Below are 224,908 nucleotides of genomic sequence, written 5' to 3' on the forward strand. Positions count from 1 at the left end.
CGCACCAGACCGGCGCGCTGCCGCAGAAAAACTCGAGGCGGTGTTTCTGGCAGAAATGCTGAAATCAAGTGGCCTTGGCAAGGCGACCCAGGGGTTCGGCGACCAGGGCGACGAGGACCATTTCGCCAGTTTTCAGCGCGACATCCTCGCGCGGGAAATGGTGCGCAAAGGCGGCATCGGGCTCGCCGAAATCTTCTTTCGGGCCATGGCGGGACGGGCCGATGAGTAGCGCGCCGACGACCGATCTGATCGATGAGCTGACCGATCTTCTCGAAGCCGAGCAACGCGCGCTTCTCGATGGGGATTTGACCGGCGTGACTGCGCTTGCCGAACGCAAAGCGGCGCTGATAGCAGCCCTCGACAAGGCCCCAACCCAACCCGGCGATTTACACGGTTTGCGCGCCGCTCTCGACCGCAATCAGACCCTGCTGCGCGGCGCGAGTGACGGGATCAAAGCGGTCGCCGAACGGCTGCGCGCGCTCAAACGAACCCGCGACACGCTCGAGACCTATGGGCGCGATGGCAAACGCGAAACGATCACCGCACATAAAACGAAAACCGTGGAAAAACGGGCCTGAAACCGCGGTCATTCAAATCCGAGATAAACGGTGGGCAGAGTTTAGGGTTTCGTTAGCAGTTTCGGCCCCAAGGTGCCCCGGCATCCCTCGCGGATGGCGCAGCCCGCCCCCCGGCGCTGCATATGTCAGAAGGCAGCAAACCGCCTGGATCGCCCAGGCACGAAACAGGTGCAAAGCACTGTCGACGAAAGGAATAATCCATGGCCACCTTCCAGGCGCCGCCGTGATGGCCTTCGCCACCCATGACCTTCTTTTTCTTGATGATAATGGGCGCCACATTACCCTGCGCGCTCATATCCACCACCTTCATTCACCCAAAGGTAGGGATAGCAGCAGGCCGTTACCGCCGGTTTAACAGCTAAAATTGTCGCCGTTTCACCGCCCGGCTCAGTCGTAGCTGCGCTGATCCTCGATCACCATCCCATCATTGGGAAGACTGCCCGGCGCGACGATCTCGATCCGCCCCTTCATCTTGAGCGCCTCGACCACCGAGCCCTCATAACGCTCCGCCGCGCCGCCCTCGGCCTCGATCTGCACGGTCATCACATCGCGCTCGCCCTCGCGGCTGGCGATGACACGGGCGCGGCGCACCTCCTCATGGCGCGCGACCAGCGCCGCCACCTGTTCGGGACGCACGAACATGCCCTTGATCTTGGTGGTCTGATCGGCCCGCCCCATCCAGCCCTTGATGCGCATATTGGTCCGGCCACAGGGGCTCTGCCCCTCCATCACCGCGCTCATATCGCCAGTGGCAAACCGGATCAGCGGATAGTCGGGGTTGAGCGTCGTCACCACGACCTCGCCGACCTCGCCCGGCCGCACCGGATCGCCAGTGCCCGGGGTCACAATCTCGACGATGACCCGCTCATCGACAATCATCCCCTCCTGCGCCGCGCTCTCATAGGCGATATTGCCGAGATCGGCCGTGGCATAGCATTGCAGACACAGGATGCCGCGATCCGCATATTCCTGCCGCAGCGACGGAAAGAGCGCCCCGCCGCCCACCGCCGCGCGGGTGATCGACAGCCGCTCGCCCATCTCCTCGGCCTTGTCGAGAATGACCTTGAGGTAATCGGGCGTGCCCGCATAGACGGTACATCCGATATCCGCCGCCGCCCGCACCTGAAGCTCGGTCTGCCCGGTCCCGGCGGGCAGCACCGCCGCCCCCACCGCCCGCGCGCCGCTCTCGAAAATCATCCCCGCCGGGGTCAGGTGATAGCCAAAGCAATTCTGCACGATATCGCCCTCGCCCACGCCACAGGCATGGAGAAACCGCCCCATCCGCCACCAGTCGCGATCCATGCCGCCCGGCTCATAGATCGGCCCGGGGCTCTGGAACACATGGGCAAAGCCCGACACCGGCCGAGTCGTCAGCCCGCCAAAAGGCGCCGCGCCCTTCTGCGCCGCCCCGAGGTCGGATTTCCGCAACACCGGCAGCCGCGCCAGATCGTCGAGACTGCCAAGCCCCTCGGGTTCCACCTCGTCAAGCGCCCCGGCATAGCCCGCCAGCCCCTGCGCCCGGCCAAGCTGCGCCCGCAGCTCATGCATCTGCGCGTCAAGCCGTTCCTCGGTGCTGCGGGTCTCTAGATCATCGTAATAGCGGGTCATAGCCTGTCCTTGCCAGGGCGCAATTGCGCTGGATTAGGGTCTGTTTTGATGCCCCGCACCCGGGGCGGACGTGTCACTTGCGGGGGCAATCCCCGGCTCAGCTGAGCCAGCGTTTGCGGCGCCGATAGCTGCGCACATCGCGAAAGCTCTTGCGCCCCTCATCGGACATGCCGAGGTAGAATTCCTTCACATCCGGGTTCTCGCGAAGCTCCTTCGCGGGCCCGTCCATCACCACCCGGCCATTCTCGAGGATATAGCCGTAATGGGCGAAGCGCAGCGCCACATTGGTGTTCTGCTCCGCCAGCAAAAACGTCGCCCCCTCGTTTTCGTTGAGGCTTTTGACGATGTTGAAAATCTCTTCCACCAGCTGCGGCGCAAGCCCCATGCTCGGCTCGTCGAGCAGGATCATCTCGGGCCGGCTCATCAGCGCGCGACCGATCGCCACCATCTGCTGCTCGCCTCCCGAGGTATAGCCCGCCTGGCTCTTGCGGCGCTCCTTGAGACGCGGAAAATAATCATAGACCATGTTCAGATCGGCATCGATCTCGCCACGGCTCGCCCGCCGCGTATAGGCCCCGGTGAGAAGGTTCTCCTCGACGGTCAGATGCTCAAAGCAATGCCGCCCTTCCATCACCTGAATGACCCCCTTTTTCACAAGCTCCGAGGGCACCAGATCCTGCACCCGCTCGCCGCGATACTTGATCGACCCCTTGGTCACCTCGCCCCGCTCCGAGCGGAGCAGGTTCGACACGGCCTTGAGCGTGGTGGTCTTGCCCGCCCCATTGCCGCCCAAGAGCGCGGTGATCCCGCCCTTCGGCACCTTGAGGCTCACCCCTTTGAGCACGAGGATCACATGGTTGTAGATCACCTCGATATTATTGACCTCGAGCAGGCTGTCTTCTGTCTCTGCACTGTCCAGCATGGGCCCTGTCCTGCGTTAGAATTGCGGGAATGGGCCCCGGCACATGGCCGGGGCCGCATCACTTAGTTGCAGCGTTCCGAGATGTTGTTCTCGGCGGCAAAGGCGGCACTGTCCTCGGCCACCAGCGTCGCGATCACCTCACGGTCGCTGTCGATGTAATCGGTCAGCGGCTTCCACATCTTCTCATTGGCGTCCCACTGCTGAACGATCGCCTGACCGGACCCACCGTGATCGGCACAGCTCACGCTGAACTCCGGCCCGATGCCTTCCATGCCAAGCGCGGCCATCTTCGCATTGGTCATCTCCAGCGCCTCCATCCCGTCACGCATCTGCGCGGCGTTGATGTCTGCGGTGCCGTGGATCTCCTGCGCGGTCTTGGCTGCCTCAACGGCGAGCATCGCGGCATACATGCCCCGCGTATAGAGAACCGACCCCACGTTCGATCCGTCGCCCGCGGCATTGCCCGCCTCATGGACATGTTTCTTGATGTCCTCAAAGACCGGCAGATCGGCGATCCGGTTCATGTTGAGCGACTTGTAGCCATGAGCCGCCTCGCCCGCGGGCGTCACGTCATGCTCGGCCCCGGCCCACCAGTTGCCGATGAAGTTTTCCATCGGGAAACGGATGTTGGCGGCCTCTTGAATGGCGACCTGGTTCATCACGCCCCAGCCCCACATGATCACGTAATCCGGACGCTCCCGGCGGATCTGGAGCCATTGGCTCTTCTGTTCCTGACCGGGGTGATCCACCGCGATCTGGCCAAGCTCGAATCCGTGTTTCTTCGACAGCTCTTCGAGCGTGCGAATGGGCTCCTTGCCATAGGCCGAGTTGTGATAGAGCAGCGTGATCTTCTTGCCATCGAGCGACCCGCCGTTCTCTTCGAGCAGGTGGTTGATCGCCGCCGAGGCCGCGTCCCAATAGTTCGCCGGATAGTTGAACACATTGCTGAACACCTTGCCATTCGCGGCAGAGGTCCGGCCATAGCCCATGGTGTGAAGCGGGATACCATCCGCCGTCACCTTCGGGATGAGCTGATAGGTGATGCCCGTCGACAGCGGCTGATAGACAAGCGCGCCTTCGCCCTTGGTCGCCTCATAGCATTCGACGCCCTTCTCGGTGTTATAGGCCGTCTCGCATTCGATCACCCGCGCCTTCTCGCCGCCGATGCCGCCATCGCGCGCGTTGACCAGCGCGAAATAATCCTGATAGCCATCCGAGAACGGCACGCCGCCCGCCGCATAGGGACCGGTGCGATAGCTCAGATCCGGAAAGACCAGATCCGCCGCCGCCGGGCCTGCGGCCAATGCCGCCCCCAAGGCCAATGTCGTGAACATCTTCTTCATCGGTTTATCCTCCCATGGTTTGTCCGATGTGCCGGGGTTCGCCCGGTCGTCTCTCGCAGCCCGCCCCGTTAATGCGGGAAGGGCCACAATCTCAGTTTTTCCTTCGCCACCCGCCACAGCTGGGCCAGCCCATGCGGCTCGACGATGAGGAAGAGCACGATAAGCGCCCCCACGATGATCAGCTGCAGATGCGCCACAAGATCGGTCGGCCATCCCAAGAGATCGACCCCCACCAGCTTGAGCACCACGGGCAAAAGCACCAGGAACGCCGCCCCCGCGAAAGAGCCGAAAATCGACCCCAACCCGCCGATAATCACCATGAACAGCACGAGGAAAGACTTGGTGATGCCAAAGGCCTCGCCGACTTCCACCGCACCCAGATAGACCGCGAAGAACAACGCCCCCGCCACGCCGACGAAAAACGACGACACCGCAAAAGCGCTGAGCTTGGCCATCAGCGGATTGACCCCTATGATCTCGGCCGCAATGTCCATATCGCGAATGGCCATCCATTTGCGCCCCATCATGCCCCGCGTCAGGTTGCGCGCGATCAGCGCACAGAACACCGTCAGCACCAGACAAAAGAGATAGGCCGCCCAGGCCGCCGTCTCCGGCCCGGTGACCGGCACGCCGAACATGGTCCGCTCCGGCGCGTTGATCTGCCCCGAGGCGGAATAATTGTAGAACCACGGCACCCGGTTGAAGAGCCAGACGAGAAAGAACTGCGCCGCCAGCGTCGCCACCGCGAGGTAGAACCCCTTGATGCGCAGGCTCGGCAAACCAAAGAGCACGCCAACCCCGGCGGTGATCCCCCCGGCCAACAGCACATGGATGAGAATGCTCACCTCCGGGAAGGCGGTCATCAGCTTGTAACAGGCATAGGCCCCCACCGCCATGAACCCGCCGGTTCCAAGGCTCACCTGCCCGCAATAGCCGGTCAGGATATTGAGCCCGATCGCCGCGATCGAATAGATCAGGAAGGGCAGGAAGATCGCATTCACCCAATAGTCGTTGATGACAAAGGGGATGAAGGCAAAGCCGATGATCAACACCGCATAATAGCGGTAGCGGTCGAACTTGATCGGAAAGGTCTGGCTATCGGCGACATAGCTCGTCTTGAAATCGCCTGCTTCACGGTAGAGCATCGCTTACCCCTCTCCCTGTTCCACGCCACGCCCGGCGCCATTCATCTTCAGACCATGCGTCTTCAGTTCTTGCTTCTTTTGGCCCCGAAATATCCCGGGGTCCGGGGCAGCGCCCCGGCACTCCCGCCGCGCCTCACACCCGTTCAATGATCTTCTCCCCAAACAGGCCCTGCGGGCGGAACACGAGGAACAACAGCGCCAGCACATAGGCGAACCAGTTCTCGGTCGCCCCGCCGACCATCGGCCCCACGGCAAATTCGAAAAGCTTCTCGCCCACCCCGATGATGAGCCCGCCGACAATCGCCCCGGGGATCGAGGTGAACCCGCCGAGCATCAGCACCGGCAGCGCCTTGAGCGCGATGAGCGACAGCGAAAACTGCACCCCCGATTTCGTGCCCCACATGATCCCGGCGACCAGCGCCACGAACCCTGCCAGCGACCAGACCATCACCCAGATGAAGTTGAGCGAAATCCCCACCGACAGCGCCGCCTGATGGTCATCCGCCACCGCGCGCATCGCCCGGCCCTGCTTGGAATATTGCGCGAAAATCACCAGCGCGATCACCAGCAGCGCCGCCACCAGCGTCGCCACCAGATCGAGATTGTCGATGAAGAACCCGTAGTTGAAGATGTTATAGGTGAGCTCGTCAATCGGCCCGTTGATCCCCTGCGGCAACCCGACATCGAGCTTCTTGATGTCCGACCCCCACATGATGTCGCCCACCCCTTCGAGGAAATAGGCAAGCCCGATCGTCGCCATGAAGAGGATGATCGGCTCCTGGTTGACGAGATGGCGGAAAATGAACTGGTTCACCGCCCAGGCCAGCGCGATCATCACCACCATGGTCAACAGGATCGCCAGAAGCCCCGGCACATGCCAGCCAAAGTGATGGATTTCCGTGCCAAAGATCGCGTTGATCAGATGCGCGAAGGGCACCTGCCCCTCCATGATCCCGACCAGCGTCAGCGCCGCAAAGAGCGCCATCACCCCCTGCGCATAGTTGAAAATCCCGCTCGCCTTGAAGATGAGGACAAACCCCAGCGCCACCAGCGCATAGAGAACCCCCGCCATGAGGCCGTTGAAAAAGACCTCCATACCCCAGATCAATTGTTCAGGCATTCTCTTGCTCTCCTTTGCGGGGGGCGTGTCGTGTCTCGCTCGCGGCGGTGCTCGCGGCGGGGCTCTTGGCAGGGCTCAGGCGGCACAGACGCGATACCGACGTGCTGCCGACGTCTTGCCGATGGGCGCGGGGATCAGTCATGGGCCACCCCCAGATAGGCGTCGATCACATCTTGATTGTTGCGCACCTCCTCGGGCGTGCCGTCGCCGATCTTCTTGCCGTAATCCATCACGACCACCCGGTCGCTGAGATCCATCACCACGCCCATGTCATGTTCGATAAGCGCAATCGTCGTGCCGAACTCGTCATTCACATCGAGGATAAAGCGGCTCATGTCCTCTTTCTCCTCGACGTTCATCCCGGCCATCGGCTCGTCCAGAAGCAGGATCGACGGCTCCGCCGCCAGCGCCCGCGCCAGCTCGACCCGCTTCTTGAGCCCATAGGGCAGACGCCCCACCGGGGTCTTGCGGATATGCTGGATTTCGAGGAAATCGATAATCCGTTCAACGGCTTCGCGGTTGGCGATCTCTTCGCGCTCGGCCGGGCCTTTCCACAGCGCCTGCGACCAGAACCCCGAGGTCATCTGCCGGAACCGCCCGGTCATCACATTGTCCAGAACGCTCATCCCCTCGAAAAGGGCGATGTTCTGAAAGGTCCGCGCGATGCCCTGCCGGGCCACCTGATAGGGCTTCATCGCCGGGCGTTTCGCCCCCTTGTACCAGACCTCGCCCTCCTGCGGATGGTAAAACCCGGAAATCACGTTGAGCATCGACGATTTGCCCGCGCCATTCGGCCCGATGATCGCCCGGATCTCGCCCTCGCGGATATCGAAACTGATATCCTTGATCGCCACCACCCCGCCGAACCGCAGCGTGATATTCTTCATTTCCATCACCACCGGACCGATCTTGCGGCCATCCTCGGTGACAAATCCTTCTGTCTGATCAAGCATTTGACACCTCTCTCATTCGGCCGCGACACGGGCCGGTTCGACCGGGACAATCTCGGCATCGACGAGTTTGAGCGTCGCGCTGATCGACCCTTTGCGGCCGCCCTCATAGGTCACTTCGGTGGTGGTAAAGATCTCGTCCGACCCGTCGTAGAGCGCCCCCAGAAGATCGGCGAATTTCTCGGCGATGATATTGCGGCGCACCTTGCGGGTCCGGGTCATCTCGCCATCATCGGCGTCGAGCTCCTTGTGCAGCACGAGGAACCTGTGCACCTGGCAATGGGCCAGCATCGGGTCCTCGGCGAGGCTCCGGTTGACCTCTTCCACATGGCCCCGGATCGTGTCGAGAACCTGCGGATGCCCGGCCAGCTCCTGATAGGAGGCATAGCCGATATTGTTGCGCTCGGCCCAATTGCCCACCGCCGTCAGGTCGATGTTGATAAAGGCGGTGCACATCTCGCGCCCATTGCCGAACACCACCGCCTCGAGAATATTGGGAAAAAACTTGAGCTTGTTTTCCACGTATTTCGGCGCAAACAGCGCGCCATCGGCCATCTTGCCCACATCCTTGGCGCGGTCGATGATCTTGAGATGCCCGGTGTCCGGCTCAAAGAACCCCGCATCCCCCGTCGCGACCCAGCCCTCGGCATCCTTGGTGCTCGCCGTGCTCTCGGGGTTCTTGTAGTAATATTCGAACGTGCCGGGGCTGCGATAGAACACCTCGCCGCTCTCCGCGATCTTGATCTCGACCCCTGGCGCCGCGACACCCACCGTGTCATTGCGCACCTCGCCATCGGGCTGCAAGGTGATGAACACGCTCGCTTCGGTCTGCCCATAGAGCTGTTTGAGATTGATCCCGAGGCTCCGATAGAACTCGAAAATCTCCGGCCCGATCGCCTCGCCCGCGGTATAGCCCACCCGCACCCGGCTCAGCCCCAGCGTATCCTTGAGCGGCCCGTAGACACAGAGATTGCCCAGCCCATAGCGCAGCCGGTCGATCATCCCCACCGGCTTGCCATCGAGGATATCCGGCCCCACCCGACGCGCCAGATCCATGAAGTGATGGAACATCTTCTGCTTGAACCGCCCGGCATCCTCCATGCGGATCATCACATTGGTGAGCTGCGTCTCGAACACCCGCGGCGGCGCAAAGTAATAGGTCGGCCCGATCTCGCGCAGATCGGTCTGCATCGTGTCGGCGCTCTCGGGGCAATTGACGCAGAACGCGTTCCAATAGGCCTGCCCGATGGAGAAAATGAAATCCCCCACCCAGGCCATCGGCAGATAGGCCAGAACCTCTTCGCCCTTGGTCAGATGGTCAAACTCGGACGAGGATTTCGACGCCTCGATGATATTGCGGTTCGACAGCACCACGCCCTTCGGCTTGCCCGTCGTCCCCGAGGTATAGAGCATCACGCAAACACTGTCATAGCTGAGCTTGGACCGCCGCGCCGCCAGCTCAACGCCGAGCCGGTCATAGGCCGCACGCCCCTTCTCCTGCACCTCCGAGAATTGATGCAGCACGCTATGATCGTATTTCCGCAAGCCGCGCGGATCGACATAGATGATCTGCTCAAACTCACTAAGCCGATCCTGCACCTCGATGAGCTTGTCGACCTGCTCCTGATCCTCGACCACCGCGAACCGCGCGCCGCAGTGATCCATCACATAGGCCATCTCTTCGGCGGCACTGTCCTGATAGACCGGCACCGGCACCGCGCCCACGCATTGCGCCGCGACCATGGCCCAGTAGAAATAGGGCCGATTGCGCCCGGCTATGGCAATGAAATCGCCCTCGGCAACCCCCAGCTCCAGAAACCCGAGCGCCAGCGCCTCGATTTCCTGCGCGGCCTCGGCCCAGCTCCAGCTCTGCCAGATGCCGAATTCCTTTTCCCGATAGGCCGGGCGTTGGGCGTGCTCGCGTGCATTACGGGCCAGCAAGGCCGGAATGGACGCAAGTCCTCCGGCCGCCTCAGACGACTGTGCCAAATTGTATCCTCCCTTTGCCCGACTCCCCTCGGGCTGTGCCTTTGCGACACGATTCTTCTACACCCAAGGGTGCAGCTTCCTGTCTGGCGGTCAACTTTTTCCATAAGTTTGCCGAAACCTTTCGAATTGTAACAAGCCCCCTTTCGGGCATTTGCACCGGCGCGCCACGGTGCTAGCCATGAGGGGGGAGAGACGATGACCACCGAGAAAACCTATCGCCAGACACAGGACGGCCCCCGTGCCGACGCCATGACCATGGCCGGGCTCAACCTGATCCAGCAGGCGCTCACCATCTATGATGCCGAGCTCCGGCTCGCCGTGTGCAACGTCCGCTTTCAACAGATGTTCGACCTGCCCGACTGGCTGGTGACCCCGGGGGCGAGCTTTGACGACACGATCCGCTTTCTCGCCAAACGCGGCGATTACGGCGATGTCGGCGAGATAGAGCCGTTTGTGCGCGGCCGCGTCGATGTCGCCCGCGCGTTCAAGCCGCATTACATGGAACGCACCCGCGCCAATGGCCGGACGATCTCGGTCGAAGGCTCGCCCCTGCCCGAAGGCGGCTGGGTCACCGTCTATACCGACATCACCCGGACCAAGCGGCAAGAGGCGCTGCTGCGCGCCCGCTCGGACGAGCTCTCGGATCAGCTTTCGGGCTATTCGGAGGAACTCACCGCCTCCAACCGACAGCTCGAGGCGACCATCACCGCCCTCGAACATGCCCAGCGCCAGCTCACCGCCTCCGAGGCCCGCGCCCGGCTCACCACCGAAATGATGCCGGCCCATATCGCCCATGTCGGGCCTGACGGGCTCTATACCTATTCCAACCGGCGGCTCACCTCGGTGATGCCGGGCAGCAAATCCGACATTCTCGGCCTCACCGTGGCCGAGGCGCTCGGCCCCGCCGCCTATGCCGCGATCAAGCCCCGGCTCGATCAGGCCTTTGCCGGCACCGCCTCGATCTTCGAGTTCACCCATCAACCGAGCTCGCGGCGCATCCGCGCCGCCTTCACCCCCGATGGCCAGACCGGCGGCGTCTATATCCTGTCGATGGACATCACTGAGGAAACCCAGACCCGCGCCGCCCTGCAACAGACCCGCCGCCGCGAAGTCGCGGCCCAGCTCACGTCGGGCATGGCACATGATTTCTCCAACCTGCTGACCATCATCCTCGGGCTGCAATCGCGGCTCGCCCGGCTCGGCCTGCCCGACCCCGCGCCCGAGCTGATCGAGGCCACCCATGCCGCCGCCCGGCGCGGGGGCGATCTGCTCAACCGCATCGCCGACATGACCGGCGAACGCGAACACACGCCAGAGCCGGTGCACCTGCCCGGCTTCTTCCGCGATCTCGAACCGCTGGCCCGCTCGACCCTGCCCGAGGCGGTGGGTTTCGCGGCCGAGAACACGCTCGGCGACGCCACCTTGATGCTCGACCCGGCGATGTTGCAGGATTCGCTCCTGAACCTCGTGCTCAACGCCCGCGATGCCTGTGGCGGGGCCGGGCGCATCACCCTGACCGCCCGGCAGGTGCAGGACACCTGGGTCGATTTCTCGGTGACAGACACCGGCCCCGGCTTTTCCGACACCGCCCGCGAACGCGCGTTCGAGCCGTTTTTCACCACCAAGGGCGACGACGGCTCGGGGCTCGGGCTGGTGATGGTCTATGACATGACGAAACTCGCGGGCGGCCGCGTCACCCTCGCCAACACCGGCAGCGGCGCCCAGGTGACGCTCCGCCTGCCGCTCCGCGTCGCCCCCGATCCGGTCGAGGCCGGGCTCATCCTGCTGCTCGAAGACACCGCCGAAATCCGCGACGCGCTGCGCGACATGCTGCGCGCCGATGGCCATGCGGTGATCGAGGCAAGCTCGGTGCCCGAGGCCCGCGAATTGCTCGCCGGTCTGCCCGAGATTTCGGCGCTCCTGTCGGACATCGTGCTCGAAGGCGAGGAAACCGGGCTCGACCTGATCCGCAACCTGCCGCGCGACGGGCTGCCGGTCTTCCTGATGACCTCGCTGCCCCCCGACGACCCCCGCCATGCCGAGGCCCGCGATCTCGCCCCGGTGCTGCGCAAGCCGGTGACACCGGCCCGGCTGCGCGCCCTCCTGAGCCAGAAGGACTGCCCCCGATGACCGCCCCCCTTGTCGCCATTCTCGATGACGAACCCGAGATCCGCACCATGCTGGCCGACGCGCTAGACGAGGCCGGGTTTCGCACCGTCTCCTTTGGCCGCGCCACCGAGTTTGAGGCCTCGCTCAACACCACCGTGCCCGATGTCTGCCTCGTCGACCTGTCGCTGCCCGACCGCGACGGGCTGTCGCTGGTGCATCGGCTGGCGCTGGAAAAAGGCGCGATCGTCATCATCATCTCGGGCCGCGCGCAGGTCCGCGACCGGGTGACCGGGCTAGAACTCGGCGCTGATGACTATATCATCAAACCTTTCGACCCGACCGAGGTGGTGGCCCGCATCCGCGCCCGCCTGCGCCGCGATGTGGCCACGCCCAGCGGTCAGGATCAGGCCCATTTCGCTGGTTGGGTGGCGCGGTTCGACCGCTTCGTTCTGGAACGCGAGGATGGCAGCGAAACCGCCTTCTCCCATGCCGAGGGCGAGGTGCTGCGCCTCTTTCTCGAACGGCCCAAGCGGCTCATCACCCGGCAGTCAATGCTCGAAACCTTGGGCGGCAGCGCCGGGGACAGCTTTGATCGGGCGATGGATGTGCGCATCTCGCGGCTGCGCACCAAGCTCTGTGAAGACCCGAAGAACCCGAAACTGATCAAGACGATCTATGGCGCGGGCTATATCTTTTTGGCGGATGTGACATGGTCCTGACGGGCCGAAAAACGCACCGTCGCTTTACTGTCGTTTTACCGACGCACTACCGACCCGGCATTTAGCCCCGTTCGAGCTGCGCCCGCATCACTTCGGCTTCCTGCCGCGCCTCGCGCAGACCTTCCATCGTGGCCGCCAATTCCGCCTCGGTCTGGTTGAGCTGATTGGTCAGTTCCGCCTCGCGCTGCTGCAGATAGGTGATCGCCTGATCGCGCGTCTCCTCCGCCTCGTGCAGCTCCTGCGCCATCCGGTCAAGCTCGCCCATCTCGGACTGATTGACCCGAATGAACCGATGCACCAGCCAATTGGCAAACCACCCGAGACAGAAGGCAACGAACAGGATGATCGCGGTGGCGATGATAAATTCAGTTCTGTTCATCGGTCGGCTCGCCCTGCTCGGTCTCGTTGTCTGCTTGTTCTTCTTCGCCTTGTTCTTCAAGGCTTTCAAGACCCGTTTGCCGCTCTTTGACCGGTTCCGGCTTGATCAGGTGGAATTCGATACGCCGATTGGCCTCGCGCCCCTCGTCACTGTCATTGTCCGCGATAGGGTCGTTTTCGCCATAGCCCACGGCCTCATAGGTCGAGGTGATGACCCGCCGCATCCGCAGCCCGTCAAGCACCGCCCGCGCCCGGTTCTCGCTGAGCTGCTGGTTCATGCTCTCGCGGCCCTGGCTGTCGGTATAACCCGCGATCTCGAGCTTGATTTCCCCACATTTCTTGAGGATTTCGGCAATATCATCGAGGATCGCCGCGCCGTTGGAATCGAGCTTGTCCGACCCCGGCTCAAAGTTGATCTTGCGCTCCGCCACGATGAGCTGAATCTTCGACACGCATTCCTCTGGCGTCGGCAGGGCCGCAATCGGATCGAGCACCTCCTGATAGGTCACATCGATCTCGAACTGCCCGCGCTCGCCCAGCGTTTCGGCCAGAAATCCAGAGATCTGCGCGCTCGCGTCCTTGTTACCGGTGTTGCCCGTCACATCGATCGAGTCCGGCGTCACCGTCACCGCGCCATTCTCGAGATAGGACAGCGATTCCAGCCCCGCCAGCACCCGCACCGGCCAATCCGCCGGCAGCCCTTCGACCACCCGCGCCTTGGTATGCACCCCGGCCGAGCTGAACCGCGCCCGGGCAAAACTGTCCACCGTCTCGCGCAGCTTGTCACTGCCCAGACGCCCGCGCAGCTGCACCAGCCCCTCGGGCGACAGGGTGGCCACAAACTCGGGGATCACCACCTCGGCATCGGTCGGAGGCGGCGGCAGCACCGCATGCAGCGCGAACACATCCGGCAGCGCGGTCTCAAGCCCGCCCACCACATCGTCGAAACTCTTTTCCTCGATCCCCTGCAGCGCGATCAGCGAAATATCGGCATCCGAAAACGTCACCGCCCCGCCGCCCAGATCCTTCACCGCCTTGATCGCAAGCTCGGCCGCCCGGCCCCATTGCGGGCTCGGTACGCCGAGACCGATGGTGCAATCGATACTGCCCTCAAGCCCGACCTCGCGCGCCGTGGCGATGATCCGCCGCCGCGCCTCTTCGGTATCGGCGGAACAGGCGTCAAACCGGGCCTCGCCCTCTTCGATCAGAAACCGCAGCGTGAACGGCGTGATCACCGGGCGCGGCGCCGAAATGTCTGTGATCAGCCGCACATTCTTGGGCACCCGCCGCGCCAGCTCCGCCTCGAGCTTGCGCTTGGCCTCCGGGCTGTCGGTCATCGCGGTCACCGACACCCGCCCCGCCTCGACCGAAATCTTGGCGCGCGGCAGCTCGTCGAGCTTGGCCACCGCATAGTTGAGCGCCGCGGTCCAGCCATCGGGCACCGGGTAATCCGCCCGATCGATGAAATCGGTGATATTGGTATCGCCCGCCACTTCGCCGACCTTGGACATCAGCGCCTCGACATCCGACGCCGCCGGCATCAACCCGATGAGCGAAATCCCCGCATCATTGCGCAGGATCTCGACGGAAAACCGCGGCGGCGCGATCTCGGCCGCATCCTCGACGAGCATCTGGTCGATCACCCGCGTCGCATCCACAACGCCGCCCGCCACCGAAATCGCCTTGAACCGCGTGGCCTCTGTCGGCGCAGTCCCGGCCAGGAACACCTGAAGCCCGTCCGCATCCACCTCGGCCCAGCTCATATCCGCCAGATCAAGCGCCCGCCGCACGTCACGACGCGAATTGTCCTCGATCACCCCCGCCGAAAACCCGGCGGCGACCACCGCAATGATGGCGGCCGCGAAAAACGTCCCGGCAATGGCGAAGATGGAAGAAAGGCGCATCGCTTGCATACCTATAGGAAACGGGCGGCACTGCGCCCCACACATACTCGTCCAGCAGGCAAGCCTGAGCTGGCCCGCCTCACTGTTTAGGGGGATCGCCCCGTGAATTCAATCAGATGAGCAGAGCGATGGCGAAAATCGGCAAAGGCAGCAAACCCGCGTCCCTATTGGACCGAAAGAGCCGGATCAGCACAGCGCCATCTTCGGCGTCGAACTGTCGCAGCTGCCAGAACATATGCATCCCGAACGCCCAGGGCGCGATCAGCGCCACCAGACGCGCCATCGGATCGCCGCCCTGCGTCGCCACGATCACCGCCGCCATCATCAAGATCACCGCCGCCACGAGGAACCGCGCGAGCCACGCGGGCGTCCGCTCGGCAAAGAGCCGCGCCGTCGATTTCACCCCGATGATCGCATCATCCTCGGCGTCCTGATGGGCATAGATCGTGTCGTAAAACAGCGTCCACGCAATCCCCGACAGATAGAGCAGCACCGGCGCAAGGCCGAGCGACCCGACATGCGCCACCCAAAGCATGAGCGCCCCCCAGTTAAAGGCAATGCCCAAAAACACCTGCGGCCACCATGTGAATCGCTTGGCAAAGGGATAGATCGCCACCGGGCCGAGCGACAGAACCCCCATGAGGATCGCCGCACTGTTGAAACTGAGCAGGATCATGAGCCCGAGCAAGAGCTGCAGCCCGAGCCAGACAAAGGCCCCGCGCAGCGACACCTGCCCCGACGGGATCGGCCGCGACGCGGTCCGCGCCACCGACCCGTCGATATGCCGGTCGGTGATGTCATTCCAGGTACAGCCCGCCCCGCGCATCACAAAGGCCCCGATCGCGCTGGCCACAAAGAGCCACAGATCGCCCCAGCCCGCCTGCCCCGTGTGCAGCATCGCCAACAGCAACCCCCACCAGCAGGGCAGCAGCAACAGCCATGTGCCAATCGGCCGATCCGCCCGGCTGAGCCGGAGATAGCCGCGCGACCACGCCGGCGCATAGAGATCGACCCAATTGCCTTTCGGCGCGTCGGAAACTTGGCCCGCCGCCTCTGGCGTATCCTGCGGTCCGGTCATATGTTCCCCCTCATGAGCGCGACAAAGATCAGATTGTATGTAGATCACCCGCTGGGGGCGGGGCAATCGGTTCCTGTGGACCGGGATCAGGCGAATTACCTGTTCAACGTCATGCGGCTTGATCAGGGCGCCTCCGTCACCCTCTTCAACGGGCGCGACGGCGCGTGGCGCGCCGAGGTGGCCGAACGCGGCAAACGCGGCGGCGCGCTGCAAGTCGCGGAACAGACCGCGCCGCAGCGCAACCCGCCCGATCTGTGGCTGCTCTTCGCGCCGATCAAAAAGGCGCGCACCGATTTCATCGTCGAAAAGGCCGCCGAAATGGGGGCCTCGCGCATCTTGCCGGTGCAGACCGAGTTCACCAATTCCGAACGCATCCGGCAGGACCGGCTGCAGGCCCATGCCATCGAGGCCGCCGAGCAATGCGGCGGCACATTTGTCCCCGAAGTGGCCGATCTGGCGCGGCTCGACCGGCTCTTGTCGGACTGGCCCGAGGATCGCCAGCTGATGTTCTGCGACGAGGCGCTTTTTGACCGGCCCAGCCCGCTCACCACTGGCGATGCGACCAGCAGCGGCACCGGCGCGCCTTGGGCCATTCTCATCGGCCCCGAAGGCGGCTTTTCCGACGCCGAGCGCAGCCGCCTCCACGCCCTGCCCTTCGCCCACCCGGTAAGCCTCGGCCCGCGCATCCTGCGTGCCGACACCGCCGCCGTCGCCGCCATGACCCTCTGGCAGGACCGTCTCGGCGACTGGACCGCCCCCAATTCGGATCCGGTCCGGTGATCCGCCCCGCGGCCCGGGCGGCGCTCTGGCGCTGGCGCGATGTGCTCGCGGGGCTGGCGGTTCTGGCGCTGGCGCTCTGGGCGGTGCTCGGCGCCTTCGGCATCCTCCACTGGCTTGGCTGGCTCGGCCTCGTGCTGGGCGCGGCGCTGGTTTGGACCGGCTGGCAGCGGCTGCGCTTTCACCGCGATGCCGACGGGCCGGGCGTGGTTTCCGTCACCGAAGGCCAGATCAGCTATTACGGCCCGCTCTCCGGCGGCGCGGTCGCCCGCTCCAACCTGCTGCGCCTGACCTATGACCCGACCGGCAAACCCGCCCATTGGGTGCTTGGCCATGATGGCGGGCCGGACCTTCACATTCCCGTGACCGCCGCCGGGGCCGAGACGCTCTTTGATTTCTTCAGCAGCCTCCCCGGCCTGCGCATGGAACAGCTTTTGCGCGTCACCACGGGCCCCGGCACCACGCCCACCCGCCTGTGGCAGCGCAACACCACCTCCCACGTGACCGAACTCATCAGCAGATCACATTAACATCATCACGGTCCTGCGCCTTGACACCCCCCGGTCTTGGCGGCACCACAGCCCAGACCCTTAACGCGGAGACAGCCATGTCCATTCCCCAGTCCGGCGGCGGCCCGATCGAACACCACAGCCAACTGGCTGGTTATCTGGAAAGCGGCTGCAAACCGCGCGACGCATGGCGCATCGGCACCGAGCACGAGAAATTCGGCTATTGCCGCGACAGCCTCCTGCCGATCCCCTATGAGGGCGAGCGCAGCGTTCTGGCCGTGCTCGAAGGTCTGCGCGACGTCCATGGCTGGGCCCCGGTCGAGGAAAAGGGCAAGCTCATTGGCCTTGAAAAAGACGGCGCCAATGTGAGCCTAGAACCCGGCGGGCAGCTCGAACTCTCGGGCGCGCCGCTCGAAACCATCCACGAGACCTGTGACGAGGTGAACGCCCATCTGCGCGACGTGAAAGACATCGCCGACAAGGTGGGCGTCGGCTTTATCGGCCTCGGTGCCGCCCCGCAATGGAGCCATGAGCAGATGCCGCTCATGCCCAAGGGCCGTTACAAGCTGATGGATGCCTATATGCAAAAGGTCGGCACCATGGGGCGCTCGATGATGCGCCGCACCTGCACCGTGCAGGTCAATCTCGACTTCGCCTCCGAGGCAGACATGGTGCAGAAACTGCGCGTCGCGCTGGCGCTACAGCCGGTGGCCACCGCGCTCTTTGCCAATTCGCCCTTCTTCGATGGCAAGCCCAATGGCCACAAGAGCTGGCGCAGCCGCGTCTGGCGCGATCTCGACGCCGACCGCACCGGCATGATGCCCTTCGTCTTTGAGGAGGGCTTCGGGTTCGAGGCCTATGCCGAACATGCGCTCGATGTGCCGATGTATTTCGTCTACCGCGATGGCGAATATATCGACGCGCTGGGCCAGTCCTTCCGCGACTTCCTGCGCGGCGAACTGCCCGCACTGCCCGGCGAGAAACCGACGCTGAGCGATTGGGCCGACCATCTCACCACCCTCTTCCCCGAGGCGCGGATCAAGAAATTCATGGAGATGCGCGGTGCCGACGGCGGCCCGTGGCGGCGGCTCTGTGCCCTGCCCGCCTTCTGGGTCGGTCTGATGTATGATCAATCGAGCCTCGACGCCGCCTGGGATCTGGTCAAAGGCTGGGATGCCGAGACCCGCGACGCCCTGCGCGTGGCCGCCTCCGAACAGGCGCTGCAGGCCAAGGTCGGCGGCATCGACATGCACGATCTCGCCCGCGAAGTGCTCGACATTTCCGAGGCCGGTCTCAAGGCCCGCGCCCGCCCCGGTGCCGGTGGCCTCGTCGCCGACGAGACCCATTTCCTCAACGCCCTGCGCGAAAGCGTCGAAAGCGGCCAGGTCCCCGCCGACGAGCTGCTCGAGAAATACAATGGCGAATGGGACGGCGATCTCGACCGGATCTACCCGGACTATTCCTACTGATCAGCAGGGCGGTGGCGCCTCAAACGACCACCGCCTGCTCTTCCTGCTCGCCGACGCCAAACACCCGCTTGTACCGTGCAATCTCTTCCGCCGGCCCCATCGCCTTGCGCGGGTTGTCCGAGAGCTTGACCGTGGGCCGCCCATTCGCCGCCACCGCCTTGCAAACGAGCGAAAACGGCGCCAGCGCATCCTCCGGCGTCAGCCCCCGGAAATCATTGGTCAGCAACGTCCCCCAACCGAACGACACCCGCACCCGCCCGGCAAACTGGGCATGCAGCGCGATGATCTTCTCCTCATCGAGACCATCCGAGAAAATGATCAGCTTCTGACGCGGATCTTCGCCGCGTTCCTGCCACCAGCGGATCGCCGTCTCGGCCCCGGTCGCCGGATCGCCGCTGTCGATGCGAATGCCCGTCCACCCCGCGAGCCAATCCGGCGCATTCTCCAAAAACCCCGCCGTGCCATAGGTGTCGGGCAGGATCATCCGCAGATTGCCATCATGCTCCTCATGCCAATCGCTGAGCACCTCATAAGGCGCCCGCGCCAGCGCCGCGTCATCCTCGGCCAACGCCGCATAGACCATCGGCAATTCATGCGCATTCGTGCCAATCGCCTCGAGATCACGGTTCTTCGCAATCAGACAATTCGACGTGCCCACGAATTTTTCGCCAAGCCCCTCGCCCATCGCCTGCACGCACCAATCCTGCCAGAGGAAACTGTGCCGCCGCCGCGTCCCGAAATCCGCAATGCGGAGCCCCTCGACCCCGCGCAGCCGCTCGACCTTCTCCCAGAGCTTGGTCATCGCCCGCGCATAGAGCACCTGCAGCTCGAACTTGCCCATCTGGTTGAGGACCGCCCGCGACCGCAGCTCCATCAGAACCGCCAACGCCGGGATCTCCCAGAGCATCACCTCCGGCCAGCTCCCCTCAAAGGTGAGCTCATACTGCCCGTCCCGCTTCTCGAGATGATAGGGCGGCAGCCGCAGCGCCTCGAACCAATCCATAAACTCGGGCGTGAACATCTGCCGCTTGCCATAGAATGTATTGCCCCGCATCCAGGTGCTCTCGCCCCGCGACAGCGACAGCGACCGGATATGATCGAGCTGCTCGCGCAGCTCGCCCTCATCCACCAGATCGGCCAGCCGCACGGATTTCGTCCGGTTGATCAGCGAAAAGGTCACCTGCGTGTCGGGCTTGTTGCGAAACACCGACTGACACATCAAGAGCTTGTAGAAATCCGTGTCGATCAGCGACCGCACGATCGGGTCGATCTTCCAGCGATGATTGTGAACGCGAGTGGCAATATCGACCATGGACAGGCCTCCGGAACTATGACCGGGCTGTTAAATCAAAGCCCCGGCAGAGTGGCAAGACCGCTCTGCCCCCGCTATGCCCCCGCTAGACCTCAGGCTTTTCCGCCGCCGCCAGCGCCTGCAACCCGGCGCGATAATCGGGATAGCGCAGCGTCACGCCAAGCGCCTCCTTGATCCGGTCATTCCGCACCCGCTTGGATTCCGCGTAGAAACTGCGCGCCATCGGTGTCATCTCGGCCGCCTCGAAATCCACCGCCTCCGGCACCGGCAGCCCCAAGAGCTCGGCGGCATAGGCGATGACCTCTTCGGGCGGGGCCGGATCGTCGTCACAGAGGTTATAGACCGCGCCGGGATCGGGCCGCGCGATCGAGGCCGCCAGAACCTGCGCGATATCCTCCACATGGATGCGGCTGAACACCTGCCCCGGCTTGATGATCCGCCGCGCCGTGCCGCGCCGCACCTTGGCAAAGGGGCCGCGCCCCGGCCCGTAAATCCCCGCCAGCCGAAAGATATGCAGCGGCAGCCCCGGCACCGCGCGCCATTGCGCCTCGGCCGCCTGCCGCATCTCGCCGCGCCGGGTCGAGGGCGCCAGCGGCGTCTCCTCATCGACCCAGCCGCCGCCGTGATCGCCATAGACCCCGGTGGTCGACAGATAGCCAGCCCAGTCGAGCTGCGCGGCGTATTCCCGGATGAGATCACCATAGGTGTTGAGCACCGGATCGCCCGCTTCATCCGGCCCGGCACTGATCAGGATATGGGTCGATTTGGCCAAGATAGGCTCTATATCGCCCTGCCCCCAGATGATCGGCTGCACGCCCTCCACGGCCAGCGCCTCGGCCTTCTCGGCATCGCGCGTCGTGCCATAGATGGTCCAGCCATGCTCCAGCAGCTCCGCCGCCAGCGCCCGCGCTGAATAGCCATGTCCAAAGGACAGCAATCTTTTCGTCATTCCGACCCCCGGGCTTGCAACGGGCGCGACGGCACCCAGACATAGCCCGTATCGCTCAGGATAAAGGCCTCGCGCAACCCATGCGGCTTGTCCGTCGCCGCCTGCAACACCATCGCCCCCCGCGCCTCGGCCCGCGCCACGGCCGCGTCGGGGTCACTGTCATAAAGGCGGATCTCGATCCCCGCCCCGCGCGCCCCTGCCTCGGGCAAGAGCGACAAAAGCGGATGCGCCCCATAGGTGTGATCGCCATGGATCTGAAACACCTGCGCCCCATAGGGCACGATGGCGAAATCGCGGCTCACCCGATGCGCCTTGAGGTCGAACACATCCGCCAGAAAGGCCAGCTCCTCCGCCACGTCGCGCACCAGAATATTCATCCCGATCCCGCGCAGGGACCGGCCGAAATCCTCCGGGCTGACCGTTTCGAAATCCATTCGCCTCTCCCTCTTTGGCGCAGCTTGATCCTGCCCCCCCAGTCTGTCAACCTGACCGCCACATCATTGCAGGACATGACATGACCGACGGCCAAGATATTCTGACACCGGACAGCGCCTCTGTGCGCGCCTTCGACGATGCCGCCGCCGCCGTGGACCATCTGACCGCGCTCTATGATGAGGCGATTGCCTTCTTGCAGGACGGGTTCGCCGAGGCGCTGTCAGGCCAGATCCCGAGCACCCGCATCCGCGCCTATTACCCCGAAATCCGCATCTCGACCCAGAGCCATGCTCAGGTCGACAGCCGGCTGAGCTTTGGCCATCTCGCCGCCCCCGGCACCTATGCCGCGACGATCACCCGGCCCGATCTCTTTCGCAATTACCTGCGCCAGCAGATCGGCCTGTTGCTGCGCAACCATAATGTGCCGGTGCAGATCGGCCCCTCGGACACGCCGATCCCGGTGCATTTCGCCGTCACCGGCGAAGAGGGTCTCTCGGTGCCGCATCAGGGCGCCGCGCCCTTCACCTTGCGCGACTATTTCGACGTGCCCGATCTCGCCACCACCAATGACGACATCGTCAACGGCACCTATCAGACGCCGCCCGGCGCGCCCCTGCCGCTGGCCCCTTTCACCGCGCAGCGCGTCGATTACTCGCTGGCCCGGCTCGCCCATTACACCGCGACCGACCCGGCCTATTTCCAAAACCACGTGCTCTTCACCAACTACCAATTCTACGTCGAAGAGTTCGAAGCCTTCGCCCGCACCGCGCTCGCCGATCCCGACAGCGGCTATGAGAGCTTTGTGACCACCGGCAACACCCGCATCACCGAGGCCGACGCGCCGCTGCCCATGCCCGCGAAACTGCCGCAGATGCCCGCCTATCACCTGACCCGCGCCGATGGCTCGGGCATCACGCTGGTCAATATCGGCGTCGGCCCGTCCAACGCCAAAACCGCCACCGATCATATCGCGGTGCTGCGCCCCCATGCATGGCTCATGGTCGGCCATTGCGCCGGGCTGCGCAATTCCCAGAGCCTTGGGGATTTCGTCCTCGCCCATGCCTATCTGCGCGAGGACCGGGTGCTCGATGCCGACCTGCCCGCCTGGGTGCCGATCCCGGCGCTGGCCGAGATCCAGATCGCGCTCGAACGCGCCGTCGAACACGAGACCCGGCTCGAAGGCTATGACCTCAAGCGCATCATGCGCACCGGCACCGTGGCGAGCTTTGACAACCGCAACTGGGAACTGCGCGACCAATCCGGCCCGGTGCAACGGCTGAGCCAATCCCGCGCCATCGCCCTCGACATGGAAAGCGCCACCATCGCCGCCAATGGCTTTCGCTTCCGCGTCCCCTACGGCACGCTGCTCTGTGTCTCCGACAAGCCGCTGCATGGCGAATTAAAGCTTCCCGGCATGGCCTCGGACTTCTACAAGACCCAGGTCGCGCGGCATTTGATGATCGGAATCCGCGCCATGGAAAGCCTGCGCGGCATGCCTCTGGAGCGCCTTCACAGCAGGAAATTGCGCTCTTTTGACGAAACCGCTTTTCTTTAGGCCTGTTTTAGGGGCAAAAAGCCTAGAAAACCGCATATACGCGGCCACTATTCGTTGTGTTTGTATACAAGATAGCGTTAGATTACGCGACAGAGGCCCAAATCACCGGGCAGTTGAAGGAGACCATGAAATGGCAAAACCCCTGACCAAATCCCAGCTTTCCGCCGTTCTGGCCGAAGAAATGGGCAGTGACAAGAAATCCGCCGCGGCTGCGCTCGACGCCGTCTGCGCCGTGATCACCCGCGAAGTGTCGAACGGCGGCGCCGTGACCCTGCCGGGCGTTGGCAAAATCTACTGCCGCGAGCGCCCCGAGCGTATGGTCCGCAACCCCGCGACCGGCCAGCAGATCAAGAAAGAGGCGGACAAGGTCGTGAAAATGACCATCGCCAAGGCGCTCAAAGACAGCGTCAACGGCTGATCTCCGCATCATCGGACAGATCCAAAGGGTCGCCCTCGGGCGGCCCTTTCACGTTTCGCCCAACCGCCCTTTCCAATCCCGCCGCCCTGTGCCACTCCTTGCGCCATTGCAGGGGGGTATTGCACCATGGACATTCGCGCGATCATTATGGGCGTCGGCTTTGCCGTCATGTGGTCCTCGGCCTTTACCTCCGCCCGGATCATCGTGGCCCACGCCCCCCCGGTCAGCGCCCTCGCCCTGCGCTTCTTCATCTCCGGCATGCTCGGCGTGCTCATCGCCCGCGCCTTGGGCCAGAGCTGGCGCCTCACCCCGCCGCAATGGCGCGCCACGATCATCTTCGGCATCTGCCAGAACGCCCTCTACCTCGGGCTGAACTTCGTCGCCATGCAGACGGTCGAGGCCTCGCTCGCCGCGATCATCGCCTCCACCATGCCGCTCCTCGTGGCCCTCGCGCTCTGGCTCTTCTGGGGCGAACGCCCCGCACCTCTGGCGGTGCTCGGCCTCATCGCGGGCGTCATCGGCGTCGCGATCATCATGGGCTCGCGGCTCTCGGGCGGGGTTGATCCCTATGGGCTGATGCTCTGCATCGGCGGCGTCATCGCGCTCACCTTCGCCACGCTGATGGTGCGCGGCGCCACCTCGGGGGGCAATTTCCTGATGGTGGTCGGGCTGCAGATGCTGGTCGGCAGCGCCGTGCTCGCCGTTGTCGCCCTGCCCACCGAGACCCTCGACATCACCTGGAGCTGGAGCCTCATCGCCGCCTTCGCCTACACCACGCTGATCCCCGGCCTCGCCGCGACGCTGGTCTGGTTCCTGCTGGTCGAACGGATCGGCGCCACACGGGCCGCCACCTTCCACTTCCTCAACCCGTTCCTCGGCGTCGCCGTGGCGGCGATTTTCCTCTCGGAACGGATGGGCCTGATGGACCTGATCGGCGTCGGCGTGATCATGGCGGGCATCCTCGCGGTACAGCTGTCGCGGCAACGCAAACCCGCCGCCGCCCCCGCCGCCTAAACGCCGCCGCCTAAACGCCGACGTAACGATCGACGATGGAATGATCGGCCCGAAGCGCCTCGGCCGACAGGATCTCGCCATTGCGGCCGTTCTCGATAAAGGCCACCCGATCCGCCACCGACAACACCGCATCGACCCGCTGTTCCACCAGCAGGATAGCCACCCCATCCGCCCGCAGCTTGACGATCACCTGCCGGATCGCTTCGATCATCGAGGGCTGCAACCCCTCCGTCGGCTCATCGAGCAACAGTGCCTTGGGCCGCAGGCACAGCGCCCGCGCCGTCGCCAGCATCTGCTGCTCGCCCCCCGACAGGGTTTGCGCCTTCTGCCCCATCCGCTCGCGCAGCCGCGGGAATAGCTCGAGAACCTCCTCCAGCACCTCCCGCCCGCTGCCCCGCGTCATGAGCCCGACCTCAAGGTTCTGCGCGACCGTCAGCCCGGCAAAGAGCCGCCGCCCCTGCGGGATATAGCCGATGCCCCGGCGCGGCACCTCATGGGCGGGCAGGCTGCCGATATCCTCGCCATCGAGGCTGATCCGCCCGGACATCAGCGGCAACAACCCCATGATTGTCTGCATCGTGGTGGTCTTGCCCGCGCCATTGCGCCCGAGCAGACAGAGGATCTCGCCCGCCTGCACCTCAAGCGACAGATCGCGCAACACCTGCGCCCGTCCATAGCCCGAATTGACCGCCTCAAGCCGCAGCATCGCCACCCCCCAGATAGGCCGCCTGCACCTCGGCATTGGCGCGGATCTCCTCCGGCGTCCCCTGCGCCAGCATCTCGCCGAAATTGAGAACGCTGACCCGGTCCGCCACCTCCATCACCACCTGCATGTTATGCTCGATGAGAAGGATCGTCGTCGCCCCCGCCAGATCGCGGATCAAGGCCTTGAACTCTGCCACCTCGCCCTCCGCCAGCCCCTGCGTCGGCTCGTCGAGGATCAACAGCCGCGGCCGCTGCACGAGGCCCATGGCAATCTCCAAAAGCCGCTGATGCCCATAGCTGAGATCGCCCGCCTCCTGATCGATCCGCGCGCCAAGCCCGACCCGCGCCAGCGCCGCCTCGACGGCCTGCGTCACCTCGCCCTGCGGCACCCGCCGCCGCGCCGCAAGCGCCACGTTCTCGCGCACCGGCAGCCCCGGAAAAACCGAAGTGATCTGAAACGTATAGGACATGCCCGCCATGATCCGCTTATGCGCGGGCCAGCTGGTGATCTCGACCCCGTCAAATTCGATCGTGCCCCGGCTTGGCGGGATGCGCCCCGAAATCATCCCCACAAGGGTCGATTTCCCCGCCCCGTTCGGCCCGATGAGCGCCCGCACCTCGCCTTCCTCAAGGTCGAAATCGACCCCCTCAACGGCGATCAGCCCGCCAAAATGACGGCTGAGCCCCCGGGTCCGCAACAGGCTCATGGCAGCCACCCGAACGCCCGGCGGCGCAGCTCGCCCATGATCCCCTGCGGCGCAAACAGCGTCAGCAGCACAAGCGCCACCCCGGCGATGAGCATATGCGCCGTCGTCACCCCGGAACTCAGGTCAATCAGGTAGAACATGAAGAGCGCGCCCATGAACGGCCCGAGGATCGTCCCCGCCCCACCCAACAGCACATAGAGAAGCGGCAGGATCGAATGCGGCACCGCGCCGAAGCTGGCCCCGGCATAGCCAAAGAGAAGCCCGTAAAACGCCCCCGCTGCCGCTGAAATAGTGCCTGATATGACCATCGCCCCGAGCTTATGCGCCTGCGTGTCATAACCGAGCATCCGGACCCGCTCTTCATTCTCCCGAATGGCGATGAGCGTCCGACCAAAAGGCCGCCGGATGAGCCAGAGCGACAACAGCAAACAGGCCGCAAACAGCACCAGCGCCGCGAAATAGCGATTGCTCGGCTCGCTGAGATCAATCCCCCAGAGCACCCGCTGCGCCGACTGGATCACAAACCCTTCGTCGCCCCGCGTATATTCGCCGAAATAGAGAATGGTGAGGTATCCCGCCTGCGCGAACATCAAGGTCACGATCATGAAGGCGACGCCGCTCGTCCTGAGCGCCAGAAGCCCCAGCGCCAGCGACACCACCGCCCCCGCGCCGATCCCCAGCACAAGCGCCGGCGCAGGCGACAGCCCGCCATGCTGAATGCCAAGCCCCATGCCATACATGCCCGCCGCAAAGAACAGCGCATGACCAAGGCTCAGCAGCCCGGTATAGCCAAAGAGGATGTTATACCCCACCGCATAGGAGGCGAGCACCATGATCCGCGCGAGATTGCCGTGGTGATAGGCGGGCAGCAGGAATTGCAACGCAAAGAGCACCGCGATCAGCCCGAGATGCAGCCCCCAGATCCGCCCCGCGCCGCTCATACGCCGCGTGTCCCAAAGAGGCCCTGCGGCCGAAAGACGAGCACGAGGCCGACCAGAAGCGTCGCGAGGATCTTCGCCAGCGTCGGCGAGAAAAAGACCGAGATGATGCCATCGCTGAGGCCGATGAGAATCGCCGCCACCACCGTACCGGGCAGGCTGCCCAGCCCGCCGATGATCACCACGATAAAGCTCAGAAGCAGCGGATCGGCCCCCATCAGGTAATGCGCCTGCTGGATCGGCACGATCAGCACCGCCGCCATCGCCGCCAGCCCCGCGCCAATGCCAAAGACCATGGCGTAAACCTTCTCGACCGGGATGCCAAAGGCCTGCGCCATGTCCCGATCCGCCTGCGTCGCCCGCATCACAAGGCCAATCCGCGTCCGCGCCATCATCGCCCAGATGCCACAGAGCAGCACCACCGCCGCGCCGATCACGGCGAGCTTGTAACTCGTCGTGCTGAGACCCCAGGGCCAATACATCGCCAGCCCGTTCTCGCCCCACTCGAACCACGGCAGCGCCAGCCGCGTGTTGAACGGCGCCTCCACCGGCCGCGCATCGGGGCCATAGCTCATCAAGGTGAGCTGTTGAATAATGTACAAAAGCCCGATGGTCGCCACGATGGTCCGCTCCGGATCATAGTCGAGCCGCTTGAGGATGGTCATATCCGCCACCACCGCCAGCACACCGACCAGCACCGGCGCCACCACCAGCGCCACCGCGAAACCAACCGCCGGATGCCCGGAAATCGCCCGCGTCAGCACATAGGCAATCACCGCGCCCAGCATGAAGAACTCGCCATGGGCGATATTCACCACCCGCATCACCCCGAACACCAGGCTCAGCCCAACCGCCGTCAGCGCCAGCACCGCCGCCGTGACCGAGCCCTCCAACGTGGCCAGCATGAGATAAGGTCCAAGCTCCATAACCCCCGACGATGACCCGGCGACCCCGTATTTGGCAAGGAAAATTATCTGTCCCCTCAAAGGGATGCGCAAAAATGCACAGCCCGGCGCCAGTCCGTGACCGCGCCGGGCTAAATTGTTAGCGTACTATCAATATATTAGCGTCAGAACGCTTGCGTCGTGTAATCCACCTCATCGGGATACATGCCATCCTCGATCGAAGTTTTGTGCACAACCTTGAGCGCCCCATCCTCCACTTTCGAGATATATTGATGCCCGAACACCTGGTGCGTCTTCCCGTTGAAAAGCTTCGCTCCCTGCGGATGCGCCTGGCTCTCCGGCATCTCCCCCATCGCCTCGACCGCTTCAATCAACGCCGCCCGATCGCCGATGCCCTGATAATTCGCAGCCTCCATACCGGCCTTGATCACATGCATCGTCTCCCAGCAGCCGAACATATGCGCATAGGTCGACACGTCGCTCGGATCATTGACCGACGCGCCCCGCGCATCGACCCCCACCGCCTCGCGATAGAACTTGTCATGCGCGCTCTGGTCCTCCTGCGCATTGCGCGGATTGCCCTCCCAGAAATAGGTCCCCTCGAGATATTCGAGCCCCGGGCTCGCGATATCCACCGCCTCGAGACTGTCGATAAAGCCGAAAATCTCCGGCCGCGACGGGCCAAAGAACTCGCCCAGCTCCTTCACAAAGGTCAGAACCGCCGGCCCCACCATCACATGATAGAGCACCTCGGTCTCGCGCGGGATCTTGGGGAAATACTTGGTGAACGACGTCTCCGCCGGCGGGATCGCGATATGTTCGAGAACCTCACCCCCCTGCGCCTCGATCGCCGCGGTAAAGAAATCCCGGTGATCATGGCCAAAGGCGAAATCCGGAAAGATCATCGTGACCTTCTTGCCGAGGTTCTCCGCCACAAAGGGCGCCATCGCCTGCACCTGGCTCTTCACATCGGTGATCCCGGGCTGAAGCGTATAGCGGTTGAGCATGCCGCTCGCCACGTGATGCCCCTCCGACACCACGAAATACGGCAGCTTGAGCTCGCCGGCCCGCGGGCTCGACCCGATGACCACATGGCTGAACAGCGTGCCAAACCCCACGTCACAGCCGTGCTGGTTGGCGAATTTCTCGACCACTTCTGCGCCGCGCTTGGGGTCGGTGCCGTCATCCTCGGCCACGATCTCGACCATCCGGCCATTGATCCCGCCACCCTCATTGATGAGCTTGACCGCCGCCTCGGTGGTCCGCCCGTACCAGCGCCCATAGGCCGCGCCGATCCCCGTGCGGTGCACCTGAAACCCGATCTTGATCGGCTCCGACGTGCTCGCCTGGGCATAGCGCGCCCACATCGGCAGGCTCGCCGCCCCCGCGCCCAGCGCCAGCGTCTTGAGCGCGCCGCGCCGCGTGGTGGAACTGACCTGAGACTTCATCTTGGAATTGGACTTGTCGGACATGGTGCGACCTCCGCATTGCATCGTTGGTGGACGAATTTTGTTATTTTGTGCCGATCCTGCGGCGCAATCGGCCCTCTTGTCCAGTGATTTACGCAAGGTCATCCCCCGAGGTCACGCGCGCCCCTAGCCCGCCCGCCTAGCCTGCCCGCGGACTCGCCAAGAGCCAGAGCCCGAACACCGTATAGCCCAGCATGAAGAGCGCCAGAGGCAGCTGGCTGATCACCGCCCGCCGATGCCCGCCCATGAGCCGAAGCGCCATCACATGCGCCATCAGGATCGCCACCACATGACCCAGAACCACCACCCCCGCCTGGCAGAGCCAGATCACCCGCACCGGCCCAGGCGTGTTGAGAAACCCGGCCGTCACATGCACATGCGGCCCGCCCAGCGCGTCGCTGATCCGCGCCAGCACATATTGCCCATCCACCAGAAAACTCGGGAGGTAATGCGCGATATGATAGGCGAGCGCGATGGGCAGGATCGAGGGCGCGAACACCCCCAGCGCCCGGGCGATCCCCACGCCCCCCCCGGCCAGCCGCAGCCCCAGCGCCAGCGCCGCGACAAAGGCCGTGACAAGCATCAGATTGGCCCCGATCAACCCGGCCAAATTCGACCCTATCACGGCCGAACGGCCTGAAAATTCTAGCGGGTTCAACCCCAGCACCCCGAACCACCAAAAGGTCTCGTTGAGCCCGTCAAAGCTCCCGGTGCCGAGCAGCAGGAGCGCAAAGATCGCGGCGCTCCCCCCGACACCGCCGCGCCGCATCCATTGCCAGCCCGGCAGGCCAAACCCCTGCCGCCCGCGCGCTCGGCCGAGCAGCGCCATCCGCCCGTATTGCCGCATCAAAACAGTGACAAACTCACCGTAATAGAGCCATTTTACCCCAAAGAGCAGCAGCAGGATCAGCGTCCCCAGCCAATAGAGCCCGACAATCAGGGCGAGCCGCGCCGGATCGGCCGGTGCCGGGTCCGCCAGCAAGAACGCCCCAAAGCCCAAGAGCCCCGCCACCGCCGGCCAATGGCCGAGGCTGCGCGGATAGCGCAGCGGCACCCGCCGCCGCCCGAGCTGCGCCAAAAGCCACCCCGCCCCGATCCACGGGTTGATGCGCCGCCACAGCCCACCAAACACCCCCTCCCAGGTCACCATCCCCATCCACCAGACGACCCAGATCGTCAGCGGCAGCGGATTGCCCAGCGGATCGCGGCTCCCGCCCCAGCCCGCCGCGAGGAGCGCCAGCAGCACCGCCATGGACATCAGGCTCGAACCATGCCGAATGTTGAGATTTTTCACGGGCCAGAGCCGCAGCGGGCGAAACAGCCCCCGCGCCATCCGCGTGGGCAACACCGCCAGCAGAATTATGGTCAGCGCGACACTCGCGCCCCCGGCAGAGATATAGACATCGGTGGGCAGCAAGAGGACAAACCCCTGCTCGCTGGCATGGGCCCGCGCCATGCCGGGCGTCATCCCGGCCATGGCCATACTCGCCGCCCCGGCCCGTCCCCCTCCGATCCTGTGCCGCATCCCGGCCCTCGTCTCTGCCCTCATCCGCCCACTATGCGGCGGGGGGACAAAAACGCAATCGCCTCAGCCACCTCGGATCAGATCATCCTCATCCTCGGTAAGCCGCACGCCAAGCGCATCGGCCCCGTTTTCGAGGTGATCCGACAGATGCGGCGTCCCCATCAGGTAATCGATGAGCGGCGCATCCCGGCCCAGCGCCTCTGCCACCGCTTCGGGGATTTCGTCGGTCTGGAAACTGCCGCGCCCGATCCACATGACCACCACGAGGCTCAGAACCTCCTCCTCGGTCATCCGTTCGAACAGGCCGCGAAGCTCGGGGGCCGCGCGGCGTCCCTCGCGCACCATCAACACGACCTGTGCAATCTTGGCGTTGCTGATCTCCAACATCCGCGCCTCCCGGCTCTGGGCCAAAGCTGCACGATCATAGCAGGATTCGCTTGTGAAAGCGCGGCTGATCTGCCTCTCGCCGCGCGCAAGGGTTAACGCGCCCGCCCTGCCAAACCGCCACTGTCGCGTTACCGACGTCATACCGACGTTCTGCCGACCCGGGATTTCGGCGGCTCTCGGGGCAAATCCTAACGCAGCGTCCGGCGTGACATTAACCCTCTGAATGGCCAAGGTATCCCGGCAACCTCAGGAGGCCGCCATGACTGACTACCCGCATCTTCTGTCCCCGCTCGATCTGGGCCATGTTACCCTGCCCAACCGCGTGCTGATGGGCTCGATGCACACCGGTCTCGAGGAAACCAAGGACTGGAATCGGGTCGCCGAGTTCTACGCCACCCGCGCCCGTGGCGGCGTCGGTCTCATGGTCACCGGCGGCATGGCCCCGAACCGCGAAGGCGGGGTTTTCCCCGGCGCCGCAGGGCTCTTCTCGGACGAAGACATCGCCAATCACCGCATCGTCACCGACCGCGTTCACGAGGCTGGCGGCCGCATCGCCATGCAGGTCCTGCACGCCGGGCGCTACGCCTATGGCCCCGAATGCGTGGCCCCCTCGCCGATCAAATCGCCGATCTCTCCCTTCCCGCCGAAAGAGCTCGATGAGGCCGGCATAGAGAAGCAGATCAGCGACATCGTCACCGCCGCCACCCGCGCCCGCGAGGCTGGCTATGACGGGGTCGAGATCATGGGCTCCGAGGGCTATTTTATCAATCAATTCCTCGTCACCCACACCAACAAACGCAGCGATCGCTGGGGCGGCTCCTATGAAAACCGGATGCGCCTGCCGCTCGAAATCGTCCGCCGCACCCGCGCCGCGCTGGGCGAGGATTTCATCATCATCTACCGGCTCTCGATGATCGATCTGGTGCCCAATGGCTCGACCTTCGACGAGGTGATCGAACTGGCCCAGCGCATCGAGGCGGCGGGCGCGTCGATCCTCAACACCGGCATCGGCTGGCACGAGGCCCGCATCCCGACCATCGCCACCTCCGTGCCCCGCGCCGCCTTCACCTGGGTCACCGCCAAGCTGATGGGCAAGGTCTCGATCCCGGTGATCACCTCGAACCGGATCAACACGCCGGCCGTCGCCGAACAGGTGCTCGCCTCCGGCTCTGCCGACATGGTCTCCATGGCCCGCCCCTTCCTCGCCGACCCCGATTTCGTGGCCAAGGCGGCGCGCGGCGAAGCGGATCAGATCGCCCCCTGCATCGCCTGCAATCAGGCCTGCCTCGACCACACGTTTTCCGGCAAGATCAGCACCTGCCTGGTCAACCCCCGCGCCTGCTTTGAGACGGAATTGGTTATCACACCGACCGATGCCCCAAAACGCATCGCCGTCGTCGGCGCCGGCCCCGCCGGCCTCTCCGCCGCCCTCACCGCCGCCCAGCGGGGGCATAAGGTGGCGCTGTTTGACCGCGCCGAAACCATCGGCGGCCAGCTCAACATGGCCCGCCGCATTCCCGGCAAGGAGGAGTTCCACGGGCTGGTCGATTGGTTCGCCACAATGGTAGATCAGGCTGGAATAGAGACGCATTTGGGCCAGGAACCCGCGCCCGAAACCCTCGCCGCCTATGACGAGGTGATCATCGCCACCGGTGTCCTGCCCCGCGATCCCGGCATCCCCGGCCAGGACGGCCCCAATGTGCTGAGCTATATCGACGTGCTGCGCCACAAGGCCCCGGTCGGCAACCGCGTGGCCATCATCGGCGCGGGCGGCATCGGCTTTGATGTGGCCGAATATCTCACCACCGACGACAGCCCCACCGAAGACCTCACCGCCTGGAAAGAGGAATGGGGCATCACCGATCCCGAAACCCATCGCGGCGGGCTCGCCCCCGAAGGCCCGCAACCCGAAGAACCGGTGCGACATGTGACCCTGTTACAGCGCAAAGCCGAACGGCCCGGCAAACGTCTGGGCAAGACGACGGGCTGGATTCACCGCGCCACGCTGCGCATGAAGGACGTGAAAATGATCGGCGGCGTCAATTACGAACGGATCGACGCCGACGGGCTGCACATCAGCCATGGCGAGGCTCGCGAAAACCCGACCCTGATCGAGGCCGACACCATCGTGCTCTGCGCCGGTCAACTGCCTGAACGCAGCCTGGCCGACGCGCTCACCGCCCAAGGGATCACCCCGCATATCATCGGCGGCGCCGATGTCGCGGCCGAACTTGACGCCAAACGCGCCATTGATCAGGGCACGCGGCTCGCCGCGGCGCTCTGAACTCCTCTTTCTGGTCTTAAATACCCCTCTGCGCCCGATCCGGGGCGCAGGCCTCACGCTTCAGGCGCCGACATCCGGGCCGAGGCAATGCAGCGGCTCGGCGCTTTGCTCCACCTCATAAAGCTCGAGCCGCGAGGGATCGCTTTCAAACCGCGCAACGAGACCACGCGCGCCGCGCTCAAAGCTCCAGCATTGCGGCTCATCGAGATGCTCATAGGTAAAGCAGATGTTGCCACCCTCCTCGTACCAGCGCCCGTCCTGACATTGCCCGTCGAGGAACGACCAGCGCACCCGCCGATTGTCGAGATACTCCTCGCCCCCATAGGCCGATCCGTCACGCCCATAGTAAAAGGTCTTGCCGCGCGTATAGGCGTCGAACTCGGCGGCGCTCATGCTCTGCCCGGCAAGCGCCACGGCAGGCAGTCCAGCGATCGCCCCGATCAGGGCCAGATATGTTGCAACGGCACGCATCCTGCCCAGAGCCTGCCAAAGCCCGGCGCCCTTGGCCAATCTTTTCCGGCCGACGCACCGATTGGGCAAAGCGATGCTCATGTTTCGCCCGCCCAGCGCCGCGCCCGCCCGTCCATCACCCGACGCCAGAGCGGCGGCCAGAGCGCCAGCGCCCCCATCACCGGCACCGGATAGGGCAGCATCGGCATCTCCTCCTCCAGCCGCAGCGCCGGAAAGGGCCGCGACGGGGTCACGTGATGATCACTATGGCGCGGCGCGTTCACCATGAGCGCCGAGCTATACCAATGCGGGCTGTTCCACGCGTGCCGCGGCCCCACGGGTTCGAGCCGGCCTTGCCCATCGCGCCCCCGGCGCAACCCGTAATGCTGCACATAGTCCGACATATATATCTGCATCTGTGCATGCAGACACAGCGCCAGATAGATCAGCAGCCCGGCCCGCCCCAATACCCCCCAAACCACAAGGAGCAGGGCAATCGCCACCGCCCCATAGAGCAGATAGGGATGCCGCCAGAACGGATGTCCGGCCCGGCGCAGCATGGCGCTCTCGGCGGCAAACCCCGCGCGAAAACTGCCCAGCGACGCAATCAGCGCATAGCGATAGAACCCCCGCCCGAGACGCGGCGTATTGGGATCGGCCTCGCTGCCCACATGGATATGATGCACCCGGAGATGGGCGCTCGCATGATGCCCGATCAATAGGCTCGAATAGATCAGCCGACCGAGCAGACGCGCCCCCCGCCCCGGCTGATGAATGAGCTCATGCGCCACCGGATGCGAAATCTGCCCAAAGATGAGCCCCGTCGCCAGCCCGAGCGCCAGCTTGCCAAGACCCGGCGCCTCCCCCGTGACCAGCCCACAGAGCACCACAGCCAGCACCACGAAATGCCCGATCCCGAGAACCCAGAGCAACGCCCGCGCCGCCGGAAACTCGGCCCCCGGTGCGGCATTGCCCATATCGCGCGCCACGAGGCGATCCATCCCCGCCACCAGCGCCGTCATATAGACGAGCCCCGCATAGGCCCAGCCGCCGCCCAAAACGGCCCCCGCCAGAACCAGCAGCATCGGCGTCATCGTGGCTATGGCAAACATGATCATCGCGCGCGCGGCCTCTCTCAAACGATGGCGCGATCCCCTGCGCCTATCGGAAACATTCGGTCATTTATCGGCACGTTATCGGGGATTCACCGGCTTGCCCAACGAATCTGAGGGCATTTACGTCGCATTTGACATCGCACGCCCCCAATCGCTGCGGCTATTGCTGGCGCAACCAAGATCGAAGGAACCGGATAATGGCACTGGATGAACGCAAGGGTGTATGGAAATCGGGCAAAGGCAAGGGCCGCACCACGCCCAAGGGCCGTCAGCTCGACGATCAGGCGTGGGACGAGGTGCGCGCGCTGCTCGGCGACCGTCCGCGCCGCCGCGATCTGCTGATCGAGTTTCTGCACCTGATCCAGGATGCCTATGGCCATCTCTCCGCCGCCCATCTGCGCGCCCTGGCCGAAGAGCTGCGCGTCGCCCAGGCCGAGATCTACGAGGTCGCGACCTTCTACGCCCATTTCGACGTGGTCAAAGAGGGCGAGACACCGCCGCCCGCCCTGACCATCCGGGTCTGCGATTCGCTGGCCTGTGAGCTCGCCGGCGCGGAACAGCTCAAATCGGCGCTCGAAAGCGGCCTTAACCCGGCCGAGGTCCGCGTGCTGCGCGCGCCCTGCATGGGCCGTTGCGACACTGCGCCGGTGCTCGAACTGGGCCACAACCATATCGACCACGCCACGCCGGAAAAACTCGAGGCGGCCATCGCGGCGGGCGACACCCATGCACATCTGCCCGACTATCAGACGCTCGACGCCTACCGCGCCGAGGGCGGCTATGCCCGGCTTGCCGAGATCCGCGACGGCGGTGATTTCGAAACCATCCAGCAGACGCTGCTCGATGCCGGTCTGCGCGGTCTTGGCGGCGCGGGCTTCCCCTCGGGCCGCAAATGGGGCTTTGTCCGCGCCGCCCAAGGCCCGCGTTACCTCGCCGTCAATGGCGACGAGGGCGAGCCGGGCACGTTCAAGGACCGCTACTACCTCGAACGCACGCCGCATCTCTTCCTCGAAGGCATGCTGATCGCCGCCTGGGCGGTCGAGGCCGAAACCTGCTTTATCTACATGCGCGACGAATATCCCGCCGTGCTCGAAATCCTCGCCCGCGAGATCGCAGCCCTCGAAGAGGCGGGTCTCGTGGCCCCCGGCTATATCGACCTGCGCCGCGGCGCCGGCGCCTATATCTGCGGCGAAGAAAGCGCGATGATCGAATCCATCGAGGGCAAGCGTGGCCTGCCCCGGCACCGGCCGCCCTTCGTGGCCCAGGTCGGCATCTTTGGCCGCCCGACCCTCGTCAACAACGTCGAAACCCTGCTCTGGGTTGCCCGCGTGCTGCGCGAAGGCCCGGAAATCCTCTCGGGCGTGGAAAAGAACGGCCGTAAGGGCCTGCGCTCTTTCTCGGTCTCGGGCCGCGTGAAGAACCCGGGCGTGCATCTGCTGCCCGCCGGCTCAACCATGCAGGACATCATCGAGGCCTGCGGCGGCATGCTCGACGGTCACAGCTTCAAGGCCTATCAGCCCGGCGGTCCCTCGGCCGGCCTGCTGCCCGCCTCGATGTCCGACATCCCGATGGATTTCGACATGCTGCAGGAACATGGCACCTTCATCGGCTCGGCCGCCATCGTGGTGCTCTCGGACCGCGACAGCGCCCGCGACGCGGCGCTCAACATGCTGCGCTTCTTCGAAGACGAAAGCTGTGGCCAATGCACCCCCTGCCGGGTCGGCTGTGAAAAGGCGGTCAAGCTGATGCAGGCCGACACCTGGGATCAGCCGCTTCTGGAAGAGCTCTGCACCGCCATGGCCGATGCCTCGATCTGCGGTCTCGGTCAGGCCGCGCCGAACCCGATCCGCCTCACGATGAAGCATTTCCCCGACGAGATCTGATCTCGAACAGCTCTGGACAGGAAGGGCCCGCCTTTCCTGTCCCCCTCAGGCCTCGGCCCTTTACGCCACCGACCGGGCCGACCCCGCGGGCGGCTCGATCACTGCCAGATTCTCACGATGCGCCTCGAACTCGGCCCGCGACAGGATCGGCAGCGCCGCAGGATAGGGGTTGCCGGTGACAAACCGCCCCTTCTCCCAGGCCTGCCCGACCCGGGGAAAGGCGCGGAACAGATCCGTCCGCATTTGCCCCTCCATATGGCGCAGCGATTGCGCACCGGGTTTGAACGTCTCCGCCCACATGCCACAGACATTCACCACTTCATGCACCCGCGTCAGCAGGTGAAAAATCTCGACCCGCCGCCCATCCGCGATGAACCGACAGCCACGCAGCCCCTGTTCGGCCAGAAACTTCACCTTCACCAGCCGCTCCTGCCCGGCCACACAGAGCGCGAGCCGATGCTGCACCGTGACCAGAACTGCCTCGCGATTGCCAAAGGCGTCGCGCGGAATGCAGACGAGCCGATTGTCCGGCCCCGCGCCCCCCGCGCCACTCTCGGCCCGGATCACACTCTGCCCGACCCAGCGCAGCCGCGCCACCCCGCCGCGCAGCACCTGCACCGCATCGCCCCGGCGCAGCGCCTCCACCGCCACCTGCCCCCGGTCCGTGGCAATCCGCGTGCCCCGCGCATAGCAGATGGTTTGCAGATAGACGTCATCATCGCTGCGCCCGCCAAACTGCGTGTCATCGACTAAAAACGGTGAATTCTGCGCCTGAAAACTCCCCTGCGACAGCAACAGCGCCACGTTCTGGCCGGTCTGATCCTTGCCCGTCGCGGTCAGCGTGCCCTTTTGCTGCGGCGTGCCACTGCTCTCCGACCCGTTGCGCGTCTGCCCGAGCGTTGTTCACCTGATAGGTGGTGCCGCCGATGGTGATGGTAAAGGAAATCACATCCCCCTCTTCGAGCAGCCCGGGATTGCCATCCTCCGCCGCCCAGATCGTCGCCGCACCCCGTCATGATCGGGAAGATGCACCCGGAGGCTGCTATTCTGCGGGTGGGTCGTGTTGTAATTGCTGCCGGTCGCCACCGACGCGTACATCTGGCTCGTGTTCAGCAGAACCGGCATGACCTGACAACTCTACTCCACCTGACCGCACAGCAGACATCCCTCCAACGCCACGCGAAGGATGCCCCCGACAGTCTGACGGAGAAAGCTTTCCAGAGCCTTTACGAGATCACAGTTTGTCGCGCGCCATAGGACGAAGGGCTGCCGCACTCATCGCCGCAGGGGGCGCGCTACTCCGCCGCGATGGCGAGCGGCGCCACCACGGGCGCAAGCAAGCCGAGAGCGCCCGCCTCGCGTCTGAACCGCGCCCGCGACGCCATCGGCAGCGCCGAAGGATAGGGATCGCCGGTCTCGAACCGCCCCCGGTCCCAGGCGCGCCCCAACCTCGGGAAATGCTCGAAAATCTCCTGCCGCATCGCCGCCGGCATCTGGCTCAGCGAATAGAGCCCCGGCTGAAACGTCTCGGACCACATGCCGCAAATGTCGATCACCTCATGCCGCGTGGTCAGCAGATGATAGATCTCGACCGGCCGCCCATCGTCCACAAAGCGACAGCCGCCAATCCCCTCTTCCGCCAGAAACTTGGCCTTGATCAGCGCCGCCTCACCGCCAAGCGCCAGCGCCAGCCGATGCTGCACCGTGACGAACACCGCCTCGCGATTGCCAAAGGCACCGCGCGGGATGCGCACCAGCCGGGTGTCCGCCCCTCCCTGATCGCGCCTGTTTTCCGCCCGGATCACCTGACGCCCGACCCAGCGCAGCCGCGCAGAGCCGCCGCCCAGCACCCGCACCCGGTCGCCCCGCCGCAACTCTTCGACCCGGGCGGGGCCGTCATCGGTTTCGACCCGGGTGCCGCGCGCATAGCAGATGGCCTTGAGGAACACATCATCGCCGCCATGGCCGCCAAACTGCGTGTCATTCACAAAGAAGGGAGAGTGCCGCTCTTGAAACGGACCCTGCGACAGCAAGAGCGCGACATTCTTGCCATTCTGATCCGTGCCGGTCGCGGTCAGATGGCCCTTCTGCGCCGGCTCGCCCGACGCTTCCGCCCCGTCCCGCGACTGGCCCACGACCGCGCGATCCACGACATAGGTATCGCCGCCAATGGTGATGGTGAAAGAGATGATATCCCCGGCCTCGAGCAGCCCGGGATTGCCATCATCCACGGCACGGATGGTGGCCGCCCCCTGCTCCGCATCATGATCCGGCAGGTGCACCGGGATCGAGTTATTCTCGGGATGTCGGGTGTTATAATTGCTGCCAGTCGCCACTGAGGCATACATTTGGCTTGCGTCGAGCAAAACGGACATACGAGCACGGACTCCAACCGATAAACCTCGCGTCCTCTCAACGACTGCCCGCCGCGCAACTCTTCAACTCAGATCACGGAGGCCTTCGCACACGGCCCCTCTCATTCCTGTTCGTAGGCTATCGTCCGGTTTGTGACACAACAATGACACCATTCGGCCTGATTTCACGCCGGAAGATTAAGAAATTGGATTCAAAACGAATTAAATTTCGCTCCAGACTCCCACTGTTTCGCAATCGCCAACAATCCCTCGCCTTGAGCAGGATCGTTCCCAAAACCATCATCCGCCAACCCCCGCCCTATGCGCCCCCTGTGCGCCCCCTGTGCACCCCAGACCAACGCCCTAGCTTGCTCTCTAAGGGGGGCCGGACCGCTCCGGCCCTTTCAAATCCCGCGCAACCGGATTAGGTGATAAGGAACAGCGAAAGGGGCCGGAAATGGCGTTCTTCAAAAAACTCAAGAGCAAGCTTTTCAAATCCTCCTCGAAACTCGAGGAAGGGCTCGACGCGATTGTCGGCGATGGCGGTAGCGAAGAGGCGATCGTCACCGACACCGCCCAAACCTCTGCCGCGCCCGACCCCACAGCCCCGCCGCCCCCCGACACTGTGCCGACACCCGAGCCAAGCCCGGCCCGCCCGTCCGAGCCCGATGTGACCCCCACGCCCGAGCCCGAGCAGATCCCCGATCCCGCGCCGGACGTCACCCCCACACCCGAGCCGACCCCGGTCCCCGATCCCGCGCCCGACACCACGCCCACGCCGGACCCGGAGCCCACGCCCGAGCCGGACACCATCCCGCTGCCCGATCCGACCCCGGCCCGCCCGCCAGAGCCCGGCCCCGACATCACCCCGCCGCGCGATCCGGCCCCCGAGGCCCCGCCCATCGAGGCGCCGCCCCCGCCGCCCTCGCCCGCGATGCCGGAAACCCCGATCAAACCCGCCCTGCCGGGCGACAGCGCCTTGGTGGAGCCGCCGACAGATACGCCCGCCGCCGCCCCTGCCGCCAAACCCGGCCTGCTGGGCCGGCTTCTCGGCCGCGGCGACAAAGCCACCGTCATGCGCCGGGCGCTTGATGACGACATGCTCGAACAGCTCGAAGAGCTGCTGATCACCGCCGATATGGGGGTCGACACCGCCCTGCGCGTCACCGCCAACATGGCCGAGGGCCGCATGGGCAAAAGGCTCTCGACCCAGGAGATCAAGGAGCTCCTCGCCGCCGAGATCGCCCGCATCATGGAACCCGTCGCCCGCCCCATGCCGCTCTATACCAAGAGCCCGCAAGTGGTGCTTGTGGTGGGTGTCAACGGCTCGGGCAAGACCACCACCATCGGCAAGCTTGCCAGCCAGTTCAAGGCGGCCGGCAAATCCGTGGTCATCGCTGCGGGCGACACGTTCCGCGCCGCCGCCGTGGAACAGCTTCAGGTCTGGGGCGACCGCGCCGGCGTGCCGGTGCTGACCGCGCCCGAAGGCTCTGATCCCGCCAGCCTCGCCTTTGACGCCATGGACCGCGCCCAGCGCGACGGTGCCGATCTTCTGATGATCGACACCGCCGGGCGGCTGCAGAACCGCGCCGACCTGATGGAAGAGCTGGCCAAGATCGTCCGCGTCATCCGCAAAAAGGACGAAACCGCGCCGCATAACACGCTGCTCGTGCTCGACGCGACCACCGGCCAGAATGCGCTCTCACAGGTCAAGACCTTCCAAGAGCTCGCCGATGTCTCGGGCCTCGTGATGACCAAGCTCGACGGCACCGCCAAGGGCGGCGTTCTGGTGGCGCTGGCGGATAAGTTCGGCCTGCCGATCCACGCCATCGGCGTCGGCGAACAGATCGACGATCTCGCGCCCTTTGATCCCGAAGATTTCGCCGCCGCGCTCACCGGGCTGGAGGCGTGACCGGATGACCGCGCCTAGCGCGTGCCCATCCACCGTTCCACCACATGCAGACTGAGCAACACCAGCACCACGATCCCCGTGGCCATCGCCGCGAGCGGCATCTGCCCCGCGCCGCAGGCGAGGCCAATCGCCCCCGCAAGCCAGAGCGACGCGCCGGTGGTGATATTGCGCACCTGCCCCTTCGAGGTGAAAATGATCCCCGCCGCGAGAAAGGCGACCCCCGCCGTCACCGCCTCGACCAGACGCAGCGGATCGACGCGCAGCGCATCGCTGTCGCCAAAGGGCAGATTGGCAAGCTGCTGACTGACGATGATAAAGAGCGCCGCCGCCATCGAGACGAGCATATGGGTCCGCAGACCCGCCGGTTTCTCGCGCCGCTCGCGCTCATATCCGATGATCCCGCCCAAAACCACCGCCGCCACGAGCCGCGTCCCCGCCACCAAGGGCGGCACGCTCGAAAACGTCCCGTTCAGCTCTTCAATGATCACATCCAACATGGCGCAGGCCTTTTCCGCAGGGCGTAGGAGATAAACTAGTGAGCGACTGGCTGATATCAATGGAGGGCACCGAGACGGGCCATCAGGCGGCGCTCATCCTCGCCCTCTCGGCGGCCTTCCTGCACGCGGTCTTTGGCGCGCTCCAGAAGGGCCGCTACGATCCATGGCTCGCGCGCGGCGCCATCGACATCTGGATGGTGGTGATCGCGGCGCCTTTCGCGCTCTTCGTCGTGCCCTGGCCCGAACCGCATATGTGGCCGCTCTTTGCCGGGGGCGTGGTGATCCATGTCATCTACAAATTCCTGCAGGCCATGGCCTATAGCCGGGGCGCCTATACGGTGGTCTACCCGGTGGTGCGCGGTGCCGGGCCGCTCTTTACGGTGATCGGCGCCTATCTGATCTTTGGCGAGAGCTTTACCCTGATCCAATGGCTCGGCGTGGCGGTGCTCTTGGCGGGGATCTTCGGCCTTGCGGTCTATAACCTGATCTTTCTCACCGTGGACCGCGAACGCCTGCCGATGGCCCTGATGCTGGCGGCGATGACCGGGCTCTTTGTCGCCATCTACACCACCTATGACGCCTATGCGATCCGCGCCACCGCCGACCCGTTCACCTTTCTCGCGTGGTTCTTCATGTTCGAAGGCATGACCATGCCGCCCATCGCCTATCGGCACTGGCGGCGCATGGAGACACGCCCGCCGCTGCGGCCTTTGTTCACACGGGGCTTGATTGGGGCCTTCGTCGCCTTCATGTCCTTCGGGTCGATCATGCTTGCCACACGGCTCGACAAGGTGGGCGAGGCGGCGGTGCTGCGCGAAACCTCCGTGGTCTTCGCGGCGCTGATCGGCTGGCTCGTCCTGCGCGAAACCGTGGGGCCGCGCCGCATCGCGCTCATGGTGCTGATTGCGCTTGGCGCTGTAATCGTGGAAATGGGGGGCTGATGCCCCGTAGAGGAGACCGCCCAATGGCCGAGAAGAAAATCAACGGAGCCCTGAAGACCGCGCTCGAACTGGGCCCGATCGCGGCGTTCTTCGTCGCCTATCTCTGGCTCAAGGACGAGGTCTTTACCATCGGCGGCACCGAATACGACGGCTTTGTCGTGGTCACCGCAGGCTTTATCCCGGTCTTCCTCGCCTCCATCGCGGCGCTCTGGTGGCTCACCGGTCACCTGTCGCGGATGCAGGTGGTCACGGCGGTGCTCATCGTCGTCTTTGGCGGGCTCAGTGTCTGGTTCAACGACCCCCGCTTCTTCAAGATGAAGCCGACGATCATCTACCTGCTCTTCGGCGGCGTGCTCGGCGCGGGCCTCCTGCGCGGCCAATCCTACCTGCAATCGCTGATGGACGGGCTGATGCCGCTCACCCATGAGGGCTGGATGATCCTGACCCGCCGGCTGATGATCTTTTTCTTCGGCCTCGCCATCCTCAACGAAGTGATCTGGCGCACCATGACCGAAGAAACCTGGGTCTATTTCAAGACCTTCGGCCTGACGGCGGCGATCTTTCTCTTCTTCATCACCCAGGGCAAGGTCTTCTCAGCCCATTCCACCGAAGAGAAAAAAGAGGGCGAGTAACCCCCGCCCTCACGCCCCACGCCATGTCTCGCCCAGAGGGCTGGCCGTCCCCCGCCCCCGCCAGAGCCGCGACCAACGCGGGTCCTGCTGATCGGCCACCGCATCGATGAGCGTGGCCAGCGTCGGCCCGCCCCCCTCGCGCAACAGCCGCGCATAAAACCCAAGCAGCCCGGGCCGCGTATAGGTCGACCAGTGACAGGCCATCGCCGCCTCATGCGACATCGGCACCCCGGCCCGGCCCAGCGCCCGGCGCACATCCGCATGATCGATCTGCAGGCTGCGCAGATTGCCCGCCTCCGGGATGCCCTCGCTCATCGCCCGCTCGCCGCGCCACGGCGCACCCATCACCAGCTCGAACAAGAGATCGAAAATATCGTTCTCGCGGCTGGTGACATTGAACACCTCGGCCCGCCGCCCGGCCGGTGTCGCCAGCGCCCGCGCCGCAGGTCCGCGCAGCTCTGCCGCCGACAACAGGATCGCCCGGTCAAACCCGGCCTCGGCCCGCGACGCCGCCGCCAGCGCCGAGAGCACCACCCGCGCCCCCAGCGAATGCGACACCGCATGCACCGGCCGTCCCGGCGCCCGCGCCCGGATCATCTCCACCAGCTGCGCCAGCATCCGCCCCGCCTCGCCGGCCCGCCGATAGGCCTGCCAGAGACTGCCGCGCGCCAACCAGCCAAAGGAGATCGCCACCCCCTCGCCCTCGGCCCCTTGCCCAAAGCCGAGACCGCGCGGCCAGCTGTGCTGCCCGACCCAGCCGGGACAATCGGGATCGAGCGCCCCCAAGGTGCGATGCGGACAATGGCGCTCACGCCCCGGCTGATATTTGTAGCCATGGACGAGAACGATCACCGGCCCCGCCCGCCCCGCCGGATCGGCCAGCGCCGTATCGAGGGCCAGTCCGAGCGCCGCACCGGGCGCCGCACTGGGCACCGCACTGGGCGCGACATCCGCCCCGTGCAACTGGGGCCCTTGCGGCGTGGCATCTATGGACAAGACCGGCATCTGCGGGCACTCCCACTACATCTTGTGGAGAACCCCTAGCCGCGCCACACGACACCCGTGTAAAACCTCTGTATCGGCCCTGTGACACTGTTGACCTGCAACAGGCGATTTTATATCTCCATCCACATCGTGGCGATTTGTTACCGGATTGCGGGCCACGTTAATCCCTCCGCTAAAAGGTCAGGACCAAGGCCCCCTTGCGCTTGACCGCAACGGGGCTTTTTCATTGGGCGATGTGCCCGGAGGTCGAGAGATGAGCAAAGACTGGAACAAACGCACGAAACTGGTTCATGGCGGCACCCGCCGCAGCCAGTATAACGAGGTGAGCGAGGCGATCTTCCTCACCCAGGGTTTTGTCTATGACAGCGCCGAACAGGCCGAAGCCCGCTTTCTCGAAACCGGGCCGGATGAATTCATCTATGCCCGCTATGGCAACCCCACCGTCGCCATGTTCGAAGACCGCATCGCGGCGCTCGAAGGCGCCGAGGCGGCCTTTGCCACCGCCAGCGGTATGGCCGCCGTCTCGGCCGCGCTGACCGCCTCGCTCAAGGCGGGCGATCACGTGGTCGCGGCGCGGGCGCTCTTTGGCTCGTCGCTCTATGTGCTCGAGGAGCTGCTCGGCCGTTTTGGCGTCGAGGTGACATTCGTCGATGGGCTCGATCTCGACCAGTGGCGCGATGCCATCCGCCCCGACACGGCGCTCGTCTTCTTTGAAACCATCGCCAACCCGACGCTCGAAGTGATCGACCTGCCCGCCGTGGCCGAGCTCGCCCATGCGGTCGGCGCCCGGGTCATGGTCGACAATGTCTTTGTCACCCCGGTCCACAGCCGCGCGCTCTCGCAAGGGGCCGATGTGGTGATCTATTCCGCCACCAAACATATCGACGGCCAAGGCCGGGCGCTCGGCGGCGTGATCCTCGGCTCCGAAGAGTACATCCGCAAGGTGATCGAACCCTACATGAAACATACCGGCGGGGCGATGTCGCCCTTCTCGGCCTGGGTCATGCTCAAGGGGCTGGAGACCATCGCCCTGCGCGTCCGCGCCCAGATCGAAGGCGCCACCCGCCTCGCCGAGGCGCTGCAGGGTCATCCGAAACTGGCCCGCGCCATCTATCCCGGCCACCCGGACCATCCGCAACACGCGCTGGTGATGCGCGACATGGGCATGGGCGGCACGGTGATCTCGCTCGATCTCAAGGGCGGGCAAGAGGCGGCCTTCCGCTTTCTCAACGCGCTGAACATCGCGGTGATCTCGAACAATCTCGGCGATGCGAAATCCATCGCCACCCACCCCGCGACCACCACCCATCAGCGGCTCAGCGACGAGCAGAAGGTGACGCTCGGCATCACCCCCGGGCTCGTGCGCTTTTCGGTCGGCATCGAAGACCCCGAGGATCTGCTGGCTGATGTGCTGGCCGCGCTCGACGCCGCCTGAGGCCAGCCGCGCGCAGGGGTATTTGTCACCAGAAAGAGACCGGGGGCCCGCCACCTATGGCCCCCGGCGCGACCACACGATAGGGTCGCGCCATGACTGAGACCGCGCTCACATATTCCGACGATCAGGCCGAGGCCCATGACCGCATCGCCGAGGCGCTGCGCGCGGTCGGCGTCGATCTCGAAGAGGGGCTTTTGACGCCGCCCGGCGAGGCCAAGGAACAGGTCATGGCGGTGATCGGCAAGGCCGGCTCGGGCAAGACCCTGCTTCTCGCACAGCTTTACCGCGCCCTCGAAGATGCGGGTGTCGATGTGGTCTCGGGCGATTGGGAGGGCAAGCGCCGCCGCGAACGCCGCACCCTCGCCATTCTCGCCCCCACCAACAAGGCCGCCAGCGTGCTGCGCATGCGCGGCGTGCCCGCCACCACCATTCACCGCATCCTCTATACCCCGGTCTATGACCCGGAATATGAACGGATCGCCGAATGGCTCGCGGGCAATGGCGACCGGCCCGAGATCGAAGGGCTCACCGATCAGGCGCTCGACCGGGCGCTGGCCTTTTACCAGAACAACAAATCGATCCCCGGCGCGCTCGCCGCCGCCGGGCTGCGCGGCTCGGATTTCATCACCGGCTGGAAACGCCGCGACGATCCGCTCGACATCGGCTTTGTCGACGAGGCCTCGATGCTCGACAAGAAGCAGTTCGACGATCTGCGCGAGATCTTCCCGACGCTGCTGCTCTTTGGCGACCCGGCCCAGCTCGCCCCGGTCAACCAATCCGGCGCCATGGTCTTCGAGAGCCTGCCCGACCCGGCCAAGCTCACCCTCAACCGCATCCACCGCCAGGAGGCCGACAACCCGATCCTCGATCTCGCCCATGCGCTGGCCGACCCAGTGCTGCAATTTCACGATTTCGAACAGATGATCGAGGACAAGGCCCGCGCCGATGACCGGGTCCGCTATGCCCAGCGGGTCGAGGTCGATCTCATGGCGCGCTCGCCGGTGCTGGTCTGGCGCAACGCCACGCGCATCCGGCTGATCAACGCCTTTCGCGCCGTCCATGGCGCCCCCGAGACCGAGCTTCTGGCCGGCGAGCCGCTGATTTGCGACGGGCTCGAGCTGCCGCTCAAACACCGCAAGAAACGGCTCGATCTCGAGGCGCGCGGCCTCATCAAAGGGGCGCAGGTGATCTATCTCGGGCCGGGCCGCAAACCGGGGTTTTCCCGCCTCCATGTGATCGGCGCCGAGGACCCGCAGCTGAGCGCCGCCTCGATCGTCAAGATCGAGAAACCCGACGAGGAAGAGCCCTTCATCCCCTTTGCCGCCCGCATGGGGGCGACCTTTCTGCATGGCGCGGCGGTCACCATCCACAAGGCGCAAGGGAGCCAATGGCCCGAGGTGCAGGTCTTTGCCCCCGATCTCTATGCCGCCGCCCGCATGGGCCGCAGCGAGGCCGGGCAGCCGCTGTGGAAACGGCTTGCCTATGTCGCCATCACCCGGGCCGAGGAACGGCTCTACTGGGTGGTGCGCAACCGGTTGGCAAAGCCGAGCTATGAGCTGCGCACCGACGATCTGCGCGCCGCCCCGGTGGCGCTCGAACTGGAACCGCAAGAGGAGCCCACCGCATGACCCAAGAGACCCGCAGCCTGCTGATCACCGGCGCAAGCTCTGGCATCGGCCGCGCCACCGCCGAGATGTTTCTCGACGCGGGCTGGCAGGTCGGGCTCATCGCCCGCCGCGCCGACCGTCTCGAAGAGATGGCCGCCAGCCACGCCAAGGCCATCGCCCTGCCCGCCGATGTGACCGACGCCGAGGCCATGCGCGCCGCCTTCGACCGGTTCATCGACCAGACCGGGCGGCTCGATGTGCTCTTCAACAATGCCGGGATCTTCGGCCCCATGGGCCCGATTGACGAGGTGCCGCTCGACGGGCTCGACCAGGTGCTCAACGTCAACATCCGCGGCATGTTCATCGCGGCCCAGCTCGCCTTTGGCCAGATGCGCCGCCAGGACCCCAAGGGCGGCCGGATCATCAACAACGGCTCGATCTCGGCCCATAGCCCGCGCCCCGGCTCGACCTGCTACACGCTCTCGAAACACGCGATCACCGGGCTCACGCGGAGCCTCTATCTCGACGGGCGCGCCCATGGCATCGCCTGCGGTCAGATCGACATCGGCAATGCCGAGAGCGAGATCGTCAGCGATCTCAAATCGCAGCAGCCCGACATGGCGACCATGGATGTCGCCCATGCCGCGCGCTCGGTGCTGCATATGGCGGATATGCCGCTCTCGGCCCATGTGCCCTTCATGACGGTGATGGCGACGCAGATGCCCTATATCGGCCGCGGCTGAAGGCTGCGGGCTGCCGCTCAGGCCGCCCGCTCGACCAGCGGCTTGTGGTTCTTCTGATGCCGCGCCGCGAGCCGCTTCATCGCGCGGCCGGTCTCTGGCACGAACCGCGCCATGCGGATCGTCACCCCAGGCAACGCCAGTTCGGGGAAGAGCTGATAGAGCTCGCCCACCGCCGCCGGTCCCAGACTGGCGAGCGCCTGCGGCCCCGGATAGAGGCTCTCGGTCTCGGCATCATTGGAAAAGAGGATCTCGAACTGCGCCGGCCCGCCATCCGCGGCTTCGAATTTGATGTTGTCGTCAGCAGACGGGTCGATGATGACCTGATCGCCATCTTCAACATAGATCGTGTCGCCAGCATTGATCTCGTTCGGGCCAAGGCTCGATTGATCCTTGGCCACGACAACATAGGTCGCCATCCGAAGTCCTGCCCATCCCTCTTGCCGCTCATTTGTCCATGCGGAGAGGTATTCTCTTTATTCCCCGCTATTTACCCTCAAATTTAGGCAAATCAAGGGCAACCCTTGGGTGCAGCCATGACCTCTCTGCAACCCCGACATCGCCCCGCCGGGACGGGCCGACACCGCCCTCGCGCCCCCAAGGCAAAAGATGCGTCAAACGCAAAAAGGGCGGGGAGATCCCCCGCCCTTCGCGCTATCATGATGGCTGCGCTCACTCCGCCGGGATGGCCTCCGGCAGCTCGATCGGATGGGCGAGCTTGTTGAGCATCTCTTTCGGCACCACCTGCACGAATTTGGATTTCTCCACATCCCAATGCTGCAGGATCTGCTTGGCCTTGGCGCTGCCGGTCTCTTCGACATGGCGCTCGATCAACTCCTCGAGCTGCTGCATGTAATGCCCCTCCTGCACCGGGCAGGTGATCACCGTCTCGCGGTTGAGCATGAGCTCGGTCGCGCCCTCGGGATCATAGAGATAGGCCATGCCGCCGGTCATGCCCGCGCCAAAGTTGGCGCCGATCCGGCCAAGGATCACCGCGACACCGCCGGTCATATATTCACACCCGTTGGTGCCACAGCCCTCGATCACCACTTTCGCGCCCGAGTTGCGCACACCGAACCGTTCGCCCGCGCGCCCCGCCGCAAAGAGATAGCCATCGGTCGCGCCATAGAGCACCGTGTTGCCGATGATCGTGTTCTCGCTCGCCTCCAGCGGGCTCATCATCGCCGGGCGCACCACGATGGTGCCCCCCGACAGGCCCTTGCCGACATAGTCATTGGCATCGCCCGACACTTCGAGCTTGAGCCCCGGCGCCGCAAAGGCCCCCAAGGACTGCCCCGCCGACCCGGTGAGCTTGACCGTCAGGTGGTTCGGCTGCAGCGCATTGCGCATGCCGAAATTGCGCACGATATGGCTGCTGACGCGGGTGCCCACGGTGCGATGCGTGTTCTGCACGGCATAGTGAAGCTGCATCTTCTCGCCATCGTTGAGGAAGCGCTGCGCATCGCGCACGATCTCCGCATCGAGCGTATCGGGCACCTCGTTGCGGCCCCGGTTGCGGTCGAGGCTGAGCCCGGCGCTGCCATCCACCGTGATCAGCATCGGGTTCAGGTCGAGATCGTCGAGATGCGCGCTGCCCCGGCTGACCTGGGTCAGCAGATCGGCCCGCCCGATGACCTCGTCGAGGCTCCGCGCGCCGATCGAGGCCAGCACTTCACGCACTTCCTGCGCATAGAAGGTGATGAGGTTGACCACCTTGTCGGCATTGCCGGTGAACTTGTCGCGCAGCGCCTCGTCCTGGGTACAGACGCCGACGGGGCAGGTGTTCGACTGGCACTGACGCACCATGATACAGCCCATCGCGATGAGCGCGGCGGTGCCGATACCGTATTCCTCGGCCCCCATCATCGCCGCCATGACGATGTCGCGCCCGGTGCGCAGCCCGCCATCGGTGCGCAGCGTCACCCGGTCGCGCAGGTTGTTCATCGCCAGAACCTGATGCGCCTCGGTGAGGCCCATCTCCCACGGCAGACCGGCATATTTGATCGAGGTCGCCGGGCTCGCCCCGGTGCCACCATTGTGGCCCGAAATGAGGATCACATCCGCCTTGGCCTTGGCCACACCGGCGGCAATCGTGCCGACACCGGATTGCGCCACCAGCTTGACGGTGACCTTGGCACGCGGGTTGATCTGCTTGAGATCATAGATCAACTGCGCAAGGTCCTCGATGGAATAGATGTCGTGATGCGGCGGCGGGCTGATCAGCGTGACGCCCTTGGTCGAATGCCGCAGCCGCGCGATGAGATCGGTGACCTTCATCCCCGGAAGCTGGCCGCCCTCGCCGGGCTTGGCGCCCTGCGCCACCTTGATCTCGAGCTCTTCACAATGGTTGAGATACTCGGCCGTGACCCCAAACCGCCCCGAGGCGACCTGCTTGATCTTGGCGCTCGGGTTGTCGCCATTGGGCTCCGGCGTGAAATGCGCCGGATCTTCGCCGCCCTCGCCGCTGTCCGACTTGGCGCCAATCCGGTTCATCGCCACGTTGAGCGTCTTATGCGCCTCCGGTGACAGCGCCCCAAGGCTCATCCCCGGCGTGACAAAGCGTTTGCGGATCGCCGTGACGCTCTCCACCTCTTCCAAAGGCACCGCCTCGCCCATCGGCTTGATCGCCATCAGGTCGCGGATATGGATCGGCGGGTTGGCCTGCATCGCCGCCGAATAGCGCTTCCAGAGCTCATAGCTCGCCGCGTTGCACGCCGCCTGCATGAGATGCATGTTCTGCGCGCCCCAGGCATGGGTCTCGCCCGTCTTGCGCGCCTTGTAGAACCCGCCAATCGGAAGCACATCGCCACCGCGATAGGCCTGCGCATGCACCGCTTCGAGCTTGGCCTGAATGCCGCTGACCCCGATGCCGCTGATCCGGCTCATGAGACCGGGGAAGAACTCGGCGCACATCGCCCGGCTCAGGCCCACCGCCTCAAAGTTGAGACCGCCGCGATAGGAGGAAATCACCGAAATCCCCATCTTCGACATGATCTTGAGCAGACCCTGGTCAATCGCATTGCGATAGCGCGCCACCGCCTCGGTGAGGCTGCCATCAATGAGACCGCGATTGATTCGGTCGGCGATGCTGTCCTCGGCGAGATAGGCGTTAACCACCGTCGCACCGGCCCCGATCAGCACCGCGAAATAATGCGGGTCGATACATTCCGCCGACCGCACGTTGAGCGAACAGAAGGTCCGAAGCCCCTTGCGCGTCAGGTGACTATGCACCGCGCTGGTGGCGAGGATCATCGGCATCCCGACGCGGCCCTCGCTCACATTCTGATCGGTGAGCACCAGATGCCCGGAACCCGAGCGCACCGCATCCTCGGCCTCGGCCCGGATCCGCTCAAGCCCACGGCGAAGCGCCCCCGGACCCGGCTCAAAGCTACAGTCGATCTGACCGACCTCGGCGTTGAAATGCTTCTGCAGCTCATCCCATTGCGCATTTCCGACGAACGGGCTGTCGAGCACCAGGATCTCGGTCTGGCTGCTGTCCTCGTCGAGCACGTTCTTGAGGTTGCCGAACCGCGTCTTGAGGCTCATCACCCGATATTCGCGCAGGCTGTCGATCGGCGGGTTGGTCACCTGGCTGAAGTTCTGCCGGAAGAAATGGCTGAGCGGGCGATAGCCCTTGGACAGGACCGCGCTCGGCGTGTCGTCGCCCATGCTGGCAATCGCTTCTTTGCCATCCTCGGCCATCGGCGCGAGGATCTGCTCGAGCTCTTCGATCGTATAGCCCGCCGCGATCTGACGACGGCGCAGCTCATCGCCGGAGAAGAGCGGCGTCTCGGTGATCCCGGCGAGCTTTTCGTCAAGCTCGTTGATCCGGCTCACCCATTCCGAGAAGGGCAGCGCCTGGCTGAGCTTGTCCTTGATCTCGCGGTCGCGGAACATGAGACCTTTCTTCATGTCCACGGCCAGCATCTGACCCGGGCCAAGCGCGCCTTTTTCGCGCACATTGCGCTCGTCGAGCGGCACCATGCCCGCCTCGGACCCGGCAATCAGCAGCCCGTCCGACGTCACCACATAGCGCATCGGCCGCAACCCGTTGCGGTCGAGCCCGGCACAGACCCAGCGGCCATCGGTCATCGCCAGCGCGGCGGGGCCGTCCCACGGCTCCATGACCGAGTTGCAATAGGAATACATGTCGCGCCACGCCTGCGGCAGCTCTTCGGCCTGTTTCGACCAGCTTTCCGGCACCAGCATCGTCTTGGCCATCGGCGCCGAGCGCCCGGCCCGCACCAGAACCTCGAACACCGCATCGAGCGCGGCACTGTCCGACGACCCGCCGGGGATGATCGGCTTGATATCCTCGGCCATGTCGCCAAAGGCGCCGCTCGCCATGCGGATCTCATGGCTCTTCATCCAGTTGACGTTGCCCTTGAGCGTGTTGATCTCGCCATTATGCGCCAACATGCGGAAGGGCTGGGCCAGCCACCATTGCGGGAATGTGTTGGTGGAATAGCGCTGGTGATAGATCGCAAAGGCGCTCTTGAACCGCTCATCCTGCAGATCGGGGTAGAACACCGCCACCTGCTCGGCGAGCATCATGCCCTTGTAGATGATCGACCGGCAGGACAGCGACGCGATATAGAAATCACGCACGCCCGCGGCGGTGACCGCCTTCTCGATGCGGCGGCGAATGACATAGAGCTCGCGTTCGAAATCCTCTTCCTCGATGCCCTTGGCATTGGAAATCAGGATCTGTTCGATCTCGGGCCGCGTCGCATTGGCCTTTTCGCCGAGGCATTTCACATCCACCGGCACATGCCGCCAGCCATAGATCGTATGCCCCATGCGCAGCACTTCGGTCTCGACGATGGTCCGGCAGACCTCTTGCGCGCCGAAATCCGTGCGCGGCAGGAAGACCTGACCGACGGCGATGAGCTGATCCTCATGCGGCTCATGGCCGGTGCGGCGGATCTGGTCATAGAAGAAGGGCACCGGGATCTGCACATGGATGCCCGCGCCATCGCCGGTCTTGCCATCGGCATCGACCGCGCCGCGGTGCCAGATCGCCTTGAGCGCATCAATCCCCGCCTGCACCACCCGGCGCGACGGCTTGCCATTGATCGACACTACGAGGCCGACGCCGCAGGAAGAATGCTCTTCCTCTTCCGAATACATGCCATTCTCGGCCATCCAGGCGCGCTTGGCTTCCTCGGCGGCTTTCCAGTTCTGATCAAACTTTGTCATTCTCTTAACCCTTCCTCATCCGGTGGGTCAGGACTATTGCCCTGCTTATATCTCTTGGTCCGTTCGGGGCGAAATCCACGCTGTCGCTTTACCGACGCAATACCGACGTGCTGCCGACATGGCGTTTTCGGTCCCCCGGTCCCCTTATTCCGCCGCCACGGCCCGCGCCGCGCTCAGATCCTCAAGGATCGCCTGCGCCGCGTCACGCCCGTCACGAATGGCCCACACCACAAGGCTCGCGCCCCGCACGATGTCACCCACCGCATAGACCCCCTCGAGCGAGGTCCGCCCGGTCTGATACTCGGCCCGGATGGTGCCCCAGCGTGTCACGTCGAGCCCCGGCTCGCCCCACAGCGTCGGCAGCTCCTCCGGCTCAAAGCCCAGCGCCTTGATGACCAGCTCGGCCTCCATATCCTCGATCGCGCCCTCGATTTCCTCGGGCACCTGACGGCCCGTGGCATCCGGCGCGCCGAGGCGCATCTTCTGCACTTTGACCGCGCTCACGCTGTCGCCGGCAAAGCCCTTGGGCGCGCTAAGCCATTCAAACACCGCGCCTTCTTCCTCGGCATTCTGCACTTCGCGCTGGCTGCCCGGCATGTTGGCCCGGTCCCGACGATAGAGGCATTTGACGCTCTCCGCGCCCTGCCGGATCGCCGTGCGCACGCAATCCATCGCCGTATCGCCGCCGCCGATGACCACGACCCGCTTGCCCTGCGCGTTGAGCTCGCCGCTCTCGATCTCCGGCACCGTGTCGCCAAAGGACGCCCGGTTGCTCGCCGTGAGATAATCGAGCGCCTTGACGATGCCCTTGGCCCCGGCGCCCGGCCCGCCGAGATCGCGCGATTTATAGACGCCCGTGGCAATCAGCACCGCATCATGCTTGCCGCGGATCTCGGCAAAGCTCATGTCCTCGCCGACAGTGCAGTTGAGCACGAAGGTGACGCCGCCCTTTTCGAGCTGCTCGATGCGCCGCATGACCACCGGTTTTTCAAGCTTGAAGCCCGGAATTCCATAGGTGAGCAGCCCCCCGGCCCGGTCATAGCGGTCATAGACCGTGACCTGCACCCCGGCCTGACGCAGCATATCCGCCGCCGCCAACCCGCCGGGGCCCGCGCCTATGATGCCGACGCTCTCCGCGCGTTCTTCGCGGGGCGTCGGCACCCCGACCCAGCCCTCCTCCCAGGCTCGGTCGGTGATGTATTTCTCGACACTGCCGATGGTGACCGTGCCGTGGCCGGATTGCTCGATCACGCAATTGCCTTCGCAGAGGCGATCCTGCGGACAGATGCGGCCACAGATCTCGGGGAAGGTATTGGTCGCCTGGCTGATCTCATAGGCCTCGCGCAGCCGCCCTTCGGCGGTCAGGCGCAGCCAGTCCGGGATATTGTTGTGAAGCGGGCAATGGCTCTGGCAATAGGGCACGCCGCATTGGCTGCAGCGCCCGGCCTGCTCGGCCGCTTTCTCCGCCGCGTATTCGGCATAGATCTCATCGAAATCCCGATTGCGGGTTTCAGCGTCGCGCTTCTCGGGCATATCCCGCGGAACAGAGACGAATTTCAACATAGGTTGCTTGGCCACGCGGTTTCCCCTGACTTGACTTCCGGCCTGCCACGTTTAAATCGCGCCAAACAAAAAGAAAAGTCAGCAGCGTTGACCTATATACCATTTATGAGAGAAATTTCTCGTCCCTCACCCCTCGTGCGTCAAATTTTAGGTAACTTCTACTTACCTATCCCTCATCCGACCGCCCACAACAGGCCCAAAGTCAGCAGCCCCACCGCGATTCGCCACCAGCCGAACAGCGCATAGCCATGCTTGCTAACGAAATTGAGTAACCATTTTACCACCACAACGGCCGCCACAAAGGCCACGGCAAATCCCACCGCAATATCGCCCATCGCGCTCAGGTCGAGAACATCGTGGTTCTTGTAGAGATCATAGCCAAAGGCCCCGGCCATCGTCGGCATCGACAGGAAGAAGGAAAACTCCGCCGCCGCCCGCTTGCCGACCCCCATGAGCAGTCCGCCCACGATGGTCGCCCCCGACCGGCTCGTCCCCGGCACCATGGCCAGACATTGGAATAGCCCGATCCCAAGCGCCACCGGCATCGGGATGCGCGTCGGGTCCTCATAGCGCGGCGCCGGCGCAAACCGGTCCACAAAGAGCAGCACGACACCGCCCACGATGAGCATCGCCGCAATCAGATGCGGCGTCTCGAAAAGCACCGATTTGATGAACCCATGCGCCATCACCCCGACCAAGGCCGCCGGCAAGAACGCCAAGAGCACCGAGGCCAGAAACCGCCGCGCCTCCGGATCCCGCGGCGCCGCGCGCAGCACCCCCCAGAGCTTGGCGGAATAGACCGTCAGAATGGCCAGCACCGCGCCGAGCTGAATGACAACTTCAAACGTATGCGCCGGGCTCTCAAAGCCGAGGAAATGCCCGGCCAATAGCAGGTGACCGGTCGAGGACACGGGAATAAATTCGGTCAGGCCTTCGAGCAGCCCGAGAAAGGCTGCAACAAGGATACTCTCAGACATAAAACAGGCCTTTGATTAAAACACTCAGGTGCGCAGGTTCTTGGCGCTCTCCTTGATCGCGGAATACTGCCCCGAGGGACGGAACCGCCACAGGTAATCCGGCAGCACCGCCTCGAGAGACACCGGCGTGATCCCCAGATCGGCAAAGCCCCGCGCGCCCTCGGACACGACATTGTCCTCGCGCAGGCTGGTGACCTGATCGCGGGTGATCATCCGCGGCACGATCCCAAGGCTGAGCATATGCGCCCACTCGATGAGCATCGCCATCGGCCCGGCCAGCACCAAGGGAATGTTAATAACAAGACGCCGCCGCCGAATGACCCCCAGCATCTGCTGCATGAGCTCGCGGAAACTGTTCACATCCGGCCCGCCCAGCTCGTAGATGCCCGGCGCGGCGCGCCCCTCGACACCCTCGACGGCGGCCTTGGCCACGTCATCCACATAGACCGGCTGAAACTTGGTCTCGGCCCCCACCACCGGCAGCACCGGCCCAAGCCGCGTCATCCCGGCAAAGCGGTTGAAGAACCCGTCTTCCGGCCCAAAGATCACCGACGGCCGCAGGATCACGGCACTGGGGAAATGACCAAGAACGGCCTCTTCGCCAAGCCCCTTGCTGCGCGCATAGTCGCTCGCCGCCTGGGTATCCGCGCCAATCGCCGAGATCTGCACCAGCCGGGCCACGCCCTCTTCGGCGGCGATCCGCGCCACGCGCTCGGCGCCCTCATGCTGGACCGCATCGAAATTGTTCTTGCCGCGCGCATCAAAGGTGCCGACACAGTTCACCACCGCGTCCACCCCCTGCATCGCCGCGCGCACGCTCGCGTCGTCGCGGATGTTGCACAGGATCGGCTCGACCTGGCCCACCACCCCATAGGGTTTGACATGCATCGCCTCATTGGGACGCCGCACCGCCACCCGGATGCGCCAGCCCTGCTTGGCCAGCCGCCGCGCGATATAGCGGCCCACGAAGCCCGACCCGCCATAAATAGTGACAATCTTCGACATTCCCGGCCCTCCGGTGCGCTAAAACTACCTGACAAACTCCTACCCGCAAGCCGGCCGTTGGACAAGGCGATAAGCAATCGCATCGAATCCACAGAATCGCCGTTGACACTGATCCCCCCGGCGGCTAAACGCCTGCCTCACGACACCTGCCCAGGTGGCGGAATGGTAGACGCGCTAGCTTCAGGTGCTAGTGTCCGCAAGGACGTGGAGGTTCGAGTCCTCTCCTGGGCACCAATTCCCCCGACACTCTCGCTGACAATTTAGCCGCCCATTGCGACCGCCCTCTCGCGGTCCGATTCTGCTGTTTGCCCCGCAAAACCTGACGCCCGGGCACGCGCGCCATCGGCAAAATCAGGCCCAGATCAGGCCACCCCCGCCCCCCCACCGGAACCCCTCCCTGCCCTCTGCGGTTTCCCCCGAAACCTCACAGCACAGGAGACCGGCCATGCCCGACGACAGCTTCACCCCGCTCCAAAGCCCCCAGCGCCAGCCGGGGCTCGAACATGAAATGGACCCCGCGCCCGAATATATGCCGCGCCATCCCGGCTCGGACCGGCTCAAGGGCAAGGTGGCGCTCATCACCGGCGGTGATTCCGGCATTGGCCGCGCCACCGCCGTCCTCTTCGCCCGCGAAGGGGCGCGCATCGCTATCATCTATCGCGACGAAGAGCGAGACGCCGAAAAGACCCGCGACCTGATCGAGGCCGAGGGCTCCGAGGCGCTGCTCATCCGCGGCGATGTCGGCGACAAGGATTTCTGCCGCGCCGCCACCGACCGCACGGTCGAAACCTTTGGCGGGCTGCATATCCTCGTCAATGACGCGGGTGAACAGCACGCCCAGGACGACCCGACCAAGATCGAAGAGGCGCAGATCGAACGCACCTTCCGCACCAATATCTTTGGCACGATCTTCATGACACAGGCGGCGCTGCCGCATCTCGAACGCGGCGCGCGGATCATCTGCGTGACCTCGATCACCGCCTACAAGGGACAGGATCTCTTGATCGATTACGCCTCCACCAAGGGCGCGATCCTCTCCTTCATCCGCGCCATGTCGAGCAAGCTCGCCAGCGAAGGCATCTTGGTCAATGGCGTGGCCCCCGGCCCGATCTGGACGCCGCTGATTCCCGCCTCCTTCCCCAAGGACGCGGTCGAGGAGTTCGGCAAGGACGCGCCGCTCGGCCGTCCCGGCCAGCCCAACGAAGTCGCCCCCGCGCTGCTGTTCCTCGCCTGCGAGGACAGCTCCTATATGACGGGGCAGGTGCTCCATCCCAATGGCGGCACGCTGATCGGCGGCTGATGCCGCCCTGCCGGGATCAGCTCTCGATGTTGATCCCGTGCACATCCTGCAACGCCCGCCGCCCCCCGTCCCCCTCGGGCCGGGGCAGCACGCTGAGCGAGGCGTTGGTCTCGAGGATCACGCAGTGCACCTCGTCGAGGTCACGCATCCCATTGGCCCGGATCGCCGAGAGCACCTCTTGCTTGCAGACCCGCTCGCGGCGCATCGCTTCCCAGAGAAACTCGCCCTCATGGAACAACAGCCGCGGATCGGCCCGCACCAGATCCTCCAGCGGCTGCCAACGCAGCATGGCCCAGGTGAGCAGGAACTGCAGACCGAGCAGCGTGGCAATCGCAATCATGCTCTCAAGCAGGCTCACATCCTTGAGCAAGATCCCCGACGCCATGAGCGAGCCGATCGCCACCGTCACCACCCAGTCGAAATTGTTCATCTGCGAGGTCGAGCGTTTGCCGCTCACCCGCACCGACAGGATGACGAACCCATAGAGCAGCGCCGCCGACACCACCGCCCGGACGATCTGGTGCCAATCGTCGATCAGAAAGCTTTCCCACATGCCGATCCCCTTCTGTTTTTCACCGCAGATAGAGTCTCCCAACGCATGGGCAGGCCAAAAGGTTCAGAGCAAAGTTAGAGGAACAGAAAAGCCCGCCGCCCGTTGTCCTGACACCACAGTTTCAAAAGCACGGGGAGAGACCAATGCACGGAATTTTCTATCTCATCGGGGTGATCGTCGTCGTGCTCGCCCTGCTCAACTTCATTGCCTGATCCAGGAAAGGACCTAACCCATGTCACATCAACGCAGCGGGTCCCATGATGGCGAGGACCTCAAGACCAAGGCACGCGATACCGCCTCTGCCGTGAAAGAAGACGTCACCAAAGCCGCGCAGAGCGCGGCCCGTACCGTTCAGGACGAGGCGGCCCACTATGCCGACCGGTCCAAGGAAACCGCCGCCCGCGAAGTGCGCGGCGTGGCCTCGGCCCTGCGCACCGCCGCCGACGAGCTGCGCGACGGCTCGCCGCAGGAACGCACCTTTAGCCAGTTGGCCGATGGGCTCGCCGATGTCTCCGACACGATCCGCGACAAGGATCTCGGCGAGGTCGTGAGCGGCCTCAACAGCTTTGCCCGCCGCAATCCGCTGCTCTTCCTGGGCGGCGCGGCGCTCGCAGGCTTTGCCGCCACCCGCTTTGCCCGCGCCACGGCCCGCGATCCGCAGCACGGCACGCAGCACGGCACACAGAACAGCTCTGGCACGCCCGACCGCGCCACCAGCTTTGGCGCCGATCTCGGCCAAGGCACCGCCACCGCAGGCGGCACCGGCTCGATCAGCGAAACGGGCAACCAAACCGGAGGCGCGCGCTCATGACCCATGATCCCGACATCAAACCCACCGGCCCCAGCGCCGGCAACCTGCTGAGCGAAGCCCTCGCCCATGTCAGCGCGCTGGTCCGCAACGAGGTCGACCTGGCCCGCGCCGAGATCGACGAGAACCTCAAGACCGCGGGCGTGGCGATCGGCCTGATCGTCGGTGCCGTGGCCGTGGCCCTCGCCGCGCTCCACGTGCTCGCCGCCGCCCTCGTCGCCGCCTTGACCGAGCTCGGCATCCCCGCCGGCTGGTCGGCGCTCATCGTCGGTGTCGGGCTCGCCCTCATCGCCTGGGCCATGGTCCAGAAAGGCGTGAACGAGCTCAAGCTGCGCAGCCTCGCGCCGACCCGCACCGCCAAGAATGTTCAACGTGACGCACAGACCGTTATGGAGGTCTACAATGACAAATGACACACGAAGCCCCGAAGAGATCGAACGCGACATCGAACGCGAACGTCAGGGCCTGAGCCGCACGCTCGACGAGCTGCAACACCGCTTTTCCCTCGACGGTCTCACCCATCAGCTGAGCCAAGGCCTGCGCGACCACGCCGGCGACATCGGCCAGTCCGTCTCGCAGGCGGTCAAGCGCAACCCCACCGCGCTCGCCGTCACCGGCATCGGCCTCGCCTGGCTGATCCTCGGTGACCGCTCGTCGCGCAGACACGACAGCGACGTGCGCCACTATTCGACCCTGCGCCACCATGGCGACGCCCGCCACGACGCCTACGGCGCACGCGACCGCCAGGGTGCCGCCCAAGGCGCCTCCGGCGGCTATGACGCCGACACCGCCCCAAGCTGGGCGCGCACCGAGACCCTGCCGCTGCACGGCTCACCGCGCCACGGCTTTGCCGGCACCGGTGGCATTCGCGACCGCAGCAGCCACAGCGCCGACGCGTCCGAGGGCCAATCCGACGGTCTCACCACCGCCGCCAGCGACGCCGCCCATGCCGCAGCCGACCGCGCCCGCGATCTCGGCGACGGGATCAGCTCTGCCGCAGGCTCGGCCCGCGACGGGCTGCGCGACACGGCCCGCTCTGCCGCCGACCGCGCCAAGGCGCTGCGCGAACGCCTCGCCGAAGGCACCGAGCAGCTGAGCGAAGAGGCCCGCAACCGGGTCATCGCCGCCCGCGAACGCGCGGTCGAGGCCCGCGACGCCGCCATGGCCCGCGCCCGCCAGACCCGCGAACGCGCCTCGGATCTCTACGAGGAACACCCGCTCGTCGCCGGGGCGCTCGCCGTCGCCGTGGGGGCCGCCATCGGCGCCGCCCTCCCGCGGAGCCGCACCGAAGACGCCTATCTCGGCCAACACAGCGATGCGCTGATGGACGAGGCGGAACGCATCTTCGCCGAGGAAAAGGCCAAGCTCGGCGAAGTCGCCCGCGCCGCAGGCGAAGAGGCCAAGAAAGTCGCCCGCGAAACCAAGGCTGACCTGGACGAGAACGCCCCCGGCGACAAGAACTTCGCGGACGCGCTCAAGGACAAGGCCCGCCAAAGCGGCGAACGCGTCGCCGAAGCCGCCAAATCCGAAGCCGACAAACAAGATCTCGGCACGGTCAAACACTAGGCCGACCCGCTCAAACGCAAGGCCCCGCCACTGGCGGGGCCTTTTGTGTTTAGGGAGGAGTGCGTAAACGCGTCTACGAGAGCGGTCTTGATTGAAACGCTGCACAAAAGCTCGACTGACGTGTATCGAGTTTGCTCGTAACGGAATATACACGAATTGCCTTGATATTGCCCCTTAGCACCCTCATATTGAGGGTATGACTGAGCCGGACAAACCCGTACCTTTTATGAGCGCGCAGACGTATGAAGCGCATGTGAAGGACTATGTAAGTGTTCACCATATGGTCGGCTTCACCGACCACGCACAACAGCGAATGAAAGACCGGGACGTAACCCGGCGCATGGTTTTACGCGTTTTGGAGAAAGGGTCCTTAGCCAAGGGCCCCACATGGAACGCCGACTACGGAACCTGGGAAGGCAAAATGCAAGGTGTTGCGGCTGGTTCGATGGTTTCGGTTGTGTGTGCCATCGTCGACGGACAGATGACGGTGACAATCGTCACTGTTCACCGTGGCGGGCGCTAACGGGAGAAAGAAACATGACAGAACTTTATCACTATACAGATTGTGGTCTGCCCAATGTGTGGCTGGACGGCGGCGTTGTGGTCAAGGAAACCCCGTATGGCACAACGACGTCGATTGCGGCGTTGGACAATCTGCACCATGAAATCGCGATGGATATTATCACACGGGCGAGCGGCATGACCGGCGCGGAAATGCGCTTTCTTCGTATTGAACTCGACATCTCGCAGCGAGCGCTGGCGAGAATGTTGAAGACGTCTGAGAAGAACATTCAACGGTGGGAAAAGCACCGAGACGAAGAAGTACCCAATGGGCCGGCCTGTGTCGCCCTTGGCGCGCTTTATGTTGGCATGCGGTCCGACGCAGAATTCCGGGAGTTGGTTCAAAACGTGGCCGACCTTGACCGCGAGATTTCGGAGCTTGAGCACAATATGAGTTTCCGTCTGGACGGCGAACACTGGGAAGCCGCCTGAACACGGAACCATTCGAAGGGAAAGCCCGGGATGAAGGCCCGGGCCTTTGAGGTTCTTGCTCTCAGTCCCAGATGCCCCCCTCACACCAACTCCACCACCAGCCAGATCACCAACAGCCCCAGCCCCACCACCAGCGCCAATTTGGCGAGGGGGCGGCTGCCCGGGCCGGGCTCGGCGCTGGGGCTGATCGGGCGCAGGTCGGGCCGCGCTTGATCGGCATTCGGTCTCTCCGTGATCTCGGCCTCGGCCATGCGCCGCTCTGCCTCTGTGGGCGGCGCACCCCCTGCCTCGGCATCGGTGCCCAGAGGCGCTGCCGCCGGATCGGGAAAGCCCTGCTTGTCCCCCGCCTTGCCCGCGTCGATCTCCTGCCGCAGCCGGTCCGTGGTCTTGGCCGCGCCCTCACTCACCTCTCCCGTGGCTCTCGAATTCTCTGACATTTTTTCGCTCCTTGGCACTCTGCGGTTAACAATCGAGTCGCAGCGCGTCGCGCCCACGGCCCAGTCCCGCCCGCCGTGCAGTCGCGATACCGTCGTCATACCGACGTGATACCGCATGTCGGCCAGATGCTGCCGACCGCGCTTTGGTTCGGGTCTGTGAACGGAACGCACGGCAGGCTCATTTGTTGCCCCAACACCAAGGAAAAGGAGGATCAAATGACCACCACAACACGCGCAACACTCGTATCGTCCTCGGATGTGAACGGCACCGAGGTCTATAGCCCCGATGGCACCAATGTCGGCACCATCGACCACCTGATGATCGACAAGCAAAGCGGCAAGGTCGCCTATGCGGTCATGGCGTTCGGGGGCTTTCTCGGCATCGGCGAAGACCACCGCCCGGTGCCTTGGGGCAAGCTGAACTACGACACGAACAAGGGCGGTTTTGTCTCCGACATCACCCCCGAAGAGGTCCAGAGCGCGCCGGATCGCACCAACGACTGGTACGCCGACCGCGCCTGGGATCAGCGCACCCATGACCATTATCAGGTGCCTTACTACTGGATCTGATAGGGCGCCGGTTCGCCCCCGCCCTGCCTCGGGTCCCCCCCCGCCCCGCCGCGTGCTGGGCGGGGATTTCGCCATGTACCTAAGGCGTTACCGCCGCGTCCCTCGCCGCCCTCTCGAGGATCATCCCATAGAGATCCTCCACCTCGGGCCGGTTCTTGTGCAGCGATCTGTGCAGGTAATAGGACACATGCGGCAGCGACGGCAGGCCGAGTTTCGTGTCGAGAATTTCGATATCCGAGCGAAACGCGCTCTTGGTCCGCGCCGTGATCCCGATCCCCGCCTCGATGCCGAACCGGATGCCCGCCGGGGTCCGCGAGGTGAACTTCTCGAAATAGGTCCAGCCATCGAGATCGAGCGCCGACAAAGCGATCCGCCGGAACATGCTCGGCGCGTCCGGGACCACCAGAGGCAGCGGTTCATTCGGCCGATGCTGCCAGCCTTTCGCCGCGATCCAATGCACGCTCAGCATCCGCACCCGCGTCCCCTCGGTGCTCCCCGACCGCCATGTCGAAAGGGTTAAATCGAGCGCGCCTTCTTCCAGCATTTTCATCAAGATCCCGCTGCGCTCCACCGCCAGCACCACCCGCACCCCGGGCCAACGCTCGACAAAGCTCTGAATGAGCTCCGGCAACAGGTCATTGGCAATCTCCAACGGCGCGCCGAGCTTGATCACCCCGGTGTTCTGGCTGAGCCCCGAGGCCGACATCGCCTGTTTACAAAGGGATACGATCTCATGGCTGTGCCGCAGCAAGGTCTGCCCCGCCTCCGTCAACTCCCGCCGCCGCCCCTTCGTCACGAACAACGGCGTGCCGACGATCTTCTCCAGACTCTGCATCTGCTGCGTCACCGCCGACTGCGTCCTCCCCAACCTCTGCGCCGCCGCACTAAAGCTCCCCTCCTGCTCAATCGCGATCAAGGTTCGTAAATGCGAAAGCTGAAAATCAGGTGTCATCGGCGGTCTCAACTGTTCATTTTGGCTGATATATTCAGTAATAATATTAATTTTACAAATGAATTCAGCTTCCCTATCGATCCTCAATCGAATTCGCCCCTCGGGGGCCGCCACAGACATCAAAGGGAGCACATGATGAAACGACTGGCCTTCACAGCGGCACCGGGGCTCCCAACCCCGCCCATGACGGGCAAATGATCCGGTTTCACGCCGGGCTCGAACATATCGACGATCTCATCGCGGATCTCGCGGCCTCCTTCGCGGCCGCCGCCTGATCCCGCCAAACGACACCTAACCACCGGAGAACCACTTATGGGTACAAGCGTTTTCGATTCCGTCCTTCTCAAGAATTCCTGGTCCACCGAAGAGATGCGCGGCATCTTCAACGACCAAGCCCGCATTCAGCGCTGGCTCGACGTCGAAGCGGCGCTCGCCCTCGAACAGGCCAAGCTCGGGATGATCCCCACCGCCGCCGCCGAGGAAATCGCCGCCAAGTCGAAATTCGACGCCATCGATATGGATCTCGTGCTGCATCTCCTCGCGGTGACCAAACACCCGCTGGTCCCCGTGGTGCGCGCCCTCGAACATGCCTGCGAAAACGGCGCCGGTGAATATGTCCATTTCGGCGTCACCACCCAGGACATCATCGACACCGGCCTCGTGCTGCAGATGAAGGACGCCTATGACGTCATCCGCCGCGACCTGCTCGAAATGGCCAACCACCTGCTGCGGCTGAGCGAAGAGCACCGCAACACGCCGATGATGGGTCGCACCCTGTCGCTGCAGGCGATCCCAATCACCTTCGGCTTCAAGGCGGCGATCTGGCTGTCGGAAATCGACCGTCACTTGGCCCGGCTCGACGAGATTGCGCCGCGTGTCTTTGTCGGCTCGATCGTCGGCGCGGTCGGCACCAAGGCCTCCTTTGGCCCCAAGGCGCATGACATGGAAAAGGCGGTCAACACCCATCTCGGCCTCGGCACGCCCAACATCTCGTGGCAGCCCGCCCGCGACCGTTTCTACGAATTCGGCGCCGTCATGGGCGGCATCAACGCCACGCTCAACAAGATCGGCAATCAGCTCCTGCTGCTCGCCCATAATGAATTTGACGAGATCGCCGAACCCTTCGGCGAAGGTCAGGTCGGCTCTTCCACCATGCCGCACAAACGCAACCCGGCGGTGACCGAGAACTCTGTCACCGTGAGCAACACGCTCAAGTCCAACATCAACATGCTCTCGGACATCACCAAGCATGAACATGAACGCGACGGTGCCGTGTGGAAGATGGAATGGAAGATCATTCCCGAAATCTGCCTGATGCTCTCGGTGGTGCTCGCCAATCAGAAATTCGTGCTCGGCGGTCTCGAAGTGAAAAAAGCGAGCATGCTGAACAATCTCAAGCTGCTCAAAGGCTATGCGTTGGCCGAACGCATCATGTTCGCCGCCGCTGACAAGCTCGGCAAACAGACCGCCCATGAAGAGGTCTATGAGGCCGCGATGAAGGGTATCGAGGCCGGCGTCACCTTCAAAGAGGCGCTGCTCGACAACGCCGCCATCGCCGGCGCGCTGACCGAGGCAGAGCTCGACGCGCTGTTCGATCCGACGACCTATGTCGGCGACTCGCCCGAGATTGTCGACACCGCCATCGCCGCCATCCGCAAAGAGGGCCGCATCGGCTAGGCCCGCCCGCGACTTGCAAAGGGAAAAGGCCGGTGCATCCCCGCACCGGCCTTTTCAATTCGCCTAACAATAGACCCTGTTACAGCCCAAATGCCCTAACAAACCCGACGCCCGCGCACCCAGGTTTCGCGCACCACCGGCGTGCCTTCGATCCGTGCCATCCGCAACAGATCCGCCCGCGCGCCCAGACGAACCTCGCCCCGATCGTCGAGCCCGCTAAACCGCGCCGGATTGGCCGTCACCGTCTTGATCCCCCGCGCCACATCGTCCCAAAGATCGCCAAGCATCACACCAGCCGCCAAGAGCGAGCCGGGAATATAATCCGACGACACGATGTCGAGCAGGTCTTTTTCCGCCAGAACCGAGGCCGCGACATTGCCCGAATGCGATCCGCCGCGCACCAGGTTCGGCCCGCCCATGATCGTGGCCAGCCCCTGCGCCCGGCTCTCGCGCGCCGCCTCTTCCGTGGTCGGAAACTCCGCCAGCCGCACGCCAAGCCGGGCCGACACCCGCGCCTGCTCGGCTGTGGTGTCGTCATGGCTCGCCATCACCGCCCCGAGCCGCGCCGCCGCCGCCACCGCGCCGGCCTCATGCTTGGCCCCCAACCGCGCACTCAGGCTACGGCGGTCGTCCACATGCTGTTCAAACTCGGCATCCGACAGCCCGTGCTTGCCACAGACATATTCCTTGAGCTTGGAAATATCGCGAAACTGCCGCTGCCCCGGCGTGTGATCCATCAGGCTCAGGATACGCACCCGATCCTCCGGCCCGAACTCGTCGAGCTCATCGAGCAGCGTCTCGGAACAGATTTCCGCCCGCAGATGCAGGAAATGGCTGATCCGCAGCACATCCTTTTCGCGCATCTCCAACAGCTCGGTCGCGAGCTGCCGGGCGTATTTGCCATAATCCGCCCCCTGCCCCGACAGGATCGAGCCCACCCGCATCGCATCGAACACGGTGGTGATCCCCGCCGCGGCGAGCTCGGCATCATGGGCGATGAGCGCCGACATATGCGGCCAGGCCACCTTGGGACGCGGCTGAATATGCCGTTCGAGATTGTCAGTATGCAGCTCGACCATGCCGGGCATCAGGTAATCACCGTCCAGATCATGCGCCCCCGTGACCTGCGTGCCGCCGCTCGAAATATCGGTGATCTCGCCCGCCTCGACCGTCACCGATCCGTGGATCACCTCATCGGGCAGCACAATCGCGGCATTCGTAAAAATCGTCTTGCTCATCGCTTTCGTCCTTTAGTGCCGGTTGCCGCTAGCGGGTCCGTGTCACAGCCATATGTCAGGGCGGAAAAATCGCGCGCGCGTCTCATGCCGCCGTCTCCACCTGCCCCAGCGCCGCAAGAAGCTGCGCCACACTGTCCTTCACCCGGCCGCTGTTGTCGATCTCCATGAAAGGGATGCCCTCAGGCACCGCAATTCGCCCACGTTCGAGCCGCTTTTCGATCTCTGCCGCTGTCTCGCGCCCGCGCTCTTCGAGGCGGCGCGACAGGGTCTCGCGATCCGTGGTGATCACCACGACCCGCAGCGCCGGATAGCTCTCCATGATCTCCGGCAGCGCCTCGCGCGAACCATTAAAGAGCACGGTCTTGCCCTCTTTCAGCGCCGCAACCACGCTCACCGGCACCGCATAGCGCAGCCCATGCGCCTGCCAGTGAAAGAGAAACGCCCCCGCCGCGAGACCGGCTTCAAACGCCTCGTCGCTGACGCCGATATGATCTTCGCCGCCCTTGTCCTCGTCGCGGGTGATCACCCGCTTGGCCCGGACAAGCCAGGGCGCCGCCCGGCAGGCGGCATCGAGAACGGTATCCTTGCCCGCCCCCGAGGGGCCGACCACCGCGACGAGCTGCCCGGCCTTATCCAAGTCCGCCCCGCTCATGCCAGCCCCGGCACAAAGCGGGTGACATCCACCACCCGATCACAGAGCCGATCCCGCGCCGCCTCGTCGTGGAAAATGCCAATGATCGCCGCGCCGCGCGCCTTGGCCGCCTCGATCATGCTCATCACCACCTCGCGATTGGCCGCGTCCAGGCTCGCCGTCGGCTCATCGAGCAACAGCGCCGGGTAATCATGGGCAAAGCCCCGCGCGATATTGACCCGCTGCTGTTCACCACCGGAAAAGGTCGTGGGCGACAGCGACCAGAGCCGCTCGGGGATATTGAGCCGCGCCAGCAGCTCCGCCGCCCGTTCGCGCGCCCGGGTCTCATCCTCGCCCACGATCAGCAATGGCTCGGCCACCACATCGAGCGTCGGCACCCGCGGCACCACCCGCAGGAACTGGCTGACATAGCCCAGCACCTCGCGGCGCAGCGCCAATATCTCGCGCGGCTCGGCCCGGGCGATGTCGACACCGCCGACGATGATGCTGCCCGATTGACACAGGTAATTGCCGTAAATCATCCGCATTAGGGTCGATTTTCCGGCCCCCGACGCCCCGGTGAGCGCCACGCATTCCCCCGCGGCCACACGCAGGCTGGCGCCCGCCATCACCGGGATTTCGGCGCCGCCCTGATTGTGCAGGGTGAAGGATTTGGAAAGGTTGTCGATCTCGATCATGGGTCAGGCCTGCAAAACGGAAGAAACAAGAAGCTGGGTATAGGCGTGCTGCGGATCGTCGAGCACCTGATCGGTCAGCCCGGTCTCGACCACATGGCCCGATTTCATCACCATGAGCCGATCCGCCAGCAGCCGCACCACCGCGAGATCATGGGTCACCAGGATCACCGACAGCCCCATCTCCCGCACCAGCCCGCGCAACAGATCGAGAAGCCGCGCCTGCACGCTCACATCGAGGCCGCCGGTCGGCTCGTCCATAAAGACCAGCCGCGGCCCGGTCACTAGGTTGCGCGCGATCTGCAACCGCTGCTGCATCCCGCCCGAGAAGCTCGACGGGCGATCGTCGATCCGGTCATCGGCAATTTCGACCCGGCCAAGCCAGTCCGTCGCCACCGACCGAATACCGCCGTAATGCCGATGTCCTACAGCCATGAGCCTTTCGCCCACATTGCCCCCGGCGCTGACCCCCATCCGAAGCCCGTCGCGCGGGTTCTGATGCACAAAGGCCCAGTCCGTCCGGCTCAGCATCCGCCGCTCCGGCTCGGACATGGTGACCGTATCGCGTCCCACGCCCTGCCGGTCATGATAGATGACCTCGCCCTGATCCGGCGTGAGGTGACCGGCCAAGCAATTGAGAAGGGTCGATTTTCCCGACCCGGATTCCCCCACGATGCCCATCACCTCGCCGGGGTAGAGATCAAATCTCACCCCGGTACAGCCAATCCGCGCACCATAGCGTTTCTCGATATCTCGCACTGAGAGAAGAGGGGTCGTCATGCGGCATCCTCCGCCTTTGCACCGGCTGCGGCCTCGACCCGCCCCCGGCAATAATCCGTATCCGAACACACAAACATCCGCCCCCCCGCATCATCGGTGATCACCTCATCGAGATAGCTGTCCTCGGCCCCGCAAATCGCGCAGGGATGATCGGCTTTCGACGGGTCGAACGGGTGGTCCTCGAAATCGAGACTGACCACTTTCGTGTGCGGCGGCAGCGCATAGATCCGCTGTTCGCGCCCCGCCCCAAAGAGCTGAATGGCGTCCATCTCGAGCTTGGGATTGTCGAATTTCGGGATCGGCGACGGGTCCATCACATAGCGCCCCTCGACCTTGACCGGATAGGCATAGGCGGTGGCGATATTGCCGTGCTGGGCGATATCCTCATAGAGCTTCACATGCATGAGCCCATATTCTTCAAGACTGTGCATCTTGCGCGTCTCCGTCTCTCGCGGCTCGAGAAAGCGCAGCGGTTCGGGGATCGGCACCTGATAGACGATGATCTGATCCTCGCGCAGCGCCTCTTCGGGGATGCGGTGCCGGGTCTGGATCACGCTCGCCTCTGCGGTGCGCTCGGTCACCGCCACCCCGGCGGTCTTCTCGAAAAAGCGCCGGATCGACACCGCGTTGGTGGTGTCATCGGCGCCCTGATCGATCACCTTGAAACAATCCTCGGGCGTCAGCACCGCCGCCGACACCTGCACGCCTCCCGTGCCCCAACCATAGGGCATCGGCATTTCGCGGCTGGCAAAGGGCACCTGATAGCCCGGGATCGCCATACCCTTGAGGATGGCACGGCGGATCATCCGCTTGGTCTGCTCATCCAGATAGGCGAAGTTATACTCGGTCATTCTGCGGCCTCCGGGGTTTTATTCTGCGCCGCCTGATAGGCTTCGGCCTCGGCGCGGATCTTGCGGATAAGCTCAAGCTCGGATTGGAAATCCACGTAATGCGGCAGCTTGATATGTTCGAGGAACCCGGTCGCCTGGATGTTGTCGGCATGGCTCAGGACGAACTCTTCATCCTGTGCCGGCGCGCCTTGGTTCTCTTCGCCGAGCTCACGCCAGCGCAGCGCCCGATCGACAAGCGCCATGGAAATCGCCTTGCGCTCGGTCTGCCCAAAAACAAGCCCATAGCCCCGGGTGAATTGCGGCGGCTCTGTCTTGGAGCCCTTGAACTGGTTCACCGTCTCGCATTCGGTCACGGTGATCTCGCCAATCTCCACCGCAAAGCCGAGTTCGGGAATATCCATCTCGATGGCCACCGCACCGATGCGCAGCTCGCCCACAAAGGCATGGTTGCGCGCATAGCCGCGCTGCGTCGAATAGGCGAGCCCGAGCAGAAATCCCTCATCCCCCCGTGTCAGCGATTGCAGACGCAAGGCGCGATTGGCCGGCAGCTCAAGCGGCGCACGGGTGAGATCCGGCGGCACCGCCTCGTCCCGCGCTTCGCTCTCGATAAGCCCGTCTCGGTTGAGAAACTCGGTCACATGCGGCACCGGCCCGGCACTGCCCTCGGCCTCTTCGGCGGGCTGCGGGGCCTCCCCCTCTGCCGCCAGTTTGAAGTCGAGCAAACGGTGCGTGTAGTCAAACGTCGGCCCGAGGATTTGCCCACCGGGCAGATCTTTGAACGTCGCCGACACCCGCCGTTCACAGCGCATCTCGCCCGTCTCGATGGGCCGCGTCGCGCCAAAACGCGGCAACGTCGTGCGATAGGCCCGGATCAGGAAAATCGCCTCGATCAGATCGCCGCGCGATTGCTTGATCGCCAGCGCCGCGAGATCGGGATCATAGAGCGAGCCTTCGGACATCACCCGGTTGACCGCGAGCGCCATCTGCTCGCGGATTTGCGCAAGGCTGAGCTCGGGCACCTGCGGGTCGCCCCGGCGCTCTTCGGCAAGCCACGCATGGGCATTGTCGATGGCCTTTTCGCCCCCTTTGACAGCGACATACATCAGACGCCCTCCACTTTCGTGCTGCGCGGCAGGGCGGCGATGCGCGCTCCAGCCGTGAAAAAGAAATCGAGCCCCTGAGGATAGAGCAGGTGATTGTCCTGAAACGCCTCGGTATCCGGCAGCGGCAGACGCGCCACATCGCGAATACCCGGCCCGCTGATCCGCGCGCCCATGTCGGGCTCGAGCCGGTCCAGCGCCACCACCAGCGTGGTCGACCGGTCGGGATATTCGGCACTGCCAATCGGGAACTCCGCGAGCGGCAGCAGCTCTTCCCAGGTGCCAAAGGCAAAGCTCGCCTCGGCCCGCGTCCCGGTGATCGGCGCGCCTGCGTGAAAGCTGATCCATTGGCGGATCTCGGGGCTGTCCATCCGCCCCGCGAGATAGACGGGCGTATCGGGATCACAGAGCGTGAGCAGGATCACCCCCGTCCCGATCGACAGCGGCGCTGGCGGCACCGCGCCGCTCACCTCGGCAATCGTGCCCGGCCTCGCCATCACGTCAAGGCAGGCGCGAAACGCCCTCGCCGCCTCGCGCGGCGCATCGGCGAACCCGCCTTGCAATGTATCGGCGCTCATGCGTCCTCTCCCCGTACCATCGTGAAAAAATCGACCTTGGTCGCGGCGGCCTTGGCGGCGCGGCTGGCGCGGCGCGCCTCTTCCTCGCGCTGCAACGGGTCGAGCAACCCGGTCTCGATTGTCGCCGCCGCATCGGTCTGCAACAGCGCATCAGCCAGCGCCGCGATCTCGGCATGACGGCGGCTGCGGCCTTGCACATAGGCATGTCCCGTGGTGCCACAGGTCTCGAGCCGCAGCGCACAGCGCGTCACCGTGACCTCGCCCATGTTGAACGCGTCGCCGGTGCCGCCCATCCGGCCCCGGACCATGACACCACCGGTTTCCGGCATCCGCGCCCAGCTAAATGCCGGCGCTTTTCCGATCCCGTCCCAGAGCGCGATAACCCGCTCTGACGGGGCCCGCGCCAAAAGGCCCATCCATGTCTGACGTTTTTTCGTCATGCGTAGACACCTTTTCAACTTGTCTATGTTATTATACAACTAGACAAATATAGCCACGACTCACCCACGAGTCGCAAGCGATGATTTGTGAAATTCTAATGACGAGAGTGCCCATGGCCCGAAATCCGATCTGGAAGACAATCACCGCCACCCTCACAAGCGAGATCGCCGACGGCCATTATCGGCCCGGGGACAAGCTGCCCACAGAGGCCGAATTATCGGCCCGTTTCGGCGTCAACCGCCACACCGTGCGCCGCGCCATCGCCGCGCTCGCCGAGGCCGGGTTGACCCATTCGCAACGCGGCTCGGGGGTCTTTGTCACCGCCAAACCGACCGATTATCCGCTCGGCCGCCGCGTCCGTTTCCACCAGAGCCTGCAGGCCGCGGGCCAGATCCCCGACAAGCGCACGCTGCGCATCGAAGTCCGGCTCGCCGACCCGCGCGAGGCCGAGGCGCTCCAGCTGCCCGAAGGCGCCTCTGTCTCCGTCTATGAAAGCCTGTCTTTCGCCGATGGCGCACCGATGGCGCTGGCCCGGTCGCTCTTTCCGACCGCCCGCTTCCCCGACATTCTCACCCATCTGCAGGAAACCAATTCCGTCACCGAGGCGCTGCGCCGCTCGGGTCTCGACGACTACACCCGGATCTCCACCCGGCTTACCGCCAAGGCCGCCACCGCCACTCAGGCGACCCATCTGCGCATCCCCGAAGGCGCGCCGATCCTGCGCAGCGTCGGCATCAATGTCGATGCAGGGAACCGGCCCGTCGAATACGGTCAGACTTGGTTTGCCGGGGATCGCGTCACCCTGACGATCTCGCCGGACGACTGACGGGATCAGCCCTCGTATTTCTCGAGAAATTCCGCCACCGGCAGGGCCCGGAAATCCGCCAGCGCCTTGCCCACCGCCTCATGCGACCAGTCCCACCAGCCCAAGCCGATCAGCCGCTCGGCCAGCTGAGGCGCAAGCCGCGCCCGCACCGGCCGCGCCGGCACGCCTGCGACGACCTGATAGGGGTCCACAGGCTTGGTCACCACCGCCCCCGCCGCAACCACCGCGCCATGGCCAATGCGCACCTCGGGCATCACCATCGCGCCATGACCGATCCAGGTGTCATGCCCGACCACCACCCGCCGCGACGCCCGATGCGCAAAGAACGCCGCATCATCCGCCGCATCCTCCCAATACTCCGCCGAGCGATACATGAAGTGATGCAACGACGCCCGGTCGAGCGGATGATCGGTCGGCCCGATCCGCGCAAAGCTCGCGATATTGGAGAACTTGCCGATCTCGCTATTGGCAATATCGGCATAGCGGTCGGTATAGCTGTAATCGCCCATGCTGGAATTGAGCAGCCGCGTCCCCTGACCGAGCGCCACAAACCGCCCCATCTGGGAATTCACCACCTCCGACCCCGCACCGATGCGGGGCCGGCTCGGATCAACCCCGCTCATACCGGCAGCGGCCCGGCCTTTGGTGCCGGTGTTTTGGCCTTCTTCGCGGGCGCATCGTCGCCCTTGATCAGCCGCCGGCGCAGCATCCCCGACAGCCAATCCATCGCCATCACCATCATGATGATGAGCACGATGTAATAGCTCACCTCTTCCCAATCCTTCTGGGTGATCATCGCCTGGGTGAGCAGCAAGCCGATGCCACCGCCAGTGATCGCCCCGATGATCGTCGCCGACCGCGTGTTCGATTCGAGGTAATAGAGAACCTGGCTGAGCAGAACCGGCGTGATCTGCGGGATCACCCCAAAGCGATAGCGCTGCAACGGCTTGGCCCCGGTCGACTGCACGCCTTCGATCTGCTTGCTATCGACATTCTCCAACGCCTCCGAGAACATCTTGCCGAAGCTGCCGGTATCCGTCAGCAGGATCGCCAGCGCCCCGGTGAGCGGCCCCGGCCCAAAGGCCCGCGCCAGAACGATGGTCCAGATCAGCGCATCCACCCCGCGCAGGAAATCGAACACCCGCCGCATGGCAAAGCGCACGCTCTTCAGCGGGGTGAAATTCCGCGCCGCCATAAAGCCCAGGGGAAGCGCCACGATCGCCGCCCCGAACGTGCCGAGAAACGCCATCAGGATCGTCTCGAAGATCGCCCAATAGACCTCGCCATGCCGCCACATCGCATTGTTGATGAACCCGTCCCACATGGCCGAGATATTCGACTGACCCGGCACCACCTGATCGCCGGAAAACGCCAGCCCCACCAGCTCGGCAAACCCCTTGCCATGGAATGGGCTGTCGAGCGTGAAGAAAAACAGCTCCCAGCCGGTGAAATAGCGCAGCACCTCGGTCCGGTTGCGGGTGATGGTCAACCGCCCCGCCTCGGTGGTGATCGTCACCCGGTTTTTCGACGCGTTGATCCACTCGGGCAGATCGCCCGGCGGAAACTCGGCCTGCGCGCCTTGCCGTCCCGGCCGCGCGGTGATCGCGCCATAGCCCGGAATGTCATAGCTGACGATTTCCTGACCAAAGGTCACTACATGCCCCGCGCCAAGGTCGATCACACTGGTCTCGCCCAGCGTCACCCAGTCCGGCGACATGCCCTCGGGATAGGTCCCCTTGCGCTCGCCCTCGATGGCGATCTCGACCGCGCCATTGCGATTGTCACGGCTGACATGGGTCTTGTAGCTATAGCTGTCCGCCACCAGCGTGCGCGCATTCTCAGAGCTGGAGCGCGCGAGAACACCCGCCATGTCAAAGCTGAAAAAGATATAGGCGAGATAGACCACAATCACCGCCGGAAGGGCAAAGCCCCAGCGCCGTTTCTTCTGAAACCGGCGGTCGGCTTCGGTCTTCATGTTGCCAAGCGTCGCCACACTCATGCCGCGCGTCCTTCTGTAAGCTTGTGACGCACCACCGATGACAGCTGATCGACCAGCACGATGGACAGGAACAGCAGGATGAAGATCGCCGCCGCCTCGTCATATTTACCCTGGCCCCAGCTCATCGCGTTCTTGAGCTCATAGCCAATGCCCCCCGCCCCGACAAAGCCGAGGATCGCCGAGGCGCGAATGTTGATCTCGAACCGCAAGAGCGCATAGCTCACATAGTTCGGGCTCACCTGCGGGATCACGCCAAGCCACATGCGCTGGCTCCAGGTCGCCCCGACCGACGCGAGCCCATCCACCGGCTTGATATCGGCATTCTCGTTAACCTCGGAAAACAACTTGCCGAGCGCGCCAGCCGTGTGAAAGGCGATGGCGATCATCGCCGGCACCGGGCCACCGCCCAGCACAAAGATCAGCACCAGCGCGATAACGATCTCGGGCACCGCCCGCATGATGTCCATGACCCGGCGAAACACCGGAATGAGGCGCGGCCATTTCGCCAGACCCCGCGTCGCCAGCAGCGACAGAAGAATGGCAAAGAGCGCGCCGGTAAGCGTCGCGGCGGCGGCAATATTGATCGTCTCGATCAGCGCCGGCAGATAGGTCACCAGATGCGCGGGCAAAAGCGCGATCTTCTCCGCCGCCTCGCCCAGAACCTCGCCGGGGAAATCGAAAATCCGGTGCAACCCGCTCCAGAATCCGCCCGCGTTGCGACTGTCGGCAAGGTCAAACCCGCCGACCATCAGCGCCACGAAAAGCGCCAGAAGAATGCCGCCGTAAATGCGTTTGCGGCGCATCGCGCCAAGATAGTCGGATCGGATATCCGCGACGGGCCGTGGACCGTCACCCAGCAATGTCTGCACCTTGCGTCCCTCGCAATAAATTACGGACCCCGCCGGGGCAGGGTCCGCAGATGGTGGTCTGAAATCAGTTGGACTTCAGTTTGCGTGCTTCGATGATCGCGTTGTAGGCGTCATGGGTGATCGGCATGAAACCCTTGGCCTCACCCTGCAGCACGCCATAGGCGCAGTCTTCGTCGAGCGATTTGAGCGACGCCATCAGCGCGGTCATCTTGACTTTGACGTCCGACGGCAGCTCGCTGCGCAGAACAACCGGACCCTCGGGGATCGGCTTCGACTTCCAGATTTCCACGAGGTCGTTCATGTCGACGAGACCGGCATCAACCGCCTTGCGCAGCGCGCCCGAGTTATAGCCATCTTCCCATTCGCCCAGACCGTCGGCCCAGGTCACGCCCGCGTCGACATCGCCATTGTTGACTGCAACGATGGTCTGCTCATGGCCGCCGGTGAATTTCACTTCGCCGAAATAATCGCCCGAGGTCATGGTCGACCCGGTCGCCTCAGGGATCTCGATCGACGGGATCAGGAAGCCCGAGGTCGAGTTGGGATCACCGAAGCCGAACACTTTGCCCTTCATGTCGTCGAGCGAGGCAATCCCGGCATCCTTGCGGGCGAAACCCACCGAGTAATAGCCATAGCCACCGTCATTGTTGACCTTGACGAGGATCGGCTCGACCGCTTCGGGATCGCTCAGATAGACCTTGGCATAGGCCGATGCGCCGAGCCACGCCATGTCGATGGTGCCGCCCAGCAGGCCTTGGATCACACCGTTGTAATCGGCCGGGGCAAAGAGCTTGGCTTCGACGCCGAGAAGATCTTGGGTCTTTTCGCGCAGGCATTCATTGCTGTTCATGCGGTCCTGGGCGTTTTCGCCGCCGAGGATGCCGATGCGGAATTCCTTGATCTCTTCCGCCGCAGCAGGGACGACGAGGGCGGTGCTGGCCAGAATGGCGGCAACAAGCGTTTTCATTTGAACTATCTCCGGTTGGTTCGCGCCTCCCGACCCCCGGGAGACGCCAGGTAAGGGTTAGGCAGGAACGGCGATGGGCTGATCGATCGCGGTCGATGTGGCCCCTTCGTTGAAACTCGCATCGGCACCGTAAATGTCGCGCGCGACCCCGGCGGTCAGCTGCTCGGGCGTGCCGTCAAACACGATCCGCCCGGCCCGCATCCCGATGATCCGGTCGCAATAGCGCCGGGCGGTGTCGAGCGTGTGAAGGTTCGCGACGACCATACGCCCGTCCTCTTCGTGAATGCGGCGCAGCGCATCCATCACGACCTGCGCGTTCATCGGGTCGAGGCTGGCAATCGGTTCGTCGGCGAGAATGATCTTCGGATCCTGCATCAACGCCCGCGCGATGGCGACCCGCTGCTGCTGCCCGCCCGACAGCGCCTCGGCGCGTTTGGCGGCGTTCTCGGCAATGCCGAGACGGTCGAGAATATCGATGGCCTTATGCACATCCTCGGTCGGATAGAGGTTGAACATCGTGGCCAGCGTGCTGCGCTTGCTGAGCGTGCCATGCAGAACATTCGACACCACGTCCATCCGCGGCACGAGGTTGAACTGCTGAAAGATCATCGCGCAATCGGACTGCCAGCCGCGCTTCTCGGCGCCGGTCAGGCTCAGCACATCGCGCCCTTCGAACAGGATGCGACCCTCGGTGGTATCGGTCATCCGGTTCATGATCCGCAGCAGCGTGGACTTGCCCGCACCCGACCGTCCGATGATCCCGATCAGCGCCGGTTTCTCGACGGTGAAATTCGCGGCATCCACAGCAGTGCTCTGCCCGAATCTCTTGGTCAGATTTTCAACGATCAGCATAACAGCCCCCAATTGCGTCGAGGGCTTCCTGAGCCTTTTCTGTTACGCCCGCATGTCACTTGGATGATGGTTTTGTAACGGCAAACGCAAACCCCCCGGCCTATCGGACCGGGGGGTTACAGACCTGTTACAGCCGCAATACCGCTTAGCTTTTGACCGTCTCCGCACCAGGCCGCGTCTTGCGCCAACCCTTGGTAAGCCGATGAATGATCACAAAGAACACCGGCACAAAGATCACCCCGAGCATCGTCGACGACAAGGTCCCGCCGAGCACACCGCTCCCAATCGCCGTCCGCCCCCCAGAGCCCGCCCCGCTCGACAGAACAAGCGGCAGCACCCCCAGCGAGAACGCCATCGAGGTCATCAGGATCGGCCGGAACCGCTGTTTCGCGGCCTCCGTCACCCCAGAGTAAAGCGGCGCCCCGGCATCCATGCGCTCTCGGGCAAACTCGACGATGAGAATTGCGTTCTTGCCGGTCAGACCGATCACCGTCAGCAGCGCCACCTGCAGATAGACACCGTTCTCGAAACTCCCGAGCCACGCCGCAATCAGCGCCCCGGTGATCCCGATCGGCATCGCCAGCATCACCGCCACCGGGATCGACCAGCTCTCATAAAGCGCCGCGAGACAGAGGAACACCGCCGCCAGCGACAGCGCATAGAGAAGCCCCGCCTGACTGCCCGACTCGCGCTCTTCGAGCGACAGCCCGGTCCAGGCCACCTCGTAGCCCGGCGGCAATTGCGCCGCCAGCGCCTCGATCTCGGCCATCGCCTCGCCGGTGGTCACCCCCGGCGCCGGGCTGCCCTGCAGCTGCACCGCCGGAATGCCGTTATAGCGATAGAGCCCCTGCGCCCCGTATTCCCAACTGCCTTCGGCAAAGTTGGAAAACGGCACCAGCCCACCGGTGGCATTGCGCACCCGCCAGCGCTCGATATCCTCGGGCACCATGCGATAGGGCGCATCACCCTGCACATAGACCCGCTTGATCCGGCCCCGGTCGAGGAAATCGTTCACATAGCGCCCGGCCCAGGCCACCGACAACAGATTGCCAACCTCGGACGCCGACAGGCCCATCGCCCCCGCCGCCTGCCAATCCACGTCGAGCTTGAACTGCGCCGCATCTTCAAGCCCGTTGGGCCGGACAGAGGCGATCTTGCCGCCCTGCATCGCCATCCCGATGAGCTGATTGCGCGCCTCGATCACCTGCTCATGGCTCTGCCCGTTCCGCGCCTGCAGATAGAAATCGAACCCGCTGACATTGCCGAGCTCGATCACCGCCGGCGGCACGATGGGAAAGACAAACCCTTCCTGGATCTGCGAGAACGCGCCAAAGGCCCGCCCCGCCAGCGCCCCGACGCTCTGTTGCGGCTCGGTCCGCTCGTCCCAATCCTTGAGGCTGACAAAGGCGATGCCCATGTTCTGCCCCTGCCCGGCAAAGCTGAACCCGTTCACGGTGAACACCGAATTGACCAGCTCGCCCTCCTGCTCGAGGTAATAATTGCGCACCTTGCTGAGCACCTCTTCGGTCTGCTCCGCCGAGGATCCGGTCGGCCCCTGCACGATGGTAAAGAGAATGCCCTGATCCTCTTCGGGCAGGAACCCGGTCGGCGTGCGCACAAAGAGAAACGCCATCAGCCCGCCGATCATCAGATAGAGGATTCCGACCCGCAGCGGCCGCTTGATCACATAGCCGACCGTACCCGCATAGCCATTGGTAAGCTTGTCAAACCCGCGGTTGAACAGGCCAAAGATGCCGCGCTCTTTCGCGCCATGCTCGGGCTTGCGCAGCATCGTCGCACAGAGCGCCGGGGTCAGCGTCACCGCCACCAGCACCGAGAGCATCATCGCCGACACCACGGTGATCGCGAACTGCTGATAGATCACCCCGGTCGAGCCGCCGAAAAAGGCCATCGGAATGAACACCGCCGACAGGACGAGGGCGATCCCCACCAGCGCGCCGGTGATCTGATCCATCGACTTCTTGGTCGCCTCATAGGGGCCGAGCCCCTCTTCCTCCATGATCCTCTCGACGTTCTCGACCACCACAATGGCGTCATCAACCAACAGACCAATGGCCAGAACCATCGCCAGCATGGTCAGCGTGTTGATGGTGAACCCAAAGAGCGCCATGATCCCGAACGTCCCCAACAGAACCACCGGCACCGCCAGCGTCGGGATGAGCGTCGCCCGCAGGTTCTGCAGGAACAGAAGCATCACCAGGAACACGAGACCGATCGCCTCAAACAGCGTGTGCACCACCGATTCAATCGAGATTTCGACAAAGGGCGTGGTGTCATAGGGAATGCGGTATTCGACCCCATCGGGGAAGAAGGCCGACACATCCTCGAGCTTTTCCTTGACCCGCTCCGACGTGTCGAGAGCATTGGCCCCGGTGGCGAGCTGAATCGCCATACCCGCCGTCGGCGCGCCATTGTAATGCGCCGAGGTGGCATAGCTTTCCGCGCCGATCTCGACCCGCGCCACATCGCGGACGAGCACCAGACCGCCATCGGTCTCGGCCCGGATCACGATCTGTTCGAAATCCTCCGGCGTGCTGAGCAGCGATTGCGCGGTGATCGTCGCGTTGAGCATCTGCCCATCCACCGCCGGCAGCGACCCGAACGAGCCCGCCGACACCTGCGCGTTCTCTTCCGAGACCGCCTGCACCACATCCGCCGGGGTCAGCTCGAACGCGTTGAGCTTTTCCGGGTCGAGCCAGATCCGCATCGCATATTGCGCGCCGAACACCTGCACATTGCCGACCCCTTCGAGACGGCTGAACTCATCGACCATGCTCGCCACGAGGTAATCCGACAGGTCGAGCGCCTCGAGACGGCCATCGGTCGACACCAGCGCAATCACCATCAGGAACCCGCCCGAGGATTTCTCCACCGACACGCCCTGACGCTGCACCTGCTCGGGCAACAGCGTCGAGGCCTGGCTCAGCTTGTTTTGCACCTGCACCTGCGCGATATCGGCATCGGTGCCGGTCTCAAAGGTGAGCGTGACATTCGCGGCCCCGGTCGAGGTCGAGGACGAGCTGATATAGCGCAGCCCATCCAGCCCGGTCATCTGCTCTTCGATCACCTGCGTGACCGTGTTGTTGACCGTCTCTGCCGAGGCCCCGGGATAGACTGCGTTGACCTGCACCGTGGGCGGCGCGATCTCTGGATATTGGGCCACCGGCAGGATCAGGATCGACAAGACCCCGACCCCCATCAGCAGGATCGAAATGACCCAGGCGAAAATCGGTCGGTCGATGAAAAAGCGTGCCATATACTCATGCAATCCTTTTTGGCGCCCGCAGGCGCGCTAATCACTCTGCGGCGGGGGCGGCCCCGTCGGTGCCCTCGGCGGTGCCTTCTGTCGCACCCTCGGCGCTTGCGGCCTCGGGTTTGGCGCGCTCTTGAGGGGCCACCGGGCTGCCTTCTGCGATCTTCTGCAGCCCACCCACGATGACCTTGTCGCCCGGCGCAAGACCGTCATTGACGATCCATGTGTTGCCCTGCGTCCCAAGCGTCGTCAGCACCCGCGCTTCGACGACATTCTCCGCATTGGCGACAAGCGCCGTCGGCTGTCCCCGGCGGTCGCGCGACACGCCCTCTTGCGGCACCAGAACCACACCCATCGCCTTATCCACCGGCATATGCGCCTTCACATACATCCCCGGCAGCAAGAGCTGATCGGGATTGGGAAACTCGAGCCGCAGCACCGACACGCCGGTCTGCGCATCGACATGCGCCTCGGCGGCCAGCAAGGTACCGGTATGCTCATAGGTCGACCCATCGGCCAGCGTCAGCGTCACGGTCGGGTCGATGTCGGCCAGGTCACGGCCCTCTTTCATCGCGTCACGACGGCGGCGCACCACCTCGGCCGCCGAGGCGGTCACATCGACATAGACCCGGTCGATCTGCCGGATCACCGCCAGCGGATCGGCCTGCTGCGCCGTGACCAGCGCCCCTTGCGTGGTCAACGCCCGGCCCACCTGCCCCGACAGAGGCGCGGTGATCGTGGTATGTTCGAGGTTGATCTCATCTGCCCGAAGCTGCGCCTCCGCCACCAGCAAAGCCGCCTGCGCCGCATCCCGCGCCGCCACCGCATCATCCAGCGCCTGCTCCGAGGCCACATTGCGCCGCACCAGCTCGGTCATCCGCGCCGCTTCCTTATCCGTCGCCGTCACCGCCGCCTTGGCCTGGGCCACGCTGGCCTCGGCCCGCTGCACCTGCGCCGCGTAGATCGCCGGATCGATCCGATACATCGGATCGCCCTCCTTGACCTCCGCGCCCTCCTGGAACAACCGCTCGACAAGGATCCCCGACACCTGCGGCCGCACCTCTGCCACCCCCAGCGCCACGACCCGCCCGGGCAATTCCGAGGTCAGCGTCACGTCCTTGGCCTCAAGCGTCACAACCGTCACCGGGGTCGGTGGCGGCGCATCCTGCGCAGCCGCATCCGCCGGAGGAAACACCAGCCGGATCGCCAGCAACGAGGCCAGAGCCACAATCTTGAATTTCGAAGTTAACATGCGCGTCTCCTGCACTCGCGGACGGTCGAACGAATTATGTTACGTCAATTAACACTTTGGCGCCTGCTACCACCAACCCGTTGTGTTTAACAGAGAAGTCACGCCACAGGGTATTGCGCTTTTTTGCACATAAAATGACAGACCTGCCGCTTCCCTGTTCTGCCGCCGTTTCACGCCCTCTCACGGGCATTCTCTTCGCTATCTATAAAATCTATTCCGGTTTCGCCCGTTTATTCGCATTCCCTCCTGTCTTACCTCGTCAGCAGCCAATCACGCGGGGCGCCTCCGCCCCGTCCGACCCGAGGACATAAGACATGACATCGACCATCACCGACTACAGCCGCGCCCGTTACACGGTCAAAGCCTTCAACCCCGACCGCCGGATCAGCGACGCCGACATGGCCAAGGTCCGCGACCTCCTCCGCCTCAGCCCGTCGAGCACGAACCTCCAGCCGTGGTATTTCGTCATCGCCAGCACCGAAGAGGGCAAGGCCCGCGTCGCCAAATCGGCCGAGACCAAATTCCCCTTCAACGCGCCCTCGATCAAGAAGGCGAGCCATGTCATCGTCTTCGCCAGCCGTCTCGAGCTGACCGAAGACTACCTGCAAAAGGTTCTCGCCCAAGAAGAGGCCGACGGTCGCTTCGCCGCCAACCCCGAAGAGTTCAAGGCCCAGATGCACGGCGGCCGCTCGCTCTTCTCGAACATCCACAAACACGACATGAAGGACGCCCAGCATTGGATGGACAAGCAGGTCTATCTCAACCTTGGCAATTTCCTTCTCGGCGTCGCCGCGCTCGGCATTGACGCGACCCCGATGGAAGGCGTCGACACCCAGGCGCTCGATGCGGAATTCGGCCTGCGTGACAAAGGCTATGGCAGCCTCTTCGTCGTGCCCATCGGCTATGCCGACACCGAAGCCGACTACAACCGCGCCTTGCCCAAATCGCGCCTGCGCGAAGAGGACATCATGCTCGAAGTCTGAGGCCATTGCGACCCGATGCGCCGCCCCTCCCCAACCCGGGTCGGGCGGCCCTCACGGGTCTGGCGCGGGCCTAGCCCTGCGCCGCTTCTGCCGCCGACCGAATGGCGCGGATGTTCTCGCCATAGACCTCGGGCTTGGCGACGCTGCCGCCCTTGAACACGCCCGACCCGGCCACGAGAACATCAGCCCCCGCCGCCACGACAAGCGGCGCGGTCTCGGGCGTGACACCGCCATCGATCTCGATATGCACGGGCCGGTCACCGATCATCGCGCGCAGCTCGGCAATCTTGACGGTCATGTCGATGAACTTCTGCCCGCCAAAGCCGGGGTTCACGGTCATCACACAGATCACATCGGTCAGGTCCAGAAGATGCGCCACCGCATCCGCCGAGGTCCCGGGGTTGAGCGCCACGCCCGCCTTCATCCCGGCACCGCGAATGGCCTGCAGGGTGCGGTGAATATGCGGCCCCGCCTCGACATGCGCGGTCAGCACATCGGCCCCCGCATCGGCATAGGCGTCAATATAGGGATCGACCGGCGCAATCATCAGATGCACATCCATCACCGTTTTCACATGCGGGCGGAACGCCTTGACCGCCTGCGGACCAAAGGTGAGGTTCGGCACGAAATGCCCGTCCATCACATCGACATGCACCCAATCGGCGCCCTGCGCTTCGATGGCCTGAATCTCCTGTCCGAAATTGGCGAAATCGGCGGAAAGAATGGACGGGGCGATCTTGATGGCACGGTCAAAGCTCATGGCATTCCTCTTGGGCTGCATAGGGTCTGCTATATAGGGTCTGCGATGCCACGCGCTATGGGCCGCCTGACGCGCTAGGTCAAGGGCCGGGCACCACCGGCAATTGCACCGCCCCCCGCTTTGTGCCACCCATGGCCCAATCCGCACGCCCACCCGCACGCCCAAGGGACACGTCATGAGCCAGTCACCAGATCTCGAAAAACGCTCTGCCTTTCAAACCCATATCGGGTTCGAAGTCACCGGCTGGGAGGTCGATGTCGCGCGGGTCGAGGCCCCCATCGCCCCCTTCATGAGCAATCGGCAGGGCATCCCTCATGGCGGCGTGCACGCCACCCTGCTCGACAGCGCCATGGGCTTTGCCGGCTGCTACACCGGCGATCCCGACCGCCAGCAAAACGCGCTCACCCTGTCGCTCACCGTGAATTACGTGGGTCAGGCACAGGGCAGCCGCCTCATCGCCGAAGGTCGCCGCATCGGGGGCGGCCGAAAGACCTATTTCGCCGAAGGCCGGCTTACCGACGATCTCGGCAATCTTGTCGCCACCGCCAGCGGCACCTTCCGCTACCGCTCCTGAGGCCTCGGGTCGCGCCGCTCAGGGCAGGCTGAGCTGCGCGGTCCGCCCGCCATCAATCGTATAGATCTGCCCGGTCACGAAACTCGCCTCCTCACTGGCGAGCCAGCAGACGAGCTGCGCCACCTCATCAGGCCGCCCCGTGCGCCGGACCGGATGAATCGACCCTATTTGCGCGCGAAACGCCTTTGGGTCGGGCATCGAGTCGATGAAATCCTCGTTCAGGGGCGTGTCGATCCAGCCCGGCGCCACCGCGTTACAGCGCACCCCCTCCGGCCCATGATCCACCGCCACCGCGCGGGTGAGCCCATGCAGCCCCGCCTTGGAGGCGCAATAGGCCGGATGGCGCGGGTTGGACCCGAGCCCCTCGATCGAGCCCACATTCACAATCGCACCGCCACCGTCGCGCAGCATCGGCAGCGCCGCCCGGATGAGCTCAAACGGCGCGGTCAGGTTGACCTGAAGATGCGCCGCCCAATCCGCATCGCTCGTCTCTTCCACCGTGCCTTCGCGCATCAGCCCGGCATTGTTGATCAGGATATCGAGCCGCCCAACCCGCTCGGCGACGGTCGCAATCACCCGATCGGCTGCGCCGGGATCAGCGAAATCCGCCTTGATAGGGTCGAAATCGGCCGAACCCCGCTGCGCCGTGAGCACCTGCGCCCCGCCCTCGGCCAGACGCCGCGCGATGGCGGCCCCCATGCCGCTCGACGCGCCGGTGACCAGCGCCACCTTGCCCGCGAACCGGCTCATCCGACCGGCTTCGCGCCATTGACCTCGACCAGCGCACCGCAAACATAGCGCGCCGCGTCCGAGGCGAGAAAGGCGATCACATCGGCGATCTCTTCCGGCTCCGCGATATGGCCGATGGGCACCGACCGGTTGAGCTCTTCGATGCCCTTGTCCGGGTCGAGCCCGCGAATGGCAAACCCGGTGCGCAACATCGACGTGTTGACCTCATTGGGACAGACCGCATTGACCCGGATGCCCTGGCCCGCGTGATCGCGGCCCAGACATTGGGTCAGCGAAGCGAGCGCCGCTTTCGACATGATGTAGAGCGGATGGTTCGGCCCCGGATGCACCCCCCAGCAGGAGGCGGTGTTGACGATGGCCCCGCCGCCCGCCTCGGCCATGAGCGGGATCGCCGCCCGGCACAGGCGAAACGGCGCTTCGACATTGACCGCCATGGTCAGCGCGTAATCCTCGTCGCTGGTCTGGGTGATGTCGCCACGGGTGATCACCCCGGCGTTGTTGATGAGGATATCGAGCCCGCCCAGCGCCTCCTGCACCTGCCCCGGCAGCCCGTCGCAATAGGCCGCATCGCGCAGATCGCCCTCCAAAATCAGGTCCGACGCAATACCGTCGCAATACCGATCAGATACCGCAACCCGCGCTCCCTCGGATTTGAGCAGGCTGACAACCGCCTTGCCAATGCCCCCCGCAGCCCCCGTGACCAGTGCCACCTTGCCCTCGAACCGCCCCATGTTCAGTACTCCTGATTGAGCGCATCGGCCGCCGGGATCTCCCGCTCGCGCCGCGCGATATAGTCCCGCAGGGCCTCGTCCACACCCGCATCGAGCTTGGGTTCGACATAGTCGGCCAAGAGCGATTTCACATGGGCCAGCGCCCGCTCATTCGTCTCTATTCCGCCCTCAGCCTGCCATTGCTCGATCGAGTTGTTGTCAAAGAGACCCGGCATGAAAAACGCCCGCTGGAAGTTCTCCAACGTATGCGCATGACCCAGGTAATGCCCGCCGGGCCCGACATCCGACACCGCCGCCACGGCCTCGTCAAAATCGTCCCAGCGGATGCCTTCGGCCATCCGGTAGGCCATCGCACATTGCTCGGCATCGACCACGAATTTCGCCATCGAGCAATGCATCCCCGCCTCGTTCCACCCCGCCGCGTGCCACATGTAATTCGTGCCCGCCATCTGCAGTGCCATCAACGTGGTCGCACTCTCGTAACCCGCTTGGGAATCAAAGGTTTTTGACCCACCCAGCGCCGTCGACGACCGCCACGGCACGCCATAGAACCGGGCCATCTGACCGATCATCAGGTTCATCAGGCTGATCTCCGGCGTCCCCGCCATCGGCGCCCCCGACTTCATGCTGACCGTGCTCAGATAATGGCCATAGATCGCCGGGCAGCCCTTGCGCACCACCTGCGTATAGGCCAGCGCCGACAGCGCCTCGGCGTTGAGCTGCGCCACCGTCGGCGCGACGCTCGCAGGCGTGTTCGCCCCGCCGAGAACGAAGGGCGAGCAGAGCACCGGCTGATTGCGCCGGTTGAACGCCCGCATCGCACCGAGCATGGTTTCGTCCCAAACCAGCGGGCTGTTGCCGTTGCAATTCCCGGTCACCACCGGATGCGTCTCGAGAAACTCTTCGCCAAAGAGGATCGCACACATATCGAGCACATCCTCGGCGTTCTTGGGGCTGGTCGTCATCCCCATGAACATCTTGTCGGAGTGTTTCATCGAACTGTAGGTGATCCGCAGATGCCGCTGGCTGATCGGATGATCATAGGGCTCGACGATATGATGCGCCGAGCTGTGCATCGCCGGCAGCATATGGCTAAGCTTGTGGAAATTCGCGAGATCGTCGAGCGTCGGATTGCGCCGCACATCGTCGAGATCGCGCAGAAACGGTGCGCCGGTCATCGGCACGAACACCGCATGATCGCGCCCGAACGGCAGGTTATTGGCCGGGTTGCGCGCGTGATAGGTAAATGTCTCGGGGATCGTCTTGATCAGCTCGCGCACCAGCGCCCGGTCGAGATACACGGTCTCGCCGACCACCTTGGCCCCCGCCTTGCGCCAATCCTCAAGCGCGATATCGTCGCGAAAAACCACGCCAACGGTTTCGAGAATGTCCATCGAGGCCGCGTCGATCCGCTCGATCTGCTCCTGATCCATCGGCTCGGTGAGGGGCAGGCCCCGCTTCAACGCCGGAAGCATCGCAAAATCCCGTGTCTGCCTGATAGCCTTGCGCGCGCCACGGCCCCGACGGGCTGGTTTTTCGGCCACTACACTCATCTCTGGTCTCTCCTTAGGGGGCGGCTCAGGCGCCCATCTCGACAAGTTCCGACCCCAAAGGCAGCGGGTCGGGCATCACATAGCGTTCAAGCTGATCGCGGGTCAGGTTCCAGTGATCCATGGTCAGGGTGACCATGCTGTCGCCATCGCGTCGCGCCATCGCCTCGAGCATCGCATCATGCTGCGCGACAGAGCTTTCGACCCGCCGCGTCCCGTCCTCGGAGGAGGGGCGATAGAAGGTCTGGCTCAGCCGCGTGTGATCAATCAGCATCCGGTTGAGCGCGACGAGCAGATAGGGATTGCGCGCCATGAGACCCATCTGCTGATGAAACCCATGGTTGAGGAAAGACGCGGCCTCTGCATCGCCCTCGGCATGGGCCGCGCGAAATTCTTCCTGAATCTTATGCAACTGATCGAGCTGCGCCGGGAGGTGATTTTCCGCCGCCTGACGCGCCACATTGCAATAGATGAGCGGCGCCGTCTGAAAGAAAACGCGCATCGTCGCCAGATCCATCGACGACACTTTGGCCCCGCGGTTCTGTTCGATCCGCGCATAGCCCTCGCCCGCGAGCCGTTGAAAAATCTCGCGCAACGGCGTCCGTGACAGCCCGTATTCCTCGCAGAGCGTCGCCTCGTCGAGATCGCTGCCCGGGGCAATCCTCTGGGTGAGGATACGGCGGCGCAAATCTTCCAGACAGGCGGTTTTCTTATCTCGACTCATGGGCCCTCTCAATCTGGATACGATTCGTATACATTTTGTATTCACCTGTCCAGATTTTCTCGCGCAGCCCGCGCATCGCTTGACACTCTGGCACCCACAGGCCAACGCTTCGCCATGCACGACCTGCGCCCTATTGGATACGTGATCGGCCTCACCGTTCTGGCCCTTGGATTGACGATGCTGCTGCCCATGCTGGTGGACATCGCCGATGGCCGAGGCCATTGGCCTGTGTTCGCGGAAAGCGCGCTGTTTACCATCCTGATCGGAAGCCTGGTGGCGATCAGCTGCCGCAATGGCGTGCGCGAGGGGCTGACGGTGCAGCAGACCTTTCTTCTCGCCACCGGCGTCTGGGTGGCGCTGCCGGCCTTTGGTGCGCTTCCCTTCATGCTTGGCGCAACCGAGTTTGGGATCACCAACGCCATCTTCGAGGCCATGTCGGGCCTCACCACCACCGGCTCCACCGTCATCGTCGGGCTCGACACGCTGCCCAAGGGGCTGCTTCTTTGGCGCGGCATTCTGCAATGGCTCGGCGGGGTCGGGATCATCGTCTTTGCCATGGTGTTCCTGCCGGTGCTGCGCATCGGGGGGATGCAGATCTTCCGCTCCGAAGCCTTCGACACGATGGGCAAGATCCTCCCCAAGGCGAGCGCCATCGCCTCACAGATCTCGGTGATCTATCTTGCGCTGACGCTGGCCTGCACCATGAGCTATCTGCTGGTGGGGATGAACGCCTTTGACGCCACGGTCCATGCGCTGACGACGATCTCGACCGGCGGGTTTTCCAATTACGATGCCTCTTTCGGCACGTTCTCTGGCCCGGCGGAATATATCGCCAGCCTCTTCATGATCCTCGCCGCCCTGCCCTTTGTCCGCTACGTGCAGCTCATCAATGGCCGCACCCTGCCGCTGTTTCGCGACCCGCAAATCCAGGCCTTTCTCTTGGTGGTTTTCGGCACTGCGGCGGTGATGGCGATGTTTCTGGTCAACATCTTCCCGACCCACCCGGAACAGGCCTTTCGCGAGGCGCTCTTTAACATCACCTCGATCATCTCGGGCACCGGCTATGCCAGTGTCGACTATATGCAATGGGGTCCGTTTCCGATTTCGATCTTCTTCTTTATCGGACTGGTGGGCGGCTGCGCGGGATCAACCGCCTGTTCGGCCAAGATTTTCCGCTATCAGATCCTCTTCGCCTCGATCCGCACCCAGCTTCAGCGCATCCGCTCGCCGCATGGCATCTTTGTGCCGCGCTATGACGGCCGCCCCATCGAGGACGATGTGCTGAGCTCGGTCATGTCGTTCTTCATGTTCTTCATCCTGACCCTGGGCGTGCTCGCCGTGCTGCTGAGCATGACCGGCCTCGATTTCCTGACCTCGATTTCCGGCGCGGCGACGGCGATTGCCAATATCGGTCCGGGCCTCGGTGACATCATCGGCCCGGCCGGGAATTTCGCCACGTTGAACACCACGGCCAAGTGGCTTTTGACGCTGGCCATGCTGATCGGACGGCTCGAGCTTCTCGTCGTCTACGCATTATTCACCGTCAGTTTTTGGAGGGCCTGATGACCGCTGATAAGAACCACACCCGTCCCTTGGGTGCACAGATCTCGCATATGCTCAAATCGCGTGGGGTAGACACGATTTTCGGCATTCCGGGCGTGCATAACCAAGAGATGTATCGCGGCATCGAAGAGGCCGGCATCACCCATGTTCTGGCCCGTCACGAACAGGGCGCGGGCTTTATGGCCGATGGCTATGCCCGTGCGTCGGGGCGGCCGGGGGTGGCCTATGTCATCACCGGGCCGGGCCTGTGCAATATCATGACGCCAATGGGCCAGGCCTATTCCGACAGCGTGTCGGTTTTGGTCCTGTCGTCCTGTCTGGATGAGACCGCCGCCTATCGCGGACAGCTGCACCAGATGCTCGATCAGCGGGCGGCGGGGGATACGGTCTGCGACTGGTCCTATGAGGCGCGGGATGCGCAGGCGGCCTATGGGCTGATCGACCGGGCGATGGCGGAATTTGCCACGCAGCGGCCGCGCAGCAAGCATATTCAGGTGCCGATCGCCGCGCTCGAGGCCGAGGCACCTGCAGCGCCCGAAGTGCCGACGCCGCCGGCGCGGAGCCATGGCGATCTACCGGGCGGTTTGGCACAGCGCATCATGGGCGCGAAAAAGCCGATGTTCGTGCTCGGTGGTGGCGCGCGTGGGGATGTGGAGGCCCTGCGCAACGCCTTGAAAACATTGGGCGCTGCGAGCTTTGTCACCACGGCGGGCAAGGGCATTGTGGGGTCGGACGATCCGCTCCATTTCGGCGCCTACCTGCCGCGGCCGGATAGCGCGGCTGTCATCAAGGGGGCGGACCTTGTGGTGGCGGTCGGGACCGAGCTGGCGGAGGTCGATCTGTGGCGGCGCGAGCTGGGCAATTCGGGGCCGCTGATCCGGGTGGATATCTGCCCCGAAGTGCTGTCGCAGCCGATCAACAGCGAAGCGGTGATGATGGAGAGCGGGGCGTTTTTCCGCGCGCTAAATCAATCACTTGAGGGGCATCAGGCCAAGACGGGCTGGACCGCGCAGGAGGTCAAGGCGACGCGGGCGCGGTTCCGGGCGGAAGTGGATGCCGAACGGCCGGGGATCGCGAGGGTGGCGGATGCGCTGCGCGAGGTGATGCCGGAGGACGCGATGATCTATACGGATATGACGCAATTTGCCTATGTTTCCGTGGAGTTATGGGACATCGAACAGCCCGGCCATTGGCACCATCCGGCAGGCTTCGGGACGCTGGGCTATGCCATGCCGGCGGCGATTGGCGGGGCCATGGCGCGGCCGGGGAAACCGACGGTGGCGATCGCCGGGGATTACGGATTTCAGTATACAGTTCAAGAGCTTGGCGCGGCGGTGGAGATGAAATTGCCGCTGCCGATCCTGCTCTGGGACAACCAGAAGCTCAAAGAGATCGAGGACAGCATGGTCGGGGCGCAGATCGCGCCCAACTCGGTCATCGCTCATAACCCGGATTTCGTAGCTCTGGCAAAGGCTTATGGCGCGCGCGCCGAGGCTCCGAAGACGCTGGGGGAGCTGCAGAGCGCGCTCACGGCGGCCTTTGAGGCGGACGGGCCGACGGTGATTTACATGACCGGTGACATGGCGGATTGAGCCCCGTTAACCCGTTAAAACCGCCGAAAAACGCCATGTCGGTATCACGTCGGTAAAACGACAGTAGTGCGACTGTGGTCCCTTTGGCGGTTTCGGCCAGAACAGGCCGGGCCTTAACCTTTTGCGGATCAAGGCCCGGTCCACACGCCCCACCAAGCGGCAAGACATGATCAGAGCGCGCCGAGCGCGAGCTGCTGTGCCTCGGCCCATTGCCGGGGGGATTGGCCGTAATGGCGTTTGAACTCGCGGCTGAACTGCGAGGGGCTGACATAGCCCACCTCCTGCGCCGCCGCGTTGACCGTCGCGCCGCTGGCGATCTTCATCGCCGCCTTGTTGAGCCGCATCGATTTGACGAATTGCACCGGGGCCATCCGCGTCGCCTGTTTGAAGCGGCGATGGAAGGCGGCGCGGCTCATCCCTGCGCGCGCCGCGAGATCGTCGATGGAGACGGGCGCGTCGAGATGATCCGAGAGATGGGCGATGACCCGCGCCATGGCGTTGCCGGCGCTGAAGGCGCGCCGGGCGAAGGCCCCGGCCTCGCCCTTGAGAAGGGCATAATAGAGTTCGCGCAGCCGCGCCTGACCCAAGATTGCCGTGTCGGTCGGGCTATTGCCGAGCTCTAGCAGGCGCAGCAGCGCGTCGGTGAAATCGGGCTCCCACTGGGCCAGTTGGATGCCCGGGCTGCGACCGCCGCTCTCTGCCGCTGGCAGGGCGTGACCGGCGCGGTCCAACTCGAGCCCGAGCTCGCTCATCAGCCGCGCGTTCAGCGACAGGAACACCCCATAGAGCGGGGCCTCGGGCGAGGCGGCGGGCGTGCCCGCCTTGACCGGCATCGACATCGGGCAGCAGAGGTAGCGCGCGCTGTCATAGACAAAGCGTTCGCCATCGAGAATGGCCTCTTTGGCGCCGCTGACGATGGCCACGACGCAGGGGTCATAGACCGCCGGGACGCAGGGAATCGATTGGGTGGCCCGGAACAGACGCAGCCCCTCGATGCCGGTCTCGGTCAGACCGTCCCGGTCGGTGCGGCGGGCGATGATATTGAGAATCTGATCTTTGCTCATGATCCCAAAGTAGGGGTCAAACAGAGGCGCTTACAACCGAGTTGAGACAATCAGGCAAGTAATCGGGACGATTGTGCCTATGTGCGTCGCGCTGTGAGACCTATTTGCAGATGAGACAGCGAAACATCAATCGGCGACGGGATGCAAGAGGCCCGCAGGAGATAGGACAATGGCAGATACGCAATTTGGCCCCCATGGCTGGACACCCGAGCGGCTCGGCTCTCTCGTGGGGCGGTGCTATGTCATCACCGGGGCCAATGCCGGCACCGGCTATGAGGCGGCGCGGCTCTTTTTGTCGAAAGGGGCGTCGGTGGTGATGCTCAACCGCAGCGCCGAGAAATCCGCCGCCGCCATCGCGACGCTCAAGGCGGAACATGGCGCAGCGGCCGATGTGCGCTTCATTGAGATGGACCTTGCCGATCTGGCCAGTGTGCGGCGGGCGGCAGAGGAGATCCGTGAAACCGTGCCGCGCATCGACGCGCTCATCTGTAATGCGGCCATCGCGCAGGTGCCCAAGCAACGGCTGACGGTGGATGGGTTCGAAAGCCAGCTCGGCACCAACCATTATGGGCATTTCGCGCTTTGCGGTCTCTTGTTCGAGCGGATCGAAGAGAGCGAGGGCCGCATCGTCGTGGTGGCGAGCCTCGGCTATAATATGGGGATCAAGACGATCCAGTTCGACGATCTGAACTGGGACAACAACTTCAGCGCCAATGCGGTCTATAGCCAATCCAAGCTGGCGCAGATGATGTTTGCCTATGAATTGCAGGATCGGATCCGTGCGGCGGGCAAGAGCGTCGAGGTTCTTGTATGTCACCCCGGATCGTCCAAGACCTCGCTCATCAAGACCAGCGGCAGCCCGGTGATGCGGGCGATCTGGTGGCTCATGACCAAGTCGCCGATGGTGCAGACGGCGCAGCAGGGGGCCTATCCCGAGGTGATGTGCGCCACCGAGGAGGGGCTGGAAGAGCGGGCGCTCTATGGTCCGACGGGGCGGATGGAATTTGTCGGCCCGGTGGGCCGGGGCACATTGCACCCGCATGCCTATGACAAGCCGGTGATGACCCGGCTCTGGGAGGTGTCGGAGGCGGCGACCGGGGTGGTCTGGCCGCTCTGATCAGGGGCGGGGGTGGCGCGGGGGATCAGCCGATCTTGCCGCGCGGGCCGTCGCCCACCTGACCGCGATGCAGCATCAGGTGATCGAGGATCACGCAGGCCATCATCGCCTCGCCCACCGGCACCGCGCGGATGCCGACGCAAGGATCGTGGCGGCCCTTGGTCACCACTTCGATCGGGGTGCCGTCGCGGCGGATCGAGCGGCGGGGGGTGAGGATCGACGAGGTCGGTTTGACCGCGAAACGCACGACGAGATCCTGACCCGTGGAGATGCCGCCGAGGATGCCACCGGCGTGGTTCGAGCTATATTCCGGGCCGTTCTCGCCCATGAAAATCTCGTCCGCATTGTCGGTGCCCATAAGTTCGGCCGCGGCCATGCCTTCGCCGATCTCGACACCTTTGACGGCGTTGATCGACATCATCGCGGCGGCAAGATCGGTGTCGAGCTTGCCATAGATCGGGGCGCCGAGCCCGGCAGGCACGCCGCGCGCCACCACTTCGACCACCGCGCCGACAGAGTTCTGCGCCTTGCGGATCTTTTGCAGATAGGTCTCCCACGCGGGGGCGGCGCTGGCATCGGGCAGCCAGAAGTCGTTCTGGTCGATGGCATCCCAGTCAAACCGCGTGCGGTCGAGGGTCATCTCGCCCATGCGGGTCATATAGCCCTTGATCTCGATCCCCGGCACCAGCGCGTCGAGCGCGGCGCGGGCGATGCCGCCCGCCGCGACGCGGGCCGCCGTTTCGCGGGCCGAGCTGCGACCGCCGCCGCGATAGTCGCGAAGCCCGTATTTCTGGTGATAGGTGATGTCGGCATGGCCGGGGCGGAAGGTCTCGGCGATGTCGCCATAATCGCGCGACCGCTGATCGGTGTTTTCGATCATCAGCTGGATCGAGGTGCCAGTGGTTTCGCCTTCGAACACGCCCGACAGGATGCGCACCGCGTCGGGCTCGTTGCGCTGGGTGGTGTTCTTGTTCTGGCCGGGGCGGCGTTTGTCGAGCCAGTGCTGCAGCATGGCCTCGTCCACCTTGATGCCCGGCGGGCAGCCATCCACCGTCGCGCCGAGCGCGGGCCCGTGGCTCTCGCCCCAGGTGGTGAAGCGGAAGAGATGTCCGAATGTGTTGAGGCTCATGTCGCGGGCTCCTTTGGAAATTGGGTCTAATGGCCGGGTTGCCGCGCCTCAAGCCCTTTTGATGGCTGGCGGGGTTTGCGGGGGTGGGCAGAGCGGCTATGACCGGGGTCAGGCAAAGAGATGCAGGAGCATGAGATGGCAAAACTGATCCACGGGATGATCCGGGTTCTCGACGAGGAACGGTCGGTGAATTTCTATCGCGAGGCCTTTGGGCTTCGGGTGGAAAAGCGGCTCGATTTCACCTCATTCACGCTTGTTTACCTGCGCAATGAGGAAGCGGATTTCGAGATTGAGCTGACCATCAACAAGGATCGCGAGGCGGCCTATGACCTTGGCGATGGCTATGGGCATATGGCGGTTGTGGTGGAGGATCTCGAGGCCGAGCACGCGCGGTTTGTCGAGGCCGGGCTCAACCCGCGCAAGCTTGTCGAGTTTGCGCCGGATGGCGAGCTGATCGCCAAGTTCTTTTTCGTGGCCGACCCGGATGGCTATGAGATCGAAGTGCTGCAGCGCCATGGGCGGTATCGGTAAGAGGCCGAGGGGGACGCGCCCGCCCGGATAAAATCCGGGCATCGCCCGACCTCCCCCAGGAGGGCGATTTTGAGGTGGTGGCAGTTTCACGGTGGTCGCTGTTTGGAGAACGGTCGTGTCATGTCGCCGGAGTGAACGCCCTCCAGGTCGGGCGAGGCCCTTGCGTTATTCTGACACGAGAAAGGCGGACCTTTGGGCCCGCCTTTTTATCGTTTTAGCCTGTGTTAGGCTCTGTTTTGATCAGGCTTTGACCAGCATCTGCGGCGAGATCACGTCGATGCCGAGCGCCTTGCCCACGGCGTAGTAGGTGAGTTGACCGGCGTGGACGTTGAGCCCTTCGAGCAGGTGCGGATCGTCGGCGCAGGCCTTTTTCCAGCCCTTGTTGGCGAGGGCCAGCATGAAGGGCATGGTGGCGTTGCCAAGGGCGATGGTCGAGGTCCGGGCCACGGCGCCGGGCATGTTGGCCACGCAGTAATGCATGATCCCGTCCACCTCGTAGATCGGATCGGCATGGGTGGTGGCGCGCGAGGTTTCGAAACAGCCGCCCTGGTCGATGGCGACGTCGACGAGCACCGCGCCGGGTTTCATCGTGGCGAATTGCTCGCGGCGCACCAGCTTGGGCGCTTCGGCACCGGGGATGAGCACCGCGCCGATGACCATATCGGCCTCGGTCAGATGTTCGGCCAAGAGACCGGCGGAGGAATAGCCGGTGTTGAACGTGCCGCCGAACACATCGTCGAGATAGCGCAGACGCGGCAGCGAGCGGTCGAGCACGGTCACATCCGCGCCCATGCCCGCGGCGATGCGGGCGGCATGGGTGCCGACGACACCGCCGCCGATGACCACAACCTTGGCCGGCCCGACGCCGGGCACGCCACCCATCAGCACGCCACGGCCGCCATTGGCCTTTTGCAGCGTATAGGCACCGACCTGCGGCGCGAGACGGCCGGCGACCTCGGACATCGGCGCGAGCAGCGGCAGCCCGCCGTTGCGGTCGGTCACTGTCTCATAGGCGATGGCGGTACAGCCGGAGGCCAGCAGATCCTTGGTCTGTTCGGGATCGGGGGCGAGGTGCAGATAGGTAAAGAGCAGCTGGCCTTCGCGCAGCATCTTGCGCTCGACCGCCTGCGGTTCCTTGACCTTTACGATCATGTCGGCGCTGGCAAAGATTTCCTCGGCCGTGTCGATGATCGCGGCCCCGGCAGCGATATAGTCGTCATCAGAAAAGCCGGCACCGATGCCAGCACCGGCCTGAACGATCACCTCATGTCCGTTCTCAACGGCCTCACGCGCGGCATTGGGCGTGAGGCCAACACGGAATTCTTGGGGTTTGATTTCCGTTGGGCATCCGATTTTCATGGTCTCTCCTCCTTGGACTGTCGGTCAGGATAGGGGAGAATCGGCGCAAAAGGATGCGAAATACCTCTCGCCATTCGGGCATGTTTTCGAATATTCTGCGATGGTACCCGCGTAGCCACAGGAGTTTCTTGCGCATATGTCACTCGACACAACCGATCGTCGCATTCTTGCCGTACTTCAGCGACAGGGGCGGATCTCGAATGCCGACCTGGCGGAGAAGGTCAATCTCTCGGCCAGCGCCTGCCACCGGCGGGTGCAGCGCCTCGAGACCGAGGGCTATATCGCGGGCTATGTCGCGTTGCTGGATGCGCGCAAGATGGGGGTGCCGTCAACCGTTTTCGTCGAGATCACCCTGTCGACGCAGGCCGATGAGGTGCTCGAGGCCTTTGAGAAGGCGGTGGCGCGAATCCCCGATGTTCTCGAATGTCATCTGACGGCGGGGGCGGCGGATTACATCCTCAAGGTGGTGGCCGAGGATACCGAGGATTTCGCCCGCATTCACCGCCGGTCGCTGGCGCGGCTGCCGGGGGTGGCGAAGATGCAGTCGAGCTTTGCCCTGCGCACGGTGAGCAAGACCACGGCGCTGCCGGTTTAGAGCTGCACGCGTAAAGCTGCCGGTTTAGAGACGAAAAAGCCCCGGCATCGCTGCCGGGGCTTTCCTGACTTAGCCGCCCGAAATCGGATCAGGCGTCGTCTTTTTCTTTCTTCTCCGGCGCGATTTCTTCGCCGGTTTCCTGATCGACGACTTTCATCGACAGGCGGACCTTACCGCGATCGTCAAAGCCGAGCAGCTTGACCTTCACGTCCTGACCTTCTTTGAGAACGTCGGACGGGTGGTTCAGGCGGCGGTTTTCGATCTGGCTCACGTGGACGAGACCGTCACGCTTGCCAAAGAAGTTCACGAAGGCGCCGAAATCGACGATCTTCACGACCTTGCCATCATAGACCTGACCTTCTTCGGGCTCTGCCACGATCGAGTGGATCATGTCATAGGCCTTCTGGATGGCTTCGCCATTGGGCGAGGCGATCTTGATCACGCCGTCATCGTTGATGTCGACCTTGGCACCCGAGGTTTCCACGATCTCGCGGATGACCTTGCCGCCCGAGCCGATCACTTCACGGATCTTGTCGGTGGGAATGTTCATGGTCTCGATGCGGGGAGCGTGAACGGAGAATTCGCTCGCCTCGGTGAGGGCCTTGGACATTTCGCCGAGGATGTGAAGACGACCGTCTTTGGCCTGCGCCAGAGCCTGTTTCATGATCTCGGGCGTGATGCCTGCGACCTTGATGTCCATCTGCAGCGAGGTGATGCCTTTTTCGGTCCCGGCCACTTTGAAATCCATGTCGCCGAGGTGATCCTCGTCGCCAAGAATATCGGTCAGGATGGCGAAATCGCCGTCATCTTCGAGGATCAGGCCCATGGCCACACCGGCAACCGGCGCCTTAAGCGGAACACCTGCGTCCATCATCGACAGCGAGCCGCCACAGACAGAAGCCATCGAGGACGAGCCGTTCGATTCGGTGATCTCGGACACGACGCGGATCGTGTAGGGGAAATCGGTCGGGGCGGGCAGCACGGCCTGAAGCGCGCGCCATGCCAGTTTGCCATGGCCGATTTCACGACGGCCCGGAGGGCCCACGCGGCCAGCTTCGCCCACCGAATAGGGGGGGAAGTTGTAATGCAGCAGGAAGTTCGATTTGAACGTACCATGCAGCGCGTCGATGAATTGCTCATCGTCGCCGGTGCCGAGCGTCGTCACCACGAGACCCTGGGTCTCGCCACGGGTGAAGAGGGCCGAACCATGGGTCCGCGGCAGCAGGCCGGTTTCCGAAACGATCGGGCGCACGGTGGTCGTGTCACGACCGTCGATCCGCTTGCCACCCTTGACCACGTCGCCGCGCAGAATGCTGGCTTCGAGTTTCTTGAGGGCCGACCCGAGGTTCGCATCTTCGAGCTGCTCTTCGGTCAGAGCGGCCTTGATCGCGGTCCGAGCGGCGGCAACAGCGGCGGTGCGCTCTTGCTTGTCGGTGATCGCGAAAGCGGCGCGCATCTCTTTTTCACCGGCGGCTTTGACCGCGGCATAGAGATCCGAGTAATCCGGCGCCTGGAAGTCGAAGGGCTCTTTGGCGGCGACTTCGGCCAGGTCGATGATCAGATCGACGACCGGCTTGAGCTGCTCATGGGCGAAGGTCACGGCGCCGAGCATTTCCTCTTCGGTCAGCTCATAGGCCTCGGATTCGACCATCATCACCGCGTCACGGGTGCCCGCGACAACCAGATCAAGACGCTGATCGGGGTTGCTGCGCAGCTCGTGCATGTCGTCCACGGTCGGGTTCAGGATGTATTCGCCATCCTCGTAACCGACGCGGCACCCGGCGATCGGGCCCATGAAGGGCGCGCCCGAGATGGTCAGCGCGGCAGAGGCGGCGATCATCGCAACGATGTCGGGATCGTTGACGAGATCGTGGCTCAGCACGGTGCACATCACCAGAACTTCGTTTTTGAACCCATCCACAAAGAGCGGACGAATCGGGCGGTCGATCAGACGCGCGGTCAGCGTTTCCTTTTCGGTGGGACGCGCTTCGCGTTTGAAGAAGCCACCGGGCACCTTGCCCGCGGCATAGTATTTCTCTTGGTAGTGAACCGTCAGCGGGAAGAAGTCCTGACCCGGCTTCGGCTCTTTGGCGAAGGTCACGTTTGCCATGACGCTGGTTTCGCCCAGCGTGGCAATGACCGAACCGTCAGCCTGACGGGCAACCTTGCCCGTTTCCAGTGTCAGCGTTTCTTCGCCCCACTGGATGGATTTTTTCACTTCGTTGAACATCTATCGTATCCTGTCTGGAGGCGCTCCGGGCCCCTGCCCGGTCCTCCGTTTCAATGGCGGCCCCATTGCCGCCGACCTCAATCATTCCCATGCGCCCGAGGTCAGAGGCGTCACGTCTCAGATGGCCGTGGCCTTACAGGAAATTTGCCCTGTTGGAAAGCAATGATGTGGATAAGCCCAATCTGCGCGGCGCTTGGCGCATTCGGGCGATTGGGGGGCGTGGGCGGTCAGGCGGTGGCGCGCAGCCGCACCGCGAAGAGCGAGCCCAGCCCCGAGGCGAGGATGATCGCGAGCCCGGTGAAGGAGAGCGTATCGGGCCAATCGCCAAAGACCAGCACGCCGAGGGCGGTGGCGGTGATGAGCTGTGAGTAGATCAGCGGCGCGACGATGGTGGCGCTCACCTTGCGGCTCACCAGAACGAGGATGTAATTGCCGAGCGCCGAGCCGACCGCGCTCATCAGGATGAGGCCCGAGAGCGCCGGGGTGAAGCTGGGCCATGGCACGGTGGCCACCACGGGCGAGAGCAGAAGCGCGCCGAGCACCAGCTGCGAGAGCAGCAGAAAGCGCGGCCGGTAGTCGCCCGCGATGGCGCGGGTCATCGTCAGGTAGGAGCCGTAGCAACAGCCCGCCAGCAGCGCAAAGCCGAGACCCGGCGTCGCGCCAAAGCCCGGCTTGACCACCAGCATCACGCCAAAAAAGCCGAAGAAGAGCAGGATCGTGCGCATCCGCGAGATGGTTTCGCCCAGAAACAGCACCGCCAGCCCGTAGGAAATGATCGGCCCGATAAAGAAGGCGCCAAAGACATTGGCGATGGGTTCGGTCCGCAGCGCCGTCAGGATCGAACAGATGCCGCCGACGATGAAGATCGACCGCAAGACGACGCGCCAGTGGAGGAGAAACCGCAGCTCATGCCGTTGCAGCCCACTGAACGGCAGGATCAGCGCCGCCCCCAGCGCAAAGCGCGACCAGGCGACAAAGAACGGGTTTTCACCGCCCTGGGTCAGCAATTTGCCCGCCGTGTCCCCGGTGACGACAAAGCTCGTGGCGACAAAGACGAGGGCAGCGACCGAGAAAAGCGCGGCGAGGGGCATGGCAATGGTCCGTAAATACTATGGCCCGGGCTTAGACCCTGCCCCGGGGCTTGGCAATGCGGATCGCCGAAATGCAAAACGCCCGCTGCAAGAGCGGGCGTTTCTCAGGTCCGGTGGGACCGAAATTCTTAGCGGCGGATGCCGAGGCGTTGGATCAGGTCGCGGTAGCGGCCTTCGTCCTTGCCCTTGAGATAGTCCAGCAGCTTACGACGTTGGGCGACCATTTTCAGAAGACCGCGACGACCGTGGTTGTCTTTTTTGTGGGTCTTGAAATGCTCGGTCAGGGTGGTGATCCGCGAGGTCAGGATGGCAACCTGGACTTCGGGCGAACCGGTGTCGCCGTCCTTGGTTGCGAATTCTTTCATCACGCGGGCTTTTTCTTCAACAGTGATCGACATCGGGGTCTCCTTTCAGAGTTGGATGTGAAGGGCACAAGCCGGGATGTCGTCCAGCAGGGTCCTATGGGAGACTCACCGGCGGACCGGAGAGATGGGCGCGTATAGGCCGATTGGCGTAGAAAGAAAAGGGATTTCTTCGGGCCGCCGCGCCGGTTGCGCCCCCCCTGTCGCGCCGCCGCCCTGCCCCCGCCCTGCTCGCCCGGTCAGGCGGCGGGCGGCGTCATCAGCGCGGTGAGCGTGCTCTGCCCGACGAGGCGCAGATGCGACGGGTCGAGCAGCGGCGCGTTATGGACGAGGGCGATCCGTTCGCCATTGAGGGTGATATGCTGGGCGGAGGCGTCTTTTTCGTCCGGCTCGATGGTCAGATCAGGCTCTGTTCCGGCCTGATCGTCGTAAACCACCATGAGCGTGTCCTCGTCTGCGGAGAAGTCGAGGATCTCGGCCTGATGCGCGGCGCTGAGCCAGTCGCCGAGCACGATCCGGTCGGCCCCGGTGCCGGCAGTGACGGTATCGCCCTGCCCGGTCAGGATGAGATCATCGCCGCCGCCGCCATTGAGATAGTCGCCATCGGGGGTCTGGCCCTCTTCGGGCTCCAGCCCGGAAATCGTGTCATTGCCCCAACCGCCAAACAGGCTGTCCTGCCCGGCACCGCCCGACAAGATGTCATCGCCCAACCCGCCGGAGAGCGCATCATCGCCCGTCCCGCCCGAGAGCGTATCACCGCCCGCGCCGCCATGGAGGCTGTCATCGCCTTCGCCACCGTCGAGATGATCGTCATCACCATGGCCCATAAGCAAATCATGGCCCGCCCCGCCCGCGAGGCTGTCAGCCCCGCGCCCGCCGTCGAGCCGATCGTCCCCGTCGTCGCCGGCGAGCGTGTCCGCGCCATTGGCGCCGATGAGCGTGTCGGCCTCTGCCGCGCCGGTGAGATGGTCATTGCCGTCGCCACCATGGCTCGCGTCGCGCAGATCGCTGCCGGGCAGGCTATCATCGCCCGCGCCGCCCGCCGTGATGCGTTCGCCGGGGGGCGGGGCGTCGGTGATGTCCGAAACAGTCTCTAATTCAGGGGCATTCGCATTTATTTCCTGGGGCGCGGTCGCGCTTTCATTGGTACGATCGGCCTCATCCTCGGCGGCATTCGCGGCCTCTTCGCTATCGAGATCCTCGTCGGGTCTCTCCTCCTCATAGACGAGATCCTCGTCCTCTTGTTCGGTGATGGTCAAAACGGCGGTGGCCCCAATGGCCATCGCGCCCAGCAAACCCGCCAACATCAACATTGCGCACTATCCCCAAAAACCCACTGGCCCAAAGAGCCATTACCCCGTGGGGATTGGGCCACACTGCGCGCTGTCGCACAATTGCCGAGTGAACTCTTGGTTAACCTGCGAGGGTGGCGAGCTGCGCCATCTCGTCCGGGCCCCAGATCCGGGGCTGTTCGGCATAGCCGATGTAGAGCGGGTGTTTCGGGTGGCCCGCCTTGGTGAGGCCCAGATGATGCACCGCGCCGCCCGCCTCGGACAAAAGCCGCGCCACGGCCGCGCCGCGCGTCAGATGGTCGCCATGGCTGCCCCAGGCGGCGATGACCTGATCCGCCCAAGGCAGGCTGTCGCGGATCGCGGCATCGTTTTCGGCCCCCACCGGATCCATGGCGGCGCGCATGGCGCGGGGGTCAGTGTCGCGCCAGGCAAAGATATTTGTGACCCTAAAGCTGCCAAATCCAAGCGTGCGCGCCCGCCGCTCGCAACGTTCCACGGTGGGATCGTTCTGCACCTCGGTCGCGGTCGAGGGGTTGAGCATGATGAAGAGCGCCCGCCGCCCTGTCGCATCCCATTCGCGGGTCAGCATGTAGCGGTAGCGTTCGCAATCGGAATAGATGGCGGTCGAGGGCGCGTCGCCCTTTTGATGGCTGCGGGTGATCATGCGCCATTTCTGCCGAAGCGGAGGGTCAGGCGCAAGGGATCAGCCGACAAAGACGCGGCTTGGGTGCAGCTCGCCCGCCTTGTAGACGCCCACGGCGACGGCGCGGCCCTCATGCGAGGCCCAGCATTCATCGCCATATTCCACGTCATTCGCGGCCATCACCATGCCCGGATTGCCATTGCGCAGACGCGCGGCGCCTTCGGCGGTGGCGCGCAGTTCCGGCAGATCGTCGAGGCCGATCTCGAGCGGCAGAAGATGCGCGTCGAGCGCCGGGTCCTTGGCGAGGCGGTCGACCTCGTCAAGGCTGATGCCCTGCGCGACGTCGAAGGGGCCGGACCAGGTGCGCCGCAGCCAGGACACATGGCCATAGCAGCCCAGCGCCGCGCCGAGATCGCGGGCGATGGAGCGCACATAGCCGCCTTTGCCACAGACCATCTCAAGCTCGACATGATCGGCATCGGGACGGTCCACGAGGGTGAGCTCTTCGACCCAGAGGGGGCGCGCGGCGATTTCCACGTCCTCGCCATCGCGGGCGAGCTTGTAGGCGCGCTGGCCGTCGATCTTGACCGCCGAGAATTTGGGCGGCACCTGCATGATGTCGCCAACAAAGGGCATGAGCGCCTCTTTGATCGCCGCATCATCGGGGCGGACGTCGCTTTCGGCGATGATCTCGCCCTCGGCATCGTCGGTGTTGGTGGCCTGCCCGAGACGCACGACAAAGCGGTAGGCCTTGAGCGCGTCGGTGATATAGGGAACGGTCTTGGTCGCCTCGCCCAGCGCCACGGCGAGCACGCCGGTCGCCTCGGGGTCGAGCGTGCCGGCATGGCCCGCCTTGGAGGCCGCGAGCGCCCAGCGCACCTTGTTGACCACGGCGGTCGAGGTGATGCCGGCGGGTTTGTCCACCACCAGCCAGCCGGAGATGTCGCGCCCCTTGCGTTTGCGTCCCATATGCGTGCCTCTATCGCTGTGATCAGGCTGCGGGGGCTAGCCCAGCCAGCGCGGCCTGTCAATCAATGGGCTTGGGCCGGTTGGGCCTACCCCGGTTCTGCCCAAGCTTAGTCTGTCGCGTCTTCGACCACGCCGACGATCGGCCCCATGGGGAAGCCGCGATCGTGGCGACCGGAGCCCGGCGCATAGAGCCGCGACACCTTGCCATCGAAATAGAGCGCGTTGGGCAGTTTGAGCGTGTCGCGAAACAGCGTGCCGAACGTGTGGAAATTGACCCGCTCGTCCGAGATGGCGAGCACCACGCGCTGCCCGTCGGCGGAGGTGCCGACGCCGTTGCGGATGTGCACGCTGTCGCTGTCGGGCAGAAAGCGCGGATGCAGTGCCCCGTCGATCACCAGCATCGGCCCCGATTGCGTGGCATAGCGACAGTCCGGCGCGGCGGCCTCGAAGGCGAGGCTTTCGATCACATCGGCGCGGCCGTCGCGGATGCAGAACACGCCATTCGGCAGGAGGCCGAAATTGCCGGGGCCCTTGGAGGTGATCAGCCGCATCGCCTGCTGGCCCTCTTCGACATAGAGGCCGACGGGACCGAGATCATTGTGATACATGCCCGCGTTCATCGCCACGCCGAGCCGCTCGCCCCGGTCGCGCAGCATCTGATCGACGCGCGGGAAACTGCCCAGAACCTCGCCCTCGGGGGTGCTGTGGAAGAGGCGAATCACCTCTGTGCCAGCGTCGATCTCGCAGATGGTGAACTCTGCCCCCTCATGGGTCAGGGCGCGGCAGCCGGCCGCCTGAGCAGAGGCGGGCCAGAGCACCGCCACGAGGGCGGCCGTGACGAGGGCTCTAGTCCTCGACATCTCGGCGCACGTCGTCCTGATCGAAGAGGCGGCGGGTTTCATCCATCTGATCGAAGGTCTGATCGAGGCGAAAGCGCAGCTCGGGCGCGTATTTCAGCCCCAGCTTGCGGCCAATGATCCGGCGCAATTCGCTTTGATTGCGGGCCAGAAGGCCGACGATCACGTCCTGACCCTTGCCGCCGAGGGGCAGCACATAGGCGGTGGCGATCTTGAGATCGGGCGAGGTGCGCACCTCGCCGACTGTCACCGACATGCGGTTCAGTTCGGGATCGTGGATGTCGCCACGCATCAGCACCTCGGACAATGTCCGGCGGATCAATTCGCCGACGCGCAGCTGACGCTGCGACGGGCCGGGACCATCATGAAACTTGTTCTTAGCCATAGGCCTCATCTAAGCCGTTCGCGCCCCTTTGCCAAGGCGGCACGGCGGCGCTATGCAGGGGCCATCGCTTTGAAGGAGGGCGCAGGATGACGGATTTGCCAGGGATCGTGGTGACAGGCGTGTCGGGCCGCATGGGCCAGATGCTCGTCAAGACCATCCGGGAGAGCGGGCGCGCCCGGCTCTGCGGGGCGCTGGAACGGCCGGGCCATGACTGGGTGGGCCAGGATCTTGGCCGCGCCATGGGCGGGGCCGAGAGCGGCGTCATCGTGAGCGACGATGCGCTCGAAGTGCTGGCCACCTGTGACGCGGTGATCGATTTCACCGCCCCCGCCGCCACGGTCGAGTTTGCCGCGCTGGCCGCGCAGGCGCGGATCGCGCATGTGATCGGCACCACCGGCATGACCGAAGAGGACATCGCCAAGGTGGATGCCGCCGCCCATCACGCCACTATCGTGCGCGCCGGCAACATGAGCCTCGGGGTCAACCTGCTGGTGCAGCTCACCCGCAAGGTGGCCGCCGCGCTCGACGAGGATTTCGACATCGAGGTGATCGAAGCCCATCACAACCAGAAGGTCGATGCGCCCTCGGGCACGGCCCTGATGCTCGGCCAGGCCGCCGCCGAAGGCCGGGGCGTGTCGCTCGAGGACGTGTCGGACCGGGGCCGCGATGGCATCACCGGGGCGCGCAAGCGGGGCGATATCGGGTTCACCGCCATTCGCGGCGGCGACATCGTGGGCGAGCATGACGTGCTCTTTGCCGCGGCTGGCGAGCGGATCGTGTTGCGTCATATGGCGACGGATCGCGCGATCTTTGCCCGTGGCGCGGTCAAGGCCGCGCTCTGGGGTGTCGGGCGCGGGCCGGGGCATTTCGACATGATGGATGTGCTTGGGCTGAAATAGGGTCTGATTTTGATCCCTTAACAGCGGCCGTCGCGGTCAGAAATCGACCGCGATGCCCTTTTTCTCCCAATCGCCATAGCGCACCGGTTCCGGGCCCTTGCGACCGCCGAGCTCTTTGGGCAGCGGCGCCTCGGCCTCAGCCAGACGGCGGCGTTCCTCGGCCTCGGCCAGCGCGCGCTGGGCGGCGGGGGGCAAATCCTTGCGGTCCGTGGGCTGGCTGTCGTCGCTCATCTTATGCTTCCTTTGGCCTTGTGTGCTTGATATAGGCCAGACTTCCGCAAGAGCCAAGGAGCGCCCATGTCCAGACCTGCCCCCTCTCCCCGGCACAGTGCCGTGTGGATGCTCGACAAGATCACCGGCGAAGGCCGGATGTTGCAGGATCTTCTGGCGGCGGGTGCGGTGGATCGGCTCGACCCGGCGGATCGGGCGCGGGCGCAGCGGCTCACCACCCAGACCCTGCGGGCGATGGAACGGGCGGATCGGCTCATTTCCCGGCATGTGAAGAAGAAACCGCCGCTGACCATCCGCAATATCCTGCGGCTGGCGACGGTCGAGCTCGCCTATGGCGGCGACGCGCATGGTGTGGTGGGCGAAGCGGTGACGCTCGCCGGTGAAGGCCAGCGGTCGCAGAATTACAAGGGTCTCGTCAACGCGGTGCTGCGCAAGATCGCCGAAGAGGCGCCGCGCTCGTGGAACGATCTGCGGGTGCCGCGCCTGCCCGGTTGGCTGCGTGGGCCGCTGCTCGAGGCCTATGGGCCGGGGGCGGTCAACGGGATGGAGGCGGCGCATTTCGCGGGCGCGCCGCTCGACCTCACGGCCAAGACGGACGCGGCGGCGCTGGCCGAGGCCACGGGCGGCACGCTTTTGCCCAGCGGCTCGGTCCGGCTGACCGATCCGGGGCAGGTCTCGGCCCTGCCCGGCTATGCCGAGGGCGCGTTCTGGGTGCAGGATGCCGCCGCCGCGATGCCGGTGCGCATATTAGACCCTAAACCGGGCGAAAACGTGCTCGACCTCTGTGCCGCGCCGGGCGGCAAGACGCTCCAGATCGCCGCCAGCGGCGCCAGCGCCACCGCGCTCGACCTGTCGGCGCAGCGGATGCAGCGGGTGCAGGAGAACCTCGAGCGCACCGGGCTCGCGGCGAGTTGCGAGACCGGCGATGCGCTGCGTCACACGGGCGGGCCTTATGATGCGATCCTGCTGGATGCGCCGTGCTCGGCCACCGGCACGCTGCGCCGTCACCCCGACCTGCCCTTTGCCAAGGATGGCTCGGACATCGGGCGGCTCATCACGCTGCAGGGCGAGATGCTCGACCATGCGCTGAGCCTGCTCAAACCCGGTGGGCGGCTGATGTTCTGCACCTGCTCGCTCTTGCCGGATGAGGGCGAATGCCATGTCGAAGAGGCGCTTTTGCGCCATGAGGGCCTGGTGGTGGACCGCGAGGCGCTCGCCCAGCCCGGCATCGACCCGGCCTGGATCACCGAAGAGGGCGGGCTGCGGCTGCGGCCCGATTATTGGGCAGATCAGGGCGGCATGGACGGGTTTTACATGGCGCTGTTGCGCAAACCCGGCTGATCCGGGCGGGGGCCATTGTAATCACCGGCGATCCGCGCAACGGTGCGGGCGATAGCTCTCTGGTCGATTTTCAGATGCCACTTTCACACCGCCTTTCCCCCGCCACCGGCCTCGCTTTGCTGCTGGTCTGTGCCGCTGTGCTGATTCGCGAATGGCTGGGCGAGGGGGTGCTGGGGCTGCTGCCTGTCGTTTTGACCGCGCTGTTGCTGGCGCTGCTCACCCTGCAGGTGCGCAAGGGGCGGCAGGTTTTCGTGGCAATTGGCCTGTGTTTGACCCTGATTTTGGCGCTGAGCGATGACAATTGGCGCGCCACGGTCCTCAAGGGGCTTGGCACGGCCGGGTTTATCGCGGCGTTTTTCACGGCGCTGGCGTCCTTGCGCAGCGCGGCGGGCAGCTCGGCCTCGATGTCGCGCGCGGGGCGGTTTCTGGCGCAGCAGCCTCCGGGGCGGCGCTATCTCGCGCTGACCCTTGGCGGGCAGCTTTTCGCGCTGGTGCTCAACTATGGCTCTATCGCGCTGCTGGGCGGGCTGGCGAGCGATGCCGCCGAGGCAGAGCCCGATGCCGAGATCCGCGGTCACAGGCGGCGGCGCATGCTCCTGGCCATTCAGCGGGCGTTCGTGTCGATGCTCACCTGGTCGCCGCTGTCCTTCAGCATCGCGGTGTCCATCGCGCTTATCCCCGGGGCGACATGGCCAGATGTGGTGCTGCCGGGCATCGTCTCGTCTCTGCTGATGGCAGGGACGGGCTGGGCGCTCGACACGATCTTTCGCCCTCGGCTCAACCAGCCGCGCCCGGCCTTTCGCCCGCCCGAGGGCGATTGGAGACTGCTGGCGCCGCTCTTTATCCTGCTCGGCCTGCTGGTGATCGCGGTGGTATTGCTGACATGGCTCACGGGCATTCGCGTGGTGGGGATCGTGCTCTTGGTCGTGCCGTTGCTGGCGGTGGCCTGGGTCCTGTTGCAGCGGCGCGAAGACCCGACGGCGGCGAGCCTCGGCCAGCGCAGCCGCAGGTTCTTTTGGACCGAGATGGCGGGTTATCATGGCGAGCTCACGCTGTTGATGATGGCGGGCTATATCGGCACGGTGGGCGCACCGATCCTCACGCCGCTGCTGCTGGCCTCGGGGCTCGATCCGCTTGGGCTTCCGGTCTGGGCGATCCTGCTCTGCATCATCTGGATCATCCCGGCGCTCGGGCAGCTTGGCATGAACCCGATCCTCGCGGTGACACTTCTGGCGCCGATGGTGCCGAGCGCGGCGGCGATGGGGCTCAGCCCGGCGGCGATCATCGTGGCGATCACCGCGGGCTGGGCGCTCAGCGGGGCGAGCTCGCCCTTCACCGCGACGACACTGCTCATCGGGTCTTTCGCCAATATCAGCGCGGCGCGGGTCGGCCTCGTCTGGAACGGGGCGTTTACCCTCACGGCAGGGGCGGTGATGAGCCTTTGGGTGCTGATCCACGCGCTCTGGCTCGGCTAGGGCGGACGGGGAAAATCCGAGACACTCGGCCCGGCCTAAAGCGGTGACTTGGCAGAAAGCCTCATGTATGGTCGGGGCGGAACACGCGCCAGCAAGAGCGCCACGAGGCAAGGTAGATGTGGACTTCTCATATGATTTCCGCGCGTTGGGCGCTCTTGATGGACCGGATCGCGGCGCGGCGGGCCACGATGTCGCGCCCGGCCACCGCCTTTCTGTCCCAGCCTGAACCGCGCACCATCGGCAGCTTTGCCCGGGGGCGGCAGCTCTGTGCCGGGAATTTCCTCTTTGCCGGGCAGCTTGTGCAGGCCGAGGGCAAGAGCATCTGGCAGATCACCCCGCCGGACCGCGCCTTTGCCGCCGAGTTGCACGGCTTTGCCTGGCTCGACGATCTGGCGGCGGTGGGCGATGGCCCGGCGCGCAAGACGGCGCAGGCGTGGATTGCGGAATGGATCGCGCGCTATGGCGCGGGGCGCGGGCCGGGCTGGACCGCCGATCTGGCGGGGCGGCGGCTCATCCGCTGGATCAGCCATGCCTTTCTCATCATGCGCGGGCAGGAGGCCGAGGCCACCGATGCCTTTATGCTGTCGCTGGCGCAGCAATCGCATTTCCTCGGGCGGCGCTGGCAGGCGGCGCGGCCCGGGCTGCCCCGGATCGAGGCGCTGACCGGGCTGATCTATGCCGGGCTGTCGCTGGAGGGGATGCGCGATTACGTCGGGCCGGCCAATGCGGCGCTGGCGCGGGAATGCGATGCGACGATCTCGCCCGATGGCCTCTTGGCGTCGCGCAATCCCGAGGATCTTCTCGATATTTTCACCCTGCTCACCTGGGCCGAAATGGCGCTGAGCGAAGCCGAGGTGCCGCCGAGCCCGGCGCTGCAGGGCGCGATTGAACGGATCGCGCCGATCCTGCGCAGCCTGCGCCATGCCGATGGCGGGCTGGCGCGGTTTCATGGCGGCGGGCGCGGCCTTGAAGGGCGGCTCGATGCGGCGCTGGCGGCGAGCGGCATCAAGGCAGCCGCGCCGGGCGGCATGGCGATGGGCTATACAAGGCTCAATGCCGGGCGGACCACGATCATCACCGACACCGCGCCACCGCCTCTGGGGGCTGTGGCGGGCGATGCCCATGCTTCGACCCTCGCCTTCGAGATCACCTCGGGGCGGCGACCTCTCATCGTGAATTGTGGCTCGGGCAAGAGCTTTGGCCCGGAATGGCGGCGGGCGGGACGGGCGACACCATCGCATTCGACGCTGGTGCTGGCAGGGGATTCGAGCGCCCGGCTCGGGCCGTCCGGTCCCACCGAAGACTGGCTCGTCTCCGGGCCGCGCGATGTGCCGGTGCAGACCCGCCGGGCCAGCGACGGTCTGCGGCTCGAGGCGGCGCATGATGGCTATGTCAGCCGCTTTGGCCTGACCCATGCCCGCAGCATCGACATGACCTTTGATGGCCGTGGCGTGGCGGGCGAGGATATGCTGCTGGCGCTCGACGACAGCGATCAGCGGCGGTTCGATGCGGCGCTCGATGCCACGACGCTCGACGGGATACGGTTCGACATCCGCTTTCACCTGCACCCGGATGTCGATGCGACGCTCGATATGGGGGGCAATGCCGTGTCGCTGGCGCTGCGCAGTGGCGAAATCTGGGTGTTTCGCAGCGAAGGACGCGGCGAAATGCGGCTTGATCCCAGCGTTTACCTAGAAAAAACGCGTTTACGGCCCCGTGCGACCAAACAGATTGTTCTATCCGGGCGCGCAATAGAGTATGCGACCCGCATCAGGTGGTCTTTGGCCAAGGCGCAGGAAACCCCCGTCGGCATTCGCGATCTCGAACCCGACGATGCGTTCGCGCCCGAGGCTGAGCCCACGGAACACACAGACTAGGATTTGCTGCCCATGCCCTCTGCCACGCTTGCGCCCGTCAAACGCGCCCTTCTTTCGGTTTCCGACAAGACCGGTCTCATTGAACTGGGCCAGGCCCTCGCGGGGCTTGGGGTCGAACTTCTGAGCACCGGGGGCAGTGCCAAGGCGCTGCGCGAGGCGGGGCTCGAGGTGCGCGACGTGGCCGATGTCACGGGCTTTCCCGAGATGATGGATGGCCGGGTCAAGACGCTGCACCCGATGGTGCATGGCGGTCTGCTGGCGCTGCGCGACAATGCCGATCACCTCAAGGCGATGGACGAGCATGGCATCGGCGGGATCGATCTTCTGGTGGTCAACCTTTACCCGTTCGAGGAAACCGTCGCCAAGGGCGCCGATTACGAGACCTGCATCGAGAATATTGACATTGGCGGCCCGGCGATGATCCGTGCGGCGGCCAAGAACCATGGCTTTGTCACCACCATCGTCGATGTCGAGGATTACGACGCGCTGCTGGCCGAACTGCGCGGCAATGATGGCGCGACGACGCTCGCCTTCCGGCAGAAGATGGCGATGACCGCCTATGCGCGCACCGGGGCCTATGACGCCGCCGTCTCGGGCTGGATGGCCGATCAGCAGGGCGACACCGCGCCGCGCCGCCGCGCCGTGGCCGGCACGCTCGCGCAGGAGCTGCGCTATGGCGAGAACCCGCATCAGCAGGCGGCCTTCTATGTCGATGGCTCGAACCGTCCCGGCGTTGCCACCGCCCAGCAGCATCAGGGCAAAGAGCTCAGCTACAACAATATCAACGACACCGACGCGGCCTTTGAGCTGGTGAGCGAGTTTGACCCGGCGCAAGGCCCGGCCTGCGCGATCATCAAACATGCCAACCCCTGTGGCGTGGCGCGGGGCGCGACGCTCAAAGAGGCCTATGGCCGCGCCTTTGATTGTGACCGCACCAGCGCCTTTGGCGGCATCATCGCCCTGAACCAGCCGCTCGACGGGGCCACCGCCGAAGAGATCGTGCAGATCTTTACCGAGGTGGTGATTGCGCCGGGTGCCGATGACGACGCCCGCCGGGTCTTTGCCGCCAAGAAGAACCTGCGCCTGCTGACCACCGAGGCGCTCGCCGATCCGGCGGCGGCGGCCCGCACCATCCGTCAGGTCTCGGGCGGGTACCTCGTGCAGGACAAGGACAATGGCGTGATCACCCGTGACGATCTCAAGGTGGTGACCAAACGCGCACCCTCCGAGCAGGAGCTCGAGGATATGCTCTTTGCCTGGAAAGTGGCGAAACACGTCAAGTCGAACGCCATCGTCTATGTCAAGGACGGCGCCACCGTCGGCGTCGGCGCGGGCCAGATGAGCCGCGTCGACAGCTGCCGCATCGCCGCCCGCAAGGCTGAGGACATGGCCGAGGCGCTCGGGCTCGACGCGCCGCTGACCCGCGGCTCGGTCGTGGCGTCGGATGCGTTCTTTCCCTTTGCCGACGGTCTGCTGACCGCAGCCGAGGCCGGGGCCACCGCCGTCATCCATCCCGGCGGCTCGATGCGCGACGACGAGGTGATCGCCGCCGCCGATGAGGCCGGGCTTGCCGTGGTGCTCACCGGTATGCGCCATTTCCGTCACTGACACCCAAGCGAGGACGCCATGCGGATAGTATTCTGGGCCGGGCTGGCCACGTTTTTGATCGACCAGATCAGCAAATATATCGTCGTGCACGCGATGAACCTGCGCGAAATCGGGTCGATCGACATCTGGCCCCCACTGCTCAATTTCCGCATGGCGTGGAATTACGGCATCAACTTTGGCTTTCTGTCGGGGGACTCGGCCCTCACGCGCTGGGTGCTGATTGCCGTGGCGCTGATCATTTCCGCCTCGGTTCTGTGGTGGGTGCGCAGCGATCCGGCGGGCAAGTGGCAGAAAATCGCCGCCGGTCTGCTCATTGGCGGGGCGCTCGGCAATGTGATCGACCGGCTGCGCTATGGGGCAGTTGCGGACTTTCTCAACATGTCCTGCTGCGGCTTTGACAACCCTTATGCGTTCAATGTCGCAGATATCGGGGTCTTTGCGGGGGCCATCGGGGTGGTGATCTTTTCCAATAGCGAAAAGCCTGCGTGACGCGCCGCCCTCGATGCGCTAGAACATGGGCCAAACTGGCTGGAGGCACCTAATGCGCAAGTCGCATGTCATCATTCTTCTGACCGCCCTGACGGTGGCGCTTGGCGGCTGCGCCAAACGCGGCGAAGCGCCCAAGCTTGCGCATTTCAAGAAGACCGGCAACGGCCCGGATGAGTTTACCGTGCTGCCCACCCATCCGCTGCAGACGCCGACCAGCTATAACGCCCTGCCCGCCCCGACGCCGGGCGGTGTGAACCTTGTTGACCAGAACCCCGAGGCCGATGGCATCGCGGCGCTGGGCGGCAATGCCGCCGCGCTCAACAGCACCTCGGCCGCCGAGGCCAACCTGATCAACCACGCCCGCCGCGAAGGTGCGACCCCGGACATTCGCCAGACCCTGCGGACCGAGGACAATGACCGCCGCCGCCGCTATGGCCGGGTCAATATCTTCCGTCTCGGGCCGATCGACGATTACACCGCCGCCTACAAGCGTCAGTGGCTCGATGCCGATGCCGAGAAACAGCGGCTCGAGCGTCGCGGCATCGCGACCCCCTCTGCCCCGCCGGCAGAGTAATACGCCGCCACCCAGAGTGTTGCCAGCCACACCCCCTGAGCTCATCACGGCTTTGTCAGGGCGGTTGAAGCCTGCGCGAAAGACCGTATCTATCGGGGAGCACGCGAGCAGCACCCCCAGGGAGAGCCTATGCACAACCGTATCACCGCCATTCTGGCCCTTGTCGCCGGGCTTGGCCTGACCAGCCCGGCCTGGGCCCAGTCAGACACCGCCATCGACGCCGCGGGCGAGGCCGATCAGGTCAGCCATTTCACCCTTGATAACGGCATGGACGTGGTCGTCGTCGAAGATCACCGCGCCCCGGTCGTCGTACAGATGGTCTGGTATCGCGCCGGATCGGCGGATGAGAAACCCGGCGCTTCGGGCGTCGCGCATTTCCTCGAACATCTGCTGTTCAAAGGCACCGAGACCCTCGCGCCGGGCGAATTTTCCGCCACCGTGGCGCGCAATGGCGGCTCGGACAATGCCTTTACCAGCTATGATTACACCGCCTATTTTCAACGCATCGCCGCCGACCGGCTCGAGCTCATGATGCGGATGGAAGCGGACCGGATGGTCAATCTGCAGCTCAGCGAGGCGGATATCGCCACCGAGCGCGACGTGATCATCGAAGAGCGCAACCAGCGGGTCGAGAACGATCCCGGCGCGCTCTTCCGCGAACAGCGCAACGCGGCGCAATATCTCAACCATCGCTATGGCGTGCCGATCATCGGCTGGCGTCATGAGATGGAGGCATTGGGCCTCGCCGAGGCGCTCGATTATTACGAGACCCATTATGCGCCCAACAACGCCATTCTCGTGGTGGCGGGCGATGTCGAACCGGACGAGGTGCGCCAGCTGGCCGAGACCTATTATGGCGTGATCCCCGCCAATCCCGACCTGCCCGACCGCGCCCGCCCGCAAGAGCCGCCGCAGACCTCGGCCCGGCGTCTGGTGATGTCCGACCCACGCGTCGCGCAACCCTATGTCACCCGCTCCTATCTCGCGCCCGAACGCGATCCCGGCGCGCAGGAAGAGGCCGCCGCGCTGACGCTTCTGGCCGAGCTTCTCGGCGGTGGCATCACCTCGGTGATGTCGCAAAAGCTGCAGTTCGACGAGAAGATCGCGGTGCAGAGCGGTGCCTGGTACAGCGGCACGAGCCGCGATGATGCAACGCTCAACCTGTCGGTGGTGCCGGTGGATGGGGTGAGCCTCGAAGAGGCCGAGGCCGCCATGGACCGGGTCATCGCCGAGTTTCTCGAGACCGGCGTCGACGAGGCCCAGCTCGCCCGGCTCAAGACCCAGCTGCGCGCCGCGCGCATCTATGCCCGCGACGATGTCGGCGCGATTGCCAACCGCTATGGCCGGGCGCTCGCCGTCGGGCTGAGCATCGAAGATGTGCAGGCCTGGCCCGCGCTGCTCGATGCGGTGACGCCGGATCAGATCATGGAGGCCGCGCGCAAGGTCTTTGACGACAGGACATCGGTCACCGGCTGGCTGACCCAAACGGAGGTTTCCCAATGATCCGCGCCGCGCTTGTTGCCATCGGCCTCTTGGCCGCCCTGCCCGCCCGGGCCGAGGTTGAGATTCAGGAAATCACCACCCCCGGGGGCATCACCGCCTGGCTGGTCGAAGAGCATTCGAACCCCTTCGTGGCGCTCGAGCTGCGGTTTCGCGGCGGCACCTCTCTGGATACGCCCGAGACCCTCGGCGCGGTGTCTTTGATGACCCACACGCTCGAAGAGGGGGCGGGCGACATGGATGCCAATGCCTTTGCCACCCGCAGCGAAGAGCTCGCCGCCTCGTTCAGCTATAATGTCTATGACGATGTGCTGAGCGTTTCGGCCAAGTTCCTCACCGAGAACCGCGATGAGGCGGTCACCCATCTGCGCGAAAGCCTGGTGAACCCGCGCTTTGACCAAGACGCGGTGGACCGGGTGCGCGGGCAGATGCTGTCGATCATCCAAAGCGACGCCAAGGACCCCAATGCGCAGGCCGGGCGGGCGCTCGATCAGCTGGTCTTTGGCGATCACCCCTATGCCAATAGCGGCGATGGCACGCTTGAGACCGTGACGGCGCTGACCCGCGAGGATGTGCTGGCCGCGCATAAGGCCGCGATTGCCCGTGACAGGCTCTATGTCAGCGCGGTGGGCGATATCACCGCTGACGAGCTGTCGGCGCTGCTCGACCGGCTGCTCGGCGATCTGCCGGAGACCGGTGCGCCGCTGCCCGGCCGGGCCGAGCTCAACCTGCCCGGCGGCACCCATGTGACACCCTTTGCCACGCCGCAATCGGTGGCCGTCTTTGCCCAGCCGGGCATCGACCGCGATCACGAGGATTTCTTTGCGGCCTATCTGCTCAACCATATTCTCGGCGGCGGCGGGTTTGAAAGCCGGCTGATGACCGAGGTGCGCGAGAAACGCGGGCTGACCTATGGCGTCTATGCCTATCTCGCCAACAAGGACAATGCCGATCTCTGGGCCGGCTCTGTCGCCTCGGCCAATGACCGGATCGCAGAGGCGATCGAGGTGATCCGGGACCAATGGGCGCGGGTGCAGACCGAAGGCGTCACCCAGGCCGAGCTCGACGATGCCAAGACCTATCTCACCGGGGCCTATCCGCTGCGCTTTGACGGCAATGGGCCGATTGCCAATATCGCGGTCGGGATGCAGATGGACGACCTGCCCACCGATTATATCGCGACCCGCAATGACAAGGTGATGGCGGTGACGCTCGAGGATGTGAACCGCGTGGCGCGCGACTATCTCGATCCTGACAAGCTCACCTTTGTGGTGGTCGGCCAGCCCGATGGGCTAATGCCCGACACGGCCGCGAACTAACCGGCCTCGGCCAGACCCAGACGCTGTGCCAGCGCCGCGAGGCCCTGGCGCAGCGCCGCCTCTGGCGCGTCCCGCTCGACCGGGACGCCCTGCGCCCGCAGCGCCTCGGCATAGGCATCGCCCTCGGCCCCGCCCAAGACGATCACCGCCTGACCGAGCCAATAGGGCCGCAACGCCGCCAGTTCCGCCCCGATCAACGCACCCGTGACATCCGCCGCAGCGCCCGCCATCTCGGCCCGGCGCAGATGCAGCGCGATCTTTTCCGGCCGGGCCAGCGCATCCTCGACCGCCGCAGGCGCGGCCTCTGCCGCCCCGCCCAGCGCCGCGATGAGCCGCGCGGTGACACTGCCTTGAAAACTGACGATCTCTTCGGCGCTGATCTGCAGCCAATGGGTCACATCGCGCCCGGCGTGACAGATCACCCCGTCCCAATGGTTGCGCGTCGACACCACGCCCGCCGCCGCGAGCCGCGCCCAGCCCGAAAGCCGGTCGAGCGGCGCCTCTTGGACCATATCGCCCAGCGCCGCGCCACTGTCGGGCAAGAGCGCGGCAGGGGGCTTGTCCTGCCCCGCGCCGATGCGGATCAACCGGCTGTCACCCTCGGCCTTGAGCGCGCGCAGAACCCCCGGCTCATCGGCCTCGGTGGCCTCGGCCAGGATCTCGGATCCGCACAGCCGATAGCCGCGCCATCCCGCCGCGTCAAAGGGTCCAAGAGCCAGCCAGTCGGCGCTCATGCGCCCTGCATGCTCTGCAATTGAGAGATGATGCCGCGCATGTCATAGCCCGCCTGTTCGGTGCGCTCGACGATCTCCACCGGGTCGAGCCGGTCGAAATTGGCGATGGTCCAGAGCATCGTGCAGCGCGTGCCGCTGCGGCAATAGGCGAGGATCGGCCCCGGCAGCTGATCGAGGGCCTGACGGAACCGGTCCGCCGCCTCTTCGGTCACCACGCCCGAGACGATCGGCAGCATGAGAAACTCCATCCCGGCCTTGCGGGCCTCGGCCTCGACATCGCAATGGTCGCATTGACCGTATTCTTCATTGTCGGGACGGTTGCAGATGATGCTGCGATAGCCGGATTTGGCAATCTCGGCCACGTCCTCGGGCAGAATTTGCGGGGCAACGGCGAAATCATCGGTGATCTTGCGCAGATCCATCTTTGGCTCCTTGGCTGATTGCCACGTGTATGCGCCGATTTTTGCACAACTTTCAATCACCAAGCCATATCCCGGCAAAACAACGCCGGATGTGACTGATCTCATGGGATTTTCCGGGGCGCAGCATCGCCCTTAACCACGCGTTAACCGTGGCCGCGGAAACTCATCCGCATGACCCGCGCAAATGGATTCGCCGATGCCTGCCTGCCGCTTTTCGCGGCGGGCGAGCCTGTGCCGGGCGACGGCCGCCTGCCCTCCTATATCCGCGACCACCGGCAGCGGCTGCGCGAACGGTTCATGCAGGGCGGGGCGGCGGCGCTGCCGGATTACGAATTGCTCGAACTGCTGCTCTTTCGGGCCATCCCCCGCCGCGATGTGAAACCGCTGGCGCGCGCGCTGCTCGACATGTTCGGCGATTTCAACGGGGTGATTTCCGCCCCGCCCGAGCGGCTCGGCGCCCTGCCCGGCGTCGGCCCTGCCGTGATCTGCGAGCTCAAGCTTGTCGAAGCGGCGGCGCATCGGCTGGCCCGGGCGCGGGTGCTACATCGGCCTGTGATGTCGGGCTGGGACGCGCTGCTCGACTATTGCCGGACCAGCATGGCGCATCGCGACACCGAACAGTTTCGCATCTTTTTCCTCGACACGAAAAACACGCTCATCGCCGATGAGGATCAGGCGCGCGGCACGGTCGATCACGTGCCGGTCTATCCGCGCGAGGTGGTGAAACGGGCGCTGGCCCTCAACGCGACGGCGCTCATCCTGGTGCACAACCACCCCTCCGGCGATCCCACCCCAAGCCAGAGCGACATCGCCATGACCGCGCAGATTGCCCAGGCCGCCGGCAGCCTTGGCATCACGCTTCATGATCACATCATCATCGGCAAATCGCGCGAGCTGAGCTTTCGCGCCGAAGGTCTGCTCTAGCCGCCGCTAGCGCACCCAGACCTCGACCCGGCGGTTGGCGCGACGGCCCCATTCGCTATCGTCGCAGGCCATCGGCATCGCCTCGCCAAAAGCCTGTGTCTCAATGCGCAGCCGCGACAGGTTGGCGGTCTCTGCCGCCGCAACAACCGCCTCGCGCACCGCCGCCGCCCGTTTGCGGGCGATCTGCCGATTGGGCCCCGCCGGGCCATCGCCATCGGAAAAGCCCACAAAGACCAGCCGCCGCGTGTCATAGAGCCCGCGCTCGAGCGCCTGCGCCAGCTGGGTCACGTTGGACCGCGACTGCGCATCGAGCCGCGCCGAGCCCGGTTCGAACCGAAAGGTGGTGGTGAGCCGCTTGAGCGGTGTCAGTACCCGCACCATCTGTTGCAGATCCTCAAGGCTCACATCCTCGCCCGCGCGCAGCACCGCATTGGCGAACCGATCCCCTTGCGCATCAATGGCGATCTCTTCCGGGAGCTGATCGACATAGCCCGCCCGCCGGATCACCAGCTGCGCCGCTGGGCTGCGGGTATAGGCGAGGAATTCGCGCACCAGACGCGGAAAGCGCCGCGCCGGGCTATAGAGAAACACCGGCGCGGTGAGCGGGTAATCCTCGGTCTTGACCGCGCGCCGCGTGGCCGTCGTCTCGAACCCGCATTCGCCGGTGAGCGCCAGCTCGCGCAAGGTGGCCTTGTCGGTGCGGCTGCCAATGCCGAGGGCAAAGGGGTCGCGGGTGACGCTATGGACGAGCGTGGTGAGGGATGGGTGACGCCGCGCCTCAGCGGCAAATGCGCGGGTCTCGCCCAGAAGCATCCGGTCCTCGGTCGCCTGTCCCAGCCCGGTCTCGGCCGCCAGCAGATGCACCGCGATGGGCGCGTCCGGCCCGCCGAGATCCTGCCAATTGTCGATCTCGCCCGCCAGAACGCTGGCGAGTTGGGTCGTGGTGATGCTGCGCACCGGGTTGTCCGGCGTCACCAGCGGCACCAGCGCATCAAGCGCCAGCACCCGGCTGCGCCGCCGGTCGGTGAGATCGCCGATCCCCGCATCCTCGGCCAGCCGCGCCTCATCGGGGCGCAGCTCGCGCAGGCTCATCACGATATCGGCTTCATTGGCCAGAAGATCGGCAAAGCCTTCGTCGGAATTGGTCAGGTGGAAATGGAACCGCCCGCGCAGCGCGCCGGTCTGGCGGTCCTCAAAGCGATAGATCGCCCGATGCCCATCCGCCCCATCGACGCGGGTGACGTCATAGCCCTCTTTCTGGCCAAAGGCCGCCATCAGCGCGGGCAGCAACAGCCGGCCCACCGCGGGCGCGCCGGAAAACCGCACCTCGGCCACGAAATTCGTCAGGTCCGGACAGCCCGGCCCCTCGCAGAGCACCCCAGAGCCATCGACCGTCAATTCGCCATAGATCGTATCGACGCGATAGAACTCGCCATCGAAGCCAAGAAGATTGCCGGAAATTTCAACCGCGCCATCGCGCGAGGTCAATGTCACATCCTGTGCCGCGCCCGGTTGGGCCGTGACACATACAAAAAGTGCGGCGAGGATCGCCGCACAGAACCTTGTCATGGGTATGCCCCCGGGTAACTGCGGAATTATCTCGCAGCGACTTTCAAGTCATTGAGCAGGTTTTTCAACACCAGAAAGTCACCCGCCGCATCGCAATCCGGAATTGACAGGATGAGATCCTGCGACCGCGTCTTGCCATTCACCGGAAACTCGAGCGTCTGGGCCTCGACATCCTTCATGCAATTCGCCTGTGTCACCTGCGCCTCGACGCTGAGCGTGACCTGCGCCTCGGGGTTCGTGCCGGTGGGGTAGCTGTAGACATCGGCCATCAGCGGCTCTGCGGCGCGGGCATCGCCCAGACGCACGAGAAAGCCGCCAGCGCCGGTGGTCATGTCGCGCGGCGCCTCGGCCCAGACATGGCCGTCGCTGCCATAGTCGGCCCCGTCTTCACGGGCGTGAAGCTGCAGACCGCTCTGGCCTTTCCACTGCACCACGACCCGGTCGTATTGGGTGAATTCCGGCACTTTGGCCGTGGCCACCGCGCCTTCGCCATTCATGAAGGCCACGATAAACACCGGCTCGGCCGACAGGGCGGGCACGATCAATTCGCTGCGGCCGTCATCATCTGTGATCGCGGTGACCATGAGACCGTTGTGATGCAGGGTGAACCGTTCATTGGCGAGGCAATGCGCCGACAGCTCGAGCCGCACCATCGCCGCCGCGAGCGGCGTCACATTCAGCTCTTGCTCGCAGGTCAGCGCGGGCGCGTTTTCCTCGCGCGGCAAGGCCGGCAATTTCGTTTGTTTTTCAGGCGCCGGGCCGCTGGCCACGGCGGGCAGCGGCGACACCGGTTTCTGCGCCACGCGCGGCGCGCTCGGCAGGGCCGAGGTCAGGGTCACATCGCTGACGGCGAGACGGCCGAGCGTTTCGGCCTTGCCCAGCGGCGTGGTGGTCACGGGGGCGGGTTTTGCGTGGTTGACCGCAGAGGATCCACCAGCGTGGCTCTGCATGTATTGCGCGGCGGCCAGTGCAATGGCGAGCGTGGCGACGCCCATGGCGGCAATCCGAATCTTTTGCATAACGACTCTCCCGAACCTGAAACGGTACTGGGAAAGACTCGCCGATAAGTTGGGCGCACGTGTGGCAACCCTAAGATGCTTGTAAGGCCAGTTTGCCCGGATTTAGCTCAAATTCGGGCAAACTGAAAAACGCGTCAGAGCTTGCCGTGGCAATGCTTGAACTTCTTGCCGGAGCCGCAGGGGCAAGGCTCGTTGCGGCCCGGTTCGCCCCATGTGCTAGGGTCGTTCTCGTCAAAGCCGGGGCGCGCATCGCCGGGTGCCTCTGCGGCGGCTTCAGGGCTGTCGCCCTCTGCCGCAGCCGCCATCGCCGCCCGCTGTTGCAACATCTGCTGCATCATCGCCTGCTGCTCTTCCTCGGACATCGGCCGCACTTTGGAGAGCTGCTGGGTCACGTCCTGACGCAGGCTGTTGAGCATCGATTCAAACAGCGCAAAGGCCTCGGTCTTGTACTCGTTAAGCGGATCGCGCTGCGCATAGCCGCGAAAGCCCACGACGCTGCGCAGATGTTCGAGCGTCAGAAGATGCTCGCGCCATTTGCCGTCGATCGTGTTGAGCAGAACCTGCTTTTCCACCATGCGCATGTTCTCGGGGCCGAACTGCACCGCCTTCTGCGCCATCATGTCATCGGCGGCGGCCTCGATCCGGTCGGCGATATCCTCGTCGTCGACGCCCTCTTCATCGCCCCAGGCCTGCACCGGCAGATCCATGTTGAGCTGTTCCTTGAGCGCGCCATGCAGCCCATCCATGTCCCATTGATCGGCATAGGTCTTGGGCGGCATATACTGATCGACCAGATCGTCGATCACCTCGTTGCGCATGTCCGACACGATAGCCGACAGATCCGCCGCCTGCATGATGTCGAGCCGCTGCTTAAAGATCACCTTGCGCTGCTCGTTCATCACATCGTCGAACTTGAGAAGCTGCTTGCGGATGTCAAAGTTGCGCCCTTCGACCTTGGCCTGCGCGCGCTCGAGGCTCTTGTTGACCCACGGGTGCACAATCGCCTCGCCCTCTTTCATGCCCAGCGTGTTGAGCACCTTCTCAAGCCGCTCCGAGCCGAAGATGCGCATCAGGTCATCGTCAAGGCTGAGGAAGAAGGCGGATTTGCCCGGGTCCCCCTGACGGCCCGACCGGCCGCGCAGCTGGTTGTCGATGCGGCGGCTCTCATGGCGCTCGGTGGCCAGAACGAAAAGACCGCCGGCCTCTTTGACCTTCTGCTCGTCGCCCTCATGCTCGGCTTCGATCTTCTGGCGGATCTCTTCGGGATCGGCCTCAGGATCGGCGGCGATGGCCTCCATGATCTTGAAGTCGACATTGCCGCCAAGTTTGATGTCGGTGCCGCGACCGGCCATGTTGGTGGCGATGGTCACCGCCCCGAACTTGCCCGCGTCGGCGACGATCTGCGCCTCTTGCTCGTGCTGGCGCGCGTTGAGAACGTTATGTTTGATCCCCGCCTGCGTCAGCAACTGGCTGAGCATTTCCGACTTCTCGATCGAGGTGGTGCCCACGAGCGTCGGCTGGCCCTTGGCATGGGCCTCGCCAATCGCTTCGATGATCGCGTCGTATTTTTCCTTGGCGCTGCGATAGACCGCATCGTCGAGGTCTTCGCGGGCGATGGGGCGGTTGGTTGGCACTTCGACCACGCCAAGCCCGTAGATCTCGGCAAATTCCTCGGCCTCGGTGGCCGCGGTGCCGGTCATCCCGCCAAGCTTGTCATAGAGACGGAAATAGTTCTGGAAAGTGACCTGCGCCATGGTCACGTTTTCCGGTTGGATCTCGACGCCTTCCTTGGCCTCGATGGCCTGATGCAGACCGTCCGACAGACGCCGCCCGGCCATCATCCGACCGGTGAATTCGTCGATGAGCATGACCTCGCCATTGCGCACGATGTAATCCTTGTCGCGGGCAAAGATCTTATGCGCGCGCAGGCCCTGGTTCACATGGTGGACGATGGTGGTGCTTTCGGGATCATAGAGCGACTGCTCTTCCGGCAGCAGGCCGCGCTCGCGCAGCAGGTTTTCGAGGAACTCGTTGCCCTCGTCGGTAAAGGTCACGTTGCGCGACTTTTCATCGACCGAATAGTGATCGTCGTGCAGCTCGGGGATCAGCGTATCAATCGCCTGATAGAGATTGGTGCGATCCTCGGCCGGGCCCGAGATGATCAGCGGCGTCCGCGCCTCGTCGATCAGGATACTGTCGACCTCGTCCACGATGGCAAAGTGGTGGCCGCGCTGCGACATCTCGTCGAGCGAGGATTTCATGTTGTCGCGCAGATAATCGAAGCCGAGCTCATTGTTCGTCGCATAGGTGATATCGGCGGCATAGGCGGATTTCTTCTCACCCTGCGGCTGCTGCGGATAGACGACGCCGGTGCTCAGCCCGAGCGCGGCATAGACCTTGCTCATCCATTCCGCGTCCCGCTTGGCGAGATAGTCGTTCACCGTGACGATATGCACGCCCTTGCCGGTCAACGCATTGAGATAGGCCGGGAATGTCGCCACGAGGGTTTTCCCCTCGCCGGTCTTCATCTCGGAAATATTGCCCTGATGGAGGAAAATACCGCCCATGAGCTGTGTATCAAAGGCCCGCAGGCCGAGCGCCCGCTTGGCCGCCTCGCGGCAATTGGCAAAGGCCTCGGGCAGCAAAGAGTCGAGGCTCTCGCCCTTCATGGCGCGTGTCGCCAGCTCTTCCGTCTTGGTCTTGATGCCCTCGTCGGTGAGGGTTTCAAACTCGGGTTCAAGCGCGTTGATCTTGTCGATCAGCGGTCGTGTCGCCTTGATCTTTCGGTCATTCGGGGTGCCGAAAATCTTTTTGGCAACCGTTCCAAGTCCCAGCATATCTGCTCCGCTTTTCGTCAATCGGCGGCTTGTCGCGGGCAATGGCTTGCCCCGTCTATCGCACCACCCTAAAACAGGCCCCAAGGCACAGGTTCCGCCTTGATCCTAAGGCGATGTAAGGGGCTGGTACTTGAGTGTCAACGTCACGCAACCGCGCAGGCTTCTGCGCTTTCCGTCAAAGGATGTTATAATGCTGCACCGTCTTCGCCCGCTCCCTCTCGCCCTGGCCCTTGGTCTGGGTCTTGGCGCGGCCCCGGCCCTGGCCGAAGAAGAAGCCCCCAATGCCGATACCGTCGTCGCCACGGTGGACGGCAATGAAATCACTCTGGGCCATATGATCGTGCTGCGCGCGGGCCTGCCTGCACAGCTGTCGCAGCTGCCGCCGGCCGTGCTCTACAAGGGGATTCTCGATCAGCTGATCCAACAGGCGATCATGGAAAACAACTTTGAGGGCGAGCTGTCCAAAGCCGCCAAGCTCAGCCTCGAGAACGAGCGCCGGGCCCTCATCGCCGGTGAAACGATCAACCGCGTCGCCAATGTCGCGCTGACCGACGAGGCCCTGCAGAAGGTCTATGAAGACACCTACATGACCGCCGAGGCGCAGACCGAATTCAACGCCGCGCATATTCTCGTCGAAACCGAAGAAGAGGCCAAAGCCCTCATCGAAGAGCTCAATGGCGGCGCGGATTTCTCGGCGCTGGCCAAGGAAAAATCGACCGGCCCCTCCGGCCCCAATGGCGGCGAGCTCGACTGGTTCGCCGGCGACATGATGGTCGAACCCTTTGCCGAGGCCGTGGCCAAGATGGAAAAAGGCGCGATCTCCGAGCCGGTCCAGACCCAGTTCGGCTGGCATGTGATCAAGCTCAACGACACCCGCACCAAGGAACGCCCCGAACTCGAAGAGGTCCGGGCCGAGCTTGAGGAAGTCGTACGCCAGCAGGCCATCGACGCCTATATGACCGATCTCTCCGAAGGCGCCAAAGTCGACCGCGAAGCGGGCGATGCGCTCGACCCCGAGATCCTGCTTCAGACCGACCTTCTCGAGGAATAATCATGGCCAAGGCTCTTCCGGTCTCTCCGCTCGCTCCGGCGCGGTTTCCCGAGCTTCCGGTGATCGACGGTGTGCGTTTCGCCACCGTCGAGGCCGGCGTCCGCTATGCCGGGCGCACCGATGTGATGCTCGCCCATCTCGCCCCGGGCAGCACCGTGGCCGGGGTCTTTACCCGGTCCTCGACGCGCTCGGCGCCGGTGCTCGATTGTCAGGCCAAGATCGGCCAGCATGACGATGCGGGCGCCGCGATCCTCGTCAACTCGGGCAATGCCAACGCCTTTACCGGCAAGCGCGGCGTCGAGGCGGTGACCGCTGTCACCACCGAGGTCGCCCGCGTCCTCGGCCTGCCCGAAAGCCGCGTCTTCACCTCCTCCACCGGGGTGATCGGCGAGGTGCTGCCGCATGACCGGATCACCGCCAAGATCGGTGAGCTGAGCCAGAAACTCGACGCGGGCGGGATCGAAGCCGCCGCCCGCGCCATCATGACCACCGACACCTTCCCCAAAGGCGCGCAGACCGAGGTCGAGATCGACGGCAAGACCGTGCGCATCGCGGGCATCGCCAAGGGCTCGGGCATGATCGCGCCGGATATGGCGACGATGCTGGTCTATATCTTCACCGATGCCGCCGCCGACCGTGAGGTTCTGCAATCCATGGTCTCGGCGCTCAATGACCAGACCTTCAACTGCATCACCGTCGACAGCGACACCTCGACCTCCGACAGCCTGCTGATGGCGGCGACCGGCACTTCGGGCGTGCGCATCGACGAAACCTCCGTGGGCTTCATGGAGGCGCTGCGCCGGGTCATGCTCGACCTCGCGCATCAAGTGGTGCGCGACGGCGAAGGGGCGACCAAATTCGTCGAGATCGCCGTCACCGGCGCCTCGTCGGACGCGGATGCCCGCACCCATGCCATGGCCATCGCCAACTCACCGCTGGTCAAGACGGCCATCGCGGGCGAGGACGCCAACTGGGGCCGCATCGTCATGGCGGTGGGCAAATCCGGCGCACCGGCCGACCGCGACACGCTGTCGATCTGGTTCGGCGACATTCTCGTCGCCAACAAGGGCTGGGTGAACCCCGACTACCGCGAAGAGGACGCCGCCGCCTATATGAAGGGTCAGGAACTCTGCATCGCGGTCGATCTCGGCCTCGGTGGCGGCAAGGCCCATGTCTGGACCTGCGATCTCACCCACGGCTATATCGACATCAACGCAGACTATCGCTCGTGAAAACGGTTCTCGTCTCTGCGGTCGCGCTCATCGACATCGATGGGCGCGTCCTGCTCGCCCAGCGCCCCGAGGGCAAATCGCTGGCCGGCATGTGGGAATTTCCCGGCGGCAAGGTCGAACCGGGCGAGACGCCCGAAGTGGCGCTCATCCGCGAATTGCACGAAGAGCTCGGCATCGAAACCTGGCAAAGCTGCCTCGCGCCACTCACCTTCGCCAGCCACAGCTACGAAGGGTTCCACCTGCTGATGCCGCTCTTTGCCTGCCGCAAATGGGAGGGCGTGCCGCAGGGCCGCGAGGGTCAGGCGCTCAAATGGGTGCGGCCGCTCGATATGCACGACTACCCGATGCCGCCCGCCGACCTGCCATTGATCCCGATTCTGCGCGATTGGCTCTGAATCAGGCGAAAATACGCTCGAAATCCCCTGTTTCGTTAACGAATGGTAAGGAATTTCGTGCAATTTTGAGTTGACTTTGCTCGGCCCTGTTCAATAATTCAGGGCAAGCGGGGCAATTGTTTCCGCTTCGTGCACAGGTGTCGCGCAACCCGCAATCTGTCACGACATATGAGGCGTCATTCGGGGGATATGGCATGCTGCGCACCATTCGGCTTGGAAGCTGTGTATCAGTTCAAGGTATTTTCGAAGGGCAATTGCCCGATGGCCGCGTGCAGGTGCGCGTCGGCGATCAGATCTTCGTCGGCCAGCCGATCAGCACCGTTCAGGCCGCCGCCTGATCCCATCTGACCACAGAATTTGACCACAGCATCTGACCTATCGCCCGCCCGGTCCGTCCGGGCGGTTTGCGTTTGCGCGCCTTGAAACGCGCCACCAACCAAGCCCCAGCCCCAGAAACACCAAGGCCCGCGACATCCGCCGCGGGCCTTGATCAATTTTCGAGGGTCGCCCCGGATCAGTCGAGCGAACGCTCGACCTCTTCGCGCTCGAAGATCTCGATCACGTCATCGGGACGGATATCGTCATAGTTCTCAAAGGCCATGCCGCATTCCTGACCGGACTGCACCTCGGGCACCTCGTCCTTGAAGCGCTTGAGCGTCTTGAGCGTGCCTTCGTGGATCACCACATCGTCGCGCAGCAGACGCACACCGGCAGAGCGGCGGGCAACGCCCTCGGTCACGAGACAGCCGGCAACCTTGCCAACGCCAGTGACCTTGAAGACCTCTTTGATCTTCGCATAGCCGATGAAGTTCTCGCGGATTTCCGCCCCGAGAAGACCCGACGCCGCCGCTTTCACATCATCCACCAGATCGTAGATCACCGAGTAATAGCGGATCTCGACGCCCTTCTGGTTGGCGCTGTTCCGTGCCGGGGCATTGGCCCGGACGTTAAAGCCCAGAACCGGTGCGCCAGAGGCTTCGGCCAGGCCGATATCGCTCTCGGTGATGGCGCCAACGCCCGAATGCAGCACACGCACGCGCACCTCTTCGTTGCCGATCTTCTCCATCGCCTGAACGATGGCCTCGGCAGAACCCTGCACATCGGCCTTCACCAGGATCGGAAGCTCGGCCACGTTCTGATCTTCCTTGGCCTTCGCCAGAAGCTGATCGAGCGTGGTCGCAGCACCGGCGGCGGCACGTTTGTCCTTGGCCGCCTTCTCGCGGTATTCGGCAATCTCGCGGGCCTGCGCTTCGGTCTCGACCACGTTGAGAACGTCGCCAGCCTCGGGCGTGCCATTGAGGCCGAGAACCTCGACCGGCACCGACGGGCCCGCCTCTTGGACGCGCTCGCCCGTGTCGCTGATCAGCGCGCGGACCTTACCGTATTGCTCACCCACGACGAAGATATCGCCTTGTTTGAGCGTGCCTTTTTGCACCAGAACGGTCGCAACCGGGCCTCGGCCCACATCGAGCTGCGCTTCGATCACGGCACCTTCGGCGGCGCGGTTCGGGTTCGCCTTGAGCTCGAGGATCTCGGACTGAAGCGCGATGGCTTCGAGAAGCTCATCGAGGCCCTGACCGGTCACGGCAGAGACTTCGACATCCTGCACTTCGCCCGACATCGCTTCGACGATCACTTCATGCTGAAGCAGATCGGTCCGCACCTTGTCCGGGTTGGCCGACGGCTTGTCGACCTTGTTGATCGCCACGATCATCGGCACGCCTGCGGCCTTCGAGTGGTTGATCGCCTCGATGGTCTGCGGCATCACCGCGTCATCCGCGGCAACCACCAGAACCACGATATCGGTGACCTGCGCCCCACGGGCCCGCATGCTGGTAAAGGCGGCGTGGCCCGGCGTGTCGAGGAAGGACAGAACCGTCCCGCTCTCGGTGGTCACCTGATAGGCGCCGATATGCTGGGTGATGCCCCCGGCTTCGCCCGCGACAACCTTGGCGTCGCGGATCGCATCCAGAAGCGAGGTCTTGCCGTGGTCGACATGGCCCATGATGGTGATGACCGGCGGCCGCGGCTGCAGGTCCTCGGGCTTGTCCTCGACCGCGTCGATCACATCCTCGACGTCGGCATCCGACACGCGCGTCACCTTGTGGCCGAATTCCTCAATGATGAGCTCGGCGGTGTCGGCATCGATCGACTGGTTCTGGGTGACCATCATGCCGTTTTGCATGAGGGCCTTGACCACGTCGCTGACCCGCTCGGCCATACGGTTGGCCAGCTCGGAGACGACGATCGCCTCGGGCAGCTTGACCTCACGGACAACCTTTTCGCGCGCCTCATTGCCGCCCATCGCCTTCTGACGTGCACGTTCCTGCTTGCGCTTCATCGCGGCGAGCGATTTCTGACGGCCACCTTCGCCACCAGACAGCGCCTGGTTCAGCGTCAGCTTGCCCGAGCGGCGGCCATCGTCGCGGCCTTTGCCACGCGCCGGGCGCTCGTTGCGGTCGGTCTTGTTGTCCTGCTTGCGCGCGGGCTGGGCCTGTTTGGCAGGCGCGCCACGGGCTGCGGGCTCATCCGGCACGGCAGCAGAGGCCGCAGCGGCGGCCTTCTTGGCGGATTCTTCGCTCTCGAGGCGCTTGCGCTCGTCCTCTTCGGCCTTCTGGCGGGCCCGCTCGGCGCGTTCGCGCTCTTCGCGTTCCTTGGCCTCGGCCTCTTCGCGGCGGCGCTGGCGCTCTTCTTCGCGGGCCTTTTCCTCGGCTTCGCGCTGGGCGGCTTCTTCGCCCTCACGGGCCTTGGCGGCTTGCAACGCCTTCAGGCGGCGCTCCATCTCGGCATCGGTGATACCTGCGGGGCGCTTGCTGGGGTCACCCCCGGCCAGGGATTTCGACGCAGCTCCACCCGCCGCGCCGCCGGGTTTCGGCATGACGACGCGTTTGCGCTTGGTTTCCACCACGACGTTTTTGGTGCGGCCATGGCTGAAGCTCTGCTTCACATTCCCCGGACGGGAACCTCCACCACGTACACCCAAAGTCTTTTTACCGTCGTTGTCGCTCATCTGGTTTTACTTCCTTTCCGGCGGCTGTCACCGCCGTCCGAGACACGCAGGCCCTTCAACCTTTGCGCCTCCTCTACAACACGATGCGCCAAACCGCCAGCACGCAATGCCGCGTGTATGGAGGTTTGCCGCCCGAATGCCTGGCCCAGTTCGTCTGCGCTCAGCCACCCGATGAATTTTCCGCCCTGCGGCGTGCTCAGCTTTGATTTGCCGCGCTCCGAACCGTCATGGGCCTGGATCAGCGCAATCGCGTCGTCGCGCCACAGCCAATCCTTGACCTTTTCATAGCCCGACACCGCATAGCCGCCCTTGCGGGCGAGGCTGATCAGATCAACCACCCGCCGCGCCAGAATGCCTTCGACCAGATCGGTCAGACCGTCCGGCACAGTGACCGGTTGTTTCGCGGCGCGGGCAAACAGCCCCTTCGTCGCCGCCTTGTCGAGCGCCGCCCGCTCGGACAGCACCCAGATCCCCCGCCCGGGCAGTTTGCCCGCCAGATCAGGGACGACCTGGCCATCTGGTCCAACCACGAAACGCAAAAGCTGCGCCACGGGATATACCTCCCCCGTGGCGATGCATTTACGCTCGGGACCGTCCGACCGGTCTTTGGGGTGCCCACCGCGACCCATGCTCGACGCCCGAGGCCTGAAGAATCAGGCCTCGGCCTCCTCGGCTGAATCGCCGGCTTCGGCATCCGCGTCGATCTCGTCCTCTTCCTCGGCTTCGAGATCGGCAGGATCGACCCAGCCCAGCATCACGCGGGCGGTCATCACCATGGCCTGAGCTTCTTCGAGCGAGACGTCGAAGGGCTCGAGGATGCCATCATCCTTGACCCGCTGACCGTCCTGCATGGTCCAGCCACCGGCCAGTTCCCAATCCGCGCAAGTGGCGAAATCTTCGAGCGTCTTCACGCCATCCTCGGCCAGGGCCTGAATCATCTGGGGTGTGAGCCCCTCAAATTCAACCAGGCTGTCCTCAACCCCGAGCTCGCGCGCCCGTTCGAGCGCCGCCTTGGCCCGCGCCTCGAGAACATCGCGCGCCCGTGCCTGAAGCTCGCCCGCCGTGTCCTCGTCCACCCCGTCGATGACCAGAAGCTCGTCCTGCTCGACATAGGCCACCTCTTCGAGGTTGGTAAAGCCTTCGGAGACCAGCAGCTGGGCAAAGAACTCGTCGAGATCGAGCGTGTCCATGAACAGCTTGGTGCGCTCTTCGAACTCGCGCTGACGGCGTTCGCTGTCTTCGGCCTCGGTCATGATGTCGATGTCGAGCCCGGTGAGCTGCGACGCCAGACGCACGTTCTGACCGCGACGGCCAATGGCCAGCGACAGCTGCTCTTCCGGCACCACCACTTCGATCCGCTCGGCCTCTTCGTCGAGAACCACTTTCGACACTTCGGCCGGCTGCAGCGCGTTGACGAGGAAGGTCGGCTGATCTTCGTTCCACGGGATGATGTCGATCTTCTCGCCCTGAAGCTCGTTGACGACGGCCTGCACCCGGCTGCCGCGCATACCGACACAGGCGCCCACCGGGTCGATCGACCCGTCATAGGAAATCACGGCGATCTTGGCGCGCGACCCGGGATCCCGGGCCACGGCCTTGATCTCGATGATGCCGTCATAGATCTCGGGCACTTCCATCTTGAACAGCTCGGCCATGAATTCCGGCGCGGTGCGGCTCAGGAAAATCTGCGGCCCACGGGCTTCGCGGCGCACATCCTTGATATAGCAGCGGATGCGCTCATTCGGGCGATAGCTCTCGCGGCCAATCTTCTCGTTGCGGCGCAGGATGGCTTCGCCCCGGCCCACGTCAACGATGACATTGCCGTATTCTTCGCGCTTGACCATGCCGTTGATGATCGTGCCGGCGCGGTCCTTGAACTCTTCGTATTGGCGATCACGCTCGGCTTCTCGAACCTTCTGCAGGATGACCTGCTTGGCCGATTGCGCCGCGATCCGGCCCATGTCCACCGGCGGCACTTCTTCGATATACTGATCGCCGACCTTGGGATCGTCGAGATATTGCTTGGCCTGCTCAACGGTGAGCTCGGCCTGATAATTCTCGAGCTCTTCTTCCTCGACCACGGTGCGCACCCGGGTAAAGGTGGCGCGGCCGGTCTTGCGGTCGATGCTGACGCGAATGTCCATCTCGGCGCCATAGCGGCTCTTGGCCGCCCGCGCGAGGCTCTCTTCCATCGCTTCGACCACGAGACCGGGATCGATCATCTTTTCGCGGGCCACGGCCTCGGCCGTTTGCAAAAGCTCAAGCTGGTTTGCAGAGGTAATCGCCATCTTTACTCCTCCTCTGACGCGTCATCCTCGATCGCGTCAAATTGCTCTTCATCCAACACGCCCGCATCCTTGCGCTGGCGCAGCATTTCCTTGATCAGCTCGTCGGTCAGGACCAGCTTGGCATCGGCCAGCCAGTCGAACTGCAGACCGATCGTGCCTTCTTCCACATTGATCAGAACCTCTTCGCCCTCGACCCCGGCCAGCACGCCCTTAAAGCGTTTGCGCCCGTCGATAAGCTCCGAGGTCTCGATCTTGGCTTCATAGCCCTCAAACGTCTCGAAATCCTTGAGCCGCGTCAGCGGCCGGTCGATGCCCGGGCTCGACACTTCGAGCGTATAGGCCTCGATGATCGGGTCCTCGACATCGAGAACCGCGCTCACTTCGGTGCTGATCCGCGCACATTCATCGACCTCGATCCCGCCTTCGGGGCGCTCGGCCATGATCTGCAACGTGTCGGTCTTGCCCCCCATCAGGCGCAGCCGGACCAGCTCAAACCCGAGATCTTCGATCACGGGGGTCACGATCTCGGCCAAACGCCGGTCGATCGCTGCCTTGGCTATCAGGTCATTGCTCATCAGTCGTCCAAATACAAAAAAACGGGCCCGCGGCCCGTTGATCTTTCCCGGTGGAGCATCTGGGAGAGACCCGTCTGCGCCGCTGTTGAGGGGGATATACGCCTCTTGGCCCGAGTCTGCAAGGGGCTAGGGTCAGACAGGCCAGATTGCCGCCTCACTGGCCCCCGCGCCTAGCCCCGCGCCAGCATATCCATGGTCTTGACCAGCTCGGCGCTGATCCCCGGCTCGGACAGGGCATGGCCCGCCAGCGGGATCATGCGCAGCTCGGCCCGGCCCCAGCGCTCGGCCAGCCGCCAGGCGCTCGCCGGGGGGCAGATCATGTCATAGCGGCCCTGCACAATCGTCCCCGGCACATGGGCAATCCGCGCGATGTTCTTCTCGATCCAGCCATCGGCCTCGAGAAATCCGGCATGGGTGAAATAGTGATTCTCCAGCCGCGCAAAGGCCCGCGCATATTCTGCTGGCGCGTCGCCCATCATCCCGGTGCTGCGCACAGTGGCCAGCGCGTTTTCCCAGGCCGACCAGGCCTTGGCATAGGTGATCTCGGTCGCCCGGTCGCCGGAAAACAGCCGCCGGTGATAGGCCGCGATCATATCGCCGCGCTCGACCTCGGGGATGAGCCGCTGAAACCGCGCCCAGGTCTCGGGAAAGAACTGCCCCGCGCCGCCGCCATAGAACCATTTGAGCTCGGCCTGCGTCATCAGGAACACGCCGCGCAGCACCAGATGCGCCGCCCGGTCCGGATGGCTCAGCGCATAGATGAGCGACAGCGTCGCGCCCCAGCTCCCGCCAAACACGATCCAGCGCTCGATCTCCAGCGCCTTGCGGATCGCCTCGATATCCTCGACCAGATGCCATGTCGTGTTGTTCTCGACCTCTGCATGCGGCCGCGACCGGCCACAGCCGCGCTGATCGAACAGGATGATGCGATATTGTTCCGGATCGAAATAGCGCCGCATCGCCGGGCTACAGCCGCCCCCCGGCCCGCCATGCAGCACCACCACCGGACGGCCCTCGGGATTGCCGGACTGTTCCACATAGATGTGATGCCCCTCGCCCACATCCATCATCCGCCGGTCAAACGGCTCGATGGGCGGATAGAGATATTGCACCGCGGTTTTTTGTTCGGGAAACTTGTCCATCACCGTCCTATATAGCAAAGCGGTGACAGATGAGCATATGGAGAGCGAAATGCAAGCCGCGCAAAGCACGATCGATCCCGCAGAAGTCGCCAAATTCGAGGCGATGGCCGCCGAATGGTGGGATCCGAACGGCAAGTTCAAGCCGCTGCACATGCTCAATCCCTGCCGTCTCGACTATATCACCACGCAGATCGCCGCCGAATTTGACCGCGACCTGCGCGAGGACCGCCCCTTTGCCGGGCTGCGCCTTCTCGACATCGGCTGTGGCGGCGGGCTGCTGAGCGAACCCATGGCGCGGCGCGGCGCCACGGTGATCGGGGCCGATGCCGCCGAGGGCAACCTGCCTGTCGCCCGGCTCCATGCCGAACAGGGCGGGCTCGACATCGACTACCGCCACACCACCGCCGAGGCGCTGGCCGACGCGGGCGAGAGATTCGACGTGGTGCTCAATATGGAAGTGGTCGAACATGTGGCCGACCCGCTCGATTTCCTCACCGCCTGCCGCCGTCTGCTCAAACCCGGCGGCCTGCATCTGTGCTCGACCATCAACCGCAACCCCAAGAGCTTTGCCATGGCCATTCTCGGCGCCGAATATGTCATGCGCTGGCTGCCCAAGGGCACCCATGACTGGTCGAAATTCATCACCCCGGACGAGCTCTATGATCTGTTGAAACAGGCGGGCCTGTCGCCGGTCGACCGCAAGGGCTTTGTCTTCAACCCGATTGCCTGGTCCTGGTCGATCTCGGACCGCGATCTGAGCGTGAACTACGTCACCGCCAGCCTCGCCCCCTGATCACTCCGCCTCTTCGAGCTTGGCGCGCAGGCCCCGCAGCACCGGCAACGCCCCGCGCACCCGGTCTTCGCCCAGCTCGGTCACCATCTCGGAAATGATCGGCGTGATCGCCGCCACCGCCGCATCGCGCGCCGCGCGCCCCGCCGGGCTGATCGACACCATCTTGCGCCGCGCATCGTCCCAATCGGGCCGGATATGCACATAGCCCGCCCATTCGAGCTTGCTCAGCGTGTTGGTCATCGCCCCGCGCGTCACATGAAAACTCTTGGCAAGCTGCGCCGGGCTGCGCTCTTCGCCGCTCCGCGCCAGATGGTTGAGCAGGGTGAAATGCGAAATCTCCATCCCCTTCGGCAACACCCGGTTCAGCCGGCTGCGGATCATCTGGTCCGAGATCAGGATCTCGCCAAAGAGCGCCACCGCCAGCGAACTTGTTGCCGATTCATGCATCCTGTCTTGGGCCCTCGAAGCTGCGATCATGTGTGAGCGAAGGAATACGCTGTCGCGCTTGTGCCACTTCCGCGAGGTCCAGATCAACGATAATCGCCCCGGTTGCGTCTCCGCCATCGGCGAGAACCTCGCCCCAGGGCGCCACCGCGAGGCTATGCCCCCAGGTCTCGCGCGGCTTGCCACGGCCTGCCGGATGCTGGCCGCATTGCGCCGGGGCGAGCACGAAACACCCGGTTTCGATCGCCCGCGCCCGCAGCAACACTTCCCAATGCGCCGCGCCCGAGACCGGCGAAAACGCCGCGGGCACCGTCAGGATCTGCGCCCCCGCCTGCGCCAGGGCGCGGTAGAGCTTTGCAAACCGCACATCGTAACAAACGCTGAGCCCGAGGCAGGCCTCGCCCGCCTGCGCCACAACCGCCCGTTCGCCGGGACGATAGCCCGCGCTTTCGCGATAGCTTTCGCTCTCGGAAATCTCGACATCGAACATATGCATCTTGTCATAGCGCGCGGTGATCGCCCCCTCGGGCGAGACGAGGAAACTGCGATTGGCAAACCGCCCGTCCGCATCCTCGGTCTTCACCGCCAGCGACCCGATCAACAGCCAGATCCCAAGCTCCGCCGCCAGCGCTCGCAGCGCGGCGAGCGTTTCATCCTCACCCTCATGGCGCAGCACCTCGCGCTGATGCGAACGGCTCGACGAGACGCAATTCGTCACCTCCGGCGTGAGGACAAGCGTCGCGCCCTTGCCCGCCGCCTCGCGGATCAGCGCCTCGGTCGCGGGCAGGTTGGCCGCCGGGTCATCCCCGGCGGTCATCTGGATCAATCCCGCCCGCAGCACGCTCATGCGGCGAGCAGAGCGTCCAGCTTCCCGGCCCGCTCCAGCGCATAGAGGTCGTCACAGCCGCCAACATGGGTGTCGCCCACGAAAATCTGCGGCACGGTCCGCCCGCCATTGGCGCGCTGGATCATCTCCGGCTTGCGGTTCGGGTTCTCGAGCACGTCAATCTCGGTGAAATTGACGTTCTTTTCCTTCAGAAGCCGCTTGGCGGCGTGGCAAAAGCCGCAGAGCGGCGATGTGTAAATCTCGACTTGTTTCATTTGGGCACCTGCATCATTGCGTTGCCCAATACCTAAGTCGCACGGCCCGCTCTTGCCAGTACCAAGATGCTCACCTCTGCGGCACCATGTGTTACAAGCGCCTCCGCCGCCGCCGACAGGCTCGCCCCCGAGGTCATCACGTCATCGACGATGAGAACCGACCGCCCGGCAATCCGCCGCCGCTGCCCCTCGCGCAGGGTGATCGCCCCGGCCATGGTCTGAAACCGGTGATCATGGCCCATGCCCCCAAGGCTCGGAGTGGCGCGCGCCCGGATCAACACATCGGGCCTGTGGTTTAGCCCGGTTTCCCGCGCCAGCGCCTCGGCCAGATGCGCCGATTGGTTGAACCGCCGTTTGACCAGCCGCGTCCAATGCAGAGGCACCGGCACGATGAGCATATTGCGCGCGAATATCTCCCGCCCCGCCCGCGCGAGCCACCGCCCCGCCGGGCGCAGCACATCATGCCGGTCCCCATGTTTGAGCCCAAGAACAAGCCGCCGCCCCATGCTCTCATAGAGCATCGCCGCCCGCCCCCGCGCCCAGGGCCGCACCCGCACCAGACAGGCATCGCATTGCGCAGGCTCCGCCCCCGGCCCGCCCGGCTCACCCTGTTCACCGGGCAACGGAATGCCACAGGCGTCACAGACCAGCCCCGAAATGAACGGCGTCTCGCGCCAGCACGGCCCGCACAGACCAAAGTCGCTCTCGACCCGCGCCCCACAGCCAAGACACCGCGGCGGATAGAGGGTTTGCAGAACGGATTGGACTACGCCCCCGTTCATGTATATTTCCGCGCCATGACCACGCCTCCCCAGCTGACCGACCGCCAGGCCCTTTGCCGCAACCGCGCCCGCGCCGCCCGCGCCCCGGCGCTGTTCCTGCATGAAACCGCCCGCGACGAGATCCATGATCGGCTGGCGATCGTTAATAAAGAATTTACCAAACCCGCCATTGTCACCGGGATGCCGGATTTCTGGGCCGATGTGCTGCCCGGCGCCACGCTGGTCGAGGATGCCGAGACGCTCGCGCTCGATCCCGGCGCGCATGATCTGGTGATCCATGCCATGGCGCTCCATTGGGCCAATGACCCGGTGGGTCAGCTCATCCAATGCCGCCGGGCGCTGGCCCCCGATGGACTGTTTCTCGGCGTGCTCTTCGGCGGCGAGACCCTGCATGAATTGCGCGCCGCGCTGGCCCAGGCCGAAAGCGATATGCGCGGCGGGCTCTCGGCCCGCGTCGCGCCCATGGCCGAGATCCGCGACCTCGGCGCGCTGATGCAGCGGGCGGGCTATGCGCTCCCGGTCGCCGACAGCGTGCCGCTCACCGCCGCCTATCGCTCGGCCCGCCACCTGATGCAGGATCTGCGCGCCATGGGTGAGACAAATGCGCTCACATCACGCCCCCGGCGCTTTGCCCGACGTGACGTCATGGCCCGCGCCGAGACGCTTTATGCCAATAACTTCCCCCATGGCGAGGACCGACTCCAAGCCACGTTTGACCTTATTTTCCTCACCGGCTGGGCTCCCGACCCGTCACAGCCACAGCCCCTGCGCCCCGGCTCCGCCACCGCCAGCCTCGCCGCGGCGCTCGGCACCGAGGAAACCAAGCTCAAAGATTGACGCCCCGGCCCCACCCCCTATCTGGGGCCTGATGACCGCGAGAAAGATGTGACATGACGCTCGACGCCCAACGCCCCGACCACGCCCCCAACGACCACCCGGCCCTGCGCCATGGCCGCACCGGCATCCTGCTGGCCAATCTCGGCACCCCCGATGGCACCGATTACTGGTCCATGCGCCGCTACCTGAGCGAATTTCTCTCGGACAAGCGCGTCATCGACTATCCGAAATGGAAATGGCAGCCGATCCTGCAGGGCATCATCCTGACAAAGCGACCCTTTGCCAGCGGAAAAGCCTATAAATCCATCTGGAACGAAGAGCGGGATGAAAGCCCGCTGATGACCATCACCCGCGATCAGACCGACGCCATCCGCGCCGCGCTCACCGCCGATTACGGCGATCAGGTCATGGTTGATTTCTGCATGCGCTACGGCAACCCCTCGACCGCCTCCAAGGTGCGCGAGATGGTGGCGGCGGGCTGCACCCGCATCCTCTTCTTCCCGCTCTACCCGCATTATGCCGGGGCCACCTCGGCCACCGCCAATGATCAGTTCTTCCGCGCCCTGATGGAAGAGACCTGGCAGCCCACCGCCCGCGTGGTCGAACCCTATTTCGAGAATCCCGCCTATATCGACGCGCTCGCGCAATCCGTCGAAAAAGCCTATTCAGAGACTGATACGCCGCCCGAAATGCTCGTCGTCTCCTACCACGGCATGCCCCAGCGCTACCTGACCCAGGGCGACCCCTACCATTGCCAATGTCAGAAAACGACGCGACTCCTGCGCGAACGTCTGGGCTGGGACACGGACCGGATCACCACCACGTTCCAATCGGTCTTCGGCCCCGAGGACTGGCTGCGCCCCTACACCGTTGAAGAGGTCGCCCGCCTCGCGCGCGACGAGGGCAAGACACGCATCGCCGTCATCGCCCCGGCCTTTTCCGCCGATTGCATCGAAACCCTCGAAGAGATCAACGAAGAGATCCGCGAAAGCTTTGAAGAGGCCGGCGGCGAGAGCTTCACCTATATCCCCTGCCTCAACGACACGCCCGATCACGTCGCAGCCCTCACCGCGATCATCCGCGAAAACCTCGGCGGCTGGGTCTCCTGACCCCCTAAGGCCTTGGGCTGAAACGAAAAAAGGCGGTGGAAACTCCACCGCCTTTTTCCTGTCCTGTGAGGGACGTATTAGTCTGCAGCGATAACCGCGGCCACAACGGCCAGCAGCAGCAGCGGAACCCAAACGCCAGCAGCCGACGAGCTTGCAGCGGTTTCTTCAACGATGACGGGGGCTTCCATCACGGGCTCGGACAGGTTGCCGGCCGAAGCGGTGGTGGCAGCAGCAGCGAAAGCAACGGCGAGTGCGAGTTTTTTCATGGTCTTCTCCAGTATTGGCCGGGCGCCATTTTCCTGAGACGTCCGGCAAAATGACTTATCTCGTGACCGCCGAATAATCAGCTAACCCGTTCGCTTGCAAACACGATTTTCATCTCCGCCACACAATCCACACGGGATTGTCAAATTAGCAACACTTGCGTACCAACTTTGGTCATCCCGTAGAGCTGGGCGATATGCTGGTTGTAAAGCCCGATACAGCCGTTCGACGACCGCCGCCCGATCTTGCGCGTGTCATGGGTGCCGTGGATCCGGTAATAGGTCCAGCTGAGATAGAGCGCATGGGTGCCAAGCGGGTTGTCCGGCCCCGGCCCGACATAGGTCGGCCAATCCGGATTCCGTTCGAGCATCGAAGGCGTCGGACGCCATTCCGGCCCCTCCACCTTGCGCACAACACTGGTCCGGCCCCGCCGGGTGAGCTCTTCGCTCATCGGCACACTCGACGGAAAGAGGAAATACTCGCCCGACTCGGTCCAGAAATGCAGCGCCCGCGAATCGATATCGACCAGCACCGCGCCATTGTTCAGATTCGAGAAATAGGGCTGCCAGTCCAGCGACCGAAAGGCAGAGACATTGCGCCGCACCTTGCTCGAAATGTCTTGTTCCATCTCGATTGTCGAGGCGCTGTTGAGATCCTGGGCCATGGCCGGCGCGCCAACACAGGCGGCGGCACCCATCAGGAAATGACGTCTGTTCAGGGGGCTTTTCACAGTCATGGACATACCTTGTCTCCAGTTATCCTCGTCAAAGCTACAGCTGACTATATATGGCGCGAATGCCGCAGTGACAAATCAAACCAATGTGCACTGACGTTCCTCCGCCGATGCGGGTTTGATATGCCACAGGATATTCACTAGAGAGGGTCGGTGTTCAAAATTTGATCTGGTAGGGCAACATGACACGACTTCTGGCTATCTTGGCAACCGCATTGCTGACGCTCAGCGCATGTGCTCCCGCACCTGTGTCGACAATCGGCCCCGATGGCAAACCTCTCCCGCAGGTCTATCGCATCCGCAATGCCGATACCTCGCGCATTCAGTACCGGATGCTCGACTCGGTCAACGCTCTGCGCGAGGCCAAAGGTGCCGCCCCGGTGGCGCTCAACGCTCAGCTCACCGCCGCCGCCGCCACCCATGCCCGCGACATGAGCGTGCAAAACCGCCCCTGGCATTTCGGCTCCGACGGCTCCTCGCCGATCGACCGGGTGCGCCGCGTCGGCTACACCGGCGAGCTGGTGGGCGAAGCGATCTCGGAAACCTACGAGACAGAGCTCGAAACCCTCGCCGCCTGGATGGAAGAAGAAGGCTCGCGCCGCGTGATCCTCGATCCCGCCGCCCGCGAGCTGGGCTTTTCCTGGCTGCAGGAAGACAATGGCAAGATCTGGTGGACCCTCGTCATGGGCCGCTAAGGCCCAGAATGACCTGATCTCACGCCAGTCTGATCTCACGGATGGGCCACGACGGCCCATCCCACCCTCTCAAAACCCAACGGCTTAGGGCGTGATGGTGATCGGCGTGCCGTTCTTCACCATCGCATAGATATCCTCGATCTCGCGGTCCTTGACCGAGATACAGCCCGCCGTCCAATCCGGGCCATTGCCCTTTTTCTTGGTGTTCGGTCTGCCGTGGATAAAGATATCGCCACCCGGCGTCTTGCCCTGCGCCAGCGCATAGGCCCGGTCCCGCATGTTCGGATAATCGAGCCCGATCGACAGGTGGAAATCGCTGTTCGGATTGCGCCGGTCGATCACATAGCGGCCTTCCGGCGTCTTGCCATCGCCCTGAAACTGCTTGTGCCCCTCGGGCGCAAAGCCAAGATCGATATCATAGGCCTTGAGCACCTGGTTGTGATGCAGCAGATACATCCGCCGCGCCCCCTTGTTCACGAGAACATGGGTCACCTCCGGACCGTTATAGGTTTTGAATTTGGAACTACACCCCGAAAGCGCAACCGCGCCGATCAGGGCCACCATCAACATCAGGTATCTCATTTACACTGCCCCACTGGTCTTATGCCTGCTGCCGCAAATTAACGCATCTCGGCGCCTCGCAACAGGGGGGACATGCGCGGAACCGTTAAAAATCTGGCGAATGCGCCCTTACGACGCCTCCGGCCGCGCAAAGCTGGTGACAAGCTCGACATGCGATGACCAGCGGAACTGATCCACCACCCGGACCGGCCCCATCTCATAGCCCGCCGCCAAGAGATGCCGCGCATCGCGGGCAAAGCTCGCCGGGCTACAGGACACATAGGCGATCCGCGCCACATCGCTCTGGGCGAGCTCGCGCACCTGCGCCTCTGCCCCCGCCCTTGGCGGATCGAGACAGACGCCCTCATACTCCCGCAGCTCTTCGGCCCGAAGCGGATCACGAAACAGGTCGCGCACCTCCGCCGTCATCGTCCGGAGCCCCTGCACATTGCGCCACCCCGCCTGCAGCGCGTCGATCATGTCCCGCGCCCCTTCGACCGCATGAACCTGCGCTGCCTCGGCCAGCGGAAAGCTGAACGTGCCACAACCGGCGAACAGATCGACCACCTTCCCGGCCCCGGCCAGCGCCGCGCGCACATCCGCGACAAGCGCCGCCTCGCCCTCGCGCGTCGCCTGCAGAAACGCCCCCGGCGGCGGCACCACCTGCGCCCGGCCAAAGCTCTGCGCCGGCGGCAGCTCTTGGCAGACCACATCGCCCTCATGGCTGAGCCGCGCCAGCTTTTGCCGCCGCGCCACATCGCCTAGCGCCGCCCGCAGTGGCCCATCCAATGGCTTGGCGCCGCGCAGATCCACATCGAGCCCCGCCGCCGTCACCGTGCAGGCAATCGAAATCTCGCCCTTGCGACTGCCCGCCACCTCGGCCAGCTCCGCCGCCAGCGCGGTGCCGCGCAACAGATCGGGATGCAGCAGCTTGCAGTCAGGAATGTCGATGATCGCGTCCGAGGCGCGGGCGTGAAACCCGGCCATCGCGCCCTTTTTCGTGCGCCGCGCCGAAATCGTCGCGCGGCGACGGCTCTGCGCCGGGCTCACATGCATCGGCAGATAGCGGGCCTCGATCCCCTGCGCCCTGAGCGCCGCCTCGACGATCCCCTGTTTCCACTCGGCCACGAAATCATCGCTGGCATGTTGCACCGCACAGCCGCCGCAGGATTTGAAATGACGGCAGGGCGGCCTCACCCGGGTTTCGCTCGGCGTCTCGATCCGCACATCGCAAAGCCGCTGCCCCTCGAGCCGCCCGGTCACCACCTCGCCCGGCAGGGTCATCGGCGCAAAGACCGGCCCTTCGGCCACGCCATCCCCATGATGGCCCAACCGTTCTATGACCCAGCTTTCAGCGCTCACAGCAAATCCTCTTTCGTCTTGGTGAAACCGGAGGCGATCCAACGGGCCTCGATCTCTTTCAACTTCGCACCCAGCGCCGCGCCCTCGTAGGCGGGCATCAGATCCCGCGCCGTCACCGGACAGCGCGCCCCGGCGCCGCGCCGGATCTGCGCGGGCCAATCCTCCGGCTGCGGCAGCCCCAGCGCCATCCGCAACAGCACGATATCGCGCGCCGCCTCGGCCCCGTGCCGATAGCCGAGAGTGGCCGGATCGTCCACCGCCGCGATGCCGTCGCGATACCGACGCAATACCGACGTCTCGTTTTTGCTCAATCGCAGCCGGTCTTCCACCTCTTCGCCGCCGATCAACGCCAGCCGCCGCATCGCCTCCGGCGGCGCACCGGCCTGGGTCTCGAGCGCCACCAGAACCGGCACCGCGCTCACATCCGCCCCCGGCAAGACCCGCATCAACACCCCGCACTGCGCCATCGCCGCAAGGCTCATCGACGGCTCCGGCGCGGCCAGAAGCTTGCGCATCTCGGCCCCCACCCGCTCTCGTGCGAGCCGCTCCAACCCGTCGAGATGTTCGGCAATCGCCGCCAGCGCCTCGGGGTCCAGACCGTCCCGACCGTAGATTGCGTTGAACCTGAAAAACCTGAGGATTCGCAGGTAATCCTCCTCGATCCGCCGCCCCGCATCCTCGATGAATCGCACCCGCCCGGCCCGCGCATCCGCGACCCCATCCACCGGGTCGATCACCGTCCCGTCGCCTTGGGCATAGAGCGCATTCATGGTGAAATCGCGCCGCCGCGCATCCTCTGCGAGATCGTCGGTAAAGGCCACTTTCGCGTGCCGCCCATCCGCTTCTTCATCGCGCCGAAAGGTGGTGATCTCAAACGGCTCCTCGCCGCTCACCACCGTCACCGTCCCATGGTCGAGCCCCGTCGGCACCGCCCGTAGCCCCGCCGCCTCCGCCAGCGCCATCACCCTCTCGGGCCGCGCATCCGTGGCAATATCCATATCCGTGACCGGCAGCCCCATCACCGCATTGCGCACCGCCCCACCCACGATGAGCCCGCGATGCCCGGCCTCTTCCAGCATCGCCAACACCGCCCTGAGCGGCGCCGCATCGAGCCAATCGCCCTCAATCCTCATCGGCCACCGCCTCGGCCAATTGCCGCAGGAACCGCGCCGTCGCTCCCCAGATATAATAGGGCCCAAACGGCGCCACGTAATAGCGCCGCCGCATCCCCCGCCAGCGCCGCGCCTCGATGCGATAGCGCCCCAGATCGAGCACATGATCGAGGGGCACTTCGAACACTTCCGCCACCTCACCGGCCTCCGGCACCGGGGTAAACGCAGCCCGCACCCGCGCCACCACAGGCGTCACCGTGAAGGATGTCACCGTCTCATGCGCAGGCAATTGCCCCAGCACCTCGGCATTGCGCGGGTCGAGCCCGATCTCCTCATGCGCCTCGCGCAGCGCGGCGGCCACGACATCGGCATCGCCCTCATCCTGCTTGCCACCGGGACAGGCAATCTGACCCGGGTGATGGCGCATCGCCGACGAGCGTTTGGTGAGAATGACGCGCGCCCCCTCGGGCCGCAGGAGGATCGGCACAAGCACCCCCGCCGGACGCAGCCGCCGCCCCTCGGGCAGCACCACATCCGGGTTCAGATCGAAATCCGACGACGGCCGCATCGGCCGCCCAAGGGCGCGGATCACCCGATCCAGCGCTCCCTCCTGCAGATCAATCGTCATTGCCACCCGCTTCGAACCCGAGCGTCGCCGGATCGAGATCGTAATGCCGCCCGCAGAACTGGCAATCCGCGGTCACACGCCCCTCTTCCGTGGTCATATGCGCGATATCGCGGGCCGAATAGATCGACAGGCTCTGGCGCACACGGTCCTCGGAACAGGTGCAGCCAAACCGCACCGGCTGCGTGTCGAAAATCCGCGGCTGCTCTTCGTGGAACAGCCGATAGAGCAGCTCGCTCGGCGCCACCGACGGCCCAATAAGCTCGAGCTCTTCGGCGGTGTCGAGCAACACATTCGCCCGACCCCAATTCTCGCCATCCTCGCCCTCGACCAGATCGGCGGCCTGCAACAGCCCGCCCTCGCCGCTGCCGCCGCCTTTGGCATGGGGCGACGCCTTGGGCATATGCTGGAGCATGATGCCGCCCGCGCGCCAATGCTCGGCCGCCCCCGCCTCGGTCGACTGACCAAAGCTGAGCTTGAACCGCGTCGGCAATTGCTCGGACTGCGCGAAATAGGCCTCGGCACAGCTGGTGAGACTATCACCCGCGATCGGCGTGATCCCCTGATAGGGGGTCGTGCCCTCGCCCTGATCGATCATGATGGCAAAATACCCCTCGCCAAGCTGCGCAAACGGCACCTCATCGGTGAGCCGATCGCCATCGAAGGAGGCATAGGCGCGGATGCGCGCCGGCTCGCCCTCTTCGGTCGGCGCATAGTAATCGGTGGCGATCATCCGCACCGCGCCCTTGGTCTGCACCTGAAGCTGCAGCTTCCAACGCAGGCTGATCGTCTGGCCGATCAACGCGGTCAAGAGCGCCATCTCGGCAATGAGCGCCTCGACCTGGGCCGGGTAATTGTGCTGTTGCAGAATGCCTTCCAACACGCCGTCAAGGCGCGCGACGCGTCCGCGAACATCGCAATTGTCCAATTGAAAGGGCAGGACCGTGTCGTCCCAGGCGATTTTCTGTGCAAGTGTCATGGGGTTTCCTATTGGGCCTGGAATTGGCATATCGCGTCTAGATAGGAAGGGGCAAGCAATGCTCCAAGGGAAAGGTGGCAATTCATGCGGCGGGTCGGCGAAGCGGTACATCCTGACATCACCTATAAACTGCGCCCCGGCGCCTATGCGATCCTGCCCCATGGCAGTGGCGTGCTGCTGACCCATCAGGACCGGCCCGAGCCGGAATTGCAGCTCCCCGGCGGCGGCATCGACCCCGGCGAATCGCCCCTGCAGGCGCTGCACCGCGAGGTCTTCGAGGAAACCGGCTGGCGCATCGCCGCGCCGCGCCGCCTCGGCGCCTATCGCCGTTTTGTCTATATGCCGGAATATGATCTCTGGGCCGAAAAGATCTGCACCATCTACGAGGCCCGCCCCGTGCGCCGCCTCGCCGATCCGGGCGAGCCGGGACATACGCCCATCTTCACCGACTGGCAGACCGCGATGACCGAGGTCGCCAGCATAGGCGACCGCATGTTTGTGCAGGATTATTGCCGCTGATCCCGATCTCGGAGTATATCCGCTGGGGTTTATGCAGGTCCCGTAGGCGGTCCCTCATCCCTTCCGATTTCGGCAAACCGTCGGCTTTTTTGTCGCGGCAAACCCTCCGCTTTTGTCTCGGCACCCCGCCCATTCCGATCCCGGCACACCCTGCGCCCTCGTCGACGCACGGCCACATGCTGAAATCTCTCTACCCCTCCGCAATCGTGGCGGGCCCTAACCCTCCACCTCACCGCCAAGGTCAGGCCGCCCGATGGTGCCCCAGCGCCTCGCGCCTTTGCCCGACCCGCGATCAGGCCGATCGCGGGTCTTGATCGAGACCTACCGGGAAAACACTAGCTGCGCCACATCACAAAGAGCCGCGCCTTATCCCTGAAAATACCCTCCTCTGAATTCGAGCAGCACCGCCGAGACATCATCCTCGAACCGGTCCCCCCCGGCGTGATCCGCCAGTTTCCAGATCACCGATTCGAGACAGGCCTGCCCCCGCGTCTGGTTGAGATCACCCAGAATACGCTGCAACCCCGCATCGCCGAGCTGCCGCCCCGCGGGATCGGCGCATTCCACCACCCCATCGGAATGGATCATAAGCCGGTCACCGGGCCCAAGCCGCGCCTCGATCCCGTCATAGCACGCGCCGGGGATGAGCCCCACGGGCAGCCCGCCCTGCCCGAGCAGTTCACAGGCCCCCGACCGGCGCTGGATCACCGGATGCGGATGCCCCGCCTGCGCCAGCCGCAACCGCCCGCTGCCAAGATCAACCTCGGCCAGACAGATCGTGAAATAATGCTCGGTCTCCATATCCTCGAGGCACATGCTGTTGAGCGCCGCCAAAGTGTCCTGCGGCGGCCGCATCGCGAAATGGCCATCCTCGCGGCGGTAGAGGGCGACATTCTGCTCCGGCACGCTCGCCGACAGATAGCCCGCCAGCCGCGCCGTCATCAGCGCCGAACTGATCCCATGGCCCGACACATCGAGCGCATAGATGCCGATCACCTCGTCGCTCACCTGAAACATGCCGACGAGATCGCCGCCCACATGCCCCGCCGATTGCAGCAAAAGAGACACCTGCGCCGCGCCGAAATCGCGATAACGCTCGGCGATCAGCGATTGTTGCAGCTTGCGCGCCTCGATCAGGTCGCGGTCAATCGCATCATAGAGCTGCTGCAACTGATCGAGCGTCTCGGTCACCAGCCGGTTTTTCTCGACCATCTCGCGCTGCATCCGCAGGATGCGTTCGCCTGCCGAAATCCGTGCCCGCAGCTCGCCGCCATTGACCGGTTTGGTCAGGAAATCATCCGCCCCGGCATCGAGCCCCGCCGCCACCTCTTCCTTGTCGCTCTTGGCGGTGAGCAGGATGAAATAGCCATAGCGCGCGCCCGCAAGCCTGCGAAACGCCGAGCAAAACTCCGGCCCGCTCATCCCCGGCATCATCCAGTCGCTGAGCACCAGATCCGGCAGCGCCTCGTCACAAAGCGCCAGCGCCTCCGCCCCCGACCCCGCCTCGCGCACGCGATAGCCCCAGCGCCGCAGCAACCCGCCCGCGATGCGCCGTTGCAACCGGCTGTCGTCGACGATCAGCACCTCCCGAATGGCCGAGCCTTCGGGCAAAACCTCCTCTGTCACGTCCCGCTCTGGTCGCATCACGCCGCCCGTTTGGTTCTACGGCACCGGTATGACAGGCGGCGCTTAACAGGGGGTGAAAGCGGGGCGGAAAAATTGCCGGGCCAGGCTTAGGGATTTGTTAGGATTTCTGCGCGATTGTCGCCGCAACAGAAGCGAGCGACGCCATGATCGATTGGGACCGGGTCACCGAACTGCGCGAGGAATTCGGCGACGGGGATTTTCAGGATATCGTCACCCTGTTCCTCGATGAGGTCGAGGCAGAGCTCGGTTCGCTGCGCGGCACCACCCCGCGCGAGGGGCTCGAGGGCAGATTGCACTCCCTCAAAGGCAGCGCGCTCAACCTCGGCTTTACCGAGTTCGCGGCGCGTTGCCAGGCGGGCGAATCCCTCGCCGCCTCCGGCGCGGCGCAACAGGTCGATCTGGCCGCGATCTGCACCGCCTATGACCGGTGCAAATCGCAATTCCTTTCGGGCCACCCGGGCTCTTAAATCAGGAACTCGGCCAGAACCTCATCCTTGGTGATGTCGCGATAGGCAAAGCCCTGCGCCTTGAGCGCCGCCTCGATCCGCGCGAAATTCTCGGCATGTCCCGTCTCGATCCCGATCAGCACCGAACCAAAGTTCCGCGCCGATTTCTTGAGATATTCGAACCGCGCAATATCGTCCTCCGGCCCAAGGATACTGAGAAAATCCTTGAGCGCCCCGGGCCGCTGCGGCATCCGCAGGATGAAATATTTCTTCACGCCCGAATGCCGCTGCGCCCGTTCCTTGACCTCCGGCAGCCGCTCGAAATCGAAATTCCCGCCCGAGGTGACGCAGACCACCGTCTTGCCCGCGATCTCGTCGCGCATATCCTTGAGCACATCCACCGACAGCGCCCCCGCCGGTTCAAGCACGATCCCCTCGATATTGAGCATCTCGATCATCGTGGTGCAGAGCCGATCTTCGCAGACGAGCCGCGACCGCGCCGGATCAAGATCACGCAGCCGCGCGAATGTCTTTTCACCGATCTGCGCCACCGCCGCGCCATCGGCAAAATTATTGACCTGCGCCAGCCGCACCGGCTCTCCCGCCGCCAGCGCCGCGTTGAGACAGGCACCGCCCTCGGGCTCGACAAGGGTGATCCCCACCCGATCGCCGAAATAGCTCCGCACCCCGGACGACAGCCCACCACCGCCCACCGGCATCACGATCTCATCCGGCAGCCCGCCGAGCTGCGCCTCGATCTCCGCCGCGACCGAGGCCTGCCCCTCGATCACATCCTCGTCGTCGAAAGGCGGCAGGAAATGCCCGCCGATCTGCGCACAATGCGCCTGCGCCGCCGCCAGCGTGTCGTCGAAATAATCGCCGATGAGCTTAATCTCGACACTCTCCCCGCCGAACTTGGCCGTTTTGCCGATCTTCTGCTGCGGCGTCGTCACCGGCATGAAAATCACGCCACGCACCCCGAAATGCTGGCACATGAAGGCGACGCCCTGCGCATGATTGCCGGCGCTCGCACAGACAAACACCGGCGCCTCGCCGCGTGCCATCACCTTGCGCATCGCATTGAACGCACCGCGCAGCTTGTAGCTCCGCACCGGCGTCAGATCCTCCCGCTTGAGCAGGATATTCGCGCCGTAACGCTCGGACAGATGTTCATTGCGCAGCAGCGGCGTCTCCGGGAACACCTCGCGCATCGCGCGCTCGGCGGCGCGGGCCTTATCGATGAAATCACTCATGCCGCTCTGACTGCGCCATTCCCGCCGCCAAGGCAAGGCTTCCGGCCAAAGAATACAGGCGCATACCGGCCCTGACTTGCCGACACCGGCGAAACAGGCTAAGCGCCCATGGATCACGATACGAAAGGGATTCCTGCCCATGTCCGCGCCCAAAAAAGTCGTTCTGGCCTATTCCGGTGGCCTCGATACCTCGATCATCCTGAAATGGCTGCAAACCGAATACGGTTGCGAGGTGGTGACCTTCACCGCCGATCTCGGCCAGGGTGAAGAGCTTGATCCCGCCCGCAAGAAGGCAGAGCTGCTCGGCATCAATCCCGACAATATCTATATCGAGGACATCCGCGAGGAATTCGTCCGCGATTTCGTCTTCCCGATGTTCCGCGCCAATGCGCTCTACGAGGGCCAGTATCTGCTCGGCACCTCCATCGCCCGCCCGCTGATCTCCAAACGTCTGGTCGAGATCGCCGCCGAAACCGGCGCCGATGCCGTGGCCCATGGCGCCACTGGCAAGGGCAATGATCAGGTCCGGTTCGAACTCGCGGCCTATGCGCTCAACCCCGACATCAAGGTGATCGCCCCCTGGCGCGAATGGGATCTCACCTCGCGGACCAAGCTGCTGGAATTTGCCGAGGCAAACCAGATCCCGATCGCCAAGGACAAGCGCGGCGAAGCGCCCTTCTCGGTCGATGCCAACCTCCTGCACACCTCCTCCGAGGGCAAAGTGCTCGAGAACCCGGGCGAAGAGGCCCCCGATTACGTCTATCAGCGCACCGTTTCCCCCGAGGACGCGCCCGACACCGCCGAGATCATCGAGATCGGCTTTGAACGCGGCGACGCGGTGAGCATCAATGGCGAAGCGATGAGCCCCGCCACCCTGCTCACCCGCCTCAACGAGCTGGGCGGCAAGCATGGCATCGGCCGTCTCGATTTCGTCGAGAACCGCTTCGTCGGCATGAAATCACGCGGCATCTATGAGACCCCGGGCGGCACCGTGCTGCTCGAGGCGCATCGCGGCATCGAACAGATCACCCTCGACAGCGGCGCAGGCCATCTCAAGGACAGCCTGATGCCCCGCTATGCCGAGCTGATCTACAACGGTTTCTGGTACTCGCCCGAACGCGAAATGCTGCAGGCCGCCATCGACAAGAGCCAGGAACATGTGACCGGCACCGTCCGGATCAAGCTCTACAAAGGCGCGGCCACCTGCATCGCCCGCTGGTCCGATCACTCGCTCTATTCCGAGGCCCATGTGACCTTCGAAGAAGACGCCGGTGCCTATGATCAGACCGACGCGCAGGGCTTCATTCAGCTCAATGCGCTGCGGCTCAAGCTTCTCGCCGCCCGCAAGCGTCGCCTCGGCAGCTAAGCCCGGCCGCTACGCGCTAATCCACATCAAGGCCCCGCCAGAAACCGCTCTGGCGGGGCCTCTTTTTTGGGCACATGGCTCGCCTTATGGTAGTGCACCCGGATGAGGCCCTTTAGGTCGGTCCGGCAAGGCTCTGACTGAGTCCCGGACTGGCCCCCGGACGGGATCTCACCCCCGCGCCACCCTTGCAAATTTCCGCCAGATGCCCGAAAAAGGCCGCAGCTTGTGTACCATCGCACACAGTAGAAATACGTTAAATCACAGTTATTTATCTGATTTATCACAAATAATTGAACAAGCGTTCACCGAATATCTTGCACTTTGTATACAAAAAGTCCAAGCTCCGCGCGGAGCAGAGGGAGGGGTAAGACATGGTCATCAAAGCCATCGACGGCCTGAATGAAATCACCGGGCGGATCGTGTCGATCTTCGCCGTGTTTTTCGCAGCCATCATCATCTACGACGTGTTCATGCGCTACGCGCTGAACGAACCCACACGCTGGGCCTTCGATGTGAGCAAACAGCTCTTCGGGTTCTACTTCATCATGCTGGGCGGCTATGCGCTGCGCCACAACGCCCATGTCCGCGTCGACATCCTGACCGAGAAATTCGGGGCCGGGCTGCGCCGCATCGTGGCGGTGCTGGGCTACCTGATTTTCTTCTTTCCCTTCACCTGGGTCTTCACCACCCGCAGCTATGAGTTTGCGCTGCGCTCGTGGAACCAGGGCGAAGTGACCTATGGCGCGGTGCAGCTTCCGGTCTACCCGCTGAAAATGGCCATGTGCCTCGCCGCCGCGCTGCTCTTCCTGCAAGGCATCTCGCAGGTGCTCAAGCTCATTCTCAACCACGAGGAGGCCGTCACATGAACCCGGAACTGATCGCCCTTATCATGTTCGGCCTTCTGGTGCTTGGCCTGTTCATGGGTCACCCGCTGGCCTTTGTCCTTGGCGGCACCGCCGTTCTGACCACCTTCATCGTCGGCAAGCCGATGGTGCTCGGCATCGTGATCAACCGGATCTATGGCGATGTGCTCGACAATTACACGCTGATCGCCATTCCGCTCTTTGTCTTGATGGCCAGATTCCTATCGGATTCAGGCGTCACCGACCGCATGTTCGAAACCCTGCGCCTGCTGATGAGCCGGGTCCGTGGCGGTCTCGCCCTCGCCGTCGTCTTCATCTCGATCCTGCTCGCCGCCACCACCGGCATCATCGGGGCCTCGATCACCGTGATGGGCGTGATGGCGATGCGGCCGATGCTCAAATACGGCTATGCCCCGACGCTGACCTCCGGCGTGATCGCCGCCTCCGGCTGCCTCGGCATCCTGATCCCGCCGTCGATCATGCTCATCCTCATGGCCTCCTATTCGCCGCTCTCGGTGGGCGAGCTCTTCGCCGGCGCGATGCTGCCCGGCGTGCTCCTCGGGCTGAGCTATGCGGTCTATGTCTATGTCATCTCGGTGCTGCGCCCCGATCTCGCCCCCATGGTCGAGGCCGAAGAGAAGATCTCGCGCGGCGAGTTGATGCGCATGCTGGTGATCGAAGCCATGCCGCCGCTGGTGCTGATCTTCGGCATCCTCGGCACGCTGCTCCTGGGCATCGCCACCGCGACCGAAGCCTCGGCCATCGGCGCGGCGCTGGCCCTGCTGATCGTGCTGATGCGCCGCAAGTTCGAATGGAAGACCTTCTACAGCGCCATGCTCGAAACCGGCCGCACCTCGGCGATGATCCTCTTCATCGTCGTCGGCGCCACCGCCTTTACCGGGGTGTTCAACATCACCGGCGGCCTGCGCGCGACACAGGAGATCATCCGCACGCTCGATATGGAGCCCTGGATGCTGATGACCATGATGCTCTTCATCGTCTTCATCCTCGGCGCCTTCCTCGACTGGACCGGCATCGTGCTGCTCTCCTTCCCGATCTTCCTGCCGATCATTCAGGAAATGGACGGGGTCAGCCTGCTGTGGTTCGTCGTTCTGATGGCCGTGGTTCTGCAAACCTCGTTCCTGACGCCACCCTTTGGATATGCGCTGTTTTACCTAAGGGCCATCGCGCCAAGCGATGTGCGCACCGGACAAATCATCAAGGGGGTTCTGCCCTTCATCGGGCTGATCGTCGTCATGTGCATGGTGGTGGCACTATTCCCGCCGCTCGTCACATGGCTGCCCGAAACGCTTTACACCAAATAAGTTAACCAAGAGAGGAGAAAGACCAATGGCATCACGTATGATCGCCCTCGCCGCCGCAACCGCTGCGCTTCTGGCGGGCCCGGCCAAGGCCGAGGAAAGCTGGACCATGACCACCACATGGCCCTCGTCGCTCGAACTGATCGAAATGGACAAGCATTTCGTCGAGCTGGCCAACAAGCTCACCAAAGGTGAACTGACCATCGAATTCTTCGAAGGCGGCTCGCTCGTGCCCTCCGGCGAAGTCTTCGGCGCTGTCGAAAGCGGCACCATCCAGGCCGGCGGCGACTGGCCCGGTTACTGGGCTGGCCGTGACGCGGCCTTCTCGGCCCTGGCCACCACGCCGAGCCTCTTCAACGCCGTCGATTACGTCAACTGGATCCAGCAATGGGGCGGTGCCGAGCTCTATAACGAGATCTACGGCCAGTTCGGCATGGTCTACCTGCCCTATGCCGTCACCAACAACGAATCGGGCTTCCGCACCAACGAACCGATCCGCAACCTCGACGACCTGCAAGGCAAACGCCTGCGTCTCTCGGGTCTCGAACAGGGCCGCCTGCTCGAACGTCTCGGCGGCAACCAGGTCTCGATGGCCGGTGGCGAAATCTACCAATCGCTCGAACGCGGCGTCATCGACGGGGCCGAATTCTCGACCCCCAACGTCGACTGGTCCGGCGGCTTCCAGCAGGTCACCAAATACTGGGCAACCCCCGGCTGGCACCAATCGGCTTCGGTCTTTGGCGTCATGATCAACAAAGCCTCCTGGGACGCCCTGACCCCTGAGACCCAGGAAAAACTGAAGATCGCCGCCGATGCCTCGCTGCTCTGGTCGCTGGCCTTCACCGAAAAACGCGCGACCGAGGCCTATGCCCAGTTCGACGACGCGGTGGAAATCAACCGCTATGACGACGAGACCCTGACCAAGATTCAGGAAATGGCCAACGAAGTGATCGTGGAAACCGCCTGCGAGAACCCGAACTCGGCCAAGGTCTACCTGTCGATGGTCGAATATCTCGGCGATTACGCCCAGTGGCGCGATGCCTCGGCCCCGTTCAACCTCGGCCGCACGCCCAACGGTCCCGACGTGGCCGCCCTGCGTGACTGCGTCAAGTAAGCGACGAAAACAGTCTCTGTAAAAGCGAAATGCCCGCCAAACCGGCGGGCATTTTTATGTCAGACGACGATCCTGTTGCGATAGAGCCGCCGATAATAAGGCATCGCCTCCTCCACCAGCGCCCCCAGATCGCCCTCAAGCTCCGGCAGGGGCGCGATCTCGCTGTTGAACCCGGTGCTGCGATGCGCCGTGCCATACCAATGCTTGGCCCAGACCCCATCCGCCGCATGCCCGCCCTTGGGCCAGCTGAGCATCTGCGGCAAAAACTCGATCCCGAGCTCCTCGCAAAGCGCCCGCAGCATCGCCTCCGGCGCCGCGCGAATGTCCTCGCTGTCCACGACGATCGGATCATCCCCCATCGCCCGCGCATAATCATAGAGCTCGACCTGCTGGCGCAGACCAATATCGTCGAGATCGGGGTTTTCCCGCTTCGCCGCATAGCTCGCCACCACCCGCGCCGGATGCCGAATGAGAAACACGTTCTTCACATCGCCGAGCCAATAGCGCGTGATCCCCTCCACCATATGATGCGACATATGCTTTTGATACTGCAGCGGCAGCCGCCCGGGGATCGGCCCAAGCAGCGTCTCGATCACCTCACCGGGGTTCTGCGGCTGGCTGGCAATGATCTCCGGACGCATCGGATGGTTGATGCCGGTCTGTAACAAATAGACCGCATAGAACGGTTCGTCGACAATGTCGCAATCCCCACGGGCACCAAAGGCATACATCATGGCCGTCGAAAGATTCCGAGGGCCAGACCACATTGCAATCCGCATAACTTATTGTTTTCCTTTGGGTTTACTTGGGTGCGAGCGTTAACGTCCCGTTAACCTATCCAATCCGGCTTTGAATGCCAAACTGTAAACTCCCCTCACTAGCCCGTGACCTCACGTAGCTGTGGCTTTTGATTACAGCCCATCCCGGGCAGGCTTGTCACACATCGAAAGGAACACAGGATGACACATATCCACCCTCTCAAGAACGCGACGCTCGCCCTCTCGATCCTGCTGGGCTGCTGGGCCAGCGCCAACCCGGCCGAGGCCGCCGAGACCCGAACGCTCACTGTTGCAGGCGGCTGTTTCTGGTGCGTCGAATCCGATTTCGAATCCGTCCCCGGCGTCTCCGAGGTCGTCTCGGGCTACACCGGCGGCAAGGTGAAAAACCCCGATTACAAACAGGTCACGCGCGGCGGCACCGGCCATTACGAGGCGGTGCAGATCCACTATGACCCCGCCCGCGTCTCGCGCGACACGCTCCTGTCGATGTTCTTCCGCTCGATCGACCCGACCGATGCCGGCGGCCAGTTCTGCGACCGTGGCGCCAGCTATCGCAGCGCGATTTTCGTCTCTAACCCGGCGGAAAAGGCCGCAGCCGAGGCCGCCAAGGCCAAGGCCGCCAAACAGCTCGGCCAGAAGATCGTGACGCCGATCCTCCCCGCCGCCACCTTTTACGAGGCCGAGGCCTATCATCAGGATTACTACAAGGGCACCAAGCTCGTGGTCACCCGCGCCGGCCCCAAGAAACAATCCTCCGCCTATAAATTCTACCGCGAGGCCTGCGGTCGCGATCAGCGCGTGAAACAGCTCTGGGGCAAATCCGCGCCTTTCACGGGCTGAGAAACCTCTCAACCTCCGCCCGATCCGGCACCGCCCCCGCGGCCCCGGGTCGGGTCACTGACAGCGCCGCCGCTGCCGCCGCGAGTGTCATGGCCTCTTCCGGCCCGCGCCCGGCCTCGAGCCCCGCCACGACATAGCCCGCAAAGCAATCCCCGGCCCCGGTGCTGTCCACCGCCTTAACCGCAAATCCGCGCTGCTGCAGACGGGCCTCGCCCTGTCGCCACTCGGCCCCCGCCGCTCCTTGAGTGACCAGCGTCGCGCAGTCCGCAGGGATCGCGATCCCCGCCGCCCCCAGCGCGGCAAATTCGCCTTCATTTAGTAATAACAGAGACACATATGGCAACACCCGGCACAGCGCTTCGGCCTCAAAGGGTGCCGCCGAATAGGCCACCTGCACGCCACGCGCTTGGGCAAGCTGCGCCGCCTCTTGCTGATGCGAGGTCTCGTTTTGCAGCAAGAGCCAATCCCCCGGCCCGGCCTGACCCAGCGCCGCTTCGATCCGCGCCAGATCCTGCCGCGCATTCGCCCCGGCAAAGACCGTGATCACATTCTCGCCCTTGGCATCGACATGGATGATCGCATGGCCGCTTGGCCCCGCATCCTGCGCCACATGGCGGCACTCCACCCCGTAAGAGGCGAGCTCTGCCAGGCACCAATCGCCCTCCGCGCCGACCATGCCAATATGGACCACCCGCGCCCCGGCCCGCGCCGCCGCGACCGATTGGTTCGCGCCCTTGCCGCCGAGACCCCGGCGCATCTCCTGCGCCACAATGGTTTCGCCGGGCCGGGCCAGCCGCGCCACCCGATAGGTGACATCGGCATTGATCGAGCCGAGACAATAGACCGTCACCGCCGCCCTCTTTCCGATATCGGGCGGCGGCGCATGGCTTAGCCCACCTTGCAGGCGGCCAAAACCGCCATGTTGAGGATGTCATTGGCCGTCGAGGTCGAGGAACAGATCTGGATCGACTTGTCGACCCCGGCCAGGATCGGCCCGATCACCGTCGCCCCCGCCATCTCCTGCATGAGCTTGACCGAGATCGACGCCGAATGCCGCGCCGGCACCACGAGGATATTCGCAGGCCCAGTGAGCCGCTGGAACGGATAGCTCTTCTGCGCCTGCAGATTGAGCGCCACATCAACGGTCATCTCGCCTTCGAACTCGAAATCGACCCCGCGCGCCTCGAGCACATTGGGCGCCAGATGCATCTTCTCCGACCGCTCCGACCGGGGATAGCCAAAGGTCGAAAAGCTGACGAACGCCACCCGAGGCTCGAGCCCGAGATGCCGCGCCACCCCGGCCGACCGCTCGGCGATATTGGCGAGATCGGTCTCATCCGGCCATTCATGCACCAGCGTATCGGCAATCAGCACGACCCGCCCCTTATGCATCACCGCCGTGACGCCGACCGCGCCATGTTCCGCATCCGCGTCAAACACATGGTTGATCAGGTCGAGCACATGCGAGCTCTTGCGCGTCGCCCCGGTGACGAGCCCGTCGCCATGCCCATGCGCCAGCATGAGCGAGGCAAACACATGCCGATCCCGCGCCGCCAGCCGATGCACATCATGCCGATCATGGCCCTTGCGCTGCAGCCGCTTGTAGAGAAACGCCTTATATTCCGCCAAATGCTCGGTATTGGCGGCGTTGACGATCTGCAATTCGCTCACCGCATCGCCAAGCCCGCTCGCCTCGAGCTTGGCCTTCACATCCGCCTCGCGCCCGACGACCAGCGCCTCGCCGAACCCGGCCCGCTGATATTGCACCGCCGCGCGCAGCACCTTGGGATCGTCGCCCTCGGCAAAGATCATCCGCGCCTGCGCCGCCCGCGCCCGCGCATTGATCGACCGCAGCATGCTCGCCGTCGGATCCATCCGCGATTTGAGCGTCAGCTCATAGGCCTCCATATCGACAATCGGCCGCCGCGCCGCACCCGTGTCCATACAGGCCCGCGCCACCGCCGGCGGAATCGTATGAATAAGCCGCGGATCAAACGGCGCCGGAATGATGTAATCGCGCCCGAAACTCATCTTGCGCCCATAGGCCATGTCGACCTCATCGGGCACATCTTCCCGCGCCAGCCGCGCCAACGCCTCGGCACAGGCGATCTTCATCTCGTCATTGATCGCCCGCGCATGCACGTCGAGCGCCCCGCGAAACAGATAGGGAAAGCCCAGAACGTTGTTCACCTGGTTCGGATAATCGCTCCGCCCGGTGGCCACGATGGCATCGCTGCGCACCTCATGGGCCTCTTCCGGCGTGATCTCGGGATCGGGGTTCGCCATGGCAAAGATCACCGGATCCTTGGCCATGCTCTTGACCATCTCCTGCGTCACCGCCCCCTTGGCACTCACCCCAAGGAACACATCCGCCCCCACCATCGCCTCTTCGAGACTGCGCAGCTCGGTCTTCACCGCATGGGCCGATTTCCACTGGTTCATGCCATCGGTGCGACCCTGATAGATCACCCCGCGCGTGTCACAGACGATGCAGTTCTCATGCCGCGCGCCCATGCTCTTGAGCAGCTCGATACAGGCAATCCCCGCGGCCCCCGCCCCGTTGAGCACGATCTTCACATCCTCGATCTTCTTGCCCGACAGATGCAGCGCATTGATCAGACCCGCGGCACAGATCACCGCCGTCCCATGCTGATCGTCATGGAACACCGGAATATCCATCACCTCCTTGAGCCGCTGCTCGATGATGAAACATTCCGGCGCCTTGATATCTTCGAGGTTGATCCCCCCAAAGGTCGGCCCCATGAGCCGCACCGCCTCGATAAATTTCTCCGGGTCTTCGGTGTCGAGCTCGATATCGATGCTGTTCACATCCGCGAAGCGCTTGAACAGAACCGCCTTGCCCTCCATCACCGGCTTGGACCCGAGCGCCCCGAGATTGCCAAGACCCAGAACCGCCGTGCCATTGGAAATCACCGCAACGAGATTGCCCTTGTTGGTATAATCATAGGCCGTCTCGGGCGCCGCCGCGATCGCCTCGCAGGGCACCGCCACACCGGGCGAATAGGCCAGGCTGAGATCGCGCTGCGTGGTCATCGGGACCGTGGCGGTGATCTCGAACTTGCCGGGCGTCGGCTCAAGGTGAAAGGCCAGCGCCTCTTCGCGGGTAAACTTGGGTTTCGACATGTCGTTCGCTTGTTCCAGAAGGTCGGTTTCCCAATCCTTATCCGCGCCCCGCCCCCACGACAACCATAACCCCCCTTTCGCCCCCCTGCCCGCATCGGTAAATTGCCCCGAAACCGGGGGGCAGACGTGACGGCACAAACCGCAACCGTAACGCCGATGATGGCGCAATTTCTGGAACTCAAGGCAGGCTATCCCGAGGCGCTGCTGTTCTATCGCATGGGCGATTTCTACGAATTGTTCTTCGATGATGCCGTCGCCGCTTCCGCCGCGCTCGACATCTCGCTGACCAAACGCGGCAAGCATCTGGGCGAAGACATCCCGATGTGCGGCGTGCCGGTCCATGCCGCCGAAGGCTATCTGCTGACGCTCATCCGCAAAGGGTTTCGCGTCGCCGTCTGCGAACAGATGGAAGACCCCGCCGAGGCCAAGAAACGCGGCTCGAAATCCGTGGTCAAGCGCGACGTCGTGCGGCTCGTCACCCCCGGCACCCTGACCGAAGACAGTTTGCTCGAGGCGCGCCGTCACAATTTTCTGGCCGCTTTCGCCAATGTTAGAGACACATCTGCCCTCGCCTGGGTCGACATCTCCACCGGCGCGTTTCACGTCATGCCGCTCGCCCCCGCGCGGCTCGGCCCGGAACTGGCGCGGCTCGCCCCGGCCGAGGTCATCGTCGCCGACGGGCTGACCCGCGACATGGCCGAGATCATCGAGGAAAGCGGCGCATCGCTCTCGCCGCTGGGCGCCGCGTCCTTTGACAGCACCGGCGGCGAAAAACGCCTCTGCACCCTTTTTGGCACCGCCTCGCTCGACGCCTATGGGCAGTTCACCCGCCCCGAGCTGGCCGCCATGGGGGCACTGGTCGATTATCTCGACATCACGCAAAAGGGCAAACTGCCCCTGCTCCAGGCCCCAAAACAGCTGAACCAGGGCGGCGCGATGCAGATCGACGCCGCCACCCGGCGCAATCTCGAACTGACCCATGCGCTCTCGGGCGGGCGCGCTGGCTCGCTCTTGTCGGTGATCGACCGCACCGTCACCGCCGGCGGCGGCCGCCTGCTGGAACAGCGGCTCTCAAGCCCCTCGCGCGATCTGCAAACCGTGACATCGCGGCTCGATTCCGTGTCATTTGCGCTGGAACAGTCTCGATTCTCGGATCAGCTCCGCGACATGCTGCGCCGCATTCCCGATATGGATCGGGCGCTGTCACGGCTCGGGCTCGACCGCGGCGGCCCGCGCGATCTCACCGCCATTCGCAACGGGCTCGACCATGCGGCCCAGATTGCCGCCCTGCCCCGTCCCGACGATATGCCGCGCGACATTTCCGCGGCCCTCGCCCGGCTCACCGGCCATGACGACTTGCTCGACCTGCTCGATCAATCGCTGGTGGCCGAGCCGCCGCTTCTCGCCCGCGACGGCGGCTTCATCGCCCCCGGCTTTGACGAAGAGCTCGACGAGTGCCGCAAGCTCCGCGACGAAGGCCGCAGCGTCATTGCCGCCATGCAATCGGAATATGCCGAGCTGACCGGGATTGCCTCGCTCAAGGTCAAGCACAACAACGTGCTGGGCTATTTCGTCGAGGTCACCGCCACCCATGCCGACAAGATGCTGTCGGAGCCGCTCAATCAGACCTTCAAACATCGCCAGACCACCGCCAATCAGGTGCGCTTTACCACCGTGCCCCTGTCCGAGATGGAAACCCGCATCCTGAACGCGGGCGGACGCGCGATCGAGATCGAAAAGCGGCTCTATGACACGCTGAAACGCGCCATTCTCGACCGCTATGCGCAGGTCTCCGACAGCGCCGCCGCGCTGGCAGAGCTCGATTTGCACAGCGCGCTCGCCACGCTGGCCCGCGAATTGGACTGGTGCCGCCCCAAGGTCGATGACAGCCGCGCGCTCCACATCACCGCAGGCCGTCACCCGGTCGTGGAACAGGCGCTGCGCGCAGGCTCCGGCGCGCCGTTTATCGCCAATGATTGCGATCTTGGCGGCGAGGCCGACATCTGGCTTCTCACCGGCCCCAACATGGCGGGTAAATCGACCTTTCTGCGGCAGAATGCGCTCATCGCCATTCTCGCCCAGATGGGCAGTTTCGTCCCCGCCGCCTCGGCCCATATCGGCCTTGTCAGTCAGGTTTTCAGCCGCGTCGGTGCCTCTGACGACCTCGCCCGGGGCCGCTCGACCTTCATGGTCGAAATGGTCGAAACCGCCGCCATTCTCAATCAGGCCGATGATCACGCGCTGGTCATCCTCGACGAAATTGGCCGCGGCACCGCCACCTATGACGGGCTCTCCATCGCCTGGGCCACGCTCGAACATCTCCATGAGGTAAACGGCGCGCGCGCCCTCTTTGCCACCCATTACCACGAGATGACGCGCCTCTCGGACCGGCTCGCCCGGGTCGATAACGCCACCATCGCGGTCAAGGAACATGATGGCGACGTGATCTTTCTGCACGAGGTCCGGCGCGGCGCGGCGGATCGCTCTTACGGGGTACAGGTGGCCAAGCTCGCGGGTCTCCCGGCCACGGTGGTCGAACGCGCCCGCGTCGTGCTCGAAGCGCTGGAGAAGGGCGAACGCGAAGGCGGCACCACCCGCGATACGCTGATCGACGATCTGCCGCTCTTCTCCGCCGCCCCGCCACCGCCCGCCGCCGCGCCCAAATCCTCGGGCCCCTCGGCTTTGGAGACCCGACTGTCGGAGGTGCTGCCCGACGCGATGAGTCCGCGCGAGGCGCTCGATCTGATCTACGAGCTCAAATCCCTGCTCGATCCGAGTTAGACCGCACGGCGCTGTAAGAGTCTCCGGCGGGATTTTGCCCGAAATCCATACTGTCGCGTTACCGACGCAATACCGACGTGTCACCGAAACGAAAAAAGCGGCCTCTGGGGCCGCTTTAATCTTTTGATTCGCTGGGACGTTACTGGGTGTTCGACGACACGCCCACCTGCGCCGGACGCAGGATCCGCTCGTGCAGCATGAACCCCTCGGCCGAGACCTGAATGATCTCCCCCGCCTTGGTCCCCGGCACCGGTGCCTCGAACATTGCCTCATGCAATTGCGGGTCGAACTTGTCGCCAACCTGCGGAGAAACAAGGGTAATCCCGTGTTTCTGGAACACGCTGAGCAGCTCGCGCATGGTGAGCTCGATCCCCTCGATCAGCGCCTTGGCGATCTCTTTTTGCTCATCCGTCGCCGCTTCCAGCGCCCGTTTCATGTTGTCATAGACCGGCAGGACATCCCGCGCCAGCCGCGTGCCGCCATATTGCTCGGCATCCCGCCGCGCCTTGTCACCCCGTTTCCGGGCATTCTCCGCATCCGCCAACGCCCGCATGAACTTGTCCTGCAGCGCGTCCCGCTCGGCCCGCAGAGAGTCGATTTCTGCTTGTTCGTCAGTGACTTCTTCCAGCTCGGATTCCATCTCTTCGGCCAATGCCTGGTCAATATCATCCAGGAATTCGTCGTTCTTGGGCTCTGCCATCTCTTACCTCTTCACCCGCGGTCGGAAATCAGTTTCCCGACCAGCTGTGCCGTATAATCCACGATCGGTACGATGCGCCCATAGTTCAGGCGTGTAGGCCCGATGACCCCGACCGCACCGACGATCTTTCGATCAGCGTTCATATATGGAGACACCACCAAAGAGGAACCCGAAAGTGAGAAAAGTTTGTTCTCCGAGCCAATAAAAATGCGCACACCCTCGCCCTCATCGGCCAGTTCGAGGAAATCGGCGATGTCCCGCTTGCGTTCCAGATCGTCAAACAATTCCCGAATTTTCTCGAGATCCGCCTGATCCCCATCCGCCGCCAAAAGGTTCGACCGGCCGCGCACGATCAACCGCTCCGGCGCATCCCCCTCGCGGTCCCAAACCGCCAGCCCGCTGTCGACAAGCTCGCGCGCGAGCACGTCGATCTCTTGCCGTCTTGCGTTGATTTCCTTGCTGAATCGGGTCCGCAAATCACTGAGCGTCTTGCCCTCGATGAGCGCGTTGAGGAAATTCGCGGCCTCCCGCATCGAGCTCGGCGTTTGCCCCGGCGGCGGGGTGAAAATCCGGTTCTCGACATTGCCATCGGCAAAGACCAGTACCACAAGCGCCCGATCCTGGGCGAGACTCACGAACTCGATATGCTTGATCGGCGCCTCATGTTTCGGCGCAAGAACCAGCGACGCCCCCCGCGTCACCCCCGACAGGGCCGCGCCCACACGGTCAAGCACATCCGTCACATCCTGACTGTTGCCCGTCACCGTCGCATCGATCATTTCGCGATCCGCGTCGCCGAGATTGCTCACCTCGAGCAGCCCATCGACGAACATCCGAAGCCCCTCTTGCGTCGGCAACCGCCCCGCCGACACATGCGGCGAGCTCAGCAATCCGAGATATTCGAGATCCTGCATCACGTTGCGCACCGTGGCCGCGCTGATCTTTTCCGACATCTCCCGCGTCAGGCTGCGCGAGCCCACAGGTTCGCCATTGAGGAGGTAGGAATCCACGACGCGCCGAAAGACTTCGCGCGAACGATCGTTCAACTCTTCGAGTATTTTACCTGCATCCGACATCTGTTTGTCACCATGGCTCGCTGGGTTGCCATTAAAACCGGTGGTCTTCCGAGGTCAATCACCCTTCCAATCTTGGCCTGACAAAGGTATTTGCGGATTGAACAATTACAAGGATGATCCCATGCGCCCCTCTGGCCGAGCTCTCGACGAAATGCGCCCTGTTTCCATTGAAACGGGGGTCACGAAACACGCCGAAGGCTCTTGCATGATGCGTGTGGGCGACACCCATGTGCTCTGCACCGCGACCATCGAAGACCGCGTGCCGCCCTTTATCAAGGGGTCGGGCCTCGGCTGGGTCACCGCCGAATACGGCATGCTCCCCCGCTCGACCACGAGCCGCATGCGTCGCGAGGCCTCTGCCGGCAAACAAGGCGGCCGCACCGTCGAAATTCAACGTCTGATCGGTCGCTCGCTGCGCGCCGGTGTTGATCGCGTGGCCCTGGGCGAGCGTCAGATCACCGTCGATTGCGATGTCATTCAGGCCGATGGCGGCACCCGCTGTGCCTCGATCACCGGCGGCTGGGTCGCGCTCAAACTCGCGGTGCAGAAGCTGATGAAAGCGGGCGATGTGACAAGCGATCCGCTCGTCGATCCGGTCGGCGCCGTGTCCTGCGGCATCTATGCCGGGCAGCTCGTTCTCGATCTCGACTATCCCGAAGACAGCGAAGCCGGCGTCGATGGCAATTTCATCATGACCGCCTCTGGCCGCATGATCGAGGCCCAGATGAGCGCCGAAGGCTCGACCTTCACCCGTGACCAGATGACCGGCCTGCTCGACCTCGCCGAAAAGGGCGTTCAAGAGCTGGCAGAGCTGCAAAGGGCCGCTGTGAATGCGTAAATTCTCTGACGACCGGCTGTTGGTGGCCACGCATAACGCGGGCAAGCTCGAAGAGATCGCGCATCTTCTCGAGCCTTACGGCGTGTCGGTCGTCGGTGCTGCCGAGATGCAGCTTGGGGAGCCCGAAGAGACCGAAGACAGTTTCGTCGGCAACGCCCGGATCAAGGCCCATGCCGCCGCCAAGGTCACCGGCCTGCCCGCGCTCGCCGATGATTCCGGTCTCTCGATCGAGGCTTTGGGCGGCGCGCCCGGCGTCTATACCGCCGATTGGGCCGAAACTCCCGAAGGCCGGGATTTCGCCATGGCCATGGGTAAGGTTCATGATCTTCTCCAGAACGAACAACATGCCAAACCCTGGCGCGCCAAATTCTGCTGCACGCTGGTGATCGCCTGGCCCGATGGTCATGACGAAGTGTTTGAGGGCATCGCCCCCGGCGAGATCATCTGGCCGCCGCGCGGCGATCAGGGCCATGGCTATGACCCGATCTTCCTGCCCGAAGGTCATGAGATCAGCTTTGCCGAGATGGACCGCTGGGAAAAGAACCGCATCAGCCACCGCGCCGATGCCTTTGCCAAGCTGGTACAGGGCTGTTTTGACTGAGGATTGGCAACAGGGCGGCTTTGGTATCTATGTCCATTGGCCGTTTTGCCAATCGAAATGCCCCTATTGCGACTTCAACAGCCATGTCACCGCGTCGATTGATCAGGACGCTTGGCTTGAGAGCTATCTATCTGAAATTAAACGATATTCTGAGCTATTGCCGGGGCGAGTCGTCAACTCGATCTTCTTCGGGGGCGGCACGCCGAGCCTGATGCAGCCACATGTTGTCGGCGGTGTGATCGACGCGATTGGCAAGGGCTGGACCCTCGCCAATGATGTCGAGATCTCGCTCGAGGCAAACCCCGGCTCGGTCGAGGCCGGGCGCTTTCTCGGCTATCGCGAGGCGGGGGTAAATCGCATCTCCATGGGCATTCAGGCGCTCAATGACCCGGATTTGCGCCGTTTGGGCCGTCTCCACAGCGTCTCGGAGGCGCTTCAGGCCTTCGATGTGGCCCGCCGCACCTTCTCTCGCGTCAGCTTTGACCTGATTTATGCCCGCCAAGACCAGACTCTGGCCGATTGGGAGGCGGAATTGTCCCGCGCGCTCGGCTATGCGGTCGATCATCTCTCGCTCTATCAGCTGACCATCGAGCAAGGCACCGCCTTTGGCGACCGCTACAATCGCGGGCTGCTCAAGGGTCTGCCCGCCGATGACAGCGCCGCCGATATGTATGATCTGACCCAAACCATCTGCGCCGATCATGGCATGCCCGCCTATGAGATTTCGAACCATGCCGGCCCCGGCGCGCAATCGCGGCACAATCTGATCTACTGGCGCTATGGCGATTATGTCGGCATCGGCCCCGGTGCCCATGGCCGGATCACGGTTGGCGGTCGTAAATTCGCGACCGAGGCCCATCGCGCCCCGGGTAAGTGGCTCGCAGAGGTCAAGAACGGCTCGGGCGACAGTGCCAAGAATGAAGTGATCGGGCCGGAACAGGGTCTGGAATACCTGTTGATGTGCCTCCGCCTGACGGAAGGTCTCGACCGGAATCGCTATCGCGCCCTCGCACAGCGCGACCTTGATCCCGATACCCTCACAGAGCTGCGCGACATGGGCATGATCCTGGCCGATGACCAGAACCTGCGGGTGACCGAAAAGGGCCGCCCCGTCCTCAATGCGATTCTCGCTGAATTGGCAGGAGATTAAGTGGTGCGTGCGATCTGGCTGATCCTCGGATGCCTCGCCGTCGCACTCGGCGCCATCGGCGTGGTCCTCCCCCTACTCCCGACAGTGCCGTTCCTATTGCTCGCGACCTTCTGCTTCGCGCGCTCTTCCGACCGGCTACACGATTGGCTTCTCACCCATCCGCGCTTCGGCCCGCCGATCCAGGATTGGCAGGCCCACGGCGCCATCAGACGACGGGTCAAACTCCTCGCAACAGTCTCTATTGCGGCGGTTTTGGCGATTTCTCTCGGGCTGAAGCTCCCCGCGCATCTGATCATGATCCAGATGGCGGTGCTCTCTCTCGTCCTGCTTTTTATATGGACGCGTCCGGAAGGCCCGCGCTGAGCAAAGAGCACAGCGCATCAAGCTGATCCAGATCGCTGTAGGTCAGCGTAATCTTACCGCCACCCGACGCCCCGATGTGATCGATCGAGACCTTCATGCCCAGATTGGCCGAAAGATCCCCCTCGAGCGCCCGCGTATCCGCATCCTTCGCCGACACTTTGCGCGCCGCAGGCTTGGCCTCGCCCTCTGCCGATTTGCTCGCCGACTTCACCAACGCCTCGGTCTGACGCACCGAAAGCCCCTTGGAAATCACCTGTTTCGCAAGCTTCTCAGCGTCGTCCGAAGTAATCAGCGCCCGCGCGTGCCCCGCGCTGAGCTGGCCTTCCGACAAAAACCCCTGAACCGCTGGCGGCAGTTGCAGCAGGCGCATCGTATTGGCGATATGGCTGCGGCTTTTGCCGAGCGCCTGGCTCAGCTTGTCCTGCGTATGGCCGAATTTCTCCATCAGCTGCGCATAACCCGCGGCCTCTTCGACCGGGTTGAGATCCGCCCGCTGAATATTCTCGATTATCGCAATCTCAAGGACTTCCGTGTCGTTAAATTCCTTAATAACGACAGGCACTTGATGCACTTTCGCCCGCTGGGCTGCCCGCCAGCGACGCTCGCCCGCGACAATCTCGAAATGACGGTCCTTGCTCGGATGGCTGCGCACAATCAGCGGCTGGATAATCCCCTTTTCCGCGATCGAATTGGCCAGATCTTCGAGCTTTTCCTCGTCAAACCGACGCCGCGGCTGATCGGGATTGGGCAAAACGAGATCAATCGCCACCATACGATCCGGCGATCTCGGCTGCTCGGCCGTGGTCGTTGAGGCATCCCCAACATCCGCCATCAAGGCCGAAAGACCCCGGCCCAACCCGCGCTGTTTGCCTTTTTTATCCGCCATGACCCACCTCTTTAGTTCTGTTACGCCGCCACGGGCGAAGATGTCTTGAGCATTTCGCGCGCCAAATCCTGGTAGGCCCGCGCGCCGGACGACGCCGGATCATAGCTCAGCACCGGAATTGCGAAAGACGGCGCCTCGCTGAGCCGCACATTACGTGGAATCAACGTTTTATAGACCAACTCACCCAGGTGATCGCGCGCATCCGCCTCCACCTGCCGCGAAAGGTTGTTCCGCGCGTCGTACATGGTCAGGACCACGCCCTCGATCCGTAGCTTGGCATTCGCCGTATCGCGGACCTCACGCACGGTGAGCATGAGCTGCGACAGACCTTCAAGCGCGAAAAATTCGCTCTGAAGCGGCACGAGCACCGAATCTGCAGCCACCAGCGCGTTGATCGTCAGAAGGTTAAGAGACGGCGGGCAATCGATAATGATAAAATCGAGCTCCAGCGCGTCCAGAGACTGCTGATGCAGCGCATCGCGCAGCAGGAAAACCCTTTTTTCATTGGAGATAAGCTCAATATCCGCTGAGCTGAGATCGGTCGTCGCGGGCACAATCCACAATCCTTGTGTGCCCGTCGGCTGCACTGCCTCCACCGCTTCTAGCTCTTCGAGCAAGAGTTCATAGGTCGTCATATCTCGCTGGTCTGCCTCAATGCCGAGGCCCGTCGACGCGTTGCCCTGCGGATCGAGATCCACCAAAAGCACCCGCTTCCCCATTTCGGCGAGCGCGGCGCTCAGGTTGATGGCGGTGGTGGTTTTCCCGACCCCGCCCTTCTGGTTGGCAACAGCAATGATTTTCGCAGCGGGCGGACGGCTTGGATCAGGCACGAGACACTCCTGTGACCTTCAGAATATGAGCACTGTCATCAGTTTCACTTTTACAGGCCGTAGCTTTGAAATTCCACAAATTTTCCGCCTGTCGCAGCTCGTCCTGCCACTGCGCGCCCTTCATAAAAAGGGCTACGCCATCCGGCACCATATGCCGCGTCGCGAAGCCGAGCAAATCCGATAAAGACGCCAAAGCCCTGGCTGACAGAACATCCGCCTCCTGCGGGGCGGCCTGCTCGATCCGCTCGGAAAGAACAGTCACCGGCACCGATGTTTCACGTGAAACACTTCGCAAAAAGGCGCATTTCCTCTGATCACTTTCGATCAAGGTAAACTTGGCGCCCTTGTGACTCTCCTGCGCAAGGATCGCAGCGACGAGGCCCGGAAAGCCGCCGCCACTCCCAATATCCACCCAGTGAGAAATCTGCGCGGGGGCATGCAGCATGATCTGCGCCGAATCCTCGAAATGTCGGCGACCGGCATCATTGAGCGATGCGCGCGCAACGAGATTGATCTTCGGGTTCCACTTTTTCAGAATCGCAGCATAGATTTCTAGCCGCTCTTCTGTTTCACGTGAAACATTGCCAACGTTCATGCGGTCATTCCGCGGCGCGATTGGCGCACCTTGGCCAGCAACAGGGTCAGCGCCGCGGGCGTCATTCCGTCAATTCGTCCGGCCTGCCCGATATTGTCCGGCCGCGCTGCGTTGAGCTTCATTTTAAGCTCATTCGACAGCCCTTCCATCGCCATATAATCAAAATCCGTGGGAATGCGCTGCTGCTCGTCCCGCTTGAGAACCGCGACATCACGTTCCTGGCGCAGGATGTAATTGGCATACATCGCGTCCTTGGAGAGTTGATCTCGGCTCGCCGCGTCGATCGCCCCCCATTCTGGTCGAAGCGCCACGAGCGCGTCGAAATCAAACTGCGGCAAGGCCAGCAATTCATAGCCATTGCGCCGCTTGCCATCCTGATTGACCGCATAGCCCGCGGTCACCAGCTCCTTAGGCGTAAACACGACCGATTCCATATCCTGCCGTGCCTCGGCAAGCGCGGACATCTTCGCCTCGAACGCCTGTTTCCGCTCTGCGCCAACGCATCCGACCTCGATCCCGAGCGGTGTGAGCCGCTGATCCGCGTTATCCGCGCGCAGCGACAGCCGGAACTCGGCCCGTGAGGTGAACATGCGATAGGGTTCGCTCACCCCGCGCGTGATCAGATCATCGACCATCACCCCGATATAACTGTTGCTACGGCTAAAGGTGATCGGGTCACGGCCCAGCGCCACGGCCGCCGCGTTGAGCCCGGCCACGAGCCCCTGCGCCGCCGCCTCTTCATAGCCCGTCGTGCCGTTGATTTGCCCCGCCAAAAACAGCCCCGGCACATCCCGCACAGCCAGTCGCGAATCGAGCGCGCGGGAATCGACATAGTCATATTCAATGGCATAGCCGGGTTGAAGAATGGTTACATTCTCCAGACCTTTGATCGATCGCACATAGTCATGCTGAATGTCCTCAGGCAGCGAGGTCGAAATCCCGTTGGGATAGATCACATTGTCAGACAGGCTCTCGGGTTCCAGGAACACCTGATGCGAGCTCTTCTCGGCAAAGCGGACGATTTTATCCTCGATGGACGGACAGTATCGCGGACCAACACCTTCGATCCGGCCGCTGTACATCGCAGATTTACCAATGTTTTTCTCAATGATTTCATGCGTTTGTCCATTCGTGTGGGTGATCCCACAGCTGATCTGCCGTGCCGAAACCTTCGACGACAGGAACGAAAACAGCGTCGGATCATCATCGCCCGGCTGCACCTCAAGATCGGACCAATCAATCGTCGTCCCATCGAGTCGCGGCGGCGTCCCCGTCTTGAGCCGCCCGAGCGGAAGCCCGAACTGATCAATCCGTTCGGCCAGTTTGACAGACGGCTTGTCCCCCATCCGCCCGCCGGGCCGCGACACCTGACCGATATGGATCAGCCCCCGCAGAAACGTCCCGGCGGTAAGAACCACTGCGCTCGCCGAAATCTTGGACCCATCGGCGAGCCTCACGCCCCGCACCTCGGCCCCGGACATCAGGAAATCCGCCGCCTCGCCTTCAATAATCGTCAGGTTCGGACAGCCGCGCATCTCGCGCTGCATCTCTTCGCGGTAAATCTTGCGGTCGGCCTGCGCCCTCGGGCCCTGTACCGCCGGCCCTTTGCGCCGGTTCAACAGGCGAAACTGGATGCCCGCCTTATCCGCCACGCGCCCCATCACCCCGTCGAGCGCATCAATCTCACGGACGAGATGCCCCTTGCCGAGCCCCCCGATCGCCGGGTTGCAGGACATCACGCCGATGCTCTCAAACGTCAGTGTAACAAGGGCCGTGCGCGCGCCCATCCGCGCCGCCGCATGGGCCGCGTCCGCACCGGCATGACCGCCGCCGACAACTATGACATCGAAATCATGTTTCACGTGAAACACCCCTCATTTGCCGAGGCAGAAACTGGAGAACACTTCGTCAAGGATCGCCTCAACATCGACCCGGCCCACCAAACTGTCGAGCGCATAGACGGCGCGCCGAATCTCTTCTGCCACGATCTCGGACATCTCTACATTCTGTAGCATAAGATCGCGCGCCTGTTCCAACGCATCACAGCCTTCCTGCAATGCCCGCTTGTGACGCAGATGGGTTGCCACCCCGGCATGTGCAACCCGCGACGACAGCCGTTCGGAAATCGCGGCAATCAGCTCGGCAATCCCCGCCCCTGTTTTTCCTGACACCCCGGGAAATTCACCGCCCGCAACATCCGCCTTGGCCTGCAAGAGGATATCCCCCTCCTCGGCAAGCTCGGCGCCTTGCGACGGATCGTCGAGCAGAAAGACGCGCAGATCAGCCTGAGCGGCACGCTCCTTGGCCCGCGCAATCCCCACCGATTCGACCGCATCCTCGGTCTCGCGAAGCCCCGCCGTATCGAGAAAAGTCACCGGCAGCCCCGCCACATCCATCCGCACTTCGATCACATCTCGCGTCGTGCCGGCCACATCCGAGGTAATCGCCGCATCGCGCCCGGCAAGCCCGTTCAACAGCGTCGATTTCCCGACATTCGGCGCGCCGACGATCGCCACTTCAAACCCGGTGCGGATACGCTCGGCCGCCGCAACCCCGGTGATCTCGACACGCAGCTCGGCCATCACCCCGTCGAGCACCGCGATCACCTCCGGATAGACATCCTCGGGCACCTCTTCATCGGCAAAATCAATCGTCACTTCCAGAAGCGCCATCGCCCGGATGAGCTTGCCACGCCAGCCCTCTGCCTTCTGGCCAAGAGCGCCGGAAAACATCTTCATCGCCTGACGCCGCTGCGCCTCGGTCTCGGATTCGAGAAGATCGGCAAGCCCCTCAATCTGCGCCAGATCGAGCCGCTCATTCTCGAGCGCGCGCCGCGTGAACTCCCCCGGTTCTGCCTGCCGCAACCCCGGCATCTCGCCCAGTCGCGCCAGCAGCGCGCCGATGATGGCCACGCTGCCATGCACCTGAAATTCCACGGTTTCTTCGCCGGTAAAGCTATGGCCCGCGTCAAAACTCAGGATCAACGCCTCATCGAGAACCTCATCTCCCTGCCGCAACAGCCGCACGGAGCCGACGCGCCGGGCCGGCACATCCCCCGCCAGCACACGGCACGCCTCAAACGCCGCCGGTCCGGACACGCGAACGACAGAAACGCCCGCCTTCCCCGGGGCGGATGAAAGCGCAAAAATCGTGTCCATCATGGTCACCCTGTGACCAAGACCGGCGTCAGGTGTTCATCGAGTCGAAGAACTCTGAGTTCGTCTTGGTCTGCTTCAGTTTCGAGATCAGGAATTCGATCGCATCCGTGGTCCCCATCGGGTTCAGGATACGGCGCAGGACAAAGGTCTTCTGCAGATCGATCTTGTCGACCAGAAGATCCTCTTTCCGGGTGCCCGACTTGAGAATGTCGATCGCCGGGAAGACCCGCTTGTCGGCAATCTTGCGATCGAGAACGATCTCAGAGTTGCCGGTGCCTTTGAATTCTTCAAAGATCACCTCGTCCATCCGGCTGCCGGTGTCGATCAGCGCGGTCGAGATGATGGTGAGCGAGCCGCCCTCTTCGATATTCCGCGCAGCACCAAAGAACCGCTTCGGCCGTTGCAACGCGTTCGCATCGACGCCACCGGTCAGAACCTTACCCGAAGACGGCACGACCGTGTTAAACGCCCTACCAAGTCTTGTGATCGAGTCGAGAAGAATAACAACGTCTCGTTTATGCTCGACAAGACGCTTGGCCTTTTCGATCACCATTTCCGACACGGCCACGTGGCGCGCGGCAGGTTCGTCAAAGGTCGAGCTGATCACTTCGCCCTTCACCGACCGCTGCATATCCGTCACCTCTTCGGGACGTTCGTCAATGAGCAGAACGATGAGATAGCATTCGGGATGGTTCTTCTCGATGCTTGCCGCGATATTTTGCAGCAGAACCGTCTTACCGGTCCGCGGCGGCGCCACGATGAGCGACCGCTGACCCTTACCGATGGGCGCGACCAGATCGATGATCCGGGCCGAGCGGTCCTTGACCGTCGGGTCCTCGACTTCCATCGTCAGCCGCTCATCGGGATAGAGCGGCGTCAGGTTGTCAAAGGCGATCTTGTGACGCGCCTTCTCGGGATCTTCAAAGTTGATCTGCGACACGGAGGTCAGCGCGAAATAGCGCTCATTCTCTTCCGGCTGCTTGATCTCGCCTTCGACCGTATCCCCGGTGCGCAGCGAATATTGGCGGATGGTTTCCGGCGACACGTAAATATCATCCGGCCCCGAGAGATAGTTCGCCTCCGGCGAACGCAGAAACCCGAACCCGTCCTGCAGAACCTCAAGCACGCCATCGCCATACACGACCCAGCCCTCTTCGGCCCGCTCTTTCAGGATCGAGAACATCATCTCGCCCTTGCGCATGGTCGAAGCGTTCTCGATCTCGAGCTCTTCAGCCATCGCCAAAAGGTCCTTGGCACTCTGCGCCTTGAGATCGGACAGGTTCAAACGGTCCTGAGACATGATGTCATACGTCCTTGATTGCGCGCCTTGCGGCGCGTCGAGAGGTCATGTTTGGAAATTCGCGTCCCCGGACGGGGCCAGAGGCTTTGCTACAGGCTTTGCCTCTCCTAGTCAATCTTTGCCACGGTCACGCCCCGACGCGCCCTCTCGCGCCCTGTGACGCCACTCAGAAGCGCACCACCACGGAAAAGACGATCACCACCAGACAAATGGTCGGCACCTCATTCATGAGCCGGTAGGTCCGTCCGCTCACAATGTTCTCGCCCGCGACAAAGGCCTTTCTCTGCGCCCCAAGCCAATGATGAAACAATGTCAGCACCCCGATGCCCGCAATCTTGGTATAGGGCCAGATCGAGGCCCAATCGACGACCCCGGGCGTAAAGGCCAGCGTCAGCCCGAACAGATAGGTCGCCATCATCGCCGGGTTCATGATCACCCGAAAGAGCTTCTGCTCCATGACCTGAAAGATCTCATCGCGGCTGTCCCCGCGCTCCGCCGCCTCCACGTGATAGACGAAGAGCCTCGGCAAATAGAACAGCCCCGCCATCCAGGCCACGACCGAGATGATATGGAGCGACTTCACGTAAGGATAGGCCGAGCCCAGAATGTCAGAGATCATATCTTGGTCTTCCTTGCTCCGGTTCCGGCTAAATAAATAATAAAGTTTAAAAGAAAAGATAGTTGTCTTTGTAGGGGGCTGGGAAACCGTGGATCAAATTTCATCCCCGGTTTTATCCAGAACCGCCCTTCATGGCGATGCGGCATTTTCTCTCAGGAAACTCTCGAAAATCCCTTTTTAAACAAATTGTTAGAAAATCTCTCGCAGGTCAGATTCTGCTTGCATCCCTGAGTCGTCCAGAATTGGTTAACGCCGCGGTGGATTTTTCCACAAGGGGATAAATCGCGTCTATCTTGGCCGAGAGCCACCGCAAGCCTTGGAGCTTTCCGCCCGTGCTGATAAATCCCTGAAACGTCACACATTCCATTCAGAGCCATCCGCAGGGTTTTCCACATGTCCATGCACATCATCCTCGCGTCGGGGTCGTCGATCCGCCAGACCCTGCTCCGAAATGCCGGGGTGGGCTTCAATGTTGTGCCCGCCCGCATCGACGAAGACGCCGTGCGCCGCGCCATGCAGGCCGAGGATCTGCCGCCCCGCGACATCGCCGACGCCCTGGCCGAGCTCAAGGCGCAGAAGACCGGCGCCAAACATCCCGACGCGCTGGTCATTGGCTGCGATCAGATCCTGTCCATCGGCAAGGACATCCTCGCCAAAGCGGACAGTCGTGATACCGCCAGAATACAGCTGCAATACCTACGTGGCAAAACCCATGAATTGCACTCGGCCGCGGTGATCTGCGAAGGCCCGAAACCCGTCTGGCGCAAGATCGGCCGCGTCCGCATGACCATGCGAAATTTCACCGATGCCGAGCTCGATCGCTACCTCGATCGCAACTGGCCCGGCGTCTCCGATGCCGTCGGCGCCTACAAGCTCGAAGAAGAAGGCGCCCGCCTCTTTGCCGCCGTCGAAGGCGACTATTTCTCTGTGCTGGGCTTGCCGTTGCTCGATCTCTTGTCCTACCTATCCCTGCGCGGAGACATCTGAGGATCATCATGGATCACCCCAAAATCCCCCTCGCCGGCGTCATCGGATCGCCCATTGCGCATTCCCGCTCGCCCCAGATTCACGGCCATTGGCTCAAGAAATATGGGATCAAGGGATTTTATATCCCGATGGACGTGGCGCCCGACAATCTCGAACGGGTCATCCGCACCCTGCCCCAGGCCGGGTTCGTCGGTGTGAACGTGACCATCCCGCATAAGGAAAAGGTGCTCGAGATCGCCGATCTGATCACCGACCGCGCCGCGCTGATCGGGGCGTCCAACACCTTGATTTTCCGCAAGGATGGCAAGATCCACGCCGACAATACCGACGGCTATGGATTCATGAAGAACCTCGAAAGCGCGGGCTCCAACTGGCGGCCCGGTGATGGCCCCGCAGCTCTTCTGGGCGCTGGCGGTGCCGCCCGCGCGGTGATCGCGGCACTTCTTGATGCAGGCGTGCCAGAGATCCTCATCTCCAACCGCACCCGCGTCCGCGCCGACGCGCTGCAGGAAGAGTTCGGCAAGCGGCTCCATGTCTTTGACTGGGTGCAGGCCGGCAACATGATGGACGATGCCAAGCTCGTGGTGAACACCACCTCCCTCGGCATGATGGGCAAACAGCCCCTGCGCGTGCCGCTCGACGGGTTGCGCCCGGGCACCTTGGTCACCGATCTCGTCTATGCGCCGCTCAAGACCCGCCTGCTCGAAGTGGCCGAAGAGATGGGCTGTCACACGGTCGATGGTCTCGGCATGCTGTTGCATCAGGCCGTGCCGGGGTTCGAGCGTTGGTTCGGCACCCGCCCCGAGGTCGACCGCGCCACCCGCGCCGCGGCTCTGGCATGAGCTTTCGCCTCGGCCTCACCGGCTCGATCGGGATGGGGAAATCCACCACCGCGCAGATGTTCAAGGACCACGGATGTGCCCTCTGGGACGCTGATGCCGCTGTGCACCGGCTCTATGCCAAGGGCGGGGCGGCCGTGGCACCGATGCAGAAGGCCTTTCCAGATGCCATTGAAAACGGGGGCGTTTCCCGGGACCATCTGCGCGAAATCATTGCCGCCGATGCCGATGCCCTGCCCCGGATCGAACAGATCGTGCATCCGCTCGTGGCCCAGGATCGCCAGGATTTCCTCGCCACGGCGACAGAAGACATCGTCGTGCTCGACATCCCGCTTCTCTTTGAGAATGGCAGTGAAACCATGATGGACGCGGTCGTCGTGGTCAGCGCCCCGCCCGAGGTGCAGCGCGCCCGCGTGCTCGCCCGTCCCGGCATGACTGCGGAACGGTTTGATCTCATCCTGTCGCGCCAGATGCCGGATGCAGAAAAACGCGCCCGCGCGGATTACGTGATCGAGACCGATACGATTGACCATGCCCGGGCACAGGTGGCATCAGTGGTGGCGGATATACGAAAGAAGCTGGCCCATGCGTGAGATTGTCCTCGACACCGAGACCACCGGATTTGATCCGCATAGCGGCGACCGGATCGTCGAAATCGGCGCGGTCGAGCTCTTCAATCATATGCCGACCGGCGAGACCTATCATCAGTATATCAATCCTGAACGGTCAATGCCGCAGGAAGCGTTTCAGGTGCACGGGCTTGGCGATGATTTCCTGCGCGACAAGCCGGTGTTCAAACGCATCGGTCAGGCGTTTCTCGATTTCATTGGCGATGCCAAGCTGATCATCCACAACGCCGCGTTTGATATGAAATTCCTCAATGCCGAGCTGGGCTGGATGGGCCTGCCGCAGATCCCGTGGGAACAGGCCATCGACACGCTCGAGATTGCGCGCCGCCGGTTTCCCGGCTCGCCCGCTTCGCTCGACGCACTCTGTCGGCGGTTCAATATCGACAACTCGTCGCGGACGCTGCACGGCGCGCTGCTCGACAGTGAAATCCTCGCCGAAGTCTATCTCGAACTGATCGGCGGGCGTCAGCCCGATTTTTCGCTGAAGGTGGTGGAGAAAGCCCCCGAACCGGGACAGGACATGGGCAATTGGCGTCCAAAACCGCGCCCAACCCCCCTGCCCTCGCGTCTGACCGAGGCGGAAAAAAATGCCCACGCCACCTTTGTCGGCGGCATGGGCGATACGGCGATCTGGCGCAAATACGACGCGTGACGCGTCTTAGGAATGCGGCGTTGCGGGCGCTTGCGCCTGAGCTGCGGCCTGACGGCGGGCAATCTCGCCACGATAGATCTGCACCCAGTCGATATTCTCGAGGTTCAGCGGCGGGAAGCCGCCGTCACGGGTGACGTCGCTCACGATCCGGCGCAGGAACGGGAAGAGCATGCGCGGGCATTCGATCATCAGGAACGGGTGAAGCTGATCTTCCGGCACGCCCTCGATGTGGAACACACCCACATAATCGAGCTCCATCAGGAACAGATGCGCACCATCTTCCTTGTTGACGGATTCGACCTTGAGCTTGGTGATCACCTCATACTGGTGTTCGGCCGACCGCTTCTTGGCATCGAGATTGACCTGCACGGTCACATCGGGCTGCACTTCGCCGCCGATGCCTTTTTGGGCAAGAATGTTTTCAAAAGACAGATCGCGGACGAACTGCGTCAGCGTCGTCATCTTGACTTGCGGCGCTTGTGCGGCCGCGCCGTTTTCCTGCTGGTCTTCCATCGCTGGGCTCCTGACGGTCATATGTTGAATAGCTTGTCTTGCGATCTATCAGGAAGGCCCGCGCGCCTCAATGCTTTGTCCAGCCAGAGGGGCGCTCTAATGGCCGCGCCTCGGGGTCGAGCTCTTCGAAATCGCCCTCAACCACCGTCGAAGAGGCCGGGCCTCTGGGCGCGTCACGCTCAAACCCGTGGGTCTGAACCTTGATCCGGCTGCTGGCATAGCGCATCACCGCCTGCCGCACCGACGGGACCAAGAGCGCAAAGCCCATGGCATCGGTGAAAAACCCCGGTGTGAGCAGCAGCGCCCCGGAAAACAGGATCATCGCCCCATGCGCCAGCGGCTCGGTCGGGTTGCTGGCCCGGTGGAACGAGCTTTGCAGATCGCCGAGCGCCCGCGCCCCTTGGCTCCGCACGAGATAGGTCCCGGCGACGGCGGTGAGGATCACGATCAACAGCGTCGGCCACAGCCCGATGAGCCCGCCCACCTGAATGAACAGGGCGATCTCGATCAACGGCACCATCAGAAACGCTATGAACAGCCACATATTACCCTCATCCAGCCTTAGTCCGGGGGCAAATGGTAGACTTGCCCGCCCTCGTCACCTACATAGGATCACAACAGCGGGCTTTCCACGCCCCAACCGAAAAATGAGACGAATATGGACTCTCCAATGCTTCAATTGCTGGTTCTCGCAGGTATCGCGATCTTCTTGCTCCTGCGCCTTCGCTCGGTGCTGGGCACCCGCGACGGGTTTGAGCCGCCCCGTAGTGAACTGCCCGGCGCACCGGACCGGCGGCAGGGGTTCGAGGTGATCGAAGGCGGGCCGGATCTCGATATCACGGACCACGTGCCCGAGGATTCCGACGCCGCCGCGGCCCTGGCAGAGATGAAGCGGATCGAGCCCAGTTTTTCGGTGAGCGAATTCCTCTCGGGCAGCCGTCAGGCCTATGAGTGGATCCTGATGAGCTTTGAGAACGGCAAGCTCGACGAGATCGTGCCTTTCCTGTCGCCCGATGTGCACGAGGCCTTTGCCCAGGTGATCGACGCGCGTCAGGAAAAGAACCTGACCGTCGAGGCCGAGTTCTTTGGCGTGCGCGATGTGACGCTGATCGATGCGGCGCTCGACGACGCCACCAAGGCGGCCGAGATCACCGTGAAATTCCTCGGCGAGTTGAGCTCGGTCGTGCGCAATGAGCAAGGCGAGATCATCGAGGGCACCCCCGGCGAGCCCAAGCGGCAAAAGGATACCTGGACGTTTGAGCGTGTGATGGGATCGGACGATCCGAACTGGCGACTTGTAGCTACGGGCGGATGATCCGGGCGGCCCTGTTTGCCTGTGCGATGCTGGTGCCGCTCGTCGCGCGGGCCAGCATGCACGAGATTGCATATGACATCACGAGCTTTGACGCGCTCGACGGTTGGGCCGAAGACGATCATCAGGCGGCGCTCGACGTTTTCCTGAACACCTGCCCCGATATGAACGACCCGGATTGGCTGTCGCTCTGTGCGCTGGCCCAGCAGAAACCCGATGCGCGGCAGTTCTTTGAGCTGTTCTTTCGCCCGGTGCTGATCTCGGATGGCAAGCCGGCGCTCTTCACCGGCTATTTCGAGCCTGAGCTCAACGGCTCGCTGCATCCCACCGACCGGTTCCGCTATCCGCTCTACCGCGAGCCGGAGGCCTCCAAAGAGATCAACCCGTGGCTCACGCGACGCGAGATCGAGACCGGTCCCTATATGCAGGATCGCGGGCTCGAGATTGCCTGGGTCGATGATCCCGTTGAACTTTTCTTTCTGCAAATTCAGGGCTCCGGCCGCATTCGCCTGCCCAATGGTCGGATGATCCGCGTGGGCTATGGCGGGGCAAACGGTCACAGCTATCGCTCAATCGGGGCCGAGCTTGTCCGGCGTGGCGTCTACAGCCGTCATCAGGTCTCGGCGGAGGTGATCAAGAACTGGGTGCGGCGCAATCCCGAAGAGGGCCGCGAGCTCTTGTTTCACAACCCCTCCTACGTGTTTTTCCGCCGGATCGATTCCGTGCCTGCGGAGCTCGGGCCACTGGGCGCGATGAACCGCTCTGTCACGACGGGGCGGACTGTGGCGGTTGACCCGGCCTTTGTGCCGCTGGGTGCGCCGGTCTGGATCGAGAAAAAAGGCGCGGAGGCCATGCACCGCCTGATGATCGCGCAGGATACCGGATCGGCCATCAAGGGGGCGCAGCGGGCGGATATTTTCATCGGCACCGGCGATGAGGCCGGGCGCGAGGCCGGGCAGCTCAAGGATCCGGGGCGGATGCTGGTCCTGATGCCCATTCAGCGGGCCTATGCGCTGGCGCCGGATGCGCTGCCATGAAACGGCGGCGTCCGAATAAAGAAGAGCTCGAGCTGTGGCGACAGGTGGCCCGCTCGGCCACCCCGCTCGACCGGCGTCACGAGGCCCCGGTTGTGGCCAAGCCCGCGGCGAAAGACCCCTTTCCCACCGCGCCCGATCCCGTGCAGGAGGCCCGGCCCGCGCTAGAGCCCTTTCAGATCGGTGAGCGGTCGACCCAGACCGCGCCGGGGGCTATGGCTACGGCGAAACCTGCGGTCCAGATGGACAAGAAATCCTTTCACCGGATGAAGCGCGGCAAGCTCAAACCCCAAGCCACGTTGGATTTGCACGGCATGACGGTCGAGCGCGCGCATAACGCGACCATCGGCTTTATCCTGCGCGCGGCCTCACGGGATCTGCGGCTTGTTCTCGTGGTGACGGGCAAGGGCAAGCGCGGCACCGAGGATGAGATCATCCCGCAGCGCAGGGGCGTGCTGCGCCATCAACTGCCGCAATGGCTTAGCCTGCCGCCCTTGGGTCCGCTGGTTCTCGAGGTGAGCGAAGCCCATAATCGCCATGGCGGCGGCGGGGCTTATTACGTCTATCTACGCCGTCGCAGGTAGCAGCGGCGCGGCGCGCAGAACGCCCAGAGTCATGCAGAGGCTGGCAAAGATAAAGTAGCCTGCCACATAGAGAAATTGCAGCTCGATCCCGATCCCGAGGTCGAGCGCCAGCCCGGTCAGCAGCGGCCCGATGGCCGAGCCCAGCACCATGATCGCTGCCGCCATCGCCTTGATCGCGCCGATATGGCGGGTGCCGTAGAACTCGGCCCAAAAGGCCGCCGGGATGGTGGCGTTGAACCCGGTGGTGAGCCCGAGAAAGACAAAGCCCGCAAAGAGCCAGGCGCCGTCGGTGGCCGTGGCAAAGAGCGTGAAACCCACCACCATCGGCAGCTGCATGAAGGGCATGAGCCGGGCCGTGCCGAACCGATCGAGCGCCCAGCCCGAGGCGATCATCGCGACGATGGAAACGCCTGTGTAAAAAGGGAAATAGGCGACCAGCTGCAGATGCGAGAGCTGCTTGATTTCGGCGAAATGAACCTGGTGGAAAAAGAAGGCGGTGTTGAAGGCCGAGGGGCCCAGAAGCGCCGGGATCATCAGCCAGAAAAGCCAATGTTTCAAGGCGTTTCGGCGTGTCCAATGGCGGGCGAGCATGCCAAGGGAGCTGTCGCTCTGGGCGTGGCTCTGGGGCGTGCGTTCCTCGCGCAGGAGGTGGCGCAGGGCGGGGATGCCGAGCGCCGCGATGAGCGCCGCCACGACCCACAAAAGCCGCCAGTCGATCAGCGCCATGAGCGCCACGAAGATCAGCGGCAAGAGCGCCTCGCCCAAGGAAAATCCCAAGGTCGCAAGGCTCAGGGCGCGGCCCCGTGTGGCGGTGAACCAGCGCGCCATGGCGACCACCGCAAGATGGCTCAGCATGCCCTGACCGGTGAAACGCAGTGAGAAAATGACCAGAGGCAGCAGCCACCAGACCGGGTTGAACGCCATGAAAAGACAGGCGAAAATCTGCAAGCCGAGGACCAGCGGCGCAAGCGCGCGGACGCGGAAGAGATCGGTCAGCCCACCGGCCCAGATCATCACCATGGCCGAGGCGAAGGTGCCCAGCGAATAGAGCCCGCCCCATGCGCCATGGCTCAGGCCAAAGGCCAAACGGATCTCGCCCGCGAAGAGCGAGATAAAGAAGGTCTGGCCGAAACTGCTCAGGAAGGTGAGCAGAAAGCCGGCGGAGAGCCAGGGCAGGTTGAGCCGGAGGAAATCGAAAAACCGCATGAGGATTGGTGGCGCGAAATCTGCGCTGGGGAAAGGAAAATCGTCGCCCTGCCCCACCTGCTGTTAACCCTGCCAAAACCGGCCGAAATGGCGGGTCGGTGACACGTCGGTATTGCGTCGGTAAAGCGACAGTGCGGATTTTGGCAAAACCGAGGGCGGGAAAACGTGACCGGAGCGTGCGCTGAGTGTCGCCGAAATGGGCGCGCAGATGTGAAAACCCCGCCGGGACCAAGGGCACGGCGGGGCATTTTGAAACGGTCAGGTCTGGAGAGGATCAGAGCACGTAGCGGCTCAGATCGGCGGAGCGTGCGAGTTCGCCCAGGTTGTCCTCGACGAAGCCGGCGTCGACCGTGATGCTGTCGCCAGAGCGGTCGGGGGCGACGAAGCTCAGCTCTTCGAAGACCCGTTCCATCACCGTGTAGAGCCGCCGCGCGCCGATGTTTTCGACAGAGCGGTTCACCTCGGCGGCGATGCGGGCGATGGCGGCGATGCCGTCCTCGGTGAAACGCACGGTGAGGTTTTCGGTGCTCATCAGCGCCTCGTACTGACGGGTGAGCGCGTTGTCGGTCTCGGTCAGGATGCGCACGAAATCCTCTTCGGTGAGCGCCCGCAGTTCGACCCGGATCGGCAGACGGCCCTGCAGTTCCGGAAGCAGGTCCGAAGGCTTGGCCACGTGGAAGGCGCCGGAGGCGATGAAGAGGATATGGTCGGTTTTCACCGGCCCGTGTTTGGTCGAGACGGTGGTGCCCTCGATCAGCGGCAGCAGGTCGCGCTGCACCCCTTCGCGCGAGACATCGGCACCGCGGGCGTCGGCGCGGGCGCAGACCTTGTCGATCTCGTCGAGAAAGACGATGCCGTTCTCCTCGACCGCCTCGATGGCGGCGCGGGTGACGGTTTCGTCATCGAGAAGCTTGTCCGCCTCTTCGCCGATCAGGATCTCATAGCTTTCGGCGACGCTCATCCGCTGGCGCTTGGTCCGGCCGCCGAGCGCCTTGCCGAACATGTCGCCGAGATTGAGCATGCCCATCTGGCCGCCGGGCTGGCCGGGGATGTCCATCATGCCGAACGGGTTGGAAGTGTCGGCGAGGTCGAGCTCGATCATCGTGTCGTCGAGCTCGCCCTTCTTGAGCTTTTGGCGGAACATCTCGCGGGTGCCTTCGCGGGCATCCTCGCCGGCGATGGCGGAAATGACCCGCTCTTCGGCGGCGTGATGGGCCTTGGCCTTGACGTCTTCGCGCATGTGATCGCGGGTCATGGCGATGGCGCTGTCGACGAGATCGCGGACGATCTGTTCGACATCGCGGCCGACATAGCCGACCTCGGTGAATTTCGTGGCCTCGACCTTGAGAAAGGGCGCGCGGGCGAGTTTCGCCAGGCGGCGGGAAATCTCGGTCTTGCCGACGCCGGTGGGGCCGATCATCAGGATATTCTTGGGAAACACCTCGTCGCGCAGATCCTCGGAGAGCTGCTTGCGCCGCCAGCGGCTGCGCAGGGCGACAGCGACGGCGCGCTTGGCCTCTTTCTGGCCGATGATGAAACGGTCGAGTTCCGAGACGATCTCGCGGGGGGTCAGGTCGGTCATTTACACATCCTTAAGCTTGTCAGTGATGTATGGGCCTTGAGCCGGATTGCCAAGGGTTGCGACAGGGAAGCTTGACGATTGTATATACAATATGTAAATATAAACAATCCCACCCTCGGCCATGCGCCGCCCGGAGAGGCGCATCAGCATAGCAAAGGGGCGTGAGCGTGTTCGAGTGGGATGAGGTCAAGCGGCAGGCGACCATCGAAAAGCACGGTCTGGACTTTTGCGATATGATCGAGGTGCTGGCCCATCCGCATCTGGTCATACCGGCGCAGACGCAGGGCGAAGAGAGGTTTCTGGCGATCGGCGGCTTTGACGGGCTGACGGTGGTCGTTGTTTACACATTACGCGGCGATGCGATCCGTCTGATCACCGCGCGGAGGGCACGGCAAAATGAGAAAAACCACTATCAAGCGTTTCTCGCTCGAAGAGGTGCGGAAACAGCAGGGGAGCACTGATTGGGACCGGCTGCGGGCCGAAGAAGACGCCGGACTCGAACCGGCCCATGACCCCGATATCGATGATGTCGATTGGGATTGGTCCAGTACGCGGCTGGTCGAACCGGAGCCGAAAAAGATGATTTCGGTCCGGCTCGATGCCGATGTGCTCGAATTCTTCAAATCGCAGGGCAAAGGCTATCAGACGCGGATGAACGCGGTGCTGCGCAGCTATATGGAAGCGATGCGAAAATCAGGCTCTAACTCAGCGTGAAATGCTTTCGACCGTGAGGTTTCCATTGGTGTAGACGCAGATGTCGGCGGCGATGGCCATGGCGGCGCGGGCCACCTCTTCGGCGCTCTTGTCGCTGTCCATCATGGCGCGGGCGGCGGCGAGGGCGAAATTGCCGCCAGAGCCGATCGCGGTCACGTCATGTTCGGGTTCGAGCACATCGCCCGCGCCGGTGATCACATAGAGATCCTGCCCGTCGGTGACGATCAGCATCGCCTCGAGCTTTTGCAGGTATTTGTCGGTGCGCCAGTCCTTGGCGAGCTCGACGCTGGCGCGCTGCAGCTGGCCGGGGCTGGCCTCGAGCTTGGCCTCGAGACGTTCCAGCAGGGTGAAGGCATCGGCGGTCGATCCGGCAAAACCCGCGACCACGTCAAAGCCGCCGGGCGAGAGGCGGCGGACCTTGCGGGCAGAGCCTTTGATGACCGTCTGGCCGAGGCTCACCTGACCGTCGCCTGCGATCACCACCTCGCCGCCTTTGCGGACGCCGATGATCGTGGTGCCGTGCCAGTCGGGAAATTCCTCGCGTTGCATGAATGCCTCCTCAATCCGTTCAGACCCATATGGGGGAATTGCGCGAACGGGGCAAGGTGAGCCGCCAAAAGAAACGGGCCCCGCCACTGGCGAGACCCGTAAAAACAAGCGGTTCAGGCGCTTAGATCGACTCTTCGATCCAGCTCTGCAGCGCGGCCTTGGGGGCGGCGCCAGCGCGGTTCGAAACCACTTCGCCATTCTTGAAGATGAACAGGGCAGGAATGCCGCGCACGCCCATCTGAGCGGCGGAGTTCGGGTTGCTGTCGACATCGACCTTGGCGATTTTCACCTTGCCGCCCATCTCGGCGGCGATCTCTTCCAGAGCCGGGCCGATCTGTTTGCAGGGGCCGCACCATTCGGCCCAGAAATCCACCACGACGGGGATGTCTGAATTTTTCACTTCGGCGTCGAACGTGTCGTCGGTAACGGCTACGGTGGCCATATCGGAATGCTCCTGAGGGAAGTTTTGCGTTGTCCTAAAGGGTAGGTACGGCCCCCGGGAAGGTCAAGGCAGGACCGTGCTGTCGAAAGCGTTAATCACCAGATCGTGTGGGAGTGGCATCAGTGACCCACTATGGGTCCACAGGATTGCGGTGTCGATCCGCCGATCCGGGTAGATCCGCGAGAGCATGGCGCGATAGGCCCCCATCTGGCGCAGGATGCCAAGCGGCGTTGCCTCGGGCGTGGCGGGGATCACCTGGTTGGATTTGAAATCCACCGCGAGCACGTGATCGGGGGCGATGCGCAGCCGGTCGATGATGCCGTGAAAGCGGCGATTCCCAAGCTCGGGCAGGGTGGCGCTCAGCGGCACTTCGGCGAGCGTGTCGGGGCCGAAGATCGGCGCAAGATCGGGGTTGGCAATGAGCGTGGCGGCGAGGCTGAGCCAGGGTGTGGCGTCGGGCATCTCCTCGGCGCGGGCGAGATCGGCGGCGAGGCGCGGGTGATCGGAGGGATCGAGCGCGGGGAGATGTTCGAGCAGCGCGTGCAAGAGCCGGCCCTCGCGCAGGGCGGTGTCGGTGTCGCGGCCCGCCTCGCCGGCGAGCGCCTTGGGCCCGGGCAGGTCGCTCGGGGTGAGCGGGGCGCTGGGCAGGGTGCCGCGCGGGGCGGGCTGGGCGAAATGGGCGGCGAGGGGGGCCGGGGCCGTGGTGCCATCAGTGGTCATATCAGGCACTGTTACACCCCAATCGCCGCGTTCGACGCGTAGGCCCTGACCGGTGGGGAACATCGCGTCAGAGCCGCCGACGCGGGCCATGCCCTCGGCAATTTGGCTGTGCCAGCTGTCGCGATCCGTGCCGGTGTCGCCCGCCGCCGCGACGATCAGCCATTTCTCGGCCCGGGTCATGGCGACATAGAGCAGCCGGTCGCGTTCGGCCCGTTCGGCGTCTTTCTTGTCGCTGTCGAGCGTGCGCAGCGCGGCGGGCAGTTCGGCGGCGAGCGGACGCCAGAAGGCGGCCTCGGGCGAGGCGAGGAGGGACGCGCCCTGCGGCGGGCGGCGCTTGGTGGTGTCGGGCAGGATCACCACCGGGGCCTCGAGCCCCTTGGCACCATGCACGGTCATCACGCGAATGAGGTCGCCGGCGCTGTCGAGCTGGCGTTTGATCTCGAGATCATCCTGTTCCATCCAGACCAGAAAGCCGGTGAGACTATCGACCGCGGCGCGTTCAAAGGCGAGGGATTGCGCCAGGAGCGCGTCGATCCCGTCCTCGGCCTCGTGGCCCAGCCGCGACAGCAGCCGGGCGCGCCCGTCATGGCGGGTCAGCACCCGTTCGATGAGATCATAGGGGCGCAGGAAATCGGTCTGATCGCGCAGATCGGTGAGGATGGCGAGCGTCTCGGGATAGGCCTCGGCCCGGTCGCGCAGCGCCTGCCAGAGATATTTGCCGCCGCGCGGCTGGGCGAGGGCAAAGAGATCCTGTTCCGACCAGCCAAAGAGCGGCGAGCGCAGGGCGGTGGCGAGCGACAGGTCGTCCTCGGGCGTGGCGAGGAAGGAGAGCAGCGCGCAGATGTCGCGCACCGCCAATTCACCCCCGAGCCGCAGACGGTCGGCCCCGGCAACGGGCAGGCCGCGCGCCTTGCAGGCGCGGATCACCTCGTTGAAGATTGGCCGGGTGCGCGATTGCACGAGGATGAGCACATCGCCCGGCGTCACGGCGCGCCAGCCGTTACCATCGGGGATCGGCTGGCGAGTGCGCACCATCTGATCGATCTGGGCGGCGATCTCTTCGGCCAAGAGAACGGCGGGATCGTTCTCGGCGCGGATGTCGACCGGCATGTACCAAGGCGGGTCTTCGGGGCGCTCGGGTTTGTCCAGCGGCGGCCAGAGATCGACCCGGCCGGGCAGGGCGTGGTGAAAGGCGATGTGGCGCTGATCGGCGGAAAACCCGGCCTCGCCCGCGCCGTCAAAGGTGGCATCTACCACGTCGAGCACCGCCGAAGACGAGCGGAAGGAATGTTCGAGCACCCGTGAGGCGAGCGGCGCGTTGGAATGGGCGAGCCTCTCGTCGAAGAGGTCGCGCATCTCGTCAAAGGCGCGGGGGTCGGCGCCCTGGAAGGAGTAGATCGACTGTTTCTTGTCGCCCACGACAAAGACGGTGCGCGGCCGGTCAGAGCGGCTTCCGGCGCCGCTGGTGAGTTCCTGGGCGAGCTGGCTGATCACCTGCCATTGGGTCGGGCTGGTGTCCTGCGCCTCGTCGACGAGGATATGGTCGATGCCACCGTCGAGCCGGAAGAGCACCCATTCCGCCACCGCAGGATCGGTGAGAAGATCGCGGGTCTTGGTGATCAGATCGTCGAAATCGAGCAGGCCCCGGTGCAGTTTCGCCGCGTCATAGGCGGTGATGAAGCGGCGGGCGAAGCCGTAGAGCACTTGGGTCTTTTCCAGCGTCATCAATGCGCAGCGCATGTCGCGCGTGTCCTCGACCCGGCGCATGAAATCGTCGAGCTGGGGCTGAATATGGGCGATGGCGGGTTGGGCCGCCTTGGTCGGAAATTTGCCGAGCTTGGCGGTAAAGGATTCCTTGGCCGCAGCCCCCGTCAGAAAAACGGATTCGAGCACCGGCAGCGCGGTGATGTCGAGCGGTCCGAGCGATGACAGCCGGTCGCAATGGGTCGCGTCCTGTTTGCCGCCGCTGCGCAGGCCGGTGATCAGCTCGGCCAGAAGCGCGTCTTCGCCGCCCAAGAATACGCGCGAGGTGATTGTGGTACGGTCGGCCCCGGCGGGCAGGCCGAGGGCCGCGCAGAGATCGGGACTGCCCATGAGCTGATCGCGCTTGCCGAGGATTTCGCGCAAGAGCTTGTCGAGATCGTCGCCGGAATAATAGCTCACCAGATCGCGGAGCAGCGCGGCGTCAGAACCGAGCGCGATCTCTTCGACCACGTCGCTGCGCAGGGTGTCGGCGGTGCGGTCGTCCATCTCGGTGAACTGCGGCGTGACGCCCGCCTCGAGCGGGAAGCGGCGCAGCAGCGCGGCGCAGAAGGAGTGGATCGTCTGGATGCGCAGACCGCCCGGGGTCTCGATGGCGGTGGCAAAGAGGCGGCGCGCCTTGGTCAGCGGCAGATCGTCGATGACGGCATCGACGCCGAGCTGGCGCAGCTCTTCGCGCAGCTCCGCGTCGGGCAGCATCGCCCAGGCCCCGAGCCGTTGGAACAGCCGGTTCTGCATCTCGCTCGCCGCCGCCTTGGTATAGGTGAGGCAGAGGATATTTTGCGGGTTCACATCGGCGAGCAGCAGCCGCGCCACCCGGTCGGTGAGCACGCGGGTCTTGCCCGAGCCGGCGTTGGCCGAGAGCCATGTGGAGAAATCCGGGCGGGCCGCGTCGATCTGGCGGCGGGTGGCGTCATCCATCGGGAAGCTCCAGCGCAATCGGGACCGGATCATCGGCCAGCGTCCATTCGCCATAGCGGGCGAGCTGATCGTAATCTCCGACATCCTCGGCCTTTTGCAGGGCGCGGCGCGAGACAAAGCCCTTGTCGGGCTGCATATAGGCGCCGATGAGTTCAGCCAGCTGCGCCCAGGTGTCGGTGGGGCTGAGGTCCTCCAAAGGCGCGTCGAGCTCGCCCGCTTTGGCGCCGAGCCCGATATAGGCGGCGCGCAGCACCGGGGCGGCGCCGAAATTTTCCCAGCCGAAGGTCTCGGTCAGCGCCGCCTCGAGCAGGAGCTGACGGTCGAAGAATTCCTGTTCCTTGGCGCTGGGCGGCGTGCCGGTCTTGTAATCATAGATCATCACCTTGCCATCGGGGGTGACGTCGAGCCGGTCGGCCTTGGCGGTGAGGGTAAAGCCGAGCGCGGGCAGGGTGCCCTTTGTCGAAATCTCGAGCGCGGCGGGGCGGGCGACGGCGCGGCGTGCCAGCTCATCCGCGACAAAGCCGTCGGCCACCCGTTCGAGCCGGGCGCGCCATTGCATCCGGGTCTGGGCCCAAGGCACCTGTGCCGCCAGTTCTTCGTCTGCGATGCGCATGAGCCGCGCCACGGTGACGGCGCTGTCGTCGTCGCGGGTCTCAATGATGAAACGTTCGAGCACATCATGCAGCGCGTTGCCGCGCATCAGCGCGTCGGGCACCCGCTGCACCGGGTTGAGGGCGGAAAGGCCGAGGACGTGGCGGGCGTAGATCGCGTAAGGGTCGCGGATCAGCCGTTTGATCGCGGTGACCGAGAGCCGCGACGGCCGCGCGGCGCGCGGCGGGCAGGGGGCGGGGCGCGGTTCGGGGGCGGTGGCGGTCACCGCCTCAAGCTGATCCACGCGGTCGAGCCAGGCCTTGCCTCGGGCGCGCATGCCGTCGAGCGCGGCGACGCCGCCCTGATCGGGCAGGCCGGAGAGCAGGTTTTGCAGCCGGTTGAGCCAGCGCGACACCACGGTTTCGGCCTCGTCATTGCGCACGGCGCGGGTGATCCAGACCTCTGGGCCGAGGGCGGCCTGTTGGAAGTCATGGGCGGCAAGGCCGATGCGGCGCTCGGGGAGCAAGAGCCCGGCCTGTTTGCGCAGCGCCCGGTTAAGCCAGGGATCATGGCCGGGGGTTTCCGGCCAGCTGCCTTCGTTGAGACCGGCGAGGATGATCAGCTCGGCCCCCTGCACGCGGGCCTCGATCGTGCCCCAGATGCGGATCAGCGGATCAGCGCGTTCGGCGCTGCGCACCTCGCCGGAGGAGAGGAGGTTTTGCAAGAGATTGCCGAAATCCACCGCGCTGGCGGGGCCGCCATGGGGGCCGTGGAGGGCGAGCTCGTCCAGCACGGCGAGGCTCTGCGGTCCGGCGGGGGTCAGCAGCGGATCGCTCCAGCTTGGCGGCCAGTCCTCGCCCGGGGTGCTGCCCCAGGCGATGCGGCGGGCGAGAGCGCGGTGATGCGCGGCCAGCGCGGGCAGCGGATGGCTGCCCGGCAGGTCGCCTGCGAGGAAGGTGTCGCCGAGCCAGTCGCACCAGCTCTGGCGTTCTTCGGGTTTCGCGGCGCACCAGGTGGTGATTGCGTCGTGATCGGGGAAGGGCAGGCCTTTGCGGCGCAGATGCAGTTCCAGTTCGCGTGCGAGCCGCAGATGCGCGCCGCGGTCGGCCCCGGCATGGGTCAGCGGGTGTTTGAGCAGGGTCAGCAGCAGCTCGGTCGAGAGCCGCTCGGTCATCAGCGCCGCGACATGGCGCAGAAAGCGGCCCTGCGCGGTGCGGTGCAGCGGCGTGCCGGCGCTGTCGTCGGGCAGGATGCGCCAGCGGTCGAGCGCGGCGGTGACCTGTCGCGTCAGATCGCGGTCGGGGGTGATGAGCGCGGCGGGGGTGCCGGCCTCGGCCGCCTCGCGCAGGCGCATGGCGATGGCGAGCGCCTCGGTCCTGCGCGACGGCGCCTCAAGCAGGGTGACGCCCTGCATCGCCTCGGGGATCTCTGTGAGCAGTGGCCCCTCAGAGCGCCATTGATCGGTGACCGGCGCGGGCCGCAGCGCCATCGAGAGCACCGCATTGCGCGGCGGGCAGGCGGGGGCGGTCTCGGTCCAGCGGGGCAAAGCGGTGGGCGCGAGGCCGAGCTGATCGAGCAGCGCGCGGAACCGGTATTGCGGGTGATCCTCGCCGCCGAGCCGGTCCTCGAGCGCGTTCCAGGCGCTGTCGCTCATGTCATAGTCGAAGCCGGGTAGCACCACCGCGCCTTGGGGCAGGGCGGCGACCGCCTGCATCAGCATCTGGGTCGTGCCGCGCGAGCCGGTGGAGCCTGCGAGGATCACCGGGCCTTGGGGCGGTGCCGCCTGCCAGCGGGCGAGCAGCGCCTCGGTCACCAGACGGTTGCGGGCCTCGGCACCGGGGCAATCGTCGCGGTCGTCGAAATCACGGGTGATGGCGAGGAAGGATTTGAGCCGCGCCCAATGGCCCGACTGATCGGCGATGTCGAGCGCGTCGATGGCATCCATGCCGACGCCTTCGCCATGCATCTCGTCCATCAGCCCGGCGAGGCTGTCGGCGAGATCGAAAAGCGCCGAGCGCGGCGCGAGATCGGGGGCGCGGTCGATCAGGGCGGAGATGAGCCGCGCCAGTTCGAGCTTGCGCCGCAGGGGCGGCATGGCGTCGGGGAGGCCGGGCAGGGGCCAGACGCTTTCGAGGCTGGCAAGGGTGCAGATGCGCGGCAGGATCATGTCCGGCCCGCTGTCGCAGAGCTGGCGCAGGCGTTTGGCCATCTTGCGGGTGTTCACGATGAGTGTGATGCGGGCCATGGCCTCTGGCGGCTGGGTTTTGAGCCGCGCGCGCAGACCGGCGAGCATCTCGGCGCTGAAGTCGACGCCGGGGGGCAGGCCGAAGAGGCGGGGGCTGTCTTGAGGGTCAAACATCGCGGGGCTTTCGCAAGAGCGCCTCGGCCTCGGCAATGCCGCCGGGGTGGCCGACGTCGCACCATTGGCCGGGGAAGAGCGTGCCATAGGCACGGCCCGAGGCGATCAGCCGGTCCCAGACCGCGTTGAGCGAGAAGACCGCGCCGGGGTGGTCGGCGACGAGGCCGGGCTTGAGGATTTGCAGCCCGGAATAGACGAGGGGGCCGCCACGGCTGATCCGTCCTTCGGCGTCGAGGGTGAAATCGCCGGGGCCCTGACGGCCGATGGCGTTCTCGGCGGGCAGGCAGAGCAGCAGCGCGTCCATCTGGTCGGGCTGCCATGCGGCGAGGGTGGTGGCGAGCGGGTTCGGTCCGGTCCAGATGGCATCGGTGTTGAGCGTGGCCACCTGTGGCGCGCCCAGCAGCGGCAGCGCCGCCTTGAGCCCGCCGCCGGTGTCGAGGATCTGATCCGCCTCATGGGAGATGGCCACGTCCTGGCCGTGCAGATGGGCGGCGATCTGATCGCCGAGATAGTGGCTGTTGACCACGATCCGGCGATGCGGCGCGGCGCGGACGATGTCGAGCGCATGGTCGAGCAGGGGTTTGCCGGCCACGTCGATGAGCGGCTTGGGGCGGGTGTCGGTCAGCGGGCGCATCCGCGTGCCGAACCCGGCGGCAAAGAGCATCACATCGAGCTGCATTGCGCCCGGAGCCTGTCGATTGCGCCGCTGTCGGGGGGCGGCAGGAGGTCGGTGACGGCGGCCCGCAGCGCGGCCAATTCGGGCGTGTCGAGATCGCTCATCAGGTAGGTCCAGACGCGGGGCAGGAAGTCGAGATAATGCGGTTTGCCGTCGCGCAGGCAGAGCCGGGCGAAGACGCCGATGATGCGCAGGTTGCGCTGCGCGCCGAGCGCGCGATAGGCGGCGGTGAAGGCGGTGGCGTCGCCGCCCCAGCCGTCGAGATAGCGGGCAATCATCGCCGCTTCGGTCGCCTCGGGCACGTCGCGGCGGGCGTCTTGCAGGAGCGACACCAGATCATAGGCGCGGTGGCCGCGCATCGCGTCCTGAAAATCGAGCAGCCCGACGCGGGCGAGCCCGTCGCGCTGCGGCATCCAGAGCAGGTTTTCGGCGTGGTAGTCGCGCTGAATGAGCACGGCATCGAGCCCGTCGAGCGGCGTCAGCGCGTCACCCATGGCGCTGTGAAGGCGGGTGCGTGCCTCGGCATTCGCGCGGCCAAGTCCCGTGGCGTACCAATCATGGGCCAGCGCCGCCATATCGGCCATAAAGGGCAGATCATAGGGTGCGAGATCTGTGGGCGCGGGGCGTTCGTGCAGGGACAAAAGCACGTCGGTTGCGGCGGAATAGAGACGGTTTTCCAGCGCAGGTTGCTCTGTCAGGACCCGCGCGAAAAGATCGTCGCCCAAGTCTTCGATCAGGAGCATCCCGGCCTCGGTGTCGCGGTGCAGGATGCGCGGCGCGCTCAGCCCCTGGGCGCAGAGATATTCGGCGATGCGAATGAAGGGCCGCACGTCTTCGCCCCGGTCGGGCGGGGCATCCATCAGGATCGCGGTCTCGCCCTCGGGGCGGTTCAGGCGCATGTAGCGCCGGTTCGAGGCGTCGCCCGCCACCGTTACCCATGTGGCCTCTTGCCAGCCTATGCGGGCGGCGAATTCGGCCAGCGCGTCGTCGCGTGTCATTCGGCGGTCACCTCATCCAGAACCAAGGCCCAGCGCGGTCCGGACCAGCCGAGCGTGGCGATCCGGGCGTCCTCGGAGCCCTCGGGGCTGAACTCTATCCGCAGGGCGTGAGCGGGGGCAAGCGGGCCAAGCCGGTCGGGCCATTCGACGAGGCAGATGGCGCTCTCGAAAGCGTCGGTGAGGCCGAGCTCGACCAGTTCGCTGCTGTCGGAAAGCCGGTAGAGATCGGCGTGCCAGATTTCGCCCGCCGCGGTGTCATAGGTCTGCACCAGAGTGAAGGTGGGCGAGGGGATGTCCTCGGGCGCATCGAGCCGCGCGGTGATCAGGGCGCGGGCGAAATGGGTCTTGCCGGCGCCGATCGGGCCGCTGAGCAGCAGCGTGTCGCCGGGCCGCAGATGCGCCGCGAGGCGACGGGCCAGCGCCGCGGTCGCCTCGGGGTCGGAAAGTCGGATATGTCGCGCCAAGTCACTCATGGCGCGACACTACACCTCTGCCCGGCGGCTTCAACCGCGAGATGCGGTCCGGGCGTGATGGATCAGGCCGAGAGCGCCAACGCGGTGCCGTCTTCGGGGCCGATGAGCACCATCCGTCCGCCATCTGGCAGACGCCGCACCCGCGCCGCCAATGGGCGGTCGTCAAGGATCGGGCCTTGGCCGAGGCTGCCACGGGTCTTGGTGGTGCGGATGAGCTTGTTCAGCTCTTTCCAGAATCGCGGGTGGGGCATTTCGGCCTGCCCGGATTTGAGCGCCTCGGTCAGCCGCAGATCGGTCAGGGCCCGGTCGGGGGCGATGCCCACCAGCTGCCGGAAGGCCGAGTTGCACAGGCTGATCCGGTCGTCGGGGCAGACGATCATCACCGCCTGATCGAGCGCCTCGATCATCGCGTCGCGGGTGCTCATCTCGGATTGATGGCGGCGCGATTGCTGCACATCGGCGCTGATGTCCTCGAAAAAGAACGCCACTGCGCCATCGGGATGGGGACGACCGGTGACCTTGTAGGTGACATTGGAGGGCAGCGACCAGGTCTCTTGGTAGAGCCCGTCTTCGGCGCTGCTCAGCATGTCGTCGATCTGCCGCCGCCAGTCGGTGTAGTCGCGCGGCTCGGGCATCACATGGCCGTCGCGGAGCCGGTCGAAAAACGCGTTGAGGCTTGGCTTGGTGGCCATGAATTCGGGCGGCAGCCGGGTGAGATCGGTGAGCGCCGGGTTGAACAGCACCAATTGCCGCCGCTGGTCGAACACGGCGAGCCCGACGGTGAGATAGGCGAAGGTCTTGGTCAGGGTCTGGATGAAATCGACGCGCGCCGCCTCGGCGGTGCGGACGCGGGTGGTTTCGATCGCGTAGCGGGCAAAGCCGTCGGGTTGGGCGATGGTGTGGATTTCAAAGCAATCCTCGCCCATGTTGAGCGGGTTGCGCAGGCTGACCTGATCGTTGCGCCGTTCGCCGGGGGCGGGCAGTGGCAGATCGCTCAGCGCTTCGAAGCGGCTGTCGCAGGCGGCGTTGCGCCAGAGAATCCGCCCGGTGAGATCGAGCCGCCATAGCGGATAGGGGCAATCGCGGGTCTGGGCGATATGGGTGAGCCCGGTGAGCATTTGCAGCCGCAATTCATGGCGCTGCGACGGGTCGGAGAGCCCGGCATCGCGGAGCCGGACGCGCAGCGTGTTGCTGTCCTCCGGGCCGGGTTCAAAGATCAGCCGGGCGGCGGGATCGTCGCGCGCGGCAATCTCGGAGGGTGCGTCGATCATCGAGGGGATGTCGGGGATCGCGGCGAAGCGGGGCAAGAGCCAGCGGCGAAACGCGGCCCAGTCGAAGGTTTCGGCGGACGGGGTCGGTGCGCTGCAGCGGTCGGTGTCGATCAGCGCCGAGCCCTTGAAGAGAAACACCGTCTCGTCGCTCGACCGGGGGGGCGCGCCGCGATCATGGCCAGCCAGCGCATGGGCCCGTTTGGGCAATTGCGCGACGAGATAGAGCACAAGGCAGACCGTGGCGGTCGCCGTGGCGGTGATGGTGATCCAAGTGAGATAGGTCAAAGTCATGGGCTGGCCGTTGCTAGGTCAAACTCGCCGCAGCCTCGCCAATCATAGTGAATAAGTCGTTAACACCCGGAGGTTGTGTGGCTCAGCGCGAGATCGGCTGATTTTCCCCAAGCGCGGCGCGGGCCTGATCCGGCTCGGCTTCGAGCCGGTCGCGCGGCCAGCTCACCTCGACAAAGGCGCCGGAGCGGGCCGATTTGCGATGCCCGGCGGCAAAGGAATCGACGCCATTGGCAAAGCTCAGATCCGCGCCGGAGCGTTCGAGCAACGTCTTGGCGATAAAGAGGCCGAGCCCCATGCCTTCATATTCCGGGCGCAGCCAGTCGGAGGGCATGGCGCGGCGACGCATGAACGGATCGCCGATCCGGCCCAGCATATGCGGCGGATAGCCCGGCCCGTTGTCCATGATCCGCAGGGTGATCCGGTCGGCGTCCCAGCGGCTCTCGACCCAGACGGTATCGGCGGCGAAATCCACCGCGTTCTGGATCAGGTTGCGCAGCCCGTGAATGATTTCGGAGCGGCGTTGCACCATCGGTTGTTGGCCGGTGGCGTCATTGGCGCGATGTTCCACGAGCACGGTCTTGCCACGGTTCATATGCGGCTCGGCCGCCTCTTCGACCAGTGCGCCAAGGGGCGTGTGCCGCAGATGCAGATCGTCCTTTCCAGCCCGGCCCATCGAGCGCAGGATGTCGCGGCAGCGGTCGGCCTGCTCGCGGATCAGGAGCGCGTCCTCGCGCGCGTCGCTGCCGTCGGGCAGATCGTCGGCCAATTCCGAGCTGGTGAGTTTGATCGTGGCCAAGGGCGTGCCGAGCTCATGCGCGGCGGCGGCGACCACGCCGCCCAGATCGGTGAGCTTTTGTTCGCGGGCGAGGGCCATTTGCGTGGCCTGTAGCGCGTCGGACATGGCGTGCATTTCCGACACGACCCAGCGCGAATAGACGCCGAGAAAGATCACCGCGATCACCAGCGCGAACCAAAAGCCCACGCGAAACAGCTCGGGCATGATGAGTTCAAACCCCTGCGCGGTTTGCAGCGGCACGTTGAACCACAAGAGCACGGTGACGATGGCGATGGCGGTGAGCCCGAGGAAGATCGTCGAGCGGGCCGAGAGCGACGAGGCCGAGACGATCACCGGCCCGACCACGAGGATCGAGAACGGGTTGTTGAGCCCGCCGGTCAGGTAGAGCATGAGCCCGAGCTGCACGAGGTCGAACATCACGAAGAGGAGGTTCTCGGGCTCGTTGAGCCGTTTGGTCGCCGGATAGACCAGCGAGACCGCGAGGTTCGAGATCACCGAGGCGCCGATCACCAGAAAGCAAAGCCCGACATCGAAGACGAGATCAAAGGCAAGATGGCCGATCACCAATGCGGCGATCTGTCCGGACACCGCCCACCAGCGCAGCAGAACCAATGTGCGCAGGCGAATCCAGTGGCCCAGGGTCTCTGGCCCGGTGGCGGCCGTCAGCAAGCTGTCCATCTGCGCACTTTTGTCCCGTTGCAACCCAGCGGTGATGGCTTAGATGTGCCACAGTCGAACGACATTGCCCAGACTTCCCTCTTGTCCACGGAGACAGACATGACCCGTTTCATAGCCGTGCTGGCCGCCTGCACCATCGCGATCGTGCTTGGGGTCACCTATTTTCTGACCAAGGGACGGGGCGGTGATCTGGCCTCTTGCGGGGCCTCGTCGGTGGCCGGCGGCGCCGATCAGATCGGCGGGCCCTTCACCCTCGTGGACGAGACCGGCACCGAGGTGACCAGCGCCGCGCTCTTGACCAAGCCGTCGCTGATCTATTTCGGCTATACGTTCTGCCCCGATGTCTGCCCTCTCGATGCGGCGCGCAATGCCGAGGCGGTGGATATGCTCGCCGAGCGCGGCATCGAGGTGCAGCCCATCTTTATCACCATCGACCCCAAGCGGGACACGCCCGAGGTGCTGGCGGAATATACCGATTTCCTGCATCCCAAGATGATCGGCCTGACCGGCAGCGAGGCCCAGGTCAAGGCGGCGAGCCAGGCCTACCGCACCTATTACAAGGCACAGCCCGCCGAGGTCGGTCAGGAGGATTTCTACCTCGTGGATCATTCGACATTCACTTACCTGACCCTGCCCGAGACCGGCTTTGTCGAGTTTTTCCGCCGCGAAGTGAGCGCCGAGGACATGGCGGAAAAGACCGCCTGTTTCATCGGTCAGAGCTAGAGACCGAGGCGCAGGATCAGCCCCCATCCGACCGGGTTTGACCGGGTCGGGCGGGCAGAGTAGCCTTTATCAACCGTATCCAGCAAAGGACGCAGGGCATGTCAGAGGAATTGGCGGAAATCGGCGAGGATCGCTCGCTCTTGCTGCTCGATGATGACGAGCCGTTCCTGCGACGTCTGGCCAAGGCGATGGAGAAGCGCGGCTTTGAGGTGGAGACCGCCGAGACGGTTGCCGCCGGCAAGGCTATCGCCACCGCCCGCCCGCCGGCCTATGCGGTCTGTGATCTGCGGCTCGGCGATGGCAATGGGCTCGACGTGGTGGAGGTGCTGCGCGAAAAGCGGCCCGATTGCCGGATCGTGGTGCTCACCGGCTATGGCGCGATTGCCACGGCGGTGGCGGCGGTCAAGATCGGCGCCACGGATTACCTGTCGAAACCCGCCGATGCGCGCGACATCACCAATGCGCTCTTGGCGACGGGGGATGAATTGCCGCCGCCGCCCGAGAACCCGATGAGCGCGGACCGGGTGCGCTGGGAGCATATCCAGCGGGTCTATGAGCTCTGCGACCGCAATGTGAGCGAGACGGCGCGGCGGCTCAACATGCATCGCCGCACCTTGCAGCGCATCCTCGCCAAACGCTCGCCCCGCTGAGGCGGGGGGTTTTGGGTATTTGACACCAGAAAGAGGCGCGGCCTCGTGTCCTATTGGGCGATAGAGCGCAGCAGATCGTCGAGCAGCCGGTCGAAGCGGCGGTTGGACCAGACGCGGGCACCGGGGGACGAGTAGATCAGCTTGACCAGGCAGCCATCGGCGACGCCGAGGGTGATATAGTCGTTCTGCTGCGTCCGCCCGTCATATTCCATATAGATGAAGGCCAGGCCGAAGAGCCCTTTGGTGGCCTTCTTGGGTCGGTCGAAAAAGACATCGCCATCGGTGACGTTGCGGCCTTGGGCGCGCAATTGGTAGATCTGGCTCGCCGAGACCGAAAGCTCGGTGGCGAGATCGTCGGTGGAGAATGTGCTGCGGCCGCGGTCATAGAGGAAGATCGAGGCGCGCTGGGCCTTGTGACGTGTGTATTGCAGCAGGTAGCCCGCGCCGCTTTCGAGCTTTTCCAGGTTCTCGCGTTTGGTCAAGGCGTGGCCGCCAAGCCTGTCGGGGGCGGATTTGAACAGGCTCTGGCAGCTGTTAATATTGGCATGGGCCATGGCGGCGCTGGCCAGCAGAGCCGCGATGGCGAGGAAGAGGCGCATGATCCGGGCTCCGATACGAGGCAGGTCAGGATAGGCCCGATGCGGCGCCGCGTCCACGGGGCTAGCCCATGGCGCGCTGCAATTCGCCGAAACGGGAGGTGTAGTCCTGACGGGCGGCGACCGGCGGGCGCAGGTGCAGTTCCAGCCCTTCGATCAGCTCGGGGCGGGGGCGGCCGAAGAACTTGTTGGCCTCGGCGGTGGTAAAGCCGGCGATCTGCGTCGCCTCCATCCAGGCGCTGATCCGGTCGGCGCGCTTGATCTGTTTCTTGACGCTGGCGGGAATCTGGGCGGGCAGGCCAAAGCGGATATGGATGGCGGCGGTGAGCCTCTGGTCGAGCTCTTCATAGCCCGGGCCGACCGCGTGTTTCACCGGCGAGATCATGTCGCCGATCACATATTCCGGCGCGTCATGCAACAGCGCCGCCATCTGCCAGCGCGGCGGCGCCGAGGGCGCGATGCGGCGAAAGAGCGTTTCGACCAAGAGCGAATGTTCGGCCACGGAATAGGCGAAATCGCCCAGCGTCTGCCCGTTCCAGCGCGCCACGAAGGCGAGCCCATGGGCGATGTCCTCGATCTCGATATCGACCGGGGTCGGGTCGAGCAGGTCGAGCCTGCGCCCTGACAGCATTCTTTGCCACGCTCTGAAGGCAGGTGCCATGCGGTTTCCTTTGCTGTGGCCCGCCCTTTTGGCGGGCTTGCCTTTTTTTGGCCACATTCTCGACGCAGCCTGTAACCCTGTCCCGGTCGCATGTTGCCAAGAGGGAGAGCCCGGATGCAACCGGGCCGCCCGAATTGTGATCAGGTCAGACAAACGAGGGGGGCGGTGACCCTTTCTCGTCATGCGCTCCTTTCAGAGGCAAAGCAGTATGAAAGGAAGACGCCATGTTCAAGAGAGTGTTGGGCGCAGCCCTGATCCTGGGTTTGGCCACGCCGGCGGCGGCGGCCACCTGTGGCAAGCGCGGTGATATGGTCACCTCGCTGGAAAAGAAATATCTCGAACAGCTTCAGGTTGGCGGATTGCAGGAGGTCGAGGGCGACAAATCGGTGGTCGAGCTCTGGACGTCGGAAGAGACCGGCACCTTTACCATTCTGATGACCCGCTCCAACGGGATCAGCTGTGTTCTGGCAGTGGGCACCGATGTGTTCTTTGCCAAGCCCGAGCCCGCCGCGGGCCGTGGCACGCCGAGCTGAGCGCGCAGGTCCGATGAGGCTGGCCCGATAAGGCTGACCCGTTAAGATTGGCCTGTTCACGCAGGATTGACCGCCCGATTGCGGGGCGGAAACCACAGCCATGCGGCCATATGGGCCGATCCGGTTGTCCCAGATTGCCAGCCCCGGCATGGGATGCTAGGGCCAAGGCAAGTTGGTTTAACCGGAATGGAGCAGAACATGGCCGGAGAGTATATCGTCAAGGACATCTCGCTTGCTGCCTTTGGGCGCAAGGAGCTGGATATCGCGGAAACCGAGATGCCGGGGCTGATGGCCCTGCGCGAGGAATATGGGACGGCCAAGCCGCTCAAGGGTGCGCGGATCACCGGCTCGCTGCATATGACGATCCAGACCGGCGTTCTGATCGAGACGCTGGTGGCGCTGGGCGCGGATGTGCGCTGGGCGTCGTGCAACATCTTCTCGACCCAGGACCATGCGGCGGCGGCGATTGCCGAGGCGGGCGTGCCGGTCTTTGCGATCAAGGGCCAGTCGCTCGAAGAGCATTGGGACTATGTCGACAAGTCGTTCCAGTTCCCCGAGGGCGCGAATATGATCCTCGACGATGGCGGCGATGCCACGCTCTATGTCCTGCTGGGCGCGCGGGCCGAGGCGGGCGAAGATATCATCCCCGTGCCGCAATCGGACGAAGAGGCGGTGATCAAGGCGCAGATCAAGAAGCGTATGGCGGAAACGCCGGGCTGGTTCACCAAGACCCGCGACGCGATTAAGGGCGTGTCGGAAGAAACCACCACCGGGGTGCACCGTCTCTATGAGCTGGTGAAACAGGGGCAGCTGCCCTTCCCGGCGATCAACGTCAATGACAGCGTGACCAAGTCGAAATTCGACAACAAATACGGCTGCAAGGAAAGCCTCGTCGACGGCATCCGTCGCGCCACCGATGTGATGATGGCGGGCAAGGTCGCCGTGGTCTGCGGCTATGGCGATGTGGGCAAAGGTTCGGCCGCGTCGCTGCGTGGCGCGGGTGCGCGCGTCAAGGTCACCGAGGTCGATCCGATCTGTGCGCTGCAGGCGGCGATGGACGGGTTCGAAGTGGTGGTTCTGGAAGACGTGGTCGACAGTGCCGACATCTTCATCACCACCACCGGCAACAAGGACGTCATCCGCATCGAGCATATGCGCGAGATGAAGGATATGGCGATCGTCGGCAACATCGGCCATTTCGACAATGAAATTCAGGTCGCCGCCCTCAAGAACCACAAATGGACCAACATCAAGGACCAGGTGGACATGATCGAGATGCCCTCGGGCGCGCGGATCATCCTGCTCAGCGAAGGGCGTCTTTTGAACCTCGGCAACGCCACCGGCCACCCGTCCTTTGTGATGTCGGCGAGCTTTACCAACCAGGTTCTGGCGCAGATCGAATTGTGGACCCGTGGCGAGGCTTATGACAACAATGTCTATATCTTGCCGAAACACCTCGATGAAAAGGTGGCGCGGCTTCACCTCGACCGGATCGGTGTCAAGCTGACCAAGCTTGGGGCGGATCAGGCCGCCTATATCGGAGTCGATGTCGATGGTCCCTTCAAGCCGGAGCATTATCGCTACTAAGCCCCTCCTTACCTGCGCCCTGGTCGGTCTCGTGCTGACCTGGGCGCAGCCCTCTGCGGCCAAGCCCCGGGTCGCGGTGACGGAAAAGGCCTATAGTGTCGATGCGGTGACCGCCGAGGGGATACTTCAACAGATGAAGGCACGCGGCCCGAACGGGCATTGGGCCTATACCGATTGGTATGTGAGATGGACCGGCAGCTGTCAGCTTTCGGTGGCGATCACCTATACCATGCCCAAGCATCGCAACGAGGCCAAGCTCGACCCGGCGCTGCGCAAACGCTGGCAGAGCATGGTCGCGGCGCTGCGCAAACATGAGCAGAAACACGGCCAGCACGGCATCAACGCGGCGCAGGAAATCGAGAAGGGCAAATGCGCCAATGGCGATGCTCTGATCAAGAAATGGGCCAATCAGGATAAGGTTCTCGACAAGCGGACCCAGCATGGCGCCCGCGAAGGCGTTGTCTTTCCCTGAACGCAGGCGCTCTGCCTCAAGGGGAGAAGCCGCCAAGATTTCCCTTTGAGGAGATAGGCTCCTTGGCTAGGGTAAGCCCAGCCAAACGGGGCTGGACGTTCATTAGACCGGCGCTGCTGCCGGACATTTGGGAGAAAATTCATGGGTAAACGGGACGAGTTGATCGCGCAATATGCGGACGATCTGCGCAATAAATGCGGCATGACGCCGGATATGGACCTGCTGACCAAGGTGACCATCGGCTGTGGCCCGGCGATCTACAATGCCGACGCATCGACCGTGGCCGCGTCGCAGGAGAGCGAGCTGGAAACCGTCAAGACCAATTTCCTCGTCAAGAAGCTGGGCCTCGCAGACAGCCCGGCCTTGATGGATGCGATCAATCAGGTGATCGAGACCTATGGTAAATCCGAGCGCAACAAGTATCGCGCTGTGGTTTACTATATGCTCACCAAACATTTCGGTAAGGAATCCGTCTACGGCTAAGCCAGACGACCAAAACCGGCCTGAAGACAGGTTTGACACCCGCCCAATGTGGCGGGTGTTTGCGTTTCGGGCTATTCGGGAGATACCCAAACCGATGCGACCCAACAGGAAAGAGAAGATCATGGACAGGTTCGACCGGCTGCTCGCCCCGTTTCCTCAGGCAGGGTTCATGCCCGCGCCGACCCCGCTTGAACGGCTCGACCGGCTGTCGAAGCTTTATGATCTCGATCTCTGGGTCAAGCGCGATGACCTGACGCGCATCGGCTTTGGCGGCAACAAGATCCGCCAGCTCGATTACTATTTCGGCGCGGCGCTGGCCGAGGGGGCGGATGTGGCGCTCATCACCGGGGCGGTGCAGTCGAACTATGTGCGCTCTGCCGCCGCCTGTGCCGCGCGGCTCGGCATGGGGGCGGTGGTGCAGCTCGAAGATCGGGTGCCGGGCAAGGGCGCGCTCTATCACAGCTCGGGCAATGTGTTGCTGGACAAGCTGCTCGGGGCGGAGATCCTGCATTACCCTGAGGGCGAGGATGAGGCGGGGGCCGATCGGGCGCTTCATGCCCGTGCCGAAGAGCTGCGGGCCGAGGGGCGCAAGCCATTTGTCATTCCGTTGGGCCTTGAGAACCCGCCCAAGGGGGCGCTGGGGTACATGCAATGCGGCCGCGAAATCCTGGCGCAAGATGCGGCGGGGTTTGACCATTATGTCGTGGCCTCTGGCAGCGGGGCGACCCATGCCGGGCTCTTGGCCGGGCTGCGGGTATGTGGGGCAAGCGCCCCGGTGCATGGCATTTGTGTGCGCCGCGACGCCGAGGCTCAGCGTGCCCGGATCGGGCGTCTCGCAGAGCTCTTGGCAGAGCTTCTGGGCGAGGCGGTCTTTGAGGCGTCGGATATCGACATCTGGGATGGGGCGCTTGCCCCCGGCTATGGCCGGATGGGCGAGACCACGCGCCGCGCGCTCGATCAGATGGCGCGGTATGAGGGGCTCTTCCTCGATCCGGTCTATACCGCCAAGAGCTTTGCCGGGGTCGAAGGGCTCTTGCAGGAGGGGGTGATCCAGCCGGGGGCGCGGGTCTGTTTCATCCATAGCGGCGGGCTGCCCGCGCTCTTTGCCTATGGCGAGGATCTGCTCGCATGATCTATGCGGTGGGCGATATTCACGGCCATCTCGACAAGCTCGACCAGGCGTTGGCTCTCATTGAGGCGGATGGCGGGGCGGAGGCGCCGGTGGTCTTTCTCGGCGATCTGGTGGATCGCGGCCCGGCCTCGTGTCAGGTGATCGATCGGCTGCTGGAGGGGCGCGCGGCGGGGCGCGACTGGACCGTGCTGCTTGGCAATCATGATCGGCTCTTCCTCGATTTTCTGGAGGAGGGCCGCATCTGGTCCGAGCATATCAAATCCGGGGTGAGCTGGCTCAACCCGCGGATGGGCGGGGCGGTGACCTTGGCCAGCTATGGTGTCGAGGCCAGCGAAGACGCGCCCGCGCTGGAGGCCGCCCGGGCGGCGGTGCCCGAGGCGCATCAGGAGTTTCTGCGGTCACTGCCGCGGCTGCACGAGGTCGGGGATCTGCTCTTTGTCCATGCCGGGATTGACCCGCGCAAACCGCTCGACTGGCAGGACCCGGTGGATCTCATCTGGATCCGCGACAGGTTTCTCAACTATCGCGACCCGCTGCCTTGGCTCGTGGTGCATGGCCATAGCGCGGTGGACTATCCAGAGCATTGCGGCAATCGCGTCAATCTCGACGGTGGGGCGGGGCATGGGCGCGATCTCATCCCGGCGGTGATCGAGGGGCGCGAGGTCTCGCTCTTGACCGATAGGGGGCGCGTGGCGCTGCGCCCGTGACGGCGCGTCGCGATGGACGCAGGGACCGGAGCGGCCTAGTGTCAGCGCAACGAGACAGGAGGATGACATGGAAGATATCGTGATCCTGGGCGCGGCCCGGACGGCAATCGGCACCTTTGGCGGAAGCCTGGCGGGCGTGGCCCCGGCGCAGCTTGGGGCGGTGGCCACCAAGGCGGCGCTGGCGCGGGCGGGGGTGGCCCCGGATCAGGTCGGCCATGTGGTGTTTGGCCATGTCATCAACACCGAACCGCGCGACATGTACTTGTCGCGGATCGCGGCGATGGAGGCGGGCATTCCCGACACGACACCGGCGATGAACGTCAACCGGCTTTGTGGTTCGGGGGCGCAGGCGGTGGTCTCGGCGGTGCAGAACCTGATGCTCGGCGATGCCGATTTCGCGGTGGCGGGCGGGGCGGAAAACATGAGCCGCTCGCCCTTTATCGTGCCCGATCAGCGCTGGGGCGCGAAGATGGGCGATGTGCGGGTGCTCGACATGATGCTCGGTGCGCTCAATTGTCCCTTTGGCACCGGCCATATGGGGGTCACGGCGGAAAATGTGGCCGCCGAACATGGGGTGAGCCGCGCCGATCAGGACGCCTTTGCCCTCGAGAGCCAACGCCGCGCCAAGGCGGCGATCGAGGCCGGGTATTTCGACGAACAGATCGTCCCGGTCGAGGTGCAGAAGCGTCGCGAAACCGTTGAATTCAAGGTGGATGAGCACCCGAAGCCGACCACTGAGGAAGCGCTCGCGGGGCTGCGGCCGGTGTTCCAGAAGGAGGGCAGCGTGACCGCCGGCAATGCCAGTGGCATCAATGATGGCGCGGCGGCGATTGTCCTGGCCCGGGCCGGCGCGGCAGAGGCGGCGGGGCTGGCCCCCAAGGCGCGGGTTCTGGGCTATGCCCATGCCGGTGTGCGCCCCGAGGTCATGGGCATCGGGCCGATCCCGGCGGTGGAAAACCTGCTGGCGAAAACCGGGCTGAGCGCCGGGGATTTCGACCTGGTGGAATCGAACGAAGCCTTCGCGGCGCAGGCGATTGCGGTGAACCGGGGGCTGGGGCTCGATCCGGCCAAGGTCAACCCCAATGGCGGGGCGATTGCGCTCGGTCATCCGGTGGGGGCGACGGGGGCGATCCTCGTGGTCAAGGCGCTCTATGAGCTGGAGCGGATCGGCGGCAAGCGGGCGCTGATCACCATGTGCATCGGCGGCGGGCAGGGCATTGCGCTGGCCATCGAACGGATGAGCTGAGCCCCGAAAACGGCGGGTCGGTATCGCGTCGGTAAAACGACGGTATCGCGACAGCGCCCGTTTTTGCGTTTTTTTAAGACCTGCGCCCTAGTCTGATCGCCAACGAGCGGTAGTGAGGGCTGGCACATGTATGTGGCATTGGGGCATGTCTGGATCGTCCGGTGGCGGGCGGTCGATGGCAAACGGGCGGTCGATCTCGGGCTGACGTTGCTGGCGCTGCCGTTGCTCTGTCCGCTCATCGCGGTGCTGGCGCTGGCAGTCTGGCTGGCGGATGGGCGCGCGCCCTTTCACTGGCAATGGCGGGTCGGGCGCGGCGGGCGGATGTTCCGGCTGTGGAAACTGCGCAGCATGGTGCCGGGGGCCGAAGAACGGCTCGGGCATGTGCTGGCCGGTGATCCGACGCTGGCAGCGGAATGGCGGCGGCAGGGCAAGCTGCGGCGCGATCCGCGGGTGACGCGGCTTGGCGGGGTGTTGCGGCGCTATGCGCTCGACGAGCTGCCGCAATTTTTCAACGTGCTGCGCGGTGAGATGAGCCTTGTTGGTCCGCGCCCGGTGACCGGGCCGGAATTCGAGGCGCGCTATCGCGATGCCGATGGCACGGCCTATGCGCGGCTGCGACCGGGGCTCACCGGGCTCTGGCAGGTCTATGGGCGCGGCCGGTGCAGCTATGCCGACCGGGTGGCGCTCGACCGCTACTATGCGCAGATGCGCGACATGCGGCTCGACCTGGTGATCCTGTGGCGCACCGTGGCGGTGGTGCTGCGCGGCGAGGGTTGGTAGGCGAATAGGCCGGGGGCGACGGACCGGTTTGAGCGCGAGTGGGGCTGGCCGAAGGCTGGGCCGATTGCGGAGGAAACCAAGCCGGTGGGCGCGGTTTAATTGGAATGGGTTTCCGTGAAATTTCGACCCTAAATAAAGGGAGATTGGCATCTTCGGCGTAGGTGACGCTGGGCGGCAAGCCTAGTCGAGCCGCACCCGGACGCGGGCGGCGCGGCCTTTGGCGTCGATCACTGAAAGTTCGGAGAAACCCCGGCTCAGCCCCGGCAGGATCAGCTCGTGCTGGCGCAGCCCGGTGGCGACGGGTCGGCCATTGGCGAGGATGGTGAAAGGCGGGGTGCCGTCGCGCAGCTTGACCGCCAGATCGCCCGCCACGAGGGCGAGCCGCGCGCCATCGGGGGGAAAGATCAGTTTCGGCGCATCGGGGGCGGGGGCAAAGGCCGCCTCGCGCCCGGTGAAACGGCGCAGCGGCTGCGGCAGGTTGGCGGTGGCCAGCAGCAAGGTCTCGGGCGGCGGCGGCGGCAAGGGCTCGGGCGCGGTGTCGAGCCGTTGATAGGCCTCGAAGAGCAGCGGCGCGGCGAGATCGCCGCCAAAGGCCCCGGGCACCGGCGTGCCATCGGGGCGACCGATCCAGACGCCGATCACATGGCGCCCGTCATAGCCCAGAGCCCAGGCGTCGCGGTGGCCATAGGAGGTGCCCGTCTTGTAGGCGAGCCGCCCGGGCGGCGCGCCCGGCGGCGGCGCGAGCGAGGCGAGGATATGCCCGACCTGCCAGGCGGCGGCGGGGCTGATGACCTGACGCTGGGGCCTGTCGGGCGCGACGCCCTGGTGCCAATGGAGCGGCACTGTCTGGCCGCCCTGCGCCAGCATGGCGTAGAGCCGGGTGAGATCCATCAGGCTCACCCCGACGCCGCCGAGACCGACGGCGAGGCCCGGCTGATCGCCGGGCAGGGCGGGGCGCATGCCGCTCTGGCGCATGGCGGACATGAGATGGGCCGGGCCGATTTCATCGAGCAAGAGCACCACGGGGATGTTGAGCGATTGGCGCAGCGCCTCGGCGATGGTGACCTCGCCGCGAAACTGACCGTCGAAATTCTGGGGCGCATAGCGGCCAAAGGCCACCGGCCGGTCGGCGATGAGCGTTTGCGGATGGGCGAGGCCGCGGTCGAACCCCATGGCGTAGATCAGCGGTTTGAGCGTCGAGCCGGGCGAGCGCAGCGCCTGTGTCATGTCGACATAGCCCTGATGCGCGTCGCCGCTGGCATAGCTCGCCGAGCCCACCGCGCCGAGCAGTTCGCCCGTCTGGTGATCGGCGACAAGCATGGCGAGGGACACGCTCGGCGGCAGGTCGCGCAGGGCGTTGCGCGCGAGGGTTTCGAGCCGCGATTGAAGCCCTGCGTCGAGGGTCAGGTGATGCCGTGTGGTCAGCGGATCAAGAGCGCGCGCCCGGTCCGACAGATGCGGCGCGAGGGCGGGAAAATCGCGGCGTTGGGCAGGAACAGGGTCGAAAAGGGCTGCCTGCGCCTCGGGTTTGGGCAGGGTTCCGGCGCCGGTCATCCGCTCCAGCACCCGGTCGCGGGCGGCGCGCGCGGTTTCGGGATGGCGGTCAGGGCGGCGGGCCTCGGGCGATTGCGGCAGGGCCACGAGCAGCGCGGCCTCGGCCGGGGTAAGGCGTGCGGGTTCCTTGCCGAACCAGCTCAGCGTTGCGGCGCGGATGCCTTCGATATTGCCGCCATAGGGCGCGTGGGTCAGGTAGAGCCCGAGGATCTGCCGTTTCGTCAGGCGGCGTTCAAGGGCGAGGGCGAGACGCATCTGGCGCAGTTTGCCGGACCATTGGCCGGTGCCGCTATCCTCGAGGAGCCGTGCCACCTGCATCGTCAGGGTCGAGCTGCCCGAGACCACGCGGCCATGGCGCAGCGCCTGCCCCCCGGCACGGAGCATGGCGAGAAAATCGACCCCAACATGGCGGAAAAAGCGTTTATCCTCGTATGCGATCAGCATGTCGAGATAGCGCGGATCGACCTCTTCGGGGCTGACAGCGAGCCGCCAGCGCCCGTCATCGACCGTATAGACGCGCAGCATCTCGCCCGCGCGGTCGCGGATTTCGACCGAGGTGTCCGCGACGAGCGGCGGCAGGTCGGTGCGGTCGATCCAGAGATCGATCCCGTCGCGGGCCAGCGCCCCGGCCAAGAGCAGGGCGGCGGCGAGGAGGGGCGTCCTAGCGCGCATCGGAGGGGTGTGTCCCCGTCATGGCGCGGTGACCATGACCCGGCCCGTGTCGCTATGGGCGCGGTATTCGGGGCGGTACATGTCCTCGACCGTGGCGGCGGGGTGGTGGAAGCTGCCCGGTGTGACCGCGCGGACCATATAGGCGAGGCGGAAGGGGGCGCTGCCGCTCCAGTTCACCGCGGCGAGGAACCGGTCGGAGCGGTATTCGGCGGTTTCGGTGGGGGCGCTTTGCAGCCAGTCGAGCCCGTTCGCCTGACCCGAGCGCAGGAGGTTCGGGTTGTCGATTTCGAGCCCGGCGGGGAGCGGGTCGTCCACCATCAGCCGCCCGGCGGTTTCGCCAGCCGGGGTGATCGTCAGCACCGCCACCAGCCGGGTGCCGGTGGCAACCGCGTCGAGGGTCGCGGGCTGGCCGTCGGTGGTGAAGTAGCTGCGGGCGATCTGATAGCCATAGCCGCCAGCGGGTTCGGGGATCTCCGGCACGCCGATCGTGGTGAGCGTGACCTGCGTGTCGTTGTTGCCGGTGTTGGCGATGGTCTGCGGCGCCATGGTGTCGGCCTCGAGCAGGCGCACCAGCGCGCCAGTGACCGCCGCGCCATTGAGCGTGAGCCCGGCGCGCGTCGGATCGTCGATCAGCGCATGGGCGGCGAGGAGCGTCCAGCTCTGTTCCTGGGTCGACATATGCGGGCCGGTCTGGCCGAGGGTGGCGGAGAGCTCGGAGAGACCGCCGACGGTGCTGCCCGCCTCATGCATGAGCGCCACGACCCCGGCCCGGTCGCGGGCATGGGTGCCGTAATCGGCGCGCCAGAGCTGTGCCTCGCGGCGCGTGGCCTCCTGGGCGATGCGGGTCATGGCCTGGGCGAACATCCGGTCGGCGCGGGTCTGATCGCCGTAGGAGGCGAGGGCCGCGCCGAGCTGGGCCAGCGCCAGCGGGGTGGCGAAAGCGTCGGATTTCACGTCGGCATAGTAGCGCAGATCGCCCATCTTGGCGGCGCCTTCGCGGGCGAGCACCATCAGCGCATAGGCGATGTCTTCGCCGCCATCGTCGAAATCGGGGGCGTAGTTCACCCGATTGCGCAGATTGTCCATCGCCATGGTGAAGGCACGGTCGGGGATTGCGTGACCGGCGGCGCGGGCGCGGGAGAGGAAATCGCCGACATAGGCATCGAGCCAGAAATCACCGGACTCGGCGCGCCAGAGGCCGAAGGCCCCGTTCGAGCTCTGCCGGGTCAGCACGCGGGTGATGGCGGCGTCGATGCTGGCGGTGATCTGAGCCTCGGTGCCGAGATCGAGCGCTTGGGCCACTTGGTTGAAGTAAAGCAGCGGCATCGCCCGTGACGTCACCTGTTCGGTGCAGCCATAGGGGTAGCGGTCGAGCGATTGCAGCAGCGCCGGTGCGTTCAGCTGGGCCAGAGGCCCGGCCGAGAGCACGGCTTGCCCGCTGCCGGGGTGGAAGCCGGTGAAGATGTCGGGGCCGAGCGTCAGGCTCTGACCGGCGGCGAGGGCAATCTGACGGGTGGCCGAGATCGCGGGATCGTTGCGGCGCACCGGCAGGGTCAGCGTCTTGACCAGATCTTGGCCGTCGGGCGTGGTCAGTGTGACAGTGATCACGTGATCGCCCTCGGCCCCGGCGGTGAGCGGCAGCGACGGGCTCTGCTGGCCCGCCTCGGCGAGGGTGACGGTGGCGGGCACATCGCCCAGCGCGACACCGTCGGAAGCGACGCGAAGCTGCATCTCGCCTGCCGGGCCTTCGGTGTGGATCAGCTCGAGCAGCATCCGCGCCCGGTCGCCCGGGGCGAGGAAGCGGGGCAGCGAGGCGCTCAGCACCACCGGATCGCGGACGATCACATCGGCCTCGGCCGCGCCCACGGCGCGGGGCGTCCAGGCGATGGCCATGAGCCGCACGGTGCCGTTGAAATCGGGCAGATCAAAGCTGGCCTCGGCGGTGCCATCGGGGCCGAGCGCCAGCGGGCCGGTGAAATAGGCGACGAGTTCCTCGGTGGGCGGTGGGGCCTCGCGGCTCTTCCCATTGGCGGCGTCGCCGCCGGACCGGACGCGGCCTGCGGCACCGTTCATCCCGTCGATGAGACGGCCATAGAGATCGCGGATCTCGACGCCGAGGCGGCGCTGGCCGAAGTAATGGCCTTGGGGATCGGGGCTGTCGAAGCCGGTGAGGTTGAGAATGCCGAGATCGACGGCGGCGAGGGTGACAAAGCCCGTGTCCTCCGTGCCGAGACCCTCGACCGCGACCTTGGCGGTGAGCGGCCCGCGCGGCGCGGATTGGGCGGGGGTGTCGATGCGCACCGAGAGCGCCTTGTCGCCCGGATCGATGCTGGCATGGCTCAGCCCGAGGGCGCGGGCCGGGTTCTGACCGGCGGCGACATCCATCGGCCGGATCACCTGCGCGGTGACATAGGCCCCGGTGCCCCAATCGTCGGTGACGGGCAGGGTGATGATGTTCTCGCCCTCGCTCACCGGGACCGCCTGCATGTCGATGACGCGATGCGACATCACGGTGACGAGCGCGGTGCCCGCAAAGCGCGGCACGAGGCGCAGGGTCGCGGTGTCGCCGGGGCGATAGCCGGGCTTGTCGAGCGACAGTTCGAGCGTGTCGGGCGTTTCGCTGGCATCCGCCGGGGCGTACCAGCCTGCGTAGAAATCCTCGGAGGCCGAGACATAGTCAGCGCCTTCGCCGGTTTCGACGATCAGCTCATACTGGCCCCACTCCACCGGGGCGGAGATCACCAGCGGATCGGCACCGCTCTGGCCTTCGCCGGTGGCGATGCGGGCGCGGGTTGTGATCGGCTCCCAGTTCCAGTTGCCATATTGCTGATACCATTGGTAGCGGGTGGTCACGCGGTTGAGCGTCCATCGTACTGGCGCGTCGCGGCGGGCGAGGTCCGAGCCGAGGGCGATCACCTCGAAACGCGCGGTGCTGCCTTCGGGGGCGACGCCGTCAAAGCCGGGCTTGATCCCCAGAATGGTGCCCGCGGGCGCGAGCCGGTGGGTCATCACCCGTTCGACCGGGCGGCCCGAGCCTTCCTTGACGCTGGTGATGAACTCGGCCTCATAGGGGCGGTCGGTGATCTCGGAGGTGGGCAGGTCGAGCGTGGCCTGCATCCGGCCCTGGGCGTCGGCGGGACCGGCGTCAAAATAGCTCGACCCCGGATAGGCGCGGGCGTCGTGGCGGCCAAAGACATAGCCCGGCGCGCTGTCGATCTGACGCAGCGGTTTGAGCCGCACCGAGCCTTCGGCGAGAAGCCCGGCCCCCGGCGCGCCGAAGAGATAGCGCGCGTCGATGGTGAGCGTGGTGCTGTCGCCGGGGCGCAGCGGGGTGTCGGGCAGGCTCTGGGTGAAGTCGATCCGCTCGGGCAGGAAATCCTCGACCAAGAGGCTCTGGCTCGCCAGCGGCGGGGCGTCGACATCGGCCTTGATCTCGAGCCGCCAGGTGCCGCGCGGTGCGGTGCTGCCGATGGGCAGGGTGAAGACATGGCCGCCGGCGCGGTCCTCGGCCGAGACATGGCGGCTATATTCCACCCCATCCGGGCGCGACAGGATCGCGGTGAGCGGCAGGCCGGGCAGCGCCTGAGCCTGCGCATCGCGGGCCAGTGCCGTGGCATGGATCACCTCGCCCGCGCGGTAGGCGCCACGGTCGGTGGCGAGGAACAGGTCGATCGGCCCGGCGGGGGCGCGGCCCTCGACGCCGCGATCCGAGAGATCGAAGGCGGGATCGGTGAGCGGCAGGAAGGCGAAATCCTCTTCGCCCTTGCGGGCCATGACCATGGCGGGGGCGGCCCCGTCGGTGCCCCGGGTCAGGCCGGGATCAAAGAGCGCATGGCCCGCCGCATCGGTGGTGGCGCGGCCCAGCTCGCGGTTGGAGCGCGACAGCAAGGTCAGTTCGATCCCGTCGAGCGCCGCGGCGTCCGAGAGACCGCGGGCAAAGACATGCAGCCCGTCGGTGCCCTTGAGCGTGGTGAGGCCGAGATCGGTCAGCACGAACCATTGGGTGGCACCCGGATCATCATAGAGCGGCACGCCCTCGATGCTCGCATGCAGCGTGTAGATGCCGGGGGCCATATCGGCCAGCACCTCGCCCAGCGGCAAGCGGGTGGTCATCGTCTGGTTGAGCGTATTTTCGACCTCGCCTGTGCCGGTCCAGACCTCTTCGGCGATCTCGGAGGTGAAATCCTTGATCTCGTACTCGGCCAGCGGGCGGCCGAAATACTCTTGCTGCATGGTGCGCAGCAGGTTGCGGTCGGAGACCCGGTGCAGGCTCAGCTGCACCTCGTCGAGATTGACGGTCTCGATCGGCAGCGCGGCCTCGGCGGCGCGGGGCAGCACATAGGCGCGGCCCGGAAAGCTCAGCTTGGGCGAGCGGTCGCGGACATAGAGGCTCAGCTCGGTGTCGCGCACGAGGCTCTCGCCGCTCTCAGCGGGCAGGCCCTTGCGCAGGGTGATCGTGTAGCGCGCGCCATGTTCGACGCCATCGATGCAGAGCTGATTGCCGTCGGCCTCGACCGCGAGACCGGGATCGGGCAGGCGCAGGAAGGTGGCGTAATCCACCCCGGCCTTGGCCAGCGGTTCCGAGAACTCGGCGCAGATGCGGGGTGCGGCGCTCTCGTTATCGGCGCGATGTTCGGTGACCCGGAAGCCGTATTTGCCAACCAGACGGTCGAGCGCGCTCATGACGTCCTGACGCGGTTGGATCGCCTCGGCAAGGCGCATGGCATGGAGCGCGTTGCGCCCCTGCCCGTCACGTTCGAGCGCCTCGGCCAGCAGCATCAGCGACGAGACCTGCGCCCCGTCAGAGGCCGCGCGCAGATAGCCATTGGTGGCGGCATAGACGGCGCGGGTGATGTATTTGCTGCGCTCGCTGCGGTTGGCCTCGGCAATGGCGAGCGACAGGCGGGCGTAGTCGGCCCATTGATCGGCGGCATCGCTCAGCGACAGGGCGGCACCGGTCCAGCGCAGCGCGTTTTGCAGATCGCCCCCGGCTTCGCGGTCGCGGGCGGCGTCGAGCAGCGTCACCTCGTCCCAATCGCCGGCGGGGTGCAGGCTTCCGATGCGCAGGGCGAGATCATAGGATTTGTCGAGCGCGTAATCGGTCATGAACCCGAGATCGGCGCGGCGGGTCGTGGCCCAGCCGAGCACGCGCGGATCGGTGTCGAGCACCCGGGCGGAATAAGCGCCATCATAGGGGGTTTCGTCCGAGACGGCGGATTTCGGGAAACAGGCGCGGGATTTGGTGTTGTAGGTGAAGGCCCGGCAGGCGGCATTGCCGAAACAGGCGCTGCGGCAGCTGTCATAGCTGGTGTCAAAGATGGCCTGCAGATCGGCGCCGTAGAAATCCATATTGGCGGTCACCACAAAGCGCCGGTCGGGCACGGGCCTGTCCTGAGCCGCCGCGCCATGGCCGAGACCGAGGGTCAAAGAGAAAGCGAGAAAAGCAATAAATCGGCGGAGCATGACACCCTCCTGCGTCCTGAGAATAGGCGCATGGTGGCATGGGCGGGGTTTGCTGGCAATGATTCCGACCTGCCTAAAAATTAGCGGGCGGGTTTGGCGAAAACGCCCGTGACCGCGCATCTGGCAACGATTTGTTCACCCCGCTCTGGCAGTCTGTGTCGCATGGACATGCCACGGTTGAGAAAGGGGACGACGGGGATGGGCCTTGTGGCGAAGCTCACCCAGGAACGCCGCGCGCGGCTGGCGGCGGAGCGTCTGCTGGAACAGAAACAGGCCGAGCTTTTTGCCGCGAACCGGCAGCTTGGCAAACATGCGCGCGCCCTGTCGGAAGAGATCGTCGAGACCCGCGAGCGGGTGCGCAGCATTGAGGATGAGAACGCCCGGGTGCGCGATGAGCTCAGCAGCGCCAACGACCGCATTCAGCTCGTTGAGCGGCGGCTCTGGCAATCGATCGAGACGATCCCCGACGGGTTTGCGCTCTTTGACGAGGATGGGCGGCTGGTGATGGCGAACCGGGCCTATCTCTTGCCGTTTGACGGGCTGACGGCGGTCGGACCGGGGGTGTCCTATATGGAGATGCTGCAATTCTGCACCGAGGAGGGCATCGTCGATATCGGCGACATGGCCCCGGCGGCCTGGCGCGAATATATGCGCGAACGTTGGCAGAGCGATGCGCCCGGGCCGCGCATCGTCCGGCTCTGGAACGGGCGGGCGATCCGCCTTCTGGATCAACGCGCGCCTTCGGGCGATATGGTGAGCCTCGCGCTCGATATCACGGCGGAGGTGCGCAGCAAGGAGGTGCTGCGGCGGGCGAAACACCGGGCCGAGGCGGCGAGCCGCGCGAAATCCGCCTTCCTCGCGAATATGAGCCATGAGATACGCACGCCGATGAACGGGGTGATGGGCATGGCCGATCTGCTGCGCGAGACCGATCTCGACGAGGATCAGGCGCTCTATGCGACGACGATCCGCAATTCCGCCGAGGCGCTGTTGGGGATCATCAATGACGTGCTCGATTATTCCAAGGTCGAGGCGGATCGGCTCAGCCTGCAGCTCGACGGCTTCGATCTCGAACGCTGCCTGCATGAGATCATCCTGCTGATGCAGCCCAAGGCACGCGATCAGGGGGTCGATGTCTGGCTCGATTACGATCTTTTCCTGCCGACGCGGCTGCGCGGTGATGGCGGGCGCATTCGGCAAGTGCTCACCAATCTGATCGGCAATGCGGTGAAATTTACCCCCGAGGGCCATGTTCTGATCCGGGTGGTGGGGGTGAGTGCCGAGGGCCGGGCCGAAATTCACGTGACGGTGGAGGACACCGGCATCGGCATTGCGCCCGACAAGATCGGCCATGTGTTCGGCGAGTTCAATCAGGTCGAAGAGGCGCAGAACCGGCGGTTCGAGGGTACCGGGCTTGGCCTCGCTATCGCGCAGAAGCTGATCCGGCTGATGGGCGGCGAGATCTGGGTCGAATCGGCGCCGGGGCAGGGCTCGGTCTTTGGGTTTACCATCACGCTCGACATCGAAGAGCCGCAGGGCCAAGAGCCCTGCCGCCTGCCCGAGGGGCTGCGGCAGGTGGTGGTGGCGGGGCGGCCCGAGGGGGCGCGGATGATCTTGGAGCGGCAATTGGCGCAGCTCGGGCTGGCGGTGCAGAGCTGTCATGGTGCGGAGGCTTTGGCGGATGCGCTGGGGGCGGGCGGCGATCTCGTGATCGTGATCCATGAGGGCGAGGCCTGGACCGATCGGGCGCTAAGGAAATTGCCGCCGGATCTGCCGGTGATTGTGATGGCGGCGTCGCGGGGCGCCTGGACCGGCTCGCGCGGGCAGCTGTTGCAGATGCCGGTGGCGCGGCATGAGCTCTGCGCCGCGCTGGGGCGGGTCGGACAGGCGGTCGGGCAGGCGGAGCCGGAAAAGACAGTGCCCCAACGTGTCGAGCCGCCGCCAAAACCAGAGCCTGTTTCACCGCAATTGCGCAAATTGCGGGTGCTGGCGGCCGAGGACAACCGGACCAACAGGCTGGTCTTTGAAAAGATGGTGAAGGCGCTCGCGATCGAGCTGCGCTTTGCCGAGAACGGGCGCGAGGCGGTGGCGGGCTATGCCGCCTTTGAGCCCGATATCATTTTCATGGATATCTCCATGCCCGAGATGGATGGCAAGGAGGCGAGCCGCGCCATCCGCCGCCATGAGGGCCATGGCGCGCATGTGCCCATCGTGGCGATGACCGCCCATGCGATGCAGGGGGATGAGGCGGATATTCGGGCGGCGGGGATCGATCACTACCTGACGAAACCGCTGCGCAAGCCCGAGCTGATCGCGCGAATGGCGGCAGCGGTAGGGCCGGGCATCGCGCCGATCGAGCCGGAGGCGGCGATCAGCCCGGACGGGTGAAGACCATCTCGTCCTCGGAAGAGAGATCGGCGCGGTAGCCATAGCCGCCCGCGTCAAATTCCTTGAGCGCGTCGGGGTCGGTGAGCCGGCGTTCGATCACATAGCGGGCCATGGCGCCGCGGGCGCGTTTGGCGTGGAAGCTGACGATCTTGGCCTGGCCGTCCTTGTCCTCTTTGAAGACCGGGGTGATGATCCGCAGCGAAAGCGCCGCGCGGTCGACCGCGCCGAAATATTCCTGGCTCGCGCAGTTGAGCAGGACGGTCGAGCCGAGCGCCTTGGCCTGGGCGTTGAGTGCCTGCGAAATCCGGCTGCCCCAGTAATCATAGAGCGATTTGCCCTGCGGCGTGGCGAGGCGGCTGCCCATTTCGAGCCGGTAGGGTTCGATCATGTCGAGCGGCCGCAACACGCCGTAAAGCCCTGAGAGAATGCGCAGATGATCCTGTGCCCAGGCCAAGGCGTCGGCGTCGAGCGTGCGCGCCTCGAGCCCCTGATAGGTGTCGCCGGCAAAGGCCATCACGGCCTGTTTCGTCTCCATTTCGCCGAAATTCGCGAAACGGTCGGCGTTGAGCCGGGCGAGGTTTTCGCTGATCTTCATGAGCTTTTGCAGCCCTGCCACCCCGAGACCATTGGCATAGCCGGCCAGTTCCTCGGCCTCGGCGCGGAAATCCGGGCGGCTCTGGTCGAGATCGGGGGTGGGCTCCATATCGAGCTTTTTCGCGGGCGAGATGGTGATGAGCATGGCGGGATTCCCAAAGGGTCTGGTGGCAGTGGTCTAGTCGGCCTCGGCGAGAACGTCCAGAAAGGCGGGGCCGAAGCGTTCGGCGCGTTTTTCGCCAAGAATGCGGGCCATGCCTTCGCCGTCACGGGGCCGGGTGGTGGCAATCTTGGCGAGCAGGGAGGCGGAGCAGCTCAGCGGTTTGTCCGTGCCGTTTTGGCCGTGTTTGAGACTATTTTGCGCGTCTTGCAGCCGGTCAAAGAGCGACCCCGCGGGGCGACCGGCCAGCTTGCGGCGCTGCGGATGGATGGCGTCGCCCGCGCCGGTGATCACCGCGAGAAAAGCCGCGCCATATTGGTCGAGCTTCTTGGCGCCGACCCCGGTGATCCCGGCCATGGCATCGAGATTGGCGGGCCGGGTCTGGGCCATTTCGATCAGGGTGCGGTCGTTGAAGACGATATAGGGCGGCACATTGGCGGCCTCGGCCAGGGCGCGGCGCTTGGCCTTGAGCGCCGAGAGCAGCGGCGCGTCCTCGTCGGAGACCAGCGCGCGGGGCGCAGGGCGGCGGGATTTGGATTTGAGCGTGTCACGGCGCAGGGTCACCCCCTCTTCGCCGCGCAGGACAGGGCGGGCGGCCTCGGTCATGCGCAGCGCGCCATGGCGTTCGGGATCGGGGCGGACGAGGTCGAGCCCCATCATCTGCCGGAAAATCCCCTGCCATTCTGGGCGCGGCAGGTCGCGGCCGACGCCAAAGGTCGGCAGCCCGTCATGACCGCGGGCGCGGATTTTTTCGGTCGGATTGCCGAGCAGCACGTCGATCACATGCTGGGTGCCGAAATATTCGCCGGTGCGCAGGATGGCCGAGAGCGCCTTGCGCACGGCCTCGGTCCCGTCGAAGAGCTGGGGCGGGGTGTCGCAGAGGTCGCAATTGCCGCAAATAGTCTCTGTTTCACCGAAATATTGCAAAAGCGTGGCGCGGCGGCATTGCTGGGCCTCGGCCAGACCGAGCAGCGCGTTGAGCCGCGCGTGATCGGCCATGCGGCGTTCGGGAGGGGCGAGGCCTTCGTCGATCTGAGAGCGGCGCAGGCGGATGTCGTCGGGGCCGAAGAGGGTCAGCGTCTCGGCGGGGGCGCCATCGCGCCCGGCGCGGCCGATCTCCTGATAATAGGCCTCGATGGATTTCGGCAGATCGGCATGGGCGACCCAGCGGATGTCGGGCTTGTCCACCCCCATGCCAAAGGCGACGGTGGCGACGACGATCAGCTCGTCCTCGGTGTTGAACCGGTGTTCGACATGGCGGCGGGCGTCGGGCTCCATCCCGCCGTGATAGGCCACGGCGTTATGGCCGCCCTCGCCGAGCGCGCGGGCCAGCGTTTCGGTCTTGGCGCGGGTGCCGCAATAGACGATGCCGCATTGGCCCTTGCGGGCGCTGGCGAATTCCATGATCTGGCGGCGCGGGCCGTCCTTGGGGGCGAAGGCGAGGTGGATGTTGGGGCGGTCGAACCCGTGCAGGAAGCTCACCGGCGGGGTGCCGTCAAAGAGTTTCTGCACGATCTCGTCGCGGGTTTCTGCATCGGCGGTGGCGGTAAAGGCCGCGAGCGGCACGCCGAGCGCGCGGCGCAATTCACCGATGCGCAGGTAATCGGGGCGGAAATCATGGCCCCATTGGCTCACGCAATGGGCCTCGTCGACGGCGATGAGCGACACGCCGATGCGGCGCAGCATCCCCATGGCCGAGCCTGCCGCGAGCCGTTCCGGCGCGATATAGAGCAGTTTCAGCCGGCCTTCGGAGAGCGCGTCCCAGACGGCGGCGGTCTCTTCTTCGGTGTTGCCGGAGGTGAGCGCCCCGGCCTCGACCCCGGCGGCGCGAAGGGCGCGGACCTGATCGCGCATCAGCGCGATGAGCGGCGAGATCACCACGGTCACCCCGTCGCGCAGCAGGGCGGGCAATTGATAGCAGAGCGATTTGCCGCCGCCGGTGGGCATGATGGCGAGCACGTTTTCGCCGCCGCTGACCGCCTCTACGATCTCTTCCTGACCGGGGCGGAAGGCGTCGAATCCGAAAACGTCGCGCAAAAGCGTGGCGGGATGGCCGGGCATGGCGATTGGACCTGCAAGATGTTGTGGTTCTGCTCTTGCAGAGACTTTTTCATATCAAGATAGGGTAGGCAAGGGGCGCGGGCGTCGCGCCGCCCCCCCCGGACCGATCAGGCGAAGCCGAAGATCACCGGCAGGATATAGGCCTGAAGCGAGATCACGATGAGGAAAGCCACCAGCGGCGCCAGATCGAGCGGCCGCGTGTCGGGCAGGATGCGGCGCAGCGGGCCGTAGATCGGTTCTAGAATGCGGTTCAGCCCGTACCAGATTTGCGCAACGAACTGTTGATGCAGGTTGAGCACCTGAAAGTTGATCAGCCAGCTCATGATGACATGGATCAGGATCACCCAGTACACGACGGACAGGATAAGTTGCAAAGGTCCGTAAATCGCCAGCATGTCATTTCCTCTTAGGATCAATCGCCCCAGAGGTAAGGCGCAGGATGGCAAAGCGCAAGACTGACGCGCGGTCGCGGTTGACCTTTGCGTAAAGCAGCGCCATCTGCGAGGCGAAGGAGACCGCCCATGTACCCTGTCCCACGCCTGTTCTGGCAGATGTTCAAACATCGCAAGGATGCGCGCCTGCCGCTGACCGGCACGCATGTGTCGCATCATTATTGCCTGCCTTGGGATCTCGACCTGTGGTGGGAGCTCAACAATGGTCGCACGCTCACCTTGTTTGACATGGGGCGTATCCCGCTGGCCGGGCGCACCGGGCTCACCAAGATCTTGATGAAGAACCGCTGGGGCCTGACGATTGCCGGGTCGATGGTGCGCTATCGCCGCCGCGTGCGGATGTTCGACAAGGTCGAGATCCGCAGTCGCGCGCTCTGCTGGGATCAGCGGTTTGTCTATCTTGAACAATCCATGTGGAAATCCAATGGCGAGTGTTCGAGCCATGTCATCTATCGCAGCGCGATCACCGACAAGGCGGGGATCATCCCCCCCGAAAAGGTGATTGCCGCCCTGGGCGCGCCGCTCGAGAGCCCGCCGATGCCCGAGTGGGTCAAGGCCTGGGTCGCCGCCGAGGATCAGCGTCCCTGGCCGCCGATGCAGGACACGTTCGCGGACTAAGGCCTGCACAACAATCGCTTGCCCCCCGGCCCGCCGCCCTGTCATATCGGGGGCAACGGGTAGTGAGGGGCAGGCATGGGCGAGATTTCCGCGAAGAAACGCATCTGGGGCTGGTTTTTCTTTGACTGGGCCAGCCAGCCTTATCACACGCTGCTTGTCACCTTTGTCTTTGGGCCGTTCTTTGCCTCGGTCGCGACCGGGCATTTCGCGGCGCAGGGTCTCGACGAGATGGCCGCCGATGCGCAGGCGCAGAGCCTGTGGTCGGCCTGTCTCACCATCACCGGGCTGATCATCGGGTTTGGCGCGCCGGTGCTCGGGGCGATGGCGGATACGGCGGGCAAGCGGCTGCCTTGGATCGCGGGGTTTTCGGTGCTCTATGTGCTTGGCTCGGCGGGCATCTGGTGGATGCAGCCAGACGGGTCGAACCTCTATTGGGGGCTGATCACCTTTGGCATCGGGTTCATCGGCGCGGAATATGCGCTCATCTTTATCAATGCGCAGCTGCCCTCGCTCGGGACGCGCGAGGAGGTCGGCAAGATCTCTGGCTCGGGCTTTGCCTTTGGCTATGCCGGCGGGCTGACCGCGCTGATCCTCATGCTGGTGTTTTTCCTCGAGCAGCCGAATGGCAAGACGCTTGTCGGGCTCGATCCGGCGCTGGGGCTTGATCCGGCGCTGCGCGAGGGGGCGCGGTTTGTCGGCCCCTTTGTGGCGATCTGGTTTGCGCTCTTCATGGTGCCCTATTTCCTGTGGGTGCGGGACCGGCCCGCGGCGCGGCGGGGCCGGGGCATGGGCGATGCGCTGCGCCTGTTGGGCCGGTCGGTGGCCAATCTGCGCCACCGCCTCAGCCTCAGCGCCTATCTCGGGTCGTCGATGCTCTATCGTGATGCGCTCAACGGGCTCTATGGGTTCGGCGGGACCTATGCGCTCTTGGTGCTGAACTGGAGCATCGTGCAGGTGGGGGTGTTCGGCATCATCGGGGCCTTTGCGGCGGCGGTGTTTTCCTGGGTCGGCGGGCGGCTCGATTCGCGGCTGGGGCCGAAGCCGGTGATCATCGGGTCGATCCTTGGGCTGATGGCGGTCTGTGTGGTGGTGGTCAGCATGAACCGCGAACAGATCCTGTGGATCCCGATCGCCGAGGGCAGTGTGCTGCCGGATCGGGTGTTCCTGTTTTGCGGGGTGCTGATCGGCGGTTTGGGCGGGGTGCTGCAATCGGCGAGCCGGTCGCTCATGGTGCGTCATACGGACCCCGAGGCACCGACCGAAAGCTTTGGTCTCTATGGGCTTTCGGGGCGGGCGACGGCGTTTCTGGCCCCGGCGCTGGTGTGGCTGGTGACCGAAATGAGCGGGAATGCGCGGATCGGTATTACGCCGGTAATTGGGCTTTTCCTCGTCGGTCTGCTGCTGTTACGCTGGGTGCGAGCAGAGGGGGACCAGACCATATGATCCGTGCTATTTTATTTGGTATTTCAATGGCCTTGGCCAGCGGCGGCCCGGGCTTTTCACAGAGCATTCCGAGCAATATGCAAGGCGTCGAGGCCAAGCGGCTCTTTGGTGCGAAGACCTCGGGGTCGCAGCAGCGGGCGCAACCCTTTGGCGGCTATTCCAAGGGCTGTCTGGCGGGCGGTGTGCAACTGCCCGAGACCGGGCCGACCTGGCAGGCGATGCGGCTCAGCCGCAACCGCAACTGGGGGCATCCTGAGCTTTTGAACTATCTCATCGGCCTGTCGCAGAAGGCCGCGCAACAGCCCGGCTGGGCCGGGATCTATATCGGCGATCTGAGCCAGCCGCGTGGCGGGCCGATGCTCACCGGGCATCGCAGCCACCAGATCGGGCTCGATGCCGATATCTGGATGCTGCCGCCGAAGCGGCTCAACCTGAGCCGGGCCGAGCGCGAGAGCCTGTCGTCAATCTCGATGCGCCGGGCCAATGGGGCCTATGTCAACGACCGCTGGACCCGTCAGCATCACGAGGTGATGAAGGCGGCGGCGCAGGATCCGCGCGTGGCGCGCATCTTTGTCTTTCCGGGGGCCAAGGTGCAGATGTGCCGCGATGAAAAGGGCGACAAGAGCTGGCTGCGCAAGATCCGGCCGTGGTGGGGGCATCACTATCATTTCCATGTCCGGCTCAAATGTCCGAGCGGCATGCGCGGCTGTGTCGATCAAGCGCCGCCGCCCGCAGGCGATGGCTGCAAGGATGCGGAACAATGGGTGCGCAACATCCTCAACCCGCCGCCGCCCGACCCGAATGCGCCCAAGCCGAAACCGCGGCGCGAGCTGACCATGGCCAACCTGCCAGAGCAATGCGTCGGCGTGTTGCAGTCGCGCTAAACCGGGGTTTGCAAGTCTGATTGACGAATGGGCAGCGGAGGGCTAAACCCCCGCTGCCCTTGTCTGTTTTGCATGTGTGTGAGGGCCAAGTCTCCGCAACCTTGACGAAAACGGATCAACGATGAAACTTTTCCCGGGCGTGATCGCCATGGCCGCCATTGTGGTGGCCTCGAATATTCTTGTGCAATTTTTGCTGCTCGACGGGCTCCTGACCTGGGGCGCGTTCAGCTATCCGCTGGCCTTTCTGGTCACCGATGTGATGAACCGCATTTACGGGCCAAAGGCGGCGCGGCAGGTGGTTCTGGTCGGATTTGTCGTGGGCATCATCAGCAGCCTGATCGGCACGCAGATCATCCTCGAGCATGGGCCGGCAGTGTCGCTGCGGGTGGCGATCGGATCGGCCACGGCGTTCCTCGTGGCGCAGCTTCTCGATATCGCGGTGTTCGACCGGCTGCGCGGCGGCAAATGGTGGCGGGCGCCGCTGGCCTCGACGGTGATCGGGTCGAGCGTCGATACGCTGTTGTTTTTCACCATCTCCTTTGCCGCATGGATCACCATTTTCGGGGCGGCGGCGGATGCCGATGTGAGCTGGGCCTGGCAGGGCGCGCCGCTCTTGCTCATCGGTCCCGAAGCGCCGCTCTGGGTGACCTTGATGCTGGCGGATTGGGTGCTCAAACTCATTATCGGGCTGCTCGCCCTGATACCGTTTCGACTCATCGTCACCAAGGTTTCACAAAATATGGTGTGAAAAATTTTGACTTTAGCGAAATCTGTGGCAGTCTCCTAGATATGGATAACAGCCAGAAAGGAGGTGCCAATGATTATTGGGAAACAGGAGCAGCTGGTTAAGGATACGAGCGGGGTATTGGTTTAGAAGGCAGCCCTTCTATATCGAGCCTGGTTCCAGGTGCCTTTTACGGACCTGCTTACCACCTCCGATTCTCGAGGCGGGCCCCCTAAGGGGGCTCGTTCCGTTTTGACCCCCTGTCTGCTAGACCCTGCGCCATGCTGTATGTGACCGACGACATTTCGATAGAAGACTGGGAGCTGACAGAGCAATTTGTCCGGTCGAGCGGTCCCGGCGGGCAGAATGTGAACAAGGTTTCGACCGCGGTCGAGCTGCGGTTCGAGGCGGAACGCTCGCCCAACCTGCCCGATCCGGTGAAGCGGCGGCTCAAGCGGCTGGCGGGGCGGCGCTGGACCGATGCGGGCACGTTGGTGATCCAATGCGAGGAGACCCGCAGCCAGGCCCGCAACCGCGAGATCGCCCGGCAGCGTCTTGCCGAGTTGATCGCCAAGGCGGCGGTGAAACCCAAGCGGCGGATCCCGACGCGGCCGACGCTTGGATCGAAAAAACGGCGTCTCAAGGCCAAGAAAACGCGCGGCGAGGTCAAATCGCTGCGCGGCAAGGTCGATCCCGACGTCTAGCCGGGCTCATAATGTAACGTAAAATTTTGTAGCGTCTGTTTGACGGCCTATATATTCCCTGCGCAGCGGCGCGCATAAGGTTTGATATGACGAACACGGTTTATAAGGGCGATCTGCCCGATGATCTGGATCTCGGTCCCATCGTGGCGATTGATTGCGAAACCATGGGCCTGCTGCCGCATCGCGACCGGCTCTGTGTTGTGCAGCTCTCGGGGGGCGATGGCCATGCGCATCTGGTGCAGGTGGCCAAGGGGCAGCGCACGGCGCCGAACCTCGTCCGGCTGTTGGAAAATCCCGATGTGCTCAAGCTGTTTCATTTCGGGCGGTTCGACATTGCCGCGATGCTGAACGCCTTTGGCGCGGTGGCGGCGCCGGTCTATTGCACCAAGATCGCGAGCAAGCTGGTGCGGACCTATACCGACCGGCATGGGCTTCGGAACCTGTTGCAGGATCTCTTGGGCGTCGACATTTCCAAGCATCAGCAAAGCTCGGACTGGGGGCGGGCCGAGCTCAGCACAGCGCAGATCGATTATGCGGCGTCGGATGTTCTCTATCTCCACCGGCTGCGCGAGGCGCTCAACGTGCGGCTCTTGCGCGAAGAACGGATGGAGATGGCGCAGGCCTGTTTCGATTTCCTGCCCATGCGGGCGCAGCTCGATCTGGCCGGCTGGCCGGACGACGATCTTTTCGCACATTGAGGGCGGGCGTGGCACAGGGAGAGTTTCATACGCGCTTTGTGGGCTGGATGAAGATCATCCTGCCGGTGATCGCGCTCGGACTGTTGTCGACGCTGTTCCTGCTGTCGCGCACCGTCGATCCGACGCAGGACATCCCGGTGACCGAGGTCGATCTCGAACAGCGGGCGCAGGATCAAGGCGCCAGCAACCCGAGTTTTTCCGGCGTGACGCAAGGCGGCGAACAGGTGACATTCGAGGCCGTCATGGTGCGCCCCGATCTCTCGGCGGATGGGCAGCTTTTGGCCGACCGGCCCAATGCCAAGATCACCCTCGATGGCGGCACGGTGGTGACGGTCACCGCCGCCAATGGCCGCACCAGCCGCAACATGATGAGCGCAGAGCTCTTGGGCGAGGTGGTGGTAACCACTTCGCAGGGCTATCAACTCAACTCCAAGCGGATCGTGGCCGAGTTCGAGCCGCTGACCGTCGAAAGCCCCGGACCGGTGACCGGCAAAGGTCCGCCGGGGGATTTGGAGGCGGGCCGGATGCATCTTACGTCTTCTGAGGAAGAAGGCCGCACGCATTTGCTGTTCACCGGAGGGGTGAAACTGGTATACAAGCCGCGGGGAAACGAGGAATGACTGCCGTGATCCGAACAGTTCTGACTGTCGCAGCACTGGGGCTGAGCGCCTCTTGGCTGTCTGCGCAGGCGCAAGGCACGCAAGTGGCCTTTGGCGCCTCGCCTCATTCGCGCGACCTGCCGGTCGAAGTGACCGCCGAAACGCTGTCGGTGGATCAAAAGGACGGCACGGCGATCTTTACCGGCGATGTGCTCATTGCGCAGGGCGATATGCGCCTGTCGGCCCCTTGGGTCAAAGTGCATTACCAAGAGGGCCAGTCCGAGATCGAAAAGCTCGAGGCCAAAGAGGGCGTGACCCTGGTCAGCGGCGCGGATGCCGCCGAGGCGCAGCAGGCCGATTACAATGTCTCCACCGGCATCATCACCATGGATGGCGATGTGCTGCTCGTGCAGGGCGCGAGCGCGATCACCGGTGATCAGATGTTCGTCGATACCGTGGCCGGCACCGCGCGTATGGCGGGCCGGGTCAAGACCGTGTTGCAACCGCAGAGCCGCGGCCAATGACGCGACCCGAGCTGACCCTAGCCCATGACGCCTCTGGCCTGACGATCCGCAACCTGCGCAAAAGCTATCGCAAGCGCGTGGTGATCCGTGATGTGTCGCTCGAGGTGAAGCAGGGCGAGGTGGCGGCGCTGCTCGGGCCCAACGGATCGGGCAAGACGACGACTTTCTATGCCATCGCCGGTCTGGTGTTTCCGGAAGGCGGCCGGGTCGAGATCGACGGGCGCGAAGTGACCCATCTGCCGATGTACCGCCGGGCCAAGCTTGGCGTCGGTTACCTGCCGCAGGAGATGTCGATTTTCCGGGGGCTGTCGGTCGAAGACAATATCATGGCCATTCTCGACATCACCCATGCCAGCCGCCGCAAGCGGCGCGAGCGTCTCGAAGAGCTTCTGTCGGAGTTTTCCATCGAGCATCTGCGCCGGGCGCCTGCGCTGGCGCTTTCGGGTGGGGAACGGCGGCGGGTCGAGATTGCCCGCTGTCTGGCGGCCGATCCGAAATACCTGCTTCTGGACGAGCCTTTTGCCGGGGTCGATCCGATCAGCGTTGGC

At 64.4% G+C, this 224,908-nt stretch carries 215 protein-coding genes, 1 tRNA gene, 1 pseudogene and 1 riboswitch (2 of these 218 running past the window's edge); of the genes and pseudogenes, 94 read left to right on the plus strand and 123 right to left on the minus strand.

Annotated features, from left to right (window positions below):
- On the minus strand, positions 1-68 hold the beginning of the coding sequence (locus tag WA237_RS03770) for a hypothetical protein (protein WP_336096737.1). Its footprint begins 157 nt before the window's first position; only the first 68 of its 225 coding nucleotides appear in the window; the start codon lies at positions 66-68; its stop codon lies beyond the left edge, outside the window.
- On the opposite strand from WA237_RS03770, the gene WA237_RS03775 reads away from it, so the two are divergent.
- The gene (locus tag WA237_RS03775) at positions 56-229 is read left to right on the plus strand and encodes a hypothetical protein (RefSeq protein ID WP_009813197.1); all 174 of its coding nucleotides are present in this window, start codon (positions 56-58) and stop codon (positions 227-229) included. The genes WA237_RS03770 and WA237_RS03775 overlap by 13 nt on opposite strands.
- The gene (locus WA237_RS03780) at positions 222-578 is read left to right on the plus strand and encodes a flagellar biosynthesis protein FlgN (RefSeq protein ID WP_336096738.1); all 357 of its coding nucleotides are present in this window, start codon (positions 222-224) and stop codon (positions 576-578) included. Before WA237_RS03775 ends, WA237_RS03780 begins: the two co-directional genes overlap by 8 nt.
- Before the next feature lie 202 nt (positions 579-780).
- Here WA237_RS03780 and WA237_RS03785 read toward each other — a convergent pair.
- The 8 genes and pseudogenes from WA237_RS03785 to WA237_RS03820 all read right to left on the minus strand — a co-directional run.
- Positions 781-873: pseudogene (locus WA237_RS03785) on the minus strand (chemotaxis protein MotB); the annotation flags it as partial.
- 92 nt (positions 874-965) lie between these two features.
- Entirely contained in the window at positions 966-2,186 is a 1,221-nt protein-coding gene (locus tag WA237_RS03790; protein WP_336096739.1) for a phenylacetate--CoA ligase family protein, read from the minus strand.
- Positions 2,187-2,283: 97 nt separating this feature from the next.
- Positions 2,284-3,108, minus strand: coding sequence for an ABC transporter ATP-binding protein (locus tag WA237_RS03795; protein WP_216015280.1), 825 nt, complete (start codon positions 3,106-3,108; stop codon positions 2,284-2,286).
- A gap of 62 nt (positions 3,109-3,170) precedes the next feature.
- Positions 3,171-4,451, minus strand: coding sequence for an ABC transporter substrate-binding protein (locus WA237_RS03800; protein ID WP_336096740.1), 1,281 nt, complete (start codon positions 4,449-4,451; stop codon positions 3,171-3,173).
- A 68-nt stretch (positions 4,452-4,519) separates the two neighbouring features.
- Complete coding sequence (locus tag WA237_RS03805; RefSeq protein ID WP_009813202.1) at positions 4,520-5,596, minus strand: branched-chain amino acid ABC transporter permease; 1,077 nt, start codon at positions 5,594-5,596, stop codon at positions 4,520-4,522.
- A gap of 133 nt (positions 5,597-5,729) precedes the next feature.
- On the minus strand, positions 5,730-6,716 hold the full coding sequence (locus WA237_RS03810; protein ID WP_040617889.1) for a branched-chain amino acid ABC transporter permease: 987 nt from the start codon (positions 6,714-6,716) through the stop codon (positions 5,730-5,732).
- 134 nt (positions 6,717-6,850) lie between these two features.
- On the minus strand, positions 6,851-7,669 hold the full coding sequence (locus WA237_RS03815; protein ID WP_286906010.1) for an ABC transporter ATP-binding protein: 819 nt from the start codon (positions 7,667-7,669) through the stop codon (positions 6,851-6,853).
- Positions 7,670-7,681: 12 nt separating this feature from the next.
- Positions 7,682-9,655, minus strand: coding sequence for an AMP-binding protein (locus WA237_RS03820; RefSeq protein WP_336096741.1), 1,974 nt, complete (start codon positions 9,653-9,655; stop codon positions 7,682-7,684).
- A 195-nt stretch (positions 9,656-9,850) separates the two neighbouring features.
- Between WA237_RS03820 and WA237_RS03825 the strand changes: the two genes are divergently transcribed.
- The gene (locus tag WA237_RS03825) at positions 9,851-11,785 is read left to right on the plus strand and encodes a PAS-domain containing protein (protein ID WP_336096742.1); all 1,935 of its coding nucleotides are present in this window, start codon (positions 9,851-9,853) and stop codon (positions 11,783-11,785) included.
- Entirely contained in the window at positions 11,782-12,483 is a 702-nt protein-coding gene (locus WA237_RS03830) for a response regulator transcription factor (RefSeq protein ID WP_009813207.1), read from the plus strand. The genes WA237_RS03825 and WA237_RS03830 overlap by 4 nt, the downstream gene beginning before the upstream one ends.
- Before the next feature lie 61 nt (positions 12,484-12,544).
- Here the strand turns inward: WA237_RS03830 and WA237_RS03835 are convergent, their stop codons facing one another.
- The 3 genes from WA237_RS03835 to ubiA all read right to left on the minus strand — a co-directional run bounded on the left by WA237_RS03835 (position 12,545) and on the right by ubiA (position 15,843).
- Positions 12,545-12,862 carry a hypothetical protein gene (locus tag WA237_RS03835; protein WP_009813208.1) on the minus strand — a complete coding sequence of 106 codons (318 nt, stop codon included), beginning with the start codon at positions 12,860-12,862 and terminating at the stop codon, positions 12,545-12,547.
- Positions 12,849-14,765: an OmpA family protein gene (locus tag WA237_RS03840; protein WP_336096743.1), complete on the minus strand. Its 1,917-nt coding sequence runs from the start codon at positions 14,763-14,765 to the stop codon at positions 12,849-12,851. Before WA237_RS03840 ends, WA237_RS03835 begins: the two co-directional genes overlap by 14 nt.
- 112 nt (positions 14,766-14,877) lie before the next feature.
- Positions 14,878-15,843, minus strand: a complete 966-nt coding sequence (ubiA, locus tag WA237_RS03845; RefSeq protein WP_336096744.1) for a 4-hydroxybenzoate octaprenyltransferase — start codon at positions 15,841-15,843, stop codon at positions 14,878-14,880.
- Between the two features lie 12 nt (positions 15,844-15,855).
- On the opposite strand from ubiA, the gene WA237_RS03850 reads away from it, so the two are divergent.
- The 3 genes from WA237_RS03850 to WA237_RS03860 all read left to right on the plus strand — a co-directional run bounded on the left by WA237_RS03850 (position 15,856) and on the right by WA237_RS03860 (position 18,598).
- Positions 15,856-16,623, plus strand: a complete 768-nt coding sequence (locus WA237_RS03850; protein ID WP_336096745.1) for a 16S rRNA (uracil(1498)-N(3))-methyltransferase — start codon at positions 15,856-15,858, stop codon at positions 16,621-16,623.
- Positions 16,620-17,150 (plus strand): hypothetical protein, encoded by a 531-nt coding sequence (locus tag WA237_RS03855; protein ID WP_009813212.1) that lies wholly within the window; start codon positions 16,620-16,622, stop codon positions 17,148-17,150. Before WA237_RS03850 ends, WA237_RS03855 begins: the two co-directional genes overlap by 4 nt.
- Before the next feature lie 77 nt (positions 17,151-17,227).
- On the plus strand, positions 17,228-18,598 hold the full coding sequence (locus tag WA237_RS03860) for a glutamate--cysteine ligase (protein WP_336096746.1): 1,371 nt from the start codon (positions 17,228-17,230) through the stop codon (positions 18,596-18,598).
- A 19-nt stretch (positions 18,599-18,617) separates the two neighbouring features.
- On the opposite strand, the gene pncB is transcribed toward WA237_RS03860, so the two are convergent.
- The 3 genes from pncB to WA237_RS03875 form a co-directional block, all read right to left on the minus strand.
- Positions 18,618-19,910, minus strand: a complete 1,293-nt coding sequence (gene pncB / locus WA237_RS03865) for a nicotinate phosphoribosyltransferase (RefSeq protein WP_336096747.1) — start codon at positions 19,908-19,910, stop codon at positions 18,618-18,620.
- An 85-nt stretch (positions 19,911-19,995) separates the two neighbouring features.
- Entirely contained in the window at positions 19,996-20,859 is an 864-nt protein-coding gene (locus tag WA237_RS03870) for an SDR family oxidoreductase (protein WP_336096748.1), read from the minus strand.
- On the minus strand, positions 20,856-21,293 hold the full coding sequence (locus tag WA237_RS03875) for a VOC family protein (protein ID WP_009813216.1): 438 nt from the start codon (positions 21,291-21,293) through the stop codon (positions 20,856-20,858). Before WA237_RS03875 ends, WA237_RS03870 begins: the two co-directional genes overlap by 4 nt.
- 80 nt (positions 21,294-21,373) lie before the next feature.
- Between WA237_RS03875 and WA237_RS03880 the strand changes: the two genes are divergently transcribed.
- From WA237_RS03880 to WA237_RS03890, 3 genes are all read left to right on the plus strand, one after another.
- Entirely contained in the window at positions 21,374-22,849 is a 1,476-nt protein-coding gene (locus tag WA237_RS03880; protein ID WP_009813217.1) for an AMP nucleosidase, read from the plus strand.
- Positions 22,850-22,979: 130 nt separating this feature from the next.
- A complete protein-coding gene (locus tag WA237_RS03885) occupies positions 22,980-23,267 on the plus strand; it encodes an HU family DNA-binding protein (RefSeq protein ID WP_009813218.1) in 288 nt (95 codons plus the stop codon).
- A gap of 126 nt (positions 23,268-23,393) precedes the next feature.
- The gene (locus tag WA237_RS03890) at positions 23,394-24,281 is read left to right on the plus strand and encodes a DMT family transporter (RefSeq protein WP_216015291.1); all 888 of its coding nucleotides are present in this window, start codon (positions 23,394-23,396) and stop codon (positions 24,279-24,281) included.
- 10 nt (positions 24,282-24,291) lie between these two features.
- Here WA237_RS03890 and WA237_RS03895 read toward each other — a convergent pair whose 3' ends face one another.
- The 7 genes from WA237_RS03895 to WA237_RS03925 form a co-directional block, all read right to left on the minus strand.
- On the minus strand, positions 24,292-24,987 hold the full coding sequence (locus WA237_RS03895; RefSeq protein WP_009813220.1) for an ABC transporter ATP-binding protein: 696 nt from the start codon (positions 24,985-24,987) through the stop codon (positions 24,292-24,294).
- Positions 24,974-25,693, minus strand: coding sequence for an ABC transporter ATP-binding protein (locus WA237_RS03900; protein ID WP_336096749.1), 720 nt, complete (start codon positions 25,691-25,693; stop codon positions 24,974-24,976). The genes WA237_RS03895 and WA237_RS03900 overlap by 14 nt, the downstream gene beginning before the upstream one ends.
- Entirely contained in the window at positions 25,690-26,634 is a 945-nt protein-coding gene (locus WA237_RS03905; protein WP_009813223.1) for a branched-chain amino acid ABC transporter permease, read from the minus strand. The genes WA237_RS03900 and WA237_RS03905 overlap by 4 nt, the downstream gene beginning before the upstream one ends.
- Positions 26,631-27,557, minus strand: coding sequence for a branched-chain amino acid ABC transporter permease (locus tag WA237_RS03910; RefSeq protein ID WP_009813224.1), 927 nt, complete (start codon positions 27,555-27,557; stop codon positions 26,631-26,633). Before WA237_RS03910 ends, WA237_RS03905 begins: the two co-directional genes overlap by 4 nt.
- Positions 27,558-27,700: 143 nt before the next feature.
- Entirely contained in the window at positions 27,701-29,008 is a 1,308-nt protein-coding gene (locus WA237_RS03915) for an ABC transporter substrate-binding protein (protein WP_336096750.1), read from the minus strand.
- Positions 29,009-29,144: 136 nt separating this feature from the next.
- A complete protein-coding gene (locus WA237_RS03920) occupies positions 29,145-30,482 on the minus strand; it encodes a hypothetical protein (RefSeq protein WP_336096751.1) in 1,338 nt (445 codons plus the stop codon).
- A gap of 111 nt (positions 30,483-30,593) precedes the next feature.
- Positions 30,594-30,917 (minus strand): DUF3775 domain-containing protein, encoded by a 324-nt coding sequence (locus WA237_RS03925; protein WP_216015297.1) that lies wholly within the window; start codon positions 30,915-30,917, stop codon positions 30,594-30,596.
- 259 nt (positions 30,918-31,176) lie between these two features.
- Here WA237_RS03925 and WA237_RS03930 point away from each other — a divergent pair, with 259 nt between their 5' ends.
- Positions 31,177-33,201 (plus strand): NADPH-dependent 2,4-dienoyl-CoA reductase, encoded by a 2,025-nt coding sequence (locus tag WA237_RS03930; protein WP_336096752.1) that lies wholly within the window; start codon positions 31,177-31,179, stop codon positions 33,199-33,201.
- A 60-nt stretch (positions 33,202-33,261) separates the two neighbouring features.
- Here WA237_RS03930 and WA237_RS03935 read toward each other — a convergent pair whose 3' ends face one another.
- On the minus strand, positions 33,262-33,672 hold the full coding sequence (locus WA237_RS03935; protein WP_336096753.1) for a hypothetical protein: 411 nt from the start codon (positions 33,670-33,672) through the stop codon (positions 33,262-33,264).
- 77 nt (positions 33,673-33,749) lie between these two features.
- Entirely contained in the window at positions 33,750-34,769 is a 1,020-nt protein-coding gene (locus WA237_RS03940) for an alkane 1-monooxygenase (protein ID WP_336096754.1), read from the minus strand.
- 194 nt (positions 34,770-34,963) lie between these two features.
- Here WA237_RS03940 and WA237_RS03945 point away from each other — a divergent pair, with 194 nt between their 5' ends.
- A complete protein-coding gene (locus WA237_RS03945; RefSeq protein ID WP_336096755.1) occupies positions 34,964-36,649 on the plus strand; it encodes an NAD(P)H-dependent oxidoreductase subunit E in 1,686 nt (561 codons plus the stop codon).
- Between the two features lie 60 nt (positions 36,650-36,709).
- On the opposite strand, the gene WA237_RS03950 is transcribed toward WA237_RS03945, so the two are convergent.
- Positions 36,710-37,453: a Hint domain-containing protein gene (locus WA237_RS03950; protein ID WP_336096756.1), complete on the minus strand. Its 744-nt coding sequence runs from the start codon at positions 37,451-37,453 to the stop codon at positions 36,710-36,712.
- A 491-nt stretch (positions 37,454-37,944) separates the two neighbouring features.
- The gene (locus tag WA237_RS03955) at positions 37,945-38,985 is read right to left on the minus strand and encodes a Hint domain-containing protein (protein ID WP_336096757.1); all 1,041 of its coding nucleotides are present in this window, start codon (positions 38,983-38,985) and stop codon (positions 37,945-37,947) included.
- 475 nt (positions 38,986-39,460) lie between these two features.
- On the opposite strand from WA237_RS03955, the gene ftsY reads away from it, so the two are divergent.
- Positions 39,461-40,915: a signal recognition particle-docking protein FtsY gene (gene ftsY, locus WA237_RS03960; protein ID WP_336096758.1), complete on the plus strand. Its 1,455-nt coding sequence runs from the start codon at positions 39,461-39,463 to the stop codon at positions 40,913-40,915.
- 14 nt (positions 40,916-40,929) lie between these two features.
- Here the strand turns inward: ftsY and WA237_RS03965 are convergent, their stop codons facing one another.
- Positions 40,930-41,412 (minus strand): MgtC/SapB family protein, encoded by a 483-nt coding sequence (locus tag WA237_RS03965; RefSeq protein WP_336096759.1) that lies wholly within the window; start codon positions 41,410-41,412, stop codon positions 40,930-40,932.
- Positions 41,413-41,450: 38 nt separating this feature from the next.
- Between WA237_RS03965 and WA237_RS03970 the strand changes: the two genes are divergently transcribed.
- Together WA237_RS03970 and WA237_RS03975 are read left to right on the plus strand one after the other, a co-directional pair.
- Complete coding sequence (locus tag WA237_RS03970; RefSeq protein ID WP_336096760.1) at positions 41,451-42,353, plus strand: EamA family transporter; 903 nt, start codon at positions 41,451-41,453, stop codon at positions 42,351-42,353.
- Between the two features lie 23 nt (positions 42,354-42,376).
- Positions 42,377-42,985 (plus strand): inner membrane-spanning protein YciB, encoded by a 609-nt coding sequence (locus tag WA237_RS03975; protein WP_286906051.1) that lies wholly within the window; start codon positions 42,377-42,379, stop codon positions 42,983-42,985.
- 9 nt (positions 42,986-42,994) lie between these two features.
- On the opposite strand, the gene WA237_RS03980 is transcribed toward WA237_RS03975, so the two are convergent.
- Positions 42,995-43,990, minus strand: coding sequence for a hypothetical protein (locus WA237_RS03980; protein ID WP_336096761.1), 996 nt, complete (start codon positions 43,988-43,990; stop codon positions 42,995-42,997).
- Between the two features lie 119 nt (positions 43,991-44,109).
- Positions 44,110-44,186, plus strand: a riboswitch (SAM riboswitch).
- Between the two features lie 57 nt (positions 44,187-44,243).
- On the opposite strand from WA237_RS03980, the gene metZ reads away from it, so the two are divergent.
- The 3 genes from metZ to WA237_RS03995 all read left to right on the plus strand — a co-directional run bounded on the left by metZ (position 44,244) and on the right by WA237_RS03995 (position 47,775).
- The gene (metZ, locus tag WA237_RS03985; RefSeq protein WP_009813240.1) at positions 44,244-45,425 is read left to right on the plus strand and encodes an O-succinylhomoserine sulfhydrylase; all 1,182 of its coding nucleotides are present in this window, start codon (positions 44,244-44,246) and stop codon (positions 45,423-45,425) included.
- 92 nt (positions 45,426-45,517) lie between these two features.
- A complete protein-coding gene (locus WA237_RS03990) occupies positions 45,518-47,053 on the plus strand; it encodes an ATP-dependent DNA helicase (RefSeq protein ID WP_336096762.1) in 1,536 nt (511 codons plus the stop codon).
- A complete protein-coding gene (locus WA237_RS03995) occupies positions 47,050-47,775 on the plus strand; it encodes an SDR family oxidoreductase (RefSeq protein WP_336096763.1) in 726 nt (241 codons plus the stop codon). Before WA237_RS03990 ends, WA237_RS03995 begins: the two co-directional genes overlap by 4 nt.
- A 17-nt stretch (positions 47,776-47,792) precedes the next feature.
- On the opposite strand, the gene WA237_RS04000 is transcribed toward WA237_RS03995, so the two are convergent.
- The 5 genes from WA237_RS04000 to WA237_RS04020 form a co-directional block, all read right to left on the minus strand.
- Positions 47,793-48,191: a hypothetical protein gene (locus tag WA237_RS04000; RefSeq protein ID WP_336096764.1), complete on the minus strand. Its 399-nt coding sequence runs from the start codon at positions 48,189-48,191 to the stop codon at positions 47,793-47,795.
- Between the two features lie 253 nt (positions 48,192-48,444).
- On the minus strand, positions 48,445-52,971 hold the full coding sequence (gene gltB, locus WA237_RS04005) for a glutamate synthase large subunit (RefSeq protein WP_009813244.1): 4,527 nt from the start codon (positions 52,969-52,971) through the stop codon (positions 48,445-48,447).
- 144 nt (positions 52,972-53,115) lie between these two features.
- A complete protein-coding gene (locus tag WA237_RS04010; protein WP_040617894.1) occupies positions 53,116-54,549 on the minus strand; it encodes an NAD(P)-dependent oxidoreductase in 1,434 nt (477 codons plus the stop codon).
- 158 nt (positions 54,550-54,707) lie between these two features.
- The gene (locus WA237_RS04015) at positions 54,708-55,511 is read right to left on the minus strand and encodes an undecaprenyl-diphosphate phosphatase (protein ID WP_009813246.1); all 804 of its coding nucleotides are present in this window, start codon (positions 55,509-55,511) and stop codon (positions 54,708-54,710) included.
- Positions 55,512-55,535: 24 nt separating this feature from the next.
- Positions 55,536-56,516: a complex I NDUFA9 subunit family protein gene (locus WA237_RS04020; RefSeq protein WP_336096765.1), complete on the minus strand. Its 981-nt coding sequence runs from the start codon at positions 56,514-56,516 to the stop codon at positions 55,536-55,538.
- Between the two features lie 148 nt (positions 56,517-56,664).
- On the opposite strand from WA237_RS04020, the gene WA237_RS04025 reads away from it, so the two are divergent.
- A tRNA-Leu gene (locus WA237_RS04025) sits at positions 56,665-56,750 on the plus strand.
- Positions 56,751-56,961: 211 nt separating this feature from the next.
- On the plus strand, positions 56,962-57,816 hold the full coding sequence (locus tag WA237_RS04030) for an SDR family oxidoreductase (RefSeq protein WP_336096766.1): 855 nt from the start codon (positions 56,962-56,964) through the stop codon (positions 57,814-57,816).
- 16 nt (positions 57,817-57,832) lie between these two features.
- Here WA237_RS04030 and WA237_RS04035 read toward each other — a convergent pair whose 3' ends face one another.
- Positions 57,833-58,369 (minus strand): DUF421 domain-containing protein, encoded by a 537-nt coding sequence (locus WA237_RS04035; RefSeq protein WP_009813258.1) that lies wholly within the window; start codon positions 58,367-58,369, stop codon positions 57,833-57,835.
- 232 nt (positions 58,370-58,601) lie between these two features.
- Between WA237_RS04035 and WA237_RS04040 the strand changes: the two genes are divergently transcribed.
- The 5 genes from WA237_RS04040 (at position 58,602) to WA237_RS04060 (ending at position 61,736) form a co-directional block, all read left to right on the plus strand.
- On the plus strand, positions 58,602-59,180 hold the full coding sequence (locus WA237_RS04040; RefSeq protein ID WP_336096767.1) for a hypothetical protein: 579 nt from the start codon (positions 58,602-58,604) through the stop codon (positions 59,178-59,180).
- A complete protein-coding gene (locus WA237_RS04045; RefSeq protein WP_009813261.1) occupies positions 59,177-59,590 on the plus strand; it encodes a phage holin family protein in 414 nt (137 codons plus the stop codon). Before WA237_RS04040 ends, WA237_RS04045 begins: the two co-directional genes overlap by 4 nt.
- On the plus strand, positions 59,580-60,743 hold the full coding sequence (locus WA237_RS04050; protein ID WP_336096768.1) for a DUF3618 domain-containing protein: 1,164 nt from the start codon (positions 59,580-59,582) through the stop codon (positions 60,741-60,743). Before WA237_RS04045 ends, WA237_RS04050 begins: the two co-directional genes overlap by 11 nt.
- 196 nt (positions 60,744-60,939) lie before the next feature.
- Entirely contained in the window at positions 60,940-61,266 is a 327-nt protein-coding gene (locus WA237_RS04055) for a DUF4258 domain-containing protein (RefSeq protein ID WP_336096769.1), read from the plus strand.
- 14 nt (positions 61,267-61,280) lie between these two features.
- Positions 61,281-61,736: a helix-turn-helix domain-containing protein gene (locus WA237_RS04060; RefSeq protein ID WP_336096770.1), complete on the plus strand. Its 456-nt coding sequence runs from the start codon at positions 61,281-61,283 to the stop codon at positions 61,734-61,736.
- A gap of 80 nt (positions 61,737-61,816) precedes the next feature.
- On the opposite strand, the gene WA237_RS04065 is transcribed toward WA237_RS04060, so the two are convergent.
- Complete coding sequence (locus tag WA237_RS04065) at positions 61,817-62,173, minus strand: hypothetical protein (protein WP_336096771.1); 357 nt, start codon at positions 62,171-62,173, stop codon at positions 61,817-61,819.
- 216 nt (positions 62,174-62,389) lie between these two features.
- Here WA237_RS04065 and WA237_RS04070 point away from each other — a divergent pair, with 216 nt between their 5' ends.
- Positions 62,390-62,743 carry a PRC-barrel domain-containing protein gene (locus WA237_RS04070; RefSeq protein WP_156783329.1) on the plus strand — a complete coding sequence of 118 codons (354 nt, stop codon included), beginning with the start codon at positions 62,390-62,392 and terminating at the stop codon, positions 62,741-62,743.
- Between the two features lie 79 nt (positions 62,744-62,822).
- Here the strand turns inward: WA237_RS04070 and WA237_RS04075 are convergent, their stop codons facing one another.
- Positions 62,823-63,815 carry a LysR family transcriptional regulator gene (locus WA237_RS04075; protein WP_336096772.1) on the minus strand — a complete coding sequence of 331 codons (993 nt, stop codon included), beginning with the start codon at positions 63,813-63,815 and terminating at the stop codon, positions 62,823-62,825.
- A gap of 192 nt (positions 63,816-64,007) precedes the next feature.
- On the opposite strand from WA237_RS04075, the gene purB reads away from it, so the two are divergent.
- Complete coding sequence (gene purB / locus WA237_RS04080) at positions 64,008-65,372, plus strand: adenylosuccinate lyase (RefSeq protein WP_336096773.1); 1,365 nt, start codon at positions 64,008-64,010, stop codon at positions 65,370-65,372.
- Positions 65,373-65,467: 95 nt separating this feature from the next.
- Here purB and WA237_RS04085 read toward each other — a convergent pair whose 3' ends face one another.
- The 8 genes from WA237_RS04085 to phnG form a co-directional block, all read right to left on the minus strand.
- On the minus strand, positions 65,468-66,610 hold the full coding sequence (locus WA237_RS04085) for an alpha-D-ribose 1-methylphosphonate 5-triphosphate diphosphatase (protein ID WP_336096774.1): 1,143 nt from the start codon (positions 66,608-66,610) through the stop codon (positions 65,468-65,470).
- Positions 66,611-66,692: 82 nt separating this feature from the next.
- Positions 66,693-67,262, minus strand: coding sequence for a phosphonate metabolism protein/1,5-bisphosphokinase (PRPP-forming) PhnN (phnN, locus tag WA237_RS04090; protein WP_336096775.1), 570 nt, complete (start codon positions 67,260-67,262; stop codon positions 66,693-66,695).
- Positions 67,259-67,939, minus strand: a complete 681-nt coding sequence (phnL, locus tag WA237_RS04095) for a phosphonate C-P lyase system protein PhnL (protein WP_336096776.1) — start codon at positions 67,937-67,939, stop codon at positions 67,259-67,261. Before phnL ends, phnN begins: the two co-directional genes overlap by 4 nt.
- 3 nt (positions 67,940-67,942) lie before the next feature.
- Positions 67,943-68,716 carry a phosphonate C-P lyase system protein PhnK gene (phnK, locus tag WA237_RS04100; protein ID WP_336096777.1) on the minus strand — a complete coding sequence of 258 codons (774 nt, stop codon included), beginning with the start codon at positions 68,714-68,716 and terminating at the stop codon, positions 67,943-67,945.
- Positions 68,713-69,567, minus strand: coding sequence for an alpha-D-ribose 1-methylphosphonate 5-phosphate C-P-lyase PhnJ (locus WA237_RS04105; RefSeq protein ID WP_216015329.1), 855 nt, complete (start codon positions 69,565-69,567; stop codon positions 68,713-68,715). The genes phnK and WA237_RS04105 overlap by 4 nt, the downstream gene beginning before the upstream one ends.
- Entirely contained in the window at positions 69,564-70,670 is a 1,107-nt protein-coding gene (locus WA237_RS04110; protein WP_336096778.1) for a carbon-phosphorus lyase complex subunit PhnI, read from the minus strand. The genes WA237_RS04105 and WA237_RS04110 overlap by 4 nt, the downstream gene beginning before the upstream one ends.
- Positions 70,670-71,245, minus strand: coding sequence for a phosphonate C-P lyase system protein PhnH (gene phnH, locus WA237_RS04115; protein ID WP_336096779.1), 576 nt, complete (start codon positions 71,243-71,245; stop codon positions 70,670-70,672). The genes WA237_RS04110 and phnH overlap by 1 nt, the downstream gene beginning before the upstream one ends.
- On the minus strand, positions 71,242-71,685 hold the full coding sequence (gene phnG / locus WA237_RS04120) for a phosphonate C-P lyase system protein PhnG (RefSeq protein ID WP_336096780.1): 444 nt from the start codon (positions 71,683-71,685) through the stop codon (positions 71,242-71,244). Before phnG ends, phnH begins: the two co-directional genes overlap by 4 nt.
- A gap of 113 nt (positions 71,686-71,798) precedes the next feature.
- Here phnG and phnF point away from each other — a divergent pair, with 113 nt between their 5' ends.
- Positions 71,799-72,512 (plus strand): phosphonate metabolism transcriptional regulator PhnF, encoded by a 714-nt coding sequence (gene phnF / locus WA237_RS04125; RefSeq protein ID WP_216015333.1) that lies wholly within the window; start codon positions 71,799-71,801, stop codon positions 72,510-72,512.
- Between the two features lie 5 nt (positions 72,513-72,517).
- Here the strand turns inward: phnF and WA237_RS04130 are convergent, their stop codons facing one another.
- The 7 genes from WA237_RS04130 to WA237_RS04160 all read right to left on the minus strand — a co-directional run bounded on the left by WA237_RS04130 (position 72,518) and on the right by WA237_RS04160 (position 81,725).
- The gene (locus tag WA237_RS04130) at positions 72,518-73,135 is read right to left on the minus strand and encodes a chloramphenicol acetyltransferase (RefSeq protein ID WP_336096781.1); all 618 of its coding nucleotides are present in this window, start codon (positions 73,133-73,135) and stop codon (positions 72,518-72,520) included.
- A complete protein-coding gene (phnE, locus tag WA237_RS04135; protein WP_336096782.1) occupies positions 73,132-74,511 on the minus strand; it encodes a phosphonate ABC transporter, permease protein PhnE in 1,380 nt (459 codons plus the stop codon). Before phnE (WA237_RS04135) ends, WA237_RS04130 begins: the two co-directional genes overlap by 4 nt.
- Entirely contained in the window at positions 74,508-75,380 is an 873-nt protein-coding gene (gene phnE / locus WA237_RS04140) for a phosphonate ABC transporter, permease protein PhnE (protein ID WP_420806181.1), read from the minus strand. The genes phnE (WA237_RS04135) and phnE (WA237_RS04140) overlap by 4 nt, the downstream gene beginning before the upstream one ends.
- 64 nt (positions 75,381-75,444) lie before the next feature.
- Complete coding sequence (gene phnD / locus WA237_RS04145; RefSeq protein WP_336096783.1) at positions 75,445-76,347, minus strand: phosphonate ABC transporter substrate-binding protein; 903 nt, start codon at positions 76,345-76,347, stop codon at positions 75,445-75,447.
- 57 nt (positions 76,348-76,404) lie between these two features.
- The gene (phnC, locus tag WA237_RS04150; RefSeq protein ID WP_009813282.1) at positions 76,405-77,199 is read right to left on the minus strand and encodes a phosphonate ABC transporter ATP-binding protein; all 795 of its coding nucleotides are present in this window, start codon (positions 77,197-77,199) and stop codon (positions 76,405-76,407) included.
- A 145-nt stretch (positions 77,200-77,344) separates the two neighbouring features.
- Positions 77,345-80,476: an efflux RND transporter permease subunit gene (locus WA237_RS04155; protein WP_336096784.1), complete on the minus strand. Its 3,132-nt coding sequence runs from the start codon at positions 80,474-80,476 to the stop codon at positions 77,345-77,347.
- 40 nt (positions 80,477-80,516) lie between these two features.
- Positions 80,517-81,725 (minus strand): efflux RND transporter periplasmic adaptor subunit, encoded by a 1,209-nt coding sequence (locus tag WA237_RS04160; protein WP_336096785.1) that lies wholly within the window; start codon positions 81,723-81,725, stop codon positions 80,517-80,519.
- A gap of 314 nt (positions 81,726-82,039) precedes the next feature.
- Between WA237_RS04160 and nfsB the strand changes: the two genes are divergently transcribed.
- Positions 82,040-82,708: an oxygen-insensitive NAD(P)H nitroreductase gene (gene nfsB, locus WA237_RS04165; protein WP_336096786.1), complete on the plus strand. Its 669-nt coding sequence runs from the start codon at positions 82,040-82,042 to the stop codon at positions 82,706-82,708.
- A 70-nt stretch (positions 82,709-82,778) separates the two neighbouring features.
- Here nfsB and rpe read toward each other — a convergent pair whose 3' ends face one another.
- Complete coding sequence (gene rpe, locus WA237_RS04170) at positions 82,779-83,468, minus strand: ribulose-phosphate 3-epimerase (RefSeq protein WP_336096787.1); 690 nt, start codon at positions 83,466-83,468, stop codon at positions 82,779-82,781.
- A 175-nt stretch (positions 83,469-83,643) separates the two neighbouring features.
- Here rpe and WA237_RS04175 point away from each other — a divergent pair, with 175 nt between their 5' ends.
- Positions 83,644-84,042, plus strand: coding sequence for a PaaI family thioesterase (locus tag WA237_RS04175; RefSeq protein ID WP_009813287.1), 399 nt, complete (start codon positions 83,644-83,646; stop codon positions 84,040-84,042).
- An 18-nt stretch (positions 84,043-84,060) separates the two neighbouring features.
- On the opposite strand, the gene WA237_RS04180 is transcribed toward WA237_RS04175, so the two are convergent.
- From WA237_RS04180 to WA237_RS04195, 4 genes are read right to left on the minus strand one after another with little or no spacing between them, the layout of a single operon-like run.
- The gene (locus tag WA237_RS04180) at positions 84,061-84,792 is read right to left on the minus strand and encodes an SDR family NAD(P)-dependent oxidoreductase (protein ID WP_336096788.1); all 732 of its coding nucleotides are present in this window, start codon (positions 84,790-84,792) and stop codon (positions 84,061-84,063) included.
- Positions 84,789-85,523, minus strand: coding sequence for an SDR family NAD(P)-dependent oxidoreductase (locus WA237_RS04185; protein WP_336096789.1), 735 nt, complete (start codon positions 85,521-85,523; stop codon positions 84,789-84,791). The genes WA237_RS04180 and WA237_RS04185 overlap by 4 nt, the downstream gene beginning before the upstream one ends.
- Before the next feature lie 2 nt (positions 85,524-85,525).
- Positions 85,526-87,076, minus strand: coding sequence for a trimethylamine methyltransferase family protein (locus tag WA237_RS04190; RefSeq protein ID WP_336096790.1), 1,551 nt, complete (start codon positions 87,074-87,076; stop codon positions 85,526-85,528).
- 25 nt (positions 87,077-87,101) lie between these two features.
- On the minus strand, positions 87,102-87,797 hold the full coding sequence (locus WA237_RS04195; protein WP_336096791.1) for a GntR family transcriptional regulator: 696 nt from the start codon (positions 87,795-87,797) through the stop codon (positions 87,102-87,104).
- A gap of 114 nt (positions 87,798-87,911) precedes the next feature.
- Between WA237_RS04195 and WA237_RS04200 the strand changes: the two genes are divergently transcribed.
- Both WA237_RS04200 and WA237_RS04205 read left to right on the plus strand, forming a co-directional pair.
- Positions 87,912-89,360 carry a TrkH family potassium uptake protein gene (locus WA237_RS04200; RefSeq protein ID WP_336096792.1) on the plus strand — a complete coding sequence of 483 codons (1,449 nt, stop codon included), beginning with the start codon at positions 87,912-87,914 and terminating at the stop codon, positions 89,358-89,360.
- Positions 89,360-90,952: a thiamine pyrophosphate-binding protein gene (locus WA237_RS04205; RefSeq protein ID WP_336096793.1), complete on the plus strand. Its 1,593-nt coding sequence runs from the start codon at positions 89,360-89,362 to the stop codon at positions 90,950-90,952. Before WA237_RS04200 ends, WA237_RS04205 begins: the two co-directional genes overlap by 1 nt.
- Before the next feature lie 170 nt (positions 90,953-91,122).
- Here the strand turns inward: WA237_RS04205 and WA237_RS04210 are convergent, their stop codons facing one another.
- The gene (locus tag WA237_RS04210; RefSeq protein WP_336096794.1) at positions 91,123-92,016 is read right to left on the minus strand and encodes an AraC family transcriptional regulator; all 894 of its coding nucleotides are present in this window, start codon (positions 92,014-92,016) and stop codon (positions 91,123-91,125) included.
- Positions 92,017-92,185: 169 nt separating this feature from the next.
- Here WA237_RS04210 and WA237_RS04215 point away from each other — a divergent pair, with 169 nt between their 5' ends.
- Positions 92,186-93,133 carry an oxidoreductase gene (locus WA237_RS04215; RefSeq protein WP_336096795.1) on the plus strand — a complete coding sequence of 316 codons (948 nt, stop codon included), beginning with the start codon at positions 92,186-92,188 and terminating at the stop codon, positions 93,131-93,133.
- 25 nt (positions 93,134-93,158) lie between these two features.
- Here WA237_RS04215 and aroC read toward each other — a convergent pair whose 3' ends face one another.
- On the minus strand, positions 93,159-94,262 hold the full coding sequence (gene aroC, locus WA237_RS04220) for a chorismate synthase (protein ID WP_009813296.1): 1,104 nt from the start codon (positions 94,260-94,262) through the stop codon (positions 93,159-93,161).
- Positions 94,263-94,397: 135 nt separating this feature from the next.
- On the opposite strand from aroC, the gene WA237_RS04225 reads away from it, so the two are divergent.
- Complete coding sequence (locus tag WA237_RS04225) at positions 94,398-94,793, plus strand: VOC family protein (RefSeq protein WP_336096796.1); 396 nt, start codon at positions 94,398-94,400, stop codon at positions 94,791-94,793.
- A gap of 240 nt (positions 94,794-95,033) precedes the next feature.
- On the opposite strand, the gene ald is transcribed toward WA237_RS04225, so the two are convergent.
- Positions 95,034-96,152: an alanine dehydrogenase gene (ald, locus tag WA237_RS04230; protein WP_009813298.1), complete on the minus strand. Its 1,119-nt coding sequence runs from the start codon at positions 96,150-96,152 to the stop codon at positions 95,034-95,036.
- A 136-nt stretch (positions 96,153-96,288) separates the two neighbouring features.
- Between ald and WA237_RS04235 the strand changes: the two genes are divergently transcribed.
- Complete coding sequence (locus WA237_RS04235) at positions 96,289-96,747, plus strand: Lrp/AsnC family transcriptional regulator (protein ID WP_009813299.1); 459 nt, start codon at positions 96,289-96,291, stop codon at positions 96,745-96,747.
- Positions 96,748-96,835: 88 nt separating this feature from the next.
- Here the strand turns inward: WA237_RS04235 and pnp are convergent, their stop codons facing one another.
- The 8 genes from pnp to rbfA form a co-directional block, all read right to left on the minus strand.
- On the minus strand, positions 96,836-98,977 hold the full coding sequence (pnp, locus tag WA237_RS04240; RefSeq protein WP_009813300.1) for a polyribonucleotide nucleotidyltransferase: 2,142 nt from the start codon (positions 98,975-98,977) through the stop codon (positions 96,836-96,838).
- 227 nt (positions 98,978-99,204) lie between these two features.
- A complete protein-coding gene (locus WA237_RS04245) occupies positions 99,205-100,068 on the minus strand; it encodes a DMT family transporter (protein ID WP_009813301.1) in 864 nt (287 codons plus the stop codon).
- 128 nt (positions 100,069-100,196) lie between these two features.
- Positions 100,197-100,466 carry a 30S ribosomal protein S15 gene (gene rpsO / locus WA237_RS04250; RefSeq protein WP_009813302.1) on the minus strand — a complete coding sequence of 90 codons (270 nt, stop codon included), beginning with the start codon at positions 100,464-100,466 and terminating at the stop codon, positions 100,197-100,199.
- A 203-nt stretch (positions 100,467-100,669) separates the two neighbouring features.
- Positions 100,670-101,743 carry a calcium-binding protein gene (locus tag WA237_RS04255; RefSeq protein ID WP_336096797.1) on the minus strand — a complete coding sequence of 358 codons (1,074 nt, stop codon included), beginning with the start codon at positions 101,741-101,743 and terminating at the stop codon, positions 100,670-100,672.
- Positions 101,744-101,843: 100 nt separating this feature from the next.
- Positions 101,844-102,386, minus strand: a complete 543-nt coding sequence (locus tag WA237_RS04260) for a DUF1643 domain-containing protein (RefSeq protein WP_336096798.1) — start codon at positions 102,384-102,386, stop codon at positions 101,844-101,846.
- A 39-nt stretch (positions 102,387-102,425) separates the two neighbouring features.
- A complete protein-coding gene (gene truB / locus WA237_RS04265) occupies positions 102,426-103,334 on the minus strand; it encodes a tRNA pseudouridine(55) synthase TruB (RefSeq protein WP_336096799.1) in 909 nt (302 codons plus the stop codon).
- Positions 103,335-103,441: 107 nt separating this feature from the next.
- A complete protein-coding gene (locus WA237_RS04270) occupies positions 103,442-104,194 on the minus strand; it encodes a phosphodiester glycosidase family protein (protein WP_336096800.1) in 753 nt (250 codons plus the stop codon).
- Positions 104,181-104,576 carry a 30S ribosome-binding factor RbfA gene (rbfA, locus tag WA237_RS04275; protein WP_009813307.1) on the minus strand — a complete coding sequence of 132 codons (396 nt, stop codon included), beginning with the start codon at positions 104,574-104,576 and terminating at the stop codon, positions 104,181-104,183. The genes WA237_RS04270 and rbfA overlap by 14 nt, the downstream gene beginning before the upstream one ends.
- A gap of 86 nt (positions 104,577-104,662) precedes the next feature.
- Between rbfA and dapB the strand changes: the two genes are divergently transcribed.
- Positions 104,663-105,475, plus strand: a complete 813-nt coding sequence (gene dapB / locus WA237_RS04280; protein ID WP_336096801.1) for a 4-hydroxy-tetrahydrodipicolinate reductase — start codon at positions 104,663-104,665, stop codon at positions 105,473-105,475.
- Positions 105,476-105,511: 36 nt separating this feature from the next.
- On the opposite strand, the gene WA237_RS04285 is transcribed toward dapB, so the two are convergent.
- Positions 105,512-105,706, minus strand: coding sequence for a DUF1674 domain-containing protein (locus WA237_RS04285; protein WP_009813309.1), 195 nt, complete (start codon positions 105,704-105,706; stop codon positions 105,512-105,514).
- Between the two features lie 66 nt (positions 105,707-105,772).
- On the opposite strand from WA237_RS04285, the gene WA237_RS04290 reads away from it, so the two are divergent.
- From WA237_RS04290 to WA237_RS04325, 8 genes are all read left to right on the plus strand, one after another.
- On the plus strand, positions 105,773-107,047 hold the full coding sequence (locus WA237_RS04290) for an RsmB/NOP family class I SAM-dependent RNA methyltransferase (RefSeq protein WP_336096802.1): 1,275 nt from the start codon (positions 105,773-105,775) through the stop codon (positions 107,045-107,047).
- Between the two features lie 74 nt (positions 107,048-107,121).
- Positions 107,122-108,522, plus strand: coding sequence for a hypothetical protein (locus WA237_RS04295; protein ID WP_336096803.1), 1,401 nt, complete (start codon positions 107,122-107,124; stop codon positions 108,520-108,522).
- A gap of 158 nt (positions 108,523-108,680) precedes the next feature.
- Positions 108,681-110,399, plus strand: a complete 1,719-nt coding sequence (locus tag WA237_RS04300; protein ID WP_009813312.1) for a heparinase II/III family protein — start codon at positions 108,681-108,683, stop codon at positions 110,397-110,399.
- Positions 110,400-110,411: 12 nt separating this feature from the next.
- Positions 110,412-112,007: a bifunctional phosphoribosylaminoimidazolecarboxamide formyltransferase/IMP cyclohydrolase gene (purH, locus tag WA237_RS04305; RefSeq protein ID WP_336096804.1), complete on the plus strand. Its 1,596-nt coding sequence runs from the start codon at positions 110,412-110,414 to the stop codon at positions 112,005-112,007.
- A gap of 18 nt (positions 112,008-112,025) precedes the next feature.
- Positions 112,026-112,496: a signal peptidase II gene (lspA, locus tag WA237_RS04310; RefSeq protein WP_009813314.1), complete on the plus strand. Its 471-nt coding sequence runs from the start codon at positions 112,026-112,028 to the stop codon at positions 112,494-112,496.
- Between the two features lie 52 nt (positions 112,497-112,548).
- The gene (locus WA237_RS04315) at positions 112,549-113,070 is read left to right on the plus strand and encodes a DUF3035 domain-containing protein (protein WP_009813315.1); all 522 of its coding nucleotides are present in this window, start codon (positions 112,549-112,551) and stop codon (positions 113,068-113,070) included.
- 129 nt (positions 113,071-113,199) lie between these two features.
- On the plus strand, positions 113,200-114,573 hold the full coding sequence (locus WA237_RS04320; RefSeq protein WP_336096805.1) for a M16 family metallopeptidase: 1,374 nt from the start codon (positions 113,200-113,202) through the stop codon (positions 114,571-114,573).
- On the plus strand, positions 114,570-115,889 hold the full coding sequence (locus WA237_RS04325) for a M16 family metallopeptidase (protein WP_336096806.1): 1,320 nt from the start codon (positions 114,570-114,572) through the stop codon (positions 115,887-115,889). Before WA237_RS04320 ends, WA237_RS04325 begins: the two co-directional genes overlap by 4 nt.
- Here WA237_RS04325 and WA237_RS04330 read toward each other — a convergent pair.
- Both WA237_RS04330 and WA237_RS04335 read right to left on the minus strand, forming a co-directional pair.
- On the minus strand, positions 115,886-116,623 hold the full coding sequence (locus WA237_RS04330) for a 2-dehydro-3-deoxygalactonokinase (protein WP_336096807.1): 738 nt from the start codon (positions 116,621-116,623) through the stop codon (positions 115,886-115,888). The genes WA237_RS04325 and WA237_RS04330 overlap by 4 nt on opposite strands.
- Positions 116,620-117,045 (minus strand): TIGR01244 family sulfur transferase, encoded by a 426-nt coding sequence (locus tag WA237_RS04335; protein WP_009813319.1) that lies wholly within the window; start codon positions 117,043-117,045, stop codon positions 116,620-116,622. The genes WA237_RS04330 and WA237_RS04335 overlap by 4 nt, the downstream gene beginning before the upstream one ends.
- Positions 117,046-117,216: 171 nt before the next feature.
- Between WA237_RS04335 and radC the strand changes: the two genes are divergently transcribed.
- Positions 117,217-117,969 carry a RadC family protein gene (gene radC / locus WA237_RS04340; RefSeq protein ID WP_009813320.1) on the plus strand — a complete coding sequence of 251 codons (753 nt, stop codon included), beginning with the start codon at positions 117,217-117,219 and terminating at the stop codon, positions 117,967-117,969.
- Between the two features lie 6 nt (positions 117,970-117,975).
- On the opposite strand, the gene WA237_RS04345 is transcribed toward radC, so the two are convergent.
- From WA237_RS04345 to secA, 3 genes are all read right to left on the minus strand, one after another.
- Entirely contained in the window at positions 117,976-119,538 is a 1,563-nt protein-coding gene (locus tag WA237_RS04345) for a substrate-binding domain-containing protein (RefSeq protein WP_336096808.1), read from the minus strand.
- A 26-nt stretch (positions 119,539-119,564) separates the two neighbouring features.
- Positions 119,565-120,557: a hypothetical protein gene (locus WA237_RS04350; RefSeq protein ID WP_336096809.1), complete on the minus strand. Its 993-nt coding sequence runs from the start codon at positions 120,555-120,557 to the stop codon at positions 119,565-119,567.
- A 134-nt stretch (positions 120,558-120,691) separates the two neighbouring features.
- On the minus strand, positions 120,692-123,394 hold the full coding sequence (gene secA, locus WA237_RS04355; protein ID WP_336096810.1) for a preprotein translocase subunit SecA: 2,703 nt from the start codon (positions 123,392-123,394) through the stop codon (positions 120,692-120,694).
- Positions 123,395-123,584: 190 nt separating this feature from the next.
- Between secA and WA237_RS04360 the strand changes: the two genes are divergently transcribed.
- The 4 genes from WA237_RS04360 to WA237_RS04375 all read left to right on the plus strand — a co-directional run bounded on the left by WA237_RS04360 (position 123,585) and on the right by WA237_RS04375 (position 126,410).
- The gene (locus tag WA237_RS04360; protein ID WP_009813324.1) at positions 123,585-124,445 is read left to right on the plus strand and encodes a peptidylprolyl isomerase; all 861 of its coding nucleotides are present in this window, start codon (positions 123,585-123,587) and stop codon (positions 124,443-124,445) included.
- Between the two features lie 2 nt (positions 124,446-124,447).
- Complete coding sequence (gene argJ / locus WA237_RS04365; RefSeq protein ID WP_009813325.1) at positions 124,448-125,677, plus strand: bifunctional glutamate N-acetyltransferase/amino-acid acetyltransferase ArgJ; 1,230 nt, start codon at positions 124,448-124,450, stop codon at positions 125,675-125,677.
- Positions 125,674-126,072 carry a (deoxy)nucleoside triphosphate pyrophosphohydrolase gene (locus tag WA237_RS04370; RefSeq protein WP_336096811.1) on the plus strand — a complete coding sequence of 133 codons (399 nt, stop codon included), beginning with the start codon at positions 125,674-125,676 and terminating at the stop codon, positions 126,070-126,072. Before argJ ends, WA237_RS04370 begins: the two co-directional genes overlap by 4 nt.
- A 194-nt stretch (positions 126,073-126,266) precedes the next feature.
- Positions 126,267-126,410 carry a hypothetical protein gene (locus WA237_RS04375; protein ID WP_009813327.1) on the plus strand — a complete coding sequence of 48 codons (144 nt, stop codon included), beginning with the start codon at positions 126,267-126,269 and terminating at the stop codon, positions 126,408-126,410.
- 176 nt (positions 126,411-126,586) lie between these two features.
- Here WA237_RS04375 and infB read toward each other — a convergent pair whose 3' ends face one another.
- From infB to pip, 5 genes are all read right to left on the minus strand, one after another.
- Positions 126,587-129,082, minus strand: coding sequence for a translation initiation factor IF-2 (infB, locus tag WA237_RS04380; RefSeq protein ID WP_336096812.1), 2,496 nt, complete (start codon positions 129,080-129,082; stop codon positions 126,587-126,589).
- Positions 129,079-129,711, minus strand: coding sequence for an RNA-binding protein (locus WA237_RS04385; RefSeq protein ID WP_040617909.1), 633 nt, complete (start codon positions 129,709-129,711; stop codon positions 129,079-129,081). The genes infB and WA237_RS04385 overlap by 4 nt, the downstream gene beginning before the upstream one ends.
- 24 nt (positions 129,712-129,735) lie before the next feature.
- On the minus strand, positions 129,736-131,370 hold the full coding sequence (gene nusA, locus WA237_RS04390; protein WP_009813330.1) for a transcription termination factor NusA: 1,635 nt from the start codon (positions 131,368-131,370) through the stop codon (positions 129,736-129,738).
- Positions 131,371-131,372: 2 nt separating this feature from the next.
- The gene (gene rimP, locus WA237_RS04395; protein WP_009813331.1) at positions 131,373-131,945 is read right to left on the minus strand and encodes a ribosome maturation factor RimP; all 573 of its coding nucleotides are present in this window, start codon (positions 131,943-131,945) and stop codon (positions 131,373-131,375) included.
- 170 nt (positions 131,946-132,115) lie between these two features.
- Positions 132,116-133,087, minus strand: coding sequence for a prolyl aminopeptidase (pip, locus tag WA237_RS04400; RefSeq protein WP_009813332.1), 972 nt, complete (start codon positions 133,085-133,087; stop codon positions 132,116-132,118).
- A 49-nt stretch (positions 133,088-133,136) separates the two neighbouring features.
- On the opposite strand from pip, the gene ubiG reads away from it, so the two are divergent.
- Positions 133,137-133,880 (plus strand): bifunctional 2-polyprenyl-6-hydroxyphenol methylase/3-demethylubiquinol 3-O-methyltransferase UbiG, encoded by a 744-nt coding sequence (gene ubiG / locus WA237_RS04405; RefSeq protein ID WP_336096813.1) that lies wholly within the window; start codon positions 133,137-133,139, stop codon positions 133,878-133,880.
- On the opposite strand, the gene WA237_RS04410 is transcribed toward ubiG, so the two are convergent.
- The 4 genes from WA237_RS04410 to WA237_RS04425 are packed head-to-tail and all read right to left on the minus strand — an operon-like array spanning position 133,881 to position 136,207.
- Complete coding sequence (locus WA237_RS04410) at positions 133,881-134,327, minus strand: MarR family winged helix-turn-helix transcriptional regulator (RefSeq protein WP_009813334.1); 447 nt, start codon at positions 134,325-134,327, stop codon at positions 133,881-133,883.
- Positions 134,320-135,162, minus strand: coding sequence for a carbon-nitrogen hydrolase family protein (locus tag WA237_RS04415; RefSeq protein ID WP_336096938.1), 843 nt, complete (start codon positions 135,160-135,162; stop codon positions 134,320-134,322). Before WA237_RS04415 ends, WA237_RS04410 begins: the two co-directional genes overlap by 8 nt.
- 5 nt (positions 135,163-135,167) lie before the next feature.
- Positions 135,168-135,425, minus strand: coding sequence for a glutaredoxin 3 (gene grxC, locus WA237_RS04420; RefSeq protein WP_009813336.1), 258 nt, complete (start codon positions 135,423-135,425; stop codon positions 135,168-135,170).
- 32 nt (positions 135,426-135,457) lie between these two features.
- Complete coding sequence (locus WA237_RS04425) at positions 135,458-136,207, minus strand: double zinc ribbon domain-containing protein (protein WP_336096814.1); 750 nt, start codon at positions 136,205-136,207, stop codon at positions 135,458-135,460.
- Positions 136,208-136,222: 15 nt separating this feature from the next.
- Here WA237_RS04425 and WA237_RS04430 point away from each other — a divergent pair, with 15 nt between their 5' ends.
- On the plus strand, positions 136,223-137,044 hold the full coding sequence (locus tag WA237_RS04430; RefSeq protein ID WP_009813338.1) for a methyltransferase domain-containing protein: 822 nt from the start codon (positions 136,223-136,225) through the stop codon (positions 137,042-137,044).
- A 53-nt stretch (positions 137,045-137,097) separates the two neighbouring features.
- Complete coding sequence (gene hemH, locus WA237_RS04435; protein ID WP_336096815.1) at positions 137,098-138,153, plus strand: ferrochelatase; 1,056 nt, start codon at positions 137,098-137,100, stop codon at positions 138,151-138,153.
- 77 nt (positions 138,154-138,230) lie between these two features.
- Here the strand turns inward: hemH and WA237_RS04440 are convergent, their stop codons facing one another.
- Both WA237_RS04440 and WA237_RS04445 read right to left on the minus strand, forming a co-directional pair.
- On the minus strand, positions 138,231-138,419 hold the full coding sequence (locus tag WA237_RS04440) for a hypothetical protein (protein ID WP_009813340.1): 189 nt from the start codon (positions 138,417-138,419) through the stop codon (positions 138,231-138,233).
- 140 nt (positions 138,420-138,559) lie between these two features.
- Entirely contained in the window at positions 138,560-139,153 is a 594-nt protein-coding gene (locus tag WA237_RS04445; protein WP_336096816.1) for a L,D-transpeptidase, read from the minus strand.
- A 179-nt stretch (positions 139,154-139,332) separates the two neighbouring features.
- Here WA237_RS04445 and WA237_RS04450 point away from each other — a divergent pair, with 179 nt between their 5' ends.
- On the plus strand, positions 139,333-139,845 hold the full coding sequence (locus WA237_RS04450; protein WP_040617912.1) for a CAP domain-containing protein: 513 nt from the start codon (positions 139,333-139,335) through the stop codon (positions 139,843-139,845).
- 84 nt (positions 139,846-139,929) lie between these two features.
- Here the strand turns inward: WA237_RS04450 and WA237_RS04455 are convergent, their stop codons facing one another.
- The 5 genes from WA237_RS04455 to hslO all read right to left on the minus strand — a co-directional run bounded on the left by WA237_RS04455 (position 139,930) and on the right by hslO (position 144,484).
- Positions 139,930-140,415, minus strand: coding sequence for a L,D-transpeptidase family protein (locus WA237_RS04455; RefSeq protein WP_009813343.1), 486 nt, complete (start codon positions 140,413-140,415; stop codon positions 139,930-139,932).
- Between the two features lie 120 nt (positions 140,416-140,535).
- Positions 140,536-141,768, minus strand: a complete 1,233-nt coding sequence (locus WA237_RS04460; RefSeq protein ID WP_336096817.1) for a class I SAM-dependent RNA methyltransferase — start codon at positions 141,766-141,768, stop codon at positions 140,536-140,538.
- Positions 141,765-142,901, minus strand: coding sequence for a CCA tRNA nucleotidyltransferase (locus tag WA237_RS04465; RefSeq protein WP_336096818.1), 1,137 nt, complete (start codon positions 142,899-142,901; stop codon positions 141,765-141,767). Before WA237_RS04465 ends, WA237_RS04460 begins: the two co-directional genes overlap by 4 nt.
- Complete coding sequence (locus WA237_RS04470; RefSeq protein WP_336096819.1) at positions 142,891-143,508, minus strand: CoA pyrophosphatase; 618 nt, start codon at positions 143,506-143,508, stop codon at positions 142,891-142,893. The genes WA237_RS04465 and WA237_RS04470 overlap by 11 nt, the downstream gene beginning before the upstream one ends.
- Positions 143,498-144,484 carry an Hsp33 family molecular chaperone HslO gene (gene hslO / locus WA237_RS04475; RefSeq protein WP_336096820.1) on the minus strand — a complete coding sequence of 329 codons (987 nt, stop codon included), beginning with the start codon at positions 144,482-144,484 and terminating at the stop codon, positions 143,498-143,500. The genes WA237_RS04470 and hslO overlap by 11 nt, the downstream gene beginning before the upstream one ends.
- Before the next feature lie 84 nt (positions 144,485-144,568).
- Here hslO and WA237_RS04480 point away from each other — a divergent pair, with 84 nt between their 5' ends.
- Complete coding sequence (locus tag WA237_RS04480) at positions 144,569-145,003, plus strand: NUDIX domain-containing protein (RefSeq protein ID WP_009813348.1); 435 nt, start codon at positions 144,569-144,571, stop codon at positions 145,001-145,003.
- Between the two features lie 366 nt (positions 145,004-145,369).
- On the opposite strand, the gene WA237_RS04485 is transcribed toward WA237_RS04480, so the two are convergent.
- Positions 145,370-146,647 carry a PP2C family protein-serine/threonine phosphatase gene (locus WA237_RS04485; RefSeq protein WP_336096821.1) on the minus strand — a complete coding sequence of 426 codons (1,278 nt, stop codon included), beginning with the start codon at positions 146,645-146,647 and terminating at the stop codon, positions 145,370-145,372.
- 146 nt (positions 146,648-146,793) lie between these two features.
- Between WA237_RS04485 and WA237_RS04490 the strand changes: the two genes are divergently transcribed.
- Complete coding sequence (locus WA237_RS04490; protein ID WP_336096822.1) at positions 146,794-147,117, plus strand: Hpt domain-containing protein; 324 nt, start codon at positions 146,794-146,796, stop codon at positions 147,115-147,117.
- On the opposite strand, the gene ilvA is transcribed toward WA237_RS04490, so the two are convergent.
- Entirely contained in the window at positions 147,114-148,349 is a 1,236-nt protein-coding gene (gene ilvA / locus WA237_RS04495; protein WP_009813351.1) for a threonine ammonia-lyase IlvA, read from the minus strand. The two genes, WA237_RS04490 and ilvA, sit on opposite strands and share 4 nt — an antisense overlap.
- Positions 148,350-148,488: 139 nt before the next feature.
- On the opposite strand from ilvA, the gene WA237_RS04500 reads away from it, so the two are divergent.
- The 4 genes from WA237_RS04500 to dctP all read left to right on the plus strand — a co-directional run bounded on the left by WA237_RS04500 (position 148,489) and on the right by dctP (position 153,014).
- The gene (locus WA237_RS04500; RefSeq protein WP_009813352.1) at positions 148,489-149,715 is read left to right on the plus strand and encodes an argininosuccinate synthase; all 1,227 of its coding nucleotides are present in this window, start codon (positions 148,489-148,491) and stop codon (positions 149,713-149,715) included.
- Positions 149,716-150,086: 371 nt separating this feature from the next.
- Positions 150,087-150,581 (plus strand): TRAP transporter small permease subunit, encoded by a 495-nt coding sequence (locus tag WA237_RS04505; RefSeq protein WP_009813353.1) that lies wholly within the window; start codon positions 150,087-150,089, stop codon positions 150,579-150,581.
- The gene (locus tag WA237_RS04510; RefSeq protein WP_009813354.1) at positions 150,578-151,903 is read left to right on the plus strand and encodes a TRAP transporter large permease; all 1,326 of its coding nucleotides are present in this window, start codon (positions 150,578-150,580) and stop codon (positions 151,901-151,903) included. Before WA237_RS04505 ends, WA237_RS04510 begins: the two co-directional genes overlap by 4 nt.
- Before the next feature lie 37 nt (positions 151,904-151,940).
- Positions 151,941-153,014 carry a TRAP transporter substrate-binding protein DctP gene (gene dctP, locus WA237_RS04515; RefSeq protein WP_009813355.1) on the plus strand — a complete coding sequence of 358 codons (1,074 nt, stop codon included), beginning with the start codon at positions 151,941-151,943 and terminating at the stop codon, positions 153,012-153,014.
- A gap of 59 nt (positions 153,015-153,073) precedes the next feature.
- Here the strand turns inward: dctP and WA237_RS04520 are convergent, their stop codons facing one another.
- Positions 153,074-153,793 (minus strand): HAD family hydrolase, encoded by a 720-nt coding sequence (locus tag WA237_RS04520; protein WP_336096823.1) that lies wholly within the window; start codon positions 153,791-153,793, stop codon positions 153,074-153,076.
- 180 nt (positions 153,794-153,973) lie between these two features.
- Here WA237_RS04520 and msrA point away from each other — a divergent pair, with 180 nt between their 5' ends.
- Positions 153,974-154,633, plus strand: a complete 660-nt coding sequence (msrA, locus tag WA237_RS04525; protein WP_336096824.1) for a peptide-methionine (S)-S-oxide reductase MsrA — start codon at positions 153,974-153,976, stop codon at positions 154,631-154,633.
- On the opposite strand, the gene WA237_RS04530 is transcribed toward msrA, so the two are convergent.
- On the minus strand, positions 154,623-155,483 hold the full coding sequence (locus WA237_RS04530) for a PfkB family carbohydrate kinase (RefSeq protein WP_336096825.1): 861 nt from the start codon (positions 155,481-155,483) through the stop codon (positions 154,623-154,625). The genes msrA and WA237_RS04530 overlap by 11 nt on opposite strands.
- 38 nt (positions 155,484-155,521) lie before the next feature.
- The gene (locus WA237_RS04535) at positions 155,522-157,777 is read right to left on the minus strand and encodes an NADP-dependent malic enzyme (protein WP_040618361.1); all 2,256 of its coding nucleotides are present in this window, start codon (positions 157,775-157,777) and stop codon (positions 155,522-155,524) included.
- 156 nt (positions 157,778-157,933) lie between these two features.
- Here WA237_RS04535 and mutS point away from each other — a divergent pair, with 156 nt between their 5' ends.
- Positions 157,934-160,558 (plus strand): DNA mismatch repair protein MutS, encoded by a 2,625-nt coding sequence (gene mutS, locus WA237_RS04540; RefSeq protein ID WP_336096939.1) that lies wholly within the window; start codon positions 157,934-157,936, stop codon positions 160,556-160,558.
- A gap of 139 nt (positions 160,559-160,697) precedes the next feature.
- Here the strand turns inward: mutS and WA237_RS04545 are convergent, their stop codons facing one another.
- Both WA237_RS04545 and hrcA read right to left on the minus strand, forming a co-directional pair.
- Entirely contained in the window at positions 160,698-161,258 is a 561-nt protein-coding gene (locus WA237_RS04545; RefSeq protein WP_009813361.1) for a nucleotide exchange factor GrpE, read from the minus strand.
- Between the two features lie 11 nt (positions 161,259-161,269).
- Positions 161,270-162,334, minus strand: a complete 1,065-nt coding sequence (gene hrcA / locus WA237_RS04550) for a heat-inducible transcriptional repressor HrcA (RefSeq protein WP_216015388.1) — start codon at positions 162,332-162,334, stop codon at positions 161,270-161,272.
- A gap of 121 nt (positions 162,335-162,455) precedes the next feature.
- Between hrcA and rph the strand changes: the two genes are divergently transcribed.
- The 4 genes from rph to WA237_RS04570 are packed head-to-tail and all read left to right on the plus strand — an operon-like array spanning position 162,456 to position 165,286.
- Positions 162,456-163,172 carry a ribonuclease PH gene (gene rph / locus WA237_RS04555; protein WP_336096826.1) on the plus strand — a complete coding sequence of 239 codons (717 nt, stop codon included), beginning with the start codon at positions 162,456-162,458 and terminating at the stop codon, positions 163,170-163,172.
- Positions 163,165-163,773 (plus strand): RdgB/HAM1 family non-canonical purine NTP pyrophosphatase, encoded by a 609-nt coding sequence (gene rdgB / locus WA237_RS04560; RefSeq protein ID WP_336096827.1) that lies wholly within the window; start codon positions 163,165-163,167, stop codon positions 163,771-163,773. The genes rph and rdgB overlap by 8 nt, the downstream gene beginning before the upstream one ends.
- The gene (gene hemW / locus WA237_RS04565; RefSeq protein ID WP_442970240.1) at positions 163,766-164,923 is read left to right on the plus strand and encodes a radical SAM family heme chaperone HemW; all 1,158 of its coding nucleotides are present in this window, start codon (positions 163,766-163,768) and stop codon (positions 164,921-164,923) included. Before rdgB ends, hemW begins: the two co-directional genes overlap by 8 nt.
- 3 nt (positions 164,924-164,926) lie before the next feature.
- A complete protein-coding gene (locus tag WA237_RS04570) occupies positions 164,927-165,286 on the plus strand; it encodes a YbaN family protein (protein ID WP_336096940.1) in 360 nt (119 codons plus the stop codon).
- On the opposite strand, the gene WA237_RS04575 is transcribed toward WA237_RS04570, so the two are convergent.
- The 7 genes from WA237_RS04575 to hemJ form a co-directional block, all read right to left on the minus strand.
- Positions 165,255-166,172 (minus strand): ParB/RepB/Spo0J family partition protein, encoded by a 918-nt coding sequence (locus WA237_RS04575; RefSeq protein WP_336096829.1) that lies wholly within the window; start codon positions 166,170-166,172, stop codon positions 165,255-165,257. The two genes, WA237_RS04570 and WA237_RS04575, sit on opposite strands and share 32 nt — an antisense overlap.
- Before the next feature lie 20 nt (positions 166,173-166,192).
- Complete coding sequence (locus tag WA237_RS04580) at positions 166,193-167,002, minus strand: ParA family protein (protein WP_336096830.1); 810 nt, start codon at positions 167,000-167,002, stop codon at positions 166,193-166,195.
- Positions 166,995-167,597, minus strand: coding sequence for a 16S rRNA (guanine(527)-N(7))-methyltransferase RsmG (rsmG, locus tag WA237_RS04585; protein ID WP_336096831.1), 603 nt, complete (start codon positions 167,595-167,597; stop codon positions 166,995-166,997). The genes WA237_RS04580 and rsmG overlap by 8 nt, the downstream gene beginning before the upstream one ends.
- Entirely contained in the window at positions 167,594-169,459 is a 1,866-nt protein-coding gene (mnmG, locus tag WA237_RS04590) for a tRNA uridine-5-carboxymethylaminomethyl(34) synthesis enzyme MnmG (protein WP_336096832.1), read from the minus strand. Before mnmG ends, rsmG begins: the two co-directional genes overlap by 4 nt.
- A 12-nt stretch (positions 169,460-169,471) precedes the next feature.
- Positions 169,472-170,755 carry a tRNA uridine-5-carboxymethylaminomethyl(34) synthesis GTPase MnmE gene (mnmE, locus tag WA237_RS04595; protein ID WP_336096833.1) on the minus strand — a complete coding sequence of 428 codons (1,284 nt, stop codon included), beginning with the start codon at positions 170,753-170,755 and terminating at the stop codon, positions 169,472-169,474.
- 28 nt (positions 170,756-170,783) lie between these two features.
- Entirely contained in the window at positions 170,784-172,055 is a 1,272-nt protein-coding gene (rho, locus tag WA237_RS04600; protein ID WP_040617917.1) for a transcription termination factor Rho, read from the minus strand.
- Between the two features lie 166 nt (positions 172,056-172,221).
- Positions 172,222-172,674, minus strand: a complete 453-nt coding sequence (gene hemJ / locus WA237_RS04605) for a protoporphyrinogen oxidase HemJ (protein WP_336096834.1) — start codon at positions 172,672-172,674, stop codon at positions 172,222-172,224.
- A 393-nt stretch (positions 172,675-173,067) separates the two neighbouring features.
- Between hemJ and WA237_RS04610 the strand changes: the two genes are divergently transcribed.
- From WA237_RS04610 to dnaQ, 4 genes are read left to right on the plus strand one after another with little or no spacing between them, the layout of a single operon-like run.
- Entirely contained in the window at positions 173,068-173,661 is a 594-nt protein-coding gene (locus tag WA237_RS04610) for a Maf family protein (protein WP_336096835.1), read from the plus strand.
- 8 nt (positions 173,662-173,669) lie between these two features.
- Positions 173,670-174,503: a shikimate dehydrogenase gene (locus tag WA237_RS04615; RefSeq protein ID WP_216015400.1), complete on the plus strand. Its 834-nt coding sequence runs from the start codon at positions 173,670-173,672 to the stop codon at positions 174,501-174,503.
- Positions 174,500-175,093, plus strand: a complete 594-nt coding sequence (gene coaE, locus WA237_RS04620) for a dephospho-CoA kinase (RefSeq protein WP_336096836.1) — start codon at positions 174,500-174,502, stop codon at positions 175,091-175,093. Before WA237_RS04615 ends, coaE begins: the two co-directional genes overlap by 4 nt.
- Positions 175,086-175,781, plus strand: a complete 696-nt coding sequence (gene dnaQ, locus WA237_RS04625) for a DNA polymerase III subunit epsilon (RefSeq protein ID WP_216015402.1) — start codon at positions 175,086-175,088, stop codon at positions 175,779-175,781. Before coaE ends, dnaQ begins: the two co-directional genes overlap by 8 nt.
- 6 nt (positions 175,782-175,787) lie before the next feature.
- Here dnaQ and secB read toward each other — a convergent pair whose 3' ends face one another.
- Both secB and WA237_RS04635 read right to left on the minus strand, forming a co-directional pair.
- Positions 175,788-176,294 (minus strand): protein-export chaperone SecB, encoded by a 507-nt coding sequence (secB, locus tag WA237_RS04630; protein WP_336096837.1) that lies wholly within the window; start codon positions 176,292-176,294, stop codon positions 175,788-175,790.
- A gap of 67 nt (positions 176,295-176,361) precedes the next feature.
- On the minus strand, positions 176,362-176,838 hold the full coding sequence (locus WA237_RS04635; protein WP_336096838.1) for an FxsA family protein: 477 nt from the start codon (positions 176,836-176,838) through the stop codon (positions 176,362-176,364).
- Positions 176,839-176,952: 114 nt separating this feature from the next.
- Between WA237_RS04635 and WA237_RS04640 the strand changes: the two genes are divergently transcribed.
- From WA237_RS04640 to WA237_RS04650, 3 genes are read left to right on the plus strand one after another with little or no spacing between them, the layout of a single operon-like run.
- On the plus strand, positions 176,953-177,609 hold the full coding sequence (locus WA237_RS04640) for a Tim44/TimA family putative adaptor protein (RefSeq protein WP_336096839.1): 657 nt from the start codon (positions 176,953-176,955) through the stop codon (positions 177,607-177,609).
- Positions 177,606-178,643 carry a murein transglycosylase A gene (mltA, locus tag WA237_RS04645; protein WP_336096840.1) on the plus strand — a complete coding sequence of 346 codons (1,038 nt, stop codon included), beginning with the start codon at positions 177,606-177,608 and terminating at the stop codon, positions 178,641-178,643. Before WA237_RS04640 ends, mltA begins: the two co-directional genes overlap by 4 nt.
- Entirely contained in the window at positions 178,640-179,224 is a 585-nt protein-coding gene (locus WA237_RS04650) for a Smr/MutS family protein (RefSeq protein ID WP_336096841.1), read from the plus strand. Before mltA ends, WA237_RS04650 begins: the two co-directional genes overlap by 4 nt.
- Here the strand turns inward: WA237_RS04650 and WA237_RS04655 are convergent.
- Together WA237_RS04655 and hslU are read right to left on the minus strand one after the other, a co-directional pair.
- Positions 179,207-180,430 (minus strand): MFS transporter, encoded by a 1,224-nt coding sequence (locus WA237_RS04655; RefSeq protein ID WP_336096842.1) that lies wholly within the window; start codon positions 180,428-180,430, stop codon positions 179,207-179,209. The genes WA237_RS04650 and WA237_RS04655 overlap by 18 nt on opposite strands.
- A 274-nt stretch (positions 180,431-180,704) precedes the next feature.
- Positions 180,705-182,012 (minus strand): ATP-dependent protease ATPase subunit HslU, encoded by a 1,308-nt coding sequence (hslU, locus tag WA237_RS04660; RefSeq protein ID WP_009813385.1) that lies wholly within the window; start codon positions 182,010-182,012, stop codon positions 180,705-180,707.
- 167 nt (positions 182,013-182,179) lie between these two features.
- Here hslU and WA237_RS04665 point away from each other — a divergent pair, with 167 nt between their 5' ends.
- Together WA237_RS04665 and WA237_RS04670 are read left to right on the plus strand one after the other, a co-directional pair.
- Entirely contained in the window at positions 182,180-182,473 is a 294-nt protein-coding gene (locus WA237_RS04665) for a BrnT family toxin (RefSeq protein ID WP_336096843.1), read from the plus strand.
- Positions 182,409-182,726 (plus strand): BrnA antitoxin family protein, encoded by a 318-nt coding sequence (locus tag WA237_RS04670; protein WP_336096844.1) that lies wholly within the window; start codon positions 182,409-182,411, stop codon positions 182,724-182,726. The genes WA237_RS04665 and WA237_RS04670 overlap by 65 nt, the downstream gene beginning before the upstream one ends.
- On the opposite strand, the gene hslV is transcribed toward WA237_RS04670, so the two are convergent.
- The 9 genes from hslV to regB all read right to left on the minus strand — a co-directional run bounded on the left by hslV (position 182,718) and on the right by regB (position 195,252).
- Positions 182,718-183,275, minus strand: a complete 558-nt coding sequence (gene hslV, locus WA237_RS04675; protein ID WP_336096845.1) for an ATP-dependent protease subunit HslV — start codon at positions 183,273-183,275, stop codon at positions 182,718-182,720. The two genes, WA237_RS04670 and hslV, sit on opposite strands and share 9 nt — an antisense overlap.
- Before the next feature lie 121 nt (positions 183,276-183,396).
- The gene (gene trxA / locus WA237_RS04680; protein WP_009813387.1) at positions 183,397-183,717 is read right to left on the minus strand and encodes a thioredoxin; all 321 of its coding nucleotides are present in this window, start codon (positions 183,715-183,717) and stop codon (positions 183,397-183,399) included.
- A 63-nt stretch (positions 183,718-183,780) separates the two neighbouring features.
- Positions 183,781-187,152, minus strand: coding sequence for a double-strand break repair helicase AddA (addA, locus tag WA237_RS04685; RefSeq protein ID WP_336096846.1), 3,372 nt, complete (start codon positions 187,150-187,152; stop codon positions 183,781-183,783).
- On the minus strand, positions 187,112-190,069 hold the full coding sequence (addB, locus tag WA237_RS04690; RefSeq protein ID WP_336096847.1) for a double-strand break repair protein AddB: 2,958 nt from the start codon (positions 190,067-190,069) through the stop codon (positions 187,112-187,114). The genes addA and addB overlap by 41 nt, the downstream gene beginning before the upstream one ends.
- Positions 190,062-190,748 (minus strand): nucleotidyltransferase family protein, encoded by a 687-nt coding sequence (locus WA237_RS04695; protein WP_336096848.1) that lies wholly within the window; start codon positions 190,746-190,748, stop codon positions 190,062-190,064. Before WA237_RS04695 ends, addB begins: the two co-directional genes overlap by 8 nt.
- Positions 190,733-191,743 carry an aminoglycoside phosphotransferase family protein gene (locus tag WA237_RS04700; RefSeq protein ID WP_336096849.1) on the minus strand — a complete coding sequence of 337 codons (1,011 nt, stop codon included), beginning with the start codon at positions 191,741-191,743 and terminating at the stop codon, positions 190,733-190,735. Before WA237_RS04700 ends, WA237_RS04695 begins: the two co-directional genes overlap by 16 nt.
- Positions 191,740-192,216, minus strand: coding sequence for a tRNA (adenosine(37)-N6)-threonylcarbamoyltransferase complex ATPase subunit type 1 TsaE (gene tsaE / locus WA237_RS04705; protein WP_216015413.1), 477 nt, complete (start codon positions 192,214-192,216; stop codon positions 191,740-191,742). Before tsaE ends, WA237_RS04700 begins: the two co-directional genes overlap by 4 nt.
- Positions 192,217-192,278: 62 nt before the next feature.
- Positions 192,279-193,778 (minus strand): PAS-domain containing protein, encoded by a 1,500-nt coding sequence (locus WA237_RS04710; protein ID WP_336096850.1) that lies wholly within the window; start codon positions 193,776-193,778, stop codon positions 192,279-192,281.
- Positions 193,779-193,860: 82 nt separating this feature from the next.
- Positions 193,861-195,252, minus strand: a complete 1,392-nt coding sequence (gene regB / locus WA237_RS04715) for a sensor histidine kinase RegB (protein ID WP_336096851.1) — start codon at positions 195,250-195,252, stop codon at positions 193,861-193,863.
- A gap of 99 nt (positions 195,253-195,351) precedes the next feature.
- Here regB and WA237_RS04720 point away from each other — a divergent pair, with 99 nt between their 5' ends.
- Together WA237_RS04720 and WA237_RS04725 are read left to right on the plus strand one after the other, a co-directional pair.
- Positions 195,352-195,975 carry an SCO family protein gene (locus WA237_RS04720; protein ID WP_336096852.1) on the plus strand — a complete coding sequence of 208 codons (624 nt, stop codon included), beginning with the start codon at positions 195,352-195,354 and terminating at the stop codon, positions 195,973-195,975.
- A gap of 98 nt (positions 195,976-196,073) precedes the next feature.
- Positions 196,074-196,625 carry an ActR/PrrA/RegA family redox response regulator transcription factor gene (locus WA237_RS04725; protein ID WP_009813396.1) on the plus strand — a complete coding sequence of 184 codons (552 nt, stop codon included), beginning with the start codon at positions 196,074-196,076 and terminating at the stop codon, positions 196,623-196,625.
- A gap of 50 nt (positions 196,626-196,675) precedes the next feature.
- Here WA237_RS04725 and WA237_RS04730 read toward each other — a convergent pair whose 3' ends face one another.
- Positions 196,676-197,224, minus strand: a complete 549-nt coding sequence (locus WA237_RS04730; protein WP_216015417.1) for a hypothetical protein — start codon at positions 197,222-197,224, stop codon at positions 196,676-196,678.
- 61 nt (positions 197,225-197,285) lie between these two features.
- Positions 197,286-197,882 (minus strand): HD domain-containing protein, encoded by a 597-nt coding sequence (locus WA237_RS04735; RefSeq protein ID WP_040618366.1) that lies wholly within the window; start codon positions 197,880-197,882, stop codon positions 197,286-197,288.
- A 224-nt stretch (positions 197,883-198,106) separates the two neighbouring features.
- Between WA237_RS04735 and WA237_RS04740 the strand changes: the two genes are divergently transcribed.
- The 8 genes from WA237_RS04740 to WA237_RS04775 all read left to right on the plus strand — a co-directional run bounded on the left by WA237_RS04740 (position 198,107) and on the right by WA237_RS04775 (position 204,822).
- On the plus strand, positions 198,107-198,415 hold the full coding sequence (locus tag WA237_RS04740; protein ID WP_009813399.1) for a hypothetical protein: 309 nt from the start codon (positions 198,107-198,109) through the stop codon (positions 198,413-198,415).
- 198 nt (positions 198,416-198,613) lie between these two features.
- Entirely contained in the window at positions 198,614-200,002 is a 1,389-nt protein-coding gene (gene ahcY / locus WA237_RS04745) for an adenosylhomocysteinase (protein ID WP_216015418.1), read from the plus strand.
- Between the two features lie 31 nt (positions 200,003-200,033).
- Entirely contained in the window at positions 200,034-200,474 is a 441-nt protein-coding gene (locus tag WA237_RS04750; protein WP_336096853.1) for a DUF922 domain-containing protein, read from the plus strand.
- Between the two features lie 141 nt (positions 200,475-200,615).
- Entirely contained in the window at positions 200,616-200,957 is a 342-nt protein-coding gene (locus WA237_RS04755; protein WP_009813402.1) for a DUF2853 family protein, read from the plus strand.
- A gap of 121 nt (positions 200,958-201,078) precedes the next feature.
- The gene (locus WA237_RS04760; protein WP_336096854.1) at positions 201,079-202,089 is read left to right on the plus strand and encodes a D-cysteine desulfhydrase family protein; all 1,011 of its coding nucleotides are present in this window, start codon (positions 201,079-201,081) and stop codon (positions 202,087-202,089) included.
- The gene (locus WA237_RS04765; protein ID WP_336096855.1) at positions 202,086-202,796 is read left to right on the plus strand and encodes a metallophosphoesterase; all 711 of its coding nucleotides are present in this window, start codon (positions 202,086-202,088) and stop codon (positions 202,794-202,796) included. The genes WA237_RS04760 and WA237_RS04765 overlap by 4 nt, the downstream gene beginning before the upstream one ends.
- A gap of 67 nt (positions 202,797-202,863) precedes the next feature.
- Complete coding sequence (locus WA237_RS04770) at positions 202,864-204,042, plus strand: acetyl-CoA C-acyltransferase family protein (protein ID WP_336096856.1); 1,179 nt, start codon at positions 202,864-202,866, stop codon at positions 204,040-204,042.
- A gap of 126 nt (positions 204,043-204,168) precedes the next feature.
- A complete protein-coding gene (locus tag WA237_RS04775) occupies positions 204,169-204,822 on the plus strand; it encodes a sugar transferase (RefSeq protein WP_336096857.1) in 654 nt (217 codons plus the stop codon).
- 180 nt (positions 204,823-205,002) lie between these two features.
- Here the strand turns inward: WA237_RS04775 and pbpC are convergent, their stop codons facing one another.
- Positions 205,003-207,048 carry a penicillin-binding protein 1C gene (gene pbpC, locus WA237_RS04780; protein ID WP_336096858.1) on the minus strand — a complete coding sequence of 682 codons (2,046 nt, stop codon included), beginning with the start codon at positions 207,046-207,048 and terminating at the stop codon, positions 205,003-205,005.
- Positions 207,049-207,066: 18 nt separating this feature from the next.
- Complete coding sequence (locus WA237_RS04785) at positions 207,067-212,511, minus strand: alpha-2-macroglobulin family protein (protein ID WP_336096859.1); 5,445 nt, start codon at positions 212,509-212,511, stop codon at positions 207,067-207,069.
- 198 nt (positions 212,512-212,709) lie between these two features.
- Between WA237_RS04785 and WA237_RS04790 the strand changes: the two genes are divergently transcribed.
- A complete protein-coding gene (locus tag WA237_RS04790; RefSeq protein WP_442970245.1) occupies positions 212,710-214,899 on the plus strand; it encodes an ATP-binding protein in 2,190 nt (729 codons plus the stop codon).
- Here the strand turns inward: WA237_RS04790 and yaaA are convergent.
- From yaaA to WA237_RS04805, 3 genes are all read right to left on the minus strand, one after another.
- Positions 214,883-215,638: a peroxide stress protein YaaA gene (yaaA, locus tag WA237_RS04795; protein ID WP_336096861.1), complete on the minus strand. Its 756-nt coding sequence runs from the start codon at positions 215,636-215,638 to the stop codon at positions 214,883-214,885. The two genes, WA237_RS04790 and yaaA, sit on opposite strands and share 17 nt — an antisense overlap.
- A gap of 33 nt (positions 215,639-215,671) precedes the next feature.
- The gene (gene recQ / locus WA237_RS04800; RefSeq protein WP_336096862.1) at positions 215,672-217,714 is read right to left on the minus strand and encodes a DNA helicase RecQ; all 2,043 of its coding nucleotides are present in this window, start codon (positions 217,712-217,714) and stop codon (positions 215,672-215,674) included.
- Between the two features lie 107 nt (positions 217,715-217,821).
- Complete coding sequence (locus WA237_RS04805; protein WP_040617920.1) at positions 217,822-218,109, minus strand: YggT family protein; 288 nt, start codon at positions 218,107-218,109, stop codon at positions 217,822-217,824.
- Positions 218,110-218,235: 126 nt separating this feature from the next.
- Here WA237_RS04805 and WA237_RS04810 point away from each other — a divergent pair, with 126 nt between their 5' ends.
- The 9 genes from WA237_RS04810 to lptB all read left to right on the plus strand — a co-directional run.
- Positions 218,236-218,784, plus strand: a complete 549-nt coding sequence (locus WA237_RS04810; protein WP_336096863.1) for an acyl-CoA thioesterase — start codon at positions 218,236-218,238, stop codon at positions 218,782-218,784.
- Between the two features lie 75 nt (positions 218,785-218,859).
- Positions 218,860-220,227, plus strand: a complete 1,368-nt coding sequence (locus tag WA237_RS04815; protein WP_009813414.1) for an MFS transporter — start codon at positions 218,860-218,862, stop codon at positions 220,225-220,227.
- A 26-nt stretch (positions 220,228-220,253) separates the two neighbouring features.
- Complete coding sequence (mepA, locus tag WA237_RS04820) at positions 220,254-221,111, plus strand: penicillin-insensitive murein endopeptidase (protein WP_336096864.1); 858 nt, start codon at positions 220,254-220,256, stop codon at positions 221,109-221,111.
- Between the two features lie 121 nt (positions 221,112-221,232).
- The gene (locus WA237_RS04825) at positions 221,233-221,859 is read left to right on the plus strand and encodes a queuosine precursor transporter (RefSeq protein ID WP_336096865.1); all 627 of its coding nucleotides are present in this window, start codon (positions 221,233-221,235) and stop codon (positions 221,857-221,859) included.
- Positions 221,860-222,116: 257 nt separating this feature from the next.
- On the plus strand, positions 222,117-222,539 hold the full coding sequence (arfB, locus tag WA237_RS04830; RefSeq protein WP_009813417.1) for an alternative ribosome rescue aminoacyl-tRNA hydrolase ArfB: 423 nt from the start codon (positions 222,117-222,119) through the stop codon (positions 222,537-222,539).
- Between the two features lie 86 nt (positions 222,540-222,625).
- On the plus strand, positions 222,626-223,237 hold the full coding sequence (locus tag WA237_RS04835; protein WP_009813418.1) for a ribonuclease D: 612 nt from the start codon (positions 222,626-222,628) through the stop codon (positions 223,235-223,237).
- Positions 223,238-223,245: 8 nt separating this feature from the next.
- The gene (gene lptC, locus WA237_RS04840; RefSeq protein ID WP_336096866.1) at positions 223,246-223,857 is read left to right on the plus strand and encodes an LPS export ABC transporter periplasmic protein LptC; all 612 of its coding nucleotides are present in this window, start codon (positions 223,246-223,248) and stop codon (positions 223,855-223,857) included.
- Positions 223,854-224,360, plus strand: coding sequence for an LptA/OstA family protein (locus tag WA237_RS04845; RefSeq protein ID WP_040617921.1), 507 nt, complete (start codon positions 223,854-223,856; stop codon positions 224,358-224,360). The genes lptC and WA237_RS04845 overlap by 4 nt, the downstream gene beginning before the upstream one ends.
- Positions 224,357-224,908: the 5' portion of an LPS export ABC transporter ATP-binding protein gene (lptB, locus tag WA237_RS04850; RefSeq protein ID WP_216015435.1), read on the plus strand. Its footprint extends 207 nt past the window's final position; 552 of the gene's 759 nt are visible here — the first part of the coding sequence; it begins with the start codon at positions 224,357-224,359; its stop codon lies off the right edge, out of view. The genes WA237_RS04845 and lptB overlap by 4 nt, the downstream gene beginning before the upstream one ends.

The organism is Roseovarius sp. CH_XMU1461 (assembly GCF_037027165.1).
GTDB classification, from domain to species: domain Bacteria; phylum Pseudomonadota; class Alphaproteobacteria; order Rhodobacterales; family Rhodobacteraceae; genus Roseovarius; species Roseovarius nubinhibens.

What these genes read in the sequence shown, in the direction of transcription:
- WA237_RS03775 (WP_009813197.1), top strand. Translation starts at nt 56, where the DNA reads ATGCTGAAATCAAGTGGCCTTGGCAAGGCGACCCAGGGGTTCGGCGAC.
- WA237_RS03780 (WP_336096738.1), top strand. Translation starts at nt 222, where the DNA reads ATGAGTAGCGCGCCGACGACCGATCTGATCGATGAGCTGACCGATCTT.
- WA237_RS03790 (WP_336096739.1), bottom strand. Translation starts at nt 2,186, where the DNA reads ATGACCCGCTATTACGATGATCTAGAGACCCGCAGCACCGAGGAACGG.
- WA237_RS03795 (WP_216015280.1), bottom strand. Translation starts at nt 3,108, where the DNA reads ATGCTGGACAGTGCAGAGACAGAAGACAGCCTGCTCGAGGTCAATAAT.
- WA237_RS03800 (WP_336096740.1), bottom strand. Translation starts at nt 4,451, where the DNA reads ATGAAGAAGATGTTCACGACATTGGCCTTGGGGGCGGCATTGGCCGCA.
- WA237_RS03805 (WP_009813202.1), bottom strand. Translation starts at nt 5,596, where the DNA reads ATGCTCTACCGTGAAGCAGGCGATTTCAAGACGAGCTATGTCGCCGAT.
- WA237_RS03810 (WP_040617889.1), bottom strand. Translation starts at nt 6,716, where the DNA reads ATGCCTGAACAATTGATCTGGGGTATGGAGGTCTTTTTCAACGGCCTC.
- WA237_RS03815 (WP_286906010.1), bottom strand. Translation starts at nt 7,669, where the DNA reads ATGCTTGATCAGACAGAAGGATTTGTCACCGAGGATGGCCGCAAGATC.
- WA237_RS03825 (WP_336096742.1), top strand. Translation starts at nt 9,851, where the DNA reads ATGACCACCGAGAAAACCTATCGCCAGACACAGGACGGCCCCCGTGCC.
- WA237_RS03830 (WP_009813207.1), top strand. Translation starts at nt 11,782, where the DNA reads ATGACCGCCCCCCTTGTCGCCATTCTCGATGACGAACCCGAGATCCGC.
- WA237_RS03835 (WP_009813208.1), bottom strand. Translation starts at nt 12,862, where the DNA reads ATGAACAGAACTGAATTTATCATCGCCACCGCGATCATCCTGTTCGTT.
- WA237_RS03840 (WP_336096743.1), bottom strand. Translation starts at nt 14,765, where the DNA reads ATGCGCCTTTCTTCCATCTTCGCCATTGCCGGGACGTTTTTCGCGGCC.
- ubiA (WP_336096744.1), bottom strand. Translation starts at nt 15,843, where the DNA reads ATGACCGGACCGCAGGATACGCCAGAGGCGGCGGGCCAAGTTTCCGAC.
- WA237_RS03850 (WP_336096745.1), top strand. Translation starts at nt 15,856, where the DNA reads ATGAGCGCGACAAAGATCAGATTGTATGTAGATCACCCGCTGGGGGCG.
- WA237_RS03860 (WP_336096746.1), top strand. Translation starts at nt 17,228, where the DNA reads ATGTCCATTCCCCAGTCCGGCGGCGGCCCGATCGAACACCACAGCCAA.
- pncB (WP_336096747.1), bottom strand. Translation starts at nt 19,910, where the DNA reads ATGGTCGATATTGCCACTCGCGTTCACAATCATCGCTGGAAGATCGAC.
- WA237_RS03870 (WP_336096748.1), bottom strand. Translation starts at nt 20,859, where the DNA reads ATGACGAAAAGATTGCTGTCCTTTGGACATGGCTATTCAGCGCGGGCG.
- WA237_RS03875 (WP_009813216.1), bottom strand. Translation starts at nt 21,293, where the DNA reads ATGGATTTCGAAACGGTCAGCCCGGAGGATTTCGGCCGGTCCCTGCGC.
- WA237_RS03880 (WP_009813217.1), top strand. Translation starts at nt 21,374, where the DNA reads ATGACCGACGGCCAAGATATTCTGACACCGGACAGCGCCTCTGTGCGC.
- WA237_RS03885 (WP_009813218.1), top strand. Translation starts at nt 22,980, where the DNA reads ATGGCAAAACCCCTGACCAAATCCCAGCTTTCCGCCGTTCTGGCCGAA.
- WA237_RS03890 (WP_216015291.1), top strand. Translation starts at nt 23,394, where the DNA reads ATGGACATTCGCGCGATCATTATGGGCGTCGGCTTTGCCGTCATGTGG.
- WA237_RS03895 (WP_009813220.1), bottom strand. Translation starts at nt 24,987, where the DNA reads ATGCTGCGGCTTGAGGCGGTCAATTCGGGCTATGGACGGGCGCAGGTG.
- WA237_RS03900 (WP_336096749.1), bottom strand. Translation starts at nt 25,693, where the DNA reads ATGAGCCTGTTGCGGACCCGGGGGCTCAGCCGTCATTTTGGCGGGCTG.
- WA237_RS03905 (WP_009813223.1), bottom strand. Translation starts at nt 26,634, where the DNA reads ATGAGCGGCGCGGGGCGGATCTGGGGGCTGCATCTCGGGCTGATCGCG.
- WA237_RS03910 (WP_009813224.1), bottom strand. Translation starts at nt 27,557, where the DNA reads ATGGAGCTTGGACCTTATCTCATGCTGGCCACGTTGGAGGGCTCGGTC.
- WA237_RS03915 (WP_336096750.1), bottom strand. Translation starts at nt 29,008, where the DNA reads ATGTCCGACAAGTCCAATTCCAAGATGAAGTCTCAGGTCAGTTCCACC.
- WA237_RS03920 (WP_336096751.1), bottom strand. Translation starts at nt 30,482, where the DNA reads ATGGCCGGGATGACGCCCGGCATGGCGCGGGCCCATGCCAGCGAGCAG.
- WA237_RS03925 (WP_216015297.1), bottom strand. Translation starts at nt 30,917, where the DNA reads ATGTTGGAGATCAGCAACGCCAAGATTGCACAGGTCGTGTTGATGGTG.
- WA237_RS03930 (WP_336096752.1), top strand. Translation starts at nt 31,177, where the DNA reads ATGACTGACTACCCGCATCTTCTGTCCCCGCTCGATCTGGGCCATGTT.
- WA237_RS03935 (WP_336096753.1), bottom strand. Translation starts at nt 33,672, where the DNA reads ATGCGTGCCGTTGCAACATATCTGGCCCTGATCGGGGCGATCGCTGGA.
- WA237_RS03940 (WP_336096754.1), bottom strand. Translation starts at nt 34,769, where the DNA reads ATGATCATGTTTGCCATAGCCACGATGACGCCGATGCTGCTGGTTCTG.
- WA237_RS03945 (WP_336096755.1), top strand. Translation starts at nt 34,964, where the DNA reads ATGGCACTGGATGAACGCAAGGGTGTATGGAAATCGGGCAAAGGCAAG.
- ftsY (WP_336096758.1), top strand. Translation starts at nt 39,461, where the DNA reads ATGGCGTTCTTCAAAAAACTCAAGAGCAAGCTTTTCAAATCCTCCTCG.
- WA237_RS03965 (WP_336096759.1), bottom strand. Translation starts at nt 41,412, where the DNA reads ATGTTGGATGTGATCATTGAAGAGCTGAACGGGACGTTTTCGAGCGTG.
- WA237_RS03975 (WP_286906051.1), top strand. Translation starts at nt 42,377, where the DNA reads ATGGCCGAGAAGAAAATCAACGGAGCCCTGAAGACCGCGCTCGAACTG.
- WA237_RS03980 (WP_336096761.1), bottom strand. Translation starts at nt 43,990, where the DNA reads ATGCCGGTCTTGTCCATAGATGCCACGCCGCAAGGGCCCCAGTTGCAC.
- metZ (WP_009813240.1), top strand. Translation starts at nt 44,244, where the DNA reads ATGAGCAAAGACTGGAACAAACGCACGAAACTGGTTCATGGCGGCACC.
- WA237_RS03990 (WP_336096762.1), top strand. Translation starts at nt 45,518, where the DNA reads ATGACTGAGACCGCGCTCACATATTCCGACGATCAGGCCGAGGCCCAT.
- WA237_RS03995 (WP_336096763.1), top strand. Translation starts at nt 47,050, where the DNA reads ATGACCCAAGAGACCCGCAGCCTGCTGATCACCGGCGCAAGCTCTGGC.
- WA237_RS04000 (WP_336096764.1), bottom strand. Translation starts at nt 48,191, where the DNA reads ATGGCGACCTATGTTGTCGTGGCCAAGGATCAATCGAGCCTTGGCCCG.
- gltB (WP_009813244.1), bottom strand. Translation starts at nt 52,971, where the DNA reads ATGACAAAGTTTGATCAGAACTGGAAAGCCGCCGAGGAAGCCAAGCGC.
- WA237_RS04015 (WP_009813246.1), bottom strand. Translation starts at nt 55,511, where the DNA reads ATGTCTGAGAGTATCCTTGTTGCAGCCTTTCTCGGGCTGCTCGAAGGC.
- WA237_RS04020 (WP_336096765.1), bottom strand. Translation starts at nt 56,516, where the DNA reads ATGTCGAAGATTGTCACTATTTATGGCGGGTCGGGCTTCGTGGGCCGC.
- WA237_RS04030 (WP_336096766.1), top strand. Translation starts at nt 56,962, where the DNA reads ATGCCCGACGACAGCTTCACCCCGCTCCAAAGCCCCCAGCGCCAGCCG.
- WA237_RS04035 (WP_009813258.1), bottom strand. Translation starts at nt 58,369, where the DNA reads ATGTGGGAAAGCTTTCTGATCGACGATTGGCACCAGATCGTCCGGGCG.
- WA237_RS04040 (WP_336096767.1), top strand. Translation starts at nt 58,602, where the DNA reads ATGTCACATCAACGCAGCGGGTCCCATGATGGCGAGGACCTCAAGACC.
- WA237_RS04045 (WP_009813261.1), top strand. Translation starts at nt 59,177, where the DNA reads ATGACCCATGATCCCGACATCAAACCCACCGGCCCCAGCGCCGGCAAC.
- WA237_RS04050 (WP_336096768.1), top strand. Translation starts at nt 59,580, where the DNA reads ATGACAAATGACACACGAAGCCCCGAAGAGATCGAACGCGACATCGAA.
- WA237_RS04055 (WP_336096769.1), top strand. Translation starts at nt 60,940, where the DNA reads ATGACTGAGCCGGACAAACCCGTACCTTTTATGAGCGCGCAGACGTAT.
- WA237_RS04060 (WP_336096770.1), top strand. Translation starts at nt 61,281, where the DNA reads ATGACAGAACTTTATCACTATACAGATTGTGGTCTGCCCAATGTGTGG.
- WA237_RS04065 (WP_336096771.1), bottom strand. Translation starts at nt 62,173, where the DNA reads ATGTCAGAGAATTCGAGAGCCACGGGAGAGGTGAGTGAGGGCGCGGCC.
- WA237_RS04070 (WP_156783329.1), top strand. Translation starts at nt 62,390, where the DNA reads ATGACCACCACAACACGCGCAACACTCGTATCGTCCTCGGATGTGAAC.
- WA237_RS04075 (WP_336096772.1), bottom strand. Translation starts at nt 63,815, where the DNA reads ATGTCTGTGGCGGCCCCCGAGGGGCGAATTCGATTGAGGATCGATAGG.
- purB (WP_336096773.1), top strand. Translation starts at nt 64,008, where the DNA reads ATGGGTACAAGCGTTTTCGATTCCGTCCTTCTCAAGAATTCCTGGTCC.
- WA237_RS04085 (WP_336096774.1), bottom strand. Translation starts at nt 66,610, where the DNA reads ATGAGCAAGACGATTTTTACGAATGCCGCGATTGTGCTGCCCGATGAG.
- phnN (WP_336096775.1), bottom strand. Translation starts at nt 67,262, where the DNA reads ATGAGCGGGGCGGACTTGGATAAGGCCGGGCAGCTCGTCGCGGTGGTC.
- phnL (WP_336096776.1), bottom strand. Translation starts at nt 67,939, where the DNA reads ATGATCGAGATCGACAACCTTTCCAAATCCTTCACCCTGCACAATCAG.
- phnK (WP_336096777.1), bottom strand. Translation starts at nt 68,716, where the DNA reads ATGACGACCCCTCTTCTCTCAGTGCGAGATATCGAGAAACGCTATGGT.
- WA237_RS04105 (WP_216015329.1), bottom strand. Translation starts at nt 69,567, where the DNA reads ATGACCGAGTATAACTTCGCCTATCTGGATGAGCAGACCAAGCGGATG.
- WA237_RS04110 (WP_336096778.1), bottom strand. Translation starts at nt 70,670, where the DNA reads ATGTATGTCGCTGTCAAAGGGGGCGAAAAGGCCATCGACAATGCCCAT.
- phnH (WP_336096779.1), bottom strand. Translation starts at nt 71,245, where the DNA reads ATGAGCGCCGATACATTGCAAGGCGGGTTCGCCGATGCGCCGCGCGAG.
- phnG (WP_336096780.1), bottom strand. Translation starts at nt 71,685, where the DNA reads ATGACGAAAAAACGTCAGACATGGATGGGCCTTTTGGCGCGGGCCCCG.
- phnF (WP_216015333.1), top strand. Translation starts at nt 71,799, where the DNA reads ATGGCCCGAAATCCGATCTGGAAGACAATCACCGCCACCCTCACAAGC.
- WA237_RS04130 (WP_336096781.1), bottom strand. Translation starts at nt 73,135, where the DNA reads ATGAGCGGGGTTGATCCGAGCCGGCCCCGCATCGGTGCGGGGTCGGAG.
- phnE (WP_336096782.1), bottom strand. Translation starts at nt 74,511, where the DNA reads ATGAGTGTGGCGACGCTTGGCAACATGAAGACCGAAGCCGACCGCCGG.
- phnD (WP_336096783.1), bottom strand. Translation starts at nt 76,347, where the DNA reads ATGAAAACGCTTGTTGCCGCCATTCTGGCCAGCACCGCCCTCGTCGTC.
- phnC (WP_009813282.1), bottom strand. Translation starts at nt 77,199, where the DNA reads ATGCTGATCGTTGAAAATCTGACCAAGAGATTCGGGCAGAGCACTGCT.
- WA237_RS04155 (WP_336096784.1), bottom strand. Translation starts at nt 80,476, where the DNA reads ATGGCACGCTTTTTCATCGACCGACCGATTTTCGCCTGGGTCATTTCG.
- WA237_RS04160 (WP_336096785.1), bottom strand. Translation starts at nt 81,725, where the DNA reads ATGTTAACTTCGAAATTCAAGATTGTGGCTCTGGCCTCGTTGCTGGCG.
- nfsB (WP_336096786.1), top strand. Translation starts at nt 82,040, where the DNA reads ATGACATCGACCATCACCGACTACAGCCGCGCCCGTTACACGGTCAAA.
- rpe (WP_336096787.1), bottom strand. Translation starts at nt 83,468, where the DNA reads ATGAGCTTTGACCGTGCCATCAAGATCGCCCCGTCCATTCTTTCCGCC.
- WA237_RS04175 (WP_009813287.1), top strand. Translation starts at nt 83,644, where the DNA reads ATGAGCCAGTCACCAGATCTCGAAAAACGCTCTGCCTTTCAAACCCAT.
- WA237_RS04180 (WP_336096788.1), bottom strand. Translation starts at nt 84,792, where the DNA reads ATGAGCCGGTTCGCGGGCAAGGTGGCGCTGGTCACCGGCGCGTCGAGC.
- WA237_RS04185 (WP_336096789.1), bottom strand. Translation starts at nt 85,523, where the DNA reads ATGGGGCGGTTCGAGGGCAAGGTGGCACTGGTCACGGGGGCTGCGGGG.
- WA237_RS04190 (WP_336096790.1), bottom strand. Translation starts at nt 87,076, where the DNA reads ATGAGTGTAGTGGCCGAAAAACCAGCCCGTCGGGGCCGTGGCGCGCGC.
- WA237_RS04195 (WP_336096791.1), bottom strand. Translation starts at nt 87,797, where the DNA reads ATGAGTCGAGATAAGAAAACCGCCTGTCTGGAAGATTTGCGCCGCCGT.
- WA237_RS04200 (WP_336096792.1), top strand. Translation starts at nt 87,912, where the DNA reads ATGCACGACCTGCGCCCTATTGGATACGTGATCGGCCTCACCGTTCTG.
- WA237_RS04205 (WP_336096793.1), top strand. Translation starts at nt 89,360, where the DNA reads ATGACCGCTGATAAGAACCACACCCGTCCCTTGGGTGCACAGATCTCG.
- WA237_RS04210 (WP_336096794.1), bottom strand. Translation starts at nt 92,016, where the DNA reads ATGAGCAAAGATCAGATTCTCAATATCATCGCCCGCCGCACCGACCGG.
- WA237_RS04215 (WP_336096795.1), top strand. Translation starts at nt 92,186, where the DNA reads ATGGCAGATACGCAATTTGGCCCCCATGGCTGGACACCCGAGCGGCTC.
- aroC (WP_009813296.1), bottom strand. Translation starts at nt 94,262, where the DNA reads ATGAGCCTCAACACATTCGGACATCTCTTCCGCTTCACCACCTGGGGC.
- WA237_RS04225 (WP_336096796.1), top strand. Translation starts at nt 94,398, where the DNA reads ATGGCAAAACTGATCCACGGGATGATCCGGGTTCTCGACGAGGAACGG.
- ald (WP_009813298.1), bottom strand. Translation starts at nt 96,152, where the DNA reads ATGAAAATCGGATGCCCAACGGAAATCAAACCCCAAGAATTCCGTGTT.
- WA237_RS04235 (WP_009813299.1), top strand. Translation starts at nt 96,289, where the DNA reads ATGTCACTCGACACAACCGATCGTCGCATTCTTGCCGTACTTCAGCGA.
- pnp (WP_009813300.1), bottom strand. Translation starts at nt 98,977, where the DNA reads ATGTTCAACGAAGTGAAAAAATCCATCCAGTGGGGCGAAGAAACGCTG.
- WA237_RS04245 (WP_009813301.1), bottom strand. Translation starts at nt 100,068, where the DNA reads ATGCCCCTCGCCGCGCTTTTCTCGGTCGCTGCCCTCGTCTTTGTCGCC.
- rpsO (WP_009813302.1), bottom strand. Translation starts at nt 100,466, where the DNA reads ATGTCGATCACTGTTGAAGAAAAAGCCCGCGTGATGAAAGAATTCGCA.
- WA237_RS04255 (WP_336096797.1), bottom strand. Translation starts at nt 101,743, where the DNA reads ATGTTGATGTTGGCGGGTTTGCTGGGCGCGATGGCCATTGGGGCCACC.
- WA237_RS04260 (WP_336096798.1), bottom strand. Translation starts at nt 102,386, where the DNA reads ATGATCACCCGCAGCCATCAAAAGGGCGACGCGCCCTCGACCGCCATC.
- truB (WP_336096799.1), bottom strand. Translation starts at nt 103,334, where the DNA reads ATGGGACGCAAACGCAAGGGGCGCGACATCTCCGGCTGGCTGGTGGTG.
- WA237_RS04270 (WP_336096800.1), bottom strand. Translation starts at nt 104,194, where the DNA reads ATGTCGAGGACTAGAGCCCTCGTCACGGCCGCCCTCGTGGCGGTGCTC.
- rbfA (WP_009813307.1), bottom strand. Translation starts at nt 104,576, where the DNA reads ATGGCTAAGAACAAGTTTCATGATGGTCCCGGCCCGTCGCAGCGTCAG.
- dapB (WP_336096801.1), top strand. Translation starts at nt 104,663, where the DNA reads ATGACGGATTTGCCAGGGATCGTGGTGACAGGCGTGTCGGGCCGCATG.
- WA237_RS04285 (WP_009813309.1), bottom strand. Translation starts at nt 105,706, where the DNA reads ATGAGCGACGACAGCCAGCCCACGGACCGCAAGGATTTGCCCCCCGCC.
- WA237_RS04290 (WP_336096802.1), top strand. Translation starts at nt 105,773, where the DNA reads ATGTCCAGACCTGCCCCCTCTCCCCGGCACAGTGCCGTGTGGATGCTC.
- WA237_RS04295 (WP_336096803.1), top strand. Translation starts at nt 107,122, where the DNA reads ATGCCACTTTCACACCGCCTTTCCCCCGCCACCGGCCTCGCTTTGCTG.
- WA237_RS04300 (WP_009813312.1), top strand. Translation starts at nt 108,681, where the DNA reads ATGGACCGGATCGCGGCGCGGCGGGCCACGATGTCGCGCCCGGCCACC.
- purH (WP_336096804.1), top strand. Translation starts at nt 110,412, where the DNA reads ATGCCCTCTGCCACGCTTGCGCCCGTCAAACGCGCCCTTCTTTCGGTT.
- lspA (WP_009813314.1), top strand. Translation starts at nt 112,026, where the DNA reads ATGCGGATAGTATTCTGGGCCGGGCTGGCCACGTTTTTGATCGACCAG.
- WA237_RS04315 (WP_009813315.1), top strand. Translation starts at nt 112,549, where the DNA reads ATGCGCAAGTCGCATGTCATCATTCTTCTGACCGCCCTGACGGTGGCG.
- WA237_RS04320 (WP_336096805.1), top strand. Translation starts at nt 113,200, where the DNA reads ATGCACAACCGTATCACCGCCATTCTGGCCCTTGTCGCCGGGCTTGGC.
- WA237_RS04325 (WP_336096806.1), top strand. Translation starts at nt 114,570, where the DNA reads ATGATCCGCGCCGCGCTTGTTGCCATCGGCCTCTTGGCCGCCCTGCCC.
- WA237_RS04330 (WP_336096807.1), bottom strand. Translation starts at nt 116,623, where the DNA reads ATGAGCGCCGACTGGCTGGCTCTTGGACCCTTTGACGCGGCGGGATGG.
- WA237_RS04335 (WP_009813319.1), bottom strand. Translation starts at nt 117,045, where the DNA reads ATGGATCTGCGCAAGATCACCGATGATTTCGCCGTTGCCCCGCAAATT.
- radC (WP_009813320.1), top strand. Translation starts at nt 117,217, where the DNA reads ATGACCCGCGCAAATGGATTCGCCGATGCCTGCCTGCCGCTTTTCGCG.
- WA237_RS04345 (WP_336096808.1), bottom strand. Translation starts at nt 119,538, where the DNA reads ATGACAAGGTTCTGTGCGGCGATCCTCGCCGCACTTTTTGTATGTGTC.
- WA237_RS04350 (WP_336096809.1), bottom strand. Translation starts at nt 120,557, where the DNA reads ATGCAAAAGATTCGGATTGCCGCCATGGGCGTCGCCACGCTCGCCATT.
- secA (WP_336096810.1), bottom strand. Translation starts at nt 123,394, where the DNA reads ATGCTGGGACTTGGAACGGTTGCCAAAAAGATTTTCGGCACCCCGAAT.
- WA237_RS04360 (WP_009813324.1), top strand. Translation starts at nt 123,585, where the DNA reads ATGCTGCACCGTCTTCGCCCGCTCCCTCTCGCCCTGGCCCTTGGTCTG.
- argJ (WP_009813325.1), top strand. Translation starts at nt 124,448, where the DNA reads ATGGCCAAGGCTCTTCCGGTCTCTCCGCTCGCTCCGGCGCGGTTTCCC.
- WA237_RS04375 (WP_009813327.1), top strand. Translation starts at nt 126,267, where the DNA reads ATGCTGCGCACCATTCGGCTTGGAAGCTGTGTATCAGTTCAAGGTATT.
- infB (WP_336096812.1), bottom strand. Translation starts at nt 129,082, where the DNA reads ATGAGCGACAACGACGGTAAAAAGACTTTGGGTGTACGTGGTGGAGGT.
- WA237_RS04385 (WP_040617909.1), bottom strand. Translation starts at nt 129,711, where the DNA reads ATGGGTCGCGGTGGGCACCCCAAAGACCGGTCGGACGGTCCCGAGCGT.
- nusA (WP_009813330.1), bottom strand. Translation starts at nt 131,370, where the DNA reads ATGGCGATTACCTCTGCAAACCAGCTTGAGCTTTTGCAAACGGCCGAG.
- rimP (WP_009813331.1), bottom strand. Translation starts at nt 131,945, where the DNA reads ATGAGCAATGACCTGATAGCCAAGGCAGCGATCGACCGGCGTTTGGCC.
- pip (WP_009813332.1), bottom strand. Translation starts at nt 133,087, where the DNA reads ATGGACAAGTTTCCCGAACAAAAAACCGCGGTGCAATATCTCTATCCG.
- ubiG (WP_336096813.1), top strand. Translation starts at nt 133,137, where the DNA reads ATGCAAGCCGCGCAAAGCACGATCGATCCCGCAGAAGTCGCCAAATTC.
- WA237_RS04410 (WP_009813334.1), bottom strand. Translation starts at nt 134,327, where the DNA reads ATGCATGAATCGGCAACAAGTTCGCTGGCGGTGGCGCTCTTTGGCGAG.
- grxC (WP_009813336.1), bottom strand. Translation starts at nt 135,425, where the DNA reads ATGAAACAAGTCGAGATTTACACATCGCCGCTCTGCGGCTTTTGCCAC.
- WA237_RS04425 (WP_336096814.1), bottom strand. Translation starts at nt 136,207, where the DNA reads ATGAACGGGGGCGTAGTCCAATCCGTTCTGCAAACCCTCTATCCGCCG.
- WA237_RS04430 (WP_009813338.1), top strand. Translation starts at nt 136,223, where the DNA reads ATGACCACGCCTCCCCAGCTGACCGACCGCCAGGCCCTTTGCCGCAAC.
- hemH (WP_336096815.1), top strand. Translation starts at nt 137,098, where the DNA reads ATGACGCTCGACGCCCAACGCCCCGACCACGCCCCCAACGACCACCCG.
- WA237_RS04440 (WP_009813340.1), bottom strand. Translation starts at nt 138,419, where the DNA reads ATGAAAAAACTCGCACTCGCCGTTGCTTTCGCTGCTGCTGCCACCACC.
- WA237_RS04445 (WP_336096816.1), bottom strand. Translation starts at nt 139,153, where the DNA reads ATGACTGTGAAAAGCCCCCTGAACAGACGTCATTTCCTGATGGGTGCC.
- WA237_RS04450 (WP_040617912.1), top strand. Translation starts at nt 139,333, where the DNA reads ATGACACGACTTCTGGCTATCTTGGCAACCGCATTGCTGACGCTCAGC.
- WA237_RS04455 (WP_009813343.1), bottom strand. Translation starts at nt 140,415, where the DNA reads ATGTTGATGGTGGCCCTGATCGGCGCGGTTGCGCTTTCGGGGTGTAGT.
- WA237_RS04465 (WP_336096818.1), bottom strand. Translation starts at nt 142,901, where the DNA reads ATGAGGATTGAGGGCGATTGGCTCGATGCGGCGCCGCTCAGGGCGGTG.
- WA237_RS04470 (WP_336096819.1), bottom strand. Translation starts at nt 143,508, where the DNA reads ATGACGATTGATCTGCAGGAGGGAGCGCTGGATCGGGTGATCCGCGCC.
- hslO (WP_336096820.1), bottom strand. Translation starts at nt 144,484, where the DNA reads ATGACACTTGCACAGAAAATCGCCTGGGACGACACGGTCCTGCCCTTT.
- WA237_RS04480 (WP_009813348.1), top strand. Translation starts at nt 144,569, where the DNA reads ATGCGGCGGGTCGGCGAAGCGGTACATCCTGACATCACCTATAAACTG.
- WA237_RS04485 (WP_336096821.1), bottom strand. Translation starts at nt 146,647, where the DNA reads ATGCGACCAGAGCGGGACGTGACAGAGGAGGTTTTGCCCGAAGGCTCG.
- WA237_RS04490 (WP_336096822.1), top strand. Translation starts at nt 146,794, where the DNA reads ATGATCGATTGGGACCGGGTCACCGAACTGCGCGAGGAATTCGGCGAC.
- ilvA (WP_009813351.1), bottom strand. Translation starts at nt 148,349, where the DNA reads ATGAGTGATTTCATCGATAAGGCCCGCGCCGCCGAGCGCGCGATGCGC.
- WA237_RS04500 (WP_009813352.1), top strand. Translation starts at nt 148,489, where the DNA reads ATGTCCGCGCCCAAAAAAGTCGTTCTGGCCTATTCCGGTGGCCTCGAT.
- WA237_RS04505 (WP_009813353.1), top strand. Translation starts at nt 150,087, where the DNA reads ATGGTCATCAAAGCCATCGACGGCCTGAATGAAATCACCGGGCGGATC.
- WA237_RS04510 (WP_009813354.1), top strand. Translation starts at nt 150,578, where the DNA reads ATGAACCCGGAACTGATCGCCCTTATCATGTTCGGCCTTCTGGTGCTT.
- dctP (WP_009813355.1), top strand. Translation starts at nt 151,941, where the DNA reads ATGATCGCCCTCGCCGCCGCAACCGCTGCGCTTCTGGCGGGCCCGGCC.
- WA237_RS04520 (WP_336096823.1), bottom strand. Translation starts at nt 153,793, where the DNA reads ATGCGGATTGCAATGTGGTCTGGCCCTCGGAATCTTTCGACGGCCATG.
- msrA (WP_336096824.1), top strand. Translation starts at nt 153,974, where the DNA reads ATGACACATATCCACCCTCTCAAGAACGCGACGCTCGCCCTCTCGATC.
- WA237_RS04535 (WP_040618361.1), bottom strand. Translation starts at nt 157,777, where the DNA reads ATGTCGAAACCCAAGTTTACCCGCGAAGAGGCGCTGGCCTTTCACCTT.
- mutS (WP_336096939.1), top strand. Translation starts at nt 157,934, where the DNA reads ATGATGGCGCAATTTCTGGAACTCAAGGCAGGCTATCCCGAGGCGCTG.
- WA237_RS04545 (WP_009813361.1), bottom strand. Translation starts at nt 161,258, where the DNA reads ATGGCAGAGCCCAAGAACGACGAATTCCTGGATGATATTGACCAGGCA.
- hrcA (WP_216015388.1), bottom strand. Translation starts at nt 162,334, where the DNA reads ATGTCGGATGCAGGTAAAATACTCGAAGAGTTGAACGATCGTTCGCGC.
- rph (WP_336096826.1), top strand. Translation starts at nt 162,456, where the DNA reads ATGCGCCCCTCTGGCCGAGCTCTCGACGAAATGCGCCCTGTTTCCATT.
- rdgB (WP_336096827.1), top strand. Translation starts at nt 163,165, where the DNA reads ATGCGTAAATTCTCTGACGACCGGCTGTTGGTGGCCACGCATAACGCG.
- WA237_RS04575 (WP_336096829.1), bottom strand. Translation starts at nt 166,172, where the DNA reads ATGGCGGATAAAAAAGGCAAACAGCGCGGGTTGGGCCGGGGTCTTTCG.
- rsmG (WP_336096831.1), bottom strand. Translation starts at nt 167,597, where the DNA reads ATGAACGTTGGCAATGTTTCACGTGAAACAGAAGAGCGGCTAGAAATC.
- mnmE (WP_336096833.1), bottom strand. Translation starts at nt 170,755, where the DNA reads ATGGACACGATTTTTGCGCTTTCATCCGCCCCGGGGAAGGCGGGCGTT.
- rho (WP_040617917.1), bottom strand. Translation starts at nt 172,055, where the DNA reads ATGTCTCAGGACCGTTTGAACCTGTCCGATCTCAAGGCGCAGAGTGCC.
- hemJ (WP_336096834.1), bottom strand. Translation starts at nt 172,674, where the DNA reads ATGATCTCTGACATTCTGGGCTCGGCCTATCCTTACGTGAAGTCGCTC.
- WA237_RS04610 (WP_336096835.1), top strand. Translation starts at nt 173,068, where the DNA reads ATGTCCATGCACATCATCCTCGCGTCGGGGTCGTCGATCCGCCAGACC.
- WA237_RS04615 (WP_216015400.1), top strand. Translation starts at nt 173,670, where the DNA reads ATGGATCACCCCAAAATCCCCCTCGCCGGCGTCATCGGATCGCCCATT.
- coaE (WP_336096836.1), top strand. Translation starts at nt 174,500, where the DNA reads ATGAGCTTTCGCCTCGGCCTCACCGGCTCGATCGGGATGGGGAAATCC.
- dnaQ (WP_216015402.1), top strand. Translation starts at nt 175,086, where the DNA reads ATGCGTGAGATTGTCCTCGACACCGAGACCACCGGATTTGATCCGCAT.
- secB (WP_336096837.1), bottom strand. Translation starts at nt 176,294, where the DNA reads ATGGAAGACCAGCAGGAAAACGGCGCGGCCGCACAAGCGCCGCAAGTC.
- WA237_RS04635 (WP_336096838.1), bottom strand. Translation starts at nt 176,838, where the DNA reads ATGTGGCTGTTCATAGCGTTTCTGATGGTGCCGTTGATCGAGATCGCC.
- WA237_RS04640 (WP_336096839.1), top strand. Translation starts at nt 176,953, where the DNA reads ATGGACTCTCCAATGCTTCAATTGCTGGTTCTCGCAGGTATCGCGATC.
- mltA (WP_336096840.1), top strand. Translation starts at nt 177,606, where the DNA reads ATGATCCGGGCGGCCCTGTTTGCCTGTGCGATGCTGGTGCCGCTCGTC.
- WA237_RS04650 (WP_336096841.1), top strand. Translation starts at nt 178,640, where the DNA reads ATGAAACGGCGGCGTCCGAATAAAGAAGAGCTCGAGCTGTGGCGACAG.
- WA237_RS04655 (WP_336096842.1), bottom strand. Translation starts at nt 180,430, where the DNA reads ATGCGGTTTTTCGATTTCCTCCGGCTCAACCTGCCCTGGCTCTCCGCC.
- hslU (WP_009813385.1), bottom strand. Translation starts at nt 182,012, where the DNA reads ATGACCGACCTGACCCCCCGCGAGATCGTCTCGGAACTCGACCGTTTC.
- WA237_RS04670 (WP_336096844.1), top strand. Translation starts at nt 182,409, where the DNA reads ATGAGAAAAACCACTATCAAGCGTTTCTCGCTCGAAGAGGTGCGGAAA.
- hslV (WP_336096845.1), bottom strand. Translation starts at nt 183,275, where the DNA reads ATGCAACGCGAGGAATTTCCCGACTGGCACGGCACCACGATCATCGGC.
- trxA (WP_009813387.1), bottom strand. Translation starts at nt 183,717, where the DNA reads ATGGCCACCGTAGCCGTTACCGACGACACGTTCGACGCCGAAGTGAAA.
- addA (WP_336096846.1), bottom strand. Translation starts at nt 187,152, where the DNA reads ATGATCCGGTCCCGATTGCGCTGGAGCTTCCCGATGGATGACGCCACC.
- addB (WP_336096847.1), bottom strand. Translation starts at nt 190,069, where the DNA reads ATGTTTGACCCTCAAGACAGCCCCCGCCTCTTCGGCCTGCCCCCCGGC.
- WA237_RS04695 (WP_336096848.1), bottom strand. Translation starts at nt 190,748, where the DNA reads ATGCAGCTCGATGTGATGCTCTTTGCCGCCGGGTTCGGCACGCGGATG.
- WA237_RS04700 (WP_336096849.1), bottom strand. Translation starts at nt 191,743, where the DNA reads ATGACACGCGACGACGCGCTGGCCGAATTCGCCGCCCGCATAGGCTGG.
- tsaE (WP_216015413.1), bottom strand. Translation starts at nt 192,216, where the DNA reads ATGAGTGACTTGGCGCGACATATCCGACTTTCCGACCCCGAGGCGACC.
- WA237_RS04710 (WP_336096850.1), bottom strand. Translation starts at nt 193,778, where the DNA reads ATGACTTTGACCTATCTCACTTGGATCACCATCACCGCCACGGCGACC.
- regB (WP_336096851.1), bottom strand. Translation starts at nt 195,252, where the DNA reads ATGGACAGCTTGCTGACGGCCGCCACCGGGCCAGAGACCCTGGGCCAC.
- WA237_RS04720 (WP_336096852.1), top strand. Translation starts at nt 195,352, where the DNA reads ATGACCCGTTTCATAGCCGTGCTGGCCGCCTGCACCATCGCGATCGTG.
- WA237_RS04725 (WP_009813396.1), top strand. Translation starts at nt 196,074, where the DNA reads ATGTCAGAGGAATTGGCGGAAATCGGCGAGGATCGCTCGCTCTTGCTG.
- WA237_RS04730 (WP_216015417.1), bottom strand. Translation starts at nt 197,224, where the DNA reads ATGCGCCTCTTCCTCGCCATCGCGGCTCTGCTGGCCAGCGCCGCCATG.
- WA237_RS04735 (WP_040618366.1), bottom strand. Translation starts at nt 197,882, where the DNA reads ATGGCACCTGCCTTCAGAGCGTGGCAAAGAATGCTGTCAGGGCGCAGG.
- WA237_RS04740 (WP_009813399.1), top strand. Translation starts at nt 198,107, where the DNA reads ATGTTCAAGAGAGTGTTGGGCGCAGCCCTGATCCTGGGTTTGGCCACG.
- ahcY (WP_216015418.1), top strand. Translation starts at nt 198,614, where the DNA reads ATGGCCGGAGAGTATATCGTCAAGGACATCTCGCTTGCTGCCTTTGGG.
- WA237_RS04755 (WP_009813402.1), top strand. Translation starts at nt 200,616, where the DNA reads ATGGGTAAACGGGACGAGTTGATCGCGCAATATGCGGACGATCTGCGC.
- WA237_RS04760 (WP_336096854.1), top strand. Translation starts at nt 201,079, where the DNA reads ATGGACAGGTTCGACCGGCTGCTCGCCCCGTTTCCTCAGGCAGGGTTC.
- WA237_RS04765 (WP_336096855.1), top strand. Translation starts at nt 202,086, where the DNA reads ATGATCTATGCGGTGGGCGATATTCACGGCCATCTCGACAAGCTCGAC.
- WA237_RS04770 (WP_336096856.1), top strand. Translation starts at nt 202,864, where the DNA reads ATGGAAGATATCGTGATCCTGGGCGCGGCCCGGACGGCAATCGGCACC.
- WA237_RS04775 (WP_336096857.1), top strand. Translation starts at nt 204,169, where the DNA reads ATGTATGTGGCATTGGGGCATGTCTGGATCGTCCGGTGGCGGGCGGTC.
- pbpC (WP_336096858.1), bottom strand. Translation starts at nt 207,048, where the DNA reads ATGCGCGCTAGGACGCCCCTCCTCGCCGCCGCCCTGCTCTTGGCCGGG.
- WA237_RS04785 (WP_336096859.1), bottom strand. Translation starts at nt 212,511, where the DNA reads ATGCTCCGCCGATTTATTGCTTTTCTCGCTTTCTCTTTGACCCTCGGT.
- WA237_RS04790 (WP_442970245.1), top strand. Translation starts at nt 212,710, where the DNA reads ATGGGCCTTGTGGCGAAGCTCACCCAGGAACGCCGCGCGCGGCTGGCG.
- yaaA (WP_336096861.1), bottom strand. Translation starts at nt 215,638, where the DNA reads ATGCTCATCACCATCTCGCCCGCGAAAAAGCTCGATATGGAGCCCACC.
- recQ (WP_336096862.1), bottom strand. Translation starts at nt 217,714, where the DNA reads ATGCCCGGCCATCCCGCCACGCTTTTGCGCGACGTTTTCGGATTCGAC.
- WA237_RS04805 (WP_040617920.1), bottom strand. Translation starts at nt 218,109, where the DNA reads ATGCTGGCGATTTACGGACCTTTGCAACTTATCCTGTCCGTCGTGTAC.
- WA237_RS04810 (WP_336096863.1), top strand. Translation starts at nt 218,236, where the DNA reads ATGTACCCTGTCCCACGCCTGTTCTGGCAGATGTTCAAACATCGCAAG.
- WA237_RS04815 (WP_009813414.1), top strand. Translation starts at nt 218,860, where the DNA reads ATGGGCGAGATTTCCGCGAAGAAACGCATCTGGGGCTGGTTTTTCTTT.
- mepA (WP_336096864.1), top strand. Translation starts at nt 220,254, where the DNA reads ATGGCCTTGGCCAGCGGCGGCCCGGGCTTTTCACAGAGCATTCCGAGC.
- WA237_RS04825 (WP_336096865.1), top strand. Translation starts at nt 221,233, where the DNA reads ATGAAACTTTTCCCGGGCGTGATCGCCATGGCCGCCATTGTGGTGGCC.
- arfB (WP_009813417.1), top strand. Translation starts at nt 222,117, where the DNA reads ATGCTGTATGTGACCGACGACATTTCGATAGAAGACTGGGAGCTGACA.
- WA237_RS04835 (WP_009813418.1), top strand. Translation starts at nt 222,626, where the DNA reads ATGACGAACACGGTTTATAAGGGCGATCTGCCCGATGATCTGGATCTC.
- WA237_RS04845 (WP_040617921.1), top strand. Translation starts at nt 223,854, where the DNA reads ATGACTGCCGTGATCCGAACAGTTCTGACTGTCGCAGCACTGGGGCTG.